Raw genomic sequence first — 224,647 nt, 5'->3', positions numbered from 1 at the left:
GGGTTGGGGGCGGTCGCCGCTCTTTGGGGGGTGATCGCAAGCCGGGGTCCGGGTTTCGGGGGACGAGCGTCGGGGCAGCAGCCCATGCTCCGCCGTTGATCTGACACCATTCCCCGGGGGCCCCGTTCGGCGGAGGACGGAGCTCGTATGGGCAGACCTGCGACCAGGGGACGGATGGGACCGCGCAGTGCGGGGCTACGAACGCCAGGAGCGAGAGCCGGCGGCTGACGTCGACCACCTCTCTCGGTTCGAGGCCGAGATGGATCGGCTGAAGACCGAGCGTGAGAAGGCGATTCAGCACGCCGAGGACCTCGGCTACCAGGTCGAGGTGCTGCGCGCCAAGCTGCACGAGGCGCGCCGCACCCTCATGTCCCGGCCCGATTTCGCCGGCGGCGACATCGGTTACCAGGCCGAGCAGTTGCTGCGGAACGCGCAGATCCAGGCCGACCAGTTGCGGCAGGACGCCGAGCGCGAGCTGAGCCAGGTGCGGGCGCAGACCCAGCGCATCCTCCAGGAGCACGCGGAGAACGCGGCGCGGCTCCAGGCGGAGCTGCACCAGGAGGCGGTCACCCGTCGCCAGCAGCTGGACCAGGAGCTCGCGGAGCGCCGGCAGACCGTCGAGTCGCACGTCAACGAGAACGTGGCGTGGGCCGAACAGCTGCGCGCCCGCAGCGAGTCGCAGGCGCGCCGGCTCCTCGACGAGTCGCGGGCCGAGGCCGACCAGGCCATGGCCGCCGCCCGCGCGGAGGCCGAGCGGGTCGCGAGCGAGGCCCGGCAGCGGCTGGAGGCGGACGCCGAGACGGCCCGCGCGGAGGCCGAGCAGCTGCTGCTGCGGGCCCGCACGGACGCCGAGCGGCTGCTGAACGCCGCGTCCTCGCAGGCCCAGGAGGCCACCGACCACGCGGAGCAGCTGCGCAGTTCCACCGCGACGGAGTCGGACTCCGCGCGCCGTCAGGCGCAGGAGATGAGCCGCGGCGCCGAGCAGCGCATGGCGGATGCCGAGGAGGCGCTGCGCAAGGCGCAGGCCGAGGCCGACAAGCTGGTCACCGAGGCGACGGCGGCGGCCGAGAAGGCCCTCGCGAGCGCCGAGTCGACCAACGAGCAGCGCACCCGCACGGCGAAGGAGCAGGTCGCCCGGCTGGTCGAGGAGGCCACCAAGGAGGCCGAGTCCACCAAGTCGGACGCCGAGCAGGTCGTCGCGGACGCCCGCACGGAGGCCGAGCGGATCGTCGCGGAGGCCGCCGAGAAGGCCCGCACGATCACCGCCGAGGAGAGCGCGACCCAGCTGTCGAAGGCGGCCAAGACCGCCGAGGACGTCCTCAACAAGGCGCAGGAGGACGCGCAGAACACCACCAAGGCGGCCGGCGAGGAGGCCGAGCGGATCCGCCGCGAGGCGGAGGCCGAGGCCGACCGGCTGCGCGGCGAGGCGCACGACATCGCCGAACAGCTCAAGGGCTCGGCGAAGGACGACACCAAGGAGTACCGCGCCAAGACGGTCGAGCTCCAGGAGGAGGCACGCCGGCTGCGCGGCGAGGCCGAGCAGCTGCGGGCCGACGCGGTCGCCGAGGGCGAGAAGATCCGCGCGGAGGCCCGCAAGGAGGCCGTCCTCCAGATCGAGGAGGCGGCCAAGACCGCCGAGGAACTGCTCGCCAAGGCCCGGCAGGACGCCGACGAACTGCGCCAGAAGGCCACCTCGGACAGCGAGAAGGTCCGTACGGAGGCCATCGAGCGGGCGACCACACTGCGCCGGCAGGCCGAGGAGACCCTCCAGCGCACCCGCCAGGAGGCCGAGCGGCACCGCGAGGAGGTCGTCGAGCAGGCCGAGGGCATCAAGGCCGACGCCGAGCGGGCCGCCCGGGAGCTGCACGAGGAGACCGAGCGGGCCATAGAGGCCCGGCGCGTGGAGGCCTCCGACGAGCTGACCCGGCTGCACACCGAGGCCGAGGAGCGGCTGGCCGGTGCCGAGCAGGCGCTGGCCGACGCCCGTGAGGAGGCCGCGCGGATCCGCCGCGAGGCCGCCGAGGAGACGGAACGGCTGCGCGCGGAGGCCGCCGAGCGGATCCGTACGCTCCAGCAGCAGGCCGAGGCGGAGGCCGACCGGCTGCGCAACGAGGCCGCGTCGGACGCGTCGGCCTCCCGCGCCGAGGGCGAGGCCGTCGCCGTACGCCTGAGGTCGGAGGCCGCGGCCGAGGCCGAGCGGCTGAAGTCGGAGGCGCAGGACACCGCGGACCGGGTACGGGCGGAGGCGCAGGCCGCCGCCGAGCGGCTCGGCACGGAGGCGTCCGAGACGCTGGCCGCCGCCCAGGAGGAGGCCACCCGGCGCCGCCGCGAGGCCGAGGAGACCCTCGGCAGCGCCCGGACCGAGGCCGACCAGGAGCGCGAGCGGGCCCGCGAGCAGAGCGAGGAACTGCTGGCCTCGGCGCGCAACCGCGTCGAGGAGGCCCAGGCCGAGGCGGTCCGGCTGGTCGAGGAGGCCGACCGGCACGCGAACGAGATGGTGTCGGGCGCCGAGCAGCACGCCCAGCAGGTACGGGACTCCGTGTCGGGGCTGCACGAGCAGGCCCAGGAGGAGATCACCGGGCTGCGCAACGCCGCCGAGCACGCGGCCGACCGCACCCGGCGCGAGGCGCAGGAGGAGTCGGACCGGGTCCGCGCCGACGCGTACTCGGAGCGGGAGCGGGCCAGCGAGGACGCGGGGCGCATCCGGCGCGAGGCGGCCGAGGAGACGGACGCCGCCAAGGCGCTTGCGGAGCGCACCGTTTCGGAGGCGATCGCGGAGGCGGAGCGGCTGCGGTCGGACGCGTCCGAGCACGCCCAGCGGGTGCGCACCGAGGCCTCGGACGCGATCGCGGAGGCCGACCAGGCCGCCGCGCGCACCCGGGCGGACGCCCGCGAGGACGCCAACCGCATCCGTTCGGACGCGGCGACACAGGCCGACACCCTCATCACCGAGGCACGCAGCGAAGCCGAGCGGCTCACCACGGAGACGGTCCGGGACACCGACCGGCTGCGCACCGAGACGGTGGCCGAGGCCGAGCGGGTGCGGGCCGAGGCGGTCGCCAAGGCCGAGAAGCTCATCGCCGACGCCTCCGGGGACGCGGAGCGGCTGCGCGCCGAGGCCGCGTCGACGGTCGGGGCGGCACAACTGCACGCCGAGCGGGTCCGGAGCGAGTCGGAGCGGGTCAAGGCCGAGGCGGCCGCGGAGTCCGAGCGGCTGGTCAACTCCGCGCGCGAGGAGTCCGAGCGCACGCTGGACGAGGCCCGCAAGGACGCGGCGAAGCGGCGCCAGGACGTGGCCGAGCAGGTCGACACGCTCATCAACGAGACCACGGCCGAGGCCGACAAGCTGCTCACCGAGGCGCAGCAGCAGGCCCACAAGACCACCGCCGAGGCGGAGGGGCGGGCCGACACCATGGTGGGCGCGGCCCGCAAGGAGGCCGACCGGCTGGTGTCGGAGGCGACGGTCGAGGGCAACTCCCGGGTGGAGAAGGCCCGTACGGACGCGGACGAGCTGCTGGTCGGCGCGCGCCGGGACGCCACCGCGATAAGGGAGCGCTCGGAGGAGCTGCGCGACCGGATCACGGGCGAGATCGAGGCGCTGCACGAGCGGGCCCGCCGTGAGTCGGCCGAGACGATGAAGTCGGCGGGCGACCGCTGCGACGCGCTCATCAAGGCCGCCGAGGAGCAGTTGGGCAAGGCTCAGGCGAAGGCCAAGGAGCTGGTCTCGGAGGCGAACTCCGAGGCGGGCAAGGTCCGGATCGCCGCGGTGAAGAAGGCCGAGGGTCTCCTGAAGGAGGCCGAGCAGAAGAAGGCGGCTCTCGTGCGGGAGGCCGAGGAGCTGAGGGCCGAGGCGATCCGCGAGGCCAAGGCGACGGTCGAGGAAGGAAAGCGCGAGCTGGAGATCCTGGTGCGCCGGCGCGAGGACATCAACGCCGAGATCTCCCGTGTCCAGGACGTCCTGGAAGCGTTGGAATCCTTTGAGGCCCCGTCGGCGGGCAAGGACGGTGGCGTCAAGGCGGGCGCCGCGGTCGGCGCCCCTCGTTCGGGTAAGCCGTCGGACAGTTAGTCGACAGGTCAAGTCCGGTGGCTTCTGGGGCCTTTGACCAAGTTTTTGGCAAGCCGTCCAAGGGTTAGCCACTCAAAAGGGGTGTCATTCTCCAGATCAAACACGTATCCGCTCGATGACACACCGCTTCGGCCCCTAGGATTCCCCCTATCACCTCACCGGTCTCATTTGACAGGAACCCCATGAGCGACACTTCCCCCTACGGCTTCGAGCTTGTGCGGCGTGGGTACGACCGCGCTCAGGTGGACGAACGCATTTCGAAGCTCGTCTCCGACCGTGACAGCGCTCTCGCCCGCATCACCGCTCTGGAAAAGCGCATCGAGGAGCTCCACCTCGAGACGCAGAACGCCCAGGCTCAGGTGAGCGACGCCGAGCCGTCGTACGCCGGCCTCGGCGCGCGTGTCGAGAAGATCCTCCGCCTCGCCGAGGAGGAGGCCAAGGATCTGCGCGAGGAGGCCCGCCGCGCGGCCGAGCAGCACCGCGAGCTCGCGGAGTCCGCGGCCCAGCAGGTCCGTAACGACGCAGAATCGTTCGCTGCGGAGCGCAAGGCCAAGGCCGAGGACGAGGGCGTCCGGATCGTCGAGAAGGCCAAGAGCGACGCCTCTCAGCTGCGTTCCGAGGCCCAGAAGGACGCGCAGTCGAAGCGCGAGGAGGCCGACGCCCTCTTCGAGGAGACCCGCGCCAAGGCCGCCCAGGCCGCCGCGGACTTCGAGACGAACCTCGCCAAGCGCCGCGAGCAGTCGGAGCGCGACCTGGCGTCCCGTCAGGCCAAGGCCGAGAAGCGCCTCGCCGAGATCGAGCACCGCGCGGAGCAGCTCCGCCTGGAGGCCGAGAAGCTGCGCACCGACGCCGAGCGCCGCGCCCGCCAGACGGTGGAGACCGCTCAGCGCCAGGCCGAGGACATCGTGGCCGACGCGAACGCCAAGGCCGACCGGATCCGTTCGGAATCCGAGCGCGAGCTGGCCGCCCTCACCAACCGCCGCGACAGCATCAACGCCCAGCTGACGAACGTCCGCGAGATGCTCGCGACGCTCACGGGCGCCGCGGTGGCCGCAGCGGGCACTCCGGCCGACGACGAGCCCATCTCCCGTGGGGTTCCGGCTCAGCAGTCCCGGTAACCAGTAGTACGACCGAGGCCCGTGCCGTCTCCCCCGAAGGTGCGGGCCTTCGTCATGCCCTGCTGCTGACGAGCGGCAGGAACACCTCGTCGACGATCTCCACGAGCGTTGCTTCCGTCAGCGGCTCGCTGCGCATCACGATCTCGTTGCGAACGAGGTCGGTCGGCAGGGTCATGATCCGCGGCGAGATGTCCGCCGTGGGGATCTCGCCCCGTGCGGCGGCCCGTTCGAGCAGGGTCGTCATCACGTCACGCATGATGTCGAAGACCTCGACGCGCTGCGGGCCGATCTCCGCCAGCACACCGTGGACGACGTCCTGACCGATCTCCCGCTGCCGCTCCGCCATCAGCCGCAGCAGGGCCAGTACGTCCTCGCGCAGCGCCCCGGTGTCCGGCACCCGGTCCGCGTTCGACCCCTGCCGCTGCCGCAGGGCCGCCACCACCAGCTCCGCGCGGTTGCGCCAGCGCCGGTAGAGGACCTGTTTGCCGGTCCGGGCCCGGGCGGCGACACCTTCCATGGTGAGCCGGGCATAGCCGACCTCGGCCAGCTCCTCCCACGCGGCCTCCAGGAGGTCGGACTCCAAAGCCGCGCCCCGTCGCCGCCTGCTCTCCGCCGGCACGCACACCTCCCAGTAAGAGACCTTGCGTCTCCTATCAACGAAACCCTACCCTGCCCTTAAGAGACGCACCGTCTCCAAGGGAGTGCCATGACCAAGACCCACCTCGACCCCGCCGTCCTCAAACTGGCCGGAATCCTCGTCCTCGGCGCGCTCGCGCCGCTGCTGGACAGCACGATCGTGTCGATCGCGATCCACACCCTCGGCCACGACCTGGACGCCTCCACCGCGACCGTGCAGTGGGTCAGCACCGCCTATCTGCTGGCCCTGGCGATGGTCGTGCCGGTCAGCGGCTGGGCCGCCGAGCGGTTCGGGGCCCGGCAGGTCTGGCTGGGCGCACTGACGCTCTTCCTGGCCGGTTCGCTGCTGTGCGGGCTCGCCCGGGACATCGAGTCGCTGATCGCCTTCCGGGTGGTGCAGGGCGTCGGCGGCGGGCTGATGCTGCCGGTGCTGCAGACGCTGGTCATCCGCGCGGCGGGCCGGGAGCAGCTGGGCCGGCTCATGGCCGTCGTGTCCCTTCCGGCCGTCCTGGGTCCGATCCTGGGGCCCGTCCTCGGCGGCCTGATCGTCGCCCACCTCAGCTGGCACTGGATCTTCTACGTCAACCTGCCGATCTGTCTGCTCGCCATCGCGCTCGCGCTGCGGGGCATACCCAGGGACGAGGGCAGGCCGGCCGCCCGTCTCGACCTGGCCGGCCTCGCGCTCCTCTCCCCCGGGCTCGCCGCGCTGATCTACGGTCTCGCCCAGGTCGGCGACGAGGGCGGCTTCGGGCACGCGCGCGTGCTGGTGCCGATGACGGCCGGGGCCCTGCTGACCGCCGCCTTCGTCGTGCGCGCCCTGCGCGTCCCGCAACCCCTGGTCGATCTACGGCTGTTCCGGGTGCGGTCGTTCGGCGTGGCCTCGGCACTGACCTTCACGGGCGGGCTGACCCTGTTCGGCGGGATGTTCCTGCTGCCGCTCTACTACCAGCAAACACGGCACGAGAGCGTGATCGACGCCGGGCTGCTGCTCGTACCGCAGGGCGTCGGCGCGCTGCTGGCCCGCACCACCGGCTCGCTCGCCGACCGCATCAGCCCCCGCCCGGTCACGGTGGCCGGCCTGCTGCTGACCGCCCTCGGTACGCTCCCCTTCGCCGCCGGCGCCGAGAACGCCTACCTCCTCGGCGCCGCCCTCCTGGTCCGCGGCTTCGGCATGAGCGCGGCCAACCTGGCCCTGCTGGTCGGCGCCTTCCGGGATCTCGACCCCGCGGACGTCCCGCACGCCAGTTCCGCCACCCGTATCCTCCAGCAGCTCGGCGGCTCCTTCGGCACCGCCGTGCTCGCCGTCCTCCTCCAGTACGGCGGCGGCACGGACACGGCCTTCGCGCACACCTTCGCCTGGACGACGGCGTTCACCGTTGTTGCCGCCGGCGTCGGCCTCTGTTTGCCCGTCCGGGTGGCAGCGGCCCAACCGGCGTCTTAGCGTGGCCGCATGATTGAGCTGGCGGGGCTGACCAAGCGGTACGGCGAGAAGGTGGCGGTCAACAACCTCACCTTCACCGTCAGACCCGGCATCGTCACCGGGTTCCTCGGACCCAACGGCGCCGGCAAGTCGACGACCATGCGGATGCTGCTCGGCCTCGACCGGCCGACGACGGGTGACGTCCGTATCGACGGCAAGCACTACGACCACCTCAAGGACCCGCTGAAGTACATCGGCGCCCTGCTGGACGCCAAGGCGATGCACGGCGGCCGCAGCGCCTACAACCACCTTCTCTGTCTCGCCCAGAGCAACGGCATCCCGAAGAGCCGGGTGGCCGAGGTGCTCGACACCGTGGGACTCACCGCGGTCGCGAAGAAGAAGGCCAAGGGGTTCTCGCTGGGGATGGGGCAGCGGCTCGGGATCGCCGGCGCGCTGCTCGGCGACCCACGGATCCTGATGTTCGACGAGCCCGTCAACGGCCTCGACCCCGAGGGCATCCACTGGATCCGCAACCTGATGAAGTCCCTCGCGGCCCAGGGCCGTACCGTCTTCGTCTCCTCCCACCTCATGAGCGAGATGGCGCTGACCGCCGACCACCTGGTCGTCATCGGACAGGGGCGGCTGCTCGCCGACACGTCCATGGCCGACTTCATCGAGCAGAACTCGCGGTCGTACGTCCGGATCCGCACCCCGCAGCGCGAGCGACTGCTCGACGTGCTGCACGAGGCCGGGGTCACCGTCGTCGAGTCCGGCAGCGGGGCCCTGGAGGTGGACGGCGGCAAGGCCGAGCGGATCGGCGAGCTGGCCGCCCAGCACCAGATCGTGCTGCACGAGCTGAGCCCCCAGCAGGCCTCCCTGGAGGAGGCGTTCATGCAGCTGACCGCCGAGTCGGTCGAGTACCACGCGCACACGGACGCGCCCCACGACACACCCCCCGCGCCCAGGCAGCAGTGGGGCGACGGCTGGAACAGGAGCTGAGCATGGCGGCGATCCAGGTCGTACGGTCCGAGTGGACCAAGATCCGGTCGGTGGCCTCGACCGTGTGGACGCTCACCCTCGCCGCGGTCGTCACGATCGCCCTCGGCATGCTGATCGCAGCGCTGACCAAGCACGGGTTCGACGACATGAGCGCGAAGGACAAGCTCTCCTTCGACCCGACCTTCATCAGCTTCGCCGGGATGAGCCTCGGGCAGCTCGCGATGATCGTGTTCGGGGTGCTGGTCGTCTCCAACGAGTACAGCACCGGCATGATCCGCACCTCGCTGGCCGCCGTACCGCAGCGCGGCACCTTCCTGTTCAGCAAGATCGCGGTGGCCACCGGGCTCGCGCTCGTGGTCGGCCTCGCCACCAGCTTCGTCGCCTTCTTCCTCGGGCAGGCCATGCTCGGCTCGCACAAGGCGGAGATCGGCGACCCGCACGTGCTGCGCGCGGTCATCGGCGGCGGCCTCTACATGACCCTCATCGCGGTGTTCTCGATGGGCGTCGCCGTGATGCTGCGCTCGCCGATGCTGTCGCTGGGCATCCTGATGCCGTTCTTCTTCCTGGTCTCCAACATCCTCGGCAACGTGTCGGCGACGAAGAAGATCGGCCAGTACCTGCCCGACCAGGCCGGCAGCAGGATCATGCAGGTGGTCACCCCGATCGACGACGACACCCCGTACGGGCCCTGGGGCGGGCTGGGGATCATGGTGCTGTGGGTGGTCGTGGCGCTGGCCGGCGGGTACGTGCTGCTGAAGCGACGGGACGCGTGAGGAAACGGCGAGCGGAGCGCCACCTTTTACTTGCTCTTGAGCGGAACCGTCAGCGCCTCGATATCCTCCTAACCCTTACGGGGGCGTGCGCCCCGCTGTCCTGAACCTTTCGATGGGTGCGGAGCATGATCGAGGCTGTCGGCCTGACCAAGCGGTACGGCGACAAGACCGCTGTGTACAACCTTTCGTTCCAGGTGCGTCCCGGTGCGGTCACCGGCTTCCTGGGGCCCAACGGTTCCGGCAAGTCGACGACGATGCGGATGATCCTGGGGCTGGACAACCCCACGTCGGGGCAGGTGACGATCGGCGGCTACCCGTACCGGAAGCTGCCGAACGCCCCCCGCCAGGTGGGCGCGCTGCTCGACGCCAAGGCCGTGCACGGCGGCCGCTCCGCCCGCAGCCACCTGCTCTGCCTGGCCCAGCTGTCCGGGATCCCGGCCCGCCGGGTCGACGAGGTGCTCGGCGTGGTCGGGCTGCAGGACGTGGCGAAGCGGCGGTCCAAGGGCTTCTCGCTCGGCATGGGACAGCGGCTCGGCATCGCGGCGGCGCTGCTCGGCGACCCCCAGGTGCTGCTCTTCGACGAGCCGGTCAACGGCCTCGACCCGGAGGGCATCCTCTGGGTCCGCAACCTGATGAAGGCGCTCGCCTCCGAGGGCCGTACCGTCTTCGTCTCCTCGCACCTGATGAGCGAGATGGCGCTGACCGCCGACCACCTCATCGTGATCGGGCGCGGGCAGCTGCTGTCCGACATGAGCGTGAAGGACTTCATCTCGGCGAACTCCGCGGACTTCGCGCGCGTGCGTACGCCGGACACCGAGCCGCAGCTGCGCGAGAAGCTGACGTCCGCGCTGACCGAGGCGGGCGGACATGTGCTGCCGGAGCAGGACGGCGGGCTGCGGGTCACGGGGCTGCCGCTCCCCCGCATCAGCGACATCGCGCACGACGCCGACGTACGCCTGTGGGAGCTGTCGCCGCATCAGGCCTCGCTGGAGGAGGCGTACATGCGGATGACGCAGGGCGCCGTCGACTTCCGCTCGACGGTCGACCAGAAGGCCGGCCTCATGCAGCCCCTGCCGCCCGGCGCCCAGCCCCCCATGCCGGTCCCCGGCCAGGGCCAGCCCGGCTGGTACGCCCCACCGGGCCCCCAACAGGGCGGCCAGCCCTTCGCGATGCCCCAGGGACAGCCGGGAGGCCCGGGCTTCTACGGCGCCCCCGGACAGCCCCCGGCGGGCCCGTACGGCGCCCCGGGCGCCCCGGGAGCCCCAGGGGCGGGCCAGCCCAACCCGTACGCCCAGACGGCACCTCAGCCGCCTCAGACCCCGCAGGGCCAGGCCCCGGCGACCCCGGCACCCATGGCCGCGCCGGCAACCGCCCAGCCGGCTCCCGCGTCCGCGCCGGCCGGTCCCGCGCCCGCGTCTCCGGCGGCGCCCGCCGCGCCGGCCCAGCCGCCCGCCGCCGCGCAGGCACCCGCGGATCGCGCGCCTGCCGCCGCCCCGCAGTCGGCGCCGCAGACCCCGGCCGCGCCGGCTGCTCCGGCGCCGGCCGATCCGCCGGCTGCCGTCACTGCGCCGCCCGCCGCCCCCGCCGACCTGAACAAGCCCGAGGACGTCCGATGAGTACCCCGCAGCCCCCGATGCCGCAGGCCGCCGTACCCGAGTGGCAGGGTTCGGCGTATTCCGGCGGTTACACCTCGCCGATTCCCGTCGTGCGCACGCATCTCGGGCATGCCATCTCCTCGGAGTGGACCAAGATCCGGTCGGTGCGCTCCACGATGTGGACGCTCGGGGTGTTCGTGCTGCTCGTCGTCGGCATCGGGCTGCTGGTCGCCGCGCTGATCGCCGCCAACGAGTCGGACGCCAGCCTTCAGGGCGAGAACCCGCTGTCCTTCGGTGTGTTCGGGCTGCTGCTCGGCAGCATCTGCATCATCACGCTCGGCGTGCTGACCACGGCCTCCGAGTACGGCACCGGCATGATCCGGACCACGATGACCGCCTGCCCGACCCGCGGCCGCGTGCTCGCGGCGAAGGCGATCGTGTTCTTCGCGGTGGCGTTCACCGTCACCTTCGCCTCCGTCCTGCTCGTCGCCCTCGCCGACGTCTCCCTGCTGAGCAGCGCCCGGCAGCCGTCCACCGGCGAGTGGCTGAAGGGCACCCTCGGCATCTCCTTCTACATCGCGCTGCTCGGCCTGCTCTCGCTGCTGATCGGCTCGGTCATCCGGCACTCCGCGGGCGCCATCACCATCATGATCGGCGTCGTGCTGGCCCCGCTGGTGATCGCGCTGTTCATGTTCTCGGAGGCGCTGGACGGCGTACGCCAGGCCCTGTTCGAGTACTCGATCCCGAACCAGATGAGCGTCTTCTACTCCAACTCCCTCAGCGACTCCGGCCCGACCGGCTGGGACCCGCTGTGGATCGCGCTGGGCGTGACGGCGGCGGCCTTCGCGGGGGCCGTGGCCCTGCTGGACCGGCGGGACGTATAAAGACAGCCGGTCAGAACTTCGGCGAGTTACGGGACCGCTGCACCCGCGTGGTGCGGCGGTCCTTCGCGTTCCAGCACGCCTTGTGCCAGTGCCGCCGGTCGTCCACGCCCGCGTGCTCCGGCCAGGCCACCACGTGCGGGACGCCGGAGGGGATCAGCTGGTCGCAGCCGGGGCAGCGGTACGTCTTGCCCTGCGCGCTCGCCCCCGCCACATGCCGTACGTTCCACTCCTCGCCCTGCCAGCTCTCGGTGGACTGCCAGCCACCGTAGCGGCCCGGGCGGTCGTCCTCGGCGCTCCGTCCGGACGAGTCCGAGGGATCGGCTCCCTTGGGTCGGTTGCGACGCGGGGACACGGGACACCTCACGGGGCTATACAGGAAGCACGGGCCGTCTCCAGCCTACGGGGCGCGGACGGGGGTATGCGTAGAGCACCGGCCGTCCCCCGGACCCCGCCGCGGCAGCCCATTCTGCAGACAATCCGCAAATCTCCTCGCCAAGCCGTGACCTCGGCACGTGTCACACGGTTATGCCCGATGGGGGAGCTCCGCGTCGGAGCCAAGGAAGCAGGAAAAGCAATGCACGTTGGAAGTTTCGTGTTGGCGGCCCAGTTCCCGGGACAGGGCCAGGGGGAGGCACTGCACCGCGCGGTCCGCTCCGCGGAGGTCGCCGAGGAAGCCGGTCTGGACTCGGTCTGGCTGGCCGAGCACCACTTCGTGCCGTACGGGACCTGCCCGTCGGCGATCACCCTGGCGGCGTTACTGCTGGGACGCACCAACCGCCTGCGGGTCGGTACGGCGGTCAGTGTGCTGCCCACCGCCCACCCGGTCTCGCTCGGCGAGCAGGCCGCGCTGCTGCACATCACCTCCGGCGGGCGCTTCTCGCTGGGCGTGGGGCGCGGCGGGCCGTGGGTGGACCTGGAGGTCTTCGGCGCGGGTCTGGAGGCGTACGAGAAGGGGTTCCCGGAATCACTCGATCTGCTGGTGCGCTGGCTGCGCGAGCCCTCGGTCTCGGCCGCGGGCGAGCGCTTCGGCTTCCGTGAAGTGCCCGTCGTACCAAGGCCGTCGGAGTCGCTGTCCGAGGCGGCGGGACCCGAGGTCGTCGTCGCGTGCACCTCCCCGGCGAGCGTGCGGCTGGCCGCCGAGCGCGGGCTGCCGATGCTGCTCGGGATGCATGTCGGGGACGAGGAGAAGGCCGAGATGGTCGCGTTGTGGCGGCAGTCGGCGCGGGCCGCCGGGCATCCGCCGGACCAGGTGCTCCACGCGGCGCACGTCTCGGCCGGCGTCTGCCAGATCGCCGACCGGCGCACGGACGCGGTGGAGGCGCTGACGAAGGCGATGCCGGGCTGGCTGAAGCAGGGACTGGACGCGCATGTCACGGTGGACGGCCGGGCCCGGCAGATGCGCGACCCGCTGGCGTACACCGAACTGCTCTGCGGGCTGCACCCGGTGGGCACCCCGCGGCTGTGCGCCGACCGGCTCGCGGCGACCAGTGAGCGGACCGGCATCTCCCGCTTCGCCCTCCTCGTCGAGGGCTCGGGAGACCTGGCGGCCACCGAGGAGAACGTACGGCGGCTGGGGGCCGAGGTACTCCCGCACCTCGGCTGATTTTCTCGAACGACCAACTGCGCTGCCCGGCATGGAGCTTGCCGCCCCAGTACTGAAACACCTCCCGCGTACGGAGCGGCAAGCAAAGCGGCTACCGCTCAGCAGTCCCGGAACTCCGGAGACTGGTTGAGCAGCTGACTGCGGACCGAGGTGAAGCGTGCCAACGTCTCGTCGACCGAGGCGTCCAGCGGGAACACCGCCACCCGGTGGCAGTTCTGGAAGGCCAGCCGCACACCGAAGTGCCGTTGCAGCGCGCCGCGTATCGCGTCACTCGCGAGCGCACGCAGCAGCTGACCGCGTGCCTGCTCGTCCGGCGGGGGCGTCTGGTTGTCGGCGAACGATCCGCCGTCCACCTTCAGCTGGGCCACCAGGGAGCTGATCATCTCCCATGCGTAGGGCAGGGAGGTCCGGACGCAGTCGACGAATTCCGCTTCGTCGACCTCGCCTCGCTCGGCCTTTTCGAGTAGGGCCGGTGAGACGTCGAGCGACATGGGTTCTCCTCTCGCACCCCCGTGGTCGACAGGGGTTGCCGGACAGATAAGGGAGTTCGCGATACCGAACACGCTCAGTACACGTCTCGCGACCTCCCGTTTACTACGGTAGGCAACCGACGGTGACGGCACCAGGAGAATGCGTACATGCGGAGCTCTCTTTGGGCACACAATCGGCCACAAATGAACAAGGGTTGACCCGGGTCTTCTGGGGCGAATCGCGTGGACCCCAGGCCGTCGAGTAGCGTTGCCGACCATGCGTCTCGTCATTGCCCGGTGTTCCGTCGACTACGCGGGCCGGCTCACCGCCCACCTCCCCGCCGCGCCCCGCCTGATCCTGGTGAAGGCGGACGGCAGTGTGTCGATCCACGCGGACGACCGCGCCTACAAGCCCCTGAACTGGATGTCCCCGCCCTGCACCCTGAAGGAGGGCTCGGGCGACGACGAAGGCGTCTGGACCGTCGTCAACAAGGCGGGCGAGAAGCTGATCATCACGATGGAGGAGATCCTCCACGACACCTCGCACGAACTGGGCGTCGACCCGGGCCTGATCAAGGACGGCGTGGAAGCACACCTCCAGGAGCTCCTCGCCGACCGCATCGAGACCCTGGGCGAGGGCTACACGCTCATCCGCCGCGAGTACATGACGGCCATCGGCCCGGTCGACATCCTGTGCCGGGACGCCGAGGGCCAGACCGTCGCGGTCGAGATCAAGCGGCGCGGCGAGATCGACGGCGTGGAGCAGCTCACCCGCTACCTGGAGCTGTTGAACCGCGACCCGCATCTCGCCCCGGTCCGCGGCATCTTCGCCGCCCAGGAGATCAAGCCCCAGGCCCGCGTCCTCGCCACGGACCGCGGCATCGGCTGCACGGTCCTGGACTACGACGCGATGCGCGGCATCGAGGACGACAAGCTGCGGCTGTTCTGACCGAGGGCCGCGAACAGGCGGTTCCGATACGGCGAAGAGGGCCGGGTCCGTGGGAACGGACCCGGCCCTCACGCGTGCGCGGCCTCAGATCACCGGGGCCGAACTGCTGCTCGCCGGCGCGCTTGCCGAACTGCTCGTCTCCGCGGGGGCGCTGGAGGATGCCGGGGCGCTGGAGGCGGGACCGCTGGCCGAGGTGGACGTGGACGGGGATTCCGACGTGGACACCGACGGCGAGGGGGAGTCGCTCGGCGAGGGCGACGCCGACTGCGACGGCGAGGCCGACCTGGTGGGTGTCGGGCTGGACGACGACGGCTTGGAAGTCGCCGTATGCGAAGGCGTGCTCGACGCACCCCCCGACCCCTTCGTCCCGCTCGGGTCGTCCGACGGCGACTTCGTGTCGGACGGCGGGGTCGGGTCGTCCGACGTGCCGTACGTGCCGTCGGGGCCCGGGTCGGTCGGCCGGCTGGTCGCCGTACCCGTGTCGCCCTTGCCGTCGTCCTTCTTCGGGGAGTCCGCGCCGAGGGAGCCGTCGTCGACGCCCTGGCTCGCGGACGGGTTGACGCCGACGTTGTCGGACGGGTTGTTGGCGTCGTTGTTGGACGTCGCGCCGAGCGTCACCACCGTGCCGAGCACGGCCGCGAGGAGGGCGCCCGCGCCGGCCGCGACGAGGTTGCGCCGGGCGAGGCCGCGGAAGCCGGCCCGGTGGGCCTTGGGCGGTCCGCCGGACGGCCCTGCGGCGGCCCGGTTGACGACGATCGTGGCGGAGTCGCCGGTGGACGGCGGCCGGGGCGGCAGCATGGCCGCGGGGACACCGCCCGGCGGCGACTGGGACTCCTCGTAGCGCGCGTCCGGCACCTCCTCGCCCGCGGTGGAGCCGAGGCCCGGCTGGGTGCCGGTGCGGTCGGCGACCAGGGCGAGGGCGCGGCGCCCGGCGACGGTGCCGCGCTTGTCGGCGCTCGCGCCGCGCAGCCCGACGGACGCCTCCAGCTCGGAGCGGGCCCGGTCGAACTGTCCGCCGCAGAGCGCGAGGATGCCCAACTCGTGGTGGAAGTAGGCCTGTTCGGACACCTCGCCGGCCAGCCGGGAGGCCTCGGCGCCGCCCCGCAGGGCGCGCTCCCAGGCGCTCCAGTGCAGCCCCGCGGCGAAGGCGGGCGCGGCCGTGCGGGCCAGCTGGACGGTGACGCTCTCCTCGTCCTCGCCGGGCGGGGTGGTGCCGGGCACGAGCGCGCCGAGGGCGGCGAGCAGGGCGTCGGCCTCCGCGCAGACGCGCTCCGGGGTGACCGAGGGGTGCCCGGCCCACCAGGCGTAGTGCTGTCCGGCGGTGAGGGCTCGCGCGTCGACGTCGTCGCCGTATCCGGCGGCCTCCAGCTGGGTCAGCACGCCGGCCGCGAGGCGGTAGCGGGCGCCGACCGGGGAGACCAGTCCGCAGGAGGCCAGCTCGCCGAGGGCGGCGTCGGCGTGGGTGTCGCCGACGAGCGCGGGGAGATGGGCCTGGTGGGGCACCTCGCCGCCGAGCGCGACGGCGAAGCGCAGGGTGGCCCGGGCCGAGGCGCTCAGCCGGGAGGCGAGCAGTGGGGCGGGCGCGGCGGCCTCGCCGAGCGAGGGCAGCGGTATCTCGTCGCCCTCCTCGGCACCGAAGGGGGCGTCGAAGGGCGCGTCCACCGGGAGCGCGTCGGCGAAGACGCCGAACTCGTCGACGGCGCCGGTCCCGGCCCGCTGCCGGTCGCGCTCCCGCAGCAGGGCGCCGGCCTGCACGAACCGGAGCGGCAGGCCCTCGGACTCGAACCAGAGGTCGCCGACCCAGTTGGCCTCCTCCTCGGTGAGCACCCGGCCGACGGCACGCTCGATGATCTCCACGCCGCCCGCGCGCTCCAGGCCGCCGAGGAAGACCTCCTCGATCGCGGAGTCGGCGGAGGGCGCGGCCACGTCGGGCGTGGCGCCGATGACGAAGGCGCACTCGGGTGTCGCGTCGAGCAGCTCGTCCAGGGCGGCGCCGCCGAACTCGACGTCGTCCAGGACGACGACCGCGCCGATGTCCCGGACGTATCCGAGCAGTTCGTCCCGTTCCGGGCGGTGCAGGGGCGCGTTGAAGACGGCGTAGAAGAGGTCGTAGAGGAGGTCGTCGGCGGTGCGGTGGAAGCCGCTGAGGCGGACGACGCCGTCGGGCGCGAGGTCCCCGCAGTCCTCGGCGACGAGGTCGAGGAGGGCGGTGCGGCCGGAGCCGGCGGGGCCGGTGAGCCGTACGGAGCGGCCGCGGGCCACCAGCCGTACCAGGCGCTCGCGTTCGTCCTGGCGCTCCAGGAGCGACAGGGTCGGCCGGGTCGGGCCCGGTGGGACGGGCGGCCTGGCCGCGCGGTCCACCTCGGCGCGCTCGGCCGGGGTGAACTTCTCCGGCCGGCCCGGGCGCTCGCCCGGCGGGCAGGCCTCTATCTCGCTGCCGTCGACGGGGTTGACGGTGAGCAGGTAGTCGCCGGAGACCAGCTGCACCGTGCGCGCGAGCGTCGGCGAGTGCTGGCCGAAGTCGGGTGTGAGGGGGTCCCTGGGCGGGCGCTGGCGCGGCGAGGTGCCGTCGCCGTCCTGGCCGTACTCCTCGGGTCCCCGGTTGTTCGGGTCCATAGGTTCAAGCCCCCCAAAAGCGTCGTGTGCCGAGCCCCTCCCGGCCTTGCTGCACACTGCGCTGTCGCTTCTGGTCCGGACCCGCCGACAGGGATGTCGGGCAGCGGGCGACCGAACCTTAAACCTTCGCACAGTATCTACGACAGTCCGGGGTACCGCGCCGCCCGAGACGTCACAGTCTCGTGAGGATTGCCCGCGACGTCACACGCGGGGCAGTGACTCCACCCCGATGCCCCCCTCGATCGCCAGGATCCGGTGCAGCCGGGTGGCCACCAGCAGGCGCTGCATCTGCGGCGGTACGTCGCGCAGCACCAGACGCCGGCCGCAGCGGCCGGCCCGCCGGTGGACGCCCATGATCACCCCGAGTCCGGTGGCGTCCCAGGAGTCCAGTTCGGACAGGTCGAGCACCAGGTCGCCGACTCCGTCGTCGACGGCCGTGTGCAGGACCGTACGGGCGTCCGCCGCGCTGCGGACGTCGAGGCGGCCCCCGACGACCAGCTCGGCGTGGTCGCCCCTGATGTGCATATGCGCTCCCCGTGAGTGCGGTTGCGTACTCGTACTCCGTGACGGTGGCTGTGCAACGTCTGACTGCTTCAGCGGCGACCAGGTTGCCGTCTGTAAGCGAACCGATACCGAATTCACCCGAGGGGGTGAGCCCCCTGGGGTTTGTGCGGTTTCAGTGGCTGTACGTACCGGTGGTTCAGTACGTGTAGAAGCCCTGCCCGCTCTTGCGTCCGATGTCACCGGCGTCAACCATCCGGCGCATCAGCTCCGGCGGCGCGAACTTCTCGTCCTGCGACTCGGTGTAGATGTTGCCGGTGGCGTGCAGCAGGATGTCGACGCCGGTCAGGTCCGCCGTGGCGAGCGGGCCCATCGCGTGGCCGAAGCCCAGCTTGCAGGCGAGGTCGATGTCCTCGGCGGTCGCGACGCCCGACTCGTAGAGCTTGGTCGCCTCGACGACGAGGGCGGAGATGAGACGGGTCGTCACGAAGCCGGCGACATCCCTGTTCACCACGATGCAGGTCTTGCCGACGGACTCGGCGAACTCCCGCGCGGTGGCGAGGGTTTCGTCGCTCGTCTTGTACCCGCGGACCAGTTCGACGAGCTGCATCATCGGCACCGGCGAGAAGAAGTGGACGCCGACGACCCGCTCGGGGTGTTCGGTGGCCGCCGCGATCTTGGTGATCGGGATCGCGGAGGTGTTGGAGGCGAGCACGGCGTCCGGGCGCACGATCTTGTCGAGCGCGCGGAAGATCTCGTGCTTCACCTCCAGCTTCTCGAAGACGGCCTCGACGACGATGTCCGCGTCGGCGGCGGCGTCCAGGTCGGTGGTGGCGGTGATGCGGCCGAGGGCGGCGTCGGCGTCGTGCGCCTCCAGCTTGCCCTTGCCGACGAACTTGTCGTACGAGGCCTTGATGCCGTCGGTGCCACGCTTGAGCGCCTCGTCGGTGACGTCACGCAGGACGACGTCCCAGCCCGCCTGCGCGGAGACCTGGGCGATCCCGGAACCCATCAGGCCGGCGCCGATGACGGCAAGCTTCCGTGCCACGTTTGCGACTCCCCTTTGAACGCCTTGCACGCTGTTTACTGGGGGTCCCCCGACTTGAGCGAAGTCGAAAGTCGGGGGAGCCTCTTTCGCGGACCTTAGCGCTCTGTGGGTGCCGTGTGACCGGTAAGTAATGCGCGTCACGTCTCATCTGACGGACATCACACCGGGGCGGGTCATCGATCGCCCCGGACGGCGTAGTTGAGCACTTTGTCGCCCAACAGCTCCTCGATGTCGTCGAGGAGGGCCAGCACCTCTCGTGACACTTCGCCCGGATTGCGCCCGCGGACCATCTCACGCCCGATCACCCCCATGACGGTGCTGTGCACCCAGCCGAGCTGACCGGCGATCAGGTGCGGCATCGGGTCGCCGCCCGCCGCACCGGTCTCCTCACGCAGGACCTCCTCCAGGTTGGCCTGAACCTCCTGCCCGATCGCCCACAGCCGGGAGCGCAGCGCGGGCGCGTCCTCGATGACGCGCATGAAGTCGGCGTACCCCGGCATCAGTCCGACCCGCGGCGAGACCGCCTCGACCTCCTCGCGCAGTTCGCGCAGGACGGCCACCGCGGCCGACTCCCCCTTGTTCCGGCCGCGCACCCAGCGACCCATCCGCTCGACGAGGCCGGCGGAGCGGTCGAAGAAGAGATCCTCCTTCGCCGGGAAGTAGTTGTAGACGGTGTTCACGGAGACGTTGGCGGCGTCGGCGATCTCCGCGACGGTCACCGCGTCGAAACCGCGCTCGACGAACAGGCCCGTGGCGACATCCGAGATGTACTGCCGGGTCTGCCGCTTCTTCCGCTCCCTGAGCCCCTCTGCCATGTCCGAATCGTAGCCGTTTCTGGGTTCCCTGAAATTTTGGGGCCGTTGCAAAATTTCATTGACTCTGTTTTTCTGGCGGCATGGCAGCAGTCATCAGCGCGGCCGGCCTGGCCCGCACCTTCCAGACCAAGCTCGGCCCCGTCGAGGCCGTGCGGGGTATCGACCTGACCGTCCGCGAGGGCGAGATCCTCGGCTTCCTCGGCCCGAACGGCGCCGGCAAGACCACCACCCTCCGGATGCTCACGACCCTGCTGAAACCCACCGGAGGCACGGCCGCAGTGGCCGGCCACGACCTCACCGCCGACCCCACGGGGGTACGCCGGGCGTGCGGGTACGTGGCTCAGTCCGGCGGCGTCGATCCGCAGATCTCCGTGCGCGAGGAGCTGGTCACGCAAGGGCGTCTCTATCGGCTGACCAAGGCTCAGGCTGCCGAGCGTGCGGAGGAGTTGGCGTGCGACCTCGGGCTGGCCGAGCTGCTCGACCGTAGGTCCGGCGCCCTCTCCGGCGGTCAGCGGCGCCGTCTCGACATCGCGATGGCGCTCACCCACCGCCCGAAGGTCCTGTTCCTCGACGAACCGACCACCGGCCTCGACCCCGGCAGCCGCGCCGACCTGTGGGAACTGGTCCGCGGCCTGCGCGCCGAGTACGGCACGACCGTCTTCCTGACCACCCATTACCTGGACGAGGCCGACGCCCTCGCCGACCGCCTGGTGATCGTCGACCGGGGCGCGGTCGCGGCTGAAGGCACCCCGAGCGCGCTCAGGCTCCGCTACGGCGGCTCGATCGACGCCACCCTCCAGGACACCTTCCTCGCCATCACCGGTCGCGGCCCCGCGCCGGCCGACGCCGCCCCCGTAGCCCTATAGGACCGTCACGATGCTTCTCCACGACACCGCGCTGATCTACGGCCGGTATCTGCGCCAGTCCCTGCGCTCCCGTTTCGCGCTGCTCTTCGGGCTGCTGATGCCGCTGCTGTACCTCCTCTTCTTCGGTCCCCTGCTGACCGGTCTGCCGCTGGGCGGGCGAGGCAGTTCCTGGCAGCTGCTGGTGCCGGGGCTGCTGCTTCAACTCGGGTTGTTCGGGGCCTCGTTCACCGGGTTCGCGATCATCATCGAGAAGGGCCAGGGGGTGCTGGAGCGGATGCGGGTGACACCGGTGAGCCGGCTCGCGCTGCTGCTCGGCCGTGTCCTGCGCGATGCCACGGTCTTCGTCTTCCAGGCGGTGCTGCTGGTCCTGGCGGCCGTCACGATGGGGCTGCGGGCGCCCCTGGCCGGAGTACTGATCGGGTTCGCGTTCGTCTGCCTGCTGACGGTCTCGCTCGGCTCGCTGTCCTGTGCCGTGGCGCTGCGCGTCGACACACCGCAGACCTCCGGTCCGCTGGTCAACGCCCTGACCATGCCGTCGATGCTGCTGTCCGGCCTGATGCTGCCGATGACCCTCGCGCCCGGCTGGCTGGACCTGCTCTCGCACTTCATGCCGCTGCGCTATCTGGTGGACGCGGTGCGGGACGCGTACGTCGGCTCGTACGGGACGGATCACATGCTGTACGGCGCTCTGGTCGCCGTCGGTTTCTCGGTGCTCGCCGTGACGGTCGGCACACGCGTGTTCCGGACGGCCGGAGCGTAATTACGCTGGGTCCATGGTCAATCTGACGCGCATCTACACCAGGACCGGCGACAAGGGCTCCACCGCTCTCGGCGACATGAGCCGGGTCGCCAAGACCGACCTGCGGATCTCCGCGTACGCCGACGCCAACGAGGCGAACGCGGTGATCGGCACGGCGATCGCACTGGGCGGGCTCGACGAGGAGATCGTCAAGGTGCTCACCCGCGTCCAGAACGACCTGTTCGACGTGGGCGCGGACCTGTCGACGCCGGTGGTCGAGAACCCCGAGTTCCCGCCCCTCCGTGTCGAGCAGTTCTACGTCGACAAGCTGGAGGCGGACTGCGACCGCTTCAACGAGCGCCTGGAGAAGCTGCGGTCCTTCATCCTCCCGGGCGGCACCCCGGGCGCGGCCCTGCTCCACCAGGCCTGCACGGTCGTACGCCGTGCCGAGCGGTCGACCTGGGCCGCGCTGGAGGTGCACGCCGAGGCGATGAACCCCCTCACCGCGACCTACCTCAACCGCCTCTCCGACCTCCTCTTCATCCTGGCCCGCACGGCCAACAAGGACGTCGGGGACGTGCTGTGGGTGCCGGGCGGGGAGCGTTAGCGGTCCGTGTCCTGGGCCGCGTCCTTGTCCGCCTGTGCGAGTGCGGACTCGGCCGCGGCCATCTTCTTCTGCATCTCCGCGTAGCCGGACGGCGTGGTCGTGGTCGTGGTCGCCGTCGAGCCGTGTTCGCGGGCGCAGCCCGCGAGGAGCCCGACGGCCAGGAGTGCCGCGGCCGCCGTCGCCCGGGCCCGCATCAGCTCGCGCCCCCGTCGTTGTCCTTGCACCAGGTCCGCACGTCGGTCAGGTCCTGCTGCCGCTGCCGCAAGGTCGTCACCAGCGACTTGCGGAAGGTCAGCCGGTCCTGGAGATACGTGGCGATCTCGCCGTGCCCCGCGGCCTTCGCGTTGTCGACGCGCTGTTGCAGCCGGGCGATCGAACCGCGCTTGTCCGCCCCTGAGTTGAGCCGCTTCAGCGCGCGGTCGATACGGTGGTCGATCTGCGGCACCCGCCTGCACAGGGCCTGCGCGCCGTCGCCGGTCGGGGTGGCGGCGGGGGCCGGTGTCGTGGTGCTGTCGGCACTGGCCGCGCCCGTGCCGGTCGCCAGCAGGGCCGCTGCCGCGAGCCCCACGAGCAGCGTGCGCCGACGCCGTCGTACATATGTCGTGGACATCCATGTCTCCGTTTCCCGGACGGCCCCGTCGTCCGTCCGACGTGACGGAGGCTAGGGAGCGTCTTTGGGGAAACTCTGTGACCGGTTTGTCCCGGCTGTGTCGATCAACCAGTCGCGGTGGGCGGGCAGTTCACCGCCGGCCCGTGGCAGCCGCGCCTCGAAGCGGGCGCCGGTCCCGTCCGGGCCGTCGGTGACCGTGACCCGCCCCTGGTGCAGCGCCGTCTGCTGGGCCACCAGGGTCAGACCGAGCCCCGAGCCCGAGCTGCCGGGCCCGCGCCGGAACCGCTCGAAGATCCGCTCCCGTTCCTCGGGAGGCACGCCCGGTCCGCGGTCGTCGACCGTGATCACGACCTCCGCGTCAGTGCCCCGCAGTCCGACCGCCACGCCCGCCTTCCCCGCCCCGTCCCGGCCGTGGGCCAGCGCGTTGGCCAGCAGGTTGTCGAGCAGCAGCCGCAGGCCGGGCTCCCAGCCGTGGACGGTGAGCCCGGGTGCCGCGTCCAGCGTGATCCGGGCGTCCGGCTCCCGGCGCCGGGCCTCGGCCACCGCCGCGTCGGCGACCTCCGCGAGGTCGACGGTCCGCAGCGCCTCCGCCTCGACCAGGTCGCCCCGCCCCAGCTCGCGCAGCATCACCAACAGGCCCAGCAGCCGGGCGTGTTCGTGGCGCAGGTCGGTGAGGACCTCGGTGCGGTCGGGTTCGGGGAGGTCGGGGTGGGCGGCGAGGATGTCGAGGTTGGTGCCCATGCTCATCAGCGGGGTGCGCAGTTCGTGGGCGGCGGCGGAGGAGAAGGAACGGGCCGTGTCCAGGGCCTCGGCGGTGCGGGCGGCCTGTTCGTCGTAGCGGGCGAGGGCCTTCTGGAGGGTGGCGGCCAGGTCGTCGACCTCGGTGACGCCGGTGGGTTCGTGGTGCAGCCGGGTGGCGCTGGTGCGCGGGTCGAGTCCGGCGGTACGGCGACGCAGGCGGCGCAGCGGCCCGGTCGCGCCGGTGGCGATGCCCCAGGCGAGCAGGCCGGACAGCGGTACGGCGAGCAGGGTCGTGACGGCCACCCGGCGCCTCACGAGCCGGAGCCCGGCCTGGTCGGCGGCGTTGGGCGCGAAGACCCAGAGGGTGCCGGAGCCGCGGACGGTGGTGACTGGCCGGGACAGGGCGCGCCAGCTGGTGGCGCCGTCCCGGACGGTGATCGGGTTCGTCGCCCGGGCCGGGAGCGGTACGGAGTCGTCCGGCTGGGGGCCGCCGCTGAAGGTGGCGTCCGGGCCGATCACGCGGACGCCGACGTCGAGGGCGGCGCTGTAGAGCAGCCGTTCCCTGTTGTCGGCAGCCCTGGAACGGCCGGTCGCGCTGGCCCGCAGGAGGGCACGGGCGTCCTGGGCTACGGCGGCGGCGCGGGCCCGCAGATGGTCGTCCTCGGCCTTGTGCAGATCCTGGCCGACCAGCTGGAGCAGCAGCCAGCCGGAGGCCAGCACCAGCAGCGGGACAGTGACGCCGACGGCGAGCCCGATCCGGGTGGAGAGCTTCACGGTTCTTCCCTGAGTACGAAGCCCACGCCGCGCACGGTGTGTACGAGCCGTGTGCCGCCGTCGGCCTCCAGCTTGCGCCGCAGATAGCTGACGAAGGTGTCGACGGCGTCGGTGCGCACGTCGAAGTCGTAACCCCAGACCCGTTCGAGGAGCTGGTCGCGGGTGAGGACCAACCCGGCGTTGCGGGCGAGGACTTCGAGGAGTTCGAACTCGCGCCGGGTCAGCTCCAGTTGCCGCCCGTCCCGCTCGGCGGTGCGGGCCGCCGGGTCGATGACGAGGCCCGCCACCCGCAGCACCTCCCGGCCGGTGGGCGGCCTGCGTCGGAGCAACGCCCGCAGCCGCAGCACCAGTTCCTGCAAGGCGAACGGCTTGACCAGGTAGTCGTCGCCGCCCGCCTGGAGCCCGGCGATCCGGTCGGCGGTCTCGTCGAGCGCGGAGAGCATGAGGACGGGGAGGTCCTCGCCGTCGCCGCGCAGCCGCTCGCACACCTCGATGCCGCTCATGCCGGGCATCGAGATGTCCAGGACGAGCACGTCCGGCGGGGTGTCCCGGATCGCGGCCAGCGCTTCGTGACCGCCGTCGGCCGTGCGGACCCGGAATCCGCTCAGCCTCAGCCCGCGCTCCAGCGAGCGCCTGATGGCCGCGTCGTCGTCCACGACCAGCACGGCCCCTTGGCGTTCGGCCTCGCTCATGCACCCCTCCCTGGCTCGTCGCCCGGCCAGCGTACGACCCTCCTCGGGCCAAGCCGCCGTACCCGCAGAGGAGTTGGGGAGCCGGCGTGCCACCCATCACTCTCTTCGATTGGTGGTCCAGACCTATTGACCGGTGGTCCAGACCTTTCTATTCTCGCGGCACCGTGGGCGTGAAGGCTCAGTCATGCCCCCAACCCCCAAGGAGGCGCGGCATGCGCTTCAGACACAGAGCCGCGGCAGGTTTCGCCACGCTGCTGCTCCCGCTGGCCGGTCTGGTCGGCCTCGCGAGCCCCGCCCAGGCCGCGACCACCGCGACCGCCACCTACGCCAAGACCCAGGACTGGGGCACCGGCTTCGAGGGCAAGTGGACGGTGAAGAACACCGGCACCACGGCCATCAGTTCCTGGACGGTCGAGTGGGACTTCCCCTCCGGCACGTCCGTCACCTCGGCCTGGGACGCGGACGTCACGTCCTCCGGCACCCACTGGACCGCCAAGAACAAGTCCTACAACGGCTCCATCGCCCCCGGCGCCTCCGTCTCCTTCGGCTTCAACGGCGCGGGCTCCGGCTCGCCGAGCAACTGCAAGCTGAACGGCGACAGTTGTGACGGCACGACGGTCCCGGGCGACGCGGCCCCCTCCGCGCCGGGCACCCCGACCGCCTCCTCCGTCACCGACACGTCGGTGAAGCTGAGCTGGTCGGCGGCCACCGACGACAACGGCGTCAAGAACTACGACGTCCTGCGCGACGGCAAGGTCGTCTCGACGGTCACCACCACCTCGTACACCGACACCGGTCTCACCGCCGGCACGGACTACTCGTACACCGTGCAGGCCCGCGACACCGCCGACCAGACAGGCCCGGTCAGCGGTTCTGTGGCCGTGCACACCACCGGCGGCACCACGGACCCGCCCCCGACCTCCGGCTCCGCGGTCAAGCTCGGCTACTTCACCGAGTGGGGCATCTACGGCCGTAACTACAACGTCAAGAACCTGGTGACGTCCGGTTCCGCGGCGAAGATCACGCACATCAACTACGCCTTCGGCAACGTGACCAACGGCCAGTGCGCGATCGGCGACTCCTACGCCGACTACGACAAGGCCTTCACCGCCGACCAGTCGGTGAGCGGCGTGGCCGACACCTGGGACCAGCCGCTGCGCGGCAACTTCAACCAGCTGCGCGAGCTGAAGGCCAAGTACCCGAACATCAAGGTGATCTGGTCCTTCGGCGGCTGGACCTGGTCCGGCGGCTTCGCCCAGGCCGCGGCCAACCCGACCGCGTTCGCGGACTCCTGCTACAACCTGGTCAAGGACTCCCGCTGGGCCGATGTCTTCGACGGCATCGACATCGACTGGGAGTACCCGAACGCCTGCGGTCTGTCCTGCGACACCAGCGGGGCCGCGGCCTTCAAGAACGTGATGTCCGCGCTGCGTTCGAAGTTCGGCTCCTCCGCGCTGGTCACCGCGGCCGTCACGGCCGACGGCTCCTCCGGCGGCAAGATCGAGGCCGCCGACTACGCGGGCGCCGCGCAGTACGTCAACTGGTACAACGTGATGACGTACGACTTCTTCGGCGCCTGGGACGCGCAGGGCCCGACCGCCCCGCACTCCCCGCTCACCTCGTACTCCGGCATCCCGAAGGCGGGCTTCACCACCGCCGACGCGATGGCCAAGTACAAGGCGATCGGCGTCCCCGCGAGCAAGCTGCTGATCGGCATCGGCTTCTACGGCCGGGGCTGGACGGGCGTGACACAGGACGCGCCGGGCGGCACGGCGACGGGCGCGGCCGCGGGAACGTACGAGCAGGGCATCGAGGACTACAAGGTCCTCAAGACGTCCTGCCCGGCCACCGGCACCATCGCCGGCACGGCGTACGCGCACTGCGGCAGCAACTGGTGGTCGTACGACACCCCGTCGACCATCGCCGGGAAGATGAGCTGGGCCAAGTCCCAGGGCCTCGGCGGCGCGTTCTTCTGGGAGTTCAGCGGTGACACCAGCAACGGAGAGCTGGTGAGTGCGATCAGCAGCGGGCTGAGCTGACGCATACGCATATATCCGAATCTGGGGCGCGCGGCGCATGTCGCGCGCCCCAGGCGTGCGCGGCATGGAGCCGTTCGGCCCCCGCGGCAGGAAGGTCGGCGGGTGCGGCGGGCCGCCGACCGGGCACATCCTGAATCTCAGAGAGCAAGCGGAATGAGTCATTCAGGGGGGAAGAATGAAGCGCAGGTCCCAGAAGTCCCGAAGGACGGAGCGGTCGGCCGGTGCCAGGGCGGTGTCCTACGGAAGCTTCGCGGGGGCGGTGGGCGCGGCCCTGCTGGCCGTGTCGCCGGTGAACATAACGGTGACGCTCAGCCCCGGGCCGCCCACGGTGGTCGCCGCCGACGTCCCGAACCCGGTCTGTCAGGCGACGTTGACCCGCTGACCGGGGGGAGCCGCTTCCAGCCAGGCCAGGAAACCCGTCAACGCGTCCTCGCTCATGGCCAGTTCGAGACGGGTGCCCCGGTGCAGGCAGGTGAGGATGACGGCGTCGGAGAGGAGGGCCAGCTCCTCCTCTCCCTCGGGGAGGCGGCGGCCGGCGACCTCGATGGCGGCCCGTTCCAGGGTGCGGCGGGGACGGTAGGCGTAGGAGAAGACGCGGTACCACTCGATGCGGTCGCCGTTGTAGCGGGCGACCCCGTAACTCCAGCCTTTTCCGCTGGTGTCGGGTTTCTCGGGGACGTCCCAGCGGAGCGAACAGTCGAAGGTGCCGCCGGAGCGCTGGATGAGTCTGCGGCGCAGCCCGAAGACGAACAGCCCCAGCACCACCAGGGCGACAACGACTCCGCACACAGTCAGAGCGAGGACCATCGACACCGACCTCCTCGTCTCCTAGGTACCGAAAATAGGTAACGGAACGGAAAAAACATCCATATCTGCCTCAGCCGCGGTCGGCTCCGGATCGCTCCGGTGCCGACCGCGGCTGAGTGACGTCATACAGCCTCGCGCGGGTTCAGCTCGTCGCCGCCGCACGCAGTCGTACGTCCGCGCGGCGCTCGGCGGCGGCGTCGCCCTCCGCCTTCGCGCGCTCCAGCTCCCGCTCCGCGCGCTGGACGTCGATCTCGTCCGACAGCTCGGCGATCTCGGCCAGCAGCGACAGCTTGTCGTCCGCGAACGAGATGAAACCGCCGTGCACCGCGGCGACGACCGTTCCGCCATCACTCGTACGGATGGTCACCGGGCCCGACTCCAGCACACCGAGCAGCGGCTGGTGACCGGGCATGACGCCGATGTCGCCGGACGTGGTGCGCGCGACGACCAGGGTGGCCTCGCCGGACCAGACCTCTCGGTCGGCCGCGACCAGCGCGACGTGCAGCTCAGCAGCCAAGGTGGCTCCTCGGGTCACCACCCGGCTGTCCGGCCGGGTGTTGGTTACAAGTCTAGTGGGCGTGAGAGAGGGGGCGGGACGTACCCCGCCCCCTCAGACGTGAACCGCAGGGTTCACTGCGAACTCGGGTGAGTTCAGGAGACGCCCAGCTCCTTGGCGTTGGCCTTCAGGTCCTCGATGCCACCGCACAGGAAGAACGCCTGCTCCGGGAAGTGGTCGTACTCGCCGTCGATGATCGCGTTGAACGCGGTGATCGACTCGTCCAGCGGGACGTCCGACCCGTCGACGCCGGTGAACTGCTTGGCGACGTGGGTGTTCTGGGACAGGAAGCGCTCCACACGACGGGCACGGTGGACGACGAGCTTGTCCTCCTCGCCGAGCTCGTCGATACCGAGGATCGCGATGATGTCCTGGAGGTCCTTGTACTTCTGAAGGACCGTCTTGACGCGCATCGCGGTCTCGTAGTGGTCCGCCGCGATGTAGCGCGGGTCCAGGATGCGGGACGTGGAGTCCAGCGGGTCCACGGCCGGGTAGATGCCCTTCTCGGAGATCGGACGGGAGAGCACCGTCGTCGCGTCGAGGTGGGCGAAGGTGGTGGCCGGGGCCGGGTCGGTCAGGTCGTCCGCGGGGACGTAGATCGCCTGCATCGAGGTGATCGAGTGACCACGGGTCGAGGTGATGCGCTCCTGGAGGAGACCCATCTCGTCGGCCAGGTTCGGCTGGTAGCCCACCGCGGAGGGCATGCGGCCGAGCAGGGTCGAGACCTCGGAACCGGCCTGCGTGAAGCGGAAGATGTTGTCGATGAAGAACAGCACGTCCTGCTTCTGGACGTCACGGAAGTACTCGGCCATGGTGAGGCCGGCCAGCGCGACGCGCAGACGGGTGCCCGGGGGCTCGTCCATCTGACCGAAGACCAGGGCGGTCTTGTCGATGACGCCCGAGTCGGCCATCTCCTCGATGAGGTCGTTGCCCTCACGGGTGCGCTCGCCGACACCGGCGAACACGGAGACACCGTCGTGGTTGTTGGCGACGCGGTAGATCATCTCCTGGATGAGCACCGTCTTGCCGACGCCGGCACCGCCGAACAGGCCGATCTTTCCACCCTTGACGTACGGGGTGAGAAGGTCGATGACCTTGACGCCGGTCTCGAACATCTCGGTCTTCGACTCGAGCTCGTCGAAGTTCGGGGCCTTGCGGTGGATGGACCAGCGCTCGCCCTCGTACTTCTCGTCGACGTTCAGCACCTCGCCGAGGGTGTTGAACACCTTGCCCTTGGTGAAGTCGCCGACCGGGACGGTGATGCCCGTGCCGGTGTCGGTGACCGGGGCCTGGCGGACCAGACCGTCGGTGGGCTGCATGGAGATGGTGCGGACCAGGCCGTCACCCAGGTGCTGGGCGACCTCCAGGGTCAGCGTCTTCTTCTGGCCCTCGTTCGCCGGGTCGGCGACCTCGACGTGCAGGGCGTTGTAGATGTCCGGCATCGCGTCGACGGGGAACTCCACGTCGACGACCGGGCCGATGACCCGGGCGACGCGGCCCGTGGCAACGGCCGTCTCAACTGTCGTCGTCATTACCTGTCACTCCCCGCGGTCGCGTCGGCCAGGGCTGCGGAGCCACCGACGATCTCGCTGATTTCCTGGGTGATTTCGGCCTGGCGGGCCGCGTTGGCAAGTCGGGAGAGCGTGGTGATGAGCTCTCCCGCGTTGTCGGTGGCCGACTTCATCGCGCGGCGCGTGGCGGCGTGCTTGGAGGCAGCCGACTGGAGCAGCGCGTTGTAGATACGGCTCTCGACGTAGCGCGGCAGCAGGGCGTCGAGGACGTCCTCGGCCGACGGCTCGAAGTCGTACAGCGGAAGGATCTCGCCCTTGGGGGCGGCCTCCTTCGCCACGTCTTCGAGGCTGAGCGGGAGCAGACGGTCATCGAGCGCCGTCTGCGTCATCATCGACACGAACTCGGTGAAGACGATGTGGAGTTCGTCCACGCCGCCCTCGGCCGTCTCCGTCTCGATGGCCTCGATCAGCGGACCCGCGACCTTCTTGGCGTCCGCGTACGTGGGCTCGTCGGTGAAGCCCGACCACGACTCCACGACCTTGCGCTCGCGGAAGTTGTAGTGGGCCAGACCGCGGCGGCCGACGATGTACGTGTCGACCTCCTTGCCCTCGGCCTCAAGGCGCGCCGTCAGCTGCTCGGCGACCTTGATGGCGTTGGAGTTGAAGGCGCCGGCCAGTCCGCGGTCGCTCGTGAGGAGCAGCACAGCGGACCGGGTGACCGTCTCGGCCTGGGTGGTCAGCGGGTGCTTCGTGTTCGAACCGGTACCGACCGCCGTGACCGCGCGGGTGAGCTCGGTCGCGTACGGCGTGGAGGCCGCCACCTTGCGCTGCGCCTTGACGACGCGCGAGGCGGCGATCATCTCCATCGCCTTGGTGATCTTCTTGGTCGCGGTGACGGATCGGATGCGACGCTTGTAGACCCGGAGCTGGGCTCCCATGAGTCAGGTCCCTTCCTTACGTCACTTGGCCGCGGCCGGGGCGTCCTCGCCGAGAAGCTTGCCGTCCGAGGTCTCGAACTGCTTCTTGAACTCGGCGATCGCGTCGGCAACAGCGGTGAGGGTGTCGTCCGACATCTTGCCGCCCTCCTTGATGGAGGTCATGAGGCCCTGCTCCTTGCGGTGCAGGTACTCCAGGAGCTCCTTCTCGAAGCGGCGGATGTCGGCGACCGGGACGTCGTCCATCTTGCCGGTGGTGCCGGCCCACACGGAGACGACCTGGTTCTCGGTCGGCATCGGCTGGTACTGAGCCTGCTTGAGCAGCTCGACCAGACGCTGACCGCGCTCCAGCTGCGACTTCGACGCGGCGTCCAGGTCGGAACCGAAGGCGGCGAAGGCCTCCAGCTCGCGGTACTGGGCGAGGTCGAGGCGCAGTCGGCCGGAGACCTGCTTCATCGCCTTGTGCTGCGCGGAACCACCGACTCGGGAGACGGAGATACCGACGTTCAGCGCGGGGCGCTGACCGGCGTTGAACAGGTCCGACTCCAGGAAGCACTGGCCGTCGGTGATGGAGATGACGTTGGTCGGGATGAACGCCGAGACGTCGTTGGCCTTGGTCTCGACGATCGGCAGACCCGTCATCGAGCCGGCGCCCATGTCGTCGGAGAGCTTCGCGCAGCGCTCCAGCAGACGGGAGTGCAGGTAGAAGACGTCACCCGGGTAGGCCTCACGCCCCGGCGGACGGCGCAGCAGCAGCGACACGGCGCGGTAGGCGTCGGCCTGCTTCGACAGGTCGTCGAAGATGATGAGGACGTGCTTGCCCTCGTACATCCACTGCTGACCGATGGCCGAACCGGTGTACGGCGCAAGGTACTTGAAGCCGGCCGGGTCGGACGCGGGGGCGGCGACGATGGTCGTGTACTCCAGCGCGCCGGCCTCGTCGAGGGCGCCACGCACGGAGGCGATGGTCGAGCCCTTCTGGCCGATGGCGACGTAGACGCAGCGGACCTGCTTCTTCGGGTCGCCCGAACGCCAGTTGTCGCGCTGGTTGATGATCGTGTCGACGGCCAGGGCGGTCTTGCCGGTCTGGCGGTCACCGATGATCAGCTGACGCTGGCCACGGCCGATCGGGGTCATCGCGTCGACGGCCTTGTAGCCGGTCTCCATCGGCTCGTGCACCGACTTACGAGCCATGACGCCCGGAGCCTGCAGCTCAAGGGCGCGGCGGCCGGTGGTCTCGATCTCGCCGAGGCCGTCGATCGGGTTGCCGAGCGGGTCGACGACACGGCCGAGGTAGCCCTCGCCGACCGCGACGGAGAGGACCTCACCGGTGCGCTGCACCGGCTGACCCTCCTCGATGCCGCTGAACTCACCGAGGACGATGGCGCCGATCTCGCGCTCTTCCAGGTTCAGCGCCAGGCCGAGGGTGCCGTCCTCGAACTTCAGCAGTTCGTTGGCCATGGCCGAGGGCAGACCCTCGACCTTCGCGATGCCGTCGCCGGCAAGGGTGACCGTACCGACCTCCTCGCGCGAGGCCGCGTCCGGCTTGTACGACTGGACGAAGTTCTCCAGCGCGTCCCGGATCTCCTCCGGCCGGATCGTGAGCTCCGCCATCTGGGTTCCCTGCTCTCCTTGTTGGGCCCGAAGTTTCACTTTGGGGGTCTGGGGGCGACCCCCAGGATTCTTCATGTACGGCCCAACCAGGGCCGTCGATAAGTACGTACTGCTACTGCTATGAAGTTGCTGCTCAGCCCGCCAGGCGGCGGCCGGCGTCCTCGATGCGGTCCGCGATCGAGCCGTTGATGACCTCGTCGCCGACCTGCACCCGGATCCCGCCGAGGACCTCGGGGTCCACGTCGATGTTGAGGTGCATCGTGTGGCCGTAGAGCTTCGCGAGAGCGGCGCCCAGGCGCTGCTTCTGCGCGTCGCTCAGCGGCACCGCCGAGGTGACGACCGCGACCAGCCGGTTCCGGCGCTCCGCGGCGAGCTTGGACAGGGACTCCAGTCCCGACTCCAGGCTACGTCCCCGCGGCGCGGTCACAAGGCGCGTGACCAGACGCTCGGTCGTCGCGTTCGCCCGCCCGCCGAGCAGCCGGTGCAGCAGCTCGACCTTGGCCGCGGTGGTGGCGGCGCGGTCGGTCAGCGCGGCGCGCAGCCCGGTGTTCGAGGTGACGATCCGGCCGAAGCGGAACAGCTCGTCCTCGACGTCGTCGAGCGAGCCGGCCTGCTGTGCGGCGGTGAGGTCGGCGGTGTTCGCCAGCTCCTCCAGGGCGTCCACCAGGTCGCGCGACTGCGACCAGCGGGTGCGCACCATGCCGGACACCAGGTCGACGGCCGGGCCGCCGACCTGCGAGCCGAGCAGGCGCCGGGCCAGCTCGGCCTTGGCCTCGCCGGCCTGCGCCGGGTCGGTCAGGACCCGACGCAGCGACACCTCGCGGTGGAGCAGCGCGGTGACGGCGGCCAGCTCGTCGGCGAGCGTGCCCGCGTCGGCGGACGTGGAGTCCGTCAGCGCGTCCAGACGCTCGCGGGCGGCGGCCAGTGCCTCGCGGCTAGCTCCGTTCATCGGGTGGCCTCGGCCTTCTCCTCGAGCTCGTCGAGGAAGCGGTCGATGACACGGCTCTGGCGGGCGTGGTCCTCGAGGGACTCGCCGACGAGCTTGCCGGCCAGCTCGGTCGCGAGGTGACCGACGTCCTGCCGCAGCGCGGACGCGGCGGCCTTGCGGTCGGCCTCGATCTGCGCGTGACCGGCGGTGACGATCTCCTCGCGCTGCCGCTGGCCCTCGGCGCGCATCTCGGCGATGAGCGCGGCACCCTGCTCCTGCGCCTCCTGGCGCAGACGCGCGGCTTCGTGCCGGGCCTCGGCGAGCTGGGCCTTGTACTGCTCGAGAACGCTCTGGGCCTCGACCTGAGCGGCCTCGGCCTTCTCGATGCCACCCTCGATCGCCTCGCGGCGCTCCTCCAGAACCTTGTTGATGCTCGGGAGCAGCTTCTTCCAGAAGAAGAAGAACACGATGGCGAAGGCGATGGTGCCGACGAGCAGTTCGGGGCCCGGCGGGACGAGGGGATTCTGCTTCTCCTCGGCCGCCAGCTGAACCAGGTTGGCGATCACATCAGTGCCTTTCGTCGATACGTGTCGGTAAGTGGGTCTTACTGACCGAACACGAACGGCATAACGATGCCGATGAGGGCGAGCGCCTCACAGAAGGCGAAGCCCAGGATCTGGTTGGCGCGGATCAGACCGGCCGCCTCGGGCTGACGGGCCAGGGCCTGGGTGCCGTTACCGAAGATGATGCCGATACCGATGCCGGGGCCGATGGCCGCGAGGCCGTAGCCGATGGAGCCGAGGGAACCGGAGACGCCGGCAGCGAGGTCGATGGCAGCGGACATGCCGTTTCTTCCTTCTCTTTTACGGACCGGTGGGGGTTGGCCACCGGACGAGTTGGGGGTTCGGGGGTCGGTCAGTGGTGCTCGGCGAGAGCGCCCTGAACGTAGGAGCAGGCCAGGAGGACGAAGACGTACGCCTGGACGGCCTGCACGAAGAGCTCGAAGAGGACCATGATCACGGTCATGACGAACGAGACGCCCGCCGCCGGGATCATGTAGCTGTTCAGCAGGTACCAGCTGGCGACGGTGAACATCGCGAGCAGCAGGTGGCCGGCGAACATGTTGGCGAAGAGCCGGACCGCGTGGGTGAAGGGCCGGACGAGGACGTTCGAGAAGAACTCGATGACCACGACGAGCGGGAGCACCGCACCGAGCGACTTGTCGTAGCCGGTCAGGTTCTTGAACCCGCCCACGAAGCCGTGCTTCTTGAAGGTCAGCGACAGCCACGTGACGTACACGATCGCGGCGAGCACGGCCGGGAAGGCGATGATCGACGAGACCGGGAACTGGGCCAGCGGGATCACGGACCAGATGTTCATGATCCAGATGAAGAAGAACAGCGAGACCATGAGCGGGACGTACTTCTCGCCCTCGCGCTTGCCCAGCGTCTCGTAGACGATGCCGCGGCGGACGAAGTCGTAGCCGGCCTCGCCGACCATCTGCAGCTTGCCCGGCACGACCTTGGCCTTGCCGAACGCCATCGTGAAGAACGTGATGACGAGCAGGGTGGTGATGAGGGCGAGCAGCATCACCTTGTTGAACTCGAACCCGCCGACCGTGACGATCGGCTTGAACAGGAACGAGTGCAGGCCCGGAGCCGGGAAGCCACAGCCGTTGTCGGACAGAATGCGGCAATCCCACTCAAAGGCGAGCTGGGTCGGGTCAGCACTCACCGCGGGCTCCTTCGGCGTGACGCATGGGTTCGGCAACCTCGTTGTGTCGGCGCGGCGCGCGGCCGCGGTTCGGCACCGGACTGGTGTTACGGATGTGGGGGCGGCTGGGGGGCATCGAGCCTCGCGATTGAGCAGGCGTCAGCTCGGATGCCCGCGCCCGCGATGCCGCAGTTGGCACCGGACGATAGCAGGAGATCCCGCAAGCCCTTATCCCGGGCCTACCTCTCACGACGAGTGCCCCGTCTTCTCGGGCTTCTCGCTCTTCTCGGAGTCCGGATCGATGTAGAAGATCTTGGACTTCATGTGCGCACGAGCCTGAGTGGCCATCCACACGACGGTCGCGACGACGAGCGAGAGCGCGAACGCCTTGGCGTTGAAGAGAGAGGTGTCCTTGAAGAGGGCCACGAAGATCATGAGCAGCAGGAGTTGGGCGACGTAGAGCATCAGGCCCATCGCCTGGAAAAGCTGCGGGAGCGTTTTTGCCGTCCACTGGAGGACGTAGAGACCGAGGCCCATGAAGAGCATCGACAGCACCACGCCCAGGGCCGCCCCGATCGCACCCTTGCCGCCCGCGACCGCACCACTGACCGCGACGGCGATCACGCCGGCAGCCGCTGTGGGTACAGCGATCGGCAGAAGGTTCCGGGCGTCATTGGACGGCATGGCGGCAACTCCGCTTTCACAGGGGGCGGGGGGGTGTCGTCATGGACGAGCGTAGTCCCGGGCTGAGAGGGGAACTCACGGCCAATGGGCCGTCGTACTACGGTCCTTCGGCTCTATCCCGGGTTCTCGTGAACCGTATCACAAACTATTTGATGCGGTCTTTACCAAGTACGTGTGCTTGCTGTCACACATGAGAGTGACAGTGCGCGTCTGTGCAAAAACAGGGCCAACTTGTCTGGTATTGGGGTGCTTCGCTCCCCCACGACTTGGCAATGCTCTAGTCAGATTCTTACCTTGCCGACGTCAGCGCGACGTTCCGGCCTTTCGCCTGTCCAGGAAGCGCGAACGGGCGCCGATCGCGGTCGCTCCGTTGACTCCCGCCACACCGGCCACCACCGGAGTGCGGTGCTCCGGCTCGTCGGCGGCATCGACAGCGGCCTCAACAGCCGTGTCCGGTACGGCGATGGCGGCGGCCTCGGCGAGCGCGGCGGCCCGGCGCCGGCGGTAGCGCGGCGGCACGAAGGCCTCGGCCCAGCGCGGGGCGCGCGGCGTGAACCGCGGCAGCAGAAGCAGGCCCAGGCCGATCGCGCTGAGGATCACGATGCCGAGGACGATCCACATCGAGGCCGAGTTGACCGAGAAGGCGAGCGCGCCGAAGGCGATCAGCGCCGACCAGAAGTACATGATCAGCACGGCCCTGCTGTGCGAGTGGCCGATCTCCAGGAGCCGGTGGTGCAGATGGCCCCGGTCGGCCGCGAACGGCGACTGGCCGCGCCAGGTGCGGCGCACGATGGCGAGGACCAGGTCGGCGGCGGGCACCGCGATGATGGTCAGCGGCAGCAGCAGCGGGATGTAGACCGGAACCATCTGGTGCACGGTGTTGCGCTCGGACCCGGCGTACAGGTTCATCGCGTCCGGGTCGACCTGGCCCGTGATCGAGATGGCGCCGGCGGCCAGCACCAGCCCGATCAGCATCGAGCCCGAGTCGCCCATGAAGATCCGCGCCGGGTGCATGTTGTGCGGCACGAAGCCGATGCACATGCCCATCAGGATCGCCGCGAACAGCGTGGCCGGGGCGGCGGCCTCGATGCCGTACGAGTACCAGATCCGGTAGGAGTACATGAAGAAGGCCGCGGCGGCGATGCACACCATGCCGGAGGCGAGGCCGTCGAGGCCGTCGACGAAGTTCACCGCGTTGATGGTGATGACGACCAGCGCCACCGTCAGCAGGGTGCCCTGCCACTGGGTCAGCGCGACCGTGCCGACGCTCGGGATGGGCAGCCACAGGATCGTCAGACCCTGCATGACCATCACGCCCGCGGCGATCATCTGGCCGCCCAGCTTGATCAGGGCGTCGATCTCGAACTTGTCGTCCAGGACGCCGATCAGCCAGATCAGCGCCGCCCCGGAGAGCAGCGCCCGCGGTTCGTTGGACTTGTCGAAGACCTCGCTGAGGTTGGTCAGATGGTCCGCGACCAGCAGTCCGGCGCACAGGCCGAAGAACATCGCGATCCCGCCGAGACGCGGAGTGGGTTCCCGGTGCACGTCACGGTCCCTGATCTCCGGCATGGCTCCGGCCACGATCGCGAACTTCCGTACCGGCCCTGTCAGCAGATACGTCACCGCGGCCGTGATGCAGAGCGTCAGCAGGTATTCACGCACAGGCTTCCCCACAGGTCTCGCTGGCCATCTCAGCCCCACACCCTAGCGACGTACGCATAACAGTGGGGACTGCCGGGTAGCGACGATGGTTGCACGCCTGTCTGTGTACCCAGGTTCCACACAGGATGTCCGCAGGTGCGCCTACCCCCGCTCAGCCGAGATACGGCGGAAATCTACCGGCCAGCTCACGTGCCTCGTCACGTGCCTTCTGGCTCTCGGTCTCCCCGCGCAGCACGCCGGCGAACAGGGCGGCGACGTACGCCATCTCCTCCTCGCCCATGCCCTGCGTGGTCACGGCGGCCGTGCCGAGCCTCAGGCCGCGGGCGTCGCCGTGCGGCAGGGCGCAGCAGTCCAGGACCAGTCCGGCCGCCGCGAGCCGGCCGCGGGCGGTGCGGCCGTCGACGCCGAGGGGCGCCGGGTCGGCGGTGATCAGGTGGGTGTCCGTGCCGCCGGTCGTGACGACCAGCCCCTCCGCGGCGAGCCCGGCCGCGAGAACCCTCGCATTGGCGACCACCTGATGGGCGTACGCGGTGAACGCCGCTGTTGCCGCCTCTCCGAACGCGACCGCCTTCGCGGCGATCGTGTGCATCTGCGCGCCGCCCTGTGTGAAGGGGAACACCGCCCGGTCGACCCGCTCGGCCAGCTCCGCGCCGCACAGGAGCATCCCGCCGCGCGGCCCGCGCAGCACCTTGTGCGTGGTCGCGCAGACGATGTCGGCGTACGGCACCGGGTTGGGTGCCGCTCCCCCGGCGACGAGCCCGATGGGGTGGGCCGCGTCGGCGATCAGGTAGGCGCCCACCTCGTCGGCGACCTCGCGGAAGAGGGCGTAGTCGATGTGCCGGGGGTAGGCGATGGAGCCGCACACGATCGCCTTGGGCCGGTGGGTGCGGGCGAGTGTACGGACCTGGTCGTAGTCGATGAGCCCGGTCTCGGCGTCGACGCCGTACCCGACGAAGTCGAACCAGCGGCCGGAGAAGTTCGCGGGCGAGCCGTGCGTGAGGTGACCGCCGTAGGGCAGGCCCAGGGCGAGGACGGTGTCGCCGGGGCGCAGCAATGCCGCATAAGCGGCCAGGACGGCGCTCGACCCGGAATGGGACTGCACATTGGCGTGCTCGGCGCCGAACAGCGCTTTCGCGCGGTCCACCGCCAGCCGCTCGGCGACGTCGACCATCTCGCAGCCGCCGTGGTGGCGGGCGCCCGGATAGCCCTCGGCGTACTTGTTGGCCAGCGGCGACCCGAGGGCGGCCAGCACGGCAGGCGAGGAGAAGTTCTCGGCGGCGATGAGCTGAAGCGTCGTCGACTGCCGGTCGAGCTCCCCGAGCAGGATCTCGGCCAGCTCGGGGTCCTGCCGCCGCAGGACGTCGGCGGTCTCTGGCGCATGGGTGACCGACATGGTGGGCTCCGGGGCGTCGACGGTGACGTACGACCAATGTAGGCCCGGTACCGATGGGGTGCTCGGTTGTCACGTCCTCGCGGGGACGCCCGTGAGCGCTGTGACGACCGGATCCAGTGCCTGGTGTATCTCGTCGCCGATCGAGCGGAAGAAGGTCAGCGGGGCGCCGTACGGGTCGTAGACCTCGTCGGCCTCCAGGGTGGGGGCCAGGAGCCAGCCGCGTAGCGCCGCCGCGGCGCGGACCAGGGCGCGGGCGCGGGCCACCACGCCGTCCTCCAGCGGGGGCAGGGTCGCCGGGTCGATCGCGCGGACCAGGCGGGTGAACTCCTTCAGGGTGAAGGTGCGCAGGCCCGCCGAGTGGCCCATCGAGATGACCTGCTGGCGGTGGTCGCGGGTCGCGGTCAGGACCAGGTCGGCCATGATCACGTGCTCGTCGAGGAGCTCACGGCCGGTGAAGCCGGAGGCGTCCGCGCCGAAGTCGGCCAGCACGGTCTCCGCGTTGGCCTCCATGGGCGCGCCCTCGTGACCCCAGGTGCCCGCGCTCTCCACCAGCACCGAGCCGCCCAGGACACCGAGCCGCTGGGTGACGTAATGCCGGGTCAGCCGCTCCGTTATGGGCGAGCGGCACACGTTGCCGGTGCTGACGTGGAGGATGCGGAAGCAGTCGCGCGGAAGCCCCACGAACGTCGTCGTGATCTCCGCCGCGCTTTCCCCGTTGCCTATGCCACGCCCCGCGTCAGGGGCTGTCAATTGGCCACCTCGAGGTCTGGTACGACCTTCCGCAGCTCGTCGGGCGAGAGGGCACCCTCGCGGAGCAGCACGGGCACGGGACCCGTGACGTCGACGATGGAGGACGGCACGTTGCCCGGGGTCGGGCCGCCGTCGAGGTAGACGGAGACGGAGTCGCCGAGCATCTCCTGGGCGGCGTCACAGTCCTCCGGCGACGGGTGCCCGGTGAGGTTGGCGGAGGAGACGGCCATCGGGCCGACCTCGGTCAGCAGCTCGATGGCGACAGGGTGCAGCGGCATCCGCACGGCCACCGTGCCCCGGGTGTCGCCCAGGTCCCACTGGAGGGACGGCTGGTGCTTGGCGACCAGCGTGAGGGCGCCCGGCCAGAAGGCGTCGACCAGCTCCCAGGCCAGCTCGGAGAAGTCGGTGACGAGACCGTGGAGGGTGTTCGGGGAGCCGATCAGCACAGGGGTGGGCATGTTGCGGCCCCGGCCCTTGGCGTCCAGCAGGTCCGCGACGGCCTCCGAGGAGAACGCGTCCGCGCCGATGCCGTACACCGTGTCGGTCGGGAGGACCACCAGCTCGCCACGGCGGACGGCGGACGCGGCTTCGCGCAGACCCGTCGTACGGTCCGTCGCGTCGTTGGTGTCGTATCGCCGTGCCATATCTAGCGGGCCTCCTCGTACACGTACTTCCGGGAAACAGTCTGGGGGGTGGTCACGGCGTCGCCCTGCGGGCCGTCGCGAACCGGGGGCGGTTGTTGAGGTCCGGGTGGTCGGCCGCGTCGGCCCAGCCCCGCTCCTCGGTGAAGATCCACGGCACCTGGCCGCCCTGGGTGTCGGCGTGCTCGATGACGACGACGCCGCCGGGGCGCAGCAGCCGGTGTGCGGTCCGTTCCAGACCGCGGATGAGATCGAGGCCGTCCTCCCCCGAGAACAGGGCGAGTTCGGGGTCGTAGTCCCGCGCCTCGGGAGCGACGTACTCCCATTCCGTGAGCGGGATGTAGGGCGGGTTGGAGATGACGAGATCGACCTGGCCGTCGAGGTCGCGGAAGGCGTCCAGGGCGTTGCCCTGACGGAGGTCGACCCTGGAGCCCTCGACGTTCTTGCGGGTCCACTGGAGGGCTTCCTCGGACAGCTCCACGGCGTGCACCTTGGAGCGCGGGACCTCCTGGGCGAGGGCGAGCGCGATGGCGCCGGAGCCGGTGCACAGGTCGACGATGGTCGGCTCGACGACGTCCATCGCGCGGACCGCGTCTATGGCCCAGCCGACCACCGACTCGGTCTCCGGGCGCGGCACGAACACGCCGGGCCCCACCTGGAGTTCGAGGTAGCGGAAGTACGCCCGCCCGGTGATGTGCTGCAACGGCTCGCGCTGCTCCCGCCGGGCGATGACCTCCCAGTAGCGGGCGTCGAAGTCCGAGTCCTGCACGGAGTGCAGCGCGCCCCGCTTCACGCCGTGTACGAACGCGGCGAGCTCCTCCGCGTCGTTGCGCGGCGAGGGCACGCCGGCGTCGGCCAGCCGCTGGGTGGCCTGTGCCACCTCTGCGAGCAGCAGGTTCACGCAAGTCCTCCGTGTCGTACTCGGTCGTGCGTAGGTGCGGCTTACGCGGCCGCCAGCTTGGCCGCCGAGTCCGCGTCGACGCAGGCCTGGATCACCGCGTCGAGGTCGCCGTCCAGGACCTGGTCCAGGTTGTACGCCTTGAAGCCGACGCGGTGGTCCGAGAGGCGATTCTCCGGGAAGTTGTACGTGCGGATCTTCTCGGAGCGGTCGACGGTGCGGACCTGGCTGCGGCGGGCGTCGGCGGCCTCCCGCTCCGCCTCCTCCTGCGCCGCTGCGAGCAGCCTGGAGCGCAGGATACGCATCGCCTGCTCCTTGTTCTGCAGCTGGCTCTTCTCGTTCTGGCAGGAGGCGACGACTCCGGTGGGAATGTGCGTGATGCGCACGGCGGAGTCGGTGGTGTTGACGGACTGGCCGCCGGGGCCGGAGGAGCGGTAGACGTCGATCCGGAGGTCGTTCGGGTTGATCTCGACGTCGACCTCCTCCGCCTCCGGCGTGACCAGCACACCGGCCGCGGAGGTGTGGATACGGCCCTGGGACTCGGTGGCCGGCACGCGCTGCACGCGGTGCACGCCGCCCTCGTACTTCAGGCGGGCCCAGACGCCCTGTCCGGGCTCGGTGGCGCCCTGGCCGCCCTTGGTCTTCACGGCGACCTGGACGTCCTTGTAGCCGCCCAGCTCGGACTCGGTGGCGTCGATGATCTCGGTCTTCCAGCCGACGCGCTCGGCGTACCGGAGGTACATGCGCAGGAGGTCACCGGCGAACAGGGCGGACTCGTCGCCGCCGGCGCCCGCCTTGACCTCCAGGATCACGTCCTTGTCGTCGTTGGGGTCGCGCGGGACGAGCAGCAGGCGCAGCTTCTCGGTGAGCTCCTCGCGCTGCTTCTCCAGCTCCTTGACCTCGGCCGCGAAGTCGGGGTCGCTGGCGGCGAACTCCTTCGCCGTCTCGATGTCGTCGCCGGTCTGCTTCCAGGAGCGGTACGTGGCGACGATCGGGGTGAGCTCGGCGTAGCGCTTGTTCAGCTTGCGCGCGTTGGCCTGGTCGGCGTGGACCGACGGGTCGGCGAGCTTCGTCTCCAGGTCGGCGTGCTCACCGACGAGTTCCTCGACGGCCTCGAACATCTTGGGCTCCTGAACTGCGAAAAGAGAGGGAAGGCGGACGACCAAAAACGCCGGTCCCGGCACGCCTGATACAGGGCGCGGCCGTGGACCGGCGAATTGGGGCCAGCTACTTCTTGGAGCCGGCGCCAGCCTTGCCGAAGCGGGCCTCGAAGCGGGCCACGCGGCCACCGGTGTCGAGGATCTTCTGCTTGCCCGTGTAGAACGGGTGGCACTCGGAGCAGACCTCGGCACGGATGGTGCCGCTGGTGATCGTGCTACGGGTGGTGAACGACGCGCCACAGGTGCAGCTGACCTGCGTCTCGACGTACTCGGGGTGGATCTCGCGCTTCAAGGTGTCTCCTAGTTTCGGGAGGGCGCCGGGTCGCAGCCGCGGATTGCGGAGGCGTGAACCGGAGCCGACGTACCAGTCTGCCAGGACTGGGGCCATCCCCCAAAACGGGGGTGGACCGCCGTTTGTTCCCGGGGTCGCTAGCCGGCCGTCACGACGCCCTTGGCCTCGCCCGTGGCCGTTCCCTTCGTGGCCGCCTTCGGTACCACCTGGTCGTTCTTCAGGGCCGTCCAGACCTGCTGGGCCTTGGCCTTCTCGACGATGACGCGGTTGGGGTTGGCCGGGTCGTACTGGACCGGCATCGTCACCATCTGCATCTTCGAGGAGCTGATGCTCTTCAGGCCGTTGGCGAAGGACATCAGGGAGTTGACCGAGCCGAGGTCGGAGTCGGTCGTCACGGCCTTGGTGGCGGTGTCGGCGAGGTCGAACAGCTTCTTCGGGTTGGTGAAGACGCCGATGTGCTTGACCTGGTTGACCAGGGCCTTGATGAAGGCCTGCTGGAGCTGGATGCGGCCGAGGTCGGAGCCGTCGCCGACGCCGTGCCGGGTGCGGACCAGGCCGAGGGCCTGCTCGCCGTCGAGCTTGTGCGTGCCGGCCTTGAGGTTCAGGTGGCTCTCGGAGTCGTTGATGTCCTTGGTCGTGGTGACCGAGACACCGCCGAGCTCGTCGATGAGCTTCTCGAAGCCGCTGAAGTCGACCTCGAGGTAGTGGTCCATGCGCAGGCCGGTGATCGACTCGACGGTCTTCACCGCACAGGACGCGCCGCCCGTCGAGTAGGCGCTGTTGAACATCACGCCGCTCGCCGCGTCGTGGGTGGCCCCCTTGGCGTCGGTGCACTCGGGGCGGTCGATGAGGGTGTCGCGCGGGATGGAGACCACGGTGGCCTTCTTGTGGCCCTTGTAGACGTGCACGATCATCGCGGTGTCGGAGCGGGCGCTGCCGTCGTCGGTGCCCCCGCCGAGCTTCTTGTTGGTGCCGGACCGCGAGTCCGAGCCGAGGACCAGGATGTTCTCGGAGCCGTTGTCGACCTTCGTGGGCCGGTCGGTGCCGAGCGCGGAGTCGATGTCCACGCTCTTGATGTTGCCGTTGAGCTTGAAGTACACGTATCCCGCACCGGTGCCGCCCAGCACGAGGATGCCCGCGGCGACCCAGGCCGTGATCAACAGGCCCCTGCGACGCCCGTCGCGGGTCTTGCGGGGGCCCTTGGCGCGGTGGCGCGGGCCCTTGGTGCCGGACTCACCCGGTATGCCGGGTTCCGGCGTGCTCTCGGCGGACATGTGCTCCTCGAATCTCGTCCGGTCGGTTACCCCCTGCTTTCAGGGACAGGCCTGAATCGATGCGACTGACACCGCACCATCGTCGCTCCGTCCGGTCAGACGGCGAAACTCGGGAAAGGGTTGCACAACGCTCTGTGCCCGACCGGTGGACGGTCGGGCACAGAGCGTGATGTCCTAAACGGGACGAACCCCGCTCACCTGCGTTTTCAGCCGAAGATGTCGTACTGCTTGAAACCGGTACCGACCGAGACCCTTGTGGCAAAGATCTCGCTGGTGGCCTTACCGGTGCCCTTGTACAGGTAGAGCGTGCCGCCGGGCGTACGGGCCAGGAAGTCGGCCTTGCCGTCGCCGTTGACGTCCCCGATCGCGTCGAAGGCGTTGTACGTCGTGTTGCTCCAGGTGCGGACCTTGACCCGGGCGGAGAACGGGGCGGCGGCCTTGCCGGTGCCGCGGTACAGGTAGATCGCGCCGGTGCTCTTGTTGCGGGCGATCAGGTCGGCCTTGCCGTCGCCGTTGAAGTCGCCCTTGCCGCGCACGGTGTTGTACTGGTTCCAGCCCGTGCCCGTACCGATCTGCTTGCGGGCCGCGAAGGTGCCGTTGCCGTTGCCCGGGTAGAGCCACGCCTTGCCCGCGGAGTCCACGGAGACCAGGTCGGGCTTGTAGTCGCCGGTGAGGTCGCCCGGGGTGACGATCCGGGTGCGGGTGGTCCAGCCGCTGAAGATCTTCGTCTTCGACCAGGCGCTGCTCGCCGGCACGTAGTGCAGCCAGTACACGTTGCCGGTGGAGCTCTGGCGCAGCACGAGGTCCTGGTAGCCGTCCCGGTTGAGGTCGGTCTGCAGGACGAGGTTCACTCCGGCGTACGACCCCACGGACTGACGCGCGCCGAAGGAGCTGCCCGTGGAGTTCTTCTGGTACGCCTCCTTGTCGGAGGACGCGCGCACGAACAGGTCGGCCTTGCCGTCCGTGTAGCTGAGGTTGGCGTCGTCGACGTTCGCGTAGGCCGCGCCGATGTAGGTGCTGACCTTGGAGAAGACGCTGTAGTAGCCCTTGGCGACACAGTCCGCGACGCCCCACGAGACGACGCCCACGATCCGGCCGCCCACCACCAGCGGCCCGCCGGAGTCGCCGTTGCAGGCGGCCTTGGTCGCCGTGTCGCTGCCGCTCTGCGTGCCGGCGCAGATCATGTGGCCCTTGACGTAATCGGAGCCGTACACACCGGAGCAGGTGGCGTCGGTGTGGATGGTCAGCGTGGCCGACTTCAGGGTGTCGGAGATGTCGTCGCTGGTGGAGCTGGTCCGGCCCCAGCCGTAGACCTTGGCGCTGGTGCCGCCGGTGTACGAGGCGGTGTCGCCGGACGTCGTCATGCGGATCGGCGTCGCCGTGACCGGCGAGGCCAGCGTGATGACGGCGATGTCGTTGTTGATGGTCGTCGCGCTGTACGACGGGTGGTTCCACTGCCGCAGGGGCAGCGAGACGGTGCCGCCGTGCAGGTCCGTGCTGCCCGAACTGTCGGTGGTGGGCAGTTGGTTGGTGCCGGTCAGGACGGCGCCGTACGCCTTCCAGTTGTAGCTCTTGCCGTTCTCGTCCTTGACGCAGTGCGCGGCGGTGAGGATCTTCGTCGGCGAGACGACGCTGCCGCCGCAGAAGAAGCCGACGTCGTCGCTGGTGTCGTCGGTCGTGCCGTTGTCGTCGTAGTACCAGAGCTGCGCCATCCAGGGCGCCGAGGTGATGGCGGTGTCGGTGCCGCCGACGACCTTCGGGCTGACGGTGGAGCCGGTCGTGCTCGAGCTCAGCGCCGACTTCTTGGTCGTCGTCTCCCCCGCCGTGCCGTCGGTGGCGAGCGCCCCGGCGATGCGCGCGGTCAGCTCGGCGGTCGAGACGGAGCTGGTCGCGGGCTTGGTGGTCGGCGTGGGCACGGAGGTCGCGGCGTTGGCCGAGGCGGCCGTCAGCGCGGCTCCCACAGCCACGGCGACACCGGCGGCGGCGACGGGCAGGGCGAAACGCATCCGGCGTCTGTGACGACCGCTGCCGGACAGGGATGTGGACAAGGAGGTTCCCCCCGAGGCACAGGTGACAGGTGGGGCGCGAGAGTGCACCCGTTCCTATCAGCGCCAAAAGGTCGGCCCCCGTCACTCCTGTGACGGGGGCCGACCTGCGGAAGGCTGCTGCTCAGTCGCCGTTGCCGGGCGTGGGCGTCGTCTTCTGGATCTGCATCAGGAACTCGGCGTTCGACTTCGTCTGCTTCATCTTGTCGAGAAGCAGCTCGACCGCCTGCTGCTGGTCGAGCGCGTGCAGCACCCGGCGCAGCTTCCAGACGATGGCGAGCTCGTCGGGGGCGAGCAGGATCTCTTCCTTACGGGTGCCGGACGCGTCGACGTCCACCGCCGGGAAGATCCGCTTGTCCGCGAGCTTCCGGTCGAGCTTGAGCTCGGCGTTGCCGGTGCCCTTGAACTCCTCGAAGATGACCTCGTCCATGCGGGACCCGGTGTCCACCAGGGCGGTGGCGAGGATGGTCAGCGAGCCGCCGTCCTCGATGTTGCGGGCCGCGCCGAAGAAGCGCTTCGGCGGGTACAGGGCGGTCGAGTCGACACCACCGGACAGGATGCGGCCGGAGGCGGGCGCGGCGAGGTTGTACGCCCGGCCCAGACGCGTGATCGAGTCGAGCAGTACGACCACGTCGTGGCCCAGCTCCACCAGGCGCTTGGCGCGCTCGATGGCGAGCTCGGCGACCGTGGTGTGGTCCTCGGCCGGGCGGTCGAAGGTCGAGGAGATGACCTCGCCCTTGACCGACCGCTGCATGTCGGTGACCTCTTCCGGACGCTCGTCGACCAGGACGACCATCAGGTGGCACTCGGGGTTGTTGTGCGTGATCGCGTTGGCGATCGCCTGCATGATCATGGTCTTGCCGGTCTTCGGCGGGGCCACGATCAGACCGCGCTGGCCCTTACCGATCGGCGACACCAGGTCGATGATGCGCGTGGTGAGGACGCCCGGGTCCGTCTCCAGGCGGAGGCGGTCCTGCGGGTAGAGCGGGGTGAGCTTGGTGAACTCCGGGCGGCCGCGGCCGTGTTCGGGCGCCATGCCGTTGACGGAGTCGAGACGGACCAGCGCGTTGAACTTCTCGCGCCGCTCGCCGTCCTTGGGCTGACGGACCGCGCCGGTGACGTGGTCGCCCTTGCGCAGACCGTTCTTGCGGACCTGGGCGAGGGAGACGTACACGTCGTTCGGGCCCGGCAGGTAGCCGGAGGTCCGGATGAACGCGTAGTTGTCGAGGATGTCGAGGATGCCCGCGACCGGGATCAGGACGTCGTCGTCCGCGATCTGCGGCTCGCCCGCACCGCCGCCGATCTCGTCACGGCCACGACGGCCCCGACGGTCCCGGTAGCGGCCGCGACGGCCACGGCGGCCGCCCTCGAAGTCGTCGTCGTCCTGCGGGCCCGCGTTGCGGTCCTGACGACCGCCGCCCTGCTGCTGGTTCTGCTGCTGACCGCGCTGGCCGCCCTGCTGGTCGTCGCTCTTGCGACGGTCGCCGCGGTCACCACGGTCGTTGCGGTCCCCGCGGTCACGCCCGCGGTCGCCGCGGTCCCGGCGGTCGCGGCGGCCCTGCCGGCCGTCACCGTCACCGGCGTCGCCCTGCGGCTGGCCCTGGGCGGGCGTCTCGGCCTTCGGCTCGCTCTTCGCCTCGGCGACGATCGTGTCGGCGCTCGACGCGGCCGGGGCACCCGCCTCGGCGGTGGCGCGGCGACGACGGCGCTCGGCCGGGGCGTCCTCGGAGGCGGGCTGGCCGGGGATCTCGATCTGCTGCTGGGCCACGGCCTTCTCGGCGGGGGCCTCGACCTTGGCGTCCGCCTTCTTCTCGGCGTCGTCGCCGGTACGGGCCTTGGAGGTGGCCCGGCGCTTCGGCTTGGTCTCGGTGGCGGCCTCGGTCTTCGCCGGGGCAGCACCACCTCCCCCAGAGGGGGCACCCCCAGCCTGCGCTTCCTTGATGACCTCGATCAGCTGGCTCTTGCGCATCCGCGCGGTGCCCCTGATACCGAGGCCCGAGGCGACCTGCTGCAGCTCGGCCAGCACCATGCCGTCGAGGCCGGTACCGCGGCGCCGCCGGGAGCCGGCACCGGTGGCAGGCGCGGAGGCGTCCGTGGCGGGCGCGGCAGCGGTCTCCTCGACACGTGCGCCCATCAGATCGGTGGTGTCGCTCACGAAGGGTCCTTCCCTGGAGCGGACGTCGGCCTGTCTGGCTCGGCGACCGGTTGTGCTGTCCGGCTTCGGTCCTTGCTGTGTGGACCGTGCCGGGGCGGTGGTCCGCCCATGGAGGCGGAGGGAGTTTCTGGGATGGCGCTTACCAAAGCCTGGGCCGTGGCACCGGGTGTCAGTGTCACGTGGCTCGGTAGCACCGATTCCGGAGCGTGCCCGGCAAGTCGCTCAGCGCCCGCGTACGAGGTACTGCCCGCGTACGTCGTACGGAACACAGTGCGGCTTGGGAGGCTCCCGGAAGAATGTCTGTCCCGGACGGGGACACGAAGCACCTCGCCATGGTGGGGTCGGGTGCAGACTTGAGGTTAACACTACCGGATCCAACAAACATTCCCCCTCTCGAAATCCGGCAAGCGCCGGTTTCAGATGTCACTGGCCGCCGCTAGGGGCAGCACGATCGCTCCCTGTGCGTCGAGGTCGAGGCGGTTGGCCGCCCAGCCCTCGCCCGCCAGGTGGGAGACCTTGTCGGCGCTGTCGACGTCGGCCAGCGCGAGCACGGTGGGACCCGCTCCTGAGATGACTGCCGGGACTCCGTCGGCCCGCAGCCGCTCCACCAGCGCGGCGCTCTCCGGCATGGCCGGTGCGCGGTACTCCTGGTGGAGACGGTCCTCGGTGGCGGGCAGCAGCAGCTCGGGGCGCCGGGTGAGGGCCTCGACGAGCAGCGCGGCACGGCCCGCGTTGGTGGCGGCGTCGACGTGCGGCACGGTGCGCGGCAGCAGGCCGCGCGCGGTCTCGGTGAGGACCGGCTTTCCGGGCACGAAAACCACCGGAACGATGGAATCGGCGGCGTCCATCCTGATCGCGCGCGCGGCGCCCGCCTCCATCCAGGAGAGCGTGAATCCGCCGAGCAGACAGGCCGCCACGTTGTCGGGGTGGCCCTCGATCTCGGTCGCGAGCTCGAGCAGGGCGGTGTCGTCGAGCTTCGACTCCCCGCCTATGGTCACGGCTCGCGCGGCGACGATGCCGGCGCAGATGGCGGCCGAGGAGGAGCCCAGGCCGCGGCCGTGCGGAATGCGGTTGGCGCACACGATCTCGAGTCCGCGCGGCTGTCCGCCGAGCAGGTCGAAGGCGGTGCGCAGGGAGCGTACGAGCAAGTGGTTCTCGTCACGCGGCAGCGTCTCGCTGCCCTCGCCCGCGATGTCGATGTGCAGCCCGGAGTCGGCCACCCGGACGACCACGTCGTCGTAGAGCCCCAGCGACAGGCCCAGGGCGTCGAAGCCCGGGCCGAGGTTGGCGCTGGTGGCGGGGACGCGCACCCTGACGGCGGCGGCGCGGAAGGCTGGACCGGCCATCTCTCGATGACTCTCCTTGAGCTGCGTGATTGTCGAAGACATTCGATGACGTACGAAGACCCGTCGGGCCGCAAGGACGGCGCGGCACCCGTCATACGCGGAGGCATATGCAGCGGGCGGGTTCGGTACAGCCTATCGAAGGAAGGTTCTGTGGCGACATAGGGCGCACAGGAGGCGCACGATGCGTGTCGTAAGCCCCCTGTGCACCCCTCCCGAGGGGTATCCCTCAGGCGAGACCGAGCCGCTCGGCCGCGGTGACCGCGTCGACCGGGACGGTGACCGGCTGCGGAGCGCCGGCGACGGCCCAGTCGGGGTCCTTCAGACCGTTTCCGGTCACGGTGCACACGATCTTCTGCCCCGGGTCGACCTTGCCCTGCTCGGCCGCCTTCAGCAGACCGGCGACGGACGCGGCGGACGCGGGCTCCACGAAAACGCCCTCCTGCGCGGCCAACAGCCGGTAGGCGCGCAGGATCTCACGGTCCGTCACCTCGTCGATGAACCCGCCGGACTCGTCCCGTGCGGCGAGCGCGTACTGCCAGGAGGCGGGGTTGCCGATGCGGATGGCGGTGGCGATGGTCGAGGGGTCCTTGACGACCTCGCCGCGCACGATGGGGGCGGAGCCGGAGGCCTGGAAGCCCCACATCCGGGGCGTCTGCTTCGCGACACCGTCGGCGGCGTACTCCTTGTAGCCCTTCCAATAGGCCGTGATGTTGCCCGCGTTGCCGACCGGGAGGACGTGGATGTCGGGGGCGTCGCCCAGCATGTCCACGATCTCGAAGGCGGCCGTCTTCTGGCCCTCGATACGCACCGGGTTGACCGAATTCACCAGCGCCACGGGGTAGTTCTCGCTGAGCGCGCGGGCGAGCGTGAGGCAGTCGTCGAAGTTGCCGTCGACCTGGAGGATCTTGGCGCCGTGGACCAGCGCCTGGCCCATCTTGCCGAGGGCGATCTTGCCCTGCGGGACGAGAACGGCCGAAACCATGCCGGCCCGCACGGCGTACGCGGCGGCACTCGCCGACGTATTACCGGTGGAGGCGCAGATGACGGCCTGCGCGCCCTCCTCCTTGGCCCGGGTGATGGCCATGGTCATGCCGCGGTCCTTGAAGGACCCGGTGGGGTTCGCGCCCTCCACCTTGAGGTGGACCTCGCAGCCCGTGCGCTCGGAGAGCACCTGCGCGGGCACGAGGGGCGTGCCGCCCTCGCGGAGCGTCACGACCGGCGTGCTGTCGGAGACGGGCAGCCGGTCCCGGTACTCCTCGATGATTCCGCGCCACTGGTGGGTCATTGCTGGTTACTCTCCTTCAACCCGCATGATGCTGGCGACACCCCGCACGGTGTCGAGCTTGCGCAGCGCCTCGACGGTCCCGCCCAGGGCGGCGTCGGACGCGCGATGGGTGACGACGACGAGAGAGGCCTCGCCGTCCTTGCCCTGCTGCCGAACGGTATCGATGGAAACCCCGTGCTCGGCGAACACGGTGGCGACCTGGGCGAGAACACCCGGTTTGTCCGCGACGTCGAGGCTGATGTGGTAGCGGGTGACGACGTCACCCATCCCCGACACCGGCAGCGCGGCATACGCCGACTCGCCGGGCCCCGTTGCCCCGCTGAGCCGGTTGCGGCAGACGGCGACGAGGTCGCCGAGCACGGCGGAGGCGGTGGGAGCGCCGCCCGCGCCGGGGCCGTAGAACATGAGCTGACCGCTCGCGTCGGACTCGACGAACACGGCGTTGTAGGCGCCGCGCACGGAGGCCAGCGGGTGGCTCAGCGGGATCATCGCGGGGTGCACGCGCGCCGTGACCGACTGCCCGTCCCCGGCCCGCTCACAGATGGCGAGCAGCTTGATGGTGCAGCCCATGTTCTTCGCGGAGGCGAAGTCGGCGGCGGTGACCTCGGTCATGCCCTCGCGGTAGACGTCGTCGAGGCGCACACGCGAGTGGAAGGCGATGCCGGCGAGGATGGCGGCCTTGGCGGCGGCGTCGAAGCCCTCGACATCGGCGGTCGGGTCGGCCTCGGCGTACCCCAGCGCGGTGGCCTCGTCGAGGGCCTCCTGGTAGCCGGCCCCCGTGGAGTCCATCTTGTCGAGGATGAAGTTAGTCGTCCCGTTGACGATCCCGAGCACCCGGTTGACCTTGTCGCCCGCCAGCGACTCCCGCAACGGCCGGATCAGCGGAATCGCACCCGCGACGGCGGCCTCGTAGTAGAGGTCCTTGTCGTGCTGCTCGGCCGCCGCGTGCAGGGCGGCCCCGTCCTGGGCGAGCAGCGCCTTGTTGGCGGAGACGACGGAGGCGCCGTGCTCGAAGGCGGTGGTGATAAGGGAACGAGCGGGCTCGATCCCCCCGATGACCTCCACCACGACATCAATGTCGCCGCGTTTGACGAGGGCGGTGGCGTCGGTGGTGACGAGGGAGGGGGCGATGCCCTCGCGGACCCGGTCGGGCCGCCGTACCGCCACGCCCGCGAGCTCGACGGGCGCCCCGATCCTGGCGGCGAGGTCGGCGGCGTGCGTCGTCATGATGCGCGCCACCTCTGAGCCGACAACCCCACAGCCCAGCAGCGCCACCTTCAGCGGACGCGTACGCATCATCCGACCTCGTTTCCTCATACCGTCTACGGTTGGACCAGTCTCACTCACCGGACGGGAGTTTCTGCCCTTCGTCCGGATCGTGAGACATCTATTTCATTTGTACGGGGGTGGAAGACCGGAGATCTTCCGTTCCCGGAGTTCGGGTCGTTCTGCTCAGCCGACGTCGGCCGACGTCAGCCGACGTCGAGCCGCAGGAGGTCCTCCTCCGTCTCGCGCCGGACGATCACCCGGGACTCACCGTCGGCGACGGCGACGACCGGCGGGCGCAGCACATGGTTGTAGTTGCTCGCCATGGAACGGCAGTAGGCACCCGTAGCCGGTACGGCGATGAGGTCACCCGGTGCCAGGTCGGCCGGCAGAAACGCGTCCTTGACCACGATGTCCCCGCTCTCGCAGTGCTTGCCGACGACCCGGGCGAGCACGGGCTCGGCGTCGGAGGTGCGGGACACGAGAGCGACGCTGTACTCGGCGTCGTACAACGCGGTCCGGATGTTGTCGGACATGCCGCCGTCGACGGAGACGTAGGTCCGCAGCCCGTCGAGCGGCTTGATGGTGCCGACCTCGTAGAGCGTGAAGGCGGTGGGCCCGACGATGGCGCGCCCCGGCTCGACGGAGATACGGGGGGTGCGCAGCTTGGCGGCGTCGCACTCCCTGCTCACGATCTCCGTCAGCGCCTTGGCGATCTCGTGCGGCTCACGGGGGTCGTCGTCACTCGTGTACGCGATCCCGAGCCCGCCCCCGAGGTCGATCTCGGGCAGCTCGACGCCGTGCTCGTCACGGATGTCCTTGAGTAGCCCGACCACGCGATGTGCGGCGACCTCGAACCCGGACATGTCGAAGATCTGCGAGCCGATGTGGCTGTGGATCCCGATGACTTCGAGGGAGTCGAGCTGAAGCGCCCGCCGTACGGCCTCGGCGGCCTGCCCCCCGGCGAGCGGGATGCCGAACTTCTGGTCTTCGTGGGCGGTGGCGATGAACTCGTGCGTGTGCGCCTCCACACCCACGGTGATACGGATCTGCACGCGCTGCCGCTTGCCGAGTTCCCGCGCGATGTGGGCGACGCGGACGATCTCCTGGAAGGAGTCGAGGACGATCCGTCCGACGCCGTTCTCGATCGCCCTGGTGATCTCTTCCGTCGACTTGTTGTTGCCGTGGAAGGCGATGCGGTCGGCGGGCATGCCGGCGGAGAGGGCGGTGGCGAGTTCGCCGCCGGAGCAGACGTCGAGGTTGAGCCCCTCTTCGTGCAGCCACCGCACGATCGCCCGGGACAGGAACGCCTTCCCGGCGTAGAAGACGTCGGCGTCGTGCCCGAAGGCGGTACGCCAGGCACGGGCGCGGGCCCGGAAGTCGGCCTCGTCGAGGACGTAGGCGGGCGTGCCGTACTGCTCGGCGAGGGTCTTGACGTCGATCCCGCCGACGGTCGCGACACCGTCCCCGTCACGGGTGACCGTCTGGGACCAGACCTTGGGGTCGAGGGTGTTGAGGTCGGCGGGCGGAGCGGAGTAGTGCCCCTCGGGAAGGACGTCGGCGTGCCGGGGCCCGGCGGGGTGTGCGGAACGGCTCATCTGCTTCGTGACTTTCTGGTGGCTGCTCTGTCGGCTGCTGGGGGCCGGGTCTGGTGACTCTGGGGGCCGGGTCTGGTGACTCTGGGGGCTCTGGGGGCTTGTCCATTGCCCCGGCCATGGGGCTCCGGCTGGGCTTGCCAGTGGTTGTCTGGCTGAGCTTGTCCAGTTAGTTGTTCCGGCCGGGCTTGCCAGTGGTTGTTCTGGCCGGGCTTGTCCAGTGACTCCAGTCGGTGGCCTCTCCAGTGGCTTCTAGAGGTGGTCGGGTGCGTCGATGCCGAGCAGGGACAGGCCGCCGGCCAGCACCGTCCCGGCGGCTTCGGCGAGCGCGAGCCGGGCGCGGTGGGCGGCCGAGGGTTTCTCGTCGCCGCGCGGAAGGACGGTCGGCAGGAAGGCGAGGGCGGCATCGGCGACGGTGACGAGCTGCCGGGTCAGGCGGTCGGGGGAACGGCGGGTGGCCGCTGCGGTGAGGACGCGGGGGTGGTCGGCGAGAGCCGCGACGAGCGCGGCGGCTTCGGGGTGGCGGGGGTTCGCGAGCTCGGGGGGCGAGGTGTCGCCGGGGTGGGAGTGGCGGGCTTCGCGGGGCTTGGGGTGGCGGGGTCGGGGTGGCGGGGGTCGGGGTGCCGGGAGTCGGGGTGCCGGGAGTCGGGGTGCCGGGGGTCGGGGTGCCGGGGGTCGCCGGGCTTGGAGAACTGGAGGTCACCGGGCTCGGGGAGTTGGAGGTCACCAGGCTCGGAGGGCTGGAGGTCACCAGGCTCGGAGGGCCGGAGGTCACCAGGCTCGGAGGGCCGGAGGTCACCAGGCTCGGAGGGCCGGGCTGCGCGGGACTCGGGGTGCTGGGGGTTTGGGGCTTCGAGGTGCCGGATGTCGGCGGCCTCCGGGTGCCGGATGTCGCCGGGCTCGGCGGTGAAGCCCAGGCGGGCGGCGTTACGGCTGAGGGCCCGGGTGCGGGCGTGGGCGTAACGGACGCGGAAGAGCGGGTTGCTCTCGCGCTGGACCAGGTGGTCGGCGGTGATGCGGGGCCGGTCGTGGGCGGCGGGGTGCAGCAGCGCCCAGCGGGCGGCGTCGGGGCCGAGCGGGGCGGGGTCCTCGGGGGCCGGGACGGGACGGAGGTTGACCGGTTCACGGTGCTCTACCTCTGCGCGGCCGCCCTGGGTGGCGATGATGCGGGTGAGCGCGTCGGCGACGACCTCGGCCCGGACGTCGTACGGGATCCGCAGCTCGACGATCTCGCCGGCGAGGATGTCGGAGTGGCCGTACGTCACGCCGGCGTTCAGGACCTCATGGACGAGGGCGGTCTCGGCGGAGACCACGTCCTCCCCCAGGCTGATGTTGAGGAAGCCGGGGCCGGTGAGGGTGACGTCGGCGATGCCGTGCGTCCCGGCAAGGCGGTCCCGAAGAATCCGGGCGACGTCGAGAGGCGCCCGGCCGGCCGGCCGGGCGAGCTGAAGGGCGATGTTGGTGGCGTAGTCACCACACCCACCGGGCCCGGGCGGCGTAACCACGGCCCGTACCGGAACGGCGACACTCAGCTCCCCCTCGTCGACAGCACGACGCACCGCGCGCAGCACGGTGTGGGAGAGCTCGACGGGGGTCACGGGACAAGCGTATGGGAGGAGGGGGGTGGGTAGGCGAGCCGGTTTGGGGAGGGTCCGGGATGTGGGACGGGACCGGGGCCGGGGCGGGGGCTGGGGGCGGGGGCTGGGCGGAAGGTCGGGGTCGGGGCGGAGGTCAGGGCCGGACAGAGGCCTGGGCCGGGATGCGGGGGCCGAGCAAGAGCGGGACGGGGCAGGGATGCGGGACGGGTCCAGGAGCCGAGGCAGGGATGTGGAGCTGTCAGCCGGGACTGCCAGCCACGGTCCTTGGTCAGGCGCCGGCGCGCCCTGCCCGCTCGGCCTCACCGACACCGAGGACGGCCTCAAGAGCTGAAGCCTCAGCTACCTCCCTCTCCTTCTCCCCCTCTCCCTCCCGTCCCCCTTCTCCCCTTCCGCTCCTCCTCCGCTCGATCAACTGCTGTACGAGGCGCACGAGTTCGGCGGGTTCGAAGGGCTTGGCGAGGAAGGCGTCGACGCCGACGTCGAGGCCGGTCTCGACCTCGTAGGAGGTGCAGGCGCTGACGATGGCGAGCGGAAGGTCACGAGTGCGGGGGTCGGAACGCAGCCGCGCAGCCGTCCGCAACCCGTCGAGCCGCGGCATGACCACGTCCAGCGTCACGACATCGGGCCGCACCTGATGAACGACATCCAGACACTCGGCACCATCGGCCGCGGTCACGACCTCGAGCCCCTCCAGCTCGAGATTGACCCTGATCAACTGCCGGATGACCTTGTTGTCGTCCACAACAAGCACCCGACCCGACGCGCCTGGCACAACTCGAGAGTAGGTCGACCCCGGCCACCGCGTCCGGGTTTTCCCCACTTCCAACCTGTGCGGGGGACGCTGGGAGAAGGCGTACGGGATACGAGGGCAGGCCCGACTGAAGCCCCGACGGCAGGCCGTACGGCCACCCCCAGGACTCACCGCGCCGACAGGCATCACCCTGCACCGATGCCCGGGGCGACGCCGGGAAACCCGTTCATGAACACCCCGTTGGAGCTGGTAGGGTTCTACCCGTCGCCGCGCACACAGCGCAGCGGACACGCCCCCGTAGCTCAGGGGATAGAGCAACGGCCTCCGGAGCCGTGTGCGCAGGTTCGAATCCTGCCGGGGGCACAGAAGCCGGAACAGCGTGATCAGACCGCTGAAGTGCCAGACACAAAGAGTCGGCCCCAGTCTCACTGGGTCCGGCTCTTTGTCGTTGCTGCGCACTGATCGCGATAGACCTGCGCTAGAGGGTTCGCCTGCACGCCGAACGCGCTGCCTCGTCGCGACGTGATCCTCCCATCGAGCCCGCTGCTACACCAACTCCCGACGAGACGACCACCTAGGTCTGACTACGGGCTGGATTAACGTCCCATAGCTTCTACTATGCCGACTATGACCAGCGACGCAAGGTTGCAAAAGCTGCTGCACGCTTATGACTTGGAGCGGCAAGACGAGCGGGGCTACTGGACCACGACGTCGGCGCTCATGCTGACAGCCCTGAGCGCGCTTCTGACCGTGACGCTTGTCGCCAAGTCCCCTCCCTGGGGTATGTGGATCGCCGTACCGTTCATTGCCTTCGCGCTCGGCGCTTACCACGTGCAGCAGTCCGCGATCGGAGCTCGCCGACGCTGGTACATGGAAGCCCTTGAGGTTGAATTGAGTAAGGGCGAGTGGGCGCTCGTCGTGGACGAGAGGGTTGAAACGGATAGGAAGGTTTTTGAACCGGCTGAAATCCGACCCTTTGCGAACAACGGCTACACATGGTCACTGGCGACTAATGATCCAGAGCGTGCCGCAGGGGTCGCGGCGATCTGCATCTTCGTGGGCAGCGTCCTGGGGCCAGCCCTCCTGATCGCTGGCGCGGTTGCCGTGTCGCTGTTCAGGATCGTTGACAGCGGTCACCCCTGCGTCGCTTGGGGGGTGGGGATTCCCGTAGTCCTTCTCCTAGCCGCTCTCATCTGGACCATGTTCACGCTGACAACCCGGGAATCCCGGCAGAAGAGTTGGGAAAAGGTGAACTAGGTTTCGACTCCGCCGACATTCAGCTCCCGCCGAGCAAAGCGATTCATGCGAGCTACGGGCGGCCCTTTAGCTCAGCTCGGGGCGCACGGTAATCGGAACTCGACGATGTGCTCACTGCGCTACCCCTAGCGCGGGAGCGGATCCTCAAAGTCGGCAATCTCGTAGTTGAGACGCAAACCCATGCGCTTAGAGAACTCGGCAGCCAAAGATCGGGCTGACCGCCAGGCCCACTCAGCGCAGCCAGCACCAAAGGCATGGTCAGGAAACCAAGGGTTACCAGAGCCGCTCATCAATGCATTCTCGGGGAACTTGCCTTTGAGTGCACCCTCATGCCTGTGCGGGTCATCTGTAGTTCTTTCATGCGGCTTGTAATGAACAACGTAGTTACGCAGCTCAATCAATCGCTTAGCGTCCTGATAAGGGTTCTCACCCTTCTCAAGTTTCGGCCTATTGGCGAAAGATAGCGCAAGGTTATACTTGTCCAGAGCCTGCAACCGATCTCCGGTTGCTTCCCAGAGCGTCGCCATGTGTGAGCGACAGTCGGCCGACAGTTGACCAAAGTACGATCCGCGCTCTTCAGTAGCGTCCACGTAAACTTCGTTGATTGCGGCCTCAACAAATGCTACCGACTCGGTCACAGAAGCCAGCACCAGACCTCGATGACGTGCGTCAAACAGGGGTGCACGGCTTGCCAGAGCACGCTCTCTCTCATTTGCGTCCTGCGCCAAGTACCTGGCCGCGTAGAGATGATGAGTAGATAGGTACGAACGAAGGCTCGCCGTGGCGTCAAAAGCTACTGCGAACACCGCCGCTGCCTCGCCACCCTCATTCTGGCCAGATTCCATATCACAGACCCTTCATTTTCGAACTCTGGCCTGACCGCCAGTTTCAATAAACAGCCGTCTCACTCGTATGCTCCCAATAATCCCTGAAAGCTTCCTCGCGCACATCATCCGGCCGTTCAGGATAGTTCATGGGTCTGCCGCACGATCGGGTGACTGGGTTGACCTGCCCCACCTCTCAGGTTCCAGTTCTGCTGGCTAACTGACGGCCTTCACGAAAGGCTGCCGGACATGCCCCGCGCCTACCCCGCTGAGTTCCGCGCCCGCGCCATCGCGTTGGTGCGGGCAGGAAAGGAACAGAAGCAGACCGCCGTTGACCTCGGCATCCATCCGGTCACGTTGTCGAAGTGGTTGCGCCAGGACGACATCGACAACGGCCGGCGCCCTGGCAGGGTCTCGGAGGAGTCCGCAGAGCTGCGTGCAGCGCGGCGACGGATCCGCGAGCTGGAAACCGAGCTTGCGATCGTCCGCAAGGCCGCCACGTTCCTCGGCGAGGACAAGCCGGCCCCAAAAGGCTCTACCCGGTGATCGACCGTCTCGTCGATGCCGGGGCACCGGTCGACCGATGCTGCCGGATCCTCGGGGTCGCCCGGCAGAACTACTACAAGCACAAGCGCACCCCGACCACACTGCGGCAGTTGCGACGGCAGTGGCTGACCGGGCTGATCCAGGAGGTCCACGTCGCCTCACGCGGCACCTACGGCTACCGCCGCGTCCACGCCGAGCTCACCCTGGGCATGGGCATCCAGGTGTGCGCGGACCGTGTCGGTGCTGATGACACAGGCCAGGATCCACGGACTGCCCGGACCGGTGCGGATCAAGCGCCTGCGGGGTGTCGTCACCGCCGACGACCTGGTCAACCGCAAGTTCCATCGGCTGCGTCCCAACGAGCTGTGGGTCACCGACATCACGCAACACCGCACCAGAGAGGGGTGGGTGTACTGCGCGGCGGTCCTGGACGCGTTCAGCCGCAAGATCGTGGGCTGGTCGATCGACTCCAGACAGGACTCCACCCTCGTGGTCAACGCGCTGGACATGGCCCTGCGCAACCGGCGTCCCGAACCAGGCGGGATCGTGCACGCCGATCACGGCACCCAGTTCACCTCCTGGGCCTTCGGCGAGCGGATCCGCTCCGCCGGGCTCCTGCCATCGTTCGGCACAGTCGGAGACGGCCTGGACAACGCGATGATGGAGTCGTTCTGGTCCTCGATGCAGATCGAGCTGCTCAACCGCAGACGGTGGAAGACCCGGGTCGAGTTGGCGAACGTGATCTTCGAGTACATCGAGGTCTTCCACAACCGACAGCGGCGCCACTCAGCACTGGGCTACCGCACCCCGATCGAGTACGAACTACTCTCCGAACAAGACACCATCCCCGCCGCCAGTTAGCCACCGCGGCTGGAACCCAAACCGCGGGGCAGGTCAACCTGTCACCCAAACCTGCATCAGACCCGCTGGTGAGCCATCTTGTTTCGAGAGCTGAAGAGCAACCCGAGATCTGTCCAGAGGGCGGGATATCCTGCCGGGGGCACCCTGTGAGGTGCCCAAAGGCCCCGTCGTCAGCGGAAATGCTGTGGGCGGGGTCTTCGCGTTTGTGTGGACGCATGCCGCTCCGGGCTGGTGCCTTCCGATACGGTCCGGGCCATGGTGAACGGCGACGGCGTGCCGGAGAAGGTGGCGTGGGTTCTGGTGCGGGATGGCCGGGTGTTGGTGACTCGTAGTCATGGGAGGGACCGCTTCTATCTTCCGGGCGGTCATCGCGAGCCGGGTGAGTCCGACAGTGAGACTCTGGTGCGGGAGATCGACGAGGAGCTTCAGGCGGCGATCAGTCCTGGTTCCATGGTGCGCTTCGGGACTTTCGAGATCGGCGAGGGCCATCCCGGGCACGGCCCCTTTCGGATGATCTGCTACACCGCCGAGCACCGCGGTGAGCTGATCCCGTCGAGGGAGATCGCCGAGAAGGCGTGGTTCCGGCATGCCGATCGGGACCGGGTTTCGGTCGTCGACGCGATGGTCTTCGACGCGCTTCACGAGGCCGGCCGGCTTTCCTGATCCCGTGACCGCCGGACTGGCCCGGCGCAGCCGTGTGCCCTTCCTGGCGGCCCCAGTTCGGGGCCTTCCGGAAGGTGATCAACGGGCGTAATCTCCTGCCTCGCGCAAGATCTTCGCGTTTGGAGTCGGGGGAGGCCGGATGCAGCACCGTTCTACGCCGCTCGCCAGGGGGCTGGGGGCGGCGGCGTTGTCGGCGGCGGGGGTCGCCTGGGGCGCCGGCTCTTTGTGGTACGTCGGTGACGGGCCGCGGGTGGATGTTCTTGTGCCGCTTGCTCTGGCCGCGGTGTTCGTCGTGGGGTGGGTGGTGGTCTCCCGGTCGGCTCCCCTCGTCGAGCCGTTGCCGGCCGCCGCCGATCCGCTGGGGAGGGTGCCCGGGAAGCTGGGGGCGGTGCGTCGTGACTGGGGGCTGATCGTCACCGCCTACCTCACCATCTGGGCGCCGTATGTGGCGGCCGGCAGCGCCTACGGCGGTGGGGGCTCGACGGCCGGGGCCCTGTACTGCCTGGTCACCTTTCTCCTCGGTGCGGTGTTGTCCCTGCTCTGCCTCACCCTGCTCCAGAGCTATCTCGATCGCGGGCAGCGCATGCTCAAGGAGGATGCTGCCGCGGGGAGCGTGCATGCGGTTCGCGTGCGGTTCGGTACTCCGGTGCGCGAGGCGTATCGGTATCCGACGGGGAAGGGTGTCGGCCGGATCGGCGTCAACAGTTCGTATTCCATCGAGTTCGTTCCCGAGGGGACGGCGGCGAGCAGCCGGTCGTCCGGCTCCAGGCCGTGCACGTCGGCCACAGTGACATCGTCAGCCACAAGCACCTCACCCACGCCGCCTCCCAACTCGGCCGCCACGGTGGCTGGTTGTGCTGGCCGGCTCGGTGGCGGGACATCGCGGGCACGAACAGGGAGCGCAAGGTTTCCGCAGCCTTCGTCGCCGACTCCGGGCACGTGGTCTGGGGTACGACCCCGGAGGAGGACCACGCCCACTACCTGCGTGACGGTGCCGCGCCCGTCTGCGAGACCGACGTCGCGCTCACCGTCGTACCGGTTCCTCGGCCCTCCCGGTACTTTCCGAAAGTGCACGCCTCGCACCTGCGCATCGCGGCGGTCGGAGCCCTCCTCGCCGTTCCGTTCCTGCTCGATGTCGTCCCGTACTGGGCCCGGTTGGTGTTGGGTGTGGTCTCCGGCGGCCTGGGGCTTTTCGCGGGGATGACGATCGACGGAGTGGGCGTGGACCAGGAACCGTGGGTCGTGCGTGAGAAGTTGCATCCGTCGCTGCAGTAGGCGGTGCCTGACGCCCGATCACGCCGTGCGTTTGCGGGACGTCGTCTTCTTCGCCGGGGCTGTTTTCTTCGCCGGGGCTGTTTTCTTCGCCGTCGTCTTCTTCGCCGACGCCGTAGCCTGTGTCGATTCGGCCGTCGACTTCTTCGCCGATGCCGTGGTCTTCTTCGCGGCCGTCTTTTTCGGAGTCGTCGACGTCGTCTTCCTGCCGGTCTTCTGTTTCGGTGTCGTGCTTGCCGACTTGCGGGCCGGGAGGCGTCTGACCTCGGCCTTCGGTGCGGGCTCCGTGTCGGCCGGCTCCTCGCCCCTCGACTTCTTCGCCGCGCTCACGCTCTTCTCCAGTGCCGCCATCAGGTCCAGGACCTTGCCGCCCCGGGACGGTTCCGGGGATTCCGGAGGGGATTCGCCGGCCGCCTTTGCCGCTACGACCTCCTCGAGGGCCTCCCGGTACTCGTCGTGGAGTTCGTCGAGGTCGATCTCGCCCAGGGTGTCCATGAGGGCGTCCGCGAGGTCGAGTTCCTTGGCGTTGACGGTGACGTTCGTGTCGGGGGCGACGCCCTCGGGGGCGCGGACCTCGTCCGGCCAGAGGAGGCCGTGCATGGCGATCGCCTCGTCCACCACGCGGAGCATGCCCAGGCGTTCGCGGCCTCGTAGGGCGTACTTCGCTATCGCCACCTTGTTGCTGCGTTTCAGGGCCTCGCGCAGCAGGGTGTACGGCTTTGCCGCCGGGACGCCGCCCGCGGCCAGGTAGTACGCCGAGTCCATCTGGAGGGGGTCTATGCGGTCCGCGGGGACGAAGGCCACGATCTCGATCGTCTTCGCGGTGGGGAGGGGCAGGTGCGCGAGGTCCTCGTCCGTGATCTGGATGATCGTGCCGTCGGCGTCCTCGTAACCCTTGCCGATCTCGGCCGAGCTGATCTCCTTGTCCTCCAGTTCGCAGAACTTGCGGTAGCGGACGCGGCCGCCGTCCTCCAGGTGGATCTGGCGGAAGGAGATCGAGCGGCTCTCGGTGGCGTTCACCAGCTTGATCGGGATGCTGACCAGGCCGAACGAGATGGCGCCGTTCCATATGGATCTCACGGGCGGGATCCTTTCCGGAATGTCTGGAATTCTTATGGTATGACGCCCATCACGGAGGTGGAGGGGAGACGGCTCGCGCTCAGCAACCTGGAGAAGGTGCTCTATCCGGAGACCGGGTTCACCAAGGGCGAGGTGCTGCACTACTACGCCGTCAACGCCGAGGCGATCCTTCCCCATCTGCGGGATCGGCCCGTTTCGTTCCTGCGGTATCCGGACGGGCCGGACGGGCAGCTGTTCTTCACCAAGAACGTGCCTCCGGGTACGCCCGACTGGGTCACCACCGCCGAGGTGTCGCGGTCGGAGGGGCCGGCGCGGATGGTGCTCGTGCAGGATCTGCCGAGTCTGATGTGGGCCGCCAATCTCGTGACCGAGTTCCATACGCATCAGTGGGTGGTACGGGACCCAGGCGTCGCCGACCGGATCGTCTTCGATCTCGATCCGGGGGCGCCCGCGAGCATCGTCGACTGTTGTCGGGTGGCGGTGTGGTTGCGGGAACGGCTCGCGGGCGACGGCTTCGACGCCCTCGCCAAGACCTCCGGGTCGAAGGGGCTGCATGTGCTCGCCGCCGTGCGGCCGGTAGCGTCCGAGCAGGTCAGTGAGTACGCCAAACAGCTCGCCGTCGAGGCCGAGCGGGCCATGCCGCGGCTCGTGCTGCACCGGATGACCCGGAGCCTGCGGCCCGGCAAGGTCTTCGTCGACTGGAGCCAGAACGCGGCCCGGAAGACCACCGCCACGCCCTATACGTTGCGCGCCCGGCCAGAGCCCAGCGTCTCGGCGCCCATCACCTGGGGCGAGGTCGAGGCGTGTACGGCGCCTGCCCGGCTGGCCTTCCGGGCGGACGACATCGCCCCCCGCCTCCAGGACTACGGCGACCTGCTCGCCCCGCTCCTCGACCCGGGCGACGCGGCCCCGCTGCCCTGAGCCCTCGGCTCGACGGACAGCCGTAAACCGCTCCAACGGGTGCACCGCACCCGCCGTTCCGAGGGCACCTCTGACCACGGGGGGACATCGGCACGCCCGCACCCACCAAGGAGCAGCATGGAAGCGCGACCACCCACCTGCACCCATATCACCGGCCGCCCACCCGGCACCTTCCCTCTCCGCCGCACCTTCGCCGTAGGCCTCACCGCCCTCGCCCTCGCCGCCCTCCCCTGGGCGCCCGAGGCAGCCACCGCCGCCCCGAGACCCGTGCCGGGCTCCGGTGTCGTCAACGACTGGAACAAGACCGCCGTCGACGTCGTCTTCGGGGACGCCAAGCGGCCGACCGCCGAGCCGTTCCTCTGGTACGGCTTCGTCCAGGCCGCCGTCTACAACGCCGTGGTCGGCATCGAGGGCCGGTACGCCGAGTACAAGTGGGACGTGCGAGGGCCGCGCAACGCCTCCTCCGAGGCCGCCGCCGCTGCCGCCGCCCGGCGGGTGCTGCTCACCTACTTCCCGGCCTCCCGGAAGCGCATCGACGCCGCCTACACCGCCTCGCTCGGCAAGATCCCGGACGGGAAGGCCGAGCGGGCCGGGGTCGCCTTCGGGGAGAAGGCCGCCCGGCGGATCATCCAGCTGCGCGAGCACGACGGGCGCGATGCCGAGGTCGCCTTCGATCCCAAGCCGGCCCCCGGTGTCTGGCGGCCCGCCCCGCCCAACTACAGCCCGGCCGTCAACCCGTGGCTCGGGAAGGTGCGGCCGATGACCTTCGGCTCGCCGGACAAGTTCCTGCCGGGGCCGCCGCCGGCGCTGACCTCCGAGCGGTACGCCCGGGATCTGGCCGAGACCAAGGCCGTGGGAGGGAAGAACAGCAGCGAGCGGTCGCCGTACGGGACCGAGACCGCGCTGTTCTTCTCCGATCCGCTGCCCCAGCAGCTCCAGGCCGGCTACCGGGACCACGTGGCCAGGCACCGGCTGGACATCGTCGAGGCGGCCCGGCTGTTCGCCGCGCTCAACACCGCGGCCGCCGACGCCACGATCACCACCTGGAACGCCAAGTTCGGCTACGCCTTCTGGCGGCCGATCCACGCCATCCGGCTCGCCGACACCGACGGCAACCCCGCCACCGAGGCCGACCCGTCCTGGGAGCCGCTGCTCAACACCCCGCCCTACCCGGAGTACATCGGCGGGCACTGCGCCAACGACGGCGCCGTCATGGCCGTACTCGACCGCCTGACCGGTGGTGACATCGACCTGCGCCTGCACTCGGCGGTCACCGGCACCACGCGCACGTACACCAGCGCCCGCGACTACAACCACGACGTGATCAACGCCCGTATCTGGAGCGGGATCCACTTCCGTACCGCCGACGTCGTCGGGAACCGGATCGGGCGCCGGATCGGCCACTGGACGCTCGACCACTACTTCCAACCCCTGCGCTAGAGAGGGGCGTTCAGCGGGCTGACCAATCAGCGGAATGCGCCGGTCCGCGCCGGACCCGGGTGCACCCTTGGCTCCAACCGAAACCAGCCAAGGGGGGCACCCATGGCACAGAAACAGTTGAACGACCGGCATGGATCGTCGGCAGCGCCCGGACCCCGCACTGCTCCCCACCTCTCCCGCACCGTCCGCCGCACCCTCGTCGTCGGCCTGACGGTCCTCGCCCTCGGCGCCGTGCCGTGGGCCTCGCAGGCGGCCGGCGCGCCCCGGGCGCCGAAGTCCGTCCCAGGTGCCGGCGTGATCGACGACTGGAGCCGGACCGCCGTCGACGTCGTCCAGACGGACGCCAAGCGGCCGGGGGCCGAGCAGTTCCTCTGGTACGGCTTCGTCGACGCCGCCGTCTACAACGCCGTGGTCGGCATCGAGGGCCGGTACGCCGAGTACAAGTGGGACGTACGAGGGCCGCGGCACGCCTCCTCCGAGGCCGCCGCCGCTGCCGCCGCGCACCGGATCCTGCTCACCTACTTCCCGGCCTCACAGGCCCGGGTCGACGCCGCTTACACCGCCTCGCTCGGCAAGATCCCGGACGGGAAGGCCGAGGACGACGGGGTCGCCTTCGGGGAGAAGGCCGCCGCGCACATCGTGCGGTTGCGCGAGGGCGACGGGCGGGGTGCGCCGGTCACCTTCGACAAGCCGCCCGCGCCCGGCGTCTGGCGGCCCACCCTGCCCGCGAACGCGCCCATGATCGACCCGTGGCTCGCCAAGGTACGGCCCATGGTGCTGCGCTCCTCGGACCAGCTCCGGCCCGGTCCCCCGCCGGCGCTGACCTCGAAGGCGTACACGAGGGACTTCGCCGAGATCAAGGTGATGGGCGTGCGGACCGGGTCCGGGCGTACCGACGCGCAGACCGAGACCGGACGGTTCTTCGGTGATGTGCTGCCGGTGCAGTTCCAGGCGGCCTACCGCGGGTACGTCGAGCGGCACGGCCTGGACATCGTGGACGCGGCGCGGCTGTTCGCGGCCACCGGTACGGCGACCGCCGACGCGTCGATCACCGCGTGGAACACCAAGCTGACCTATGGCCAGTGGCGTCCCATCACGGCGGTCCGGCTGGCCGACACCGACGGCAACCCGGCCACCACGGCCGACCCGGACTGGCTGCCGCTGCTCGACACGCCCGCCTACCCGGACTACATGAGCGGCCACTGCACCAACGACGCGGCCACGATGAAGGTCCTGTCCCGGCTGACCGGCGGTGACATCGACTTCCGTGTCTCGTCGGCCGTCACGGGCACCACCCGGACGTACACGAGCGCCGCGGACTACAACCGCGACGTGATCAACGCCCGGGTCTGGGCCGGCATCCACTTCCGGACCAGCGACATCGTGGCCAACCGCGTCGGCACCCGGATCGGAGCCTGGACGCTCGACCACTACTTCAAGCCGCTCCGATAACAGGTCAGACCCGCGTCCACGTCCCCCGGTCCCGCGCCATCGCGTGCAGTGCCTCCACGTCGGCCGGCTTCAGTACGCCGCCGGTGCGGGCCAGGCCCTCGACCTCCGTGTCCTGGAGGATGCGGACCTCGCGCAGGGGCGCTGTGACGGACAGGTCCGCCGGGCCGGCCAGGGCCAGGACCGGGTGGACCTCGGCCGTCAGGGCGTAGGACGCCCGGTCGGCGTCGGCGCGGACGCGGCGCAGCAGCGGGTGGGGGTCGCGGCGGCCCAGGGTGACCATGGGGTCCGCGACCGTCACCCGCTGTTTGCGGGCGTAGAGGGTGTGTACGGCGAACAGGCCGCCGGGGCCGATCGCCAGGTGGTGGACCCGGTCGCCGCCCGGGAGCGGGATCGAGTGCAGGGCGTGCCAGCCCGCGCCGTCCAGGCGGTCCAGGGCGTCGCCGACCGCCTGTTCCGCCGCGAGGGCCCGGCGGCGCGGGTCCGGGCGGAGCCGGTGGTTGGGGCCGGGCTCGCGGTCCAGGGCGACCAGCAGCGCCTCGCCGGGGCGGTTGGGCGCCAGGTCGTCGTCCGGGTGGAGGGAGAGGCGCGCCAGCTCGGCCGGCGTGGGCACCGGCGGCGGGCCCACGGCCACCGGGCCGGTGAGGAAGGGGCCCAGGACCTCCAGCACCTCGTCCTTCTCGTCCTCGCTGAGCAGGTTGATCCTGGCCGCCTCACGGTCGTACCAGGCGATGTTCCGTCCGTCCGTCTGGCACACGTAGAGCCGCTCCTGACCGTGTCGCCAGGTCGGTATGACGCGCAGTCCGTTCATGCACCATCACCCCTTGACCATGGGAACAGGCGGGGTGCTCTGCGGGCAAGAACCCGGTTACCTTTGACAGCAGTTGGGAGGGGGACTTGGGGAGGCGTGATTGCGTACCCGCAGGAAGCAGCCCGACGTACCGGCCCCGGACGACCCGTGGAGCGAGATCGTGCCCGGCCTGTGGATGGGCGGGCACGAGTTCCGTGGGCGCACCGGACAACGTGAATTCGCCGTCGTACGCGATGAGTTCGATCTCGTACAGACCCTGTTGAGACTGCCCGGGCACGGTCCCGACCCGGGCGTCGAACACCACGTGTGGCCCATTCCGGACGGGCCGCTGGACGGGACCCAGCTCGCGGGGGTGATACGGCTGGCACTGGCCGCGAGCGAGGCACTGGACGAGGGCCGCGAGGTCCTCGTCCGCTGTTACCACGGCTACAACCGCTCGGGGCTGGTGGTGGCGCACGCCCTGGTGCGGCGCGGCCACTCCGCGGAGGAGGCGATCCGGCTGATCCGGGCCCGCCGCTCGCCGTGGGCGCTGCACAACGACCTGTTCGTCGACTATCTGCGGGCGGGTCTGCCGACGGCCCGGCTGCTGGAGGAGCTTGCCGAGTAACGTTTCCTCGCACGCATGAGCGTGCCATGAGTGCACCATGAGTGCGCAAAAAGGACTTCCGTACGAATAGGGTGTACGGGGCCGTAGAGGGCCGTAGACATCCCGTACCCCAGGAGCACAGTGCCCCCCAGACGTCCCGTACACCTCCTGCGCACCGTCACCGCCGTCGCCGTGCTCGCGGCGTCCGCGGTGGCCTGCGGTGACGCGGGCGGGCTCGAGGGCGCCGGGTCGACGCCGACCGCGACCAGCCCGGCCAAGCTGTGGCCGGACCTCACGCCCGCCTCCAGCCCCGCCTGGAACTACGACAACGGCGATTCCGAGGCCATGCAGGGCATCACCGCGCCCGGCGACGACATCCGCAAGGTGGATCCGGTGGCCGTCGTGAAGGCGGAGATCGCCCAGCACCCGGACGAGTACGGCGGCTCGAAGGCGCAGTACCGCGGGACCGTGCGCCGGATGGCGTACTGCGGCAGGAAGCCCGCGGACGCCAGGTGCCCGCTGCTCAAGGCCTACTACCGCGACATCACCGGCGACGGACACGCCGACCTGACGCTCGGCTTCCGGCTGCTGCCGGGCAACCAGACGGCCGTCCGCGTCTACACCGTCGAGGCCGGCCGGGTGGTCCAGGTGATGTCCAACGACGACGCCGTCAGCGGGGTCGAGCTGACCGGGCGCTCGGTGATCATCCACGCGCCGTCCGACCTCGCGGACTACGAGTACCGCTTCCAGTGGACCTGGGACCCCGAGCAGCACGTCATGCTGCTCACCCACGACGAGATGCTGCACATCGGCAGGCGCGAGCGCCTGTCCACCCCGTCCGCCTCCCCCTCGGCGACCTCATGAGCAGGCTCGCGCTCCCGCACTGGGCCGGCACGCTCGCCGTGAAGGCCGCCGTGTTCATCACGGTGATGTGCTGCGCGCTGGCCGCGATGCTCGGCGTACTCGTGCATGTCTCGGTGACCAACCAGACCGTCGGCCAGGCCCGCGACCTGGCACTGTCCCGGCTGACCGACGCGACCCGGGCGTACGAGGCCGGGGACACGCTGCTCGGGGGCGCGGGGGTGGATCCGCCGGGGCTGCCGGACGCGCTGCGGTCGCTGGCCGCGGAGGGGGACCGCGGCACGATGGTCTCCGAGCACCGCGGGCATCCGACGATGTGGGCGGCGGGTCCGGCCGACCGGAACCGGGCCCTCGCGGTCGAGGTCGACTACTCGCAGCAGTCCCGCACCATCGCCGCGCTCGACCGGTCGATCCTGTGGTCGTCCGGGCTGGCGATCGGGGCGACGCTGCTGGTGGGCGCGTTCGCGGTGACCCGGGTGACACGGCGGCTGCACGCGACCGCGCAGGTCGCCCGGCGGATCAGCGGGGGTGACCTGGACGCGCGGGTCGACGACGCGCGGGCCCAGGATCCGACCCGGCCGCAGGACGAGGTGGCCGCGGTGGCGGCCGCACTGGACTCCATGGCCGCCTCGTTGCAGGGGAAGCTGCTGAGTGAGCAGCGGTTCACGGCGGATGTCGCGCATGAGCTGCGGACGCCGCTCACGGGGTTGCACGCGGCGGCGGAGTTGCTGCCGCCGGGGCGGCCCACCGAGCTGGTACGGGATCGGGTGGCCGCGCTGCGGACGCTCACCGAGGACCTGCTGGAGATCTCCCGGCTGGACACCGGGCGGGAGCGGCTGGAGCTGGACGCGGAGGAGTTGGGGGCGCTGGCTTCTCGGGTGGTGCGGGCGTCGGGGACCGATACCGAGGTCGTGGTGGTGCGGGACGCCCGGGTGGAGACGGATCGGCGGCGGCTGGAGCGGGTGCTGGGGAACTTGGTGGCCAACGCTCACAAGCATGGGCGGGGGCGGGTGTCGCTGACAGTTGACGGGCCTGTGGTGACCGTGCGGGATGAGGGCGACGGGTTTCCTGACTATTTGGTCGAGCATGGGCCGCAGCGGTTTCGGACGGAGGGTGGGGCCAAGGGGCACGGTCTTGGGCTGACCATTGCGGTAGGACAGGCGGAGGTTCTTGGGGCTCGGCTTGAATTCGCCAACGCCGTTGGGGGCGGGGCCGTGGCGCGACTGACGCTGCGTGGGGGTTGATCGCGCCCACGCGGCGGAGCCGCAAATCGATACAGCCCCGCGCCCCTAAAAGCAAAAGACCACGGCTGGCCCAACCTGAAAAGCCACCCTCGGCCAACGCTCCTAATGTGGCGGTAAGTCAGGTTCGTCCCCCTCGTGGAGGTTCAGCCCCATGTCCCTGCGTTCCGCCATCAGCCGTATCGCCATAGCCACCGCCGCCGGCGCACTCATAACGTCCGTCGTCGCCACTCCCGCGCTCGCCGACGACGAGTGGGACGAGGGTGGTGGGGACCCGGGGTTCAGCCAGCAGGACGACCGTGGGGACTGGGACCACGGTGAGCACCACAACAACCCGCGGCTGTACCGCGGGGTCGTCACCGCCAGCGAGTTGTTTCTGCGCAGCGCGCCGAACCGGGGCAGCCAGGTGATCCGCGTGGCCTATCGGGGCGAGCACGTCTCGATCTTCTGCAAGACCACCGGACAGTACATCCAGGGCAACAACCGCTGGTACCTCCTCACGGACGGCACCTGGGCCTGGGGTTCGGCCCGGTACATCGACACCATCGGGCCCACGCCACGCTGGTGCTGAGGCCCTGAGGTCGCAAGACGCACTATTTGGGTAGGTTCCGGACATGACCAACGCCGGAACCACCGTGGCCAAGGCGGATCCCCCCGCTCCCGCGGTACGCCTCCCCCGGCGCCGTGGCATCGAGCTGGCCCTCATCGTCCTCGCCGTCCTGCTCTCGGTGTACGGCTACTGCGACGTCGGCCTGGCCAAGAACGGCACCGTCCCGCCCGGCGCCGCCGGTTACGGCGCCGGGCTCGGCGTGCTCGCGCTCCTCGCGCACATCGCCGTACGACTGCGGGCCCCGGACGCCGACCCGCTGCTCCTGCCGATCGGCGTCCTGCTCAACGGCCTCGGCCTGGTCCTGATCTACCGCCTCGACCTGGAGACCCCCGGCGACCGCGCGGCGCCCACCCAACTCGTCTGGTCCACACTGGGCGTGACCCTGTTCATCGTCGTGGTGCTGGTGCTGCGCGACCACCGGGTCCTTCAGCGTTATGCGTACGTCTGTGTCGTCGCCGCCCTCGTGCTGCTTCTGCTCCCGATCCTCTTCCCGGCCGTCAACGGCGCCCGGATCTGGATCCGGATCGCCGGATTCTCCATCCAGCCGGGCGAGTTCGCGAAGGTGCTGCTGGCCGTCTTCTTCGCCGCCTACCTCGCCGACAACCGCAACGCGCTCGCGTACGCGGGCCGCCGGGTGTGGTTCATGCAGCTGCCCACGGGCCGGGTGCTGGGCCCGATCGTCGCCATCTGGCTGCTGAGCGTGGGCGTGCTGGTGCTGGAGCGGGACCTGGGGACCTCACTGCTGTTCTTCGGGCTCTTCGTGGTGTTGTTGTACGTCGCCACCGGGCGGACCGGGTGGATCGCGGTCGGGCTGCTGCTCACCTCGCTGGGTGCGGTGGCCGTGGGCTGGCTGGAGCCGCATGTGCACGGCCGGGTCGAGGACTGGCTGCATCCGTTCGCATCCATCGACGCCGGCCAGGGCCCGAACCAACTGGCCCAGTCCCTCTTCGCCTTCGCCGCGGGCGGCATCCTCGGGACCGGCCTCGGCCTCGGCCACTCGATCCTCATCGGCTTCGCCGCCAAGTCGGACTTCATCCTGGCGACCGCGGGCGAGGAGCTGGGGCTGGCGGGACTGTCCGCGATCTTCCTGCTCTACGGGCTGCTGGTGGAGCGCGGCTACCGGGCCGGACTGTCGCTGCGGGAACCTTTCGGCCGGCTGCTCGCGGTCGGGCTGGCCTCGATCGTCGCGCTCCAGGTCTTCGTGATCGCCGGCGGGGTGTGCGGTCTGATCCCGCTCACCGGCATGGCGATGCCCTTCCTCGCCCAGGGCGGCTCCTCGGTCGTCACCAACTGGGCGATCGTCGCCCTGCTGATCCGGATCAGCGATTCGGCGCGCAGTCAGTACGACGGCGAGGTCGCCCCGTGACCAGGTACATCCGGCACGCGGCCGCCTTCTGCACCCTCCTCCTGGTCGCCCTCCTCGTCAACGCCACCCGCATCCAGGTCGTCCAGGCCGGCCGCTACGACGACAACCCGGCCAACCGCCGCTCCACGATCGCCCGTTACGACCAGAAGCGCGGGAACATCCTGGTCGGCGGCAAGTCCGTCACCGGCTCCCGGGACACCGGCGAACAGCTCCGCTACGAACGGACGTACACGAACGGCCCGTTGTACGCCCCCGTCACCGGCTTCGCCTCACAGGTGTACGGCACCACGCTCCTTGAGCACAGCGGGGACGCGGTGCTGTCCGGGACCGACCCGATGCTCACGCCGTTCCCGCTGTGGAACGACCTGACGCGGGCGCAGAACCCGGGCGGGAACGTCGTAACCACGCTCAACAGGGCGGCGCAGCAGGCGGCTTACGAGGGGCTGGGGGGCCGGAAAGGGGCGGTGGCGGCCGTGGAGCCCTCGACGGGGCGGGTGTTGGCCCTGGTGTCCTCGCCGTCCTACGATCCCGCCGTGCTGTCGGGGAACTCGGCGGCCACGGAGCGGTCGTGGGCGCGGCTGAACGCGGATCCCGACAAGCCGACGCTGAACCGGGCGGTGCGGCAGACGTATCCGCCGGGGTCGACCTTCAAGGTGGTGACCGCGGCGGCGGCGCTGGACGCGGGGGTCGTGACGGATGTCGACAAGCCGACCGACTCGCCGGATCCGTACACGCTGCCGGGTACGTCGACCTCGCTGACGAACGAGGGGGACGGATGCGCGGACGCCTCGCTGCGGGCCGCGTTCGAGTGGTCGTGCAACACGGTGTTCGCGAAGCTGGGGGTGGACGTGGGGGTGGCGGACATGGCGGCGACGGCGGAGGACTTCGGGTTCAACGACGCGGGGCTGCGGATCCCCTTCTCGGTCGCGCCGAGCACCTTCGACACCTCGGTCGACAAGGCGCAGCTGGCGCTGTCGTCGATCGGGCAGTACAACACGCGGGCCACGCCGTTGCAGATGGCGATGGTCGCGGCGGCCGTGGCCAACGGCGGGCAGGTGCGGGCGCCTTACCTCGTCGAGCGGACGACGACGGACGACGGCGACACGTTGTCCACGTCCGGCTCGCGGCCGGTGCGGCAGGCGATGCATCCGGCGACGGCGGTGCGGATGAAGGAACTGATGGAGGACGTGGTGACGGAGGGGACCGGCACGAACGCGGCGATCCCGGGCGCGACGGTCGGCGGCAAGACCGGGACCGCCCAGCACGGTCTCGGCAACTCCGGTACGCCGTATGCCTGGTTCGTGTCCTGGGCGCAGGGGGAGCGGGATCTGGAGCCGAAGGTCGCGGTCGCCGTGGTGGTGGAGGACGCGTCGGCGGACCGGGGGGACATCACGGGGGGCGGGGTGGCGGCGCCGATCGCGCGGGCGGTGATGGAGGCGGTGCTCGGTTCGTGAGACGGGGGTACCGCGGGCGCCCCACCCCGACCTACCGTTCGGTACATGACGTCAACCGCCGCGTACGAACTCGCCCAGGTCAACATCGGACGCCTCAAAGCCCCGCTGGACTCACCGCAGTTGAAGGACTTCGTCGACAGTCTCGACCCCGTGAACGCCGACGCGGACGCGGCCGACGGTTTCGTGTGGCGGCTGCAGAGCGAGGGCGGCGACGCGACGGACATCGCCGTCTTCGGCGACGAGTGGCTCATCATCAACATGTCGGTGTGGCGGGACACGAACGCCCTGACCGCGTACATGTACCAGGGCGCCCACCGGGAGATGCTGGCCCGCCGCAGGGAGTTCTTCGAGCGGGTGCAGGAGGCGATGGTCGCCCTGTGGTGGGTCCCGGCGGGACACCGTCCGACGGTGGCGGAGGCGGAGGAACGCCTGCTGCACCTACGCACGAACGGGCCCACCCCGCACGCCTTCACCCTCCGGACCTCCTTCCCACCGGGGGCGGCGGGGACGGAGGTACCGGTCCTCGGGGAGGTGCCGGAGGATCTGGGGTGCCCGGTCTAGCGCCCGTCAGCCCTCCGCCGCCCCCGCCTCGATCGCGTCCCGTACTTCCGCCACCCGTTCCTGTTCCTCCGCCGCGAAGCGTTCCGCGTCGAGTCTTTCGGCGATTTCCTCGTCCTGGGCCATCAGCAGGTCCAGGTTGGAGTTGCCCATCTCGAAGACGCCCATGTCGACGTACGCCTGTTGCAGGCGTTTGCCCCACAGGCCGACGTCCTTGACGCAGGGGACTATGCGGGAGAAGAGCAACTGACGGAACAGGGCGAGGAATTCGGAGGCCTCGCTGTATTCCTCCGCCTCGGCCGTGGGGATGCCGAAGTTCTCCAGGACCTCGACTCCGCGGAGGCGGTCGCGCATCAAGTAGCAGCCCTCGATGACGAATTCCTCGCGTTCGCGGAGTTCGGCGTCGGTGAGCTGTTTGTAGTAGTCGCGCAGCGCCATACGGCCGAAGGCCACGTGCCGGGCCTCGTCCTGCATGACGTAAGCCAGGATCTGTTTGGGGAGCGGCTTGTCCGTGGTGTCGCGGATCATGCCGAAGGCGGCGAGGGCCAGGCCCTCGATCAGCACCTGCATGCCCAGGTACGGCATGTCCCAGCGGCTGTCGCGCAGGGTGTCGCCGAGGAGTGACTGGAGGTTGTCGTTGATCGGGTACAGCATGCCGATCTTCTCGTGCAGGAAGCGGCCGTAGATCTCCGCGTGCCGCGCCTCGTCCATCACCTGCGTCGCCGAGTAGAGCTTGGCGTCGAGGTCGGGGACGGACTCGACGATCCGCGCCGCGCACACCATCGCGCCCTGCTCACCGTGCAGGAACTGGCTGAACTGCCAGGAGGCGAGATGCCTCCGCAGCTCGCCCTTGTCCTTCTCGGTGAACTTCGCCCAGTACTTGGTGCCGTAGAGGGAGATCGACTCGTCGGGGGTGCCGAGGGGGTCGTGGGGATCCACCTCCAGGCTCCAGTCGATGCGCTTCTGACCGTCCCACTGCTTGTCCTTGCCCTTCTGGTACAGGGCGAGCAGACGGTCGCGGCCGTCGTCGTACTCCCAGGCGAAGCGGGCCGCGCCGGTCGCCGGTACCTGCCAGTGGGGGTCCCCGGGGTCCGTGGTGTACAGGTCGAATGTCGGCATGCTCCGCAGGCTCCCCCTTCGTAGACGCCGGGTCAACAAGTCGCGCGCGAGGGATTGACGCCCTTGCTGACAAGCAGTCTCATAAGAGCCATGACGACCCTGACGGAAGCCGACGCGTTGGAAGGCCTGCGTGACGCGCTCGGGCTGCTCAAGGACCGCGAGCAGGTGGCCGAACGGCTGCTCGCCTCCTCCGCGAAGCACTCCTTCGACCCGGACAAGGAGCTGGACTGGGACGCACCCTTCGAGGAGGGGAAGTGGTTCTGGCCGCCGGAGCTGGTCTCGCTGTACGACACGCCGCTGTGGAAGCGGATGGGCGAGGAGCAGCGGATCCTGCTGTCGCAGCACGAGGCCGCGGCGCTGGCCTCGCTCGGGATCTGGTTCGAGCTCATCCTGATGCAGCTGCTGGTGCGGCACATCTACGACAAGGCGGCGACGACCGCGCATGTGCGGTACGCGCTCACCGAGATCGAGGACGAGTGCCGGCACTCCAAGATGTTCGCCCGGCTCATCGAACGCGGGGACGCACCCTGGTACCCGGTGGCCCGGATCCATCAGAACCTCGGCCGGCTCTTCAAGACGATCTCGACGACCCCGGGGTCCTTCACGGCGACCCTGCTGGGCGAGGAGGTTCTGGACTGGATGCAGCGGCTGACGTTCCCGGACGAGCGGGTGCAGCCGTTGATCCGGGGCGTCACCCGGATTCATGTCGTCGAGGAGGCACGGCATGTGCGGTACGCCCGTGAGGAGCTGCGGCGGCAGATGGTGACCGCGCCTCGGTGGTCCCAGGAGTTCACCCGGGTCACGTCCGGGGAGTTCGCCCGGGTGTTCTCGGTCGCCTTCGTGAATCCCGAGGTGTACACGAATGTCGGGCTGGACAAGCGGGAGGCCCTCGCGCAGGTGCAGGCGAGCGGGCATCGGCGGGAGGTCATGCAGACCGGCGCCAGGCGGTTGACCGACTTCCTGGACGACATCGGGGTGCTTCGGGGGGTCGGGCGGCGGTTGTGGAAGAGCTCGGGGCTGCTGGCCTGATGAAAACAGGTGGTCATGCGCTGCCTGCGATTACGCTGCAACCCATGACGCCCGCCGCCCCCGCCTACCGTCGGCTCAGCGTTGAGGAGCGTCGCAGTCAGCTTCTCGACGCCGCCCTCGGACTCTTCGCCCACCGTGCCCCCGAGGACGTGTCGCTCGACGACGTCGCGGAGGCGGCCGGGGTGTCCCGGCCCCTGGTGTACCGGTACTTCCCGGGAGGCAAGCAGCAGCTGTACGAAGCCGCGCTGCGGTCCGCCGCCGACGAGCTTCGGCAGTGTTTCGACGAACCCCGGGAAGGGCCGCTCCTCCCCCGGCTCTCCCGCGCCCTCGACCGGTATCTCACCTTCGTCGACGTGCACGACGCCGGGTTCAGCGCGCTGCTCCAGGGCGGCAGCGTCGTCGAGACCTCCCGGACGACCGCCATCGTGGACGGGGTGCGGCGGGCGGCCGCCGTGCACATTCTCAGCCACCTGGGGGTCAGTGAGCCCGGGCTGCGGCTGCGGACGACCGTCCGGATGTGGATCACCGCCGTCGAGGCGGCCTCCCTCATCTGGCTCGACGAGGGGAAGCAGCCGCCGGTCGAGGAGTTGCGGGACTGGCTGGTGGAGCAGTTCGCGGCCGTGCTGTCGGTGACGGCGAACCGGGACCCGCAGACCGCCGCGCTGGTGCGGGCGCTCGCGGACGATGTCTGAGACTGGTGTCGTGAAGAGCGAACCGATTCCCTTCGAGGGCGGACCCATGGACGGGCGTGTGCTGCCCGTCCTCGGCGGCCCGACCGGGCATCCGCCGAAGATCTACCGCATCCCGGTCCCCGACCCGGCCGGCGGCCCGGACACCGTACTCGTCTACCGGCGGGTGGCACGCGGGTACAGCAAGCGGCTCGGCATCCAGCAGGGCTGGAAGTACGAGTACGACCCCGCGGCCGGGCCCGACGCCGGCCGGCCGAAGTGGCCCTGGTCGAAACCGGACAGCAGGCCAGACGCCACGCCGGGCGGCAAGCCGGACGACACCGACGGGTGACCGGGTTGGGCCGAACCGCGCACACCCGGCGCGCGGAGCCGGCACGCACGACTGAAGCTCGCGGTGCGGAGCAGAGGGGCTGCCCGCACCGGAGGTGATGACGTGTCAGGAAGGCTTCTGCGTCTGGTGTGTACGGCGGCGGTGGCGGCCGGCACGGTCCTCGCGCCGCTGCCCGCAGTGGCCGTACCGGAGCCGCCCGCGGCCGGAGAGCGGTCCGTCTCCCAGTTGCTGACGGATCTACAGGGGTTGTACCGGGAGGCCGAGCAGGCCACCGAGACGTACAACGGGACCGCGGAGAGGCTGAAGAAGCAGCGCGCCGACGTCGACCGGCTGGACCGTGAACTGGCCCGCGCCCGGCTCTCCCTGCACGACAGCCGGGGGGCGGCGGGGCGGCTGGCCCGGCAGCAGTACCAGAACAGCACGGACCTCTCGCCGTACGTCCGGCTGCTGCTCGCCCGCGATCCGCAGCAGGCGCTCGACGAGGGCCATGTCATCGGGCAGTTGGCGCGCGAGCGGGCCGAGATGGTCGGGCGGCTCACGGGAAGCGAGAAGAAGGCCGGTGAGCTGGCGCGGGAGGCCCGCAAGGCGCTCGACGGTCAACTCTCCCTCGCCGAGCGGCAGAAGAAGGAGCGGGACGGTGTGGAGAAGCGACTCAAGGACGTCGAGGAGCTGCTCGTCTCGCTCACGCCTGAACAGGTGGCTGCGGTAGGGAAGTTGGAACAGGACCAAGTCGACCGGGCGCAGGAGCAGTTCATGGCTTCGGGAGCGCCGGGGACCGAGAGCGAGCCGTCACGAGAGGGGGACCGGGCCGTGCGGTACGCCGTGCAACAGCTCGGGAAGCCGTACGAGTGGGGGGCGGAGGGGCCGGCGTCGTACGACTGCTCGGGGCTCACGTCCCAGGCCTGGGGGCATGCGGGGACACCGATCCCGCGGACCAGTCAGGAGCAGTGGGCGCGACTGCCGCGGGTACCGGTCAAGGAACTGCGGCCGGGTGACCTGGTGATCTACTTTCCCGAGGCCACGCACGTGGCGATGTACCTGGGAGCGGGGATGGTGGTGCAGGCTCCGAGGACCGGCGAGCAGGTGAAGGTCTCGCCCGTCGCGTCCTATCCGATTCTCGGAGCCGTGCGGCCGGACGGCGATCAGGCGGCTCCGGCGACAGAGGCGAGGTAGGCCTCGGCCTTGTCGGGCTCGTAGAAGAAGTTCTCGAAGTCGGACGGGTCGTCGAAGCCGTTGGCGAAGCGGTCGGCGACCGGCTGCAACTGGCCTGCCGCGCCGATCAGGTTGAGGATGTGCTCCGGCGGCGGGGACAGCATCGCGTTGGTCCACTTGGTGACGTGCTGGGCGGTGTCCCAGTAGCGTTCGAAGGTGGCCCGCATCCAGGTCTCGTCGAACTCCTTCTCACCGTGCTCCAGGATCGAGGCGAGGTAGGAAGCGGCGCACTTGGCGGCCGAGTTGGAGCCCTGGCCGGTGATCGGGTCGTTGGCCACGACGACGTCCGCGACACCGAGGACCAGGCCGCCGCCGGGCAGGCGGCCGATCGGGTTGCGGACGGTGGGGGCGTAACGGCCGGCCAACACGCCGCCCGCGTCGGTCAGTTCGACCTTGGTGGCCCGCGCGTGCTCCCAGGGCGTGTACCGCTCCATGAGTTCCAGGGTCAGGGAGAGGTGCTCGGCCGGGTCCTTGACGCCGTTGAAGACGTCGAGCGGGCCGCCGGGTATGCCCTCCCAGAACAGGATGTCGGCGCGGCCGGAGGTGGTGAGCGTCGGCATGACGAACAACTCGCCCACGCCCGGCACCAGGTTGCAGCGGACCGCGTCGTGGTCCGGGTGCTCGGGGCGGGGCCCGAGACCGTGGACGTACGACACCGCGAGGGCCCGCTGCGGCTCGCCGTACGGCGAACGGGACGCGTCCCGGCCGAACATGGACACCAGCTCGCCCTTGCCCGCCGACACCAGCACCAGGTCGTAGGTACGGGAGAAGTAGTCGAGGTCGGAGACCGCCGCGCCGTGGATGACCAGCTGGCCGCCGCGCTGAGCGAACGTCTCCATCCAGCCGGCCATCTTCACCCGCTGGTCGACCGACTGCGCGTACCCGTCGAGGCTGCCCAGCCAGTCGATGGCACGGGCCGCGGGGCCCTCGGCCCACGAGCCCGGGGCCGCGACCGAGACGCCGAGTCCTTCGATCTTCGGGGCCTGGGACTCCCAGAAGTTCAGCTGGAGATCGCGCTCGTGCTGCAGTGCCGTGTGGAACATGCACTGCGTCGACATGACCCGGCCGGAGCGGATCTCGTCCGCCGTCCGGTTCGACATCAGGGTGACCTCGTACCCGTTCGACTGGAGGCCTAGGGCGAGCTGGAGTCCGGACTGGCCGGCTCCTACGACGAGTATCTTCCGCATACGGGGGCTGTTCTCCTACTCGGGGACTACTCGGGGGTTTCGTCCAGCGCGTGGGCGACGAGGGACAGGAGGGTCTCGACCACCGATATCCTGCGCCGCGCATCCATGATCATTACAGGGATGTGCGGCGGGACCGTCAACGCCTCCCGCACGTCCTCCGGTTCGAAGCGCTCGCTGCCGTCGAAGTGGTTGACCGCGACGACGTACGGCAGCCCGCAGCTCTCGAAGTAGTCGAGGGCCGGGAAGCAGTCCTTCAGGCGGCGGGTGTCGGCCATGACGACCGCGCCGATCGCGCCGCGCACCAGGTCGTCCCACATGAACCAGAACCGCTGCTGGCCCGGCGTGCCGAACAGGTAGAGCACCAGGTCGTCGTCGAGCGTGAGGCGGCCGAAGTCCATGGCCACGGTGGTGGTCAGCTTGCCGGGCGTGGCGGTGAGGTCGTCGGTCTCCTCGCTCGCCTCGGTCATCAGCGCCTCGGTCTGCAGCGGCGTGATCTCCGAGACGGCGGAGACGAGCGTGGTCTTGCCGACCCCGAAACCGCCCGCCACGACTATCTTCGTCGCGATCGGGGCGCGGGTGCGGTCCGTCTGCCAGGACTTCAGGTCCTCGTCGGTGTCCGCGAAGGAGGTGTCTCTCAAGGTTTCCCTAAAGGCGACGGAGTCCACTCAGCACCCTTTCCAGCAGAGCGCGGTCGGGACGGCCCGTACCGTGACCGGTCCCGGTGCCGTACACACGGATCTTTCCCTGGTCCGCGAGGTCGCTGAGCAGCACCCGGACCACACCGAGCGGCATCTTCAGCAGCGCGGCGATCTCGGCCACCGTGCGCATACGGCGGCAGAGTTCGACGATGGCCTGCATCTCGGGCATGACCCGGGTGCTGAGGGAACCATTCGTCAGTTCCTTGCGCTCCTCCGGCGCTTCGAGGGCCGCCACGAAGGTCTCGACCAGGAGGACATGCCCGAAGCGGGTCCGGCCGCCGGTGAGGGAGTACGGCCGTACACGAGCCGGCTTGCGGTCGCCGCCGCGGACGGGGAGCGTCTGTTTGGCCGGCTTCTGCTTCGGCTTCGGCGGGTTGGTCATCGGACGCTCCCGGTGGACTCCTGCTCCAGTGATTTCCGTAGCTCGCTGCGGAGTTCGGGGGTCAGCACATGGCCGGCCCGGCCGACGAACAGGGCCATGTGGTACGCCACCACGCTCATGTCGCAGTCCGCGGAGCCGTGCACACCGAGCAGCGAGCCGTCGCTGATCGACATCACGAACAGGCTGCCCTCGTCCATCGCGATCATCGTGTGCTTCACCGCGCCGGAGTCCATCAGCTTGGCTGCGCCGATGGTGAGGCTGCCGATGCCGGAGACGATGGTGGCGAGGTCGGCGGAGGATCCCTTCGGGCCCTTCGTCGTACGAGTGGTCTGGCGGGCCTCGTCGTTTCGGCCGGGGTCGGAGGAGAGCAGGAGCAGGCCGTCGGAGGAGACCACCGCTACTGACTGGATGCCCGGCACCTCCTCGACCAGGTTCGTCAGCAGCCAGTGCAGGTTGCGGGCTTCACTGCTCAGTCCGAAGGTACTGGGCGCGGTCAACTGCTTGCCTCCTCGACAGTGCCCCCCGTGGCTTCTTCGGATACGGCTGGTTCGGTGGCCGGCACCTTGTTCTGAGCGGTCTGTTCGGCGATCTCCGCCTGTACGTCGCGGTAGCCGGCGGTGGCGCCCTGGCGGAAGCCGCCCAGCCTTTGGCGGAGGGCCTCGGCGTCTACCGTGCTCGTGCGCTGGCGCGGGGCCTGGGTGGGGGCGGTGATCTTTGGTGTGCGCTTGGGGAGGCCCTTGGCGGTCAGGGGTTCCTCGTCCGGGGTGCGGGAGTGTTCACCGCCTTCGGCGGTGTCGTTCCCACCCGCACCACCCGTGACGGTTTCGTAGTCGGGTGCGGGTGGCCCCTGTGGGGCGGAATCGCCGTCGGCGGCCGCGGGGCGGTCGTGGGCCGCGGGGCGGTCGTGGGTCGACGGCTCGGCGTGGGCAGCGGGCTCGGCGTGGGCCACGGGCTCGGCGTGGGCGGAACCGGCGTGGGCCACAGGCTCGGCGTGGGCGGGGCCGGCGTGAGCAGCGGGATCGGCGTGGGCGGGGTCGGCGTGTGGCGGTGGCTCTTCCTGTGCTGGTACCGGGGCCAGGAGTTCCATCGTGGTTTCGGCGGGGAGTTCCGGGGCCGGAGTGGGCGTCGGTGCTTCCGGTTGCGTCGGCCTCTCGGCCACCGCCTTCTCCGCCAACGCCACCAGCGGGTCCGTCTTCGGGCGGGCGGGGAGGACGTTGGAGTTGGCTTCCGCGTCGGCGCCCGGGAGGGAGAAGGTGTGGGAAGCGCCGGGCAGGTGTGCGGCCGAGGTCGGGGTCGCCGTCGAAGGGGCCGCCGCCAGCAACGGCTGGGGCAGGACCACCACCGCCGCCACCCCGCCCTGCTTCTGTTCGCGCAGCTGGACTCGGACGCCGTGGCGGTGGGCCAGGCGGGCCACGACGTACAGGCCGAGGCCCAGGCCCTGTTCGCCCTCCTGGTCGTAGGGCGACTCGGGGTCGAACTCGGTCAGGCGGGCGTTCAGGCGGACCATGCGGTCCGGGGTCATGCCGATGCCCTCGTCCTGGACGGAGAGCATGACCTCGCCGTTCTCCAGCAGCCAGCCGGAGACCTCGACCGGCATGTCCGGCGGGGAGAAGGAGGTGGCGTTCTCCATCAGCTCGGCGAGGAGGTGGGAGAGGTCGTCCGCGGCGAAGCCGGCCACGTGGGCGTGCGGGGGCAGGGCCGCGATGCGGACACGCTCGTAACGCTCGATCTCGCTGACCGCCGCGCGGATCACGTCGACCAGCGGGACCGGGCCCGCGTGCTGCTGGACGTGTTCCGTGCCGGCCAGGACCAGGAGGTTCTCGCTGTGGCGGCGCATGACCGTGGCGAAGTGGTCGAGCTTGAAGAGGGTGGCCAGGCGCTCGGGGTCCTGCTCGCGCTCCTCCAGGCCCTCGATGACGGCGAGTTGGCGTTCGACCAGGCCGAGCGTGCGCAGCGAGAGGTTCACGAAGGTGCCGCCGATGCTCTCCCGCAGCCGCTCCAACCGGTCTGCGGAGTCGGCGAGTTCGGCGCGCAGTTCCTCTCGGGCGTCGGCCATCTTCTGGCGCTGGCCGACCAGGTGCTTGCGGTCGGACTCCAGGGTGGCGATGCGCTCGTACAGGGCGGCCGCGTGTGCGTGCAGGGCGTTGACGGACCGTACGACCTGGGCGAACTCGTCGTTGCGGCCGGTGAAGGTGATCGCTTCCTCGGCGGCCGGGTTCTCGGCCTCGGCCAGGCGGGCCGAGCCGCGGCGCAGGACGGAGAGGGGGCGGGTGAGGGTGCGGGCCATGGCCGTGGCGATGCCGACCGCGACCAGCAGCAGACCGCCCAGGACCGCGACGCGGATCTCCAGCGCGGTGACGTCGTCGTCGCGCAGCTGGGCGAGGTCCTTGGTGCGGCGGTCGTAGAGGGCGGACTCGGCGCCGCGCATCATGTCGACGCGCGCGGAGAGGGCCTCGCCGGCCTTGGTGGTGCTGGTGTCGAGCTGGGAGGAGGAGAGGGTCGGCTGGTCGGTGAGGGACGCCAGGTACTTCTCGGCGGAGTTCACCTCGGAGCCGGTGACCGTGTTGTCGTACGAGTTCCGGGCCGCCTTGGGGGCGGTCTCGCGGAAGTCGGCGAGGGCCGCGTCGGAGCGCACCCGGGCCTGCTGGGCGGCGGCCGTCAGCGCGTTACGGGTCTTGGTGTCGGCGGCCGAGGAGGTGGTCGTCGTGGTCGGCAGTCCGGTGACGGGGCTGATGACGGTCTGGGTCGTGCGCGGCACGCTGAGCGCGGCGAGGAGGAGCCCGCGGGCGGCCGCCGACTGCTGTACGGCGGAGTCGAGTTCGGCGAGCGCGTACGCCCCGGAGCCGGCCCTGGTCGGCATCTGCTCGGCCAGCTGCTCCGCGAGCCCGTGCAGGCCGGTGATGGCGGCCGAGTAGGCGTCGTGCGCCTCCAGGACGCTGCTCTTGCCGGTGAGCGCGGCCCGGCGCAGGGCGTCGATGCCGTCGAGGTCGCCGCGCAGGTCGGCGGGGATGTCGGGGTCGGCGCGCAACTCCTCGACCTGCCGGTCGACGCGGGCGCTGCGCTGCTCGGAGGGGGCCTTGGACTTGGACCGCCCGGCGGCGATGTACGAGGTGACCTCGTCCCGCTCGTCGGCGAGCGAGTGGGCCAGCGTGAGGGCGTCCTGGGTCTGCTCGGCCAGGGTGACCAGGTCCTGGGAGTCCTTCAGCTGCCCGGAGGCGGCGAGTACGGACGGGGCTCCGGCGCCGGCGATGGCGGCGGCCACCACGGCCACGGCGACGATCAGCCGGTTGCGTACGTGGGTGGGCCGGCCTTTGCCGGTGACAGTGGCGGGAGCGGGTTCCGGACCTCCTGCGGAGGCCGTCTGCCTGCCTTTGCTGCCTGTGCGACGAGGCCGCGTCTTCTGCACCGGTGCTCGCATTCCTGACTCGTGATCCCCTGGGCCCTGGTGACGTTCCGTCAACTCCCGTCGACAGTACGTGCACCCAGTACGGCTCCCGACCCTCCCAACTCCCGTGGGCAGCAGTCGCGCATCACCTGACCCGCCACCCGAAGGAGTGAACATCGGAGGGGAGTTGGCGGGCAAGTTCCTCCGACGTATTCACAGGCCTTTCCGGGCGGGCCGGTTGGACGTCTCCGGCGACCGGTGGCACTATGTGCCGCCGCGCATTCCCGGAACGCCGGATTCCCTCCCAAATCCGGCGCCTGACCTGCGCGGGTGCACCAATTCGACGACCGTTGCCAGCCTTTGGTGAAGCGTGTGGAGACGTCGTGCAGACTGGCCGAATGCGTACGGAACTTGTTTCGGAGCCCGGCGACCCGGACCGCCCCAACGAGGACTTCGCCGCCGTCCTCCTGCCCGCGTCCGGCCAGGGCGGAGCCCTCGTGATCCTGGACGGGGTGACGCCGCCGCGCGACGGGACGGGGTGTCTGCATTCGGTCCCTTGGCACGTCGCCCACCTGGGCGGAGCGCTGACCGAACTGACCGTTTCCCGCCCGGATGTTCCGCTGCCCGAGGCCCTCGCGCGGGCGATCGCTCGTACAGCTGAAGCACATGTAACGACCTGTGACCTTTCTCACCCACGCACCCCACAGGCCACGGTGGTTGTGGCGCGGTGGTCGCCGGAGTCGGTCGAGTACCTGGTGTTGTCGGACTCGGCGCTCCTGGTCGAATCGTCGGAGGGCTCGGTGACGGCCGTACTGGACGACCGCCTCTCCCGACTCCCCCGCTCGGCCCTGGCGACGGACGCTCTGGTGGACGCCAACGTCCGCAACAAGGAGGGCGGCTTCTACACGGCCGCCGCGGATCCGTCGGTCGCGGAGCGCGCGGTGACGGGCGTGCTGCCGAGGGCGGGGGTGCGGGCCCTGCTGGGCATGACGGACGGCGCCACGCGCTGGGTGGAGAAGTTCCGCGAGGGCGACTGGGAGGACTGCTTCCGGTTCGTGCGGAAGGAGGGGGCGGGGGCGCTGGTGGAGCGGGTGCGGGCGCTGGAGACCGCCGACACGGAACGGGTGTTCCTGCGGCGCAGCAAGGCGCATGACGACGCGTCGGCGGTCTACGTGGAGCTGTGACGGGCCCTACCGCTCCATGACCCCGTTCAACTGCCCCAGCAACCGCGCCAGTTCGGACACCTCGCGGCGGTCCCAGTGGGCCAGCTGGCTGACGTAGCGGCCGCGGCGCGCGTCCCGTACCTTGCTCACGCGTTCGCGGCCCTCCTCCGTGAGGTGGACCAGCCAGGCGCGGCCGTCGGCCGGGTCCGGTTCGCGGGCGACCAGGCCGAGGTCCTCCAGGGCGCGGAGCTGGCGGGACATCGTCGCCTTGCCGACGCCGATGTAGGCCGCGAGCTCGGTCGCGCGCTGACGGCCGCACTCGTCCAGCCGGATGAGCAGGCCGTAGGCCGCCGACTCCAGGTCCGGGTGGACCTCGCGGGCCATCTCGCCCTGGTTGGCGCGGGCGCGCCGGAACAGGATCGTCAGTTCGCGCTCCAGGGACAGGTACTCCTGGTCCGCACCGCTCGGCGACGCCTGCGCCTGTCCGCGGCGTCCGTCGCCGTTCCCGCCTTCGTGCACGTCAGCCCCTGCCTCGGTTTTCCCGTACCTGAAAGTTTCCGCCGAACCCCGTCATCGCCGCAGCTCCACAAGTATTTCGCAGGGCTAGACCAACGGCAGCCTCCACCCCCTCTTCACACGCCTTCTTCTACGTGCGTAGCTTCGTCAGGGTTTCCCCCCACCGAGCATCACCGAGCCTTCGGAGGCACGCCATGCCCGTGCACAGACCGAACCCGCTCCGCCCCCGGCGCCTCTTCCTCGCCGGGCTCCTGCTCGCCGCCCTCACCCTCGCCCTCACCGCCCCCGCCGACGCGGCGACGACGCCGTCCCGCGGCTCCGCCTACATGGGCATGGGGGTTCTCGCCCACGACGGCAGTGCCGGTACGCCGTCCACCGGCGACGCCACCCAGACCGAGGGCGTCGACGTCGCCAGCTACCAGGGCAACGTCGCCTGGTCGACCCTGTGGAGCAGCGGGGTCAAGTGGGCGTACGCCAAGGCGACGGAAGGCACGTACTACACGAACCCCTACTTCGCCCAGCAGTACAACGGCTCCTACAACGTCGGCATGATCCGCGGCGCCTACCACTTCGCCACCCCCGACACCACGAGCGGCGCCACCCAGGCCAACTACTTCGCCGACCACGGCGGCGGCTGGTCCAAGGACGGCAGGACCCTGCCCGGCGCCCTGGACATCGAGTGGAACCCTTACGGCGCCGAGTGCTACGGCAAGTCGCAGAGCGCGATGGTCGGCTGGATCGCCGACTTCCTGAACACGTACAAGGCGCGGACTGGGCGGGATGCCGTCATCTACACCGCCACCAGCTGGTGGACCGACTGCACCGGCGACTACGCCGGCTTCGCCTCCGCCAACCCGCTGTGGATCGCCCGGTACGCCTCGGACGTGGGGACGCTGCCGGCCGGATGGGCGTACTACACGATGTGGCAGTACACCTCGTCCGGCCCGACCGTCGGCGACCACGACAAGTTCAACGGGGCGCTGGACCGGGTCGTCGCCCTCGCCAACGGCTGACCTGCCGGCGTACGGAGAAGGCCCGGGCCTCCCTCACGGGACCCGGGCCTTCCCCTGTCCGGCAGCGTCCGTCACGCCGCTGCCGGAACCTCCGGCCTCGCGTCGCTCGTGGCAGGCGCGAGGGCCAGTTCCAGGACCTGGCGGACGTCCGTGACGGTGTGGACGTCCAGCTTGTCCAGCACCTCGGACGGGACGTCGTCCAGGTCGGCCTCGTTGCGCTTCGGGATGATCACGGTCGTCACGCCCGCACGGTGGGCAGCGAGGAGCTTCTGCTTCACTCCGCCGATCGGGAGGACGCGTCCGGTCAGGGAGACCTCGCCCGTCATCGCCACGTCCGTGCGGACCAGGCGGCCGGACAGGAGGGACGCGAGGGCCGTCGTCATCGTGACGCCCGCGCTCGGGCCGTCCTTCGGCACCGCGCCCGCCGGGAAGTGGATGTGCGCGCCGCGGTCCTTCAGGTCCGCGACCGGCAGCTCCAGTTCCGCACCGTGCGAGCGGAGGAAGGACAGTGCGATCTGCGCCGACTCCTTCATCACGTCGCCCAGTTGACCGGTCAGGGTCAGGCCGGCCGCGCCCGTCTCCGGGTCGGCCAGGGACGCCTCGACGAACAACACGTCTCCGCCCGCGCCGGTCACGGCCAGGCCCGTCGCCACACCCGGGACCGCCGTACGGCGCTCCGCCGGGTCCTGCGCGGACTCCGGGACGTGGTGCGGGCGGCCGATCAGGGCGCGCAGGTCGGCGTCCGTGATCGTGAACGGCAGCTCGCGGTCGCCCAGTTCGTGCTGCGCCGCGACCTTGCGGAGCAGCCGGGCGATCGAGCGCTCCAGGGTGCGGACGCCCGCCTCGCGCGTGTACTCGCCGGCGAGCTTGCGCAGGGCGCTCTCGTCGAGGGTCACCTCGTCCTTGTCCAGGCCCGCCCGTTCCAGCTGGCGCGGGAGCAGGTGGTCGCGGGCGATGACGACCTTCTCGTCCTCGGTGTAGCCGTCCAGGCGGACCAGTTCCATACGGTCCAGCAGCGCCTCCGGGATGGCTTCGAGCACGTTCGCCGTCGCCAGGAAGACCACGTCGCTCAGGTCGAGTTCGACCTCCAGGTAGTGGTCGCGGAAGGTGTGGTTCTGGGCCGGGTCGAGGACTTCGAGCAGGGCGGCGGCCGGGTCGCCGCGGAAGTCGGAGCCCACCTTGTCGATCTCGTCGAGCAGGACCACCGGGTTCATCGACCCGGCCTCCTTGATCGCACGGACGACACGGCCGGGCAGTGCACCGACGTAGGTACGGCGGTGGCCGCGGATCTCGGCCTCGTCGCGCACGCCGCCGAGGGCGACGCGGACGAACTTGCGGCCCATGGCGTGGGCGACGGACTCGCCGAGCGAGGTCTTGCCGACGCCGGGCGGGCCGACGAGGGCCAGGACGGCACCGCCGCGGCGGCCGCCGATGACGCCGAGGCCGCGGTCGGTACGGCGCTTGCGCACCGCCAGGTACTCGGTGATCCGCTCCTTCACGTCCTCCAGGCCCGCGTGCTCGGCGTCCAGGATCGCCTTGGCGCCCTGGATGTCGTACGCGTCCTCGGTGCGGTCGTTCCACGGCAGTTCAAGGACGGTGTCCAGCCAGGTGCGGATCCAGGAGCCCTCGGGAGACTGGTCGGAGGACCGCTCCAGCTTGTCGACCTCCTTGAGGGCGGCCTCGCGGACGTTCTCCGGCAGGTCGGCGGCCTCGACGCGGGCGCGGTAGTCGTCGGACTCCTCGCCGTCCTTCTCGCCGTTCAGGTCGCGCAGTTCCTTGCGGACCGCCTCCAGCTGGCGGCGGAGCAGGAACTCGCGCTGCTGCTTGTCGACGCCCTCCTGGACGTCCTTGGCGATGGTCTCGGCGACGTCCTGCTCGGCGAGGTGGTCGCGGAGCTGTGCGGTGGCGAGCTTGAGGCGGGCGACCGGGTCGGCGGTCTCCAGCAGTTCGATCTTCTGGTCGGTGGTCAGGAAGGGCGAGTAGCCGGAGTTGTCGGCGAGCTGCGAGACGTCGTCGATGGCCTGGACGCGGTCCACGACCTGCCAGGCGCCGCGCTTGCGCAGCCAGGCGGTGGCGAGCGCCTTGTACTCCTTGACCAGTTCGGTGACGTGGCCCGGCAGGGGCTCGGGGGTCTTCTCGTCGATACGGGTGCCCTCGACCCACAGCGCGGCGCCGGGGCCGGTGGTGCCGGCGCCGATACGGACGCGGCCGCGGCCGCGGATCAGGGCACCCGGGTCGCCGTCGGCGAGGCGGCCGACCTGCTCGACGGTGCCGAGCACGCCGGTGCCCGGGTAGGTGCCGTCGACGCGTGGGACCAGCAGGACCCTGGGCTTTCCAGGTTCGGATCGGGCGGCGGCCTGGGCGGCCTCCACGGCGGCGCGTACGTCGGCGTCGTTCAGGTCCAGGGGGACCACCATGCCGGGCAGCACGACCTCGTCGTCGAGCGGCAGCACGGGCAGGGTGAGCGTTGTGGACGTCGAAGCCATGATTTTCCCTCCGGCAGCCAAGTTGAGTTATGCCGACTCAATGCACGAGGCTTCGCGAATGTTCCCGGGGTGGCGTTCGCTGTCAGCGATCGGGCGTTGAGCTGGGCGTTCGGCCGACTCGCAGGGCCCTCATCGAAGGAACACCGCAAGGTCACCGTCGTAATCCCGCAACGGCATTCACAGGAACGGCCTGCACACTGCAAGCTCGTTCACAGGTTGCGTGTGCGTCGAAGCACCGCAAAACGGGGACTTGGGGACACCTATGAGCCAGGAGCAGCGGCGTGGGCCTGCCCGGCGGGCCGTGATCGCGGGGACCGCCGTCGTCGCCGCCGGAGCCGCCGTGCCACTGGTGGCGCGGGCCGTCGGAGGGGACGACGGGGACGCGGGCAGTCCGAACGCCCCCGCCGTCAACAACGTCCGTACCGCCGCCCCGGCCGCCAGCCGGGCCGCCTCCCCCACCCCCTACCGCCGCCCCCGTTCCGACCACCGGCCCAACATCCTCTTCGTGCTCACCGACGACCAGCCGAAGGAGACCGACTGGGCGATCCCCCAGACCCTCGACTGGCTCGGCGGGCACGGGACCACCTTCGGGCGGGCGCACGCCAACACGCCGCTCTGCGCGCCCTCCCGCGCCTCGATCATGTCGGGGCGGTACGCGCACAACCACGGGGTGCTCGACACCCGGCACCCGTACCACCTCGACCAGCGCACCACCGTCCAGCGGCGGCTGCACGAGGCCGGCTACCGCACCGGCCTGTTCGGCAAGTACCTCAACTTCTGGCACACCGGCGACAACCCGCCGCACTTCGACGAGTGGCTGCTCCAGGAGCCGGTGGCGTACTACAACGGCCACTACAACGACAACGGCACCGTCCGGAACATCCCCGGCTACAACACCACCGTCATCAAGGACCGCGCCCTCGCCTTCATGGAGCAGTCCCGCGTCGACGACCGGCCCTGGTTCGCGTACGTCGCCACCCGCAGCGCGCACGAGCTGAACATCCCGGAGCGGCGGTACGCGCACGCGCGCGTGCCCGACTGGGACGGGCGGCCCTCGGTGTTCGAGGACGACAAGAGCGACAAGCCGGCGTTCCTGCGGAAGGCGCACCACTCCTTCGAGCAGGGGAAGGCGCTGCGCGAGCGGCAGTTGAAGACCCTGCTGTCCGTAGACGACGCGATGCGCGACTTCCGGGACAAGCTGCGTGAGCTGGGGCAGCTGGAGAACACGCTGGTCGTGTACACGAGCGATCACGGGCTGTGCTGGGGTGACCACGGCTGGCTGCGCAAGTCGGTGCCGTACCGGCCGAGTCTGGAGGTGCCCTTCCTCGCCTCCTGGCCGGCCCGCGGTCTTGGCGAGGCCCGGACCGACGACCGGCTCACCGGGCACGTCGACATCGCGCCCACCTTCCTGGACGCGGCCGGCCTCACCCCGGACACCCCGCTCGACGGCCACTCCCTGCTCGACCCGCGCAACGACCGCGACCATCTCCTCGCCGAGTGGTGGTGGAACCGGCAGGACAAGGAACCGATCCACACCTGGGCGACGTACATCGGGAAGCGGGAGCAGTACACCGAGTACTACCGGACGCGGCTCGACAAGTCGGGTCGCCCGAAGGGCGGCGGCGAGGTGCTGTTCCGGGAGTACTACGACCTCGCCGCCGATCCCTACCAGCTCAGCAATCGGCTGCACGGGGCCAACCAGGAGCAGGAACTGCGACTGGGGATCCCCGGGCTGGCCCGGCAGTTGGCCACCGCCCGGAAGGCCTAGCCGGGTTACCTTGCACCCGTCCTGATCGACATCAGTGAGGGGTCAGCAGCATGACGGGGCACATCGTCAAAGGGCTGTACGAGGTGCTGGACGAACGCTTCAGCGGCGGGCGTTGCACGAACGGCGACGGCAGGCTGGAGGTGCTGTACGACGGGTGCCGGTGGGCGGAGGGGCCGTTGTACGTGCCGGCCTGGCGGCAGGTGGTGTGGAGCGACATTCCCGACGACCGGCTGCTGCGGTGGGACGAGAGCAGTGGCGCGGTGAGCGTCTTCCGTTCTCCCGCCGGGCACGTCAACGGCAACACCCTGGACCGGCAGGGGCGGTTGGTCAGCTGTGAGCAGGGGAATCGCCGGGTGACGCGGACCGAGCCGGACGGGACGGTCACCGTCCTCGCCGACCGCTTCGCCGGCAAGCGGCTCAACAGCCCGAACGACTCCGTCGTGCGCTCCGACGGCACGGTGTGGTTCTCCGACCCGGACTTCGGGATCCTCAGCGATTACGAGGGGCATCGCGCCGAGTCCGAGATCGGGGCGTGCAACGTCTACCGGATCGACCCGGTGAGCGGCGAGGTGCACCTCGCGGCCGACGGCTTCGACGGGCCCAACGGCGTCATCCTCTCCCCGGACGAGCGGCGGCTGTACGTCTCCGACTCCCGTGCCGCCCGCATCCGCGTCTTCGACGTGGCCGAGGACGGCACGCTCTCGGACGGGAAGGTCTTCGCGGAGGCCTCGGCGGGCGTCCACTACGACAACATCCGCCTCGACGACCAGGGCCGGCTGTGGGCGGCGGCCCTGGCGGACGGCATCCACTGCTACGACCCCGACGGCACCCTCATCGGCCGCGTCCTGGTCCCCGAGACCGTCTCCAACATCACCTTCGGCGGCCCGAAGAACAACCGCCTCTTCATCACGGCCACGACCTCCCTGTACTCCCTGGTGATGTCGGTGACCGGGGCACCGCGGGTCTAGGGCCCGTCCGGCGGATCACGCCGGGGGCGCGGGGCCTGGCAGGCGCATCTGCCGCCTTGCAGGTGCATGCACCAGACGCCGCTCACCTGCGCCGATGCGGCGCCGCTTCTGACAGTCGGCGTGATCCGCCGGACGGGCCCGAGGCTCCCGAGGCCCGTGCCCACCGGCGGAGCATCGGCCAGGTCGACACGCCTATGGAGAGGGAGATCAGGTGGCCCCAGTTGGTCATCGGGTCCGTGAACTCGTAGAGGTCCTGGAGGAGCATGCCGCCGAAGAGGATCAGCATGGGCCAGCGGAGCCAGGGGCGGACGAGGCCCGCCAGGGCGCCGACGGAGGTCGCCACGCCGAAGCTGATGCCGTAGTCCATGCGGTGCAGGGAGGTGTGGGGGAGGTGGCCGGCGAGGACCGCGAGGCCCACCGTGCCCTCGGTGGCGAGGGTGGCCAGGACGTGCCCGAGCAGGAAGACGACGGCGGTGCGCGCGCCGCCGATCCGCCGCTCCAGGGCGGTCAGGACGAGCAGGAAGCAGAGGACGTACGGCGACACCAGGCCGCCCGCGACCCAGAGGGCGCTGGCCAGCAGGACCAGGACGGGTGTGCGGACCAGGTGGGCCACGTCCGTGCTGGAGCCCTGGTGGAGGGCGTGGATCAGGGACGGGGAGGCGTACGTGGTGATCAGTGACGTGAGCGCCAGGACGGCCGCGTAGGCGAAGGTGAACGGCGTTCCGGTCGGGGTCGGCAGGAGGTGCCAGGGGCGCGGGACGCGGATCGCGGGGGCCGGCAGCGGGGCGGTGGCCGCGGGGGCCGGGACGCGCTGGCGGGGCAGGGCGTCCAGCAGGTCGGAGACCTCGGGGAGCGGCGCGGCCAAGGGCTTGGCGTCGGCCGTCGCGGCGTGTTCCACGGTGCGGGGCTCCTTCCGTTCACACCCCACCTTTCGGGGCATCACGGGCCCCTGTCTATGACCGACGCCACGCGAGAGCCGATTCACAGCAACCTTTAAGGGTCTTCTGGCGTCCCGCTCATCCACGCGTCGGCGGGCAGCCCTGTTCCGGCCGTGGTGATCGCGCGCAGCAGCCGGTCGGCGTACTGGCGGAAGCGGCCGACCATGTCGAAGCCCTTGGGGTCGAGCACCCACTGGAGCTGGAGTCCGTCCATGACGGCGGCCGTCTCCTGGGCGATGGCGACGACGTCGGTGTCGCGCCTCAACTCGCCGCTTTCGACAGCCTGCTGGAAGGAGGCCGCCATGACATCCGTCAACTCCCGGTAGCGGCGCGCGAAGTAGGCGTGGGCGGGGTGTCCGGGATCGCCGGCCTCGGCGGCCAGGACGTTGAACATCCGGGTGCGGCCCAGGCGTTCGGCGTTGTACTCCTTGAGCCGGAGCAGGCCGACGTAGCACTCGGCGGCGGTGCCGTACTCGCCGGCGAAGAACCGCTCCTTGTCGTGCTGCTCGGTGCGCTCCAGGACCTGGACGAGGAGGTCCTCCTTGCTGCGGAAGTGGTGCAGCAGACCGCCCTGGGTGATGCCGACGTCCTTGGCGATCCGGGCCAGCGAGGAGGCGTGGAAGCCCCACTGCGCGAAGTGCTCGACGGCGGCGTCGAGGATGCGCAGCCGGCGCTCGTCGCCCACGGCGTACGTACCGCGGCCTGGGCCTTTGCCGGCCTTCCCGCTCTCCTTGCGCTCCCTGCTGGGCTCCATGGGCCTCACCCTAACCGAGTCGCAAACCGGCGGTTACACGAGTCAAGTGCCTCGTTCTTTCAAGCCATGTGCGGCGTGATTCTGGCCACTTGAGCAAAACCTAGTACCCACTCGGTTTTGCTGGTTCCCTGAGCGGGCCGGTGCGGCGAAGAAGCCGCCCCCGTCCCCATGGAGTCGCCATGGCCCTGAGCCACGACGCACCGCTCGACCGGACGACCTCCCCATCGTCCGCCGCGCAGCCCGAGCCGTCCGCCCCCGCCAAACTCGTCATCGGCCTCGTCGCCGGCCAGTTCGGCGCCTATCTCGCCGTGCTCACCCCGGTGATGGTGACCCTCGCCCTGCGGGTCGCCCAGATCGTCCCGGAGGCCGACCGCGGCACCGCCCTCGGCCAGGTGCTGTCCGTCGGCGCCCTGCTCGCGATGCTCGGCAACCCGGTCTTCGGCGCCCTGTCCGACCGCACCACCAGCCGTTACGGCCGCCGCCGCCCCTGGCTGATCGGCGGCATGGTGGCCGGTTCCGCGGGCCTGCTGGTGGTCGCCCTCGGCTCCGACGTCCCGACCCTGATGGCCGGTTGGGCCCTCGCCCAGCTCGGCATCAACGCCTCCCTGGCCGCGCTCACCGCCACCATCCCCGACCTGATCCCGGCCCATCAGCAGGCCCGCGTCTCCGGCCTGGTCGGCAGCACGGTCTCCCTGTCGATGATCGGCGGCTCGGCGCTGGCCCAGCTGTTCAGCGGCTCGATGGCCCTCGCCTTCCTGGTCCCGGGCGCCATCGGCATCGCCCTGGTCGGCTACCTGGCCGCCGTGATGAAGGACCGCCCGGCCCGCGCGGGCGCCTTCGAGCCGTACTCCGTACGGGAGTTCCTGCGCAGCTTCTGGGTCAGCCCGCGCAAGCACCCCGACTTCGCGTGGAACTTCGCCGGCCGCTTCCTGGTCTTCACCGGCGCCTCCTGCGTCACCAGCTACCAGGTCTACTTCCTGATGGACCGCCTCGGCTACAGCGACTCCGAGGTCACCGGCAAGGTCCTGGTGGGCACCCTGGCGATGGTCGCCTCGACCGTCGTCGGCTCACTGCTCGGCGGCCTGCTCTCGGACAGGTCCGGCCGCCGCAAGCCGTACGTCCTCGGCTCCTCGATGGTCATGGCCGTCAGCCTGGCCCTGATCGCCTCCGCCCAGACCTTCGGGATGTACGTCGTCGCTCTGGTCGTCTTCGGTCTCGGCGAGGGTCTGTATCTGTCGGTCGACATGGCGCTGGCCGCGGCCGTGCTCCCCAACCCCGAGGAATCCGCCAAGGACATGGGCGTCCTGAACATCGGCAACGCCCTCCCCCAGTCCCTGGTCCCCGTCCTCGCCCCGTCGCTGCTCGCGATCGGTGGCGGCGGGAACTACGGCGCGCTGTTCCTGTTCGGCGCGATCGCCGCCGTGCTGGGCGCGCTGGCGGTCCAGTTCGTCCGCTCGGTCAAGTAAGCCCACGTACAAGGGAATCGCCGATGTCCACGCCCATCTACCGTGACCCGAACCGCTCCGTCGACGAGCGTGTCGAGGACCTCCTCTCCCGCATGACCCTGGCGGAGAAGGCCGGCCAGCTGTTCCACACCATGCTCGCCATGGGCCCCGGCGGCACCCTCGCCGAGAAGGGCGGCTTCCTCCGGTACGACACCACGGAGCTGGTCGCCGGCCGCCATCTCACCCACTTCAACCTGATCGGCCAGGGCGGCGCCCGCGAGATGGCCCAATGGGCGAACCGCGTCCAGGAGTTGGCGGCCGGGACCCGTCTGGGCATCCCGGTCACCCTCTCCACCGACCCGCGCCATGCCTTCACCGACAACCCGGGCGCCTCCTTCCTGGCCGGCGACTTCTCGGCCTGGCCCGAGCCGCTGGGACTGGCGGCGATCGGTGACCCGGCGCTGGTCGAGCGGTTCGCGGACACGGTCCGTCGCGAGTACCTGTCGGTCGGCTTCCGGGTCGCCCTGCACCCGCAGATCGACCTGGCGACCGAGCCGCGGTGGTCACGGCAGTCGGGCACGTTCGGGTCGGACGCGGAGACGGCCGGGGAGCTCGTACGGGCGTATGTACGGGGGTTGCAGGGGCCGGAGTTGGGGCGCGAGTCGGTCGCCGCGATGGTGAAGCACTTCCCGGGCGGCGGTGCGCAGAAGGACGGCGAGGACCCGCACTTCCCGTACGGCAAGGAGCAGGTGTACCCGGGCGGGATGCGCGAGCACCACCTCGCGCCCTTCGTCGCGGCGATCGAGGCGGGCTGCTCGCAGATGATGCCGTACTACGGGCAGCCGGTCGGCACGGACTGGGAGGAGGTCGGCTTCGGCTTCAACAAGGACGTGCTGACCGGCCTGTTGCGGGAGCGGCTCGGCTTCGACGGCATCATCTGCACCGACTGGGGCCTGCTCACCGACGCCGACATCCTGGGCGAGCCGGCCGAGGCGCGGGCCTGGGGCGTGGAGCACCTGACCGTCGCCCAGCGCGCGGCGAAGGCGCTGGACGCGGGGACCGACCAGTTCGGGGGCGAGCAGTGTCCCGACGTGATCGTGGAGTTGGTGCGCTCGGGACGGGTGTCGGAGGAACGGATCGACCGGTCCGTGCGGCGGGTGCTGCGCGAGAAGTTCGTCCTGGGGCTCTTCGAGAATCGGTACGTCGATGTCGACCGGGCCGAAGAGGTGGTGGGCGCGGGCGAGTTCACCGCTCTCGGTGAGGCCGCCCAGCGTCGCTCGCTGACGGTGCTGACCAATCAGGGGGTGCTGCCGGTGGCCGGGCGGCCGAGGCTGTACGTCCAGGGGGTGAGCGAGGTTGTGGCGGCCGGGTACGGCGAGGTGGTGGCCGATCCGAGGGATGCCGATCTGGCGGTCCTGCGCCTGCGCACCCCGTACGAGCAACGGCCGGGCGCCTTCGAGTCGTTCTTCCACGCCGGGTCGCTGGAGTTCCCGGCGGACGAGCTGAAGGAGATCCTCCAACTGCTGGACTCCGTACCGACGTTGGTGTGCGTGAACCTCGAACGGCCTGCGGTGATGCCGGAGATCGCGGAACGGGCGGCAGCCCTCCTGGCCGACTTCGGGGCCTCGGACGCCGCCGTGCTGGACGTGGCGTTCGGGCGGGCGAAGGCGGAGGGAAGGCTGCCGTTCGAGCTGCCGCGGTCGATGGAGGCGGTGGCCGCGGGGCGTCCCGACGTGCCCAATGACACGGAGGACCCGGTGTTTCCGTACGGGTTCGGGTTGGACGGCCGAGGCTGATTTCGCTCACGGGCGCAGCAGGGTCACCGCCCTCGCGTGCGCCGCCTGTGTGGCCGGGTCCCAGTCGCCCGTGCAGTAGACGGAGGCCTCGCTGATGGCGCCGTCCCTGACCTCGGCGCGCATCAACTCCCGGCAGTACCAGGCGCCTTGCTCGTCCTCCCAGCGCTCCTCGAACTCCAGGACGAAGCCGGTCGGGGTCGGGTCCACGCGGTGGCGGGGGACGGTGCCCAGGGCCGGGTGGCTGCGCCGGCGGGCGGCGACGAGTTCGTCGCGGCCGGAGGTCTGCAGCCGCCACTGCGGGACGGTCAGGTCGAGGAAGACGTCGTCGGTGAACAGGCCCTCGGGTGCGGTGTTGGTCTCCAGGAACCGTACGAAGAGGTCCGCGAGCTCCTTGACGTTCATGACGACACCTCCGCGAGGTTGCGGCCGACGACCTCCATCGTGCTGTTCAGCTCGGCGGTCGGGCTGAACTCGACGATCTCGGTACCGGCGAAGATGAGCGGGAGGTGGCCGGGGGCGCCGTAGTAGGCGTCACCGGCGTGGAAGACCTCGTCGTGGTCGGCGTACCGGAACACGATCTTCCCGCTGAGGACCTGGCCCCAGTGCGGGCACTGGCAGCGGTCGTCGGGCAGGCCCCGGAAGAGCGGGGCGGGGTCCATGTCCTCCTTCATGGTCTCGTACGAGACGGTGTACGGACCGACCTGGGCGTAGCGGCCCTCGATGACCGGCTCGTCGACCTGGAGCTCGGCCTCGGCCTTGGATGTACGGGGCATGGTGTCCTGCCTTCCTCCGTCGTTTCGTGGTTTCACGGAGGAGGCGTGAGGTCGGGCGGCACGGTGTGAGGCGGGGCCTCACAGGCGCCAGGCGAGCGGCTTTTCGGGCCGGTATTCGCAGAGGGTGCCGGTGCGCAGGGCGGTCTCCAGGTGCCGGCCGAGTTCGGGGTGGACCGCGCCGATCCGCTTCACGGCCGCCCGGACGCGCGCGGTGACGGCCGTCCGGGCGCGTTCGACGGGGGATCCGGTACGGCGGACCCGGCCACCGATGCCGTACGCGGCCGTGAGCTGCGCGACCAGGGCGTCCCGCTCGACGGCGACCCGGGCGGAGCGGGCGGTGTCCCCGGCGGCGTCGGCGTCCTCGGCCTCCGCCTCCAGCTCCCGCAGCCTGCGCCGGTAGGCGGCCCGCGCGGTGGCGTCGATCAGCTCGCCGGTGTCGCCCTGGAGGTGCAGGCCGTCGGCGCCGTTCGCCTCGGCGGGCGGTGCGGCCAGCTCGACGGCCGGGACGGGGGTGCCGGGGCGGGCGAGCAGCACGGCGATGTCGTGCAGCCCCTTGCTGTCGGGGAGCCTGACCTCGCGACCGGCGTAACGGAAGTGCCAGAGGGGGCCTTCGCGTTGGAAGACGGGGGTGTCGGCGAGCGGAGGTGGACCCTGTCCGGGATCCGGGGCGTCCACGCGGGACGGGGCCTCCGGATCCGCTGCCGTGCCTGTCACCCCGCCCACGCTCGGCTCCGCCCGCGCCACCGCTCCCCCGAACCGGCCGACCCCCGCTCACGCCGGGCTCCGCCCGCGCCACCGCTCCCCCCGAACCGGCCGACCCCCCGCTCACGCCGGGCTCCGCCCGCGCCACCGCTCCCCCCGAACCGGCCGGCGTCTCCCCCGCGATCTGCTCCACCAGTGCCACCGCGCCCGCCGCCCCGCCCGGCGTCTCCCCCGCGATCTGCTCCACCAGTGCCACCGCGCCCGCCGCCTCGGCCGCCCCCAGGGCCCGCTCCCGGTGTTCGCGGGTCCGGTCGGCGTCCTCCATCGCCGTTGCCAGCAGGGCGAGATGACGGTCCACCGGTCCCCTGATCGCCGCGCCGATGCCCTCCACCACGAACAGGCCGGCGTACGGAGCGAGCAGGTCGTACAGGACGGGCGCGGCGGGGTGGGTGCCGACGGCGGCGACCGTCTCCGCGGCCTGGGCCAGCATCGGCAGCCACTCGCTGTCGCGGGGCGCCCCGCCGAGCCGCGGCGCCACGGCGGAGAGGCGGCGCGCGGCCTCGTCCGGGCGGCCGAACTGTGCGGCGACCAGGGCGAGCGAGACGCGGGGCCACAGCATCGGGGACTGTTCCAGCATGGTCGCCTCCGCCCGCACCCGCGCCAGTCCGTCGCGGTCGTCCGTCTCGGTGTACAGGCACCAGCGCTGGGTGACGGCGAGCATCTGGGCGTTGGCGCTGCCGGCCCTGCGGCCGAGCTCCTCGACCTCGTCGAGGGCGGCCGCGCAGTCGTCGTAACGCCCCTCCATCAGTGCGCGCGTGCCGCGCCACAGCGGCACGTACCAGGCGTAGAGCGGTCGCCGCAGCGGCCGTACGACCGCCTCGTAGGCCGCCGCCTCCGCCTCGGCCTCCGCGAACGCGCCCGTCTCCATCAGGGCGACCAACCGCAGCCGCCGGCCTAGGAGTTCGAGCACCGGGTCGCGCAGGTCGCGGGCGATGGTGACGATCTCGGTGGTCCAGGTGAGGCGGTCGCGGCAGTGGTCGGGGCCGGGGCGGGCGTCGCAGAGCGCGGCGAGGGCGGGGCCGAGGGTGGCCGGGTCCCCGGTCTCGCGGGCGGTGCGGACGGCCTCCTCGGCGAGGGCGATGCGCTGTCGTTCCGGTTCGACGAGGCCGGCGGCCAGGGAGAGACGGGCGGTTACGGCGGCACGCAGGGCGGCGTGTTCGGGGCGGCCGGCGAGCGCGCTCCGCGCCTCGGTGAGCAGGTCGAGCTGCTCCCGGTCCGCCAGATCGACCTCGAACCCGACGGCCCCGGTCCCGAGCCCGAGCGCGGCCCGGGCGAGCAGGTCGGGCCGCCCGAGCTCCCGGGCCGGCCCGGCGGCCCTGAGCAGCGCACTCCGGGCAGCGTCCGGCTCCCCGGCACCGAGCCGCGCGGACCCGAGACCGAGCAGGGCCTCGACCCGTTCGGAGCGTACGGTCGAGGCGGGCCCGTCCTGCCGAGGATCTCCGGCGATCGTGCCGTCCTCGGCCCCGCCCTCGCCGCCCTCCGCGGTGCCCTCGCCGCCCTCTCCGCCGCCCGCCCCGGTCCCGCCGCCCGCCGCGTCCCACGCGCCCAGCGCCCGTTCGTACCACCGGGCCGCGTCCTCGAAGGCGAACAGGGTCTCCGCTCGGGTCGCCGCCTCGTGGGCGTAGTGGGCGGCGCGGGGCGCGTGTTCGGGGCCGGCGAGGAGGAGGTGGTGGGCGACCTCCGCGGGGCCCGTGTCGCGGCCGCGGCGGGCGTAACCGGCCAGGACCTCGGCGGCCGCGTGGTGCAGGGCCGCGCGCTCGGCCGGGGCAAGGGAGTCGTACACCGCGTCCCGGAGCAGGTCGTGGCGGAAGGCGCCCCGGTCGGCCCCGGCCTCCGCGAGCAGCCCGGCCCCGGCGGCCTCCCCCAGCAACGCCCGCACCTCCCCCAGCGGCACCTCCGCCGCCTCGGCCAGCACGTCCAGCCGGAAACGCGTGCCCAGCACGGCGGCCACGTCCAGCACCCGCGCCGCCCGGGGCGTCAGATCGGCCGACCGCTCCTGGACGGCGGCCCGCACCGCGACCGAGGAGACGCCGGCCCCGTCGACGGCCGACGGCGCGCTCCAACTCCCCGCCCGCAGCAACTCGGTGACGAAGAAGGCGTCCCCACCGGTGCGCCGTACCAACTGCCGGACCTCGTCCCGCCCGGGCGTCTTCCCCGTCACCGCCGCGACCAGCGCCGCGACATCCCGCGCGGGCAACGGCCCGAGCGGCAGGGCCCGCCCCCGCCGCAGCAACTGCGCCCGTACCCGCGCCCGGTCGTACCCGGCCGCGTGGTCCCCCGGCGTCCGGTCACCGCCCCGGCCATGGCTCCGCCCGTCGCCGCCCCCGCCGCCGTCGCCCCGGCCCTGGTCACCTCCCGCTCCCGCGCCCGAGCTCCGGTCACCTCCCGCTGCCGCGCCCCGACCCCGGTCACCTCCCGCTGCCGCGCCCCGACCCCGGTCACCCCCCGTTCCCGCGCCCCGGCCCCGGTCACTCGCCGTTCGCTCGTCTCTGCGCCCGGCGTCCGTCCCGCCGTCGCCCCGATCCGCGCCGTCCCTCCCCCGAGCGGACTCCGCCGAGCCCCCCGCGCTCCCTGCCCGGCCGTCGGCCGCCCCCGTGTCCGCCGGCCCCTCACCCCGCAGCCCCCAGGCCGCGTCCTCGTCCCGAGCCGTGGCGAGGAGCAGCACGGGGGTCGCCCGTACCGCGTCCGCCGTCTCCAGGAGCAGCCGCAGGGACGAGGCGTCGGCCGCGTGGGCGTCGTCCAGGACCAGGAGGAGGGGGCGGCGGCGGGCCGCCGTGGTCAGGAGGTCCGTCACGTCGCCGGCCAGGCGCAGCCGGGCCGTCTCCGGGTCCGCGCCGCGCAGGGCGCCCGGGCCGGCGCCGGAGACCAGCGCCCGGAGCGGTGGCGAGCCGGCGACCAGGCGCCCGCAGGCCGCGTCGTCCGCGGCCAGTTCCCGCAGGAGACGGGACCAGGGGCGGAAGGCGCGCCCGGCGGTCTCCGGCGGGCACCAGGTCCACAGCGTGCGGAAGGCACCGGCGTGCGCGGCCGCCTCCTCGGCGGTACGGGTCTTGCCCGCACCCGCGGGTCCGGTCAGGGTGACGAGGCCGCCCCGGCCTGCCGCGGCCCGTTCCAGCGCGGCCCGCAGCTCGCCCAGCACGTCCTCGCGTCCCACGAACGGGTAATTCGCGGCCATCCAGCCACCACGCAGTTCTCGCCGGTCTGTCGCTGTTACGAGGGTATGTATCGGCACGGGCACGCGCGAGACACAGGACCCGCACAGAACCGGCACATGGGCGTGGAGCGCACCCCTCGGGCCTCCGGCCACCCGTAATTCCCCCGCCCTCCGCTCCCCGTTCATGCAGGATGGGGCGCATGACCGCCATCTACGACACCCCTGTCGTCCTGGACCGGCGTGAGGGCCCGTACGGCGAGGTCGTGCTGCGGCGGCACGGGGAGCTGTTGCAGATCATCGCCAACGGCTGCTTCCTCATGGACACCTCGGACGGGCGGTCCGAGCGGCTGCTCGTCGATGCCGCGCTCACCGCCCTCGGCCCCCGCGAACAGCCGAACGTGCTGATCGGAGGCCTGGGCGTCGGTTTCTCACTCGCACACGCGGCGGCGAATCCCCGCTGGGGTGCCGTCACCGTCGTAGAACGGGAACCCGCCGTCATCGACTGGCATCAGCACGGCCCGCTTTCCGAAATGTCGGAAGACGCCCTCGCGGATCCGCGCACGGAGATCGTGGAAGCGGATCTCGTGGAATACGTCCATGAGACATCCGCCACGTACGACGCGCTGTGCCTGGACATCGACAACGGGCCCGACTGGACGGTCACGGAGGGCAATGACGGGCTCTACTCGGCGACCGGACTCGCCGACTGCGCAAGGGTGTTGAGCCCGGGCGGGGTGCTGGCGGTGTGGTCTGCGCAGCCCTCTCCGGAATTTGAAGGAACACTGTGGAATGCCGGGTTCCAACAGGTGCGTACCGAAGAGATCCCGGTTGCCCGGGGCGTTCCGGACGTCGTACACCTCGCCGTACGACCTGGATAGCCCAGACGCGGTAACTCCCCGTACTCTGCTCACCTGACGCGGATCATTCAAGCGTCAATCGCAAGCATGCGCAGGCAGTCAGAAGGAATGACCCCACGCATTCCGGAAAGCAACTCAGGGGCGGGCGATGGAGCAGACCCACACATCCCACAACGGCACGACGGCGACCCCGGGCGCACAGCGCCGGGTGCTGGTGGTCGAGGACGACCCGACCATCGTCGACGCCATCGCGGCCCGCCTGCGCGCCGAGGGCTTCCTCGTGCAGACCGCGGGTGACGGCCCGGCCGCCGTCGACACCGCCGAGGCCTGGCAGCCCGATCTGCTGATCCTCGACATCATGCTGCCCGGCTTCGACGGTCTGGAGGTCTGCCGTCGGGTGCAGGCCGCCCGTCCGGTGCCGGTGATGATGCTCACCGCGCGCGACGACGAGACCGACATGCTGGTCGGGCTCGGGGTCGGCGCCGACGACTACATGACCAAGCCGTTCTCCATGCGGGAGCTGGCCGCGCGGGTGCACGTCCTGCTGCGGCGGGTGGAGCGGGCGGCGCTGGCCGCGGCCACGCCCCGCTCGGGCATCCTGCGGCTCGGCGAGCTGGAGATCGACCACGCGCAGCGGCGGGTGCGGGTGCGCTCCGAGGACGTCCATCTGACACCCACGGAGTTCGACCTGCTCGTGTGCCTCGCCAACACGCCCCGCGCGGTGCTCTCCCGGGAGCAGCTGCTGGCCGAGGTGTGGGACTGGGCGGACGCCTCCGGCACCCGGACCGTCGACAGCCACATCAAGGCGCTGCGCCGGAAGATCGGCGCCGAGCGGATCCGCACCGTGCACGGTGTGGGCTACGCGCTGGAGACCCCGACGCCATGAGCGGCGGTCCGGCCGCACGGAGAGGTCCCGGGGAACCCGAGCCCTGGGGCGGGCTGCGCCCGTTCTCGATCAAGACGAAGCTGGGCGCACTGGTCGTCATCGCCGTCCTCATCACCACCGGGCTGATGATGATCGCGATGCGCACCGCGACGGAGCTGCGCTTCATCACGGTCTTCTCGATGATCGCCACACTCCTGATCACGCAGTTCGTGGCCCATTCGCTCACCGCGCCACTGGACGACATGAACGCCGTCGCCGGCGCCATCTCGCACGGCGACTACACGCGCCGGGTGCGCGAGAACCGCCGGGACGAGCTGGGCGACCTGGCCCAGACGATCAACCGCATGGCCGACGACCTGGAGGCCCAGGACCGGCAGCGCAAGGAGCTGGTGGCGAACGTCTCGCACGAGCTGCGGACGCCCATCGCCGGGCTGCGTGCCGTCCTGGAGAACATCGTCGACGGCGTCACGACCGCCGACCCCGAGACCATGCGCACGGCCCTGAAGCAGACCGAGCGGCTAGGCCGGCTGGTCGAGACGCTGCTCGACCTGTCCCGCCTGGACAACGGCGTCGTACCGCTGCGGCAGCGGCGCTTCGAGGTGTGGCCGTACCTGTCGGGCGTCCTGAAGGAGGCCAACATGGCCGTGCCCGCGCGTGCGGGCATCGCCTCGGGCTCCGGCAGCAGCACCCGTACGGACGTCCATCTGCACCTCGACGTCTCCCCGCCGGAACTGACCGCGCACGCGGACCCGGAGCGCATCCACCAGGTAGTGGCGAATCTCATCGACAACGCGGTCAAGCACAGCCCGCCGCACGGCCGCGTGATCGTGAAGGCCCGGCGCGGGGTCCAGCCCGAGTCGCTGGAGCTGGAGGTGCTCGACGAGGGCCCCGGCATCCCGCGCTCCGAGTGGCACCGCGTCTTCGAGCGCTTCAACCGCGGTGGCGCGGGCTCGTCGAACGGGCAGGGCGGCGACGGCGGTACGGGCCTCGGGCTGGCGATCGCCCGCTGGGCGGTCGACCTGCACGGCGGCCGGATCGGAGTGGCCGAATCCGAGCGTGGTTGCCGGATTCTCGTCACCCTTCCGGGAGAGACATCCGTGCCAAGTTGACGTAAAGTCCGATCCGGAGCCTCAAGATCCACCTACGTCCGGGCTGACGGACACGTGTGATCAGGCACACGCCCGCACGCTGAGCGTGCAGGGCCTGCGTCGTCGTATCCCGGAACCCCCCATTCGTAGCGGAACCACGCTTGTTTCCCGCCATTTCCGGGCCCGAAACACACTTTCCGGTGTGACTTACGCGACGATGACCTTGCTCGGCCTGACCTTCCCGGCCATGGGGGCGTAGCCTTTATTCCCGCTGTCCATCACCTTGTGAGAAGCGGAAGAGGGCGGTTGCCGCCGTGTCGCCACAGTCCCCCAGTAACTCGAGCATCTCGACCGACGCCGACCAAGCGGGCAAGAATCCCGCTGCCGCGTTCGGACCGAACGAGTGGCTCGTCGACGAGATCTATCAGCAGTACCTCCAGGACCCGAATTCGGTAGACCGAGCCTGGTGGGACTTCTTCGCCGACTACAAGCCGGGCGCGGCTGTCGCCTCGGCTCCGGCGGGTACTGCGGCCGCGGGGGCCGCAGGGACCACCACAGCGGCCCCGGCAGCTCCTGCCGCCGCTCCGGCTCCGGCCGCCCCGGCCGCCGTTCCCGCGCCGGCCCCGGCCGCCCCCGTGGCGCCCAGGCCCGCGGCCGCCGCCCCGGCGCCTGCCGCCGCGGCTCCGGCCCCGGCTGCCGCGAAGCCCGCCGCCGTCAAGCCGGCCGCCCAGGCCGCGCCCGCCGCCGCGGCCCCCCAGGGCCCGGAGCTGGTGACGCTGCGCGGCCCGGCCGCCGCCGTCGCGAAGAACATGAACGCCTCGCTGGAGGTGCCCACGGCGACATCCGTGCGCGCGGTCCCGGTGAAGCTGCTGTTCGACAACCGCATCGTCATCAACAACCACCTGAAGCGCGCCCGGGGCGGGAAGATCTCCTTCACGCACCTGATCGGCTACGCGATGGTGCAGGCCATCAAGACGATGCCGTCGATGAACTACTCCTTCGCGGAGAAGGACGGCAAGCCGACCCTGGTCAAGCCGGAGCACATCAACTTCGGCCTCGCCATCGACCTGGTGAAGCCCAACGGCGACCGCCAGCTCGTGGTCGCGGGCATCAAGAAGGCCGAGACCCTGAACTTCTTCGAGTTCTGGCAGGCCTACGAGGACATCGTCCGCCGTGCCCGTGACGGCAAGCTGGGCATGGACGACTTCACCGGTGTGACGGTCTCCCTGACCAACCCCGGCGGCCTCGGCACCGTCCACTCGGTCCCGCGTCTGATGCCCGGCCAGTCGGTCATCATGGGCGTCGGCTCCATGGACTACCCGGCGGAGTTCCAGGGCACCTCCCAGGACACCCTGAACAAGCTCGGCATCTCGAAGGTCATGACGCTCACGTCGACCTACGACCACCGGGTCATCCAGGGCGCCGCCTCCGGCGAGTTCCTGCGGATCGTCGCGAACCTGCTGCTCGGCGAGAGCGGCTTCTACGACGAGATCTTCGAGTCGCTGCGCATCCCCTACGAGCCGGTCCGCTGGCTCAAGGACATCGACGCCAGCCACGACGACGACGTCACGAAGGCCGCCCGCGTCTTCGAGCTGATCCACTCCTACCGGGTCCGCGGCCACGTCATGGCCGACACCGACCCGCTGGAGTACCGCCAGCGCAAGCACCCCGACCTGGACATCACCGAGCACGGTCTGACGCTCTGGGACCTGGAGCGCGAGTTCGCGGTCGGCGGCTTCTCCGGCAAGTCCCTGATGAAGCTGCGCGACATCCTCGGCGTGCTGCGCGACTCGTACTGCCGCACCACCGGCATCGAGTTCATGCACATCCAGGACCCCAAGCAGCGCAAGTGGATCCAGGACCGCATCGAGCGCCCGCACTCCAAGCCGGAGCGCGAGGAGCAGCTGCGCATCCTGCGCCGCCTGAACGCGGCGGAGGCCTTCGAGACCTTCCTGCAGACGAAGTACGTCGGCCAGAAGCGCTTCTCGCTCGAAGGCGGCGAGTCGGTCATCCCGCTGCTGGACGCGGTCCTCGACTCGGCGGCGGAGTCCCGTCTCGACGAGGTCGTCATCGGCATGGCCCACCGCGGCCGCCTGAACGTCCTGGCGAACATCGTCGGCAAGTCGTACGCCCAGATCTTCCGCGAGTTCGAGGGCAACCTCGACCCGAAGTCGATGCACGGCTCCGGCGACGTGAAGTACCACCTGGGCGCCCAGGGCACCTTCACCGGCCTGGACGGCGAGCAGATCACCGTCTCGCTGGCCGCGAACCCCTCCCACCTGGAGACGGTCGACCCGGTCATCGAGGGCATCGCCCGCGCCAAGCAGGACATCATCAACAAGGGCGGCACGGACTTCACGGTCCTCCCGGTCGCCCTGCACGGCGACGCGGCCTTCGCGGGCCAGGGCGTGGTGGCCGAGACCCTGAACATGTCGCAGCTGCGCGGCTACCGCACCGGCGGCACGGTCCACATCGTCATCAACAACCAGGTCGGCTTCACCGCGGCCCCCGAGTCCTCGCGTTCCTCCATGTACGCGACGGACGTGGCCCGCATGATCGAGGCCCCGATCTTCCACGTGAACGGCGACGACCCGGAGGCCGTGGTCCGCGTCGCGCGCCTGGCCTTCGAGTTCCGCCAGGCGTTCAACAAGGACGTGGTGATCGACCTCATCTGCTACCGCCGCCGCGGTCACAACGAGTCGGACAACCCGGCCTTCACCCAGCCCCTGATGTACGACCTGATCGACAAGAAGCGCTCGGTGCGCAAGCTCTACACCGAGTCCCTGATCGGTCGCGGCGACATCACCCTGGAAGAGGCCGAGCAGGCCCTCCAGGACTACCAGGGCCAGCTGGAGAAGGTCTTCACGGAGGTCCGCGAGGCCGTCACGGCCCAGCCGGCCGCGGGCCCGGTCTCGGACCCGCAGGCGGAGTTCCCGGTCGCCGTGAACACCGCGATCTCCACGGAGGTCGTGAAGCGGATCGCCGAGTCCCAGGTCAACATCCCCGACACCTTCCACGTCCACCCGCGTCTGCTGCCGCAGCTGCAGCGCCGGGCGGCGATGGTCGAGGACGGCACGATCGACTGGGGCATGGGCGAGACTCTCGCCGTCGGCTCCCTGCTCCTGGAGGGCACCCCGGTCCGCCTCTCCGGCCAGGACTCCCAGCGCGGCACCTTCGGCCAGCGCCACGCGGTCCTCATCAACCGCGAGACGGGCGAGGAGTACACCCCGCTCCAGTACCTCGCCGAGGAGCAGGCCCGCTACAACGTCTACAACTCCCTGCTCTCCGAGTACGCGGTCATGGGCTTCGAGTACGGCTACTCGCTGGCCCGCCCCGACGCGCTCGTGATGTGGGAGGCGCAGTTCGGCGACTTCGTCAACGGCGCGCAGACGGTGGTCGACGAGTACATCTCGGCGGCGGAGCAGAAGTGGGGCCAGACGTCGGGTGTGACGCTGTTGCTGCCGCACGGCTACGAGGGCCAGGGCCCGGACCACTCGTCCGCCCGTGTGGAGCGCTTCCTGCAGCTCTGCGCCCAGAACAACATGACGGTCGCGATGCCGACCCTCCCGTCGAACTACTTCCACCTTCTCCGCTGGCAGGTGCACAACCCGCACCACAAGCCGCTGGTGGTCTTCACCCCGAAGTCGATGCTGCGCCTCAAGGCCGCCGCGTCGAAGACGGAGGAGTTCACCTCGGGTCAGTTCCGCCCGGTCATCGGCGACACGACGGTGGACGCGGCCGCGGTCAAGAAGGTCGTCTTCTGCACCGGCAAGGTCTACTACGACCTCGAGGCCGAGCGCCAGAAGCGCGGTGTCACGGACACGGCGATCATCCGCCTGGAGCGCCTGTACCCCCTCCCGGGTGCCGAGGTCCAGGCCGAGATCGCCAAGTACCCGAACGCCGAGAAGTACCTCTGGGCCCAGGAGGAGCCGGCGAACCAGGGCGCCTGGCCCTTCATCGCCCTCAACCTGATCGACCACCTCGACCTGGCGGTCGGCGCGGACGTCCCGCACGGAGAGCGACTGCGGCGCATCTCGCGCCCGCACGGGTCTTCGCCGGCGGTGGGGTCGGCGAAGCGGCATCAGGCTGAGCAGGAGCAGTTGGTTCGGGAGGTGTTCGAGGCGTAGTAGCGCCTCGGTCGCAACGCGGAGGGTCCGGTCCCGGATTGGGGGCCGGGCCCTTCTCATCTACGCGTGCGCCGGGCTTCCTCGTCGGCTTCCATGACCAGGGTGACGAGGCGGTCCGCCGCGCGTGTCTGGCGCCGGACGCACTCGGCGAACACCGGGAGCCGCAGAGGCTGCGGAACATCGGCCAACGTGGCCGCCGCGATGAGTCCGCGTTCGAACTCCGCCGCGTCGACAGTACTGTTGACGAGCTCCGTCATCGCCGCGGCGACGGCCTCCAGATGGGTGCCCAGACGGCCGGTGTGCTGCGACGCCACGTTCTGGACGTTCGGGATGAGCCTCGCCACGCCGGTCAACTCCCCTTCCGTCGCAGCACCTTTGAGGTTGGCGACGCGCCGGGCCTCGACACCCACGTCGACCAGCAGGGCGCGGGTTCGGTCGAGATCACCGTTGTCCCGATCGCCCTTGCGCCACCGCTTCTTGAGCAGGAGGCCGACAATCGTTGCCACCGCCCCCAGGCCCAGCACAATTCCCGTGACGTTCCTGACGGTCTCCCAGCCGTCCCCCTGCGACTGCTCGGTCCCGGTGTCCGTCTGCTGCGGCGTGGGCGTCCCGGCGGCCTGCTCGAAGCCGACGACCGTGTGCACGGCAGGAACCGCTCGGACCGGAGCGGCCTCGCCGCGGGGCGATATCACCAGCACCACACCGAGTACGGCGCCGGCGGCAAGTCGAGCCACGCGTACTGGCGTCGTGGCATGGCGGATTGTCATGGAAGAGCTCCTGAAACGAGCAAGCCAAGGGGGTACTCTGCGCTCCCGGAGCGCGGAACCGAACCGCGCTCCGGGTGGGCCGTTCGGTCCCGTCAGGACGTCTGGGGCTCGAAGTCCCAGTACGGGCGGTTGCGGGAGCGGGCCGAGATGGTGTGAACGTGCTGTTTGCCGAGCGTCGCCTCCAGGTCCGAGAGGGCCTCCTGCTCCGTCTTCTCCGCCTGCCGACGTTCCCGCAGACCACGCAGGTCGGCCGCGAGCGCGATGCGTGCGGAAAGCGTGAGGGGGTGAGTGCGGCCCAGCACCTCGGTGGCACGGACGACCGTGTCCTTGCTGAGCGCCGCCGCCGACTCCGTGTCACCCACCAGGTTGCGCAGCGCAGAGGCGTTGACGGCGCAGCCCAGCGTCCAGGGATGGTTCTCCCCCACCGCCGAGGTCATGCCGGCCAGGGCCTGCTCGATGAGGACGTGCGCGTGCTCCCGCTCGCCGACGTTACGCAGGATCAGCGCCTGGTTGGCGCGGGCCCCCGCCACGAAGGGGTGGCTGTCGGCCAGCTTGAGTTCGTAGCGGGCGACGACGGCCTCGCTGAGCTCCCGCGCCTCGTCGATGTCACCGTTCTCCCGCGCGAAGCAGCTCTGGGCACTGGCGAACATGAGGGTCCACGGGTGCGTCTCGCCCATCACCCGCTCGCCGCGCTCCAGGACCCGGGCGAGCAGTTCTCCGGCCTTCGCGCGCTCCCCTCTGCGGTAGTGGCACAGCGCGAGGTTGTACTCGGCCTTCAGGGTCTGCGGGTTGCTCTCCCCCATCACGAGGCGGTTCTCGCGCAGGCTCTGCACCTGGTTCGACTCGGCCTCGTCGTAACGGCCGGTCAGCCGCAGGTCGATGGAGAAGGAGATCTGCGAGTCCAGCGTCCAGGGATGGCGCCCCTTCAGCAGGGACCGCCGGGCCTCCAGCACCTGGCGGTCGATGTCGAGGGCCTCGGCGTAGGCACCCAGCAGCCGCAGGGTGACGGCCACGTTGTTCTGCGCGTTCAGCGTGCGCGAGTCCTGTTCGCCGAGGAGGCCCTGATAGGCCGCCAGGGTCCGGCGGGACAGGTCGAGGGCCTCGTCGTAGCGGCCGAGACCGCGCAGGTCCGCCGCGAGGCCGCTGGCGGCGCGCAGGTACTCCAGGTCGTCCGGGCCGCGCTCCGCACGCAGGTGTTCGAGGGCGGCGCGGTTGAGGACTTCCGTGCGCTCGTACTCACCCGCGGCGCGCAGCACGTTGACGTAGTGGAACGACAGCTCCCACAGCCGTGGATGACCCTCGCCGAGCAGCTTCCGCCAGGCCTTCATGGCGCGTTCGCCGAGCTTGATGCCGGCCGTGTACTCGCCGGAGAAGTACATGTAGCGAAGGCAGTTGAGCACCAGTGTCTGGACGCTCGGGTCCTTGCTCTGGAGCACGTCCGCGTACTTCAGGTGCGGCGCGATCTCGGCGTAGCCGGGCCACAGCCGGGTGTCGGTGGGCCTGCGCGGGTCCGCGGCGGCCAGGGCGCGGCGCACCACGTCGATGAACTCGCGCCGGTCCACGTCGGGCATGTCGCCGCCCACGATCTGGTGGACCATGCGGTGCAGATACAGCGACTCACCGGAGGAGGTCGTCTCGTCGGCCCCGGCCTCGTGGGACTCCAGCCGGACCACGGAGTACTGGCGCAGCTGGTTGATCGCCTTGTTCCACAACAGCGGGTCGTTCAGCAGTCCGGCCACCTGTTCGGGCAGGTCGTCGCTCGGCATCTCCTTCAGCAGGCGTACGGGGATGAAACCAGGGGCGAAGAACGTGCACAGCCGCAGCAGGTCGACCGACTCCGGAACGGTCTCGCGGAGCTTGTTCAGCAGTATCGACCAGGCGGTCTGGAAGGCGATCGGGAAGTCCGCCGACACCTTGACGACGTCTCCGTCGATGCCGCCCTCCAGAAGGCCGATGTAGTCCTCGACCGAGAGGTCGGAGTCGTTGAGCCAGCCAGCCGTCTGGTCCAGCAGCAGCGGCAGGTCCTCCAGCGCCTCCGCCAGCTGGTTCGCCTCCTCGTCGGTCAGCCGCGGTGCCCGGCGCCGGATGAACGCCACCGACTCGTCGCGGCCGTAGACCGGCACCTCAAGGAGCATGCTGTTGTGCTCGCTCCACTCCGGGTTGCGGGAGGTGATGATGACGTGGGACGGGCCCGTGGGCACCAGGTCCCAGATCTGGTCGGGTTCGTCCGCACCGTCGAGGATCAGCAGCCAGCGCGCGTACGGATCGCCCCGGCGCAGTGAGTCGCGGACGGCACGCAGCCGCTCGCCGTACTCCTGACCGGTCTGCAGGCCCAGCTTGGGGGCGAGTTCCGCGAGCCCGCGGCGGTAGGTGACGCGCTTCTCGGCGTTGACCCACCAGACGACGTCGTACTCGGACCCGAAGCGGTAGACGTATTCGGCGGCGAGTTGGGTCTTGCCGACCCCGGACATGCCGTGGAACGTGACCACACCCGCGCCGGGCTCCGCCGTCGTCAACTGGTGGTAGGCGTCGTTGAGCAGGGGCTCACGGCCGGTGAAGCGCGTGTTGCGACGCGGCACTCCGCCCCAGACCTCGGGCATGGTGGCCGGGAAGCGGGGGCCGCGCCGGGTGCCCTCGGCGGGCTCCGGCAGCGGGTCGGCCGGCAGGTCCAGCCGTTCCAGCAGGCGTCGTTCGGCCTCCTCGGCACCCAGGTTGATGAGGCCGACGGCGGCGAGCACCGCGGTGGCGGACGGCACCTGGGCGGTGGTCAGGGAGACGGCGGCGAAGCGGGAGGGATCCGGGACGACGACCTCGCGCAGTGCCGCGTTCCACTCCTCGTGGGTACGCGGGCCGAGTTGGAAGTACCACTCGCTGACGATGATGAGGATCCGGCCCTCGGCGGCCTTCAGGTCGCGCAGCAGCTCCACCAGCGGGGTCTCGGCGGGCGAGTCCCAGCGCTGGAACACCACCCGGACACCGCGCCGCTCCAGCCGGTGCCCGATCCAGGCCGCCCAGGCCCGGTTGAACCCGGCGAAGCTGATCGTGACGGTCTGTTTCGCGACCGTTTCCCCCACGGTCGACCCGACCGGCATACGAGCTCCAGACATGCAGCGGCCTCCTGCGCTCAGTCAAAAAATCCTAGAACCTCGGCACGGCGGTGGTAAGTCCCTACGCCACTAACTGCGCCTCGGTTCAAGGATCTTCGCGCAGTGGACAGGGTACGGCGGGCATCTTCACTCGTTCGGACGGGTGGCCGATGCCTGCCGCTGCCTCCACAGGGTGCGCGCGGCTTCGAGGTACGCCTCCGCCCGGACGGTGTGCCCGCGCGGCGCGGGATGCGCGGCCATGCGTTCGTGGGCGGCGACCATCTGGTCCACGAAGCGGCGTCCCGCCACGGTGAGCTGCGGCGATCCGACGAGCGCAGGCAGGACGGCACCCACCTGCGCCCGATAGCGGCTGTGCTGACTCCAGGCGGATTCCCGATGGGCGGCGACGGTGAGCGCTCGCCGCTGGAAGAAGTCCGCCAGCGCCAGATGCGCGTAGGCGCCTTGTAGGAGGCCGTCGTACGGCCGTGGATCGGGCCGCCAGGGGGCGAAGTACCGTGGCTGGCCGTCGTCCTGATGGAGCACCAGCGCATCGCTCAGGGCGGCGAGTTTGGCGTGCTGCAGTTCGTGGACCAGGGTCGCCGCGAAGGCGACCGGCGAGGGCGGGGTGCTGCTGAACAGGGCGCCGAACGCCTCCCGCCGGGTGGCGCTGCAGCCGCCGCGGCCTTCCGCCCCTGGTGGCATCTCCAGGGGCACGAGGCAGCGCAGCAGCGCCAGGGCCTCCGTCAGCCGGTGCTCGCCCCCGGTGCGCAGCGCCGCCGCGGTGCCCGACCAGGCCTGGAGCCAGCGCTTGCGTCCCGCGTCGTCCAGGGTGGTGGGTCCGCTCTGGGTGGGATGGAGGGGCTCGGGGCCCGCCCGGTAGGGGTCGAGGTCATCCAGGGGCATGGGCGCGGCTTCGGGCGTCAGTCCGGGCAGCGCGTGCGCCGGCGTCCAGGCGAGCGCACCGGACCAGGCGCCGAATCCGCTCTCCAGGAAGACGACGACGTCGGACTCTCCGTGCTGACGCAGCGTCAGGCGACCGTCCGTGGCCGCCACTTCGACTGGTACGTCGCCAGGCCGGGCCGTGTGCAGGCTGCCGAGGGACGGGAGGACGAGGATTCCGTCGTGGGCGGTCAGGCGTGCGTGGAAGGGAATCCCGGCACGGGTGGCAACCACCGTGGCGAGGGCGCTGAAGTGGGCCAGGGCGAGCCGCAGTTCACGTGCTCCGTCCGGACCGGGAGGCCCTCCCGTCCGGTCCAGGCAGCGCAGACAGCGCAGGGCCCACGGCCCGGCGAGCGGGTAGAGGATCCGGTCCCGTGCGGGTGCCGTGGCGGGCCGGTCGGCGGCTCCCGCGGGCCCGGGCCCGGCCCGCACCGCGGCTTCCGTCTCGGCCAGCAGCGCCCAGTCCTCCCTCAGCCGTGTCTTCTGTGCGGCCGAGCACACCGCCGGTTCCGCCGCGTCCGCCGCGTCGAGGAGGACCCGGAGCAGGAGCAGCCGCCGGGTGTCCTGGTCCCGTACGAGAAGTGCGAGCGTGTCGGGGCCGCCCTCGGCACGGCCGAGTTCGTCGAGGGACCGGTCCGGGATGACCGAGAGCATCACGGGGTGTTCCTTTCGAGGGGGACCGGGACGGCGGCGGCCGTGGGCCCGGCGACCCGTGCGGCCACATGGCGGATGAGCCGCTGCAGGTCGGCGCAGTACACGGATGGGTTCCGGAATCCGTTCCCGGCCCGGTAGCGGTGGGCGTAGTGCCCGCCTCCGCAGACCGTCAGCAGCGGACAGACCCGGCACTGCCCGGCGAGCGCGCTGGCAGCCGCCTGCCGGGCGGCCACCCCGGGATGCCGCAGGGCCTCGTCGAAGTCGTGCCGGAAGATGTCGAGGCCGGTGCGCGCGGCGCCCTCGTAGGCCGACTTCAGCGAGTCCACCTGCTCGATCGATCCGTCGGTCTCGACGACCACGGCGTCGAAGGGTGCGAGCCCCAGGGACTCGGTCGCCGCCGGCAGCCCCAGCAGCAGCGCGATGCACTCCTCGAAGAGCCGGACGCGCGTCGCCCTGCGCCCGGCCGCGTACCAGCGGTCGAAGACCGCGCACAGCCAGTCGCCGTAGACGGTCCCCGTGGCGTCCCAGTGGGGCGGCGGGCTGGACCAGTTCCCGTGCGGCAGCAGCAGGTCGATGGCCGGTGGTTCGAGGGCGAGCAGGGACTCGTACGTCGCCACGGGGTCCTGCGTCGGGTCGACGACCGCGAGGATTCCGGCGTACGACCGCGGGAAGCGTTCGGCGACCAGGCGTGCCCCTCGTGCGGCGGCGGCCCAGGAGGGGCGGCCCGCGTGGTCGACCCGCCGTGCGTTGCCGGCGGCGGTCCCCGCGTCGAGGCTGATGCCGATGCTGACGTCGTGCCGGGCCAGGGTCGCCACGCGGCCCTCCGTCAGCAGGGTGGCGTTGGTCTGGACGGTGGCGCGGACCGTGCGGCCGGCCGGTACCCGGTCGCGGACCAGCGCCGTGAACCGGCCGAGCGTGTCGGCACCGGCCAGCAACGGCTCTCCGCCGTGCAGCACCAGGGAGACGGCGGTCAGGTCATGGCCGCGGACGTGCTCGGCGATGCGGGACGCGGTGCGGTCCAGGACCTCGGCGGACGCGGCGGCGGGACGGGTGCGCCAGGTGTGGTCCGGGCCCTCGTAGAGGTAGCAGTACCGACAGGCGAGATTGCAGCGGCCGTGCACCTTGACGATGAACTGCCGGAACGGGAAAGGCCGTTCGGATATCGGACCGGGAGCGGCCTGTCCGGACACACCAACACCCCCATGTCGTACGCCCGTGTCACGGCCCCGCGCGCAGGGAACCGTTTCCCGTCCCGTCTCCTGCCGCAAACGCGCCGCGTCCGACACTGTCCGATTCGATGGACAACGCGACCGAAACCGCGCCGCCCGCGGCTGCGTTCGCGAACGGGTCGGGTCTCAGAAGGAGTTGTTCCATCCCCAGAGCGTCTCGCCCGGCCGGGCCGACCGCTCACGGAGTTCGGCCAGCACCTCGCGGAGCACCGGATGCTCAATGGTCCTCAGGTCCTCCAGGGCCAGCCGCGTCAGGTCCGGCAGTGGCTCCGCCGTCTCCGGACGCCCGGTGACCTGCGCCGCTTCATCGTGTCCGTTCACACCGTCCCCCTCGTCTCCGGTGAGCGTCCGTGGCCTTCCGCTCACTCCAGTGCCGCCAGCCGCTCCGCCGTGTCCAGGGCCGTCGGCCCGCCCGTGCCCAGGCTGCCCTCCGGCAGCTTCGACCACTCCGCGCGGGCCGCCCGGTAGGACTCACGGGCGGCCCGTGGACGGGCCGCCGCCTCATAGGACATACCCCGCCAGTGTTGCGCCTGCGCGGCCAGTTCCACCGCGTCCTGGCGGCGATGGCCGGTTCCCTCCGTCTCCTCGGCCTCCCGCGCGCAGTCCGCGGCCGCGCGGAACGCGTCCACCGCCACGTCCAGCCGCGCCGGGCGCCCCAGGCTCCGGTACGCCTCGTACTGCACCTGCCCCAGCTCCAGCCAGCACCGCGCGGCCAGCAGCGGGTCGTCGGCCTCCGCCGCCGCGAGGCCCAGGAGGTGCTCGGCCTCGCGCAGATCGACTCGGTCGCCGCGGGCGCGGTAGCGGAGCATCAGCGCACGGCCCAGCAGCAGCAGACGGCCGGCCAGCAGGGTGCTGCCCGCCGGTGTCTCCGTACGGCAGTCCCGGAGAACGCGGATGGCGGCGGAGAGTGCCTCCTCGGCATGGCCGGGGGATTCCAGGGCGGCCCGGCGCAGCAGCACCTCGCCCCATTCGGCGAGCAGGTCGGCATGGGCCGAGGCGTCCCTCGGCATACGCCTGGCCGCCTGTTCGAAGTGCCCGGCCGCCGCCTGGAGTTCACGGAGGTCGCCCGTCTCCTCGTAACGCGCCACGCCGAGGCGCCCGGCGCGCACCAGCAGGGCGGCGCGCGGGCTCTGTTCGCGGGTGAGCCGCAACGCCTCCTCGACGCGCGCCTGTGCGTCGTCCAGCCCGCTGCCCGCGGCCAGCAGCGCGTCCACCAGGTCGAGCAGAACGCGAACCCGCGGGAGGCCCGCCTCCTGCGGGTCGTTGTCGAGTGCGCCGCGCAGCGACCGCGCGCTCTGTTCCGCGTACCGGCCCGCCTGTTCCCGGTCGGCCGTCGCTCCGGACAGGCGCAGCAGGACGCGGCCGTGGGCGAGGAGGAGTTCGGGCGGTCGGTGCCGGCGGTCGGGCCAGGCGTCGGCGAACGCCTCCAGCATGCCCACCGCGCCCTGGAGCAGGGCGCTGTCGCCACCGAGACGCCACTGCGCCTCCAGCGCGCCCACGCGTTCCAGGGTGAGTCGCAGTGCCTCCGACTCGTCCAGGTCGGGCGCGCCGCAGGCGACGGCGTACTCGCGGTCGGCGCGGCGCAGCAGGTCGAGGGCGGCACGTTGGTCGCCGCGGCGCCTGCGGTCCGTCGCGGTGGCCCGCAACACCCGTGCCAGCACGGCGCGTTCGCGCACGGCGTGCGGATGGGCGACCGCGCGCTCGGCGGCCGCCTCGGCCTCGCGCAGCAGTTCCGCACCGCCCTGCATCTCCCACAGCCGCAGCACACTGTGGGCGTACTCGGCCCAGAGTTCGAAGTCCCGGCCCGCCGGCCGCTCGTGTTCGGTCGCGCCGCGCAGGAGCTGCACGGCGTCGATGATGTCCTGCACCATGCCTTCCCGGTCGAAGCGCTCGACCAGGGTGCGGGCCCGGACGACCGCGGGGTGCGGCCCGCGGCCCCCGGCCGGGTCGCCGGGCTCCCGGCTGCCGTACAGGGCGAACTGTTCGGGCAGCGGCATGAACCGTTCCAGGACCCGTGCCGCGACCTCGGCGAAGGGCTCCGGCACCAGGGGCGCGGCGCCGTTGTCGCCGTTCTCGCCCGGGTATCCGGCGCCGGGCGAGAACGTGCGCCCCGCACCGTCGTCGCCGAGTTGGGCGAGGGCGAGCGCCGGGAAGTTCGGGCCACCCCGGCCGAAGTGCTGTTCGATGTACTCCGAGCAGTGCTTGAGCACGAGGATGGCCTCGTCCCGGCCCAGCGGCGCCAGCAGCGCCTCCTGCACGCCCGGCGCGAACTCGTACCACTGGACGCCGTCCGCGACATGGTCCTCCCGAGCCCGCGCCACCAGACCGCTGAGCAGCACCTCGGCGAGTTCGGAGGGTCCGGAGTCGGGCAGCATGGTCCGCTGGACCAACTGCATCACCGGCAGGCAGAGCGGGGCCGCGGCCAGATAGACGGCGAGCCGCCCCGCGGCCGGGGAGGCGGCGGAGCGGAACCTGCTGACGAGTTCGAGGGAGGACGCCCGGCGGCCGGGGCGTCCGGTGGCGGCGGGCGGCTGATCCGCGCGCACCCAGCCGACGGCACCGGCCACGGGCCCCGCTCCGGCGCCGGACAGCAGCCGGGCCCAGGCACCCAGGGCCACCGGCTCGGGCGGCAGCACGGGCACGGGCAGTTCGCCCCGCCCGCCCCGGGCGGCCGCTCCGCCGTGCGCACGGACCCGCAGCACGGTCCCGCCCAGCGACTCGCCACGCGTCAACTCGCCGTAGGAGACGGGAAGTCGGGTCCGGTTCCACATACGCTGCGGCAGCGGCTGGAGCACGGCGGCCGGGGCCTGCCGGGAGAGCTGGTGGAGCAGCCGGTGGGCCTGACCACTGCGCCACAGGGGTCCCGCGCAGTCACTGACGAGGACGGTGATCTGGCGGCCCGAGGGGTCGCTCAGCCGGTCGGTGGAGTGCAGCGGCGCCGTGTACGGATCGGGACTGCGGCTGACGCCCGGTCCGCCGTCCGGGCCCTGGTGCAGATAGCTGACCTGCACGTCCCAGAAGGCGCCCAACTGACCGAAGACCTGCTCCAGTTCGGCGAACATCCGGTCCCACACCCGCATCGACGACGAAGCGTCCATCACCAGCTGGAGCCGCGCGTCGGCGCGGGTCACCGCGCGGAACACCGGCAGCACGAGCCCGCCCGCCCGCGCGCTCACCTCCGCGGTCTCCGTCTCCGCCAGCACCGACCGCAGCGGCGGGGCGGCACTGCGGTAGCCCTGCAACGGCCGTAAAGCGCGCTGGAGTTCGAGCAGGGCGGGGAACGCGGGCGCGGCAGGCACCCCGACGGGCAGCGGGGCCGCCCGCCCGCGGCCGGCGCCGACCGACGTGCCGTGCTGGGGCACCGGGTACAGGGCCACGCGCCGGTCGCCGGTCTCGTCGTACACCTGTGGTGCGGGCGGACCGGGCTCGCGCTGCGGCTCCCCGGACGCCGGCGCGGACGTGGTCGGGCCGTCGGGCACCGGCCGGAGGTGGCCGCCGGGCCGGGCGCCGGGCGTGGACGACGGCTCGGCCGGCTCCGCGGGTGGCGTGGGCCGCGCCCACCGGGCCAGCCAGAGGGCGTCGCACAGTCCCTCGGCGTCGGGGTCGAGCCCGATCTGCCGCAGCCGGGCGACGAGTTCGGCGACCGGGTCAACGCCGGGCGCAGCGGGCCCGCCGGTCCCGGGTCCGGCCTCGGGGAGGCCGGGGGAATCGGGACCGTGACGCGCCGCCTCGTCGGGCATCACCGGGTCACCTCGGGCGGTCGAGTCGCTGGATGAGCAGATCGGCGAGGCGGTCACGGCTGGGCGGGGCGGCCGCGTCGGTGAGGTAGATCGCGTTCAACAGTTGGTCCGCGGCGAGCAGTTCGCTGCGGGAGCGTTCCAGGAACCGGTTGATCAGGTCGTCGCCCGCGCGTGCCGCCTCGTCGCCGAGATGGGCGCGTACGAAGGTGGCGAGCCGGTTGTGGTCGGGGCGGCCGAGTTCGAGGTGGATGCAGCGGCGCATCAGCGGGGCGGGGAAGTCACGCTCCCCGTTGCTGGTGAGGACCACGAAGGGGAAGGCACGGCAGCGCACCCGGCCGTCGCGGACCCGCACCTTGATGCCGTCCGCGGTCAGGACCTCCGCCTCACCGTCAGGTAACCGGTCGGCCAGCCGCTCCAGTTCGGGTATCGCGAACTCGCCCTCCTCCAACACGTTGAGCAGGTCGTTGGGCAGGTCGATGTCGCTCTTGTCGAGCTCGTCGATGAGCAGGACGCGCGGTGTGTCCGAGGCGATCAGGGCGGTGCCGAGGGGCCGAGGCGGATGTAGCTGCCGATGCTCTCGACCGCGCCCGGGGAACCGGCCGCCGACCCGTATCCGCCCTGCGCGGCGATCTGCACGTCCTGGAGCCGGGCGATGGCGTCGTAGTGGTAGAGCCCGTCCTGGAGGGTGGAACGGCTGACGATGGACCAGCGCAGCACATTGCCGAGTCCGAGCTCGTACGCCACCGAGTGGGCGAGTGTGCTCTTGCCGGCGCCGGGGCTTCCGGTGACGAGCAGGGGGCGGCGCAGATAGAGCGCCGCGTTGATCATCTCCAGCTCCTCGGCGCCGGGCCGGTGCAGTTCCGCCATGTGGCGGTTGGCGCCGAGCCGGCGGTCCTGGGAGCCGTCGCCCGTGCCCGACGCCGCGTCGCGGCTGGAGAAGTCGCGCCAGGGGGGCGGGGCGGGCAGGCGGTCGATCCCGTCGTGGGGTTCGCCGGCGCCACGGTAGATGAGCCACTCACTGGATTCGGTCATGTCCCGTTCCTCGTCGTCACTCGTCCAGCACGGCAGCCGCCTCGACGTGCATCACGGTATCGATCCTCAGCAGGCCTGGTAAGGGGCCGGTATACCCATGGGCCGGGTTGCGTCAAGGTGCCTCCAGCAGGTCGCCGGTGCCGGGCAGGGGTTGCCGCGGGTCGTCGTAGAACAGGGCTATACCGCTGGCCCAGAAGGCCTCCGTACGGCTCGCGAGGAGCTTCACCCGCAACTCGTGGACACGGTTGGGGAGATGCTCCGCGCCGCGTTCGTCGGCGACCGTGATGGCCGCTCCGCGATGGAACTCCCCGCAGACGGCGTCCCGTCGGCCCTTTCCCCGGCGCCACAGGGCGACCCCGAAGCCGCCGAGGACGATTCGGGCGAGGGCCGCCGCGTCGTCCTCGTAGCGGTGCTCGCCGTAACGGCACAGCACCGGCACCGATCCGGGCGACAGGTCGCGCAACTCGCCGGTGTCCGGCACGGGTTGGGGCACTCCTTCGCCACAGTCGAGGACATGGGCCCGGGCCCCGTGGCTGCGCAGCCAGCGCCAGCGGTCGAGCCGGTCCTCGTCGGGGTCGCTCCCCTCCGCGCCGAACCCGCCCTCACCGGGCAGCCGGTCCCGGTTGACGCAGCGCAACACCAGGGGGCCGCGCGCGCCCAACGGCGGATCCCCCGGCCGCAGCCGCCAGGTGTCCACCGGAAGGTCCAGCCGTACGTGGGGCAGCGCGACCTGGAGGACCGCGGGCCAGCCAGGTTCGTCGCACTGCCGGAAGGCCTCGGTGAGCGGGGCGGCGAGCCGCGCCGGGAGCTCGTCCGTCGCGGTGCGCTCGTCCTGGCCGACGCATTCCACGACCTCCCCGGGACGCACCACGCAGACCCGCCAGTCCCAGCGGTCCCGCTCCCAGCCCCGCTCGACCAGTTCGAGCAGCGCGGACGGACGGGGCCGCCGCTCCGGGGCCCGCTCCGCCGCCACGACCACGGACCGCCGCCTCAGCCGCAGCAGATCCGTACGCAGTCGCACCAGGCGGCGGAGCTGGACCTGTCCTCCCCTGGCCTGCCGTACCCAGTCCCACAGGGCCTTCTCCGCGTCCGCCGTGCCGGGAAGTTCGAACGGCCGCTCGGCGTACGCGGCGCGCACGGCGTATTCGAGTACGAGCCCCCACGCGCCGTCGTCGCGCGCGCTCTCGTACAGCGCTCCGAGCCCGTCCCGCCAGCCGCGCGGGGCGGGTGAGGTGGTCGCCTGGAAGTCCGGCAGGGCCTCAAGGATGTCGAGCAGGGCACGGGTGCTGACCGGCGGCGGTAGGTCCGCGAGCCGGCCCAGCAGCTGGGCCCGCTCGCCGGGGGTGAGGGTGCGGCCTGGCCGGGCGCCCAGTCTGCTCTGCACCTGCGCCCAGGTCGGCCGGCCGGAATCCGACTGGTGCCAGTCCCGGTGGTGGCGGTCGTGGGCGTGGCACACCGCCTGGTAGCGGTCCTCGTGCTCGGCCCGTACGCCGTCCGGGGGCACCGGCAGCCTCCGCAGCTGCTCGATACCGGTGGAGGTGCCGCCGGCCCCGTGGTCCGCCCGCGACTTGAGTACGCCGATGACCTCGCCGCGCACCGGATCGACGACGGGACCGCCCGAGACGCCGTACGGCAGGTCGTTGTGGCCGAGCCGCATCTGGACCCCCTCGGACGAACCGCCGATGGTGCCCTGCACCGTGACGGTCCCGTCCAGGAACTGCAGTTGCCCGGCCACCACGGTCCAGCCCGCGTAGAAGGCCTTGCCCTCGCCGAAGTAGGCGGCCGGCCGCTCGGAGAGGTACACGCACTCATGGTCGACGGGCTCGCGGAGCTGAACCAGGGCGAGGTCCGGGGCGGGCCAGTTGCCGGACGCCCGACGCCCGAGGCCGTCGGGAAGGGTGGCGACGACCTCGCAGGCGACCTGGGACGTGCCGGCACCCGGCCCGTTCTCGTAGACCACGGCCATCTCGCCCCCTCCCCCGCCGCTGACCACGTGTGCGCAGGTCAGAACCCAGTTCGGGGCGACGAAGAAGCCGCTGCCGAGGAAGCTTCCGGGTTCGTCGAGGGCATACCCGACACCTGTGCGATGAATGCGCACGGTCGCGGCCATGACGAGTTCACGCAGCGCACGGTGGGCGGCATCCCGGTCGCTGGATGCGCCCCCGTCGTGCCCGTTCGTCATGCGCCGGTCCCGGTGGCACCGGCGTCGGCGCCCCCGTGCGCCGGAGCGCCGGTGGATGCGCCCGCACGCGCCTCGCCGCCGGGGTCCGGTGGGCCGCCGCCCTGCCAGGTGAGGGTGACCTTGATACCTGCCTTGGCCTCGCCGTCGGCGAGCAGCCCCACGACCTTGCCGGCCTTGGCGGTCAGTTCGATGCCGAACTCGACGCTCACCTCGTCGGGCCGGACCGCGCGCAGCGGTGCGGCCAGGGACCGGGCGACGCTGGTGACGAGCGACTGCAGGCTCTCGACGCTCGCCTCCACCCGGTCCGTGAAACCGGTGTCCGAGTAGGACAACTCCCCAGGTGGCGCGGCGAGTTCATCGGTTCCCGATATCCGAGCCCATACGGGCGTCCCGTCCGGCATCACGATCCGGGCCACCCGTGTCGCTTCCTGCCCCATGGTGCTCCCCCGTGTCACGGGCGCGCGGGCTCCGCCCGACCTCCCCGGCCGGTGCGCCCCCTGCACCCTCACTGCTCCCTGCCCTCCGCCGGGAAGCCTCCCCCGCTTCTGCCCGGAGGAAAAGGGTCCTTCCCCAGAAGCGCGGCCGCCACGCCTATCCTGGTCCTGAGCGCCATTCACACGAACCGACGGAGCACCATTCATGTACTTCACCGACCGCGGCATCGAGGAGTTGGCGAAGCGGCGCGGCGAGGAGGAGGTCAGCTTTGAGTGGCTGGCCGAGCAGCTGCGTACGTTCGTCGATCTCAATCCGGACTTCGAGGTGCCGGTGGAGCGGCTGGCGACGTGGCTGGCTCGGCTCGATGACGAGGACGACGACGAGTAGGTCGGTGTGGTGTGGGGGCGCCCCTTCGGGGGCGCTTTTTGGGTTTCAGTCGCGTGGGCGGATCAGTTCGTACGTCAGTCCCAGGGCTCCGTGCGCCAGCAGCAGCGCCCCCGCCGTGAGCCAGCCGCCGCTGCGGTGTCGTAGGCCCCAGAGGGTGAGGGGGATGCCCGCCGTCACCTGGGCGAGGGCCAGGGCTCGGGAGCGTGGGGTGCCTGACCAGGGCAGCCAGGGGCCCAGGGGGCTCGCGTCGACCGCGTCGAGCTCCGCTCGGACCGTTTCGCGCCAGCCCTGCCATTCGACGGGGCGCGTGTCGGGGTGGGCGCGGGCGACTTCGCGGAGGCGGTCGGCGGGTTCGCCGGGGGTCAGGCCCGCGGGGAGGGTTACGCCCGCGCGGGTGAGGACGGCCAGGAGGGCTCGTAGGCGCGATCGGGCGTCGGCCGAGGGGTCCGGTTTCGTGAGTTCGTTCAGGGACTGGACGTCCAGGACCGGGTCCAGGCCCAGGCGGGCCGCGAAGGTGCGCATCGCCTCGTCCTCGCCCGCCGGGGTGCCGTTGGTGAGCCAGACGTAGCCGACGGGGCGGCGGAAACCGGCTGCGAGGGTGTAGCCGGCGCGGTCGGCGTCCCACCACAGGGCGAGCACGGGCCAGGGGGCGCCGACGGCGAGGGCGGTGGCCCAGCCGGTGACGACACGGTCGACTGGCTCGCCGCCGTGCAGCCACGGCTTGCCCTCGGGGACCAGGACGCTCCAGGCCTCGCCGGCGCCGGTGAGCAGCATGGGTTCGCGCAGCAGGTGGGCGGCCGGGGCGACGGACTCGGGCTGTGCGCGGCAAAGCAGCAGGGCGCCGGGGGCGGGGCCGGAGGGGGCGGGGCGGGGGGCTTCCGTCGACATGGTCACAAAGTATGGCGATTCATGGCTTTTTGCTGCATTTCGCGTCGCCGGTCGGCTTCGGGCGACAGCATCCCCGAAAGAGTGTCTTGACTTTCGACGGCCGCGATATATCGTGAATTGCAGGAGACGCGATATGGCGCGTTGTGACGGGGAGGTCTGCACCATGTCCGAGTGGTCCCTCGCAGAGCCGAGGAAGCTCACGTTCGAAGAGCCCGTGAGGGAGCTCCACGTACGCATCGTCAACGGAACGGTGAACGTGGTGGGCACGGAAGAAGGTTCCGCCCGTCTTGAGGTCTCGCAGATCGAGGGGCCGCCCCTGATGGTGACCCAGCAGCGCGGCACGCTCACCGTGGCCTACGACGACCTGCCCTGGAAGGGCTTCCTCAAGTGGCTGGACCGGAAGGGGTGGCGGCGCAGTGCCGTCGTCTCCCTCGCCGTGCCGGCCGACACGCGCGTGGAGGTGGGTGTCGTGGGCGCCGCCGCCGTGGTCTCGGGGATCGACGGGCTCGCGGAGGTCAAGGGCGTCACCGGGGACACCACCCTCGTGGGGCTCACCGGGCGGGTGCGCGCGGACACCGTCTCGGGGAACGTGGAGGCTCAGGCGCTGCGCGGGGACCTCCGCTTCAACTCCGTGTCAGGGGATCTGACCGTGGTCGAGGCGGGCTCCTCCGTCAAGGCGGACTCGGTGAGCGGCTCGATGATCGTCGACCTCGATCCGGCCGGCCGTCCGACCGACATCACTCTGACCAGCGTCTCCGGCGAGATCGCCATCCGGCTGCCCCATCCGGCCGACGCGGAGGTGGAGGCGAACACCGCGAGCGGCACGGTGTCGAACGCCTTCGAGGACCTCCGGGTCAGCGGCCAGTGGGGCGCCAAGCGAATCACCGGCCGGCTCGGCTCGGGCAACGGCACCCTCAAGGCGACGACGGTCTCCGGCTCGATCGCCCTGCTGAGGAGGCCTGCGGCGGAGGACGAGCCGTGGGACGTCGACCCCGAGGACATCGGCCCGGTGGTCGAGGACGCGGTTCCGGCGGGTTCGGGGGACGCGGCCGACTCGGACACAGGTACGGACGCCGGCCCGGCGGACACCCCGGCGGGCGGGGCGCACAGCGATTCGGGGGACAATTCCGCTTCCGGCCGGGGCGACGGCGCCAGCGACGACCCGGCCGACGGTACGACCGACAAGAAGGTGCTCTGACATGCCTCCCGTCTTCGCCCATGGCCGCCTCCGCCTCTACCTGCTGAAGCTGCTGGACGAGGCCCCGCGCCACGGTTACGAGGTGATCCGCCTCCTGGAGGAGCGGTTCCAGGGGCTGTACGCACCCTCAGCGGGCACCGTCTACCCCCGACTCGCCAAGCTGGAGGCCGAGGGCCTGGTCACCCACACCACCGAGGGCGGCCGCAAGGTGTACGCCATCACGGACGCGGGCCGCGCCGAACTGGCCGACCGCAGCGGCGAGTTGGCCGACCTGGAGCTGGAGATCCGGGAGTCGGTCGCGGAGCTCGCCGCCGAGATCCGGGCCGATGTGCGCGGCGCGGCGGGCGATCTGCGGCGCGAGATGCGGGCCGCGGCCTCGGAGGCCCGGCGCGGCCCCGGCACCAAGGGGCACGGCGAGAAGGACGGCCCCCTGGGGGACTTCGCGGACTACGCCGACAAGGAGGCCTGGCGCGCCGCCAAGGAGGAGATGCGGCGGGTCAAGCAGGAGTGGAAGGAGCAGGCCCGGCGCGCCAAGGACGAGAGCCGCCGGTCCCGCGAGGAGGCCCAGCGGGCGCGGCGCCAGGCCAAGGAGGCGCAGGAGCGGGCCCGGGAGCAGGCGCAGGAGGAGTTGCAGCGCATCGCCAAGCGGGTCCAGGAGCAGGTGCAGGACCACTTCGCACGGGGCGACTGGCCGACGGGAGTCCGGGAGGGCCTGACCGAACTGGCCAAGGACTTCGGCAAGGAGTTCGGGAAGGACTTCGGGTTCGGACGGGGCGGTACGACGGGCAAGGGCGCCGGCAGCAGTAGCGGCAGCAGCGGCACGCCGGGGACCGAGTACTCGTACACCCCGGAGGACTTCCCCGCCGAGTACGAGCCGGCGTGGGCGCACGAGGACTCCAGCGGGGAGCCCGCGCGCGACCTGGACCGGCTGCTCGACCGCTTCCGGGACGACATCCGTGACGCGGCCCGCGACCACGGGGTCACGGAAGACCAACTCCGCGACGCCCGCCGCCACTTGTCGACGGCGGCGGCGCACCTCGGGGCGATACTGCGGGCGCCGAAGGCCTGACGGATGGGAGGGGCGGCTCGGCTGGCCCCCCTCGGCACCGGCACCGACCCAGTCGCCCTCGCCTTCGCCCTCGCCCCCCCTCAGCCCGCCTTCGCCCTCGCCCCCCCCTCAGCCCGCCTTCGCCTCCCCACCCCCGTACAGCACCCGGATCAGCGCCTCGTACGTCACCCCGTGTTCGGCCAGGACCTCGGAAGGCACGCCGGGGCGGTTGGTGAGGGACAGGAGGATGTGTTCGTCGCCGATGTGGCGGTCAGCTCGGGCGACGGCCGTACGGAGGGAGTTTTCGAGGACGTTCCTGGCGTCGCGGCTGAAGGTGCGTCGGCCCGACCACCAGCCCCTGTCCTCACGGTCGCCGGACATCGCCCCGGCGCCGTGCACCGCCTCGACGCGGGCGACGATCTCCGAAACGTCGATGCCCAGCCCGGCGAGGGCATCCGCGTCGGCCCGGGAGAGGCCCGCCCGGCGGCGCGCCTCGGCCACGGCCTCCCGTACCGCATCCACGCGTTCGCCGGCCACCCCGAGCGAGGTGAGCGCGAACGAGGCGCGGCTCGCCTGTCGGTCGAGCAGCGCGAGCAGCATGTGCTCGGCGTCGACGGACCGCGATCCCGACCGTTCCGCGTGCTCGACCGCGCCCTGCACCACCGCGCGGGCGTCCTTCGTGAACCGTTCGAACATCAATGCCTCCCGTACTTCTTGTGGACGGCCTGCCTGCTCACACCGAGTTCCGCGGCGATTTCCTGCCACGACCAGCCGTGGTTGCGCGCACTGCGCACCTGCACCGCCTCCAACTGCTCCAGCAGCCTGCGCAGCGCGGCGACGGCGCGCAGTCCGACGCGTGGATCGCGGTCGCCCGCGCGCTCGGCGAGATCCGTTGCTTCGGTCATGCCGTCAACTTACGTTGACAAGGCAGACTCGTCAACCATGGTTGACAAACGCCGACGGCCGACCCGGAGCCGGGTCGGCCGCCACAACAGCGATATGGGGTGTCAGTCGTTGGTGAGCACGATCTTGCCGAACTGTTCGCCGGACTCCATCCGTTCGAAGCCCTCGCGGGCCCGGTCCATCGGGAGGATCTCGTCGATGACGGGGCGTACGCCCGTGGCGGCGCAGAAGGACAGCAGGTCCTCCAGCTCGTCCTTGGTGCCCATCGTAGAGCCGACGACCTTGAGTTCGAGGAAGAAGATGCGGGTCAGTTCGGCGTGCGAGGGACGGTCGCCGCTCGTCGCGCCGGAGATGACCACCGTGCCGCCGGGCCGCAGCGACTTGATGGAGTGCGACCAGGTGGCCGCGCCGACGGTCTCGATGACGGCGTCGACCCGCTGCGGCAGCCGCGCGCCGGACTCCACCGCCTCCACGGCGCCCAGTTCCAGGGCGCGCTTCCGCTTGGCCTCGTCCCGGCTGGTGGCGAAGACCCGCAGACCGGCCGCCTTGCCGAGCACGATCGCGGCCGTGGCGACACCGCCGCCGGCGCCCTGGACGAGGACGGAGTCGCCGGGGCGTACACCCGCGTTGGTGAAGAGCATCCGGTACGCCGTCAGCCAGGCCGTCGGCAGACAGGCCGCCTCCGCGAAGGAGAGCTCCTTGGGCTTGGGCAGCACGTTCCAGGTCGGTACGGCGACCTGCTCGGCGAAGGTGCCCTGGTAGCGCTCGGTGAGGATGGAGCGGGGTTCGTTCGGGCCGACGCCGTGGCCGGACTGGCCGATGACGGAGTGCAGGACGACCTCGTTGCCGTCCTCGTCGACGCCGGCGGCGTCGCAGCCGAGGATCATCGGCAGTCGGTCCTCGGGCAGGCCCACGCCCCGCAGCGACCAGAGGTCGTGGTGGTTGAGGGAGGCGGCCTTGACGTTGACGGTGCTCCAGCCGGAACGGGCCTCGGGAGCCGGACGGTCTCCCAGTTCAAGGCCGTTGAGCGGCTGGTCGCGGTCGATTCGGGCGGCGTAGACGGCGAACATGACGTCGACGATAGGTGGCGGTTGCCTCCGGCGGTACGGCAGGGGGTTGTGACACATGCCCTCTTGCCAAGGGTTGCCCGGCGTCTGGGTGACCCTCCCTGGCGGCTGCCGCCCCCAGCCCCCCGCTTCGGCCCTGAAGGGGCCTCGTCCTCAAACTCCCCCAGAGGGGGCACCCCCAGACGGGCCGGACAAAGAGGCCGGCGTCAAAAGGTGCCGAACAAACCCGCACCCGCCAACGACGAACCCCACCCACCACAAACGCCCACCCCTCAATCATCCGAACGGGCGGGCGGGTGGGTAAAAAAATGGCCCCGCCCAAACGGACGGGACCATTTCACGCAACCTCAGCGACGAGCAACGCCCTCGGTCCGAGCAGCCGCGGCAACCGCCGCCGTCACCGCAGGAGCAACCCGCTCGTCGAAGGGCGACGGGATGACATAGTCCGCGGCGAGGTCATCCCCCACCACCCCCGCCAACGCCTCCGCCGCCGCGATCTTCATGCCCTCGGTGATCCGAGAGGCCCGCACCTGGAGCGCGCCCGCGAAGATGCCCGGGAACGCCAGCACGTTGTTGATCTGGTTCGGGAAGTCGGACCGCCCGGTCGCCACGACCGCCGCGTACTTGTGCGCGACGTCGGGGTGCACCTCGGGGTTCGGGTTGGCCATGGCGAAGACGAACGCGCCCTCGGCCATCGAAGCCACCGCCGACTCCGCGACCGTACCGCCGGAGACGCCGATGAAGACGTCCGCGCCGGAGAGCGCGTCCTCGAGGGAGCCGCTGAGGCCCGCCTTGTTGGTGAAGCCGGCGACTTCCCGCTTGACGTCCGTCAGGTCGTCCCGGTCGGCCGACACGACGCCCTTGCGGTCGGCGACGGCCACGTCCCCGATGCCGGCCTCGACCAGCATCTTGGCGATGGCGACACCGGCCGCGCCGGCGCCCGAGATGACGGCGCGGAGGTCCGCGATGGACCGGCCGCTCAGCCGTGCCGCGTTCCGCAGGGCCGCCAGCGTCACGACCGCCGTACCGTGCTGGTCGTCGTGGAAGACCGGGATGTCCAGCCGCTCCTGGAGCCTGCGCTCGATCTCGAAGCACCGGGGTGCCGAGATGTCCTCCAGGTTGACGCCGCCGAAGGACGGGGCCAGCCGGACCACGGTCTCGATGATCTCGTCCACGCCGGTGCAGTCGAGCGCGATCGGCACCGCGTCGACGCCACCGAACTGCTTGAACAGGATCGCCTTGCCCTCCATCACGGGGAGGGAGGCCTCCGGGCCGATGTCGCCGAGTCCGAGCACCGCCGTACCGTCGGTGACGACGGCCACCACGGACGACTTCCACGTGTAGTCGTGGACCAGCTCCGGCTGCTCGGCGATGGCGGTGCACACCCGCGCGACGCCGGGCGTGTACGCCAGGGACAGGTCGTCCTTGTCGCGGACCGGCACGGTGGCCTGCACGGCCATCTTGCCGCCGCGGTGCAGCGCGAACGCGGGATCGAAGGAATCGAGGGGCTCCGCCCCGTCCTGATCCGTATTGCTGTCGCTGCGAGGATTGACGATCTCCGCTGCCACTTTGTTTTACCCCTTAAGTCTTCAATGGTTGAGGGTGGCCACTCCTGGTGAGAAGTGGGCGGGACCGCGCATGCCCGATCGATTGATGCGTACGGGTCATACGCGACGGGCGCGCCGCACACGCGCCCCGAGCCCCGGATGAGGGGTGTAAAGAACCTTCTTACCGGACGGACCGCGCCGAAGACGAGTCCATTGCGAGAACAGTGATCAACACCTCGGAACGATGAGTCCGCATCCCGAGATGCGCCGAAGATCCTGCGGCCGGAACGCCGGATTCCCGCAGAAGGTCCGCAGATGACAGGGCCATCATGTCCGAACATGGTGCGGTTCGGGGGTCACCCGTTATCCGATTTTGACATCGTGGGCACCCTGAACGCCTCCGTCCGAATGGCAAGATGCGGTAAACCCACGAGGTCGCGACACCCGAAGGTGTGTGTTCTCGTCGACCCATCGGCAACTCCACCCATCCGCCGGAGGAACCCAAAATGACCGCAAGCTCCACCCGTCGTACCACCGCCGCGCATCACCGTCTTGCCGCGGTCGGTGCGATCGCGGTCGCAGGCGCCCTGGTCCTCACCGGCTGCGGTGACCAGACCAAGGACAAGGACAAGGCCAGCAGCAGCGCCTCGACGAGCTCGGCGCCGCTGGCCGGCAAGCTCCCCCAGGCCATCAAGGACAAGGGCGTCATCAAGGTCGGCTCCGACATCGCCTACGCCCCGGTCGAGTTCAAGGACAACTCCGGCAAGGTCGTCGGCATCGACCCCGACCTCGCCGCCGCGATGGGCAAGCAGCTCGGTGTGACCTTCCAGTTCGAGAACGGCACCTTCGACGCGCTGCTCACCGGTCTGCGCTCCAACCGCTACGACATCGCCATGTCCGCGATGACCGACAACAAGAACCGCCAGGAGGGCGTCGACCCCGACACGGGCAAGAAGGTCGGCGAGGGCGTCGACTTCGTCGACTACCTGACCGCCGGTGTCTCGATCTACACCCGCAAGGGTGACACCGAGAACATCAAGAGCTGGTCCGACCTGTGCGGCAAGAAGCTCGCCGTGGAGCGCGGCACCGTCTCCGAGGACCTGGCCAAGGCCGAGACCAAGAAGTGCACCGGTGGCAAGAAGATCACCATCGAGGCCTTCGACGACGACCAGCAGTCCCAGACCCGGCTGCGCTCCGGCGGCGCCGACGCGGCCTCCTCCGACTTCCCGGTGGCGGCGTACGCGGTGAAGACCTCGGGCGGCGGCAAGGACTTCGAGATCGTCGGCGACCAGGTCGAGGCGGCCCCGTACGGCATCGCGGTCTCCAAGGAGGACACCCAGCTGCGCGACGCGCTGCAGGCCGCGATGAACGCGGTCATCAAGAGCGGCGAGTACCAGAAGATCCTCGACAAGTGGGGCGCGGAGGACGGCGCCGTCACGGAGTCCGCGATCAACGGCGGCAAGTGACGCCTGCCCACGGACATCGAGACGGGCACTGAGAGGCATCACCCGTGACTTCTGACATCGACAAGACGGCGGGGCCGAAGGACACGCCCCCGGCCGGACCGGAGGCCATCAAGGCCATCCCGGTCCGGCACTACGGGCGGTACGTCACCGCCGTGATCGCGATCGGCATCCTGGTCGCGATCATCTACGCGTTCGGCCAGGGCAAGATCAACTGGCACGCGGTCCCCGACTACTTCTTCGACGACCGGATCATGACCGGCGTCGGCAAGACCCTGCTGCTGACGGTCCTGTCGATGGTGATCGGCATCATCGGCGGCATCGGCCTCGCGGTGATGCGCCTGTCGAAGAACCCGGTGACCTCGTCGATCGCCTGGTTCTACATCTGGTTCTTCCGCGGCACGCCGGTCCTGGTCCAGCTGTTCCTCTGGTTCAACCTGGGCCTGGTCTTCGAGTACATCAACCTCGGGCCGATCTACAAGAACTACTGGTCCGACTTCATGACGCCGCTGCTGACGGCGCTGCTCGGCCTGGGCCTGAACGAGGCCGCGTACATGGCCGAGATCTGCCGCGCCGGCCTGCTCGCCGTCGACGAGGGCCAGACCGAGGCCTCGCACGCGCTCGGCATGAGCCACGGCAAGACCCTGCGCCGGATCGTCATCCCGCAGGCGATGCGCGTGATCGTGCCGCCCACGGGCAACGAGGTCATCAACATGCTGAAGACGACCTCGCTCGTGGCGGCCGTCCAGTATCCGGAACTCTTCCGCTACGCCCAGGACATCGGCCAGAACTCCGGTGCTCCGGTGGAGATGTACTTCCTCGCCGCGGCCTGGTACCTGATCATGACCTCGGTCCTGAGCGTGGGCCAGTACTACATCGAGCGGTACTACGCCCGCGGCTCCAGCCGCGCGCTGCCGCCGACGCCCCTCCAGAAGATCAGGGCGAACCTGCTCTCCATCGGCCGCCCGAAGGGAGGCGCGGCATGACCGACACCACGGTTCCCATGGTCAAGTCCGAGGGCGTGCACAAGTCCTTCGGCCCGGTCGAGGTCCTCAAGGGCATCGACCTGGAGGTGAAGTCCGGCGAGGTCTTCTGCCTGATCGGCCCCTCCGGCTCGGGCAAGTCGACCTTCCTGCGCTGCATCAACCACCTCGAGAAGGTCAACGCCGGGCGGCTCTACGTCGACGGCGAGCTGGTCGGCTACCGCCAGAAGGGCGACAAGCTGTACGAGCTCAAGGACAGCGAGGTCGCGCTGAAGCGCCGGGACATCGGCATGGTCTTCCAGCGCTTCAACCTGTTCCCGCACATGACCGCGCTGGAGAACGTCATCGAGGCGCCGGTCCAGGTCAAGGGCCAGAACAAGGCGGAGGCCAGGGAGCGCGCGCAGCAGCTCCTGGAGCGCGTGGGCCTGGCCGACAAGGCCGGCAACTACCCCTCGCAGCTCTCCGGCGGCCAGCAGCAGCGCGTGGCGATCGCCCGGGCGCTGGCGATGGACCCGAAGCTGATGCTCTTCGACGAGCCGACCTCGGCCCTCGACCCGGAGCTGGTCGGCGACGTCCTCGACGTCATGCGCGACCTGGCCGAGTCCGGCATGACGATGGTCGTCGTCACCCACGAGATGGGCTTCGCCCGCGAGGTCGGCGACAGCCTGGTCTTCATGGACGGCGGCGTGGTCGTCGAGTCCGGCGACCCGCGCGAGGTCCTGACCAACCCGCAGCACGAGCGCACGCAGGCGTTCCTGTCGAAGGTGCTCTAGCGGTACCGAAAGGGGCGGCACGGTTTTCCCGTGCCGCCCCTTTTCGCTTGTGCGGTGGACTACTTGAGGGCGAGCAACAAGGTGTCCGACGGCGAGCACCACACCGCCCGCGCCTCGCCGAACCCCGCGTCCCGCAGTGTCCGCGCATGCCACGCCGCCGACGGCATGTCACCGTCCGCGTGTTCGCCGTAGATCTCATAACGCCTGGCCGTCGGTTCCGCCAACACCGGGTCCTGGGCGGCGAGTTGCCACCACTCGGCCCAGTCCAGCGCGCCCTCCCCCTTGGCCCGGTCCATCCCCGCGTGCCGCCGCGCCCGCTCGGCCGCGTTGATCCGGGGCGTCGTCTCGTCGATCATGTGGTCCGCGTTCATGAAGACACCGCCGTCGCGGACGAGTCCCGCGACCTGACCGTAGAGGGCCGCGAGGGGTTCGCTGTGCAGCCAGTGGAGGGCGGTCGCGGTCAGGACGCAGTCGTACGAGTCGTACGGCAGCCTCGTCGTCCAGTCCGGGTCCTTGAGGTCGGCGGTGACGAAGGAGACCCGCTCGTCGCCCTCGAAGGTGCCGCGGGCGATGGCCAGGAGCGCCGGGTCGAGGTCGACGCCGGTGCTGGTGGCGTCGGGGAGGCGGGCGAGCAGGCGGGCCGTGATGCTGCCGGTGCCGCAGGCGAGGTCGAGGACGCGCGGGGCGGAACCGGTGAAGGCCTCGACCATGTCCAGCATGATGCGGAACCGCTCCTCGCGGTCCGGCATGTACCACTCCTGCTGCCGGTCCCAGCTCTCCTGCCAGGCCTGCCAGTCGGTTCCGGTCGTTCCGGTGCTCGTGGCCATGGAAGCCCCCTCCGCAGAGACAGTCGTAATACCCTGGAAGCGCAATCAGCCATTACCTGACCGCATCCACGACCATAGAGCTCCTCCGTAAGGACTACAAGTGGAACTGGCCTATTACTCGGACTATGCCGTTCGTCTCGTCAACACCGAGGAACCGCTGAGGGCCAAGGACTCGCTCACCTCGGTGGAGGCCGTCCGCGACCTGTTCGGCAACAACCAGGAGGCGGCCCGCCGCACCACCGACGCCGATGTCACGCGCTTCCGTTCGGTCCGGGGACGGCTGCGGGCGGTCTTCGAGGCGGCCGACGGCGGCGACGAGACCCTCTCCGTGAACCTGCTGAACTCGCTCCTCCTGGAGTTCCCGGTCAGCCCGCAGATCTCCGGGCACAACCACCGGGACGAGGACGGCCGCCCGCTGTGGCACATGCACCTCGCGGACCACCCGTCGAACGCGACGGCGGGCTACGCGGCCATCGCGGCGATGGGCCTGGCCTTCCACCTCACCGAGTACGGCGTGGACCGGCTGGGCCTGTGCGAGGCGGCCCCGTGCCGCAACGCCTACCTGGACACGTCCACCAACCGCTCCCGCCGCTACTGCTCCGACCGCTGCGCCACCCGCGCCAACGTGGCCGCCTACCGCGCCCGCAAGCGCCTGGAGGCCGACCGGTCGGAGAGCACGGGCCGGGCCGCCGACAGCGCCCAGCGCACGGCCGCGAAGGGCGAGCGCTGACCCGCCCTGAGCGGCCGGTAGCGGAAGCGGACCTTGCCCAGCACCAGGTCCTCCGGGACGGTGCCGTAGTCCGTGCTGTCACCGCCCGCGTAGGCGTTGTCGCCGAGCACCCACCAGCCGCCCTCGCGCCGCTCGGCGGCCCGCTTCACGACCAGCAGGTCCTGCTGGAAGGGATGCCGTAGGACGACCACGTCCCCGGGCCGGATCCGGGCGCCGTACTGCACCACGAGCCGGTCCCCGTGGTGAAGCGTGGGCACCATGGACGGCCCGGTCACCTCGGCCACCCCGAAGGGCAGCAGCGCCCTTCCGCGCTCGACGTCCTGCGACAGCTCCGGCATCCCCGGCACCTCCCCGGTCCGATCCTCCACCAGTCTCAGTCTCACCCTGGACTTTTGTCCTAAGCCCATGGGGGCACTCGCGAAATCCCCTCCCCCAGGGAGTAATGTCCCACCTGAGAAGACGATCACGAGGAAGGAACGCTCCATGCTTTCCCGCCTGTTTGCCCCCAAGGTCAAGGTCAGCGCACACTGCGACCTGCCCTGCGGTGTGTACGACCCGGCCCAGGCCCGCATCGAGGCGGAGTCCGTGAAGGCCGTCCAGGAAAAGATGGCCGGCAACGACGACCCGCACTTCCAGGCGCGTGCCACCGTCATCAAGGAGCAGCGCGCCGAGCTCGCGAAGCACCACGTCTCCGTGCTCTGGAGCGACTACTTCAAGCCCCCGCACTTCGAGAAGTACCCGGAGCTGCACCAGCTGGTCAACGACGCCCTGAAGGCCCTCTCGGCCGCCAAGGGTTCGACCGACCCGGCCACCGGCCAGAAGGCTCTGGACTACATCGCCCAGATCGACAAGATCTTCTGGGAGACCAAGAAGGCCTGACGAACGCCCCGTTCGCGGGAGAGTTCGCCAGGACCGGCGATCGGTGCACCATCGCGGGTCCGAGGGCATACCGAAGGGGCCCGGTCGTCCGATCGACCGGGCCCCTTCGGCGTTCTCAGCGGTCGCCGTGGTCGTCCTCGCCGGCTTCCAGCAGCCCCGCCGCCGCGCCCACGACCCGTGGATCGGGGCTGCCGACGACCTCCTCGTCCTTGTCGTCGTAGTCGAAGCGGGCCAGCACGCTGCGCATGGCCTCGACGCGGGCGCGCTTCTTGTCGTTGCTCTTCACCACGGTCCACGGGGCGTGCTCCGTGTCCGTCTCGCGGAACATGGCGACCTTGGCGGCCGTGTAGTCGTCCCAGCGGTCGAGGGAGGCGAGGTCCATCGGGCTGAGCTTCCACTGCCGTACCGGGTCGACCTGACGGATCGTGAAGCGGGTGCGCTGTTCGCCCTGTGAGACCGAGAACCAGAACTTGATCAGGTCCACGCCGTCGTCCGCGAGCATCCGCTCGAACGCCGGCGCCTGGCGCATGAAGCGCTGGTACTGGTCGTCCGAGCAGAAGCCCATCACGCGCTCGACGCCGGCCCGGTTGTACCAGGAGCGGTCGAAGAGGACGATCTCCCCGGCGGTCGGGAGGTGTTCGACGTAACGCTGGAAGTACCACTGGCCGCTCTCGCGCTCCGTGGGCTTCTCGAGGGCCACCACCCGGGCGCCCCGCGGGTTGAGGTGCTCGGTGAACCGTTTGATGGTGCCGCCCTTGCCGGCCGCGTCCCGTCCCTCGAAGACGATGACGAGCCGGCGTCCGGTCTCCTTGATCCAGCTCTGCAGCTTCAGCAGTTCGATCTGCTGGAGCCGCTTGTGCCAGTCGTACTCCTTGCGCTCCATGCGCTGCCCGTACGGGTAGTTCTCCCGCCAGGTGTCGATCGGCGAACCGTCGGGGCGGATGAGTACGGGATCGTCGGGGTCGCTGTAGTCGACCTTCAGGTCGGGCACCTCTGTCAGCAGGGGCGGTGTCGTCATTCTTGCTCCTGGCTCCCGGCTCAGTGGAACTGCGGCACGATCAGATAGATGCCGTACGCCACCACGGCCGCGCAGGCCAGGAAGCACAGGCCGGCCTGCGCCATGCCCAGGGACGACGTGCCGCCGCCCTCCTCCTGGGCACCCTCGTGGCGGGCGAGGCCGAGGACTCCGAGGGCGAAGACGACGACCACGGCGACCGTGACTCCGATGCTCACCGCGGTCACCTGACCGAGTGCGCTCCAGTCCAGATCCATCGAAACTCTCCTTGCCTCAGGCGGCCGTGCCGACGCTCGCCGGCACGGCGGTGCGGACGGGGACCTCGTGGTGGTCGTTGACGTTGCCGGCGTGCACCGGGTTGCGGCGCGACAGGACGACGATGCCCGCGGCCAGCGCGGCGCCGATCAGCGCGACGACGACCGTGCCGAAGTTGCCGCCGTGCTTGACCGCGTACGCGGCGATGCCGCCGACCAGCGCCGCCGAGGGCAGCGTGATCAGCCAGGCGGCCGCCATCTTGCCGGCGACGCCCCAGCGGACCTCCGCGAGGCGCCGGCCGAGGCCCGCGCCGAGGATCGAGCCCGAGGCGACCTGTGTGGTCGACAGGGCGAAGCCCAGGTGGGCGGAGGTGAGGATGACGGCCGTGGAGGCGGTCTCGGCGGCGAAGCCCTGCGGGGACTCGATCTCGGTGAGGCCCTTGCCCATGGTGCGGATGATCCGCCAGCCGCCCAGGTAGGTGCCGAGGCCGATGGCGAGACCGGCGGAGGCGATGACCCAGACCGGCGGGCCGGCGTCGTGGCGGAGGGCGCCGGCGGAGATCAGGGTCAGGGTGATGATGCCCATGGTCTTCTGGGCGTCGTTCGTGCCGTGCGCGAGGGAGACCAGCGAGGCCGAGGCGATCTGGCCGATCCGGAAGCCCTTGGTGACGGATCCCTTGCGGGCCCGGGCGGCGATCTTGTAGGCGAGGTAGGTGGCGATCAGGGCCGCGACACCGGCCACGACCGGGGAGGCCACCGCGGGGATCAGGATCTTCTCGACAACCTTGTCGAAGTGCACGCCGTCGGTCCCGGCGCCCACCCACACGGCGCCGATCAGCCCGCCGAACAGGGCGTGCGAGGAGCTGGACGGCAGCCCGACCAGCCAGGTCATCAGATTCCACAGGATCGCACCGATCAGTCCCGCGAAGATCATCCCCGGGGTGACGAGGGTGTCGTCCACGATCCCGCCGGAGACCGTCTTGGCCACCTCCGTGGACAGGAAGGCCCCGACTATGTTGAGGGCCCCGCTGATCAGCACGGCGACTTTCGGCTTGAGCGCGCCGGTCGCGATGGACGTCGCCATCGCGTTCGCGGTGTCGTGGAATCCGTTGGTGAAGTCGAAAGCGAGAGCCGTGACGATGACGACCGCCACGAGGAACGTGATGTGGTCCATTCCCCTATGGGAGCAAGGGCTTTCGTACGGGAGGCGAACTCAGGGCAAAGGACACTCCAGGACCACGCGCCCGGCGGGTGAGGATCGTGCGATCCTGACGTGGTGAACCGTGAGGATCTGGTACGTCTGCGCAAGGCCCGTGACCGGATGGACCGCGAGTACGCCGAACCCCTCGACGTGTCCGCCCTCGCCCGCACCGCGCTGATGTCGCCGGGGCACTTCCAGCGCGCGTTCCGCGAGGCGTACGGCGAGACACCGTACGCCTATCTCATGACCCGCCGCGTCGAGCGCGCCAAGACCCTGCTGCGCCGCGGCGACCTGACGGTGACCGAGGTCTGCATGGCCGTCGGCTGTACGTCGCTGGGCTCCTTCAGCGCCCGCTTCACCGAGCTGGTGGGTGAGACGCCGAGCTCCTACCGGGCCCGCTCGCACGAGGAGAGCGCGGAGATCCCGCCCTGCGTGGCCCGCGTGTACACGCGCCCGAGGCGGACCTATCTCCGGAAATGACCTTAGGTTGACCCCATGGACCTGAAACTGCAGACCTGTTTCATCGCCGTCGACGACCACGACAAGGCGATCGCCTTCTACTGCGACGTCCTGGGCCTGGAGATCCGCAACGACGTCAAGTACGAGGGAATGCGGTGGGTGACCGTCGGGTCGCCGCTTCAGCCGGACGTGTCGATCGTCCTGGAGCCGCCCGCGGCCAACCCCGACCTCTCCCCCGCCGACCGGGAGGCGATGGAGCAGCTGCTGGCCAAGGGTGTGCTGCGGGGCGTCAACTTCACCACCGAGGACTGCGACGCCCTCTTCGCCCGCGTCCGGGACGCCGGCGCCGACGTGCTCCAGGAGCCGATGGACATGCCGTACGGGGTGCGCGACTGCGCGTTCCGGGATCCGGCCGGGAACATGCTGCGGTTCATGGAGCGGAAGGGATGAGCCGACCGGTTCGGTGGTCGTACGCCTTCATAGACCGGCCGGCCGCCGACTTCGGCCGTGCCTGCGACTTCTGGACGGCCGTCACTGGCACCCGCCTCTCCGAACTCCGCGGCGAACAGGGCCAGTTCACGACCCTCCTGCACGACGGCGCCGACGCCTGCGTCAAGGTGCAGGGGGTCGCCGACGGCCCGGGCGGCGCCCATCTCGACTTCTCGGTGGACGACGTGCGGGACTTCGCCGGTACGGCGGTGCGGCTCGGGGCGACGGTGGTCTTCGACGAGGGGACGCTGATCGTCCTGCGCTCCCCCGCCGGCCAGCTGTTCTGCGCCGTCGACGGGCACGGCGAATCGGTCCGGCCGCCCGTCGTCAACGGCACCCGCCTCGACCAGGTCTGCATCGACCTCGCGCCTTCGCGGTACGACGCCGAAGTCGCCTTCTGGACCGCCCTGTTGGACGGCTGGGAGTCCCTCCCCGGCTCGCTCGCCGAGTTCCACGTCCTCAAGCCCCCGCCCGGTCTGCCGGTCCGCATCCTCCTCCAACGCCTGGGCGAGGAACGGGAGACGACCGCCCATCTGGACCTCGCCTGCGCCGACATCGCGGCGACCCGCGCCCGACACGAGGCGCTGGGCGCGGAGTTCGTCTCGGCGGGCCCGCACTGGACGGTGCTGCGCGACCCGACGGGCGGCACGTACTGCCTGACGGGCCGCGACCCGGAGACGGGCGGCCTGCCTAACCGGTACTGACCACACAGAGGATCTGGGCCGGGGCGTTCGGAGCCGTGGGGGTCGGGCATGCGGTGGCGCGGTATGGCCCGCGCGGCGGCGACAGGCTCGGGTGCGCCCTCTCCCAGCCGGCCGGTGGCGGTGGCGCGGCCGAGTCCTGCAGCCACAGCGTGAGCAGCCCCCCGGCCACCACGCCGACGGCCCACACCGTCACGGCCCAGCGCCACACCCGGCGGCGCGGTAAACCGCTCATCCCCATGCCTCCACAGCCACCACCGCGGCCACCGGAATCGGCCCGTACACGTGCGGGAACTCCTCGCCGCCGGGCTTGTTGGACTCGTACTTGAGCGGCGCGTTCAGCCGGTCCGGGTCGATCACCAGGACCACCAGGTCGTCCAGTCCGGCGAAGAAACGGCCGGCGGTCCCCGGGAGCTGGGCGCGGGTGGAGCAGTGGATGAAGCCCTCCTCCTGGAAGGTGCGGCCGCGGGTCGAGATCTCGTACGTGCCCTTGGCGCGGGCGGCGTCCCAGAGGGAGCGTTCGGTGAGGTGCAGGATGGGGTCGCTCATGGGAGCACGCTACGGCCTCAGGCGCGCCGCGCGCTCCCGCAGATAGCGCTGCTCGGGGAGGCTCAGGGTCTTCACGGCCGCCGTCTCGTATGCGGACCGGGCCTCCTCGTACGCGCCCGCCCGCTCCAGCAGATGGGCGCGGACCGCGTCCAGACGGTGGCCCGACTCCGGCTCCAGGACGGACAGTTCGGCGAGGCCCGCCACCGGGCCGTCGACCATCGCGAGGGCCACCGCCCGGTTGAGGCGTTCGACGGGGCCGGGGACCTGGCGGACCAGTACCTCGTACAGGCCGAGGATCTCGTGCCAGTCGGTGTCCGCCGCGGACGGCGCCTCGTCGTGGACGGCGGCGATGGCGGCCCGCAGCTGGTACGGGCCCACGGGCCCCCGGGACAGCGCCCGGGTGACCAGTCCGACGCCCTCCTCGATCGCCGCCTTGTCCCAGCGGGCCCGGTCCTGCTCGTCGAGCGGCACGAGTTCGCCGTGCGGACCGGTGCGCGCGTCGCGGCGGGCGTCGGTGAGCAGCATCAGGGCCAGCAGGCCGGCCACCTCGCCGTCGTCCGGCAGGAGGCGGTGGACCGTGCGGGTCAGCCGGATCGCCTCGCCGGCCAGGTCACGGCGTTGCAGACTGGCGCCGGAGGTCGCCGTGTAGCCCTCGTTGAAGATCAGGTAGAGCGTGTGCAGGACCGCGGGCAGCCGCTGTGCCCACTGGTCCGGCCGCCCGAACCGCACACCCCGCACCTTCTGCTTGGCCCGGCTGATCCGCTGCGCCATGGTCGCCTCGGGGACCAGACAGGCGCGGGCGATCTCGGCCGTCGTCAGCCCACCGACCGCGCGCAGGGTGAGCGCGATCCGGGCGGGCCTGGTCAGGTCCGGGTGGCAGCACAGGAAGAGGAGCGTGAGGGTGTCGTCCTCGCGCGGCGCCCGGTCGTCGAGGGTGTAGGGCACTCGGGGTTCGAGGGCTGCCACCCGCTCCTCCCGCGCCCGGCGCGCCTCCTCCGCCCGCAGCGCGTCCGTCAGCCGCCGCGCCGCCACCCTGATCAGCCAGCCGCGCGGGTTGTCCGGAACCCCGGCCGAGGGCCACTGCCCGGCCGCGGCCAGGAGCGCCTCCTGTACGGCGTCCTCGGCGGCGTCGAAGTGTCCGTACCGTCTGACCAGGGCGCCGAGGACCTGCGGCGCGTGCAGGCGCAGCAGGTCCTCGACCTCGGGGGTCGTACCCATGGACGGTCAGACGTCCGCGGAGCCGGAGTCGATCGGCCGGATCACCACGGGGTAGCTGGTGGCCCCGGCGGGCAGGGGGCACTGGAGGACGCGCTCGGCGATCTCGGTGACCCGCTCCAGGCTCGCGCAGTCCAGCACCCAGTAGCCGGCCAGCAGCTCCTTGGTCTCGCCGTACGGGCCGTCGGTGATCACCGGCTTGCCGTCGTCGCCCAGGCCGACCAGCCGGGTCCGCGCGGGCTCGACCAGGCCCTGTGCGTCGATCATCTCGCCGGTCTCGGCGAGGTCGTCGCTGAGGGCGCCCATGAAGGCGTACATGGCCTGGACTTCCTCCTGGCTCCAGGCCGGGGCGGTCGCGTTGGCCCTGCCCTGCATGCCCTCGTAGTCCGCCTGTGTGCACTGAATCATGACCAGGTACTTCATGACGTGGCTCCTTCGGCTCGGGCCGCCCTCGGTGGGCGGCTTCCACAGGGGACGTCGGAGCCGGGCGGGGATTCTCGACACGGTTCAGGAATTTTTCGCGGGAGTCCCGCCGGGCTCCTGGTCGGGCTCGGCACCCGCCGGGACGTAGGCCTCGCAGTCGGGGTTGCGGCAGGGCCCCGCCACCCACCGCGGGACCCACGCGCCCAGCGTCTTGTGGCGTTTCACGACGGTAGCCACGGGCTGTCCACAGGCCGGACAGACGTGTTCTGAGCTGTCCATGCCCTCAGGGTAGGCCGGTCAGCGCCTGCGCGCGTACGTACGGACGAGTACTCCGCTGCCGAACGTCGGCATCCCGGCGTACAGGGCGAGCCGGTGGCTGGCGCGGCCCCGGACCACGGTGTCGAAGCGGAGGTTCGCGGTCCCCTCGACGCCGGATCGCCGATGAAGCCGTCGATGGAGCGGGCGACGAAGTAGCTGGACGAAGTGGCTGAGCTTGCGCAAGCCGGTCTCTTTCCGTGGGCGGGCGGGTCCGTGTCGTAGGCAAGCCCCGGCTAGCTGGTGCGGGGTTCCCGCCACATCGGCCACATGGTCGGGCCGTCCGGGAGGTCGAGGGGGCTGCCGGTGAACTCGAAGCCGAGGCGCTCGTACAGGGCGCGGCTGCGGGTGCTGCTCGCCTCCAGGTAGGCGGGCAGGCCCTCGCGGTCGCAGCGGTCGAGGACGTGGGTGATCAGCGCGCCGCCGAGCCCCTCGCCCTGGCGCCCCGGGGCCACGCCGATCATCCACAGGTACTCGTGGGCACGGTCCGCGGGGTGGATGTCCTCGGTGAGCCGGCCGATCAGTTCGACGCGCTCGTTGTCCGGGTCCACGGCCGCGCGGAGTCGGGCGGGACCGTCCTCGTCGTGCCGGGCACCGGCCGGCACGGAGAGCCAGAGCGCGCAGGCGCTGCCGTCCTCGGTGACGTCGACATGGCCCTCGGCGAGCACGATGTCGGTGAAGGCGCCCACCAGTCCGGGATGGTTCGTACGGCGATGCTCCTCGCTCGGGAACACCCAGTTGCTGACCGGATCGTCCTGGAAGGCCTCGTCCAGCAGCCGCACGACCAGCTCTCTGTCGCCCTCTTCCGCCACCCGTATCACCACGCCCATGTGCCGTCCCCTCACCTCAACCGACCTTGACCGTACGGTAGTTGAGCCTATCCGGAACGTGTACAGCGGCGGGCCCCGCACACCGTGGGGATGTGCGGGACCCGCCTGTCCGGAGCCTCGGCGGCCGCACGGGGTCAGGAGCCGTACGGCCGCCCCGGTGGGCTCCGGGGTACTGGGTGACTCGGCCGGTGCCTGGTTCAGCTGCTGCGCCGGGTCACGAACTCCGCCAGCGCGAGCAGGCCGCCCGCCGCCTCCGGGTCCGGCACCGCCCGGGCCAGCTCCTGCATCGCGCGGGCCATCCGGTCGGCGGCCTGGACCTGCGCCCAGTCGCGCCCGCCGGCCCGCTCGACCGCGAGGGCGGTCCGCTCCAGGTCCTCCTTGGCGTAGGGGGCTTCGTAGAGCACGGCCAGCTCGGCCGCGGCCGGAGTGCCCGAGGTGAGCGCGGCGACCACCGGCAGGGATTTCTTGCGGGCCGCGAGGTCCGCCCCGGCCGGCTTGCCGGTGCGGCGCGGGTCGCCCCATATGCCGATCACGTCGTCGATGAGCTGGAAGGCGAGCCCGGCCTCCCGGCCGAACGCGTCCATCGCCCCGACGTCCTCGGCGCCCGCTCCCGCATACAGTGCGCCCAGCGCACAGGCGCATCCGAGCAGTGCGCCCGTCTTGGCCTCGGCCATGGTCAGCACCTCGTCGAGGGTGACCTCGGCGGGGCCGCGCCGCTCCATCGCCGTGTCCGAGTGCTGTCCGGCGCACAGCTCGACCACGCAGGCCGCGAGCCGGGCGGCGGCCGTCGCGGAGGCCGGATGCGGGTCCTCCGCGAGCAGCCGCAGGGCCAGCGCCTGCATCGCGTCCCCGGCGAGGATCGCGTCGGCGTCGCCGAACACGGTCCAGGCGGTGGGCCGGTGGCGCCGGGTGGTGTCGCGGTCCATCACGTCGTCGTGCAGCAACGTGAAGTTGTGCACCAGCTCCACCGCCGCCGCGGCCCGTACGGCCGCCTCGCGCGCCCCCGGTCCGCCGAGCGCGGCGGCCGCGGTGAGGACGAGCGCGGGCCGTATCGCCTTGCCCGCGTTGCCCGCCGCCGGTGTCCCGTCGGCGTGCTCCCAGCCGAAGTGGTAGAGCGCGATCCGGCGCATGGAGCCCGGCAACGAGTCGATCGCGGCGCGCAGTTCGGGGTCGACGGCGGCCCGGGTGCGCTCCAGGATCGCCGTCGCCTCCTGCCCGTCGAGGGCCGGCGCCTCCGGGGAGACGTCCTGCGCATCGGGTTTCGCCTCCGCCGTGAACTCGGCCATGGGATCCCCCTCGGTCAGTCCGCGGACGGTGGCGCTTCCGCTGCGGCCGGTCGCATACGACCGAGGTCTACCCGTCCCCGCGGGCGGGGACACGGCTCCGAGGTGCAGAAACGTCACCTCCAACGACCGATCTCGACGTTCTCCAGAACGCCGAGCGCGTCCGGGACCAGGACCGCGGCCGAGTAGTACGCCGTCACCAGGTACTTGATGATCGCCTGTTCGTTGATGCCCATGAAGCGCACGGACAGGCTCGGCTCGATCTCGTCCGGGATGCCGGCCTGCTGGAGCCCGATGACTCCCTGCTCGGCCTCGCCGGTGCGCATGGCGATGATCGAGGACGTACGGGCCTCGGTGACCGGGATCTTGTTGCACGGGTAGATCGGCACACCGCGCCAGGTCGGGATGCGGTTGCCGGCCACCTCGATGGTCTCGGGGACCAGGCCGCGCTTGTTCAGCTCGCGGCCGATCGCGGAGATCGCGCGCGGATGGGCGAGCAGCAGCTTGGTGCCGCGCCGCCGGCTGAGCAGTTCGTCCAGGTCGTCGGGGCTGGGCACGCCGTCGTGCGGCTGGAGGCGCTGGTCGTACTCGCAGTTGTTCAGCAGCCCGAACTCGCGGTTGTTGACCAGCTCGTGCTCCTGGCGCTCCTTCAACGCCTCGACCGTGAGCCTGAGTTGCTGCTCGGTCTGGTTCATCGGCTGGTTGTAGAGGTCGGCCACGCGCGAGTGGATGCGCAGCACGGTCTGGGCGATGCTCAGTTCGTACTCGCGGGGCCGGGCGTCGTAGTCGACGAAGGTGTGCGGGATGTCCGGCTCACCGCTGTGGCCGGCCGCGAGGTCGACCTCCTTCTCGCCGTACTTGTTGGTGTGCTGGTCGGGAATCGCGCGCAGCTGCCGGAGATGCTCGCGCAGGGACTCCGAGCGCTCCGCGACCTGTTCGACGTCCTGGCGGGACAGGACCAGCACCGTGCAGGTGGTGGCCGCGCGGACCGTGCACTCCCAGATGGCGTCCGGGCTCAGCAGTGCCGCATCACCGAAGTAGGCGCCGTCGGCGAGCACCCCGAGGACCGCGTCGTCGCCGTACGGGCCCGTGCCGACCTTCTCCACCCTGCCGTGCGCCAGCAAGTGGACCTCGTCGGTCGGGCCGCCGAACGAGGCGATCACGCTGCCCGGCGCGAACTCCTGCTGCCGGCAGCGCCGGGCGAGCTCGGAGAGCACCTCCTCGTCCTCGTAGTCACGCAGTGCGGGCAGTTCACCGAGCTCCGCGGGGATGACCTCGACCCGGTCGCCGGTCTTCACGAACGTGATACGACCGTCCCCCACGGCGTACGTCAGCCGCCGGTTCACCCGGTACGTGCCGCCCTGGACGTTCACCCAGGGCAGCGTGCGCAGCAGCCAGCGGGAGCTGATCTCCTGCATCTGGGGTGCGGACTTGGTCGTGGTGGCCAGGTTCCGCGCGGCGGCCGTGCCGAGACTCTGCTGCGGCTTGCCCTGCTCCGAACGGACCTCTTCGCCTACCGACATATGTGAATTGCCCTCCCGGTCATGCTCCGGCGCGCTGGGTGCGCCGGGCATCGCGATCTGCACGGGCAAGCCTTCCATTACGGAGCGTGCCGGTGCTATTACCCGAAAGAGCGGGAATGGATCACGGTGGGGCTGGGCAGATGCGCGATTTCCGTCGAACGCCGACGGGCCGGAGCCGAGCGGGAGTCGGGCCACGGGTGGCCGGATCCACTCGCTCCGGTCGGCGACGATGTGTGACTACCCGCTTACGTTCGGTACAAATCCCGGCATGGACGGTCGCACCGGGTGACCGTCGGCACGGTGCGAAGGAGCCGGTCATGGCCTCACCCATGCCCGCGGGCAGTTTTCTGGACAGTCTCAGGGCGGAGGGACTCACCGTCGTCGAGGTCGGCGACTGGGCGCGTCACAACCGCAATCACAAGGGCCCCTGGGGGCCGGTGCACGGCGTGATGATCCACCACACGGTGACCAGCGGCGGCGAACGCACCGTCGAGATCTGCCGCGACGGCTACTCCGGCCTGCCCGGCCCGCTCTGCCATGGCGTCATCACCAAGGACGGCACGGTCCATCTGGTCGGATACGGCCGCGCCAACCACGCGGGCCTGGGCGACGACGACGTACTGCGCGCGGTGATCGCCGAGAAGGCGCTCCCGCCGGACAACGAGGCCGACACGGACGGCAACCGGCACTTCTACGGCTTCGAGTGCGAGAACCTCGGCGACGGCGCGGACCCGTGGCCCGAGGCCCAGCTGGAGGCCATCGAGAAGGCGGCGGCCGCCGTGTGCCAGCATCACGGGTGGACGGAACGCTCGGTGATCGGCCACCTGGAGTGGCAGCCGGGCAAGGTGGACCCACGCGGCTTCACGATGGCGTGGCTGCGCGAACGGATCCGGGACCGCCTGAAGTGACGTACGAGGCCACAATGGTTCCGTGACCGGCCGCCTCGACACCCTGCACCCCCGCCTCCCCTCGCCCCTGCGGGAACTGTCGGACGACCGCTTCACCCGCCACGGCCTCCGTCTCCTCCTCAAGCGCGACGACCTGATCCACCCGGACCTGGTCGGCAACAAGTGGCGCAAGCTCGCGCCGAACCTGGCCGCCGCGGACGGCCGTACGGTCCTCACCTTCGGCGGCGCCTACTCCAACCACTTGCGCGCCACCGCCGCCGCGGGCCGCCTCCTCGGCCTCCCCACGATCGGCGTGGTCCGCGGCCAGGAACTCGCCGACCGCCCGCGCAACCCCTCCCTCGCCCGCTGCATCGCGGACGGCATGCGACTGCACTTCGTCGACAGGTCGACGTACCGCCACAAGACCGAACCGGACACCCTCGCGCGCGTGCTGCGGGAGGCGGGCGCCGAGGACGCGTATGTCGTCCCGGAAGGTGGTAGCAACGCGCAGGCGGTACGCGGCTGTCAGGCCCTCGGCGAGGAGCTGCGCGGCTGCGCGGATGTCGTCGCGATCGCCTGCGGCACCGGCGGAACACTCGCCGGGCTCGCCGCGGGGCTCTCCCCCGACCAGCGCGCCCTCGGCATACCGGTCCTCAAGGGCGGCTTCCTCACCGCCGGCATAAGAGCCCTCCAGGACCAGGCCTTCGGCGGCCCGCGCGGCGACTGGAACCTGAACGACCGCTTCCATTTCGGCGGCTACGCGCGCGTGCCCGCCGAACTCGACGCCTTCGCCGAGGACTTCGAGGACCGTCATTCAGTGCCTGTCGAGCGTCTCTATGTCGCCAAGTTGCTGTACGGCCTTGTCGCCCTGGCGGAGGAAGGGGCGTTCCCGCGCGGGACGACGATCGCGGCCGTCGTCACCGGGCGGCCTTTTGCTCAGGAGCCTTCGGCCGTCTCCCGGTAGGCCGCCGCCTCCTCCAGGTCCAGTCGGCGCAGCAGTGTGCGCAGCATCTCGTCGTCGATGTAGCGGCCGTCCCGCAGCCGCACGAACATCGCGCGCTCCGCGCCGATCATCTCGCGGGACAGGCGGCGGTAGGTGTCGTCGACGGATTCGCCGGTGATCGGGTTGGTCTGGCCGAGGCGTTCCCAGACGGCGTTGCGGCGGCGTTCCAGGACGTCGCGGAGGCGGTCGGCGAGGGGCGGCGGGAGGGTGTTGCGCTCGTCGGTGAGGAGTTCGTCCAGGCGTTGTTCGGCGACCCTGGAGGCCTGCGCCTGGGCGTTGGCCTCCGCGAGGGTCTCGGCCTGCGCGTCCCGGGCCGGGAACTTCACCAGGCGGATCAGCGGGGCCAGGGTGAGGCCCTGCACCACCAGGGTGCCGATGACCGTCGTGAAGGTCAGGAAGAGGATGAGGTTGCGCTGCGGGAACTCGTCGCCGCCGTCGATCGTGAGCGGGATCGAGAAGGCGATCGCCAGGGAGACCACGCCCCGCATCGCGGCCCAGGAGGTGACGACCGGGCCTCTCCAGGTGGGGTTGTCCTCGCGCTCCCTGATGCGCGGCGAGAGCAGGCGGGGAACGAACGTCCCCGGATAGACCCACATGAACCGGGCCGCGACGACCACCAGGAAGATCGCGAACGCGTACCAGGCGGCGTCGACACCCTCGTACTCCCCAAGGCCTCTGAGCACGATCGGCAGTTGCAGGCCGATCAGCGCGAAGACCGCCGACTCCAGGACGAAGGCGACCACCTTCCAGACCGCCTCCTCCTGGAGGCGGGTCGCGAAGTCGACCTCCCACGCGCGGTGTCCGAGGTAGAGGGCGACCACCACGACCGCGAGGACACCGGAGGCGTGCACCTGCTCGGCGACCGCGTAGGCGACGAACGGGATCAGCAGCGACATGGTGTTCTGGAGCAGCGCCTCCTTCACGTGCGTGCGCAGCCAGTGGATCGGCAGCATCAGCACCAGGCCGACGACCACGCCGCCGACCGCCGCCAGCAGGAACTCGCCGATCCCGCCGATCCAGGAGGCGCCCTCGCCGACGGCGGCCGCCACGGCGACCCGGTAGGCGGTGATCGCGGTCGCGTCGTTCAGGAGGGACTCGCCCTGGAGGATCGTGGTGATCCGGGACGGCAGGCCGACCCGGCGGGCGACGGCCGCGGCGGCGACCGCGTCCGTCGGCGCCACCACCGCGCCCAGCACCAGAGCGGCGGGCAACGGCAGCCCCGGGACGATCAGATAGGCCGCCCAGCCGACGGCGAAGGTCGCGAAGAGCACGTATCCGACGGACAGGAGTGCCACCGGGCGCATGGTGGCCCGCAGGTCGAGGTACGAGCTCTCGACGGCCTCCTTGTGCAGCAGCGGCGGCAGCACCAGGGGCAGCACGATGTCCGGGTCGAGCGTGTAGTCGGGCACCCCCGGGATGTACGACACCACCAGGCCGACCGCGACCAGCCACAGCGGGGCCGGCACCGGGGTGCGCCGGGCCGCCGCGGCGATCGCCGTGCTGCCCGCCACCAGCAACAGGAGTGGCATCACGTCCATGGACCTCGCCCGCCCTCGCTCATCGTCGTCCGCCCGCCCTCGTTTTTCCGCGCGGCCGTCCGCGCGGCCGTCGTAACCTGGCAATCATGAAACAGTGCACGCACGCCGACGCGCTGCCGCTCCCGGATCCCGAGCCGCGGAGCGAGACCTGCCCCGAGTGTCTGCGCGACGGCACGCATCCGGTACAGCTGCGGCTGTGCCTCACCTGCGGCCACGTCGGCTGCTGCGACTCCTCGCCGGGGCGGCACGCGACGGAGCACCACAAGGACTCGGGCCATCCGATCATGCGCACGTACGAGCCCGGCGAGAACTGGCGTTGGTGCTTCGTCGACCACGTACTTGTGTGACCCTGGACGCCCGGGTTCCAGGACGGTTCGACCGTCTGACGTCTGGGTACGTCAACCCGGCGCGCGTTCTTCCCAATTGGAGCCGCAGACCCCTAGACACGGAGCGTGTCCACAGGTTTACTGTGAGTGACGGCAGGGGGTCGGGGTCCTGGGGACAGGAAAGTTGAGAGCGCGATAGCGTCACCGCTGAACCACACTTCGCGTTACCCCGGGGGGCGACCCTCGGCCCTGAAAAGCTTGTACCACCTTGGAGGTGAGGGTGTCCCAGATCGCAGGCGAGCCCGCGACCCAGGACTTCGTGGAAGTCCGCTTGCCGGCTGCGGGTGCCTACCTGTCGGTGCTGCGTACGGCCACGGCCGGCCTCGCGGCCCGTTTGGACTTCACCCTCGACGAGATCGAGGACCTGCGCATCGCGGTGGACGAGGCCTGCGCGATCCTGCTCCAGCAGGCCGTGCCCGGCTCGGTGCTCAGCTGTGTCTTCCGGCTTGTCGACGACTCTCTCGAGGTCACCGTCTCGGCCCCGACCACGGACGGTCACGCCCCCGCGCGGGACACCTTCGCCTGGACCGTGCTCTCGGCCCTGGCGGGCAAGGTCTCCTCCGCCGTGGACGAGGACAAAACCGTTTCGATCAGCCTCTACAAACAGCGCGGCGCGGGACCCGGGCCGGCGTGAGGACAGGGGACGGGCCGGTGCGTGACGAAGAGCGCGGCACACGGGAGCTGCCGGCCGAGGGCACAGGCGGGTCCCGACGCACAGGGGACGGCATCGACGGCATCCCCGAGCAGGCCCGGCCGCATCCGGAGGACGACGCGGGCAGCGCCGCGGCGGCCGGCTTCCCGGACGACGGACGGCGGGATCGGGAAGGTGCCGCGCCGAGCACGCCCCTGGACGGGCGGAACGGGATCACCCCGCTCCGATCGGAGGCGAGGGCTCGGCGAAGGACAACGGGCGGGACGATGAGCGAGCACGAGCGAGACGATCAGCAGGGCGCGCAGGCTGTACAAGAGGCCACGCAGCACGACGCACCGGCCGAGCAACCGGCCACGCGGCACGACGCACAGGACCGCAGCGGAGCGCGCGCGATGTTCGTCGAACTGCGCGGCCTGAAGGACGGCAGCGCGGAGTACGCGGAACTGCGCAACAAGCTGGTCCGTATGCACCTGCCGCTGGTCGAGCACCTCGCGCGCCGCTTCCGCAACCGCGGCGAGCCGCTGGACGACCTCACCCAGGTCGCCACCATCGGCCTGATCAAGTCGGTCGACCGCTTCGACCCGGACCGCGGCGTCGAGTTCTCGACGTACGCGACCCCGACGGTGGTCGGCGAGATCAAGCGCCACTTCCGCGACAAGGGCTGGGCGGTGCGCGTCCCGCGCCGACTCCAGGAGCTGCGCCTCGCGCTCACCACGGCCACCGCGGAGCTCTCGCAGCAGCACGGCCGCTCCCCCACGGTCCACGAACTGGCCGAGAAGCTCGCCATCTCGGAGGAGGAGGTCCTGGAGGGCCTGGAGTCGGCCAACGCCTACTCCACGCTGTCCCTGGACGTCCCCGACACGGACGACGAGTCGCCGGCCGTCGCGGACACCCTGGGCGCCGAGGACGAGGCGCTGGAGGGCGTCGAGTACCGCGAGTCACTCAAGCCGCTCCTCGAGGATCTCCCCCCGCGGGAGAAGCGGATCCTTCTCCTCCGCTTCTTCGGCAACATGACCCAGTCGCAGATCGCGCAGGAGGTCGGCATCTCCCAGATGCACGTCTCCCGCCTGCTGGCCCGCACCCTGGCCCAGCTGCGCGAGAAGCTGCTGGTCGAGGAGTAGAGCCGCAGAGCCTTCGAGGGCTACGTCCGCTGCGGCGCCGTATGCCTACTGCTTGCCGTCCTGCGCGCGGCCCGGGCCCCTGATGCCGAGGGCCTGGGTCGTGGCCGGGTTGACCAGCAGGACGAGCGAGACCACGGCGACGACGGCGAGGGCGATGCCCGCCGGGATCGCCACGCTGTCGGCCTGGAGCAGGTTGTAGGCCACCGGCAGCGCCATGATCTGCGTGATGACGGCCGGACCCCGGCTCCAGCTCCTGCGGCCGAGCAGCCCGCGGGCGGCCAGCAGGGGCAGCAGGGCGAGGACGATCAGCGTGATCCCGCCGGTCACGGCGGACCCGCGGTCGTCCGGGTCACCCGCGAGGGCCTCCACGAGCATCCAGACACCGCCGGCGACCAGCGCGAGCCCCTCCAGCGCGGCGAGCGCGGCCGCGTACGTCAGACGGCGCGGGCGGGGGCCGGTGGTTTCCTCGGCGGCGTGGGTCTTCTCACTGGTCACCCCTGAAGGGTAGTCCCGGGGGCACCGGCTTCCCCCCGGGTGCCCCAGGGGGACGCGCGCCCCGGCGGCGAGGTTGAGCGGGACGCCCGTGGCGAGACTCACGCGCCCACCTCTTACCCGATCCCTACCTCGGCCTGTGCCCGGTACCCCCCAGTAGGTACGCTGCAACTCATGCGTGCACTTCTCGTGGTCAACCCGGCGGCAACCACCACAAGCGCACGTAGGCGCGATGTGCTGATCCACGCGCTCGCGAGCGAGATGAAACTCGAAGCGGTCACCACCGAGTACCGCGGCCACGCGCGCGACCTGGCCCGGCAGGCGGCCGACAGCGACGACATCGACCTGGTGGTCGCCCTCGGCGGCGACGGCACGGTCAACGAGGTGGTCAACGGCCTGCTGCACGCCGGCCCCAACCCGGACGGCCTGCCCCGGCTCGCCGTGGTCCCCGGCGGCTCCACCAACGTCTTCGCCCGCGCCCTGGGTCTGCCCAACGACTCCGTCGAGGCGACCGGCGCCCTGCTGGACGCCCTGCGCGAGGGCAGCGAGCGCACGGTCGGCATGGGCATCGCCGCGGGCACGCCGGGCACCGAGGACGAGGCGGTGCCGGCCCGCTGGTTCACCTTCTGCGCGGGGCTCGGCTTCGACGCGGGCGTGGTCGGCCGCGTGGAGCAGCAGCGTGAACAGGGGAAGAAATCCACACACGCCCTTTACCTGCGCCAGGTCGCACGGCAGTTCCTCCAGGAACCCAACCGCCGGCACGGCTCCATCACTCTGGAGCGGCCCGGCGAGGAACCGCTCACCGATCTGGTGCTGTCCATAATCTGCAACACCTCGCCGTGGACGTATCTGGGCAATCGTCCGGTGTACGCGGCACCTAAGGCTTCGTTCGATACCGGGCTCGACGTAGTCGGACTCACCCGTATGTCGACGGTCACGGCTGCCCGGTATTCCACGCAATTGCTCACTTCGTCCCCCGAACGCGGGGTCCACGGCAAGCACGCGGTGACGCTGCACGACCTGGACCAGTTCACCTTGCATTCGAAGGTCCCCTGCCCCTCCAGATGGACGGCGACCACCTAGGGCTGCGTACGAGCGTGACGTTCACAGGCGTACGCCGTGCACTGCGTGTGATTGTGTGAGCAGAAAGGGCTGAAGTCCTTTCACTCGAACGTTTAGGCCAGGATCCACCCCATGGAAGTACGGCTGTGACCTAGTCGACACCGAGGAATCAAAAAAAACTTTCCGGAAGGGGTTGTATCCGCCGCTGAGGTTTGCGAGTCTCTACGTGGCGGTCGGGACAGCCCGCAACACCAGCGTCCACAGGCCACCGGAACCCCTCTTCAAACCACAGGACCTCGCCAGGGAACCTGGCGCTCGGCCCTTCACTTGTTGAGGGATTCGTGAAAGCGTTCACATTCACAAGCAACTTGCACGTAATACCAAGGAGAGGTAGCAGCCATGGACTGGCGTCACAACGCCGTTTGCCGCGAGGAAGACCCCGAGCTCTTCTTCCCCATCGGCAACACCGGTCCTGCGCTGCTGCAGATCGAGGAAGCCAAGGCCGTCTGCCGTCGCTGCCCCGTTATGGATCAGTGTCTGCAGTGGGCGCTCGAGTCCGGCCAGGACTCCGGCGTCTGGGGTGGTCTCAGCGAGGACGAGCGTCGCGCGATGAAGCGCCGCGCCGCCCGCAACCGGGCCCGTCAGGCGACCGCCTGACGCACCCACCCCGCCTGAGCTTGGCGGCGCGTACAGCGAGTACGCATCTCCCGCCCCCGAGCCGCAGCGCGCAGTACCCCCGATGCGCAGCACAAGCTGGCAACGAGCATTCGAGCCCCGGGCCTTCGAAGGTCCGGGGCTTCTTGCTGTCCATCCTGCTGTCCAGCGGCCTTGTGTACGGCGCTACTTGTGCGCCCGCACCGGTACGTCCAGGATCACCCGGGTGCCCCGCTCCGGTGCCGGGACCATGTCGAACGTACCGCCCAACTCGCCCTCCACCAGGGTCCGTACGATCTGTAGCCCCAGGTTGCCGGCGGTGTGCGGGTCGAAACCCTCGGGCAGGCCGACGCCGTCGTCCTGGACGGTGACCAGGAGGCGGGCCTCCTTGCTGGTGCCGCCGCGGACCGCGGAGACCTCGACCGTGCCCGTGTCGCCTTCGCGGAAGCCGTGTTCGAGGGCGTTCTGGAGGATTTCCGTCAGGACCATGGAGAGCGGGGTGGCGACCTCGGCGTCCAGGATGCCGAAGCGGCCGGTGCGGCGGCCGGTGACCTTGCCGGGCGAGATCTCCGCGACCATGGCGAGCACCCTGTCCGCGATCTCGTCGAACTCCACGCGCTCGTCCAGGTTCTGGGAGAGCGTCTCGTGCACGATCGCGATCGATCCGACCCGGCGGACCGCCTCTTCGAGGGCTTCACGGCCACGGTCGGACTCGATGCGCCGGGCCTGGAGGCGCAACAGGGCGGCGACCGTCTGGAGGTTGTTCTTCACCCGGTGGTGGATCTCCCGGATGGTCGCGTCCTTGGTGATCAACTCGCGCTCGCGGCGGCGCAGTTCGGTGACGTCCCGCAGCAGCACCAGCGAACCGATGCGGGTGCCCTTCGGCTTGAGCGGGATCGCGCGGAACTGGATGACCCCGTCCCTGGCCTCGATCTCGAACTCGCGCGGCGCCCATCCGCTGGCCACCTTGGCGAGCGCCTCGTCCACCGGCCCACGGGTGGGGGCGAGTTCGGCGGTGACCTTGCCGAGGTGCTGGCCGACGAGGTCCGAGGCGAGGCCCATGCGGTGATAGGCGGAGAGCCCGTTCGGCGAGGCGTACTGGACGATGCCGTCCGCGTCGAGGCGGATCAGGCCGTCGCCGACGCGCGGGGCGGCGTCCATGTCCATCTGCTGGTTCGCGAACGGGAAGGCGCCGGCGGCGATCATCTGCGCGAGATCGGAGGCGCTCTGGAGATACGTCAGTTCCAGGCGGCTCGGCGTACGCACGGTGAGCAGGTTGGTGTTGCGGGCGATGACGCCGAGGACGCGTCCCTCCCGTCGTACCGGAATCGACTCGACCCGGACCGGGACCTCCTCGCGCCACTCCGGGTCGCCCTCGCGCACGATCCGGCCCTCGTCGAGCGCCGCGTCCAGCAGGGGGCGGCGGCCGCGCGGGACGAGGTGGCCGACCATGTCGTCCTGGTAGGAGGTGGGGCCGGTGTTGGGCCGCATCTGGGCCACCGACACATAGCGCGTGCCGTCCCGGGTGGGCACCCAGAGCACCAGGTCGGCGAAGGAGAGGTCGGAGAGCAGCTGCCACTCCGAGACCAGCAGATGGAGCCACTCGAGGTCGGAGTCGTCGAGGGCGGTGTGCTGGCGGACCAGTTCGTTCATGGAGGGCACGTGTGCGAGCGTACCTGGCGGTATGTGGGTGGCCGAAAAGCGGCTTGAAACACCCGCGGGCCGCGGCGCCTGAGAGGGACCCTCAACCCTCCCGGCACCGCAGCCCGGAGCAATATCGGCCGCGGGGTGTGCGGTCCCGGTACCGGCCGAAGGTTGAGGAGCCGGGGCAGTCAGGGCAGAGAGCTCCGGATCCTCCGTCCGTCCTCCTGTGCGGGGAGGGCGGAAGTTCAGTTCAAGTGTGGACTAGACCACTACACGTGTCCATGCGTTGGAGGCTGTTCGTTGTTGTTATTTCTCGGACGCTCTCCAACTACTCGGACGCCCTAACACCACCACGCAGCCTAACCCGTGTGGGTTCATGTGCGGGGCCAGATCGCCATGGCAATTTCCGCGACCGCTTCCAGTTCCTCCCGGCTCGCCCCGTCCCGCGCCTGTTGGGACATGCCCTGGACGACCGCACCGGCATGCCGGGCGAGTGCGCCGGCGTCGGTACCGGTCGGAAGCTCCCCCGCCGCGACATCGGCCCGGATACGGCTCTCGACGGCGGCGATGTTGCCGTTGCGCCGCTCGCGCAGGGATCCTTCGACCTCGGGGCTGGTGCAGTTCGTGGCCGCGTGGATGACGAGACAGCCGTGCGGGCGGCCGGGTGCCGTGTACTCGGCGGCGGCCTCCCGCAGCATCCGCGACACGGCCGCCCGAGCGGTGGGCTCCTCGGCGAGGGCCTGGTCGGTGAAGGAGCCGTACCGCGTGCCGTAGACGGTCACGACCTCCTCGAACAGTGCGCGCTTGTCGCCGAAGGCCGCGTACAGGCTCGGGGCGCCGATGCCCATCACCCGGGTGAGGTCGGCGACGGAGGTCGCCTCGTACCCGTGCTCCCAGAACGCCATGACCGCCTTCTCCAGCGCGGTCTCGCGGTCGAAGGAACGGGGGCGGCCACGGGGCTTGACCTTGGTCTTCGTGTTGTCGGCGTCCACCATGGAGTGAATTATATAGCGGGCGCTAGAGAAATGTCGGCGGGCTGTTGTACGGTCTTTCTGTAGCGACCGCTAGACAATTCTGGAGGGGTGTCGGAATGAGGGGTGTCGGCATGGGTGTGCTCGCGGGCAGGACGGCTCTGGTGACCGGGGCGAGCAGGGGCATCGGGCGGGGGATCGCCGAGCGGCTGGGGCGCGACGGGGCACGGGTCGCGGTGCACTACGGGCGGAACGAGTCGGCGGCGAAGGAGACGGTCGCCGCGATCGAGGCGGCGGGCGGCTCGGCCTTCGCGATCGGGGTCGAGCTGGGGCGGCCCGGGGACGCGGCGGCTCTGTGGGAGGAGTTCGACCGGCACGCGGACGGGCTTGACGTCCTGGTGAGCAACGCGGCGATCGGGAACTCACGGCCGATCGAGGAGATAGCGGAGGACGAGTACGACCGGCTGTTCGCGGTGAACGTGAAGGCGCCGTTCTTCATCGTCAAGCAGGGCGCGGCGCGGCTGCGGGACGGCGGGCGGATCATCAACATCTCGTCGGGGCTCGCGCGCACCGCCGCGATGCCGCACAACATGGCGTACGCGATGACCAAGAGCGCGCTGGACGTCTTCTCGCGGGACCTGTCCAAGGTGCTGGGCCCGCGGGGCATCACGGTGAACTCGGTGGCGCCCGGGATCATCGACACGGACAACACCGCGGAGCTCCTGTACGGCAACCCGGACGGCTGGGCCCAGGCGGCGTCCTACTCCGCGCTGGGCAGGGTGGGCGAGACGGCCGACGTCGCGGACGTGGTGGCGTTCCTGGCGTCGGACGCCGGCCGGTGGGTGACGGGGAGCTGGGTGGATGCGACGGGGGGTTCGCTGACGTAGGGGTGGCCTGGCCGTCGGGGTCAGCGGGTCTCGGTCACCTTGGCCAGTGCGCGGGGTGCGTCCGGGTCCTGGCCGCGGGCGATGGTGACCTCGTAGGCCAGCAGTTGGAGGGGGATGATCTCCAGGATCGGCTGGACCTCCTCGGCCACGCCCTCGGTGGGCAGGACGAAGCCGGCGGAGGCCTGCTCGACCTGGTGCCGGGGACCGACGACGAACAGGTCGGCGCCGCGGCCACGCAGCCGGTCGAGCACGGGCTGGAGCGCCTCGCCGCCCTTGCCGTCGGTGACGACCGCGATCACCGGGGAGACGTTGTCGACCATGGCGAGGGGGCCGTGCAGGAGGTCGGCGCCGGAGTACGAGAGGGCGGGGATGTAGCTGGTCTCCATCAGCTTGAGGGCGGCCTCCTTGGCCGTGGGGTAGCCATAGCCGCGGGAGGTGATGACCATGCGTTCGGCGAAGCGGTAGCGGGCGGCGAGGGCACGGATCTCGTCCTGCCGGGCGAGCAGTTGCTCGGCGAGGTCCGGGAGCGCCTTGGCGGCGCCGCCGTCGCCGTCGCGCAGGCCCTCGACGAAGAGGTACAGGGCGAGCAGGGAGGCCGTGTAGGTCTTGGTCGCCGGGAGGGCCTTCTCCGGTCCGGCCATGATGTCGACGTGGTACTCGGAGACGCCGGCCAGCGGTGAGTCGGGGTTGTTGGTGACGGCGAGGGTGATCGCGCCGGCCTCGCGGGCGGCACGGGTCGAGGCGACCAGGTCCGGGGAGCCGCCGGACTGGCTGACGGTGATCACCAGGACGTCGGTGAGGTCGGGGTGGGCGCCGTACGCCGTGGTGGTGGACATCGAGGTGAGGCCGCAGGGGAGGCCGAGGCGGATCTCCAGGAGGTACTTGGCGTAGAGGGCGGCGTTGTCGGAGGTGCCGCGGGCGGTGAGCAGGACGAAGCGGGGGTTGCGGGCGGCGATCTCCTGGGCGACCTGCCGGATGCCGGGGGCGCCCTGCTCCAGGAGCCGGCGCAGCACGAGGGGCTGCTCGCCCATCTCGCGGGCCATGATCCGGCCGGGGACGTCGTTCTGGGGGCCGGGGTCGTGGCGGTCATGGTGGTCCTCCGGGTGAGTGCTGGGGCAGCGCCTATTTCACTCCCCCAGGGCGAATGATGTCTGTACTCCGTATTGAATGCCGGTGCCGCTCGCTCGCCCCCCGTTCCCCTCGACCTCTTTGTTCACCTCGCTCACCTGGGCTCCAGAGGGCACCTCTGTTAGATTGGTCTAAACCACATAGCCCTTCAGATCGGCAGGCCCAGCGTGGAAGTTGTCATCGTTCCGGACGCCAAGTCGGGCGGCGAACTCATCGCCGAGGCCATGGCACGGCTGCTGCGGCGCAAGCCGGACGCGTTGCTCGGGGTGGCCACCGGCTCGACTCCGCTGCCGATCTACGAGGCGCTGGCGGCGAAGGTGCGGTCCGGGGCGGTGGACGCTTCGCGGGCGCGGATCGCTCAGCTCGACGAGTACGTGGGGTTGCCGGCCGAGCATCCGGAGTCGTACCGGTCGGTGCTGCGGCGGGAGGTGCTGGAGCCGCTGGGGATCAGGATGGACGCGTTCATGGGGCCGGACGGGACGGCGGCCGACGTGCAGGGGGCGTGCGAGGCGTACGACTCGGCGCTGGCCGGGGCCGGGGGTGTCGATCTGCAGTTGCTCGGGATCGGGACGGACGGGCACATCGGGTTCAACGAGCCGTGTTCGTCGCTGGCCTCGCGGACTCGGATCAAGACGTTGACCGAGCAGACGCGGGTGGACAACGCACGGTTCTTCGAGGGCGACATCGATCAGGTGCCGCATCACGTGATCACTCAGGGGATCGGGACGATTCTCGAGGCTCGGCATCTTGTGTTGCTGGCGACGGGTGAAGGGAAGGCCGATGCCGTCGCCGCGACGGTTGAGGGGCCGGTTGCCTCGGTGTGCCCGGCGTCTGCGCTGCAGCTGCATCCGCATGCGACGGTGGTCGTCGATGAGGGGGCTGCGTCGAAGTTGAAGCTTGCGGACTACTTTCGGCACACCTTTGTCAACAAGCCGGAGTGGCAGGGGATTTAGCGGGTTCGTCTGCCTGGATCGGTTGTCTCCGGGGCGCGGGTTGTGCGTGGTTGATCGCGCTCACGCGGCGGAGCCGCAAATCGACACAGCCCCGCGCCCCTTCGGGGCGCGTTCTACGCCCCGGCGATGACCTCTGCCGCCGCCCTGCCGCACACCCTGGCCGCGCCATGAGTGGCAACGTAAAGAGCGCCTCGGGCAGGTGACTGCGGCAGGCCCATCTCGATGATGATCGTGTCGGGGCGGGTGCGGAGGAGGGTGTCCAGGGACTTGGTCATCCATCCGTGGCGGTGCTCGTCGCGTACCACGGCGACGATGCGGCGGGGGCCCGCCGCGGCCAGGGCTGCCAGGCCCGCGTCCTCGCCGGTGAAGGTGCCGGTCTCCGTGCCGGGGAGCAGGCGGGTGAGTTCCGCTGCCACACCCCAGGGGGTGTCGGCGCCGACGGCGAAGTTGGCGACGGGGCTGAAGGCGGCGACGTAGGGCGGGTCGGTGAGCGGGGTGAAGGCCTCTCCGCCGGTGATCCGCAGGGCCCGGCGCGCCGCGCGCAGGCCGACCTCGTCGTCGGCGGTCGTTGCCGTTCCTGCCTTGCCGGTCCCCTTCTCCTTGGCTGCCGCCGCCGCTGCCGTCCACCGGGCCAGCGACCGGACCCGTTCCGCCGCCTCCGCCAGGCGTTCCTCGGGGAGATCGCCGCTGCGGACCGCTGAGACCAGGGCGTCGCACAGGCGACGTACCGTCTCCTCGTCGGAGTGGCCGCCGCCCACGCAGATCGCGTCGGCGCCGGCGGCGACCGCGAGCACGCTGCCGCGTTCGATGCCGTGGGCCGCGGCGATGGCCTGCATCTCGATGCCGTCGGTGACGATCAGGCCTTCGTAGCCGAGTTCGCCGCGCAGCAGGTCGGTCAGGATCGTGCGGGACAGGGTCGCCGGGTGTTCCCGGTCCAGGGCCGGGACCAGGATGTGCGCGGTCATGATCGCCCGGGAGCCGGCGGCGATGGCCGCGCGGAACGGGGGCAGTTCACGGTCCGCGAGGATGTCGGCCGGGGCGTCGATGCGTGGCATCGCGTCGTGGGAGTCGACCGCCGTGTCGCCGTGTCCGGGGAAGTGCTTGGTGCAGGCCGCCACTCCGGCGGACTGGAGGCCGGTGACGTAGGCCGCGGTGTGGCGGGCGACCAGGTCGGTGTCGGCGCCGAAGGAGCGGACGCCGATGACCGGGTTGGCGGGGTTGGAGTTCACGTCGGCGGACGGGGCCCAGTTGAGGTTCACCCCGCAGGCGGCGAGGCGGCGGCCCAGCTCGGCGGCCACGTCGCGGGTCAGCTCGACGTCGTCCACCGCGCCCAGCGCGTTGTTGCCGGGGAAGGAGGAGCCGGTGCGCACCTCCAGGCGGGTGACGTCGCCGCCCTCCTCGTCGATGGCGACCAGGACGTCCTCGCGCTCGGCGCGCAACCGGGCGGTCAGCGTGGCCAGTTGCTCGGCCGAGGCGATGTTGCGGCCGAAGATGCCGACGGAGGCGAGGCCCTCGCCCAGGCGGCGCAGCACCCAGTCGGGGGCGGTGGTGCCGGTGAAGCCGGGCTGGAGGACCGTGAGGGCGTCGCGGGTGAGCCCGCTCTCCCAGTTGGACGCGGTGGTGCCGCTGGCGAATGTCGTCATCGGGTCGCGTTATCCCTTCACGGCGCCGGCGGTGAGACCCGCGGCCATCTTGCGCTGGACGAGCAGGAACAGGACGACGATCGGCACGGCCATCATGGTGGCGCCGGCCATCATCGGGGCGTATTCGGTCCCGTGCTTGGTGGTGAAGTTGCCGAGCCAGACGGTCGCCGTCTGGTTCTCCTGGCTCAGCAGCATCAGGGCGTAGAGGTACTCGTTCCACGCCTGGATGAAGGCGTAGACCGAGGTGGCGACCATGCCCGGGGCGAGCAGCGGGAAGACCACGCGGATGAAGGCGCCGGTGCGGGAGCAGCCGTCGACCATCGCCGCCTCCTCCAGCTCCTTCGGGATGTTGACGATGAAGCCGCGCAGGGTCCACACCGTGAAGGGGAGGATGAAGGTCAGGTAGGTGATAATCAGGCCGGAGAGCTTGTCGTACTGGCCCAGGTCGTTCAGGAGCAGGAAGACCGGGATGATCATGGCGACCAGCGGGACCATCTGGACCGCGAGGATGCCGACGATCACGACCTTGCGGCCGCGGAAGGCGAACCGGGAGATGGCGAGCGCGGCCAGCATGCCGACGACGATGCCGATCACGACGACCGTGAGCGACACGATGAGGCTGCGGCCGACCGGGCCCCAGAAGTCGGCGATGTCCAGCGCACGGCTGAAGTTGGAGAGCGTGAAGCCCGTGGGCAGCACGCTCGGGTCCGGGTCGATGGCGTCCTTGGCCGGCTTGAAGGCCGTGTTGAGCATCCAGTAGACGGGGAAGCCCGCAGCCAGGAAGACGAGGAGACCGAGGAGGTTCCAGCCGGCCTTCGACTTCCGGGGCCGGCCGGCCGCGGACGGGGTCCGCCCGGTGGTGATCGCGCTCATTCGACCTCTCCGATCTTCAGCATCTGGCGCATGTACACCGCGACCACGCCCAGCAGCAGCACGACGGTGATGAGGGCGATCGCCGAGCCCTGCGCGTAGTCGTTGACGACGAAGGCGCGGTCGTAGGAGTAGGTGGTCAGGATCTGGAACTCGGGCTCGGGATGGCCGTTGCGCATCACGAAGACCTGCGGGAAGACGCCCATGTCCCAGATGACCGACAGGGTCGTGAGCATCACGACGATCGGCTTGAGGATCGGCAGGGTGACGTACCGGAAGACGCCCCAGGCGCCCGCGCCGTCCAGCCGGGCCGCCTCCTCCAGCTCGGCGGGGACCTGGGTGAGTCCGGCGCTGAGCGTGATGACGACGAAGGGCACGGCTCCCCAGACCACCAGGAGCATGATCACGGCCAGGCCCTGCGGCCCGCTGGCGAACCAGTTGTGGCCGATCAGGTCCACGCCCGGCAGCTTGCTGAGCAGCGCGTTGAGGATGCCGTAGTCCGCGTCGAACAGCCACTTGAAGACCGTCGTCGCGACGATGATCGGCATGCCCCAGCTGGCCACCAGGGCGATGTTGACGAGCGTCTTCACCCAGCCGGAGACCCGCTGGAGGAGCAGGGCGATCAGCATGCCGGCGACCATCGTGAAGATCACGCAGCCCGCCGCGAAGACGATCGTGCGGACGACGACCTGCCAGAACTCGCTGTCGTCCAGCACATTGGTGAAGTTGGCGAAGCCCACCCAGTCGGCCGGCTGGAAGCCCCACAGCTGGGACTGCCCGAACTTCTGGAACGACAGCGTGACCAGCCGGACCAGCGGATAGCCCATGACCAGGGCGAGGATCGCCAGACAGGGCGCGAGCAGCAGCCATGGCGTGGCCGCGCCGCCCGAAGTCCGGCCTCTGCGTGGCGGGGTCGGGGCGGCCGGTGGTGGCGCCGCCTGACGCGGGGGCGGCACCTTGGCGGGTGTGGTCGTGTCTGCGGCACTCATCGCGCGCTCCTCAGCGGTCCCTCAGGTCGTACGAGGAGCAGGGCCCCGTCCTCCGCGGGGAGGCGGTACGGGGCCCTGCTCACAGGTCACTTGGTGTTGATGACCTTGTCGATCGCGGCGTCCGCTTCCTTCGCGGCGGCCTCGACCGTCTCCTTGCCGGTGCCGATGTTCTGCAGCATCGTCTGCAGGACCTGGGCCTTCTCGACCTGGCCCCAGCCGGGCGCCATCGGGACGAACCAGTTGGACTCGGCCGCGGTGGCCGGGACCGCCGTCGCGGGGTCGTTCTTCAGGGTCGCGAGGTCGGTCTTGTTGTTGGGCAGGTTGCCCTTGGCCATCAGGCCCTTCTGGCCGGAGGGGCCGGTGAAGGCGTTGATCCACTCGGCGGCGACGCCCTGCGCCTTGGACTTGACCGGGATCGCGAGGTCCGAACCGCCCAGGAAGACGGGCATGTTCTTGCCGGACGGACCCGGCATCACGAAGTTCTCGAGGTTGTCCTTGAGCTTGCCGGTCTTGTCGTTCTTCGGGTCGGCCGCGGTCGCGCCCTCCCACGCGGCGCCGAAGATCATGCCGGACTTGCCCTGGCCGTAGACGATGTAACGGTCGGACTCGTCCTTGGTCTTGTCGCCGTGCATGTACTTGTCGACGACGTTCTTGAACTCGGTCAGGCCCTTGATGGACTCCGGCGAGGACAGGCTGCCCTTCCACTGGCCGCCCGACTGCGTGGCGATGGCGCCGCCGGCGTCGTAGACGAAGGACATGGCCGCGTACCAGTCACGGGTGGGCTGGTACCAGGCGGAGAACTTGTCGCCCTCCTTCTTCTGCACCTTGTCCAGGGCCGCGGTGAGCTCGGCGTAGGTCGTCGGCGGGGTCTTCACGCCGACCGAGGCGAAGACGTCCTTGCGCCAGTTGGCGACGCGGCCACCGGCGTAGTAGGGGACGCCGTAGGTCTTGCCGTCGTAGGTGACCGAGGCCTTGAGGCCGTCCAGCCAGGCGGCGGAGTTGGTGAACTTCGAGGCGTCCACGGGGGCGAAGGCGCCCTTCACCATGTAGCTCAGCATCTCGGTGTTGCCCATCTCGACCACGTCGGGGGCCTTGTCCGTGGCGAGGACCGCGTCCAGCTTGGTGTTCTTGTCCGGCCAGCCGTAGTACTCGTGCTTGATCTTGATGCCGGGGTGCGCCTTCTGGACCGCGGCGTCGGCCGCCTTCACCAGGTTCGGCCAGTTGTTCTGGGCGTCCACGGTGAGCCAGACGGTCAGTTCCTTGGCGTCCGCGCCGCTGTTGGAAGAGCCGTTGTCGTCATTGCCCCCACATGCCGCGATGGAGACCATCATGCCCGCGATACCGATCGCGGCTATCAGCTTGCGCTTCACGCCGAACCCTCCTCAGGGATGCCCACACCTCCCGTCCCCCAGGCCGGGACCTGAACCAATGGTGTAGACCAGTAGGGGGAGCTTGGACCAGACCAGAAGACCTGTCAAGAGTCCTCGAAACGGCCCTGACCAGCCGTTATGGGACCTACATATGCAGGAACCTTTAAGTAAGAAGGCAGCGAAAACACCGGCGCCGGAGTACTCTCGTCCGCTAGACCACTTGGCTCTGTGGACTAGACCAAAAGAGACGGCGACGGTATACAGAAGGGATCACGAAGTGACCCGCATCCGGAGCCGGGAAGGCAGCGCATGAGCACCGACGTCAGCAGTGCGGAGAACGAGGGTGGAGCGAGTGTCCGTACCGCGCGCGTGCCCAAGTACTACCGCCTGAAGAAGCACCTGCTGGACATGACGGAGACGCAGTCGCCCGGCACCCCGGTACCGCCCGAGCGCACCCTCGCCGCCGAGTTCGACACCTCCCGCACGACCGTGCGCCAGGCCCTCCAGGAGCTGGTCGTCGAGGGCCGCCTGGAGCGGATCCAGGGCAAGGGCACCTTCGTCGCCAAGCCGAAGGTCTCCCAGGCGCTGCAACTCACCTCTTACACCGAGGACATGCGGGCCCAGGGCCTCGAACCGACCTCGCAGCTGCTGGACATCGGCTACATCACCGCCGACGACCGCCTCGCCGAGCTCCTCGACATCACGGCCGGCGGCCGCGTCCTGCGCATCGAGCGCCTGCGCATGGCGAACGCCGAGCCGATGGCCATCGAGACGACCCACCTGAGCGCCAAGCGCTTCCCGGCCCTGCGCCGCTCACTCGTCAAGTACACGTCCCTCTACACCGCCCTCGCCGAGGTGTACGACGTCCATCTCGCCGAGGCCGAGGAGACGATCGAGACGTCCCTGGCGACCCCGCGCGAGGCGGGCCTGCTCGGCACGGACGTGGGCCTGCCGATGCTGATGCTCTCCCGGCACTCCCTGGACCGCGAGGGCCAGCCGGTGGAGTGGGTGCGCTCGGTGTACCGCGGCGACCGCTACAAGTTCGTCGCACGTCTGAAGAGGCCTGTCGAGTAGTGCAGGTGGTGTAGCGCAACTGCCGTTCCTGCTCTACGTTCCTCCCGTCGCCGCATGGACGGGAGGACATCCCAGTGCGTACCGCGAACGTCCGATCCATCGTCATCTGGACCCTTGTAGCGCTGATCGGTGCGGCGGGCTGGTCCGTGCTCGCGCTCGCCCGGGGCGAGGACGTCTCGGCCGCCTGGATGGTGGCGGCCGCCCTCGGCTCGTATGCGATCGGCTACCGCTTCTACTCGAAGTTCATCGCCAACCGGGTGCTCAAGGTCGACGGCACCCGCGCCACACCGGCCGAACGCCTCGACAACGGCATCGACTTCCACCCAACCGACCGCCGCGTGCTGCTCGGCCACCACTTCGCCGCGATCGCCGGCGCCGGCCCGCTGGTCGGGCCCGTGCTCGCCGCGCAGATGGGATACCTGCCCGGCACCATCTGGATCATCGCGGGGGTGATCTTCGCCGGGGCCGTGCAGGACATGGTGGTGCTGTTCTTCTCGACCCGGCGGGACGGCAGGTCGCTGGGCCAGATGGCCCGCGAGGAGATCGGCCCCTTCGGCGGCGCCGCCGCGCTGATCGCCGCCTTCGCCATCATGATCATCCTGCTCGGCGTGCTGGCCCTGGTCATCGTGAACGCCCTCGCCGCCTCCCCCTGGGGCACCTTCTCCATCGCGATGACCGTCCCGATCGCCCTGCTGATGGGCTTCTATCTACGAGTACTCCGCCCCGGCCGGGTCTCCGAGGTCTCGCTGATCGGCGTGGCCCTTCTGCTGCTCGCCCTCGTCGCCGGCCGCTGGGTCGCCGAGTCGTCCTGGGCGGACGCCTTCACGCTGGCGCCCTCGACGCTGGTCGTCTGGCTGGTGGCGTACGGCTTCATCGCCTCGATCCTGCCGGTCTGGATGCTCCTCGCACCCCGCGACTACCTCTCCACCTTCATGAAGATCGGCACGATCGGCCTGCTGGCGCTGGGTGTTGTGATCGCGCTGCCGACGCTGAAGATGGACGCGGTGACCGACTTCGCCTCCCGCGGCGACGGCCCGGTCTTCGCCGGCTCGCTCTTCCCCTTCGTGTTCATCACCATCGCCTGCGGGGCGCTGTCCGGCTTCCACTCGCTCATCTCGAGCGGTACGACGCCGAAGATGATCCAGAAGGAGACGCAGGTCCGCATGATCGGCTACGGCTCCATGCTGATGGAGTCGTCAGTGGCGATCATGGCGCTGGTCGCGGCCGGCATCATCGACCCCGGCCTGTACTTCGCGATGAACGCACCGGCCGGCGTGATCGGCACCACCGTGGACAACGCCTCGCAGGTGGTGACCGGTTGGGGCTACCACATCTCCCCCGCCGACCTCGCGCAGGCCGCGAAGAACGTCGAGGAGTCCACGCTCCTGTCCCGCACCGGCGGCGCGCCCACCCTCGCCATCGGCGTCTCGGAGATCTTCTCCAAGGTCACCGGCGGGAGCCTGCGCGCCTTCTGGTACCACTTCGCGATCATGTTCGAGGCGCTGTTCATCCTGACCGCGCTGGACGCGGGCACCCGGGTGGGCCGGTTCATGCTCCAGGACACGCTCGGCAACGTCATCCGGCCCTTCAAGAACGTGAGTTGGAAGCCCGGCCTGGTCATCACCAGCGGGATCGTCTGCGCCCTGTGGGGTTACTTCCTCTGGGTCGGCGTCCACGAACCCCTCGGCGGGATCAACCAGCTCTTCCCGATCTTCGGCATCTCCAACCAGCTGCTGGCCGCCGTCGCCCTGGCCGTCTGCACGACCCTGCTGGTGAAGTCCGGACGCCTCAAGTGGGCCTGGATCACCGGCATTCCGCTCGCCTGGGACGCCACGGTCACCCTCACCGCCAGCTACCAGAAGGTGTTCTCCGGCGACCCCAAGGTCGGCTTCTTCAAGCAGCGTTCGGTCTTCCAGGACGCGATCGACGCGGGGAAGGTGCTGCCGCCGGCCAAGAACATGGACGACATGCACACCGTGGTCACCAACTCCACGGTGGACGGCGTACTTTCGGCCGTTCTCGCGGTCCTGATCGTCGTCGTCATCGCGGACTCCCTGCGCGTCTGCGTCCGACATGTCCGCCGCCCCGCCCTGTCCACGCTCAGCGAGGCGCCGTACGTCGAGTCCCGGATCACCGCGCCGGCGGGGCTGATCCCGACACGGGAGGAGAAGGAGGAGGCGCGCGATGCGGTCGGCGCTGGTACGGGCGGCTAGGAGTGTGCGCTGGTACGTGCGCGAGCTGACCGACGAGTCGGCGTACGACCGGTACGTGGCGCACGTACGAAAAGACCATCCACAGGCCGAAGTTCCGTCCCGCCGCGAGTTCGAGCGGATGCGGACCGACCGTCAGGAGGAGGACCCGCGGCAGGGCTTCCGGTGCTGTTGACACCGATGTCCGGCTTTCACTGAATCGACATACCGATATACGGACGAGGTCTTCCGCTCCCTTTACACGGTGACCTAGATTGCCTGCGCATTACACAAGTGATCACAGGCGATCACAGGTATCGGCGAGGGGACGGAACCGCGGTATGTCAGATGTGCCTGAAGTGAGAGCTCCGGTGGTGACGCCGGTCCGCGTGGTGATCGCCCTCTGCCTCGTGGCACCGTTCGTGGCGTTGCTGTGGGTCGGCTCCTACGCCAAGACGGACCCGGCGTTCATCGGCATCCCGTTCTTCTACTGGTACCAGATGCTGTGGGTGCTGATCTCCACGGCGCTGACCATGACCGCGTACACGCTGTGGCAGCGTGACCAGCGCGCCCGTCGTGGGGGTGCCCGGTGAAGGACGGCGTGAACGGCGTCGCGCTCGGCGTCTTCATCTTCTTCTTCCTGGCCGTCACGGTCATGGGCTTCCTGGCGGCACGCTGGCGCAAGGCCGAGAACGAGCACTCGCTGGACGAATGGGGCCTGGGCGGACGGTCGTTCGGCACCTGGATCACCTGGTTCCTGCTGGGCGGCGACCTGTACACGGCGTACACCTTCGTCGCCGTACCGGCGGCGATCTACGCGGCGGGCGCGGCCGGCTTCTTCGCGGTGCCGTACACGATCCTGGTGTACCCGCTGATCTTCACCTTCCTGCCCCGGCTCTGGTCGGTCTCGCACCGCCACGGGTACGTCACCACCTCCGACTTCGTGCGCGGCCGCTTCGGCTCGAAGGGGCTTTCGCTGGCGGTCGCGGTCACCGGCATCCTGGCGACGATGCCGTACATCGCGCTCCAACTGGTCGGCATCCAGGCCGTGCTGGACGTGCTGGGCCTCGGCGGCGGTACGGACTCCAACTGGTTCGTGAAGGACCTGCCGCTGCTGATCGCCTTCGGCGTGCTGGCCGCGTACACCTACTCCTCCGGTCTGCGGGCCCCCGCCCTGATCGCCTTCGTCAAGGACGCGCTGATCTACATCGTCATCGCGGTGGCGATCATCTACATCCCGATCAAGCTGGGCGGCTTCGACGACATCTTCGCCTCGGCGAACGACAAGTTCACGAAGGCGGGCGCCGGCGCCCTGGTGTCGCCCCCGGCGGCCCACTGGACGTACGCCACACTGGCGTTGGGCTCCGCGCTCGCGCTCTTCATGTACCCGCACTCGATCACCGCGACGCTCTCCTCCAAGAGCCGTGACGTGATCCGCCGCAACACCACGATCCTGCCGCTGTACTCGCTGATGCTGGGCCTGCTCGCGCTGCTGGGCTTCATGGCGATCAAGAGCGGGGTCGACGTCACCAACCCCCAACTGGCCATCCCCCAGCTCTTCGAGGACATGTTCCCGAGCTGGTTCGCGGGCGTGGCCTTCGCGGCGATCGGCATCGGCGCGCTGGTGCCGGCGGCCATCATGTCGATCGCGGCAGCGAACCTCTTCACCCGCAACATCTACAAGGACTTCATCAAGCCGGACGCTACGCCGGAGCAGGAGACCAAGGTCTCCAAGCTGGTGTCCCTGCTGGTGAAGGTGGGCGCGCTGGTCTTCGTCCTGACGATGGACAAGACGGTGGCGATCAACTTCCAGCTCCTGGGCGGCATCTGGATCCTCCAGACCTTCCCGGCGCTGGTCGGCGGCCTGTTCACCCGCTGGTTCCACCGCTGGGCGCTGCTCGCGGGCTGGGCCGTCGGCATGATCTACGGCACGGTCGCCGCGTACAACGTGGCCTCCCCCACCAACCCCGACCAGAAGCACTTCGGCGGCTCCAACGCGGAGATCCCCGGCATCGGCGAGATCGGCTACATCGGCCTGACGTCCTTCGCCCTGAACGCCCTGGTGACGGTGGTCCTGACCTTCGTCCTGAAGGCCGCGAAGGCCCCGGAGGGCATCGACGAGACCAACCCGTCCGACTACACGGCGGACGCGGGCGATCCGGGAGTGGAAGTGGAGCTTCCGCCCGCTACGGCAGGTGCATCTCACCAGTAGTCACGGTGATCAATGGGTCGTCGGAAAACCGGCGGCCCATTGTCGTACCTGCCAGGCAGACTCTGGCCATGGACATCCAGATCCGCCCGGCGGACCCCACCGAATACGACGCCCTCGGCGAGATCACCGCCCAGGCCTACCTCCAGGACGGCCTCCTGGCCTTCGGAGACGAGGACGACTGGTACCTGGGCGAGCTGAGAGACGTGGCGAAGCGCGCCGCCCACGCAGAGGTCCTGGTCGCCGTCTCCCGCACGGAACTGCTCGGCGGCGTGACCTTCGCCCCCGCATCCGGCCCCATGGCGGAGCTGGCCCGCCCCGGCGAGGCCGAGATCCGCATGCTCGCGGTGGCCCACGCGGCCCGCGGCCGTGGCGCCGGCGAGGCCCTGGTCCGTGCCTGCGTCGACCGCGCGCGAGCAGCCCAGTGCACCGGCGTCGTCCTGTCGACCCAGCACACGATGCACGCCGCCCACCGCATCTACGAACGCCTCGGTTTCCGCCGTGCGCCGGGCCGCGACTGGAACCCGATCCCCGGTGACGAGTTCACTCTCCTCACCTACGAGTTGACGCTCTGAGACGACACGCGACACAACATCTGGGGGCGTCACCGCAACCCGGCACAAGATGTATGCTCATGCTCGCTGTCGCCGCAGGGGAATCCGGTGCGAATCCGGAACTGTCCCGCAACGGTGTACTTGTGCACGCCTTGTGCGTGTACGGGAGTCAGTCCGAGGACCTGCCGACAGTGCGCCCGGCCGCCGTGGCCCGGGTGCCATGACGTCCGGGCCTCGTGGAATGGGCCGGTGGACGCGACGCCGTGCGCGCTCGTGAGCTGCCCCCTGCCCTCCGCAAGGCCCCGTGCCCAGCGAGGGAGAGCCCCACGTGACCATCGCGCCAGCCGACCCGGCCTCAGCGTTCGCCCCTGTGGAACAGGACGGTCCCGCGGCCGCGTTGCTGCGGACCCTGACCGAGCTGACCGCCGACCTCCCCGACGCCGACCCCGGCCGGGTCGCCGCCGCCGCACTCCGCGGCCGGTCAGCGCGGGGGGCCGTGCCGGATGTCCTCGTGGAGTTGCGCGAGCTGGCCACGGAGGCGGCGGCCGGGCTCATCTCCGAGGACCCGGCGTACAGCAGGCTGGCGGCCAGGCTCCTCACCGTCAGCATCGCCGCCGAGGCCGCCTCCCAGGGCGTCACCACGTTCACCGGGTCCGTCGCCGTCGGCCATCGGGAGGGCCTCATCGCCGACCGTACGGCGGAGTTCGTGCGCGTCCACGCCGTGCGGCTCGACGCGCTCGTCGACCCGGCCGGCGACGACCGCTTCGGCTACTTCGGCCTGCGCACCCTGCACAGCCGCTACCTGCTCCGGCACCCGATCACCCGCAAGGTCATCGAGACGCCCCAGCACTTCATGCTCCGGGTGGCGAGCGGTCTGGCCGAGGACACCGTGCTCGATTCAGAAGCGGGGACCCGCGCCCTGGACGAAGTCGCCGCGCTCTACCGCCTGATGAGCCGGCTCGACTACCTCCCCTCCTCCCCCACCCTGTTCAACTCCGGTACCCGGCACCCCCAGATGTCGTCCTGCTACCTCCTCGACTCCCCCGTCGACGAGCTGGACTCCATCTACGACCGCTACCACCAGGTCGCCCGCCTCTCCAAGCACGCCGGCGGCATCGGCATCGCCTACTCCCGCGTCCGCAGCCGCGGTTCGCTGATCCGCGGCACCAACGGGCACTCCAACGGCATCGTCCCGTTCCTCAAGACGCTGGACGCGAGCGTCGCCGCCGTGAACCAGGGCGGCCGGCGCAAGGGTGCCGCCGCCGTCTATCTGGAGACCTGGCACTCCGACATCGAGGAGTTCCTGGAGCTGCGCGACAACACCGGTGAGGACGCCCGCCGTACGCACAACCTGAACCTCGCGCACTGGATCCCGGACGAGTTCATGCGCCGGGTCAACGCCGACGAGCAGTGGAGCCTCTTCTCCCCCGCCGACGTACCGGAGTTGGTGGACCTGTGGGGCGAGGAGTTCGACACGGCCTACCGCAGGGCGGAGGCGGCCGGGCTGGCCCGCAGGACCATCCCGGCCCGCGACCTCTACGGCCGCATGATGCGCACCCTCGCGCAGACCGGCAACGGCTGGATGACCTTCAAGGACGCCGCGAACCGTACGGCGAACCAGACGGCCGAGCCGGGCCACGTCGTCCACTCCTCCAACCTCTGCACGGAGATCCTGGAGGTCACGGACGACGGGGAGACGGCGGTCTGCAACCTGGGTTCGGTCAACCTCGGCGCGTTCGTGGTCGACGGGGACATCGACTGGGAGCGCCTGGACGAGACGGTCCGTACGGCCGTCACCTTCCTCGACCGCGTGGTCGACATCAACTTCTATCCCACCGAGCAGGCGGGACGTTCGAACGCCCGCTGGCGCCCGGTCGGCCTCGGCGCGATGGGCCTCCAGGACGTCTTCTTCAAGCTGCGTCTGCCCTTCGACTCCCCCGAGGCCAAGGCCCTTTCGACCCGGATCGCCGAGCGCATCATGCTCGCCGCGTACGAGGCCTCCGCCGACCTGGCCGAGCACAGCGGCCCGCTGCCGGCCTGGGACAGGACCCGTACCGCCCGCGGAGTCCTGCACCCCGACCACTACGGCGTCGAGCCGACCTGGCCGGACCGCTGGGCCGCCCTGCGCGAGCGCGTCGCCGCGGTCGGCCTGCGCAACAGCCTGCTGCTGGCCATCGCCCCCACGGCCACCATCGCGTCGATCGCCGGCGTCTACGAGTGCATCGAGCCGCAGGTCTCCAACCTCTTCAAGCGCGAGACCCTCTCCGGCGAGTTCCTCCAGGTCAACTCGTACCTGGTGAACGAGCTCAAGCAGCTCGGCGTCTGGGACGCCCGCACCCGCGAGGCGCTGCGCGACGCCAACGGCTCGGTGCAGGACTTCGCCTGGATCCCGGCCGACGTGAAGGCGCTCTACCGCACGGCGTGGGAGATCCCGCAGCGCGGCCTGATCGACATGGCCGCGGCCCGCACCCCGTACCTCGACCAGTCCCAGTCCCTGAACCTGTTCCTGGAGACCCCGACCATCGGCAAGCTCTCCTCGATGTACGCGTACGCCTGGAAATCGGGCCTGAAGACGACGTACTACCTCCGCTCCCGCCCGGCGACCCGCATCGCCCGCGCGGCACAGGCGACCCTCCCCGTACAGACGACGGACGCCGTCGCCTGCTCCCTGGAAAACCCCGAGTCCTGCGAGGCCTGCCAGTAATGCCCAGCAACCAGAACCTGCTCGACCCCGGCTTCGAGCTCACCCTCCGCCCCATGCGCTACCCGGACTTCTACGAGCGCTACCGGGACGCCATCAAGAACACCTGGACCGTCGAGGAGGTCGACCTCCACTCGGACGTCGCCGACCTCGCGAAGCTGTCGCCGATGGAGCAGCACCTGATCGGCCGGCTGGTCGCCTTCTTCGCGACGGGCGACTCGATCGTCGCGAACAACCTGGTGCTGACGCTCTACAAGCACATCAACTCCCCCGAGGCGCGGCTGTACCTGTCGCGCCAGCTCTTCGAGGAGGCCGTGCACGTCCAGTTCTATCTGACCCTCCTGGACACCTACCTGCCCGACCCGGAGGACCGTGCCGCCGCCTTCGCGGCCGTGGAGAACATCCCGTCCATCCGCGAGAAGGCCGGCTTCTGCTTCAAGTGGATCAACGAGGTCGAGAAGCTGGACCGCCTGGAGACCAGGGCCGACCGCCGCCGCTTCCTCCTCAACCTGATCTGCTTCGCGGCCTGCATCGAGGGGCTCTTCTTCTACGGCGCCTTCGCGTACGTCTACTGGTTCCGCAGCCGCGGCCTGCTGCACGGTCTCGCCACCGGCACCAACTGGGTGTTCCGCGACGAGACCATGCACATGAGCTTCGCGTTCGACGTGGTCGACACCGTCCGCAAGGAGGAGCCGGACCTCTTCGACGACGAGCTCGGGGAGCAGGTGACGGACATGCTGCGGGAGGCCGTCGAGGCCGAGCTCCAGTTCGCCCGTGACCTGTGCGGCGACGGGCTGCCGGGCATGAACACCGAGTCCATGCGCCAGTACCTGGAGTGCGTGGCCGACCAGCGGCTGACCCGGCTCGGCTTCGCCCCGGTGTACGGCTCCGAGAACCCCTTCTCCTTCATGGAGTTGCAGGGCGTCCAGGAGCTGACCAACTTCTTCGAGCGGCGCCCGTCCGCGTACCAGGTGGCCGTGGAGGGCACGGTCGACCTCGACGAGGACTTCTAGCCCCCGTCCAGCCCCGCCAGGCCCTGGACGGCCCATGGAGCTTCCATGGGCCGTCCATGCATCGGCTATGGAGCGGCAAAGTTCTTCCGGCGCATCTGGCTCCGCATCCTCGGCCCCGGCTACGTTCTGCCCGTCCCGCCATGTCCACAACACAGGCACAGGACGCCCAAATGTGTCATGCCCATGACGGCATCGCGCACCGCCGCCGCTACGCGCGTCACAGGCCTGCCACCTGCGTCGAGAACCCCACTCCAACGACGGAGGCAGTACCCCCATGCGTGAGAAGACCGGACGGAGTCTGCGAAGACTCCTGACCACCGCCATACCCGCCCTCGCCCTCGGCCTCGCCGGGTTGGTCGCCGCACCGGCACACGCGGCACCCGCGGTGTCCGCGACGGCCCACACCACCCGGGTCACCCAGAACGCCAAGGCCCTCACCTCCCCCGACCGGCAGACCTTCCACTCCACCGGCAAGGCGGGGCAGAAGGTGCCCACGAAGCACCTGTGCGCCACCGCCGCCCCCGGCCAGGCGGCCTGCTTCGCGCAGCGCCGTACCGACATCAAGCAGCGGCTGGCCTCCGCGGTCGCCGCCGCCGCGCCCTCCGGCCTCAGCCCGGCCAACCTGCACAGCGCCTACAACCTGCCGTCAACGGGCGGGTCGGGCCTGACGGTTGCCGTGGTCGACGCCTACAACGACCCCAACGCGGCCTCGGACCTGGCCACTTACCGTTCGACCTACGGCCTGTCGGCGTGCACGGTCGCCAACGGCTGCTTCAAGCAGGTCAGTCAGACCGGTTCGACGACCTCGCTGCCCTCCAACGACTCCGGCTGGGCCGGCGAGGAGGCGCTCGACATCGACATGGTCAGCGCCGTCTGCCCCAACTGCAACATCATCCTGGTGGAAGCGAACTCGGCCACCGACTCCGACCTCGGCACCGCCGAGAACGAGGCCGTCGCGCTGGGCGCCAAGTTCGTGTCCAACAGCTGGGGCGGGGACGAGTCCTCCTCCCAGACCAGCGAGGACACCTCGTACTTCAAGCACCCGGGTGTCGCGATCACCGTCTCCGCGGGTGACTCCGGCTACGGCGCCGAGTACCCGGCGACCTCCCAGTACGTGACGGCGGTCGGCGGCACCGCCCTCTCCACGTCCTCCAACTCCCGCGGCTGGACCGAGTCCGTGTGGAAGACCAGCTCCTCCGAGGGCACCGGCTCCGGCTGCTCGGCGTACGACTCGAAGCCGAGCTGGCAGACCGACACCGGCTGCACCAAGCGCATGGAGTCCGACGTCTCGGCGGTCGCCGACCCGGCCACCGGTGTGGCCGTGTACGACACCTACGGCGGCTCCGGCTGGGCGGTCTACGGCGGTACGAGTGCCTCGTCGCCGATCATCGCGGGCGTGTACGCCCTCGCGGGCACCCCGGGCTCCAGCGACTACCCGGCGAAGTACCCCTACTCGCACACCGGCAACCTGTACGACGTGACCAGCGGCAACAACGGCTCCTGCTCGACCTCGTACTTCTGCACCGCCGCCACCGGCTACGACGGCCCGACCGGCTGGGGCACCCCCAACGGCACCACGGCCTTCGCCTCCGGCAGCACCTCCGGCAACACGGTGACCGTCACCAACCCGGGCAGCCAGTCGACCACCACCGGCAGCTCGGTCAGCCTCCAGATCAGCGCGACCGACAGTGCGAGCGCGACCCTGACCTACAGCGCGAGCGGACTGCCGACCGGCCTGTCCATCAGCAGCTCGACCGGCCTGATCTCGGGCACGGCGTCCACCGCGGGCACGTACCAGGTCACCGTCACGGCGAGCGACAGCACGGGCGCCTCCGGCTCGGCCTCCTTCAGCTGGACCGTCGGCTCCTCCAGCGGCACCTGCACCTCGTCGCAGCTGCTGGGCAACGCCGGCTTCGAGTCGGGCAACACCACCTGGACCGCCACCAGCGGTGTGATCACCAACTCCAGCAGTGAGTCGGCGCACGCCGGGTCCTACTACGCCTGGCTCGACGGGTACGGCTCCACCCACACCGACACGCTCTCCCAGTCGGTGACCGTGCCCACCGGCTGCAAGGCCACCTTCACCTTCTACCTGCACATCGACACCGCGGAGACCTCCAGCAGCACCGCGTACGACAAGCTGACGGTCACCGCCGGTTCGACCACCCTGGCGACGTACTCGAACCTCAACGCCGCCTCCGGCTACGCGCAGAAGTCCTTCGACCTGAGCTCGTACGCGGGCTCCACCGTCACCCTGAAGTTCAGCGGTGTCGAGGACTCCTCGCTCCAGACCAGCTTCGTCGTCGACGACACCGCCGTCACGACCAGCTGACCCCGTAGGAACGGGCAGAACCCGGAGCCCCGGTCGCCGCCTTCGCGGCCGGGGCTCCGGTGTGCTCCGGTGTGGATCCGTCGGAGCCGGTCACACGTCAGAAGGGAGAGGAGGCCCCCAATGCGCCGAACGATCCCCCACACGACCGTCGCACTCGCCGCGCTCACCCTGGTGCTGGCCGGCTGCGGCAGCCAGACCGACAGCGGCAAGGGCGGCGACGGCGGCAGCGTGTCGTCTTCCCCCAACCGTCGTCTTCCCCCACGGGCACGGGCACGCCGTCCACGAGCCCCACGGGCTGTACGTCCGCCTCGACGCTCGACGCGGCCGACAGCGGCCGTACCGTGTGCCTGGCGGTGGGCGAGACCCTGCGGATCAACCTTGACGGCACCGCCAAACGGCCCTGGAAGCCGGTCTCCGGAAACGGTTCCGTGCTGGAGGCGACCAACGCCGGAATCGTCCTCCAGACGGGCGACGCGAACGCCGCGTTCAAGGCGGTCAAGGACGGCAGGACCCGGCTGGAGTCCACGCGGCCGCTGTGCGCCGCCCAGCCGGGCCGGGTCTCGTGCCTGGGGATTCAGGAGTGGTGGGTCACCGTGGTGGTGAAGTAGCGCCGGCGGGCCTGCTGGGCCTTGCGGATCTGACGGTCCATGCGACGGTCGTGCGCGATGCCCAGCAGGGACGGGAGGACCACGAGTACGAGGATTCCGAGAACGGTCAGCATTCCGATCAGCCCTTCGAGGTGTGCCGTATCCATGTACACCACTGTCGCGCCGATAGCTCCTTACAAACAGTGGCAGGACTGCCGTAGACCCTCGAAATACTGCCAATGCCGAGGCATACTGGGAGCATGCTGAAAAACGTCGCCGCCGTCGTGCTGGACGGCGTGAACCCCTTCGAACTCGCCGTCGTCTGTGAGGTGTTCGGCACCGACCGCAGTGACGACGGACTTCCCGTGTACGACTTCGCGGTCGCCTCGGCCGAGGGGCCCGTGCTGAGTACGCGCGCGGGCTTCTCCATGCAGGTCGAGCACGGTCTGGAGCGGCTGGAGGAGGCCGACCTGATCGCCGTGCCGGCGGGCGCCCGCTTCGAGAGCCGGGAGTTCCCGCCGGAGCTGCTCGACTCGCTGCGGCGCGCGGTCGACCGGGGCGCCCAGGTGCTCAGCGTCTGCTCCGGCGTCTTCGTGCTCGCCGCGGCCGGACTCCTTGACGGCCGCCGCTGCGCCGTGCACTGGCACCACGCGGACGAGCTGGCCCGGGCGTACCCGGCGCTGACCGTCGAGCCCGACGTCCTGTACGTCGACGAGGAACCGGTGATCACCTCCGCCGGCACCGCCGCCGGCATCGACGCGTGTCTGCACATCGTGCGCAAGGAGCAGGGCCCGGAGGTCGCCAACAAGATCGCCCGGCGGATGGTGGTGCCGCCGCACCGGGACGGCGGACAGGCGCAGTACATCGAGCGGCCGCTGCCGAAGAACTCCTGCGACACCGTCGGCGAGGTCCTGGTCTGGATGGACCGGCACCTCGACGAGGACGTCACCGTCGAGCAGCTCGCCGAGCGCGCGCACATGTCGCCGCGCACCTTCGCCCGCCGCTTCCAGCAGGAGACGGGGACGACTCCCTACCGCTGGATCCTGCGCCAACGAGTGCTACAGGCCCAGCGGTTGCTGGAGGCGACGGACGAGACGGTGGACGCGATCGCCGGCCGGACCGGGTTCGGCAACGCGGCCGCGCTGCGTCACCAGTTCGCGCAGGCGATCGGGACCACCCCGCATGCCTACCGGCGCACGTTCAGGGGGCCGGAGGCGGCCGCCTGACCCCTCTCTCCCCCGTCTCTCCCACTCATCGCGGGACCGCCCGCAGCTTGAGCGCGCGGGGACGCAGCGTGATGCCGATCCGCGGCCGGGAGTCGGACCCGGGCGCGTGCTCGAACGCGAAGGCGCGGGCCGCCGCCGCGGTGAGCAGCGTCAGCTCGGCCATCGAGAAGTGGTCGGCCGGGCACTTGCGGTTGCCGACGCTGAACGGCTTCATCGCGTGCTTGGGCACCTCCGCGTCCCGCCCCGGCAGCCAGCGGTCGGGGTCGAACTCCTCGTGCCGTTCGAACGAGCGCGGATCGCGCTGGATCGCATACGGGCTGTACACGATGTCGGCGCCCGCGGGAATGCGGTATCCGCCGAGCTCGGTGTCGGTGACCGCGCGCCGGGTCAATATCCACACGGACGGATACAGGCGCATTGTCTCGGTGACCACATTCGCGGTGTACGTCAGCTTCCGCACGTCCTCGAATGCGATCGGCCGGTCCCCCGCGACCGTATTCACCTCGGCCCGGATCTTGTCGGCCAGGTCGGGGTGCTCGGTGAGCACCAGGAGCAGTGAGATGAGCACCGCGCCGACGGTTTCGCTGCCGGCCGTGAGCATGGCGACGACCTGGTCGTGGATCTCCTGATCCCCGATGGGGTCGCCATTCTCGTCCGTCGCCGCCAGCAAAGCCGTCAGCAAATCGTCCGGATTTTGACCGGATGCCCGTCGGTCGGCGACGATCTCGTCGACCAGGAGATGCAAATCGGCCAGCGCCCGGTTGAATTCGCGGTTGGCCGGGAGGGGGAGCCGATAAAGCGGTCCCAGGGGGATCACCATGCGTTGGTACATACCCCTGAACAGGGTGGTGAGCGCGGCGCTGACGCGTTCCGCCCGCTCGTCGGTGCAGCTGCCGCGCATCAGGCTGCTCACCGAGATCCGGACGACCGCCCGGAAGGCCTCGGTGGTCGCGTCGATGGTGCCGGCGGACCGCCAGCGGGCCATCAGCGCGGCGATCTCCTCCTCCATGACGGGCCCGTAGGCGTGGAGGGCGCCGGGCCGGAACGCGGGCTGGATGGTGCGCCGTTGGCGCCGGTGCAGCGGGCCGTTGGCGGTGGCCACGCCCTCCTTGCCGAGCAGGCTCTCCAGGGACTCCCACAGCGGCCCGGCGATGATGTAGTCGGGGCTGAGGGCGATGGCGCCGGTGAGTTCGGGCGTGGTGACGGCGTACACCGCCTTGGGGCCGAGCCGGAGCCGGACCACCTCGCCGTGGTCGCGCAGGCCGGCCAGGAAGGCCAGCGGGTCGCGGACCAGCTTCCAGCCGTGGCCGAGCAGCGGGATACCGCCGTCGGCGAACGGCGGTTCGGTCGGCGCGCCTTCCGGTTCCGCATATATCTGCGGTTCGGACTTCACTGACTCGACGGTCATTTCTCACCTGCCGCTTCGTTGTTGACGTACGGGGGCGTGGACCGGTCGTCCCAGCTGTCGACCATGTAACGGCCGGATTCGTGGTGGAACCAGTAGACGGCGGAGAACCAGCTCCGCATGGTTCCGACGCAGTCCCTCACTGCGGTGCTCAGTTCTTTTCCGCGCACGGTGCCGTCGGCGAGATCGTCCGCGAATCGCAGCGTGCTGCGTTCCACCACGACGAAGTCGGATATGCATTTCAGAATGCGTCGCCGTACTTCGGCGATCGCTTCCTCCACCGTCATACCCTCGTGTTTGATGAGACTTATTCCGAGGTTGTGGAGCTCGTCGCCCGCTATTTCCTTCGGGAGCGAGCAGAGGTCGTTGTACCAGGCGGAGAATTCCTGGGTGAGCAGCGCCGCCCGCCGGAATGCCGGATGTTTCCGTACGGCGTCCGGGAGTTCACGTCCGGCGCTCGCCTCCAGCAGGTCGATCCAGATCCAGTGCGCAAAGGTGAGCCGGCGCAGGGCGAGATAGTCCTCGACCGTGGGGATGATCCCCTCGGTGCGGTTGTGGAACTCCCGGTCGTACGCCTCGATCACCGCGTGGAAGTGCCGGGCGAAGCGCGCGTTCCACGTCTCCGACACGAACGAGTACATGCGCACCACGCAGTCCGCGAGCGCCGCGACCAGCGGATCGCGGTGGTGCAGGTGCTCGTGCGGGGAGTCCAGGGCCGTGTGCAGGCGGAGCCGGAGCCGCCGCCAGGCCTCGGGTCGCCGGTGGACGATGTCCCGGTCGTGCCGGTCGTCCCAGGCGAAGAACCACGCGCTGTAGTCGGCTATCGCCTGCAGCACGTCGTCCGGGGCGTCCGGGTAGCACCCCGCCATGAGGTCGGTGTAGCAAAGCCCGTCGGCATATTCCGCCACCTTCTCCGCCGGCATGAGCCGTTTTTCCAGCAGCCAGGCGCGTGTCTTCTCCTGTAGTCGAGGCCAATACGGGTGCAGTTGCCGGGGAAACGCAGCCTCGATCACGGGGAGGGAGAGTGACGGTGGGACCGCGGTCGCGGTCACTGTCGTTGTGGTGCTGTGTGGGAAAGCAGGCACGAACAAACCCCTCTCAGCCGCCAGTTGACGCGCGCCCTCTCGCATACCGGGCGTGCGCCGTTGCGTATCCCCGCACTTCCCATTCAGCACCACAACTGACCGATCTGGGAACGGATTTGCTCCATTCACCACCCCGCAGTGCCGAGAATCTCCCCTTGTATGACTGATTATGGATCACTTCAGGCACACATACGATCGAACGTGCGACGGACAGACGAACGGCGCCTGGTCAGGGAGGTAAACCTGAACAGACGCCGTACGTATGGGTGTTGTGCTCGCTCCTGGGGCCCCGGGGGCTCAGTCGTTGGCGACCACGGGGTAGCGGGGCTCGTTCTCGGCCATCTGCCGCAGCGCGTCCTTGCGCTCGCGCTTGGAGAGGCGGTCGATGTAGAGGTAGCCGTACAGGTGGTCGGTCTCGTGCTGCAAACAGCGCGCGAAGTAGCCGGTGCCGCGGACCTTGACCGGGTTGCCCTTCTCGTCCTGCCCGGTCACCTCGGCGTAGTCGGGGCGGGCGAGCGGCGCGTACGCGGTCGGCACCGAGAGGCAGCCCTCGTTGCTGTCGTCCAGCCGGCGCTTCTCGGCGGGCAGGTCGACCACCTTGGGGTTGCAGACGACACCCACGTGCCGGACGCCCTCGTCGTCGCCGCAGTCGTAGATGAAGACCTTGAGGTCGACGCCGATCTGGTTGGCGGCCAGGCCCACGCCCTCGGCGGTGCGCTGCGAGGCGAACATGTCCGCGACCAGCTGCTGGAGCTCGTCGCCGAAGTCGGTGACGTCCTTGCACTCCTTGTGCAGCACGGGGTTCCCGACGACCGTGATGGGCCGCGAGGTCCCGGCCTCCCGCCAGGCGCTCTCCCGCTCCTCGGCGTCCTGGGTGTCGATGACGAAGCCCTCGTCGTCCACGGGGAGCACGCCCGCGTGCTGCTGATCGGTGTCCTGCTGCGCCATGACCTACGGATCGCCTTCCTGGAAAACTGGGATTCAGTGCTAAAGGGTACGGCGATGTCTCAGCAGACCTCTTCGAGGTCTCGCCAGTCCCGGGAGTCGGGGCTGTCCGCGACCCACCCGTCCAGCAGCCCCCGTACCAGCGAAGCCGGCGCCGCCACCCCGCACTCACGCTCCGGTACCCACATCTGCCCGTCGGTGCGGTGGCCGAGCGGCCCGGGGTGTCCCGGCTCGCTGTGGTCGTGCGGGTCGAGATGCTCGCCGTCGCCCTCGTCGGACGGCATCCGCGACTCGGAGCACATCCGGCACAGCAGCCGTACGGATGACGACCAGTCCTCGGCCGCGAACCCGGCGTCCGCGGCGAGCTGCTCCAGCGCGTCCCGGTCGGCCTCGGTCGCGGCCTCCAGCAGGACCACCCAGGTCGGCACCGGCGACGGCGCCCACAGCTCGATCTCGTCGAAGACGGGGTAGGCGTGCCCGGCGGTGGTCGTGCGCTCACCGTGCGGTACGCCGTCGTGCAGCACGACCTCGCCCCAGCGCCGCCCGGACGAGGGCAGCGGGATCGACAGCACCTCGATGCGGGCGGGGTCGAGGCGCCGTCCCCACACCACCTCGGCCTCCCCTTCCGGGGAGAGCCGGACGGCCGCGCTGCCGAGGTCCATGCCCACCGGTTCGCCGGACGCCGTGGCGACGCCCGGCACCCGCAGCCCGTACGCCTGCCAGGCCCGCCGGGCCAGCGGCCAGTCCTGGAGGGCGGTGGCCGCGATGCCGACGTTCCACCAGTCGGGGGCCCCGGTCTCCCGGTCGAGCAGGGCGACGGCACGCAGTCCGGCCGCCCGTGCCTGCTCCCAGTCGTGCCGGAACTTGTGCAGCAGGGCGAGGTTGAACCAGGACTCGGAGAGCCACGGCTCCAGGTCGGCGGCACGTGTCAGCAGCGCGCCCGCGTCCTCGTACCGGCCGTCGCCGATCAGCGTGAAGGCGCGATCTGTGGCCTGCCGCCAGGAGGCGGAGGGCCGGTGCCGTCCCTTGCCGAAGATCCTCACGATTCCCGCCTGCCAGTTCCGTGGAGTGGGCTGGCTAACACCGCCCCCGGACACCCTCTCATTCGCATCCAACCACGTGCGGCTGGAAGGGCGCTCATTACCCATGGGTTACCCAGCCGAGGGGAGGGTCAGACGGTCTCTCGCCAGGACGCGGGCCAGCGACTCCACGACCTCGGGCGCGTAGTCCCCGGCGGTCGCCAGGCGCAGCTCCTCCAGTGCGGTGAACGGCCCGCCCGGACCGGCGTCCCGCACCTTCTCCTCGTACGCGTTCACGGCCCGTACGATCCGGGCGGCGACCGGCTGCTCCCGGTAGGGGTCGGCCTGCCGCTCCACGACCACGGCGACCGCGGAGTCCACCCCGGTCTGGCGTACGACGGCCCCGCCGAGCAGCGCGATCCGGCGCTGCTCCGCCGCGGGCAGTACGGCGGTGGCGCCGGCCGGCACCGGGTCGACCAGGCTGAGCTGACCGATGTCGTGCATGAGGGCGGCGTACTCCAGGACGCTCAGCTCGGGTCGGGTCAGGCCCAGCTCGCGGCCGACGGCACGGCTGAGCTCGGCGACCCGGCGGGCGTGACCGGTGGGGTGTATCCCGCTATCTCGGTGGCCCGGGCGAGGGAGGCGATGGTCTGGCGGTAGGTGGTGCGGACGGCCGCGTACCGCTTGAAGGACAGCTGGGTCAGCAGCAGCGGCAGCGAGAAGACGGGCAGCGCCCACAGGCCGACGACGGCGACCGCGAGCGCCATCACCGCGCCGGTCGCGCAGACCGCCGACCCGATGCCGAGCAGCGCGCGCAGCTCGTCCCGCAGCAGCGGGCCGAAGGGCCAGCCGGTGCGGGAGTGCGCGAGGGCGGCGGCGAGCACGCAGTCGCACAGGGCGGTGAGGGTGAGCAGCGCGAGCAGCAGCAGGGCGTAGGCCGGGCCGCCCCACTCCGCGAACACGCCCCGGTTGTACAGGGGTTGGAAGCAGACGGCGGCGAATCCGACGGTCAGCACGCGCCGGGCGAGATGGTCGAGGACCGGTCCCTGTCCGCGCGCGATGTGCGGCACGACGCCGAGCAGCGAGGCGGCCAGGACGACGGCGACGACCTGTGCGACCCCGTGCCGGGTGGGCTGTCCGGCGTCGGCCCCGAGCAGCGCATACGACAGCGCGGCCGCGGCCCCGAGCGGGGCGGCCTCCCGCACCCGGGCCCCGGTCCAGCGGGTCAGCTCCCCGACGGTCACCAGCAGACCGAAGGCGAGCGCGGTGGGCCGCTCCTGGACACCGCTCCAGAGGGTGACGGCGAGGGAGACGGCGGCGAGGAGGGCGGCGGAGGTGTGGATGAGGGCGGTGAGGGTCGGACGGCGCGGGCTTCGACGTACCGTCATCGGCGCGCCCCGGGCCGCCCCGCCACCGAAGGCGCGGGCAACTCGCACTCCCGCGTCTCGTCCGCCGTCACCGCCGGGTGCCAGCCCTGCCGGCCGAGCGCCCGGACCAGCGCGGTGACCATTCGCGGGTCGAACTGCGCCCCGGCGCACCGCTCCAGCTCCTCCAGTGCGACCGGGACGGGCCGGGCCCGCCGGTAGGAGCGGGTGGAGGTCATCGCGTCGAAGGCGTCGGCAACCGCCACCACCCTTGCCGACTCGGGGATCTGACTTCCCATCAGTCCGTACGGGTACCCGCTCCCGTCCAGCCGCTCGTGATGGTGGAGCACGGCGGCCCGCGCCTCACCGAGAAAACCGATTCCGCGCACCATTTCGTGGCCGTACTCGGGATGCAGCTCGATCACCCGCCGCTCCTCGGGAGTCAGCGGTCCGTCCTTCCGCAACAGCCTTGTGGGGACGCCGAGTTTGCCGACGTCGTGCAGGATCCCGGCGAACCGCAGCACCTCGACCCGCCGGTCGTCCATGCCCAGTTCGCGCGCGATCATCATCGAGGCCTGTCCGACCCGCTCACTGTGCCCGCGGGTGTACCCGTCCTTGATGTCGACGGCCTGGACCAGCGCCCGGATGGTCGCCTGGTGCGCGGCCCGCTCGCGGTGGTACTGGGCGAACACCCACCAGGACACGCACATCGGCAGCAGCACGAGCAGCGCGGCGACCGGCCCGTACGGGCTGCGCCACAGCACGGCCATCATCAGCCCGGCGAGCCCGTGCACGGCGACGGGAGCGAGGGACCGTACGAACAGACCGCGCCAGGCCCGCCGCACCGGAAGCCTCTCGGCCAGCGCGAGGATGCCGCCGTCCAGCACGGTCAGCACCAGGCAGAAGACGAGGACCGCGGCCCCCGCCGGCACGAGCGCGTACGGGAAGTGGGAGCCGACCACGGCGTCCCGACCGCCCAGCGCCCAGTGCACCCGCCCGGCGGCCCAGACGGCGAGCACCAGTTGGGCCGCGCGCCAGATCCGCCGTAGCGCGTACGGCCGTTGCTCGACCCGGGAGAGCAGCGCCCCCGGCAGCGGGACCAGCGCGGCCGCGGGCGGCGGCAGCAGGAAGGCGCCGGCGAGCAGCACGGGGTAGAACGTTCCGGCGAACCGCCAGCGGGCCGCGGCCTGTTCGCAGCCCGCGTACACCACGGCGAGGAGGACCACCGCCCACCAGGAGGTCCTGATCGTGGGCACCGGCAGCAGGCAGCACAGGGCGCCGAGCACCGCACAGGCGACGTACACGCGCGCCCGCGCCGGAACCGCCTCCATCACGCCCCTCCCCGGCCGAGCCTGCTCAGGCCGACGAGCCTAGGGGCGGTACGGGGGAGTCCGCGGGCTTATGAACCGCGGATTAGCACATTCGAGTGAACGAACACTCAGTGGCCCACGTCCGCGGCGAGCACCTTGTTCAGCTGTTCCACCGCCACCGGCGACTCGCGCTGGAAGGCGGCCAGATCGAGGCCGTCGTCGCCCTTCACGGTGAGCAGGGCGCGCTCGCCGACCGCCAGCACGATGACGTGTCCCGCACCGCAGCGGACGATCACCTCGCGCAGCGCCCCGGCCTCGGCGGTGTCGGCCATGCGGCGGGCGACTCCGAGGGTGGCGGCGGCGAGGGCGGAGACGGACTCCGGGTGGACGGTGTCGGCGTCCGCGACCACCAGGAGGCCGTCCACGGTGGACAGGACGCTCTCGGAAACCCCCATCACCCGTTCACGCAGCGAGGTCAGAATGTCGGTCAGGGACTCGGGCGACGGGATTTCGGCCATGTGACGTGCTCCTTGTTCCCGGCATATGCCGGTACTGGTATGGTCCAAGCGGCTATCGTCCAAGCGGGCCTCGACGGCCGGGCCGTGCGGGATCACTCCGGCTCCGGGAGGGACCGCAGCGCCTTCCGGACGCGCCGCAGTGTCTCGATCGAGGGTTGTTCGGCGGCCAGTTCCTCGGCCGTGAGCATCGACAGGAGCCCTGGTGGGGCTGCGGAGGCCGGCGCGGGTTCGCGGCGCGGCAGCGGTCGTCGTACGGGCAGCGGTGTGCGCGTCGGTTGCGACAAGGAGCCGGGGCCGGTGTCCGGGTCGGAGCGGGCGAGCGGCGTCGGTTGGTTCTTTTCCCGTGCGGTCTTCGCCGCTTCCCTGTCCGGTCGACTCACGCTAGCCGCCTCTCCCCGTCCGGTCGCCGGGATCGCGCCCGGGAGGTCCGCCACCGGGTCTGCGTCTGGGCAGGGCCGTGCTCGCCGGCGACGCGGCGGGGGCGTTCGCCGGCAGGACGCGCGGGGCGGTGCTCGGCCGGGTGCCGGGGGTGGCCCGGGCTTCACAGCGGACGAGTCCCAGCGCTTCCAGGCGTACGAGGTCGAGCATGACCGCGTACAGCCCGCGCCCCAGCGCGAACGCGATGTCCCGTGCCGTCCTGCGGCCGTTGGCGCTGTCGAGCACGTCCTGCTGTCTGGGCAGAAGCCGGGGTCCCGCGGCCGCGACGGGCACGGGCCGGACACGTGTCAGCTCTCCCGGCGGGCCCCACGAGCGCGAGAGCACGGCCATCCGTCGTGCGGTCTCCTGCGACAGCAGCCGCGGCTCCACTCCCCGGCCGGCGACCAGCGCGGGCTCGCGCTCGCCCAACTCCCTTTCGCCGGGCGGACTCAGCGCCATGGCGAAGGCGCCGTCGAAGGCGGCCGCCGCGCAGACGACGTCCAGTTCGGCGGCGCCGATCAGCCCGGTGGCCACGAGCCGCCCGCCGAGCCGGTCCGCGTCGGGCTCGGCGGCACAGGCGGCGAGCCAGTCGTCGTCGCCGATCCGGCCCGAGGCGAGCAGGGTCGAGGTGACGGTCGGCGCGCCCGGTGTCTCGACCGCGCCCACCAGCCCGTCGCGCAGGTGGATCGTGCCTCCGGGGTGTCCGGAGACCCGTACCGTCCCGCTGAATTCCTGCTCGCGCAGCCGTTGCAGCAGCGCCGGTACGTTCCGGGCCGCGGGGGCCGTCACGCCAGCACCTCTCCGGCACGCTCCCCGAAGCCGCGCAGCACCAGCGCCACATTGACCCGCCCCCGGTCGAGACCGGCCGCCAGCAGCAGCGGGTCTCCCGCGGGACGTACCACCGAGAACAGCACCTGATGGCGCTTCGTACTGGTCGTGACCACGCTCTCCAACTCCCCCTCGGCCCCTGCCGCGCCCAGCCGTTCGACGATCAGAGCGGCGAGTTCGGAGGCCTCCGCCCCGTCACCCGCCTCCGCGGCCTCGCCGGCGACACCGTAGGCCAGGCCGGTGACCGCGTCGACGAGGGCGACTCCGGTGACCCCGGGGAATCGAGAAGCCCGTCCAGGGCCGCCTGGAGTGCCATCGCCATTTCCCCCATTCCCCCCACAACGTTCTGCGACGCACAGTACTTTGAGCGTCAACTTTCACAACCCGCAACAAAGTTGACGTTCTCCGACTCGCGAATCACGCACGTTCGATCGTAGGTGGCCGGACCTGGACCGGTCAGCAGCACCGAGGAATTGGGGCCCCAGCATGAACATCGAGACCGCGCTGAAGGAAGCAATGACCATCGAGGGCGCGCTCGGCGTCGCCCTCGTCGACTACGAGAGCGGTATGTCGCTCGGCACGCTCGGCGGCGGGCACGGGCTCGACCTGGAGCTCGCGGCGGCCGGGAACACCGAGGTCGTGCGCTCCAAGATGCGCACGCTGGCCTCGCTCGACATGAACGACACGATCGAGGACATCCTGATCACGCTGGGCCGGCAGTACCACCTGATCCGGCCGCTGACCAGCAGCCAGGGAAGTCTCTTCCTCTACCTGGCGCTCGACCGCTCCCGCAGCAACCTGGCCCTGGCCCGGCACGGCCTGAAGCGGATCGAGTCCGGTCTGGAGATCTGAGCCTGCGCCGTCGCCCCGCACGGGGTCCTGCGGAGTCAGGACTCCTGCGGGGCCGCGGTGATGTCGTGGTCCGGCACCGCCTGCCCGGAGCGGATCAGGTCGAGCCGCCCCAGGACCTTGGACCGCAGGTCGCTCGGTACGTCGTCATGCCCGCAGCACCGCTTGACCAGCTTCTTCACGGCCTCTTCCAGGCCGTACTTCTCCAGGCACGGCGAGCACTCCTGGAAGTGCTGCTTGAACTTGGCGCGGTCGACGTCCGGCATCTCGCTGTCGAGGAACTCGTAGAGATGATCGAGGACCTCGCTGCAGTCCGTCTCGTGCGGCTCTCCGCAGCTCATGAGCCCGAGCCTTTCGCTTCGTTCGACTCTCCGGCGCCGGCCGGGACCAGTCCGCGCTCACGGGCGTAGTCCTCGAGCATGCCGCGCAGTTGACGGCGGCCCCGGTGCAGCCGGGACATCACCGTACCGATGGGTGTCCCCATGATGTCCGCGATCTCCTTGTACGCAAAGCCCTCGACGTCCGCGAGATACACGGCGATGCGGAACTCCTCGGGGATCGCCTGGAGCGCTTCCTTCACGTCCGAGTCCGGCAGGTGGTCGAGCGCCTGCGACTCCGCGGAGCGCAGACCGGTCGACATGTGCGACTCGGCACGGGCCAGCTGCCAGTCCTCGATCTCCTCCGCCGCCGAACGCTGCGGCTCACGCTGCTTCTTGCGGTAGGAGTTGATGAAGGTGTTGGTGAGGATCCGGTACAGCCACGCCTTGAGGTTGGTGCCTTCGCGGAACTGGTGGAAGGACGCGTACGCCTTCGCGTACGTCTCCTGCACCAGGTCCTCCGCGTCCGCCGGGTTACGCGTCATGCGCAGGGCGGCCGAGTACATCTGGTCGAGGAATTCGAGCGCGTCCCGCTCGAAGCGCGCGCTGCGCTCCGTCGTCGACTCCGCGCTGACGCCCTGGCCCTCGGGCAGCTCCGCCTGGCCGTTGTCGGTCCCTGCGTCGGTACCGGTGACCGGACCCACCTCCTCAAGATTCCGGGCAGGGCCGAAACCGGACCCACCGGAATTGGAGGATAGACGACGACCCGTCCCCGCCGCCCCTCGAATAGGGGTGGTCTTGGCCGCACTCAGCACCGTCCAGTCCAGGTCAGCGCTGCGCTCACGGCTCGGGCATACGGTCGAACCCATGCGGCGGACTTCCTCTCCACGACGTCGGTGCTGGTGGTTCAGCACTTCTGTCCGGCTCAACAGAGGTAAGCCCCGCAACATTCCCGGGCCTTTACCCCAGTGACCCGGTCCACTCCACGACCGCGTCCGTGATGATCCCCACGGCCGCGTCCTGTGTGATCTCCGCCCGCTTGGGCACGGCGAACCCATGATCGCCGCCAGGCACCTCGACCAGCGCGTACTCCCCGTCCGGGAACTCGGCCGGCCTCCCGAAGGGGTCGTTCCCTCCTTGTACGACGAGGGTGGGCACCCCCGATCCGAGCAGTTCCCCGGCGCGGGACCGCTCCGGCTTCCCGGGCGGGTGCAGCGGGAAGCCGAGGGCGAGGACGGCGTGCGCGCCGAGTTCGACGGCCGTACGGCAGGCGACCCGGGCGCCCGCACTGCGCCCGCCCGAGATCACCGGCGGCCCTGCCTTGGCGAGCGCCGGCCAGATCCCCCGCCAGCCGACGTCGAGCGTCTTCGGCGCGGGCGCCAGCTTCTTCCCGGCCACCCGCCAGGGCTGCTCGACCAGGGCGACGGTCACGCCGTGGGCCGGCAGCACGGCGGCCAGCGCCTGCAGATCCCGGGCCTCGATGCCACCGCCCGCCCCATGGCTCACGGCCAGCACGAGCCGGGGCTTCCTCGCGGGGTGCCAGGTGATGCGGGCGTCCCCCGCATCCGTACCAACGATCTCGGTCCTCACGTCAGAAGAGTGTGCCCTCTTCGGGGCCCTCCAGCTCCTTCAGCAGCTCCGGGCCGTTGTTGCGGACGTTGCTGACGGCGGTGGAGACCGGGTAGGCGCGCATCAGGCCGGGCGGCGGGGGCTCCAGGAGGGTGCGCAGGTCGTCGAGGTCGGTGCGGGACGGGTCGAGCCAGGTGTCCCAGCGGTCCGGGGTGAGCATCAGGGGCATCCGGGGGTGGATGTCGGAGAGGGCGTACGGGCCGTCGGCCGGGGCGACGGCCAGCGGGGTCGTCTCGGCCTCCGTGGTGATCACCGAGCAGGTCACCCACCAGGCCAGCGGATGGTCGTCCGGGAGGGTCTTGTCCCGCCAGAACTCGTACAGCCCGGCCATCGCGAAGACCGAGCCGTCGGCGGGCAGCACGAAGTACGGCTGTTTACGCGGGCGCTTCTTCTTCCCCTCCACCTCCAGGTCCCGCTCCTGCGTGCCGGTGACCCACTCGTAGTAGCCGTCGGCGGGGATGATGCAGCGGCGGGAGGAGAAGGCCCGCTTGAACGAGGGCTTCTCGTGGATGGTCTCGGAGCGGGCGTTGATCATCCGGGCGGCACCCTCGGGGGACTTCGACCAGGACGGGACCAGGCCCCACTTCAGCTTGCGCAGCTGGCGAACCGGGCGCCGGTCGTCGACGTCCTTGAGAGGGCGGTCGAGGACGGCATAGACCTCTTTGGTCGGGGCCACGTTGTAATCGGGGGCCAGCGTCTCCTCCGGCTCCCACTTCTCGATCTCAAAGATTCCTGCGAGATCCTCGGGTCCACGACTAGCTGCATACCGTCCGCACATACGTGCCACACTGCCAGATCCGCCGACACCCACGGGAGCCACCGCCCACAATGGACAGCACCGCCTCCTCACTCGCCTCCCTGTGGGACCGGGTCTTCGGCACCCAGCCCGACCCCGATCTGTGGGTGGTGATCGCGACCCTCGTCGCCGCGCTCGCCGTGACCGTCCCGCAGGGCGTCTGGCGGGTCTCGCGCAACGCGATCACCATCGCCCACGAGGGCGGCCACGGCCTGGTCGCGCTGCTGACCGGCCGGCAGCTCAACGGCATACGCCTGCACTCCGACACCAGCGGCCTCACCGTCAGCCGCGGCAAGCCGCACGGCATCGGCATGATCCTCACCGCGGCCGCCGGCTACACCGCTCCCCCGCTGCTCGGCCTCGGCGGCGCGGCCCTGCTGGCCGCCGGTCACATCACCCTGCTGCTGTGGCTCGCGACCGCCCTGCTGGTGGCGATGCTGGTGATGATCCGCAACGCGTACGGGGCGCTCACGGTGGTCCTCACCGGCGGCACGTTCCTGGTGGTGTCGTGGCTGGCGGGGTCGCAGGTGCAGGCGGCGTTCGCGTACGCGGTGGTGTGGTTCTTGCTGGTCGGCGGGGTGCGCCCGGCGTTCGAGCTCCAGGCCAAGCGGCACCGCGGCGGCGCCGGGGACTCGGACGCGGACCAGCTGTCCCGGCTGACGCACGTACCGGCGGGGCTGTGGCTCTTCCTGTTCCACGCGGTGTCGCTGTGCTCGCTGATGGGCGGGGGGCGCTGGCTCCTCGAGGTCTGAGGAGTGACCGGGCGTCCGTGCATATATGCGCGGCAATTCCCATGCCGCTGTTTCACCATGGTTTCGCCGCTTTTGATCAAGATCTCCGGTCACCCCCAGCCACTAAAGTGGGGCGCATGACCGTTAACCCCGCACACACCGCCCTCTGGCCCGCCCCGCACGCGAGCGGAGCCGTCGACGCGACGGTCCACGTGCCGGGGTCCAAGTCGGTCACCAACCGGGCCCTGGTGCTCGCCGCCCTCGCCTCCGAGCCCGGCTGGCTGCGCCGCCCGCTGCGCTCCCGGGACACGCTCCTGATGGCGGGCGCCCTGCGCGCGATGGGCGTCGGCATCGAGGAGGGGGTCGGCCCGGACGGCACGGGCGAGACCTGGCGGGTGCTCCCCACGGGCCTGCACGGCCCGGCCACGGTCGACGTCGGCAACGCCGGCACGGTGATGCGCTTCCTGCCGCCGGTCGCCGCGCTGGCCGACGGCCCCATCCGCTTCGACGGCGACCCGCGGTCGTACGAGCGTCCCCTGGGCGGTGTGATCGACGCCCTGCGCGTCCTCGGCGCCCGGATCGACGACGACGGCCGGGGCACGCTGCCGCTGACGGTGCACGGGGGCGGGGCGCTGGACGGCGGCACGGTGGAGATCGACGCGTCCTCGTCCTCGCAGTTCGTCTCGGCGCTGCTGCTCTCCGGCCCGCGCTTCAACCAGGGCGTCGAGGTCCGGCACACCGGCTCCTCGCTGCCCTCACTGCCGCACATCCGGATGACCGTGGACATGCTGCGCGCGGTCGGCGCCCAGGTGGACACCCCGGAGTCGGGCGGCGAGCCGAACGTGTGGCGGGTGACGCCGGGCGCGCTGCTCGGCCGCGACCTGACCATCGAGCCGGACCTGTCCAACGCCCAGCCCTTCCTCGCCGCGGCCCTGGTGGCCGGCGGCAAGGTCGTGATCCCCGACTGGCCGGCCCGCACCACGCAGCCCGGCGACCGGCTGCGCGAGATCTTCACCGAGATGGGCGGCACCTGCGAACTCACCGAGTACGGGCTCGAGTTCACCGGTTCGGGTGCGATCCACGGTATCGACGTGGACCTGGGCGAGGTCGGCGAGCTGACCCCCGGCATCGCGGCGGTCGCCGCCCTGGCCGACTCCCCCTCGACCCTCCGCGGCGTCGCCCACCTGCGCCTGCACGAGACGGACCGGCTGGCCGCGCTCACCAAGGAGATCAACGAGCTCGGCGGTGACGTCACCGAGACCGCCGACGGCCTGCACATCCGCCCGCGCCGGCTGCACGGCGGGATCTTCCACACCTACGAGGACCACCGCATGGCCACGGCCGGCGCGATCATCGGCCTCGCGGTGGAGGGCGTGCAGATCGAGAACGTGGCGACGACGGCGAAGACCCTGCCGGACTTCCCCGAGCTGTGGACCGGGATGCTCGGGGCGTAGGGGCACAAGGAGATGCGCCGCTACGGCAAGCACACCGACGAGGACGACATCCGCACCCGCCCGAACCGCAAGGGCAACCGACCCCGCACCCACATCCGCCCCAAGCACGAGGACGCGGCCGAGGGCATGGTCCTCACCGTCGACCGGGGCCGGCTGACCGTCCTCGTCGACGACCGGATCGTCATGGCGATGAAGGCCCGCGAACTGGGCCGCAAGGCGGCCATCGTGGGCGACCGGGTGGCCCTCGTCGGCGACCTGTCCGGCACCAAGGACACCCTCGCGCGCATCGTCCGCATCGAGGAGCGCACCTCGGTGCTGCGCCGCACGGCGGACGACGACGACCCGTACGAGCGCGTGGTCGTCGCCAACGCCGACCAACTCGCCATCGTCACCGCCCTGGCCGACCCCGAGCCGCGCCCGCGCCTCATCGACCGCTGCCTGGTGGCGGCGTACGACGGCGGCCTGGAGCCCCTGCTGGTCATGACGAAGTCGGACCTCGCCCCGCCCGACAAACTCCTCGAGCTCTACGGCGACCTGGACATCCCGTACGTGGTCACCAGCCGTGAGGAGCTGGAGAACGGCGACGCGGCCGACCGGGTGCGCGAGGAACTCGACGGCCGGATCACGGCGTTCGTCGGCCACTCCGGCGTGGGCAAGACGACGCTGGTCAACGCGCTCGTGCCGGAGGAGCGGCGGCGGCTCACCGGTCATGTGAACGCGGTGACCGGGCGCGGCCGCCACACCACGACCTCGGCCCTGGCACTACCTCTCCTCGGGGAAGGCGGCTGGGTGATCGACACCCCGGGCGTCCGTTCCTTCGGTCTCGCGCACATCGACCCGTCCCGCGTCATCCACGCGTTCCCGGACCTGGAACCGGGAACCGAGGGCTGCCCGCGCGCGTGCAGTCATGATGAACCGGATTGCGCGCTGGACCAGTGGGTCGCGGAGGGGCACGCGGATCCGGCCCGGCTGTACTCGCTGCGCCGGCTGCTCTCCACCCGGGAGCGCACGGAAGGCGACTGACCTCCGCGTTGTTTGGCTGTACGCGAGTTCGGTAAGTGCATAATCGCACCGAGCCGGACATACGGGAGGACAGCACATGGCGTGGCTGCTGGTGGTGGTGGCCGGGTTGCTGGAGACCGGTTTCGCGGTGTGTCTGAAGCTCTCGCACGGTTTCACCAGGCTCTGGCCGACCATCGCCTTCTGCGTCTTCGCCCTCGGCAGCTTCGGCCTGCTCACGCTCTCCCTGAAGAAGCTCGACGTCGGCCCCGCCTACGCCGTCTGGACCGGCATCGGCGCGGCGGGCACCGCCATCTACGGCATGATCTTCCTCGGCGACCTGGTGTCGACCCTGAAGCTCATCTCGATCAGCTTCGTGATCGTGGGCGTCATCGGCCTCCAACTGTCCGGCTCCGCGCACTAGTCGACTTCCCGGCGGACGGTCACACCACCTGCCGGGGCAGGGCCGTGCGGACCAGGTCCGTGACGCCGCCCTCGCCCGGCGGGGCGGCCACGCAGGACAGGGCGATCCGCACCACCAGCTCGCAGGAGCGGGCCAGTTCGGCCGTGTCCGACTTGACGGCCCCGGGCCCCGACAGCACCGCCACCGCCCGGTCGCGGACCATCGCCACGAAGTCGCCGGGCGAGGGCAGCGGACCGTCGGCCCGGCGCTGGGCCGGCACCGCGGAGGAGGACGGGACCGGGGAGAGCGTCGGCGAGGGCAACCGCTCGCTCCAGCAGCCGGTCAGCATGGCCCGTACCAAAGCGTTCTCGCGGGCCGCCGACGCCGTCCACTCGGCGGTGGCGGTCAGCCGCTCGCGGGCGTCGCTGTGGGTGGCGAGGGCGCGTTCGACACCGGCCAGATAGCCGTCCGCCTCCCTTCTGACCAGCGCCCGGGCGAGCCCCTCTTTGCTGCCGAACTCGTTGTAGAGGGTCTGCCGGGACACTCCGGCCGCGGCGGCCACGTCCACCATCCGCACGGCGGACCATGGCCGGCGCGCCAGCGCCGTGTACGCGGCGTCCAGTAGGGATTCCCGCGCTGCAGGCATCATCGCCTCCCTGGGGCGGAGCGACTCTGCGCCCCAGATTTGACGCGCACGGGAGCACTGTCAAGGGTTCGCGGGGGCATGCGGGGGCGCCCGTCCGTCACCATGTGCCGCCAGACCGTGACCAAGGCCCGGTAGCCCCGCGCCGACCACGGCGGATAGCGTTCGTTCCATGCCGGACTACCTCGACGACCTCCGTTTCGCCCACGTCCTCGCGGACGCCGCCGACGCCGCCACCATGGACCGCTTCAAGGCCCTCGACCTCAAGGTCGAGACGAAGCCGGACATGACCCCGGTGAGCGAGGCGGACAAGGCCGCGGAGGAGATCGTCCGCGGCCACCTCAAGCGCTCCCGCCCGCGGGACGCGATCCTCGGCGAGGAGTTCGGCGTCGAGGGCACCGGCCCTCGCCGCTGGGTGATCGACCCGATCGACGGCACCAAGAACTACGTCCGCGGCGTCCCGGTGTGGGCCACGCTGATCGCCCTGATGGAAGCGGGCGAGGGCGGCTTCCAGCCCGTGGTCGGCGTGGTCTCCGCGCCCGCCCTCGGCCGCCGCTGGTGGGCCGCGAAGAGCCACGGCGCCTTCACCGGGCGCAGCCTCTCCTCCGCCTCCCGGCTGCACGTCTCCCGCGTCTCGAAGCTGACGGACGCCTCGTTCGCGTACTCCTCGCTCTCCGGCTGGGAGGAGCAAGGCCGGCTGAACGGCTTCCTGGACCTGACCCGCGAGGTGTGGCGCACGCGCGCGTACGGCGACTTCTGGCCGTACATGCTGGTCGCCGAGGGCGCGGTCGACATCTGCGCGGAGCCCGAGCTGTCCCTGTGGGACATGGCGGCCACCTCGATCGTCGTCACCGAGGCGGGCGGCGCCTTCACGGGCCTCGACGGCCGCCCGGGCCCGCACAGCGGCAACGCGGCCGCGTCGAACGGGCTGCTCCACGACGAGCTGTTGGGGTATCTGAATCAGCGCTACTGACCTGGTCTGCGGCCTGACCTGCGCGTTTCCCCCCTCCTCAGTCCCCCTGGGCCGTCGTGGGGCCGTCATCGTCCGTCGCGCCGTCCTCGAACGCGCCGTTCACCGCTTCCCGCGTCCGCTTCTCGCTGCTCGGCATCAGATGTGTGTACGTCCGCAGCGTGAAGCCCGGGTCGTGGTGCCCGAGGTACTCGGAGAGGGCCTTGATGTTCTCGCCGGCGTCCAGCAGAACGGACGCGTAGAAGTGCCTCAGCGCGTGCATGCCGTTCTCCCTGCCGCGCGGCACGCCCACCTTGTCGAGAGCGGGCCGCCATGCCTTGTTGTTGAAGACGACACGGTTCACCGCGCGCCCCGCCACATTGCTGAAGATCACGGATGCCGTGACCGGCGCGCCGTCAACCGATCGCCACGGCAGCGTCACGGCCGTCGGCGGGAGGCGCTCGATGTGCGCTTCGAGAGCCCGAGCGACGCTCTCCGGCAGCGGGACCGTGCGCGTCTTGCCGCCCTTGGGAAGCGCGAACACCTGCTTTCCTGCGATGAGTTTGACCTGGCGGACGATGTGAACGACCTCTTCGGCGAAGTCGACATCGTCAATGGCGATGCCGAGCACCTCCCCCTGCCGCATCCCGCATCCGCCGGCCAGGTCGACCATCCCCCGGTACCGTTCCGGCAGTGCCGCACGCATGGCCAGCACTCGCTCAGGCCGCCAGGGCACGATCCGGCGGGGCTCCAGCTTGGGCGCCTTCACCGACGACGAGCGGCAGGGGTTGTGCGGGATCAGGCGGTCGTCCACGGCCGCCGCCAACATCGCGTTGAGGTTGGCGAAGATGACCCGCTGATAGGCCGGGGCCACTCCCCCGTCTTGGAGCTTCCGCAGCCACTCACGGACGTGGATCGGGCGCAGCGAGTCGAGCGAGCGACTGCCCAGATGCGGCACTACGTGCAGCCGGATGCGCTGCTCCGTGCTCACGAAAGTGCCGGGATCCATGGTGAGCGAGGCCAACCACCGTTCGGCGTACTGCCGCACAGTGAGGCGGCCGGCGCGCGGGTCGATGTACTGCCCGCGCGCCATGTCGGCCTCGATCTGCGTGAGCCACTGCTCAGCGAGCCGCTTCTGACGATCGGGGAAGCTCTTGGACTTCTCGGTGCCATCAGGGCCGACGTACCGGGCGCGGTAGCGCAGGCCGCTTCCGTGACGGTCGGTCTTGGTACGGACGGTCTTTCCGTCAGCGGTCGTCTCGGTCTTGAACCAGCGGTCTTGGATGTGGCCAGCCATGTAAGGCGTAGTCCCTTCCGGGCGTGGAAAGGGGAGGGCCGTGGTGTGGCCCTCCCCTGGGGAGTTGGGCGATGCGGTGTGCTGCGCGTCAGACCGCGTCGCTGTCGGCGCTCTTGCGACTGGTGACGTAGGCGCGGACGTCAGCGGGGTCGTAGCGGATGTACTTGCCGATGCGGAAGCCGGGCGGCCCGATGCGCTTCTTGCGCCACTGGTAGACGGTTTCCTTGGGCACCTCGAACATCTCGGCGATGTCGTCCGGAGTGAGGTATCGGTCCGGGAGACCTCCTCGGAGGATGGCGCGGGGGTCGTCTCTGACGGGAGCAGGCGCGCTCACTGGGTCCTCCATGGGGCGGAGATGCGGGGGGAGTTGATTTCGGGGTCTTTCGTGAGCCCGTGTGTGTCCGAGGCTCGGATTTCTGCGTCATCGCGTCATCAGCGACATTCACGCTTCTGACCTGCGCCTTTGATCGACGCAGTGGTGAGGCGCTGCGTCATCGGCGCGTCATGGGCTGCGTCATCGGGTGACGCAGATGACGCAGGATGACGCAGAGGCCGCCGTCTGCGTCATGGCTTTCGCCGCAGGTCAAGGGCCGTTTAGCGTCCCGTGTGACGCAGGTGACGCAGCGTCTTCCCTCTTAGGACAAGAGGAGGGGGTGTCTGTTGTGGTGCCAGGCGGCGCGGCGCGCCGAACAGCAAGAGGAGCACGCCGGGCCGGTGGTGCTCTTCTTGCTTGTGCCGGTGGTCGTGGGGTGGGTTAGAACATCCGCTTCGGCTGGTGCGGGGGCGGGGCGGCCAGGCGGGTCATTTCGAGGTAGCGGCCGGTGCTGGTGCGCCCCGTGTCGATGAGGACGCCTCGCGCGGCCAGGGTCGGCTGGAGGCGCTTGAGACGGTCGGAGAGCACCTTGCCGGTGGTCGGCCAGCCCTTCGGCAGGGGACGCGGCTCGTCGCTGCTGTAGAGGCCGCTGAGGAGGTGCAGCCACTCCGTGGAGGTCATCCGCTGCGCGGTGCCCGGCTCGATGGTGTCGGCGTGCCTGAGGACGGTCTGGGCGAGGAGGTCACCCTCGATCACGTCGTCGTTCAGGTCGTCCAGGCTGGCTCGGTAGGCGGGAAGGGCCCCGAGCCCGGTTGCCGCGTCGAACTGGGCGCACAGGTGCGCGAAGTCCGCCATCCGCAGATCAGTTGGCGTCTCCGTCTGCACCGCGCGGACCTTGACCGTGAGGTCGAGGAGCGAGCCGAGCACGACCGGGAGAACCTCCTCGTAGTCCAGCCACAGTTCCGCCTCGGTGCGCCGGATCTTGGGGCGCTCCAGCCGGAGCGGCAGGAGCCGTTCAGCGAGGTCGGGCCGGATGACACCCACGTCGATCCCGGTCAGGAGAAGTGGCCGGCGGTAGCCGACGCGGAAGACGTCCCCGTCGGTGAACAGCGCGCGCTTGACGCTCTCGGCGCCGGTCACGATGCAGCACATCGCGTCGGACAGGTCCGGCGTCATGTGGGACAGGTTGTCCAGGGCGGTGACCCATCCCGCCGCTACGGCCGCGATCAGGTTCTCCTCGTCCTTCGGGGCCCGCCGCAGGTCCCCGGTCATGCCCTCCACGATCCGGATCAGCATCCGTCCGCCGGTGGACTTCCCCGCCCCTTGCGGCCCGGTCAGGAACGGGGCGGGTACCGGCACCGACGGACCGAGGCAGCCGATCAACCACGCGATGGCGAGGCATTCGGTCTCGGCGTTGGCGAAGTTGCACAGCCGCATCAGCAGATCGATGCCCTTGCCGTCGGTGTCCTTGACGGGCATGGGCAGTTCGCCGGTGAGCTGGGTGCGTCGCCAGCACACCTCACGCGGATCGGGAACGGTGATCTCCCACCCGGTGGGATGGATGCGGACGGACTGTCCGTCGTCGCGGCCCAGGTCGAGCCACGTCGCCCCGTCGAAGCCCGGGGCGACGCGGATGTGCACCGGCTGTACGTCCTCGCTCAGCGCGAGGGCTTCGATGAGGTCCAGTGCCTCTTTGATGGCGCTGCCGTTGAAGACGCCGCGTCCGTCGCGGAAGAGACCGACCATGAGTTCCTGGCGGTGGCTGCCCGTGGTGCCCTGGGAGCGGATCGGGCGGGCCACGGGGTGGCCCTTCCTCTGGGCGTACACCGTGCCGTCGGGAGTACGGAAGTAGCGGAAGTGATCTTGGGCGTAGTCGGTGATGACCTCGCGAGCGGGGGTCTTGTCGTCGTCAGCCACGGTCACACTCCCAACGTGGTGCGGGCGTTGGCCCATGCTTCGGTGCAGTGGCGGGCGGTCTCGCCCTTGGCTTGCGCGGCGTTGAAGAGTCGTGCGACGTGAGCGTCGGTGAGGCAGCCGCACCGGCCGTGGGTGGAGAGCACGGCCAGGAACGTGCGATACACGGCGTTGTGCACGCCGCTCGTGGCCTCGGCGATGCGCTGCTCCGCCATCGCGATGCCGCGCTCCAGGAACGCGGGCGTGCGATGACGGCACGCCCCGCCCCGGCACCGACAGGCACGGCGATGGCAGGAGGCGCCGACCGGACCAGGGCGGGTTGCCGCACGGCCAGTGCGCGGACAGCGTTCGGCAGGGCGGTCATGGTGCCGGCGCCGAACCCGAGCCAACGGGCGTAAGCCATGGTCGACTTGATGTCCACGCCGGGCCGCACGCCGTTGGCGGACTGCATGGCACCGAGGTAGAGCCAGTGCTCGCCCCTGGTGGTGCGTACGGTCCGTGTACGCGGCAGGGTCTCGCGGGCCCACGCGATGGCGTCGGCGTCGTCCAGGTCCACGACTGACAGCCCCGCCCCGCCCGGGTGGTAGGCGACCGCTTCGGCTTGCAGCCAGGTGCGGCGCCAGGGACCGGAGGTGAGGACACGCGGGTCGGTGGTCGCGGCGGCCCACGCGTGGCACGGCCCGGGGCAGACGCACGGCCCCGGGGTCTTCATGTTGGGCCGGCCGCCACAGGCGTTGTCGGCGCAGCGGCGGCAGTTGCCGAACGGCACCTTCCCGGCCCGCAAGGGCAGCGGGGGCAGTCCGGAGGCGGCCAGGTCGAGCGCGGTCCGAAGGTGCTCCCCCCGTACGGGGGTCGGTTGGGTCATGCTGGAGGTCTCCAGTTCGTGAGCGTGCTGGACTGGCGGCGGCCCCGGTTCTTGGTCGGATGGGGGCCGCCGTCGTCGTTGCTTGGTGCGGTGTGGTCAGGCCGCCTGGCTGCCGGGCAGGAGACGGCCGTCGGCGGTCCGGTGCAGGGCGCCATTGGCGGTGAGGGCCTTGATCTCGCGGGAGACGGTGCCCTTGTTGAGGCCGGTCGCGTCGGCCACGCCCTTAGCGGTGCGGGCCCCGGACTGCACGGCGTCGAGCACCTTGTCCCGGTTGGTAGCCGCCCCGGCGGGTGCGGGCGTGTTCTTGACCAGGTGCAGCGGCGTGCGCGGCGGCTGCCCGCCCGTGGACGGTGCGGGGGACCAGATCGACGTGGGCAGGGCGCGCACGCCCGCGTCGTCGAGGGTCCAGGTGCGCAGCATGCGCGGCCCATAGCTCTTGAGGTAGCCGTGGCCCCGGTATTCGCGGCCGTCGGGGATCTGGTGCGGTGCGTAGTGCGCGCAGTCGTCCAACGCGACCTGGGCCTGTGTCGTGCCGGCCACCCGCAGCGAGAACCGGGTGAGGAGGTTCGGTGCGATCAGCTTGTGCACGCCCGGCGCCCCGCCGTCGGTCAGCGGGTACTGCGTCGCCCACCACAGGACGACGCCGCGCGAGCGGCCCAGCGAGGACAGCTCGATCAGCCGCTGCAAGCGGTCCTTGTCCTTGGTGATCAGGGCGAGGATGACCTGTCCCTCGTCCACGACGATGGTGAGCTGAGGGCCGTCCCACATGCTGATACCGCGCTGCTTCATGTCGGTCTTGCGGCGGGTCATCTCCGCGTGCGCCTGGTCCACGGCGTCGGTGATGTCGTCCTGTTCCACGGCGACACGGCACACCGGCTCCCAGATGTTCGCCTCCTCGCCCTTGCCGTCGATGAGCACCAGGTCGCCGCGCAGGTGGGCGGTGGCCATGAGCGGGCGGAACGACCAGGACTTGCCGGTGCCGGACGCACCGGACACCAACAGCCGCTCGTCGAACGGGACCAGGACCTCATCCCCGGTCTCCGTGTCAAGACCGAGGCTCATCGTCAGCGGGTCGGACGGGATGCGGTCCGGGGTCCACAGGGAGGGAACGCCCGCGGCTGCCGAACGGGTGGCCAGCGTGAGGACGGCCCAGCCGCCGCGCGAGGCGGACGTGATCCGTATGCGCAGCGCGGTCCGAGCCCCGAGCAGCGCACGGACCGAGTCGGCCTTGTCCGCGAGCGTCTTGACCGTCCACGTCCCGTCCAGGCGGATCTCACAGCGGATGCCGCCCGGCTCCATGGCCGGGGGCGTGGTGACCGTGCCCGACAGACCACGATCACCGGCGTACTCGACCCAGTACGACGGGTCGAGGCGCTCCATGAGCTGACGCTCTTCCAGCGACAGCGACTCATCCACCGGCACCCGCAGCTTGCGCCGACCGAGCGCGAGCGCGGCCATGTTCGCCCCGATCAGCACGGCGGACGTGGCGGCCGGCCAGAGGGCCAGGTGCGCGGTGGACATGAGCGCGGACGCGAGCGCGCTGGGCACGGCGTGCACCGAATGCGCCTGCACCGCACGGGCCTTGAGCGTGGACGGGTAGTTCACCCGCGCGGCCTTGAGCTTGGCGCGGGTGTCGCGCTCGTGGCTCACAGCCGCCTTGACCGCGACGCGGGCGGCACGGCGACCGGCCGCGAACGGATTGTTCGACGCGGCCTTCGCGGACAACTGCTGCGACTTGGCGGTGGCGTGCGTGGAGCGCGCGGCGTTGTGCTCCTTTTGCGCGGCCATGAGCGCCTTCAAGTGCTCCGGTGTACGCAGCTTGTCGCGCCGCTCGGCCTCAAGGTCCCAGCGGGCCGCGAACGGAGCGCACACCGGGGCGAGCAAATCGAGAGCCGCAGTGGTGGTGTTGATAGTGGTCGACCATGCTTGCTTCCAGTCCACGAGGGTCCTCCAAGACCGTGGATGAGGGCCGGTGCGCCGTTGCGTGGCGTCACCGGCCCGCCCGGGTTGCAGGGGGCGGTCCTGTCGGTTGCGTCGACAGCACCGGTTGAACCCCTGCAACCACATCTGACCTGCGATGTTGCAGAGTTGAGCGCTAGGGAGGGGTGGGCGCCCTACGCGCACGCGCGCGTAGGGCGAGCGGAAAACCAGCCGTGCAACTCCCTCGCGGGGGCGTGAAGGGCCGTTCACAGCCCGGGGGATCTCGACCCACACGCGAAGGGGTTCGGAGGGCCTGCGGGCCGCCTGCGGCCTCTCGCCTCTTGCCGCCTGGTCGGAAGGGTCAACTTCCCTTGCGGCCAGGCCGCTTGGCGGCGGCCTTACCGTCGGTGCCGCCCACCGAGCGGACGACAGTGACCACACCCCACGCCATGGCCACGGCCAGCAGGGTGAGGATCGCGAGGTTGGCCGCGATGGCGGTGAGCACGCCGACCAACAGTGGGCCGAAGTAGACCCCGGCGGCCACTGCACCGGCCCCGACGCCGGACCCGAGTGCGAGGCGCTGCATGGTGCGGTCCGGCGGCGCGTGATGGATGTGCTGGATCACCGTCTGCGCCCCCTGGTGGGGAGGCGCCATCGGCGTGAGGTGGGCGGGGTGGTCGTTGTAGACGTAACGGCCGTCCGGAAGACGGACGACGGCGGGCACGGGCAGGTTGTGGGAGTCCACCAGGGGCCTTCCAAATCAGTTGCAGGGGGCGCAGGGCACACACGCACCGGGCAGGGCGGGGACGGTGCGTCCGGCAGCACGCCGGCGGATACGCGTGGGTCTCAACGGCCCGCGCCGGTGAGGTCGACCGCAACGCCGCTGACGGGTCCACGGAGTTCGGCGTACCGGGCGGAGACCCAGCCGACCGACCAGCCGCACAGTTCGGCAGCGGACCGCACCGACAGCCCCTCGGCCTGAGCGGCAGCCACGATGGCGCGCGCGTCGTCCTCGGCAAGCTTGTCCGTGACCGGACCGCCGGACAGCAGCGCGGCGCGTTCACGCGCGGCCCGCTCCTCCCGCTCCGCCTGTTCACGGCGCGCCTGCTCGGCACGCGCCCGCTGCTCGTGTTCGGCGCGCTCAGCGGCCTCCCGCTCACGGCGTTCACGCTCCGCCCGGAGCTGTTCACGCTCGCGCTCGACGCGTTCACGCTCCTCGCGCTCAGCCCGTTCCCGGGCCTGCTCGCGCTCGCGTTCCTCGCGCCGTACGGCGGCCTCCCGCTCGGCCTGTTCACGGGCCATGCGGGCTTCATGCTCACGCTGTTCACGCGCCAGGACCGCCGCGTGCTCGCGCTCCTCGCGAGCCCGCCGGGCGACCTCCTCGCGCCGCTCGACGGCGGCGCGTTCACGGGTCTCCCGCTCGGCCTGCTGCTTGGCTTCCGGCGCCACCACGGCGGCGGTGATAGCGCGCCGGTAGGCGAGACCGGTCTCCGCCGTGACGATCAGCAGTAGCGGAGCGACCGCATGCACGGCCACGCCCACCAGGTCGTTCTTCAACGCGGAGTCGGCCACGTTGAGGGCCAGCGTCATGCAGCCGGTCATCCAGCGCAGCACGATGGGCCACCGACCGCCGTTGCCCCCGAGCCGCGCGAGCACCGCATCCAGCCGGACCACGATGACCACGGCCGCATCCACCACCAGCGGCAGAATCGGCGCCGTCCAAGCCCACCGAGCGGGGGTGTGCGCGGCGGCGAGCGGCGTGACGGTGAGGATCGAATACAGCATCGCGCCCGCCACGATCAGCCACGTACCGGCCGACAGCGCGCGCTCGGCTGAACGGATCTGAACAGCGTTCATGCGGCGCCACCCCGGTGCGCCTCGGCGGCCTGGTTCGCCAGTGCGACCAGCAGCCGGCGGCGGGCCCGGCGGATACGCCGGACGTCCAGCTCGGTGGGAGTGCGATCCATGGTGATGATCTGCGCGTCCAACAGGTCGACGTCCGCGAGGATCACGGACATCTCCCGCTCGATGGCGTCGAGCTCGGCGTTGGTCGGCTCCATGAAGTCGGCGAACGCGGTAACAGCGTCCTGAACAGTGACGATGTGTTCCATTGGGTCGTGTGTCCTTCCACAGGTGAACGGCCCGAACAGCGGCCCCGGAGTTGCACCTCCGGGGCCGCGCGCCGTTGAAGTCGGTCAATCCGGCTCCCCTCAGCGCTGCTCGTACGAGACGAGCAGCGGAGGCAACCGGCCGCAGAGAACTGCGGTGGATGAGTGGTCTCTTTCGGGGACGCGGCTGCCGGATCAAGGAACAGCCCGCTAGGGCCCCGTTGCAGGCAGAGACCTGACCTTTCGGTCTGCCATCCGGACTGCCAAGGGATCGCCTGCCGCGAGGCAGACGACTGTCCGGTGCCCTCCCCCCGTCCACTGCGGGGCTCCTGGGTGGTGCGTTCTTGCAGGTAAAGCAGGTGCGACGCATTCCCCCTACGTTGCTTAGGGGGGCTTGCGCCCTCGTTCGATAGGTACCGTAAGCAAACGCAAGGGGTGTGCGCAACCCCCTCTAGCGATAGAGTTCGCTAGTCCCCCTAGACAAGGAAGTGGAGAGCCGTGCACGACGACATGAAGCGGGTCTCGGAGATCGCGGCCCCGGTCGACCGGGCCAAAGCGGCGATCGACCTGATGGCGACCTATCAGGGATGGGTGCTTGAGCTGTCCCGCATCCGCCGCGAGGCCATCGAAGAAGCGCAGGCGTCCGGCATGACTCAGACCGAAATCGCCGCGAAGCTCGGGGTGAGCCGAGGCCGCGTAGGGCAGCTGGCGTCCGCCGGCCCACCTCCGGAGCGCGCGTTCTTCGGCACGGACCTGGTGACTGTGTCTCTCGGCGGCAAGCCCGAGGCAGGCAAGGGCCCTGATCAGAACCCGAGTGAGGTCGTGACCAGGGAAGACCTCAACAACTTCGACCACCTGCGCAAGCTGCTGGGCGGGATGAAGCTTGAGGCCGAGTACGAGGTGATCCCGACGACGGGAATCGTCAACCTCAACCGCGACAACCACGTGGTCGTCTGCGGACCGCGGCTGTCGCCCATCGTCGCCCAGGTGCTCGAAGGGGACGACAACTTGCGGTTCGAGAAGGACCGAGCCTGGCATCTGGTGGACCAGAAAACCGGCAAGGAGTACCGATCCCCGATGGACGAGGACGGCTCGGCCGGCGACTTCGGTTACCTAGGCCGACTCCCCCGACTGGACGGCCGTGGCACGTTCTTGTACATCGCCGGAATCCACGCCATAGGCGCCAACGGAGTCGTGCACTACCTGGAGAACAACCTCGCTGAGCTGTATCGAGAGGTTCGCACCCGCCGGTTCTCCACGCTCATTTCCTGCCGCTACGACCCCAAGACGCTCGACGTGCTGGAGAGCCGCCGCGTCACCCCGCTGTACCGACACGAGGGATGATCATGCGCGTCTGCATGGACACACGACCTGGGGGAGCCAACCCCAATGAGGACTGGGTGGCTGGAACACCCACGCTCGCTGTCGTGCTGGACGGACTGAGTACGGCCGGCCTCACCACGGGATGCCGACACGGCGTCCCGTGGTACGTCGCACACCTCGGCGGCCAGCTTGTTGCGGCTCTCGCAGACCCGGACCGCCAACTCTCGGATGGTCTGTCGGATGCCCTCGATCGTGTCGCAGGCCTGCACCCGGAGTGCGACCTCAAGAATCCGGGGACCCCGTCCACCACGGTTGCGGTCTTGCGGCATCGAGGCGAAGTCCTTGACCATCTCGTCCTCGCAGACTCCCCCATCGTGTTCGAGGGACCACAGGGGCACTCGGTGATCACTGACCTTCGAGTGGACGACATCCTCCCCGAGATGAGAGCCGAGGTTGAGCAGTACGAGACTCACACCTCAGAGCACAGGGAGGCCCTGCAACGCTTCGTGCTCGCGCAGCGGCAAGTACGCAACACACCGGAGGGTTATTGGGTGGCTGCGGCGGATCCAGAAGCGGCCAAACACGCCCTGACCGGCACGACAACGCTCGAAGAAGTGGATGCTGCCGCCGTAATGTCCGATGGCGTATCAAGGCTCGTGAGCGAGTACGCGATGGCAACCTGGTCGGAAGCGTTCGCCACTCTCCGGGCCGGAGGCCCCGGTGAACTGATCGACACCGTACGCAGTGTTGAGGCTACGGACCCCACTGGACGGCGGTGGCCGCGGTACAAGTCCGGGGATGATGCCTCGGTGGCCTTCTGCCAATGGTGACTTGAGCGGCGAAAAGTTCGCGACGTTCCGACATCAATGCCTGACGCGGACGATCACGACCGACGTGGCTCCTGGCAAAGTCACGTCACCGGGTTGTTGTGCATCAGGCCCTTCCCCACCCCGCGATCAGCACACGCGCCAGGATGCGTACCAACGCGGGGTCCGGCTCAACAAGGCCGGCGTGCTCGCGGTGCGCCCACACGTCCCACCCCGGTCCGCTCATGCTCTCCTCGTACCAGAGGTGAACCGCGTCGCCAGGATCGGTGATCGGCTCGTCGCAGTAGCGGCAGAAGCGTTGGATCATGACGCACCCTCGATGCGCGCGTGGCAGGGGCAATTGCAGCGCCGTACGACGACCAGCCCGGCCCCATGAGGCAGTGGGATGTCCTTGGTCTGCCGGCATTCGTGGTGCAGATCCTGGTAGCCGTCCCGCGAAGCCAACGCGCACTCGGCGGAGCGGATCGAAATATCCCGGATGGCCGTGGTCACTGGCGCTCGACCAAGTTCTCGTAGTGGTCGCACAGTGCGTTCAAGGCGCGGGCAAGACGTCGGGCGTAGCCGACTTCTGCACCGAATCTACGGGTTGGCTCAGCTCGAAGCTTTCCCCGAGCCTCGCCCACGCAGGCGAGCGCGCAGTACCGAGGGATGCTGTCCTTCTTCAACAACGTGGCGGACTGCTCGACCTCAGGGATGAGCAGCTCTAGGTGGCCCCGAAGCATCTGCGTCAGCGTCTCCACTTCGTCAGCCGCTGGGGGCAGCGCCACGGCGTCCGGATCCAGCAGAATCCGCACCGTCTCGCGCATGACGGTGATGTCCGGGCGATCGACTTGCCGACGCTCAGTACCTTCGGATGCCGTTGCGGCGCTGTTCGCCATATCGATCCCTGCCCAGTCGGCCACGCCCGGGGCCTTTCGCATGGTCGCCGGGTCTCGTCGTGCCACTTGAAGCTAGGGGTGCGACAGGCGCCAATGCCAGCAATGTGCAGATCTTTGCACTCACGCCAACTCGCCCCGGTCCTTGTCGAATTCGGCCTCTTGACCAGCTACGCCATCTGTCGGAACGTGTCGCAAAGAACTGCACATCTCGTGGATGGAGTCAGTCATGACGCTACGGTTCATCGGGATCGACCCCGACACCAAGACCGGGGACTCACCGACCGTGTGGGTCGACCAGGAGAACGGCGAACTCGTCTTCCAGGGATGGAAGCCCGATCCTCAACTCGAAGCAGAGTGCGCCGCGTTCGAAGTGCCGGGCCATGCCGTAGGCATTCCGGCGGACGAGGCCGTCATCCGTATCCCTGCCACGATGGTGCACATGATCAGGGAGGCGTGCAATGTCCTCGATTGTTCCGACGATCGCTGAACTCATCGACGGGTGCACACACTCCGCCGTGCACCTTGAGATGCGGGATCACTACGGGGTGGCCGCAGAGGCTGACGACTTCCGGACGTGGCTGGAGACCGGCCGTCTCGACACCGACCCCGGATCACCGGACTGGGCACCCTGGGTAGACCTGGTCTCCCGCGCCCTGGCGCGCGGCGTCGTGGTGCGGCGCGCCCGGATCGTGTCCGAACCAGTCTCGGACTACATCCGCTACGAACACGCCTCCACCGGCGTCAACGTGCACGCCGGCGAACAGGTGCGCTGGTTGCCCCGCCGCCGCGCTTCAGACATCGCCTTGCCCGGCAACGACTTCTGGCTCTTCGACGACCAGGTGATCCGGTGGGGCTATTTCTCCGGCGACGGAGCCTTGATCGGCCACGAGGTCTCTGAGGATCCTGCCGCCGCAAAGCTGTGCGCCGAGTCCTTCGAGGTCGTATGGGCGCGCGCGATCCCTCACGACCAGTACGAAATCCACTGACCAGAAAGCACCGGCAGCCAACCCATGCCCGCCTCGCCCTCCTCGTCTGCCCAGGCCGCACGTGAAGCCGTCGCCCACCGGCTGCGCGACCTCCGCAAGGAAGCCGGCCTGACGGTCGTCCAGTTGGCTGCCGCGTGCGGCTGGCACTACTCCAAAACCTCACGCATCGAGAACGCCCTCACCGGACCGTCCGCGAACGACATCCGAAGGTGGTGCACCGCAACCGGTTCGGACGGACAGGCTCAGGATCTCATCGTGCAGTCCATCAGCGCCGAGTCCATGTACCGGCAGTGGCGCGACCAGGTCCGCGCCGGCCTGCGCCACATCCAGGACAGCAGGATGCAGGCATCCCGCGAGACCGAGACCTTCAGGATCTACTCCTCCAGCATCGTCCCCGGGCTGTTGCAGACAGAGGGCTACGCCCTCGCCGTACTCGGCATCGCCGCCAGCATCCACGCACTGGACATCGACGACAGCGCGGAGGCCGCGCGCGCTCGGCTCGAACGCTCCCGCATCATCCACGAGCAAGGACACCGTTTCATCGTGGTAATCGAGGAGGCAGTCCTGTACTCCCAGGTAGCCGACGCCGACCCGATGGCAGCGCAACTCGGCTACCTCCTCACCGCCGGCGCCCTACCGGCCGTCTCCCTGGGCGTCATCCCCATGAACATCCGCCGGACACACTGGCCCGAGGAGACCTTTCACATCTACGACGACAAGCACGTCTCGGTCGAGCTGGTGTCGGCGGAAGTAAATGTCACCCAGCCCTCCGAGATCACCCTGTACATGAAGGCATTCGAGCGGTTGCGCAGCATGGCCGCCTACGGCGCGGACGCCCGCGCCCTGATCGTGAAGGCCATCGAAGCCTTGCGTTGAGCCCGGTCATCAAACGGGCGCCTTTATCACCAGCGCGGATTCTTTCTCCTGAATTCAACCAGTGCCTGGAATGCCTTCTCGGCGCGCTCCGGATTGGCACCGAAAGCACCACCCCGCAAGAGTGGCCACGACTCCTTAATTTCTTGATGCACATCCGCTGCTAGACCGTTTTCATCGTACCCCCAGTTCAAATCTAGCAAGAACTCACCAGACCACGGATTCACATATGTGCCGATTTCGCTATCCATAGCAACCATGGACGCAAGAAACTCGAATCGATAGCAGGCTTCCGCGTATGCCGAGTCATCAGGCTCGATCAATTGGAACGGCTCCCGCATCTCCTGTCGAATAAAATGACTCTGAGGGTAATAGTATTTGGCCCCATTTTCGGCGTGGCAAACTTCATCGATGGAATTCCCATAGATGACAAGTAGGGGATTTAGATACACCGCAGGTGTTTGGCGCACTCGATTACCAAATGGGGGCCTGAAAGAAGGCTGCATCAGAATGCGAGCGATCAATTCTTCTCGTCGGCCTAGTACGGCCGCAACCCCAATTCCCCATGCAGCCAGGAGTGCAGGGAAGAGGCGGAGTCGATCAAGCTCATCATTGAAAGACTGAAGATTGCTATCCCGCAACCGACTCAGCCGCTCAATGACACGAACCCACAATGCATCATGGGACCCATCATCATGGAATACGCCAGTTGCCAACAGATGTAGGAGTTTGTCACTGTCGCCTCGATAGCCGTGTAGATTCTCCACAAATACCGGGCCAATAACAGGACGTCTATCCCGAGTCGAATTTCCGATCACTTCGGTCACGGCAAGGTCTACAAGGTCAAAGACCTCAATACGCCGGACAGGATCAGGCAACGCTCGCTTGAGTTGAGCCACAGCAGCATCACGATGGGCAGGATCAAGAGCCGGGTTATCCACCTCTTTCTCCTCATTTGCATCAGAGGCGATCGTCGCCAGAGTTGCAGCACTTTCCATCCCGGGGAGCACCGGCTTTGGAGCCGACGCGGCGGAGTGCTGCGATCTAGCCACAACTACCTGGTATTCGAGAGCGTTCCACATTTGAGGGCTCTGCATTTTGTTCTTCGCCCGAACGTTCTCGTAGACATATTCATAAAGCTCTTGTGCACTTACTTTACCGTCGCGATTGAGGTCGGCATCGCCGGACCGCAGACCCTCAATCACTGCTCCTGTGAAATGGGACGGTTCTGGATCAAGCTCGCTTAGATTATCCCCTTCCCAAGCGTATTCAGTGCGACTAGTCGCAGTAAGCACAACTCGACCATGCCCAGACAGTTCGTCATTCACGTGAACAGAAGAGTCGCCTTTGACTCCAAGAAAGAAGGCGCCACTGTAGCAGCAGTCAAGTAGCAGAACAATCGACTTTACCCGACAGCGATTCATCTGCTTTTGTAAGAAAGCCGCCGGTACCCCTGTCGAGTCCAGCAGCTCACGATCAGTATCACACGCAGCAAAGTAGAGATCACCGTGATCCGCCTTAAGACCGTGCGATGATATGTGAAGAAGTAGCAAGTCGTCCCGACTGCGCCCCCGAAAGAAGGTCTCAATGGATCGCATCACTTGGTGATGCTCTTGATCCATTTTGGTGGTGACCTCGAACTCACCAATATCCGGGTCTGCAAGGACTTCAGCGAGTTCCCCGACATCACGCGCAGGTGACCTCAGCTGTTGCAGTCCTGGATTGTCAAACCGACTAGATCCGATCAGTAGAGCAAATCGGCGCCCAAGCATGCCAGACCTCAGCCTTCAGCAGGGTCGGTGCTGGGCGTCTGAGCCTGCGGAGTGGGAGCCAAACCCCCCAGTAGGCGGAAGAGTAGATTCTTGCGCCGAAATGAACGCCTCGATCACACGGCGTTGATTCGCAGAGGATGCGGCCTGAACCTCAATTGTATTGTTGCCGATTGTCACACTGGCAGTGCGGACCGGACGATTTTCGATCCAGACCTTCAAGACGTCCAAAACCTTGCGGAGAACGGGGATGCCGACACTGACAACCAAGGCTCCGGTAGTGAGGGCCCCAGCAATTTTTGTTCCCGTCGGAGCAGTTTCTTGCCGAACGGGGTCTACGTCTTCGACATCGAGTTCAAGGAGGCGTTCACGCAATTCGAATGTCAACGACTCCAGCTCATCAAGATCACTATCCTGGCCGCCATGCAACTCGATCAACACTGTTTGGCTTGCGCCGCCGCTCATGTGCAACCCGCCCCTCTAGCATGTGGAGGCGCACAGCCTACTGGCGTCACGGTGTCCAATGCAGACTTACTCTCTTTCCTCAACTGCCGGCCTCGAAGACGCCGACCCCAGGTTGACCGTACGGCACCCGTCCGTAGGGCCTTCCCGGGTCGACGTCACCGGCAGCGTGGCTGAGGCCGCTGGGGCGCAGCGAGACACACGCGCGCCTGCTCGGTCAACTGAGCCACCGCGGTGGCTGGCTGTCGTCGTCTGAGGTGCGCGCGCCTCTGCCGTCCGCAACCCAACGCATACGCCATGAAGCGTTCGAGATTCCACCCACCACTTGGGGCGCCCACCTCCGACCCTCGCCATAGCCAGGAGCGCTTCAATCTGTCTAACAACGGCTAACACAATGAGGTGGATCGGCGCTGATGGCCGTGTCCAGGGCGGGAGTTGAGCGTTCGGCCTGGCGTGGGGACGTTGCCGTGGATCGTGTCGGATGAGCTGTGGGACCGCCTGGAGCCGCTGCTGCCGCAGCGCGAACGGCGCTTCCGGTACCCGGGCCGCAAGGCGTTGCCGGACCGGGAGGTGCTGTCCGGGATCCTGTACGTGCTGCACACCGGGATCCAGTGGGAGTACTTGCCGCAGGAGTTGGGGTTCGGGTCGGGCATGACGTGCTGGCGCCGGTTGCGGGACTGGAACGATGCCGGCGTCTGGCAGCGGCTGCACGAGGTCCTGCTCGCTGAGCTGAATGCGGCCTCGCGCCTGGACTGGTCCCGCTGCGTGGTCGACTCCTCCCACGTCAGGGCGCTAAAAGGGGGCTCCACACGGGCCCCTCGCCGGTCGACCGGGGCCGGGCCGGCTCGAAGCACCATCTGATCACCGACGGACACGGCACCCCGCTCGCCGTCCTGCTGACCGGCGGCAACCGCAACGACGTCACCCAACTGCTTCCCTTGCTCGACGCGATCCCACCGGTCCGCGGTCGGGTCGGACGACCGCGCCGCAAGCCCGACTCGCTTTTCGCCGACCGCGGCTACGAGCACGACATCTACCGCGACCAGGTCCGCGCCCGCGACATCGTGCCCGCGATCGCCAGACGCGGCACCCTGCACGGCACCGGACTGGGCACCTACCGCTGGGTCGTGGAGAGGTGTTTCGCGTGGCTGCACGGCTTCCGACGCTTGCGGATCCGATGGGAACGACGAGCCGACATCCACGAAGCGTTCCTCAAACTCGCCTGCTGCCTCATCGCTTTTCGGCAGTACGAGTCGCTGTGCTAGCCGTCGACTGGCGCCAGAGTTGTCGGTATCACCTTCACACCGGCCTCGCGTAGGGCGGTGCACGTCGCGTCGTCCGCCGGTGCGTTGGTGACGAGCACATCCAGGTCTTCTGGATCGCAGATCTTCACCATCCCGGTCCCGGGGAACTTGCTCCTGTCGGCCAGGAGGACCACCTTGTCGCTGGCGGCAATCATGGCGCGCCTGGCCGGCACCTCGACCACGGTGGTGTCCATGACCTGCCCCCCAGGGCGAAGACCGCACGCACCCATGAACAGCCAGTCGGCATGCACCTGGCGGAGGTTGTCCTCGGCCATGAAGCCATCCAACATGCGCGACTCACGAATGACCATGCCACCGAGCAGCATCAGATCGATGTGCTCGGCATCCTTGAGTTCCTCATAAACCGCAAGGTTGTTGGTGATCACGGTGAGGCGGCGGCCCTTCAGTTGCAACGCCAGCCGGTGGACCGTCGTGCCGCTGTCCAGCACGACCGACTGGCCGTCCTCGATCATTTCGGCCGCTCGGGCGGCGATCGCGTCCTTCACACCCACCTCAACCGCGGCGGCCTCGGTGAAGGACGGCTGATCCTCCTCGACGACAGCCCCGCCGTGCACCCGGGTAAGCAGCCCGTCCGCCTCCAGCTTCAGGAGATCACGACGGACGGTCGCCGCACTGGCATCAAGCTGCTCGGCAAGGTTGGCTACCGAGGCCGTCCCACCGGAGCGCAGGGCCTGCAAGATGAGTTGGTGTCGTCGTTCGGCCAGCACGCAACCGGACACTACACGCCGCTGGGCGGAACAACCCACCTTCTTTTGGCCGCAGTTGACGGCTACCTGAGCTTCAGCGACAGCGTTACCCCTGTGCTGTTCGCCCTGGCCAATGAGCCGCTCAGCGCGAACCCTGTGAAGGTGGCCTGGTCGTCGGGCGTCGCAGAACAAGCACTCACAACGGCAGACAGGCAAGGAGCTATCGCAGTCGCCCGTCTCATTGTGTTAGCCGTTGTAAGACTATGCATGCGACACATGCTCAGCTTTGATTTCTAGCCCCCGCTCCGAGGTTGCTGTCAGCGCCGTCCTGGGTAGGACCATGGTCTCCAAGGGGGGCGCTACATGACCGAGGAAACCGCGTCGTCGGACGAAGAAAGCACACCACAGAATCCAGAAGCGAACCGAGTAACAGAAAATAGCAGTTCCAAAGCAGAGCGCCGCCATTCGGGACTATCCGCATGGGGCACTTTATTTACGGGCCTGGCGGCCTTAATGACCGTGTTCACCGCCGCAGCAACGTCCTACACGGCTTTCATCACCTACCAAGACCAACAAGAGCAGGAGATCAAAAACGAAGAGGTTGCCGCAGCCAACTTCGCGCAGAGGGTGGAATTTATTCCTGGCGCTTCTGGCAGCATGACACTAGACAACCCGAACGTTTTCCCGATCAGCAATGTTGTCCTCTCGGTTGCTCTGTATGATTCCGGGCGCAAGGCTTCTCAGCAATACTTCCTCCTGAGCACCCATAGCGTACTGCTCCCAGCATGCTCCAGGATCACAATCCCAGAGTCTGACAAGTGGGGCACCGACTTCTTCGCTACCCGGAAAGGCCAAGTGGCGTACTTCGAAGACCGATCAGGTCAGGCTTGGTATTCACAGGGGTCCGAAACATTCAAGAAAAGTATCCCAGTCCGCTGGGATGTTTCCCGTAGCGGCAAAGCACCCGTATACGCATTCGGAATTCAATTCAATACGGTATTGACCAACGATATGCGATCGTCAATAAGTAAGTCACCGAGATGCAAGTAGCAGAAATTCAGAGGTGGCAAGGCGCCCTCTGACCGTCTCCGCACCATACAGCCCCCGTCCACACCCGGGTCTGCTGCAGGATCGGGTGACACCAGATCCTGCAGCAGACCCCGCCCGCAGTTCAGGGGTGGGGGTGGTGGTTGAGCCACTGCTGGAGTTCACGGTGGCGGAATTGATAGGCGGGGCCGCTATATCGGAGCAGGCCGGCGTTGACGGCCCAGTCGAGGAAGCGGGCAAGCCGGAATGGCAGCCAGCTGCGCGAGCACAGCAGGAAGACCGTGTATCTCCGGGCCGACGCAAGTCCGACCCCGAGAGCAGCGGCAAGGCCCGCCGAGAGACCGAGGACGACCCCCGCGATGACGCCGTCCCCACGCCCGGCTGTGTAGCCGACGGCGATCCCGATCATCAACCCGTACCCTGACCCTGCTGCGAGCCCTATCACGAGGCCGTGGAGGATGTCGTTGCGGATGATGGCTCTCGGGCTGGCCACTGGCGCTGGCTCCTTGCTGAACTGCTCGAATGAGACGGCGAAGCCAGCAGTGATGCCAGCCGCGAGTCCCGCCGCGAGCCCGGCCGTCACCCCCGCTGTGCGTCCAACTACCAGCCCGCACACGAGCCCGATCACTAGCCCGGCCAGGGATCCTTCCAGCAGTGCTGCCAAAGTGCTTCCCCGAGCGTTCTTGCGGGTTGGGAAACGGCGTGGCTCGGCGGAACGAAGGGCAAATACACCGGCTACCGCCGCAAATGCTGCTCCGACAAGTGCAGGATGGCGGGGGTCGTTGGCGATCCAAGCCAGGGGCAGGGGAAGCAAGACGGCGACGGAGCTTAGGCGGACGTCGGTAGAGCGAACGCGGTTGGGACCGGCAAGAGGCCACAGACGGTGAAGTGTCAGGTCGGTGGCCGGAGCAGCGATCGCGCTGCTGAGGTGGCGGGCGAGGTGGTGAAGCCAATGGTGGATCTGGTCGGGTGGGTAGCGGTGGGGATTAGGCGTGATGGCGGCGGCGGAGGGGATGTAGCGGGCGAGGAGATGCTGGTCGAGGTCGTGTGCGGTGGCGTGGCTGAGTAGTTCCACGGGGCTGCCGGTGCGGTGGTAGACGGTGGCGGTCAGGCAGAGCCGCCATGGGGTTGACAACGTGGCGGCGAACGTGCCGGTGGGGTGGGCCTGGAGGTGGTCGAGGAGCGGCTGCCAGCGGGAGGTGTCGAGAGCCCTGTTGCCCAGGTAGGTGACGGCACGGGCGGCGTTGACAGGAGCAATGGCGATGCGGGCTGCATCGATCAACTGCAGGGAGGGTGCGAGAGCGTTGTAGTGATCGGTGCGGCATGTCAGGACCAGAGGGCCTGCGTCCCGGCCGTCCTGGTATGCGTTTAGTGCGTCCAAAACCGCAAGAGCCCGAGGCGCATCTGGGTCGGGCCTGCCGTCGTCGAGGACGGAGTCCATCTCGTCCAGCCCATCCAGCACGGGCAGTATCAGACCTTGGTCCACCAAACCTGTGGCCAGGTCTGGAGGCCAGTCGTAGACCTGAACCAAGTGCTGCGCCAGCAACTCCGGCAGGGGCAGACTTGTGTCCCATTGAGCGAGGGGGATCCGGATCGGCACCGGTTCGTCGACTGCTCGGTCGTCGATGAGGGCAAGCATGAGTTCCAGAGCCAGGACTGTCTTGCCCGCTCCGGCAGCCCCGGTGATGACCAGACGCTGCGGCCGTGTGGAGCGGTAGTAGTGCAGGACATTGGGCAGCGCCGAGGCGTCGTCGGTGAAGGTGCGCCCAGCCGGCGGAGCGCTAGCACCACGGCCGATCGCGGGATGAAGGACGTAGGCGAGGTTGATGCGCTGAGTGTCGGCACCGAGCAGTTGACGCCGCACCTGGCTTTCACTCGCTTCGACATGCCGAGCCAGGGTCTTGGCCCAGCCGCACGCGAGGTCGGCGTCGTTACCCTCGAGCGGCTTGCGCAGGGTCACAACAGCGAGCACGAGGCTTATGACAGATACGAGGAACCCGAGCAGGCTCGCAGCATCGACCGCGGACGGCCGTCCTTGAGCGATGGGCTGCACGACGAAGCCTGCACTCGCCGCTATCCCAGCCACAGACACGAAACTGATGAACTGCCACTTACGCCGATGGCGGCGTCCCCCGAGACCACCCATACCTCGATCCTGCCCCCCGACCTACACGGTGGCCGCTAGTTTGCCTCGCTTGTTACCCTTCACGGCCCGTCAAATTGTCCACGCCCAGCACGCGCGGTGTGCTGGGCCGCAGATCAGGCAGCGCCATGACCCTGCGCAGCAAGGTCATCCGCGTCCCACACGGGAGCCAATTGGACAGGCAGCCAAGCGCCGGCCCGTTCAGCCAGCGCGAGCCCGACGCGCTCCAAGACGTGGCCGAGCCGCGTGGTGAAGCGCGCGTACGGGGCGGCGGTCAGCTGCACTAACGTTTCGGCCGGACATGCGGCGCGCGGGCACTCAGCCGTGCTATGGATGAAACGACGGACCATCAAGAGCATCACGACGCTCTGCCGAGCGGAGCGGCACATCCTCCCTTCACTGGTCTCGATGTCGTGGTGAGCCCGGGGAAGCAGGGGCGGGCGGGGCGCCAGGATCTTCCTGGAACTCCAACGCGCCCTGCAGCAGCTGGCGCATGCTGCTGATCGCGCGTTCCAGGCGGACGGCCGTGGTCCTTACCGTCGCGTGCGATGCCTGTGCCTGGAGCTTTCCGGGCCGAGGGGACACCGCCGTTGCCGTCGGTCTCATCTGGAGCGACGTGACCTCCGACGGCGGACGAACCTGGACACGGTTCGACAGCACCACTCTGATCGGCGTCAACTGCCTGCCGCACGTCGGGTGCTGGGCCGTCGGGGCGGGAGGCTTGGCGGCCCGACTCGAATTCCGGCACGGTTGACGCGCCCCTTGGTGGCGGTCTGCGCTTCACGGCCGCGCGTAGCGCGAAGGGCACAAAAGCAGGTGCTGCCACGCGACCCGTCGTCGAGGTTGCCTTGGTCAGTGACGCCAAGCCGCCGTTCCTCACCATGTGCCTGATCCCGATCCCGGTGCAGAAGCGAAGTACAGCAACCCCAGTAACCGTCAGTGCCGAGCTCCGGTCCTTACGCTCTTTCCTGTAGCCCGTATGACCTGCGATGACCGATCTCTACAGAGCTACGGATCAGAAGACCGTCCGGCTCGACTCCGACAAGTCCAGCCGCACGGCTACCTGCAGCCCGTGAACGACAAAGGCAAATGGATCGGCGCGGCAGCCTGGTTCGCCGTCTGGTGGGGCCTGGTAGCGGTCGTGTTCCGCCTCTTCGGCCTGGTCATCGGCGACCTCAAGAGTTGGACCACGTGCGCCGTGATGGCCGCCGCTTCCGTTGTCACCGGAGAACCGTCGGAGCGCTGGCACCGGCGCCGGCGAAGAACGACGACAGGGACCTCCCCCAGCACCGCGCCGGATACGGACCGCACCACAAGGGCACCAGATCGAGCGGGGAACAACGGGGAACCACGGTGAAAGCAGCCGGGCCGGCGGGGACCGCTCCCCGGTCGTTCGCCCAGGTCAGGCTTCAAGTCCGCCCCAAATACCCGCACCTTCCCAAGCTGATGGTGAGAAGCGAACCGGGCACTGACACGACAGCCCCGCCGGGCCGTCCCTGGGCCGTCCGAGGGCGGCCCGCGACACCCGGCAACGACCACTGACGACCATCACCGCGCAGCTCGTCAGCGGGGTACAGGGTGCCCCCGCACCCCACCCACGCCCCCGATCAATACCAGCGCTACTGAGCGCCACCACCAAAACACAGATGAGCGCGCACGCCCTCAATTGACTGCCCGCGCCCCCTTGTTGACCCCTGCTTTACCTGCCACTCTGAGAGTCCCCCCACTTGTGAACTTGTGAATCCATGAACTAACGGACCGGGATCCGTCAGTCACCGTGGATTCCCTAGGAGGTGGCCCAGTCCATGCTCGTCCGAGACGCCATGAGCACGGTGGTCCTGACCATCGGCCCCGCCCACACCCTCCGCCAGGCAGCCGCCCTGATGTCCGCCCGCCGGGTCGGCGCGGCCGTCGTCCTCGATCCGGACGGCACCGGCATCGGCATCCTCACCGAACGCGACATCCTCAACTCCGTCGGCTTGGGCCAAGACCCGGACACGGAGTACGCCCACGCCCACACCACCACCGACGTCGTCTTCGCTGCTCCGTCCTGGACGCTGGAGGAGGCGGCCCAGGCCATGGCGCACGGCGGCTTCCGCCACCTGGTCGTCATGGACCGCGGGGAGACGGCCGGTATCGTCTCGGTCCGCGACATCATCCGCTGCTGGGCGCCCGCACGGCAGAAGGTGGCCCTCCTGCACTAGACCGCAGATCGAGGCCCGCATTAGACGGAGTCCAAAACCATATCCATTCGCGACCTGGTCTCCTTCTGTTAGGCTGGGGAGCATGAGCGACCTTCTTGAACGGCTGCGCGGACGCGGATGGCGGATGACCGCGCAGCGGCGCGTAGTGGCCGAGGTTCTCGAAGGCGAGCACGTCCATCTGACGGCCGACGAGGTGCATGCCCGGGCCGTCGCCAAGCTGCCCGAGATCTCCCGGGCGACCGTCTACAACACGCTGGGCGAACTGGTCTCCCTCGGCGAGGTCCTAGAGGTCGCCACCGACAAGCGCGCCAAGCGGTACGACCCGAACGCACACCGTCCGCACCACCACCTGGTCTGCGCCGGGTGCGGAGAGATCAAGGACGTCCACCCCAGCGGCAATCCGATGGCCGACCTGCCCGACTCGGAGCGCTTCGGCTTCAAGGTCTCCGACGTCGAGGTCACCTACCGCGGCATCTGCCCGAACTGCGCGGCGACGGCGTAACACCGCATCGCCAGGAGCCCCGGCCCCCGCCCATGGGAGCCGGGGCTTCGTGCTGCCTACAGGCTTCCCGAATCTGACGGTCCGTCATATCGTCGTTGCACTATGGGAGAGCCGCAGCCCGATACGGGAGACCCGCACCCCACACTCCACGCCACCGACCTGACCCGCACCTTCGGCCGCCCGCCGCACGCCGTCGACGCGCTCGGCCCGCTAGAACTGACCGTCGCCCCGGGCGAGTTCGTGTGCCTCGTGGGCCCGTCGGGCTGCGGCAAGTCCACGCTGCTGCGCATCGCGGCGGGCCTGCTCCGCCCCAGCACCGGCCAGCTGCAGATCCGCACGTCGAGCCCGCGCCCCGCCGCCATGATCTTCCAGGACTACGGCATCTACGACTGGAAGTCCGTCCGCGCCAACGTCCGCTTCGGACTGGACGTCCAGCGCGTCCCGCGCCGCGAGGCGAACGCGCGTGCCGACGCCTGGCTGGCCCGTCTGGGCCTGGCCGACTTCGCCGACGCCTATCCGGCGACCCTCTCGGGCGGCATGCGCCAGCGTGTCGCGATCGCCCGCGCCCTGGCCGTAGAACCCGAACTGCTGCTCATGGACGAGCCGTTCGCGGCCCTGGACGCGCAACTCCGCACGATCCTCCAGGACGAACTCCTCGCGCTCACCCAGACCCTGCGGACCACCACCCTCTTCATCACCCACAGCCTGGAGGAGGCGATCGTCCTCGGCGACCGCGTCCTGGTGATGTCCGCCCGCCCCGGCCGGATCATCGCCGAGCACCACCCGCCGTTCCCCCGCCCGCGCACCGGCGACGTGCGCACCGACCCCGAGTTCACCGCGTTGAAGAGCGAACTGTGGGACCTGCTGCGGAAGGAGACGGCACCGGCATGACGACGATCGCCCCCGAGAGGGAACCCGGGAAGGAATCGGTCCTGGTCCGCCGCCCGGGCCCGGCGGAACTCCACCCGGCCCGCACCCACCGCCGCAGACGCGCCCTCCAGCTGTCGCTGGCGGTGGCCGTCCCCCTGGTCCTCGTCCTGTGGTGGCAACTGGCCGCCACCCAGGGCTGGATCGACGACCGCGTCTACCCGGCCCCTTCCACGATCCTGTCCGACGGCTGGGACCGAGCGGCCGCCGGCGACCTGTGGCCGGACGTGTGGGCGACCCTCGAACGCGTCCTCGCCGGCTACGCCCTCGGCACGGCCGCGGGCTACCTCCTGGGCCTCCTGATGGGCTCGCTTCCCCTGGTCCGAGCCGCCCTCGAACCCCTTCTCGACGCCCTCTACGTGGTCCCGAAGCTCGCCCTCCTCCCGATCTTCCTCAACATGTTCGGCCTGGGCGAGGGCCCGCAGATCGCGCTCGTGGCCACCACGGTCTTCTTCTTCGTCTGGATCTCCACGATGTCGGCGGTGATCGCGATCCCGTCCGGCCACCGGGACGCCGGCCAGGTCTTCGGCGCCTCCCCCTGGCAGATGTTCCGCCACGTCCTGCTCCCCGCCTCCCTCCCGTCGGTCCTGGTGGGCGCGCGGATCGCGGCGGGCGTGGCCGTCCTGGTGATCGTCGCCTCGGAACAGATCGCCGCGACGAACGGCCTGGGCCACCTCATCTTCGACTCGCGCGCGCTGTTCCAGAACGACGTGATGTTCGTCGGCATCGTCTGCGTGGCGATCCTCGGCGTGCTCTTCTCCGAACTGATCAGACTCCTGGGCCGGTTGCTCACCCCGTGGGCGCCGAGGGACCGCGGAAGGGGCCAGTCATGAAGAGGCGTGCATACGGCGCCCTCGTCGCCGTGGCCGCGCTGCTGACGTCGGCGGCCTGCTCGGCGTCGCACACGGACGACTCGGCGACCCAGGCGGGCGCCGGGCAGCGCACGGTCCGCCCGGTCGACGGCTGCGGCAAGAAGTCCTGGACGGACCCGGCGGACCTGTCCCCGACCCGCGCACCGGCCCGCTGCGACTCCGGAACACCCGCCCCGCAGCCCCTGCCCAAGACCCGCAGACTGACCATCGCGACGGGCACGCTGAGCGCCGAATACGTGGCACCCCTCGAAGTCGCCCTGGACAAGGGTGAGTTCAAGAAGGAGGGCCTGGACGTCACGCTGAAGGTGCTGCCGACACCGGACGCTCTGCCGCTGCTGGCGAAGGGTGACATCGACGCGCTGTGGGCAGCTCCGGAGGCGGCCGTCATGAACGGCGTCCGGGGCGGCTTCGACATCAAGTGGGTCGCCGGCAACTTCTCGCCCGCGACCGGCTCCAAGAGCGGTCTGTGGGTGCGGCTGAAGAAGGGCGAGAGCGCGGCGTCCGTCCCGATGGCGGGCCGCACGCTGGGCACGATGATCGGCAAGGGCTCGGTGATCGCGTACCCCATGCAGAAGGCGCTCGCCTCGCACGGCGGCGGCCTCGACGAGATCCAGTACCGGCAGCTGGGCTCGGCCGACGTCCTCACGGCCCTCCAGAACGGCGGCGTGGACTCGGCCTGGCTCCTGGACCCGGTCTGGCGCACGGTCGACGGCAAGCCCGGCTACGCCTTCCTCGGCGGCCAGCCGCAGGGCGAGCCGTTGGGCGGCATGCTGTACGGCCGCACGCTCCTGAGCGCCGACGTGGTTGCGGGGGTGGCCCTGCTCAGGGCATACATCCGCACCGTGAACACGTACTTCGCGTCGGACTACAAGGCGGACGCGAGCTTCGTCACCTACCTGGCGAAACTCCTGAAGACCGACGAGGGGATCCTGAAGTCCACCCCGTCCCTCCGCATGGACTGGGAGATCCGGGCCGGCACGACGACCCGCCTCCAGTCGGCGTACGCGGCGCAGGGAGCGGTCCAGGGCGGCGACCCGCTCCCCGAGTCGAAGACGGTGGACCGCACCCTGTACGAGGAGGCGGTGGGCCACACCCCGTGAACACGACTTGGGGCCGGAACCCATTTCTGGATTCCGGCCCCAGGCCTTCAGTAGCGGGGACAGGATTTGAACCTGCGACCTCTGGGTTATGAGCCCAGCGAGCTACCGAGCTGCTCCACCCCGCGTCGGTGAACGCAACGTTACGTCAGGGACGCCGACAGAAGCAAATCGGTTTCGACCGGCCCCGCTGCCCCTACGCCGACAGCTCCTCCCGCAGCGCGTCCCGCAGCCGAGCCGCCCGCTCCGAGACCTCCGCCGGCCCCAGGGACACCGCCCGGTCCGCCCACCGCTGTCCTTCCGCCAGTTCGCCCCGACGCGCGTAGACCAGGGCCAGCCGCAGCGCCGCCCGCCCGTGCCCGGCGTCGGCGGCCCGGGTCCACCACACGGCGGCCTCCGGCTCACTCCCCTCGCGGGCCAGCAGCAGCCCCAGATTGAACGCGCCGTTCCGGGACCCGGCCTCCGCGGCCGCCCGGTACCACCGAGCCGCCTCGACCACGTCCCCCCGAGCCGCCGCCATCATCCCGACCCGCACCTGCGCCCGCCGATGCCCCTGGGAAGCCGCCCGCTCGTACCACTCCTCGCACTCGGTCTTCTCGTGCACCGTCTCGCCCAGCTCATGCGCGGGCTCGGGCGGCCGCCGCGCGTCGAGCACGGTCGCCAGCCGATACGCCCCCTCCGCACTGCCACCGCCCGCCGCACACCGCAGATGCCGCTCCGCGGCACCCTCGTCCCCGTCCCGCAGCCGGGCGATCCCGACCTGCAACGCGGCCTCGGTGTGCCCGGCGGCGGCCGCACGCTCGTACCACCGCAGCGCGACCCCGTCCTCGCCCCGCCCGGCGAAGAGGATCCCCAGGTTGAACGCGGCGTCCACGCTCCCGGCCTCTGCGGCCTTGGAGAACCACGGCTCGGCCCCGGTCGCGTCCCCGCCCTGCAGCAGCAGGATGGCGAGCGCGTTGGCAGCCTCCCGGTGCCCCGCGTAGGCCGCCCGCCGGTACCACTGCTCGGCCGGCCCGGTCCGCCCCTGCTCGGCGCAGAGCAGCCCGAGGTTGTACGCGCCGTTGTCGTCCCCGGCGTCCATCGCCGCCCGGTACCACCGCTCGGCGGTCTGCGTCTCCCCGCGCTCGGCGTGCAGGGCGCCCAGCGCGTTGGCCGCGTTGCCGTCCCCGTCCTGCGCGGCCCGCAGCCACCACACGGCGGCGCTCTCGGTGTCGCCGGCGTCGCGCAGCAGGAAGCCCAGCGCGCACGCGGCTCGTGCCTCCCCGTCCTTGGCGGAGGTCAGATACCAGCGCCCGGCCTCCTTGAGCTCCCCGCGCTTCTCGAGGATCGCGCCGAGGTGCAGCGCGGCCCGCCGGTGTCCGCGCGCGGCGGCCTGCCGGTAGAACTGCTCCGCCTCGGCCAGCAGTTCGACACCGTTGTCAGCTCCGCCCTCGCCCTCGCCGACCGCCTTGCGATCAAGCGCGCGCGCCAGCCGGTACGCCGCCTCCCGGTGCCCGTGCTCGGCCGCGGCCCGCATCCACGCCTCGGCCCCGGCGTCCCCGCGGTGCTCCAGCAGGTCGGCGAGGGCGTACGCCCCCAGGGCGTGCCCCTGCTCGGCGGACTGGCGCAGCCAGTACTCGGCGGCCGGCTCGTCGCCGCGCTCGCGGTGGTGCCGGCCGAGCGCGTGCGCGGCCGCGGCGGACCCGGCGACGGCGGCGATCCGCCACCATCCGGCGGCCTCCTCGGCGTACCCGCGCTGGTGGAGAAGGACTCCGAGGTTGTTGGCGGCGGCACGGTCACCGGCCGCCGTGGCGGCACGCAGATGGGGCTCGGCTCCGTCGAGATCACCACGGCGCAGCAGCATGGCCCCGAGGACACTCATCGCCTCGACGTCGCCGGCCTCCACGGCGAGCCGCTGACGCAGTTCCTCGGCAGCCTGCTCGGCAACCTCCCCGGCCTCGGCTTCTTCCGGGCCGGAGGGCTGCACAAATCGCCCTGTCTCGAACAGAGTTGCCTTGTCCCCCATAACGTCCATCGTCGCACCACCTGCAACCTGGGTACACCTGGTATACCGCAGCCAGTGAGGTCACTTCAGCGTTTTGTCGACATGCCCACAGAGAGACAAGTCAAACACACATCTCCCAACTCCCCATGGCGGCACGGCGAATCCCGGGTCCCCTACATGCGTTCGCACATCACGAAGGCCCGGATCCAAAAGGATCCGGGCCTTCGACTTCAGTAGCGGGGACAGGATTTGAACCTGCGACCTCTGGGTTATGAGCCCAGCGAGCTACCGAGCTGCTCCACCCCGCGTCGTTGTGAGGCAACCGTATCACGACGCGGGACGGGCATGATCAGCCGCTGCCGGAGCTCTCGCTCGGACTCGGACTGCTTCTCGGACTGGCACTGCTTCTCGGACTGGCGCTGCTGCTCGGACTCGGGCTGCTGCTGCTCTTGCTGCCGCTGCCGCCACTCGTCTTGTCGGCCTTGGACTGCGCCTCCTCGGCCCGCTTCAGCGCGTCCTCCAGATCCTTCTGCGCCTCGCCGTACGCCTTCCAGTCACCCTTCTTCAGGGCCGCCTGGCCGGCGTCGAAGGCCTTCTGGGCGTCGTCCAGCGCCGCCTGGACCGTCGGATTGCTGGACGTCGGTGGCGTGGTCGTCCCCTCGTCCGGTGGTGGCGTGGTCGAACTCTCCGCTCCGAAGACCTTGTTGAGCGCCTCGTCAAGGGTGTCCTCGAAGGCGGTCTTGTCGCCGTAGCTGACCAACACCTTCCGCAGCAGCGGGTACTTGAGTCCACCACCGCGTACGTAGACCGGCTCCACGTACAGCAGTCCGCCGTCCAGTGGCACGGTCAGCAGGTTGCCGTACTCGATGTCGGAGTCGCCGCCCTTGAGCAGCTTGATCGACTCGGCGATGTCCTGTTCGGAGTTGAACTGGCTCTGCACCTGTTTGGGTCCGTCGACGGTCGTACTGGTCGGCAGTTTCAGTATTCTGATCTTGCCGTAGTCGCTGGAGTCCGCCTGGGCGTCGACCGACATGAACGCACTGAGGTTGTCCCGCCCGTTGGGCGTCAACGTCGTCGTCAGCGAGAACGTCTGGGACGTCTGGTCGGGCATCTTCATGCTCAGGTAGTACGGCGGCACCGCGTTGCCCGACTTGTTGGTCGGGTCGTCCGGCACCTGCCACACCTCGCTGCCGCTCAGGAAGGTCTGCGCGTTGGTGACGTGGTAGCGGGTCAGCAGCTCGCGCTGGACCTTGAACAGGTCCTGCGGATACCGCAGATGGGCCAGCAGCGACTTGGAGATCGCCGTCTTGGGCTGCACCGTGCCCGGGAAGGCCTTCATCCAGGTCTTCAGCACCGGGTCCTCGGTGTCCCACTGGTAGAGCTTGACCTCACCGGTGTACGCGTCGACGGTCGCCTTCACCGAGTTGCGGATGTAGTTGACCTGGTTCTGCTGGGCCACCACCGCCCGCGAGTTGTTCGTCGCGGTCAGCGAGTCGGCCGTGGTGTCACCGAGGGTGGTACGGGAGGCGTACGGGTATCCGTTCGTCGTCGTGTAGGCGTCGACGATCCACTGGATACGGCCGTCCACCACCGCCGGATACGCGTCGCCGTCGATGGTCAGCCAGGGCGCCACCGCCTCGACCCGCTCCTTGGGCGTGCGGTTGTACAGGATCCGCGAACCCTCGCCGATCGCCCCTGAGTAGAGGATCTGCGGCTCGCTGAACGCCACCGCGTACGCCGCCCGGTTGATCGGGTTGGCGAGGTTGACGCCG

At 70.1% G+C, this 224,647-nt stretch carries 209 protein-coding genes, 3 tRNA genes, 7 pseudogenes and 1 riboswitch (1 of these 220 running past the window's edge); of the genes and pseudogenes, 93 read left to right on the top strand and 126 right to left on the bottom strand.

Translation table 11 applies throughout. From position 1 onward, the window contains the following. Positions 1-187 precede the first annotated feature (187 nt). Positions 188-4,066 (top strand): polarized growth protein Scy, encoded by a 3,879-nt coding sequence (gene scy, locus ACQEWB_RS33710; protein ID WP_432837717.1) that lies wholly within the window; start codon positions 188-190, stop codon positions 4,064-4,066. Between the two features lie 182 nt (positions 4,067-4,248). Then, on the top strand, positions 4,249-5,184 hold the full coding sequence (locus ACQEWB_RS33705; protein ID WP_142142541.1) for a cellulose-binding protein: 936 nt from the start codon (positions 4,249-4,251) through the stop codon (positions 5,182-5,184). A 52-nt stretch (positions 5,185-5,236) separates the two neighbouring features. On the opposite strand, the gene ACQEWB_RS33700 is transcribed toward ACQEWB_RS33705, so the two are convergent. Beyond that, complete coding sequence (locus tag ACQEWB_RS33700) at positions 5,237-5,767, bottom strand: TetR/AcrR family transcriptional regulator (protein WP_432837714.1); 531 nt, start codon at positions 5,765-5,767, stop codon at positions 5,237-5,239. Positions 5,768-5,890: 123 nt separating this feature from the next. On the opposite strand from ACQEWB_RS33700, the gene ACQEWB_RS33695 reads away from it, so the two are divergent. The 5 genes from ACQEWB_RS33695 to ACQEWB_RS33675 all read left to right on the top strand — a co-directional run bounded on the left by ACQEWB_RS33695 (position 5,891) and on the right by ACQEWB_RS33675 (position 11,491). Continuing rightward, on the top strand, positions 5,891-7,261 hold the full coding sequence (locus ACQEWB_RS33695; protein ID WP_432837712.1) for a DHA2 family efflux MFS transporter permease subunit: 1,371 nt from the start codon (positions 5,891-5,893) through the stop codon (positions 7,259-7,261). Positions 7,262-7,270: 9 nt separating this feature from the next. Continuing rightward, positions 7,271-8,239 carry an ABC transporter ATP-binding protein gene (locus tag ACQEWB_RS33690; RefSeq protein WP_432837710.1) on the top strand — a complete coding sequence of 323 codons (969 nt, stop codon included), beginning with the start codon at positions 7,271-7,273 and terminating at the stop codon, positions 8,237-8,239. A gap of 2 nt (positions 8,240-8,241) precedes the next feature. Then, a complete protein-coding gene (locus ACQEWB_RS33685) occupies positions 8,242-9,012 on the top strand; it encodes an ABC transporter permease (protein ID WP_432837708.1) in 771 nt (256 codons plus the stop codon). Between the two features lie 125 nt (positions 9,013-9,137). Continuing rightward, positions 9,138-10,628 (top strand): ABC transporter ATP-binding protein, encoded by a 1,491-nt coding sequence (locus ACQEWB_RS33680; RefSeq protein ID WP_432837706.1) that lies wholly within the window; start codon positions 9,138-9,140, stop codon positions 10,626-10,628. Then, positions 10,625-11,491, top strand: coding sequence for an ABC transporter permease (locus ACQEWB_RS33675; RefSeq protein WP_432837704.1), 867 nt, complete (start codon positions 10,625-10,627; stop codon positions 11,489-11,491). Before ACQEWB_RS33680 ends, ACQEWB_RS33675 begins: the two co-directional genes overlap by 4 nt. Before the next feature lie 10 nt (positions 11,492-11,501). Here the strand turns inward: ACQEWB_RS33675 and ACQEWB_RS33670 are convergent, their stop codons facing one another. Further along, complete coding sequence (locus ACQEWB_RS33670) at positions 11,502-11,843, bottom strand: ATP/GTP-binding protein (RefSeq protein ID WP_432837702.1); 342 nt, start codon at positions 11,841-11,843, stop codon at positions 11,502-11,504. A 222-nt stretch (positions 11,844-12,065) separates the two neighbouring features. Between ACQEWB_RS33670 and ACQEWB_RS33665 the strand changes: the two genes are divergently transcribed. Continuing rightward, positions 12,066-13,094 carry an LLM class flavin-dependent oxidoreductase gene (locus ACQEWB_RS33665; RefSeq protein ID WP_432837700.1) on the top strand — a complete coding sequence of 343 codons (1,029 nt, stop codon included), beginning with the start codon at positions 12,066-12,068 and terminating at the stop codon, positions 13,092-13,094. A gap of 98 nt (positions 13,095-13,192) precedes the next feature. On the opposite strand, the gene ACQEWB_RS33660 is transcribed toward ACQEWB_RS33665, so the two are convergent. Beyond that, the gene (locus tag ACQEWB_RS33660; protein ID WP_097269047.1) at positions 13,193-13,585 is read right to left on the bottom strand and encodes an SCO5389 family protein; all 393 of its coding nucleotides are present in this window, start codon (positions 13,583-13,585) and stop codon (positions 13,193-13,195) included. A 256-nt stretch (positions 13,586-13,841) separates the two neighbouring features. On the opposite strand from ACQEWB_RS33660, the gene nucS reads away from it, so the two are divergent. After that, on the top strand, positions 13,842-14,513 hold the full coding sequence (nucS, locus tag ACQEWB_RS33655; protein ID WP_432837697.1) for an endonuclease NucS: 672 nt from the start codon (positions 13,842-13,844) through the stop codon (positions 14,511-14,513). Between the two features lie 84 nt (positions 14,514-14,597). On the opposite strand, the gene ACQEWB_RS33650 is transcribed toward nucS, so the two are convergent. From ACQEWB_RS33650 to ACQEWB_RS33635, 4 genes are all read right to left on the bottom strand, one after another. Continuing rightward, positions 14,598-17,129, bottom strand: coding sequence for an ATP-binding protein (locus ACQEWB_RS33650; protein ID WP_432837695.1), 2,532 nt, complete (start codon positions 17,127-17,129; stop codon positions 14,598-14,600). 201 nt (positions 17,130-17,330) lie between these two features. Then, positions 17,331-17,654, bottom strand: a complete 324-nt coding sequence (locus ACQEWB_RS33645; RefSeq protein ID WP_242766327.1) for an STAS domain-containing protein — start codon at positions 17,652-17,654, stop codon at positions 17,331-17,333. A 175-nt stretch (positions 17,655-17,829) separates the two neighbouring features. After that, the gene (locus ACQEWB_RS33640) at positions 17,830-18,678 is read right to left on the bottom strand and encodes a 3-hydroxyacyl-CoA dehydrogenase family protein (RefSeq protein ID WP_432837692.1); all 849 of its coding nucleotides are present in this window, start codon (positions 18,676-18,678) and stop codon (positions 17,830-17,832) included. 173 nt (positions 18,679-18,851) lie between these two features. Next, complete coding sequence (locus ACQEWB_RS33635; RefSeq protein WP_432837690.1) at positions 18,852-19,493, bottom strand: TetR/AcrR family transcriptional regulator; 642 nt, start codon at positions 19,491-19,493, stop codon at positions 18,852-18,854. An 80-nt stretch (positions 19,494-19,573) separates the two neighbouring features. On the opposite strand from ACQEWB_RS33635, the gene ACQEWB_RS33630 reads away from it, so the two are divergent. From ACQEWB_RS33630 to ACQEWB_RS33620, 3 genes are read left to right on the top strand one after another with little or no spacing between them, the layout of a single operon-like run. Then, a complete protein-coding gene (locus ACQEWB_RS33630; protein WP_432837688.1) occupies positions 19,574-20,359 on the top strand; it encodes an ABC transporter ATP-binding protein in 786 nt (261 codons plus the stop codon). Positions 20,360-20,369: 10 nt separating this feature from the next. Further along, a complete protein-coding gene (locus tag ACQEWB_RS33625; protein WP_432837686.1) occupies positions 20,370-21,119 on the top strand; it encodes an ABC transporter permease in 750 nt (249 codons plus the stop codon). Positions 21,120-21,132: 13 nt separating this feature from the next. Continuing rightward, the gene (locus ACQEWB_RS33620; RefSeq protein WP_432837684.1) at positions 21,133-21,705 is read left to right on the top strand and encodes a cob(I)yrinic acid a,c-diamide adenosyltransferase; all 573 of its coding nucleotides are present in this window, start codon (positions 21,133-21,135) and stop codon (positions 21,703-21,705) included. On the opposite strand, the gene ACQEWB_RS33615 is transcribed toward ACQEWB_RS33620, so the two are convergent. The 4 genes from ACQEWB_RS33615 to ACQEWB_RS33600 are packed head-to-tail and all read right to left on the bottom strand — an operon-like array spanning position 21,702 to position 24,522. Beyond that, positions 21,702-21,899 (bottom strand): hypothetical protein, encoded by a 198-nt coding sequence (locus ACQEWB_RS33615; protein ID WP_432837682.1) that lies wholly within the window; start codon positions 21,897-21,899, stop codon positions 21,702-21,704. The genes ACQEWB_RS33620 and ACQEWB_RS33615 overlap by 4 nt on opposite strands. Then, positions 21,899-22,315, bottom strand: coding sequence for a hypothetical protein (locus tag ACQEWB_RS33610; protein ID WP_432837680.1), 417 nt, complete (start codon positions 22,313-22,315; stop codon positions 21,899-21,901). The genes ACQEWB_RS33615 and ACQEWB_RS33610 overlap by 1 nt, the downstream gene beginning before the upstream one ends. A gap of 51 nt (positions 22,316-22,366) precedes the next feature. After that, positions 22,367-23,830 carry an ATP-binding protein gene (locus tag ACQEWB_RS33605; RefSeq protein WP_432837678.1) on the bottom strand — a complete coding sequence of 488 codons (1,464 nt, stop codon included), beginning with the start codon at positions 23,828-23,830 and terminating at the stop codon, positions 22,367-22,369. Then, complete coding sequence (locus ACQEWB_RS33600) at positions 23,827-24,522, bottom strand: response regulator transcription factor (protein ID WP_432837676.1); 696 nt, start codon at positions 24,520-24,522, stop codon at positions 23,827-23,829. Before ACQEWB_RS33600 ends, ACQEWB_RS33605 begins: the two co-directional genes overlap by 4 nt. Before the next feature lie 212 nt (positions 24,523-24,734). Between ACQEWB_RS33600 and ACQEWB_RS33595 the strand changes: the two genes are divergently transcribed. Then, on the top strand, positions 24,735-26,561 hold the full coding sequence (locus ACQEWB_RS33595; protein WP_432837674.1) for a glycosyl hydrolase family 18 protein: 1,827 nt from the start codon (positions 24,735-24,737) through the stop codon (positions 26,559-26,561). A 175-nt stretch (positions 26,562-26,736) separates the two neighbouring features. After that, complete coding sequence (locus tag ACQEWB_RS33590) at positions 26,737-26,943, top strand: hypothetical protein (protein WP_432837672.1); 207 nt, start codon at positions 26,737-26,739, stop codon at positions 26,941-26,943. Here ACQEWB_RS33590 and ACQEWB_RS33585 read toward each other — a convergent pair. From ACQEWB_RS33585 to ACQEWB_RS33455, 27 genes and pseudogenes are all read right to left on the bottom strand, one after another. After that, positions 26,922-27,368, bottom strand: coding sequence for a DUF2550 domain-containing protein (locus ACQEWB_RS33585; protein ID WP_432837670.1), 447 nt, complete (start codon positions 27,366-27,368; stop codon positions 26,922-26,924). The genes ACQEWB_RS33590 and ACQEWB_RS33585 overlap by 22 nt on opposite strands. A gap of 142 nt (positions 27,369-27,510) precedes the next feature. Beyond that, positions 27,511-27,885, bottom strand: coding sequence for a F0F1 ATP synthase subunit epsilon (locus ACQEWB_RS33580; RefSeq protein WP_432837668.1), 375 nt, complete (start codon positions 27,883-27,885; stop codon positions 27,511-27,513). Between the two features lie 134 nt (positions 27,886-28,019). After that, the gene (gene atpD, locus ACQEWB_RS33575; RefSeq protein WP_432837666.1) at positions 28,020-29,456 is read right to left on the bottom strand and encodes a F0F1 ATP synthase subunit beta; all 1,437 of its coding nucleotides are present in this window, start codon (positions 29,454-29,456) and stop codon (positions 28,020-28,022) included. Then, on the bottom strand, positions 29,456-30,373 hold the full coding sequence (locus ACQEWB_RS33570) for a F0F1 ATP synthase subunit gamma (RefSeq protein ID WP_432837664.1): 918 nt from the start codon (positions 30,371-30,373) through the stop codon (positions 29,456-29,458). The genes atpD and ACQEWB_RS33570 overlap by 1 nt, the downstream gene beginning before the upstream one ends. A 21-nt stretch (positions 30,374-30,394) precedes the next feature. Further along, the gene (gene atpA, locus ACQEWB_RS33565) at positions 30,395-31,984 is read right to left on the bottom strand and encodes a F0F1 ATP synthase subunit alpha (protein WP_432837662.1); all 1,590 of its coding nucleotides are present in this window, start codon (positions 31,982-31,984) and stop codon (positions 30,395-30,397) included. A 133-nt stretch (positions 31,985-32,117) separates the two neighbouring features. Continuing rightward, a complete protein-coding gene (locus tag ACQEWB_RS33560; RefSeq protein WP_432837659.1) occupies positions 32,118-32,933 on the bottom strand; it encodes a F0F1 ATP synthase subunit delta in 816 nt (271 codons plus the stop codon). Beyond that, entirely contained in the window at positions 32,930-33,478 is a 549-nt protein-coding gene (locus ACQEWB_RS33555; protein ID WP_432837657.1) for a F0F1 ATP synthase subunit B, read from the bottom strand. Before ACQEWB_RS33555 ends, ACQEWB_RS33560 begins: the two co-directional genes overlap by 4 nt. Positions 33,479-33,516: 38 nt before the next feature. Further along, positions 33,517-33,756: an ATP synthase F0 subunit C gene (atpE, locus tag ACQEWB_RS33550; protein ID WP_046591560.1), complete on the bottom strand. Its 240-nt coding sequence runs from the start codon at positions 33,754-33,756 to the stop codon at positions 33,517-33,519. 71 nt (positions 33,757-33,827) lie between these two features. Further along, positions 33,828-34,598, bottom strand: coding sequence for a F0F1 ATP synthase subunit A (gene atpB / locus ACQEWB_RS33545; RefSeq protein ID WP_432844155.1), 771 nt, complete (start codon positions 34,596-34,598; stop codon positions 33,828-33,830). Between the two features lie 273 nt (positions 34,599-34,871). After that, on the bottom strand, positions 34,872-35,309 hold the full coding sequence (locus ACQEWB_RS33540; RefSeq protein ID WP_432837654.1) for a hypothetical protein: 438 nt from the start codon (positions 35,307-35,309) through the stop codon (positions 34,872-34,874). 303 nt (positions 35,310-35,612) lie between these two features. Next, positions 35,613-36,971, bottom strand: a complete 1,359-nt coding sequence (locus ACQEWB_RS33535) for an MraY family glycosyltransferase (RefSeq protein WP_432837652.1) — start codon at positions 36,969-36,971, stop codon at positions 35,613-35,615. Positions 36,972-37,122: 151 nt separating this feature from the next. After that, positions 37,123-38,364 carry a serine hydroxymethyltransferase gene (glyA, locus tag ACQEWB_RS33530; protein WP_432837650.1) on the bottom strand — a complete coding sequence of 414 codons (1,242 nt, stop codon included), beginning with the start codon at positions 38,362-38,364 and terminating at the stop codon, positions 37,123-37,125. Positions 38,365-38,433: 69 nt separating this feature from the next. Beyond that, a complete protein-coding gene (locus ACQEWB_RS33525) occupies positions 38,434-39,114 on the bottom strand; it encodes a protein-tyrosine-phosphatase (protein WP_432837648.1) in 681 nt (226 codons plus the stop codon). Further along, positions 39,111-39,758, bottom strand: coding sequence for an L-threonylcarbamoyladenylate synthase (locus ACQEWB_RS33520; protein WP_432837646.1), 648 nt, complete (start codon positions 39,756-39,758; stop codon positions 39,111-39,113). Before ACQEWB_RS33520 ends, ACQEWB_RS33525 begins: the two co-directional genes overlap by 4 nt. A gap of 52 nt (positions 39,759-39,810) precedes the next feature. Further along, a complete protein-coding gene (gene prmC, locus ACQEWB_RS33515) occupies positions 39,811-40,656 on the bottom strand; it encodes a peptide chain release factor N(5)-glutamine methyltransferase (protein ID WP_432837644.1) in 846 nt (281 codons plus the stop codon). 41 nt (positions 40,657-40,697) lie between these two features. Further along, positions 40,698-41,774, bottom strand: a complete 1,077-nt coding sequence (prfA, locus tag ACQEWB_RS33510) for a peptide chain release factor 1 (RefSeq protein ID WP_432837642.1) — start codon at positions 41,772-41,774, stop codon at positions 40,698-40,700. A gap of 106 nt (positions 41,775-41,880) precedes the next feature. Further along, on the bottom strand, positions 41,881-42,105 hold the full coding sequence (gene rpmE / locus ACQEWB_RS33505; RefSeq protein WP_432837640.1) for a 50S ribosomal protein L31: 225 nt from the start codon (positions 42,103-42,105) through the stop codon (positions 41,881-41,883). Between the two features lie 137 nt (positions 42,106-42,242). Further along, positions 42,243-43,379 (bottom strand): LCP family protein, encoded by a 1,137-nt coding sequence (locus ACQEWB_RS33500; RefSeq protein ID WP_432837638.1) that lies wholly within the window; start codon positions 43,377-43,379, stop codon positions 42,243-42,245. 206 nt (positions 43,380-43,585) lie between these two features. Continuing rightward, entirely contained in the window at positions 43,586-45,385 is a 1,800-nt protein-coding gene (locus tag ACQEWB_RS33495; protein ID WP_432837636.1) for a trypsin-like serine protease, read from the bottom strand. Between the two features lie 163 nt (positions 45,386-45,548). Next, complete coding sequence (gene rho, locus ACQEWB_RS33490; RefSeq protein WP_432837634.1) at positions 45,549-47,579, bottom strand: transcription termination factor Rho; 2,031 nt, start codon at positions 47,577-47,579, stop codon at positions 45,549-45,551. A gap of 416 nt (positions 47,580-47,995) precedes the next feature. Beyond that, positions 47,996-48,925 carry a homoserine kinase gene (gene thrB, locus ACQEWB_RS33485; RefSeq protein ID WP_432837632.1) on the bottom strand — a complete coding sequence of 310 codons (930 nt, stop codon included), beginning with the start codon at positions 48,923-48,925 and terminating at the stop codon, positions 47,996-47,998. A gap of 226 nt (positions 48,926-49,151) precedes the next feature. Continuing rightward, positions 49,152-50,210, bottom strand: a complete 1,059-nt coding sequence (gene thrC, locus ACQEWB_RS33480) for a threonine synthase (RefSeq protein WP_432837630.1) — start codon at positions 50,208-50,210, stop codon at positions 49,152-49,154. 6 nt (positions 50,211-50,216) lie between these two features. Beyond that, the gene (locus ACQEWB_RS33475) at positions 50,217-51,509 is read right to left on the bottom strand and encodes a homoserine dehydrogenase (RefSeq protein WP_432837628.1); all 1,293 of its coding nucleotides are present in this window, start codon (positions 51,507-51,509) and stop codon (positions 50,217-50,219) included. A gap of 173 nt (positions 51,510-51,682) precedes the next feature. Beyond that, entirely contained in the window at positions 51,683-53,074 is a 1,392-nt protein-coding gene (lysA, locus tag ACQEWB_RS33470) for a diaminopimelate decarboxylase (RefSeq protein ID WP_432837626.1), read from the bottom strand. 249 nt (positions 53,075-53,323) lie between these two features. Then, positions 53,324-53,575: pseudogene (locus ACQEWB_RS33465) on the bottom strand (DALR anticodon-binding domain-containing protein); the annotation flags it as partial. Beyond that, a complete protein-coding gene (nrtL, locus tag ACQEWB_RS33460) occupies positions 53,503-54,669 on the bottom strand; it encodes an ArgS-related anticodon-binding protein NrtL (protein WP_432837624.1) in 1,167 nt (388 codons plus the stop codon). The gene nrtL and the pseudogene ACQEWB_RS33465, both read right to left, overlap by 73 nt. 268 nt (positions 54,670-54,937) lie before the next feature. After that, positions 54,938-55,441, bottom strand: coding sequence for a response regulator (locus ACQEWB_RS33455; RefSeq protein WP_432837622.1), 504 nt, complete (start codon positions 55,439-55,441; stop codon positions 54,938-54,940). Between the two features lie 270 nt (positions 55,442-55,711). Between ACQEWB_RS33455 and ACQEWB_RS33450 the strand changes: the two genes are divergently transcribed. Together ACQEWB_RS33450 and ACQEWB_RS33445 are read left to right on the top strand one after the other, a co-directional pair. Then, positions 55,712-55,783, top strand: a tRNA-Arg gene (locus tag ACQEWB_RS33450). A 264-nt stretch (positions 55,784-56,047) separates the two neighbouring features. Then, the gene (locus ACQEWB_RS33445; RefSeq protein WP_432837620.1) at positions 56,048-56,677 is read left to right on the top strand and encodes a hypothetical protein; all 630 of its coding nucleotides are present in this window, start codon (positions 56,048-56,050) and stop codon (positions 56,675-56,677) included. 125 nt (positions 56,678-56,802) lie between these two features. On the opposite strand, the gene ACQEWB_RS33440 is transcribed toward ACQEWB_RS33445, so the two are convergent. After that, complete coding sequence (locus tag ACQEWB_RS33440) at positions 56,803-57,522, bottom strand: hypothetical protein (RefSeq protein ID WP_432837618.1); 720 nt, start codon at positions 57,520-57,522, stop codon at positions 56,803-56,805. 228 nt (positions 57,523-57,750) lie between these two features. Between ACQEWB_RS33440 and ACQEWB_RS33435 the strand changes: the two are divergent. The 3 genes and pseudogenes from ACQEWB_RS33435 (at position 57,751) to ACQEWB_RS33425 (ending at position 60,846) form a co-directional block, all read left to right on the top strand. After that, a pseudogene (locus tag ACQEWB_RS33435) lies at positions 57,751-58,908 on the top strand (IS3 family transposase). 255 nt (positions 58,909-59,163) lie between these two features. Continuing rightward, a complete protein-coding gene (locus tag ACQEWB_RS33430; RefSeq protein WP_432837616.1) occupies positions 59,164-59,571 on the top strand; it encodes an NUDIX hydrolase in 408 nt (135 codons plus the stop codon). A gap of 771 nt (positions 59,572-60,342) precedes the next feature. Further along, on the top strand, positions 60,343-60,846 hold the full coding sequence (locus ACQEWB_RS33425; RefSeq protein WP_432837614.1) for a hypothetical protein: 504 nt from the start codon (positions 60,343-60,345) through the stop codon (positions 60,844-60,846). A gap of 18 nt (positions 60,847-60,864) precedes the next feature. Here the strand turns inward: ACQEWB_RS33425 and ACQEWB_RS33420 are convergent, their stop codons facing one another. After that, the gene (locus tag ACQEWB_RS33420; RefSeq protein ID WP_432837612.1) at positions 60,865-61,923 is read right to left on the bottom strand and encodes a Ku protein; all 1,059 of its coding nucleotides are present in this window, start codon (positions 61,921-61,923) and stop codon (positions 60,865-60,867) included. Between the two features lie 39 nt (positions 61,924-61,962). On the opposite strand from ACQEWB_RS33420, the gene ligD reads away from it, so the two are divergent. The 3 genes from ligD to ACQEWB_RS33405 all read left to right on the top strand — a co-directional run bounded on the left by ligD (position 61,963) and on the right by ACQEWB_RS33405 (position 65,736). Then, positions 61,963-62,844, top strand: a complete 882-nt coding sequence (ligD, locus tag ACQEWB_RS33415; RefSeq protein ID WP_432837610.1) for a non-homologous end-joining DNA ligase — start codon at positions 61,963-61,965, stop codon at positions 62,842-62,844. 117 nt (positions 62,845-62,961) lie between these two features. Then, complete coding sequence (locus tag ACQEWB_RS33410) at positions 62,962-64,284, top strand: vanadium-dependent haloperoxidase (RefSeq protein WP_432837608.1); 1,323 nt, start codon at positions 62,962-62,964, stop codon at positions 64,282-64,284. A gap of 102 nt (positions 64,285-64,386) precedes the next feature. Then, positions 64,387-65,736 carry a vanadium-dependent haloperoxidase gene (locus tag ACQEWB_RS33405; RefSeq protein WP_432837606.1) on the top strand — a complete coding sequence of 450 codons (1,350 nt, stop codon included), beginning with the start codon at positions 64,387-64,389 and terminating at the stop codon, positions 65,734-65,736. Between the two features lie 4 nt (positions 65,737-65,740). Here the strand turns inward: ACQEWB_RS33405 and ACQEWB_RS33400 are convergent, their stop codons facing one another. Beyond that, positions 65,741-66,544 (bottom strand): nuclease-related domain-containing protein, encoded by an 804-nt coding sequence (locus ACQEWB_RS33400; protein WP_432837604.1) that lies wholly within the window; start codon positions 66,542-66,544, stop codon positions 65,741-65,743. 100 nt (positions 66,545-66,644) lie between these two features. Here ACQEWB_RS33400 and ACQEWB_RS33395 point away from each other — a divergent pair, with 100 nt between their 5' ends. The 7 genes from ACQEWB_RS33395 to ACQEWB_RS33365 all read left to right on the top strand — a co-directional run bounded on the left by ACQEWB_RS33395 (position 66,645) and on the right by ACQEWB_RS33365 (position 73,223). Then, positions 66,645-67,151, top strand: coding sequence for a protein-tyrosine phosphatase family protein (locus tag ACQEWB_RS33395; RefSeq protein ID WP_432837601.1), 507 nt, complete (start codon positions 66,645-66,647; stop codon positions 67,149-67,151). Between the two features lie 120 nt (positions 67,152-67,271). Then, positions 67,272-67,994 (top strand): hypothetical protein, encoded by a 723-nt coding sequence (locus ACQEWB_RS33390; protein ID WP_432837599.1) that lies wholly within the window; start codon positions 67,272-67,274, stop codon positions 67,992-67,994. Further along, complete coding sequence (locus tag ACQEWB_RS33385; protein WP_432837597.1) at positions 67,991-69,235, top strand: ATP-binding protein; 1,245 nt, start codon at positions 67,991-67,993, stop codon at positions 69,233-69,235. The genes ACQEWB_RS33390 and ACQEWB_RS33385 overlap by 4 nt, the downstream gene beginning before the upstream one ends. Positions 69,236-69,386: 151 nt before the next feature. Further along, positions 69,387-69,803, top strand: coding sequence for an SH3 domain-containing protein (locus tag ACQEWB_RS33380; RefSeq protein ID WP_432837594.1), 417 nt, complete (start codon positions 69,387-69,389; stop codon positions 69,801-69,803). A gap of 43 nt (positions 69,804-69,846) precedes the next feature. Beyond that, entirely contained in the window at positions 69,847-71,208 is a 1,362-nt protein-coding gene (locus ACQEWB_RS33375; protein WP_432837592.1) for an FtsW/RodA/SpoVE family cell cycle protein, read from the top strand. Continuing rightward, positions 71,205-72,662 (top strand): penicillin-binding transpeptidase domain-containing protein, encoded by a 1,458-nt coding sequence (locus tag ACQEWB_RS33370; protein ID WP_432837590.1) that lies wholly within the window; start codon positions 71,205-71,207, stop codon positions 72,660-72,662. The genes ACQEWB_RS33375 and ACQEWB_RS33370 overlap by 4 nt, the downstream gene beginning before the upstream one ends. Positions 72,663-72,707: 45 nt before the next feature. Then, a complete protein-coding gene (locus tag ACQEWB_RS33365; protein WP_432837588.1) occupies positions 72,708-73,223 on the top strand; it encodes a DUF3291 domain-containing protein in 516 nt (171 codons plus the stop codon). A gap of 6 nt (positions 73,224-73,229) precedes the next feature. Here the strand turns inward: ACQEWB_RS33365 and ACQEWB_RS33360 are convergent, their stop codons facing one another. Continuing rightward, on the bottom strand, positions 73,230-74,339 hold the full coding sequence (locus ACQEWB_RS33360) for a ferritin-like domain-containing protein (RefSeq protein ID WP_432837586.1): 1,110 nt from the start codon (positions 74,337-74,339) through the stop codon (positions 73,230-73,232). 90 nt (positions 74,340-74,429) lie between these two features. Here ACQEWB_RS33360 and ACQEWB_RS33355 point away from each other — a divergent pair, with 90 nt between their 5' ends. The 4 genes from ACQEWB_RS33355 to ACQEWB_RS33340 all read left to right on the top strand — a co-directional run bounded on the left by ACQEWB_RS33355 (position 74,430) and on the right by ACQEWB_RS33340 (position 77,561). Continuing rightward, positions 74,430-75,368, top strand: coding sequence for an AurF N-oxygenase family protein (locus ACQEWB_RS33355; protein WP_432837584.1), 939 nt, complete (start codon positions 74,430-74,432; stop codon positions 75,366-75,368). A gap of 44 nt (positions 75,369-75,412) precedes the next feature. Next, on the top strand, positions 75,413-76,060 hold the full coding sequence (locus ACQEWB_RS33350; protein ID WP_432837582.1) for a TetR/AcrR family transcriptional regulator: 648 nt from the start codon (positions 75,413-75,415) through the stop codon (positions 76,058-76,060). A gap of 10 nt (positions 76,061-76,070) precedes the next feature. Beyond that, complete coding sequence (locus ACQEWB_RS33345) at positions 76,071-76,388, top strand: hypothetical protein (RefSeq protein ID WP_432837580.1); 318 nt, start codon at positions 76,071-76,073, stop codon at positions 76,386-76,388. 102 nt (positions 76,389-76,490) lie between these two features. Then, positions 76,491-77,561 carry an NlpC/P60 family protein gene (locus tag ACQEWB_RS33340; RefSeq protein WP_432837578.1) on the top strand — a complete coding sequence of 357 codons (1,071 nt, stop codon included), beginning with the start codon at positions 76,491-76,493 and terminating at the stop codon, positions 77,559-77,561. Here the strand turns inward: ACQEWB_RS33340 and ACQEWB_RS33335 are convergent. The 5 genes from ACQEWB_RS33335 to ACQEWB_RS33315 are packed head-to-tail and all read right to left on the bottom strand — an operon-like array spanning position 77,531 to position 83,273. Further along, on the bottom strand, positions 77,531-78,787 hold the full coding sequence (locus ACQEWB_RS33335; RefSeq protein WP_432837576.1) for a styrene monooxygenase/indole monooxygenase family protein: 1,257 nt from the start codon (positions 78,785-78,787) through the stop codon (positions 77,531-77,533). The two genes, ACQEWB_RS33340 and ACQEWB_RS33335, sit on opposite strands and share 31 nt — an antisense overlap. Positions 78,788-78,813: 26 nt before the next feature. Further along, positions 78,814-79,425: a GTP-binding protein gene (locus ACQEWB_RS33330; RefSeq protein WP_432837574.1), complete on the bottom strand. Its 612-nt coding sequence runs from the start codon at positions 79,423-79,425 to the stop codon at positions 78,814-78,816. A 7-nt stretch (positions 79,426-79,432) separates the two neighbouring features. Then, complete coding sequence (locus tag ACQEWB_RS33325; protein ID WP_432837572.1) at positions 79,433-79,867, bottom strand: DUF742 domain-containing protein; 435 nt, start codon at positions 79,865-79,867, stop codon at positions 79,433-79,435. After that, on the bottom strand, positions 79,864-80,364 hold the full coding sequence (locus ACQEWB_RS33320; RefSeq protein ID WP_432837570.1) for a roadblock/LC7 domain-containing protein: 501 nt from the start codon (positions 80,362-80,364) through the stop codon (positions 79,864-79,866). The genes ACQEWB_RS33325 and ACQEWB_RS33320 overlap by 4 nt, the downstream gene beginning before the upstream one ends. Beyond that, a complete protein-coding gene (locus ACQEWB_RS33315; RefSeq protein WP_432837568.1) occupies positions 80,361-83,273 on the bottom strand; it encodes a sensor histidine kinase in 2,913 nt (970 codons plus the stop codon). The genes ACQEWB_RS33320 and ACQEWB_RS33315 overlap by 4 nt, the downstream gene beginning before the upstream one ends. A 377-nt stretch (positions 83,274-83,650) precedes the next feature. Here ACQEWB_RS33315 and ACQEWB_RS33310 point away from each other — a divergent pair, with 377 nt between their 5' ends. Beyond that, positions 83,651-84,436 (top strand): hypothetical protein, encoded by a 786-nt coding sequence (locus tag ACQEWB_RS33310; protein ID WP_432837566.1) that lies wholly within the window; start codon positions 83,651-83,653, stop codon positions 84,434-84,436. 6 nt (positions 84,437-84,442) lie between these two features. Here ACQEWB_RS33310 and ACQEWB_RS33305 read toward each other — a convergent pair whose 3' ends face one another. Further along, positions 84,443-84,934 (bottom strand): MarR family winged helix-turn-helix transcriptional regulator, encoded by a 492-nt coding sequence (locus ACQEWB_RS33305; RefSeq protein ID WP_432837564.1) that lies wholly within the window; start codon positions 84,932-84,934, stop codon positions 84,443-84,445. A gap of 191 nt (positions 84,935-85,125) precedes the next feature. On the opposite strand from ACQEWB_RS33305, the gene ACQEWB_RS33300 reads away from it, so the two are divergent. Continuing rightward, positions 85,126-85,944 (top strand): lysozyme, encoded by an 819-nt coding sequence (locus ACQEWB_RS33300; protein ID WP_432837562.1) that lies wholly within the window; start codon positions 85,126-85,128, stop codon positions 85,942-85,944. A gap of 71 nt (positions 85,945-86,015) precedes the next feature. Here the strand turns inward: ACQEWB_RS33300 and lon are convergent, their stop codons facing one another. Further along, positions 86,016-88,430 (bottom strand): endopeptidase La, encoded by a 2,415-nt coding sequence (lon, locus tag ACQEWB_RS33295; protein WP_432837560.1) that lies wholly within the window; start codon positions 88,428-88,430, stop codon positions 86,016-86,018. Between the two features lie 262 nt (positions 88,431-88,692). Between lon and ACQEWB_RS33290 the strand changes: the two genes are divergently transcribed. Beyond that, a complete protein-coding gene (locus ACQEWB_RS33290; RefSeq protein ID WP_432837558.1) occupies positions 88,693-90,198 on the top strand; it encodes a sulfatase family protein in 1,506 nt (501 codons plus the stop codon). A 50-nt stretch (positions 90,199-90,248) separates the two neighbouring features. Further along, positions 90,249-91,166 carry an SMP-30/gluconolactonase/LRE family protein gene (locus tag ACQEWB_RS33285; protein ID WP_432837556.1) on the top strand — a complete coding sequence of 306 codons (918 nt, stop codon included), beginning with the start codon at positions 90,249-90,251 and terminating at the stop codon, positions 91,164-91,166. 82 nt (positions 91,167-91,248) lie between these two features. Here ACQEWB_RS33285 and ACQEWB_RS33280 read toward each other — a convergent pair whose 3' ends face one another. Continuing rightward, positions 91,249-92,064 carry a rhomboid-like protein gene (locus ACQEWB_RS33280; protein ID WP_432837554.1) on the bottom strand — a complete coding sequence of 272 codons (816 nt, stop codon included), beginning with the start codon at positions 92,062-92,064 and terminating at the stop codon, positions 91,249-91,251. A gap of 95 nt (positions 92,065-92,159) precedes the next feature. Further along, positions 92,160-92,858, bottom strand: coding sequence for a TetR/AcrR family transcriptional regulator (locus ACQEWB_RS33275; RefSeq protein WP_432837552.1), 699 nt, complete (start codon positions 92,856-92,858; stop codon positions 92,160-92,162). Between the two features lie 179 nt (positions 92,859-93,037). Here ACQEWB_RS33275 and ACQEWB_RS33270 point away from each other — a divergent pair, with 179 nt between their 5' ends. After that, complete coding sequence (locus tag ACQEWB_RS33270; protein ID WP_432837550.1) at positions 93,038-94,324, top strand: MFS transporter; 1,287 nt, start codon at positions 93,038-93,040, stop codon at positions 94,322-94,324. Positions 94,325-94,347: 23 nt separating this feature from the next. Further along, positions 94,348-96,099, top strand: coding sequence for a glycoside hydrolase family 3 protein (locus ACQEWB_RS33265; protein WP_432837547.1), 1,752 nt, complete (start codon positions 94,348-94,350; stop codon positions 96,097-96,099). 6 nt (positions 96,100-96,105) lie between these two features. Here ACQEWB_RS33265 and ACQEWB_RS33260 read toward each other — a convergent pair whose 3' ends face one another. From ACQEWB_RS33260 to ACQEWB_RS33250, 3 genes are all read right to left on the bottom strand, one after another. After that, positions 96,106-96,501, bottom strand: a complete 396-nt coding sequence (locus ACQEWB_RS33260) for a hypothetical protein (protein ID WP_432837545.1) — start codon at positions 96,499-96,501, stop codon at positions 96,106-96,108. After that, entirely contained in the window at positions 96,498-96,872 is a 375-nt protein-coding gene (locus tag ACQEWB_RS33255; RefSeq protein WP_432844416.1) for a hypothetical protein, read from the bottom strand. The genes ACQEWB_RS33260 and ACQEWB_RS33255 overlap by 4 nt, the downstream gene beginning before the upstream one ends. A gap of 78 nt (positions 96,873-96,950) precedes the next feature. After that, entirely contained in the window at positions 96,951-97,586 is a 636-nt protein-coding gene (locus ACQEWB_RS33250; protein WP_432844415.1) for a hypothetical protein, read from the bottom strand. Positions 97,587-97,954: 368 nt separating this feature from the next. Here ACQEWB_RS33250 and ACQEWB_RS33245 point away from each other — a divergent pair, with 368 nt between their 5' ends. Further along, positions 97,955-98,368, top strand: a complete 414-nt coding sequence (locus tag ACQEWB_RS33245; protein ID WP_432844414.1) for a hypothetical protein — start codon at positions 97,955-97,957, stop codon at positions 98,366-98,368. A 1,973-nt stretch (positions 98,369-100,341) separates the two neighbouring features. Here ACQEWB_RS33245 and ACQEWB_RS33240 read toward each other — a convergent pair. After that, a pseudogene (locus ACQEWB_RS33240) lies at positions 100,342-100,806 on the bottom strand (ATP-binding protein); the annotation flags it as partial. A 179-nt stretch (positions 100,807-100,985) separates the two neighbouring features. On the opposite strand from ACQEWB_RS33240, the gene ACQEWB_RS33235 reads away from it, so the two are divergent. The 4 genes from ACQEWB_RS33235 to ACQEWB_RS33220 all read left to right on the top strand — a co-directional run bounded on the left by ACQEWB_RS33235 (position 100,986) and on the right by ACQEWB_RS33220 (position 107,743). Next, positions 100,986-101,663, top strand: coding sequence for a spermidine synthase (locus ACQEWB_RS33235; RefSeq protein WP_432837543.1), 678 nt, complete (start codon positions 100,986-100,988; stop codon positions 101,661-101,663). Between the two features lie 127 nt (positions 101,664-101,790). After that, complete coding sequence (locus tag ACQEWB_RS33230) at positions 101,791-102,528, top strand: response regulator transcription factor (RefSeq protein WP_432837541.1); 738 nt, start codon at positions 101,791-101,793, stop codon at positions 102,526-102,528. Further along, positions 102,525-103,637 (top strand): HAMP domain-containing sensor histidine kinase, encoded by a 1,113-nt coding sequence (locus ACQEWB_RS33225; protein WP_432837539.1) that lies wholly within the window; start codon positions 102,525-102,527, stop codon positions 103,635-103,637. The genes ACQEWB_RS33230 and ACQEWB_RS33225 overlap by 4 nt, the downstream gene beginning before the upstream one ends. 293 nt (positions 103,638-103,930) lie before the next feature. Continuing rightward, positions 103,931-107,743, top strand: a complete 3,813-nt coding sequence (locus tag ACQEWB_RS33220) for a multifunctional oxoglutarate decarboxylase/oxoglutarate dehydrogenase thiamine pyrophosphate-binding subunit/dihydrolipoyllysine-residue succinyltransferase subunit (RefSeq protein ID WP_432837537.1) — start codon at positions 103,931-103,933, stop codon at positions 107,741-107,743. Between the two features lie 56 nt (positions 107,744-107,799). Here ACQEWB_RS33220 and ACQEWB_RS33215 read toward each other — a convergent pair whose 3' ends face one another. The 9 genes and pseudogenes from ACQEWB_RS33215 to ACQEWB_RS33175 form a co-directional block, all read right to left on the bottom strand. Then, on the bottom strand, positions 107,800-108,510 hold the full coding sequence (locus ACQEWB_RS33215; RefSeq protein ID WP_432837535.1) for a hypothetical protein: 711 nt from the start codon (positions 108,508-108,510) through the stop codon (positions 107,800-107,802). Positions 108,511-108,602: 92 nt separating this feature from the next. Further along, positions 108,603-111,617 carry an FxSxx-COOH system tetratricopeptide repeat protein gene (gene fxsT, locus ACQEWB_RS33210; protein ID WP_432837533.1) on the bottom strand — a complete coding sequence of 1,005 codons (3,015 nt, stop codon included), beginning with the start codon at positions 111,615-111,617 and terminating at the stop codon, positions 108,603-108,605. 126 nt (positions 111,618-111,743) lie between these two features. After that, positions 111,744-113,189, bottom strand: a complete 1,446-nt coding sequence (locus ACQEWB_RS33205; RefSeq protein WP_432844153.1) for an aKG-HExxH-type peptide beta-hydroxylase — start codon at positions 113,187-113,189, stop codon at positions 111,744-111,746. Beyond that, on the bottom strand, positions 113,189-114,379 hold the full coding sequence (locus ACQEWB_RS33200) for an FxsB family cyclophane-forming radical SAM/SPASM peptide maturase (RefSeq protein WP_432837531.1): 1,191 nt from the start codon (positions 114,377-114,379) through the stop codon (positions 113,189-113,191). Before ACQEWB_RS33200 ends, ACQEWB_RS33205 begins: the two co-directional genes overlap by 1 nt. A 165-nt stretch (positions 114,380-114,544) precedes the next feature. Then, positions 114,545-114,739, bottom strand: coding sequence for an FxSxx-COOH cyclophane-containing RiPP peptide (fxsA, locus tag ACQEWB_RS33195; RefSeq protein ID WP_432837529.1), 195 nt, complete (start codon positions 114,737-114,739; stop codon positions 114,545-114,547). A 41-nt stretch (positions 114,740-114,780) separates the two neighbouring features. Beyond that, a complete protein-coding gene (locus tag ACQEWB_RS33190) occupies positions 114,781-118,158 on the bottom strand; it encodes an SAV_2336 N-terminal domain-related protein (RefSeq protein WP_432837527.1) in 3,378 nt (1,125 codons plus the stop codon). A gap of 7 nt (positions 118,159-118,165) precedes the next feature. Continuing rightward, positions 118,166-119,190, bottom strand: a pseudogene (locus tag ACQEWB_RS33185) (AAA family ATPase). Positions 119,191-119,302: 112 nt separating this feature from the next. Continuing rightward, positions 119,303-121,372 carry a trypsin-like peptidase domain-containing protein gene (locus tag ACQEWB_RS33180; RefSeq protein WP_432837525.1) on the bottom strand — a complete coding sequence of 690 codons (2,070 nt, stop codon included), beginning with the start codon at positions 121,370-121,372 and terminating at the stop codon, positions 119,303-119,305. Further along, complete coding sequence (locus ACQEWB_RS33175; RefSeq protein WP_432837523.1) at positions 121,369-121,809, bottom strand: CU044_2847 family protein; 441 nt, start codon at positions 121,807-121,809, stop codon at positions 121,369-121,371. Before ACQEWB_RS33175 ends, ACQEWB_RS33180 begins: the two co-directional genes overlap by 4 nt. Before the next feature lie 202 nt (positions 121,810-122,011). Between ACQEWB_RS33175 and ACQEWB_RS33170 the strand changes: the two genes are divergently transcribed. Further along, positions 122,012-122,194 (top strand): DUF6104 family protein, encoded by a 183-nt coding sequence (locus ACQEWB_RS33170; protein ID WP_432837521.1) that lies wholly within the window; start codon positions 122,012-122,014, stop codon positions 122,192-122,194. Between the two features lie 45 nt (positions 122,195-122,239). Here ACQEWB_RS33170 and ACQEWB_RS33165 read toward each other — a convergent pair whose 3' ends face one another. Further along, positions 122,240-123,082, bottom strand: a complete 843-nt coding sequence (locus ACQEWB_RS33165; RefSeq protein WP_432837519.1) for a hypothetical protein — start codon at positions 123,080-123,082, stop codon at positions 122,240-122,242. A 163-nt stretch (positions 123,083-123,245) separates the two neighbouring features. Here ACQEWB_RS33165 and ACQEWB_RS33160 point away from each other — a divergent pair, with 163 nt between their 5' ends. Together ACQEWB_RS33160 and ACQEWB_RS33155 are read left to right on the top strand one after the other, a co-directional pair. Continuing rightward, complete coding sequence (locus tag ACQEWB_RS33160) at positions 123,246-124,280, top strand: DUF4097 family beta strand repeat-containing protein (RefSeq protein ID WP_432837517.1); 1,035 nt, start codon at positions 123,246-123,248, stop codon at positions 124,278-124,280. A gap of 1 nt (position 124,281) precedes the next feature. After that, the gene (locus ACQEWB_RS33155) at positions 124,282-125,349 is read left to right on the top strand and encodes a helix-turn-helix transcriptional regulator (protein ID WP_432837515.1); all 1,068 of its coding nucleotides are present in this window, start codon (positions 124,282-124,284) and stop codon (positions 125,347-125,349) included. 108 nt (positions 125,350-125,457) lie between these two features. Here the strand turns inward: ACQEWB_RS33155 and ACQEWB_RS33150 are convergent, their stop codons facing one another. The 4 genes from ACQEWB_RS33150 to ACQEWB_RS33135 all read right to left on the bottom strand — a co-directional run bounded on the left by ACQEWB_RS33150 (position 125,458) and on the right by ACQEWB_RS33135 (position 128,866). Continuing rightward, complete coding sequence (locus tag ACQEWB_RS33150; protein WP_432837513.1) at positions 125,458-126,024, bottom strand: Clp protease N-terminal domain-containing protein; 567 nt, start codon at positions 126,022-126,024, stop codon at positions 125,458-125,460. Beyond that, positions 126,024-126,233: a helix-turn-helix domain-containing protein gene (locus ACQEWB_RS33145; protein ID WP_432837511.1), complete on the bottom strand. Its 210-nt coding sequence runs from the start codon at positions 126,231-126,233 to the stop codon at positions 126,024-126,026. Before ACQEWB_RS33145 ends, ACQEWB_RS33150 begins: the two co-directional genes overlap by 1 nt. Positions 126,234-126,335: 102 nt before the next feature. Further along, a complete protein-coding gene (locus ACQEWB_RS33140; protein ID WP_432837509.1) occupies positions 126,336-127,301 on the bottom strand; it encodes a zinc-binding dehydrogenase in 966 nt (321 codons plus the stop codon). Between the two features lie 344 nt (positions 127,302-127,645). Next, positions 127,646-128,866 (bottom strand): NAD(P)-dependent malic enzyme, encoded by a 1,221-nt coding sequence (locus ACQEWB_RS33135; protein ID WP_432837507.1) that lies wholly within the window; start codon positions 128,864-128,866, stop codon positions 127,646-127,648. A 485-nt stretch (positions 128,867-129,351) separates the two neighbouring features. Here ACQEWB_RS33135 and ACQEWB_RS33130 point away from each other — a divergent pair, with 485 nt between their 5' ends. Genes ACQEWB_RS33130 through ACQEWB_RS33120 form a run of 3 tightly spaced genes read left to right on the top strand, consistent with a single transcriptional unit; the run spans position 129,352 to position 132,064 of the window. After that, the gene (locus tag ACQEWB_RS33130) at positions 129,352-130,311 is read left to right on the top strand and encodes an ABC transporter substrate-binding protein (protein ID WP_432837505.1); all 960 of its coding nucleotides are present in this window, start codon (positions 129,352-129,354) and stop codon (positions 130,309-130,311) included. Between the two features lie 44 nt (positions 130,312-130,355). Further along, positions 130,356-131,294: an amino acid ABC transporter permease gene (locus tag ACQEWB_RS33125; protein WP_432837503.1), complete on the top strand. Its 939-nt coding sequence runs from the start codon at positions 130,356-130,358 to the stop codon at positions 131,292-131,294. Further along, positions 131,291-132,064: an amino acid ABC transporter ATP-binding protein gene (locus ACQEWB_RS33120; protein WP_432837501.1), complete on the top strand. Its 774-nt coding sequence runs from the start codon at positions 131,291-131,293 to the stop codon at positions 132,062-132,064. Before ACQEWB_RS33125 ends, ACQEWB_RS33120 begins: the two co-directional genes overlap by 4 nt. A gap of 59 nt (positions 132,065-132,123) precedes the next feature. Here ACQEWB_RS33120 and ACQEWB_RS33115 read toward each other — a convergent pair whose 3' ends face one another. Continuing rightward, positions 132,124-132,891: a class I SAM-dependent methyltransferase gene (locus ACQEWB_RS33115; RefSeq protein WP_432837499.1), complete on the bottom strand. Its 768-nt coding sequence runs from the start codon at positions 132,889-132,891 to the stop codon at positions 132,124-132,126. Positions 132,892-132,991: 100 nt separating this feature from the next. Between ACQEWB_RS33115 and ACQEWB_RS33110 the strand changes: the two genes are divergently transcribed. After that, positions 132,992-133,621 (top strand): CGNR zinc finger domain-containing protein, encoded by a 630-nt coding sequence (locus ACQEWB_RS33110; protein ID WP_432837497.1) that lies wholly within the window; start codon positions 132,992-132,994, stop codon positions 133,619-133,621. Here ACQEWB_RS33110 and sodX read toward each other — a convergent pair. Next, positions 133,525-133,959, bottom strand: coding sequence for a nickel-type superoxide dismutase maturation protease (gene sodX, locus ACQEWB_RS33105; protein ID WP_432844151.1), 435 nt, complete (start codon positions 133,957-133,959; stop codon positions 133,525-133,527). The genes ACQEWB_RS33110 and sodX overlap by 97 nt on opposite strands. Positions 133,960-134,104: 145 nt before the next feature. Here sodX and sodN point away from each other — a divergent pair, with 145 nt between their 5' ends. After that, entirely contained in the window at positions 134,105-134,500 is a 396-nt protein-coding gene (sodN, locus tag ACQEWB_RS33100; protein ID WP_030928916.1) for a superoxide dismutase, Ni, read from the top strand. A 115-nt stretch (positions 134,501-134,615) separates the two neighbouring features. On the opposite strand, the gene ppk2 is transcribed toward sodN, so the two are convergent. From ppk2 to ACQEWB_RS33085, 3 genes are read right to left on the bottom strand one after another with little or no spacing between them, the layout of a single operon-like run. Next, positions 134,616-135,518: a polyphosphate kinase 2 gene (ppk2, locus tag ACQEWB_RS33095; protein WP_432837494.1), complete on the bottom strand. Its 903-nt coding sequence runs from the start codon at positions 135,516-135,518 to the stop codon at positions 134,616-134,618. Positions 135,519-135,538: 20 nt separating this feature from the next. Next, positions 135,539-135,772, bottom strand: coding sequence for a hypothetical protein (locus tag ACQEWB_RS33090; protein ID WP_432837492.1), 234 nt, complete (start codon positions 135,770-135,772; stop codon positions 135,539-135,541). A 16-nt stretch (positions 135,773-135,788) separates the two neighbouring features. Beyond that, entirely contained in the window at positions 135,789-136,943 is a 1,155-nt protein-coding gene (locus ACQEWB_RS33085) for an anion permease (RefSeq protein ID WP_432837490.1), read from the bottom strand. 102 nt (positions 136,944-137,045) lie between these two features. Between ACQEWB_RS33085 and ACQEWB_RS33080 the strand changes: the two genes are divergently transcribed. The 3 genes from ACQEWB_RS33080 to ACQEWB_RS33070 are packed head-to-tail and all read left to right on the top strand — an operon-like array spanning position 137,046 to position 138,622. Beyond that, positions 137,046-137,450: a helix-turn-helix domain-containing protein gene (locus ACQEWB_RS33080; RefSeq protein ID WP_432837488.1), complete on the top strand. Its 405-nt coding sequence runs from the start codon at positions 137,046-137,048 to the stop codon at positions 137,448-137,450. Positions 137,451-137,465: 15 nt separating this feature from the next. Next, on the top strand, positions 137,466-137,879 hold the full coding sequence (locus ACQEWB_RS33075) for a VOC family protein (protein ID WP_432837486.1): 414 nt from the start codon (positions 137,466-137,468) through the stop codon (positions 137,877-137,879). Further along, positions 137,876-138,622 carry a VOC family protein gene (locus ACQEWB_RS33070; RefSeq protein ID WP_432837484.1) on the top strand — a complete coding sequence of 249 codons (747 nt, stop codon included), beginning with the start codon at positions 137,876-137,878 and terminating at the stop codon, positions 138,620-138,622. The genes ACQEWB_RS33075 and ACQEWB_RS33070 overlap by 4 nt, the downstream gene beginning before the upstream one ends. Here ACQEWB_RS33070 and ACQEWB_RS33065 read toward each other — a convergent pair. The 9 genes from ACQEWB_RS33065 to ACQEWB_RS33025 form a co-directional block, all read right to left on the bottom strand. Then, positions 138,609-138,854 carry a hypothetical protein gene (locus ACQEWB_RS33065; RefSeq protein ID WP_432837482.1) on the bottom strand — a complete coding sequence of 82 codons (246 nt, stop codon included), beginning with the start codon at positions 138,852-138,854 and terminating at the stop codon, positions 138,609-138,611. The two genes, ACQEWB_RS33070 and ACQEWB_RS33065, sit on opposite strands and share 14 nt — an antisense overlap. After that, the gene (locus ACQEWB_RS33060) at positions 138,851-139,168 is read right to left on the bottom strand and encodes a DUF952 domain-containing protein (RefSeq protein ID WP_432837480.1); all 318 of its coding nucleotides are present in this window, start codon (positions 139,166-139,168) and stop codon (positions 138,851-138,853) included. Before ACQEWB_RS33060 ends, ACQEWB_RS33065 begins: the two co-directional genes overlap by 4 nt. A 9-nt stretch (positions 139,169-139,177) precedes the next feature. After that, positions 139,178-140,386, bottom strand: coding sequence for an RNA polymerase sigma factor (locus ACQEWB_RS33055; protein ID WP_432837478.1), 1,209 nt, complete (start codon positions 140,384-140,386; stop codon positions 139,178-139,180). 6 nt (positions 140,387-140,392) lie between these two features. Then, positions 140,393-140,806: a YciI family protein gene (locus tag ACQEWB_RS33050; RefSeq protein WP_432837476.1), complete on the bottom strand. Its 414-nt coding sequence runs from the start codon at positions 140,804-140,806 to the stop codon at positions 140,393-140,395. 84 nt (positions 140,807-140,890) lie between these two features. Continuing rightward, positions 140,891-141,085: a hypothetical protein gene (locus ACQEWB_RS33045; RefSeq protein WP_432837474.1), complete on the bottom strand. Its 195-nt coding sequence runs from the start codon at positions 141,083-141,085 to the stop codon at positions 140,891-140,893. An 18-nt stretch (positions 141,086-141,103) separates the two neighbouring features. Further along, positions 141,104-141,307 (bottom strand): hypothetical protein, encoded by a 204-nt coding sequence (locus ACQEWB_RS33040; RefSeq protein ID WP_432837472.1) that lies wholly within the window; start codon positions 141,305-141,307, stop codon positions 141,104-141,106. 50 nt (positions 141,308-141,357) lie between these two features. After that, positions 141,358-141,951: a GNAT family N-acetyltransferase gene (locus tag ACQEWB_RS33035; RefSeq protein ID WP_432837469.1), complete on the bottom strand. Its 594-nt coding sequence runs from the start codon at positions 141,949-141,951 to the stop codon at positions 141,358-141,360. A gap of 197 nt (positions 141,952-142,148) precedes the next feature. Further along, positions 142,149-143,237 (bottom strand): family 2 encapsulin nanocompartment cargo protein polyprenyl transferase, encoded by a 1,089-nt coding sequence (locus tag ACQEWB_RS33030; protein ID WP_432837467.1) that lies wholly within the window; start codon positions 143,235-143,237, stop codon positions 142,149-142,151. A gap of 113 nt (positions 143,238-143,350) precedes the next feature. Next, complete coding sequence (locus ACQEWB_RS33025; RefSeq protein ID WP_432837465.1) at positions 143,351-144,757, bottom strand: family 2B encapsulin nanocompartment shell protein; 1,407 nt, start codon at positions 144,755-144,757, stop codon at positions 143,351-143,353. A 317-nt stretch (positions 144,758-145,074) separates the two neighbouring features. Here ACQEWB_RS33025 and ACQEWB_RS33020 point away from each other — a divergent pair, with 317 nt between their 5' ends. After that, the gene (locus tag ACQEWB_RS33020) at positions 145,075-145,665 is read left to right on the top strand and encodes an N-acetylmuramoyl-L-alanine amidase (protein WP_432837463.1); all 591 of its coding nucleotides are present in this window, start codon (positions 145,075-145,077) and stop codon (positions 145,663-145,665) included. A gap of 22 nt (positions 145,666-145,687) precedes the next feature. Next, positions 145,688-146,608, top strand: coding sequence for a 1-aminocyclopropane-1-carboxylate deaminase/D-cysteine desulfhydrase (locus tag ACQEWB_RS33015; RefSeq protein WP_432837461.1), 921 nt, complete (start codon positions 145,688-145,690; stop codon positions 146,606-146,608). Here ACQEWB_RS33015 and ACQEWB_RS33010 read toward each other — a convergent pair. After that, entirely contained in the window at positions 146,581-148,185 is a 1,605-nt protein-coding gene (locus ACQEWB_RS33010; protein ID WP_432837459.1) for a Na+/H+ antiporter, read from the bottom strand. The genes ACQEWB_RS33015 and ACQEWB_RS33010 overlap by 28 nt on opposite strands. A gap of 86 nt (positions 148,186-148,271) precedes the next feature. Between ACQEWB_RS33010 and ACQEWB_RS33005 the strand changes: the two genes are divergently transcribed. The 3 genes from ACQEWB_RS33005 to ACQEWB_RS32995 all read left to right on the top strand — a co-directional run bounded on the left by ACQEWB_RS33005 (position 148,272) and on the right by ACQEWB_RS32995 (position 150,344). Continuing rightward, positions 148,272-148,532: a UBP-type zinc finger domain-containing protein gene (locus ACQEWB_RS33005; RefSeq protein ID WP_360839723.1), complete on the top strand. Its 261-nt coding sequence runs from the start codon at positions 148,272-148,274 to the stop codon at positions 148,530-148,532. A 259-nt stretch (positions 148,533-148,791) separates the two neighbouring features. Next, on the top strand, positions 148,792-149,205 hold the full coding sequence (locus ACQEWB_RS33000) for an anti-sigma regulatory factor (protein WP_019058277.1): 414 nt from the start codon (positions 148,792-148,794) through the stop codon (positions 149,203-149,205). Further along, the gene (locus tag ACQEWB_RS32995) at positions 149,202-150,344 is read left to right on the top strand and encodes an RNA polymerase sigma factor SigF (RefSeq protein ID WP_432837456.1); all 1,143 of its coding nucleotides are present in this window, start codon (positions 149,202-149,204) and stop codon (positions 150,342-150,344) included. Before ACQEWB_RS33000 ends, ACQEWB_RS32995 begins: the two co-directional genes overlap by 4 nt. A gap of 45 nt (positions 150,345-150,389) precedes the next feature. Here ACQEWB_RS32995 and ACQEWB_RS32990 read toward each other — a convergent pair whose 3' ends face one another. Continuing rightward, positions 150,390-150,839 carry a hypothetical protein gene (locus ACQEWB_RS32990; RefSeq protein WP_432837454.1) on the bottom strand — a complete coding sequence of 150 codons (450 nt, stop codon included), beginning with the start codon at positions 150,837-150,839 and terminating at the stop codon, positions 150,390-150,392. A gap of 171 nt (positions 150,840-151,010) precedes the next feature. Between ACQEWB_RS32990 and ACQEWB_RS32985 the strand changes: the two are divergent. Beyond that, a pseudogene (locus ACQEWB_RS32985) lies at positions 151,011-151,978 on the top strand (diacylglycerol/lipid kinase family protein). Positions 151,979-152,297: 319 nt separating this feature from the next. Beyond that, entirely contained in the window at positions 152,298-152,555 is a 258-nt protein-coding gene (locus tag ACQEWB_RS32980; protein WP_010353616.1) for a WhiB family transcriptional regulator, read from the top strand. A gap of 183 nt (positions 152,556-152,738) precedes the next feature. Here ACQEWB_RS32980 and ACQEWB_RS32975 read toward each other — a convergent pair whose 3' ends face one another. Continuing rightward, complete coding sequence (locus ACQEWB_RS32975) at positions 152,739-154,205, bottom strand: sensor histidine kinase (RefSeq protein WP_432844149.1); 1,467 nt, start codon at positions 154,203-154,205, stop codon at positions 152,739-152,741. Between the two features lie 365 nt (positions 154,206-154,570). Further along, a complete protein-coding gene (locus ACQEWB_RS32970) occupies positions 154,571-155,191 on the bottom strand; it encodes a TetR/AcrR family transcriptional regulator (RefSeq protein WP_432837451.1) in 621 nt (206 codons plus the stop codon). Positions 155,192-155,301: 110 nt separating this feature from the next. Here ACQEWB_RS32970 and ACQEWB_RS32965 point away from each other — a divergent pair, with 110 nt between their 5' ends. Continuing rightward, positions 155,302-156,054 (top strand): SDR family oxidoreductase, encoded by a 753-nt coding sequence (locus tag ACQEWB_RS32965; RefSeq protein WP_432837449.1) that lies wholly within the window; start codon positions 155,302-155,304, stop codon positions 156,052-156,054. A gap of 20 nt (positions 156,055-156,074) precedes the next feature. Here ACQEWB_RS32965 and ACQEWB_RS32960 read toward each other — a convergent pair whose 3' ends face one another. Continuing rightward, the gene (locus ACQEWB_RS32960) at positions 156,075-157,085 is read right to left on the bottom strand and encodes an SIS domain-containing protein (protein ID WP_432837447.1); all 1,011 of its coding nucleotides are present in this window, start codon (positions 157,083-157,085) and stop codon (positions 156,075-156,077) included. A gap of 264 nt (positions 157,086-157,349) precedes the next feature. Here ACQEWB_RS32960 and nagB point away from each other — a divergent pair, with 264 nt between their 5' ends. Further along, a complete protein-coding gene (gene nagB / locus ACQEWB_RS32955) occupies positions 157,350-158,135 on the top strand; it encodes a glucosamine-6-phosphate deaminase (RefSeq protein ID WP_432837445.1) in 786 nt (261 codons plus the stop codon). 113 nt (positions 158,136-158,248) lie between these two features. Here nagB and ACQEWB_RS32950 read toward each other — a convergent pair whose 3' ends face one another. The 4 genes from ACQEWB_RS32950 to ACQEWB_RS32935 form a co-directional block, all read right to left on the bottom strand. Further along, positions 158,249-159,778: a glycoside hydrolase family 3 protein gene (locus ACQEWB_RS32950; protein ID WP_432837443.1), complete on the bottom strand. Its 1,530-nt coding sequence runs from the start codon at positions 159,776-159,778 to the stop codon at positions 158,249-158,251. 9 nt (positions 159,779-159,787) lie between these two features. After that, the gene (locus ACQEWB_RS32945) at positions 159,788-160,651 is read right to left on the bottom strand and encodes a carbohydrate ABC transporter permease (protein WP_432837441.1); all 864 of its coding nucleotides are present in this window, start codon (positions 160,649-160,651) and stop codon (positions 159,788-159,790) included. Next, a complete protein-coding gene (locus ACQEWB_RS32940) occupies positions 160,648-161,637 on the bottom strand; it encodes a carbohydrate ABC transporter permease (RefSeq protein ID WP_432837439.1) in 990 nt (329 codons plus the stop codon). The genes ACQEWB_RS32945 and ACQEWB_RS32940 overlap by 4 nt, the downstream gene beginning before the upstream one ends. Before the next feature lie 86 nt (positions 161,638-161,723). Further along, a complete protein-coding gene (locus ACQEWB_RS32935; protein ID WP_432837437.1) occupies positions 161,724-163,007 on the bottom strand; it encodes an extracellular solute-binding protein in 1,284 nt (427 codons plus the stop codon). Positions 163,008-163,316: 309 nt separating this feature from the next. On the opposite strand from ACQEWB_RS32935, the gene ACQEWB_RS32930 reads away from it, so the two are divergent. From ACQEWB_RS32930 to ACQEWB_RS32885, 10 genes are all read left to right on the top strand, one after another. Next, positions 163,317-164,081, top strand: coding sequence for a GntR family transcriptional regulator (locus ACQEWB_RS32930; RefSeq protein WP_432837435.1), 765 nt, complete (start codon positions 163,317-163,319; stop codon positions 164,079-164,081). Positions 164,082-164,155: 74 nt separating this feature from the next. Then, positions 164,156-166,294, top strand: a complete 2,139-nt coding sequence (locus ACQEWB_RS32925; RefSeq protein ID WP_432837433.1) for a carbon starvation CstA family protein — start codon at positions 164,156-164,158, stop codon at positions 166,292-166,294. After that, entirely contained in the window at positions 166,266-166,466 is a 201-nt protein-coding gene (locus ACQEWB_RS32920) for a YbdD/YjiX family protein (protein ID WP_360839747.1), read from the top strand. The genes ACQEWB_RS32925 and ACQEWB_RS32920 overlap by 29 nt, the downstream gene beginning before the upstream one ends. Before the next feature lie 145 nt (positions 166,467-166,611). Beyond that, positions 166,612-166,863: a DUF3311 domain-containing protein gene (locus ACQEWB_RS32915; protein WP_432837430.1), complete on the top strand. Its 252-nt coding sequence runs from the start codon at positions 166,612-166,614 to the stop codon at positions 166,861-166,863. Further along, entirely contained in the window at positions 166,860-168,482 is a 1,623-nt protein-coding gene (gene mctP / locus ACQEWB_RS32910) for a monocarboxylate uptake permease MctP (RefSeq protein ID WP_432837428.1), read from the top strand. The genes ACQEWB_RS32915 and mctP overlap by 4 nt, the downstream gene beginning before the upstream one ends. Positions 168,483-168,550: 68 nt before the next feature. Continuing rightward, complete coding sequence (locus ACQEWB_RS32905; protein WP_432837426.1) at positions 168,551-169,054, top strand: GNAT family N-acetyltransferase; 504 nt, start codon at positions 168,551-168,553, stop codon at positions 169,052-169,054. A 53-nt stretch (positions 169,055-169,107) separates the two neighbouring features. Then, positions 169,108-169,237, top strand: a riboswitch (cobalamin riboswitch). A gap of 124 nt (positions 169,238-169,361) precedes the next feature. Further along, positions 169,362-171,737, top strand: coding sequence for a ribonucleoside-diphosphate reductase subunit alpha (locus ACQEWB_RS32900; RefSeq protein ID WP_432837424.1), 2,376 nt, complete (start codon positions 169,362-169,364; stop codon positions 171,735-171,737). Next, on the top strand, positions 171,737-172,747 hold the full coding sequence (locus ACQEWB_RS32895; protein ID WP_432837422.1) for a ribonucleotide-diphosphate reductase subunit beta: 1,011 nt from the start codon (positions 171,737-171,739) through the stop codon (positions 172,745-172,747). The genes ACQEWB_RS32900 and ACQEWB_RS32895 overlap by 1 nt, the downstream gene beginning before the upstream one ends. 274 nt (positions 172,748-173,021) lie before the next feature. After that, positions 173,022-175,079, top strand: coding sequence for a putative Ig domain-containing protein (locus ACQEWB_RS32890; RefSeq protein ID WP_432837420.1), 2,058 nt, complete (start codon positions 173,022-173,024; stop codon positions 175,077-175,079). Between the two features lie 353 nt (positions 175,080-175,432). Next, positions 175,433-175,687 (top strand): hypothetical protein, encoded by a 255-nt coding sequence (locus ACQEWB_RS32885; protein WP_432837418.1) that lies wholly within the window; start codon positions 175,433-175,435, stop codon positions 175,685-175,687. Here the strand turns inward: ACQEWB_RS32885 and ACQEWB_RS32880 are convergent. After that, on the bottom strand, positions 175,654-175,833 hold the full coding sequence (locus ACQEWB_RS32880) for a hypothetical protein (protein WP_432837416.1): 180 nt from the start codon (positions 175,831-175,833) through the stop codon (positions 175,654-175,656). The two genes, ACQEWB_RS32885 and ACQEWB_RS32880, sit on opposite strands and share 34 nt — an antisense overlap. 93 nt (positions 175,834-175,926) lie before the next feature. Between ACQEWB_RS32880 and ACQEWB_RS32875 the strand changes: the two genes are divergently transcribed. After that, a complete protein-coding gene (locus tag ACQEWB_RS32875; RefSeq protein ID WP_432837414.1) occupies positions 175,927-176,892 on the top strand; it encodes a GlxA family transcriptional regulator in 966 nt (321 codons plus the stop codon). A 25-nt stretch (positions 176,893-176,917) separates the two neighbouring features. On the opposite strand, the gene ACQEWB_RS32870 is transcribed toward ACQEWB_RS32875, so the two are convergent. The 10 genes and pseudogenes from ACQEWB_RS32870 to ACQEWB_RS32825 form a co-directional block, all read right to left on the bottom strand. Beyond that, the gene (locus tag ACQEWB_RS32870) at positions 176,918-178,300 is read right to left on the bottom strand and encodes a cytochrome P450 (protein WP_432837412.1); all 1,383 of its coding nucleotides are present in this window, start codon (positions 178,298-178,300) and stop codon (positions 176,918-176,920) included. Then, positions 178,297-179,427, bottom strand: coding sequence for an epi-isozizaene synthase (cyc1, locus tag ACQEWB_RS32865; protein WP_432844147.1), 1,131 nt, complete (start codon positions 179,425-179,427; stop codon positions 178,297-178,299). Before cyc1 ends, ACQEWB_RS32870 begins: the two co-directional genes overlap by 4 nt. 252 nt (positions 179,428-179,679) lie before the next feature. Next, positions 179,680-180,330 carry a peptide deformylase gene (gene def / locus ACQEWB_RS32860; protein WP_432837410.1) on the bottom strand — a complete coding sequence of 217 codons (651 nt, stop codon included), beginning with the start codon at positions 180,328-180,330 and terminating at the stop codon, positions 179,680-179,682. A 59-nt stretch (positions 180,331-180,389) separates the two neighbouring features. Next, complete coding sequence (locus ACQEWB_RS32855) at positions 180,390-181,370, bottom strand: tetratricopeptide repeat protein (protein ID WP_432837408.1); 981 nt, start codon at positions 181,368-181,370, stop codon at positions 180,390-180,392. 108 nt (positions 181,371-181,478) lie between these two features. After that, positions 181,479-182,734, bottom strand: a pseudogene (locus ACQEWB_RS32850) (HD-GYP domain-containing protein). Next, entirely contained in the window at positions 182,731-184,041 is a 1,311-nt protein-coding gene (locus ACQEWB_RS32845; protein WP_432837406.1) for an HD-GYP domain-containing protein, read from the bottom strand. Before ACQEWB_RS32845 ends, ACQEWB_RS32850 begins: the two are co-directional and overlap by 4 nt. A 107-nt stretch (positions 184,042-184,148) precedes the next feature. Beyond that, positions 184,149-184,538, bottom strand: a complete 390-nt coding sequence (locus ACQEWB_RS32840; RefSeq protein ID WP_432837404.1) for a roadblock/LC7 domain-containing protein — start codon at positions 184,536-184,538, stop codon at positions 184,149-184,151. A 92-nt stretch (positions 184,539-184,630) separates the two neighbouring features. Next, positions 184,631-184,918, bottom strand: coding sequence for a hypothetical protein (locus ACQEWB_RS32835; RefSeq protein ID WP_432837402.1), 288 nt, complete (start codon positions 184,916-184,918; stop codon positions 184,631-184,633). A 1-nt stretch (position 184,919) separates the two neighbouring features. Continuing rightward, positions 184,920-185,744, bottom strand: coding sequence for a hypothetical protein (locus ACQEWB_RS32830; protein WP_432837400.1), 825 nt, complete (start codon positions 185,742-185,744; stop codon positions 184,920-184,922). Next, positions 185,741-186,157 carry a hypothetical protein gene (locus ACQEWB_RS32825; protein WP_432837398.1) on the bottom strand — a complete coding sequence of 139 codons (417 nt, stop codon included), beginning with the start codon at positions 186,155-186,157 and terminating at the stop codon, positions 185,741-185,743. Before ACQEWB_RS32825 ends, ACQEWB_RS32830 begins: the two co-directional genes overlap by 4 nt. A gap of 112 nt (positions 186,158-186,269) precedes the next feature. On the opposite strand from ACQEWB_RS32825, the gene ACQEWB_RS32820 reads away from it, so the two are divergent. After that, complete coding sequence (locus ACQEWB_RS32820) at positions 186,270-186,635, top strand: hypothetical protein (protein WP_432837396.1); 366 nt, start codon at positions 186,270-186,272, stop codon at positions 186,633-186,635. 35 nt (positions 186,636-186,670) lie between these two features. Here the strand turns inward: ACQEWB_RS32820 and rsrA are convergent, their stop codons facing one another. The 4 genes from rsrA to ACQEWB_RS32800 all read right to left on the bottom strand — a co-directional run bounded on the left by rsrA (position 186,671) and on the right by ACQEWB_RS32800 (position 189,356). Beyond that, positions 186,671-186,973, bottom strand: a complete 303-nt coding sequence (rsrA, locus tag ACQEWB_RS32815) for a mycothiol system anti-sigma-R factor (RefSeq protein WP_432837394.1) — start codon at positions 186,971-186,973, stop codon at positions 186,671-186,673. Beyond that, positions 186,970-187,653, bottom strand: a complete 684-nt coding sequence (sigR, locus tag ACQEWB_RS32810; RefSeq protein ID WP_381165761.1) for an RNA polymerase sigma factor SigR — start codon at positions 187,651-187,653, stop codon at positions 186,970-186,972. The genes rsrA and sigR overlap by 4 nt, the downstream gene beginning before the upstream one ends. A 256-nt stretch (positions 187,654-187,909) precedes the next feature. Beyond that, a complete protein-coding gene (locus ACQEWB_RS32805; RefSeq protein ID WP_432837391.1) occupies positions 187,910-188,539 on the bottom strand; it encodes an alpha/beta hydrolase family protein in 630 nt (209 codons plus the stop codon). Between the two features lies 1 nt (position 188,540). Next, complete coding sequence (locus ACQEWB_RS32800; RefSeq protein WP_432837389.1) at positions 188,541-189,356, bottom strand: SOS response-associated peptidase; 816 nt, start codon at positions 189,354-189,356, stop codon at positions 188,541-188,543. 50 nt (positions 189,357-189,406) lie between these two features. On the opposite strand from ACQEWB_RS32800, the gene ACQEWB_RS32795 reads away from it, so the two are divergent. The 4 genes from ACQEWB_RS32795 to ACQEWB_RS32780 all read left to right on the top strand — a co-directional run bounded on the left by ACQEWB_RS32795 (position 189,407) and on the right by ACQEWB_RS32780 (position 192,982). Continuing rightward, complete coding sequence (locus tag ACQEWB_RS32795) at positions 189,407-190,126, top strand: M50 family metallopeptidase (RefSeq protein ID WP_432837387.1); 720 nt, start codon at positions 189,407-189,409, stop codon at positions 190,124-190,126. A gap of 116 nt (positions 190,127-190,242) precedes the next feature. Then, the gene (gene aroA / locus ACQEWB_RS32790; protein WP_432837385.1) at positions 190,243-191,559 is read left to right on the top strand and encodes a 3-phosphoshikimate 1-carboxyvinyltransferase; all 1,317 of its coding nucleotides are present in this window, start codon (positions 190,243-190,245) and stop codon (positions 191,557-191,559) included. A 12-nt stretch (positions 191,560-191,571) separates the two neighbouring features. Further along, positions 191,572-192,582 (top strand): ribosome small subunit-dependent GTPase A, encoded by a 1,011-nt coding sequence (rsgA, locus tag ACQEWB_RS32785; RefSeq protein ID WP_432837383.1) that lies wholly within the window; start codon positions 191,572-191,574, stop codon positions 192,580-192,582. Between the two features lie 76 nt (positions 192,583-192,658). Beyond that, positions 192,659-192,982 carry a DMT family transporter gene (locus ACQEWB_RS32780; RefSeq protein WP_401713021.1) on the top strand — a complete coding sequence of 108 codons (324 nt, stop codon included), beginning with the start codon at positions 192,659-192,661 and terminating at the stop codon, positions 192,980-192,982. A 19-nt stretch (positions 192,983-193,001) separates the two neighbouring features. Here the strand turns inward: ACQEWB_RS32780 and ACQEWB_RS32775 are convergent, their stop codons facing one another. After that, positions 193,002-193,607 (bottom strand): TetR/AcrR family transcriptional regulator, encoded by a 606-nt coding sequence (locus ACQEWB_RS32775; protein WP_432837380.1) that lies wholly within the window; start codon positions 193,605-193,607, stop codon positions 193,002-193,004. Between the two features lie 169 nt (positions 193,608-193,776). Between ACQEWB_RS32775 and hisN the strand changes: the two genes are divergently transcribed. Next, complete coding sequence (gene hisN, locus ACQEWB_RS32770; protein ID WP_432837378.1) at positions 193,777-194,577, top strand: histidinol-phosphatase; 801 nt, start codon at positions 193,777-193,779, stop codon at positions 194,575-194,577. 37 nt (positions 194,578-194,614) lie between these two features. Here hisN and ACQEWB_RS32765 read toward each other — a convergent pair whose 3' ends face one another. The 8 genes and pseudogenes from ACQEWB_RS32765 to ACQEWB_RS32730 form a co-directional block, all read right to left on the bottom strand. After that, positions 194,615-195,850: a tyrosine-type recombinase/integrase gene (locus ACQEWB_RS32765; RefSeq protein WP_432837376.1), complete on the bottom strand. Its 1,236-nt coding sequence runs from the start codon at positions 195,848-195,850 to the stop codon at positions 194,615-194,617. Positions 195,851-195,938: 88 nt separating this feature from the next. Continuing rightward, on the bottom strand, positions 195,939-196,196 hold the full coding sequence (locus tag ACQEWB_RS32760) for a helix-turn-helix domain-containing protein (RefSeq protein WP_432837374.1): 258 nt from the start codon (positions 196,194-196,196) through the stop codon (positions 195,939-195,941). A 408-nt stretch (positions 196,197-196,604) separates the two neighbouring features. Beyond that, positions 196,605-198,080, bottom strand: coding sequence for an ATP-binding protein (locus ACQEWB_RS32755; protein WP_432837372.1), 1,476 nt, complete (start codon positions 198,078-198,080; stop codon positions 196,605-196,607). Positions 198,081-198,082: 2 nt separating this feature from the next. Continuing rightward, positions 198,083-198,942: pseudogene (locus ACQEWB_RS32750) on the bottom strand (DNA primase). Positions 198,943-199,038: 96 nt separating this feature from the next. Further along, entirely contained in the window at positions 199,039-200,883 is a 1,845-nt protein-coding gene (locus ACQEWB_RS32745) for a type IV secretory system conjugative DNA transfer family protein (RefSeq protein ID WP_432837370.1), read from the bottom strand. Positions 200,884-201,223: 340 nt separating this feature from the next. After that, positions 201,224-201,607 carry a DUF6251 family protein gene (locus ACQEWB_RS32740; RefSeq protein ID WP_432837368.1) on the bottom strand — a complete coding sequence of 128 codons (384 nt, stop codon included), beginning with the start codon at positions 201,605-201,607 and terminating at the stop codon, positions 201,224-201,226. A gap of 101 nt (positions 201,608-201,708) precedes the next feature. After that, positions 201,709-202,719, bottom strand: coding sequence for a DUF2637 domain-containing protein (locus ACQEWB_RS32735; protein ID WP_432837366.1), 1,011 nt, complete (start codon positions 202,717-202,719; stop codon positions 201,709-201,711). Further along, positions 202,716-202,973 carry a DUF6284 family protein gene (locus ACQEWB_RS32730; protein WP_432837364.1) on the bottom strand — a complete coding sequence of 86 codons (258 nt, stop codon included), beginning with the start codon at positions 202,971-202,973 and terminating at the stop codon, positions 202,716-202,718. Before ACQEWB_RS32730 ends, ACQEWB_RS32735 begins: the two co-directional genes overlap by 4 nt. A 495-nt stretch (positions 202,974-203,468) precedes the next feature. Between ACQEWB_RS32730 and ACQEWB_RS32725 the strand changes: the two genes are divergently transcribed. Continuing rightward, positions 203,469-204,314, top strand: a complete 846-nt coding sequence (locus ACQEWB_RS32725; RefSeq protein ID WP_432837362.1) for a sigma factor-like helix-turn-helix DNA-binding protein — start codon at positions 203,469-203,471, stop codon at positions 204,312-204,314. Then, positions 204,311-205,123 (top strand): protein phosphatase 2C domain-containing protein, encoded by an 813-nt coding sequence (locus tag ACQEWB_RS32720; protein WP_432837360.1) that lies wholly within the window; start codon positions 204,311-204,313, stop codon positions 205,121-205,123. The genes ACQEWB_RS32725 and ACQEWB_RS32720 overlap by 4 nt, the downstream gene beginning before the upstream one ends. 103 nt (positions 205,124-205,226) lie before the next feature. Here the strand turns inward: ACQEWB_RS32720 and ACQEWB_RS32715 are convergent, their stop codons facing one another. After that, the gene (locus ACQEWB_RS32715) at positions 205,227-205,427 is read right to left on the bottom strand and encodes a hypothetical protein (protein WP_432837358.1); all 201 of its coding nucleotides are present in this window, start codon (positions 205,425-205,427) and stop codon (positions 205,227-205,229) included. Positions 205,428-205,608: 181 nt separating this feature from the next. Beyond that, positions 205,609-206,022 (bottom strand): DUF6415 family natural product biosynthesis protein, encoded by a 414-nt coding sequence (locus ACQEWB_RS32710; RefSeq protein ID WP_432837356.1) that lies wholly within the window; start codon positions 206,020-206,022, stop codon positions 205,609-205,611. Between the two features lie 202 nt (positions 206,023-206,224). On the opposite strand from ACQEWB_RS32710, the gene ACQEWB_RS32705 reads away from it, so the two are divergent. From ACQEWB_RS32705 to ACQEWB_RS32695, 3 genes are read left to right on the top strand one after another with little or no spacing between them, the layout of a single operon-like run. After that, a complete protein-coding gene (locus tag ACQEWB_RS32705) occupies positions 206,225-206,485 on the top strand; it encodes a hypothetical protein (RefSeq protein ID WP_432837354.1) in 261 nt (86 codons plus the stop codon). Then, positions 206,457-206,984, top strand: a complete 528-nt coding sequence (locus tag ACQEWB_RS32700) for a DUF6879 family protein (protein ID WP_432837352.1) — start codon at positions 206,457-206,459, stop codon at positions 206,982-206,984. Before ACQEWB_RS32705 ends, ACQEWB_RS32700 begins: the two co-directional genes overlap by 29 nt. A 24-nt stretch (positions 206,985-207,008) precedes the next feature. Then, positions 207,009-207,860 (top strand): helix-turn-helix domain-containing protein, encoded by an 852-nt coding sequence (locus ACQEWB_RS32695; RefSeq protein ID WP_432837350.1) that lies wholly within the window; start codon positions 207,009-207,011, stop codon positions 207,858-207,860. A gap of 26 nt (positions 207,861-207,886) precedes the next feature. Here ACQEWB_RS32695 and ACQEWB_RS32690 read toward each other — a convergent pair whose 3' ends face one another. Both ACQEWB_RS32690 and ACQEWB_RS32685 read right to left on the bottom strand, forming a co-directional pair. Further along, positions 207,887-209,629, bottom strand: coding sequence for a caspase family protein (locus tag ACQEWB_RS32690; protein ID WP_432837348.1), 1,743 nt, complete (start codon positions 209,627-209,629; stop codon positions 207,887-207,889). A 15-nt stretch (positions 209,630-209,644) separates the two neighbouring features. Beyond that, positions 209,645-210,091 (bottom strand): hypothetical protein, encoded by a 447-nt coding sequence (locus ACQEWB_RS32685; RefSeq protein ID WP_432837346.1) that lies wholly within the window; start codon positions 210,089-210,091, stop codon positions 209,645-209,647. A 459-nt stretch (positions 210,092-210,550) separates the two neighbouring features. Between ACQEWB_RS32685 and ACQEWB_RS32680 the strand changes: the two genes are divergently transcribed. Next, positions 210,551-211,353, top strand: a protein-coding gene (locus ACQEWB_RS32680) for an IS5 family transposase (RefSeq protein WP_432844145.1) whose coding sequence is annotated in 2 segments (ribosomal slippage) — positions 210,551-210,893 and positions 210,893-211,353 — 804 coding nt in all. Because the reading frame shifts where the segments join, the coding sequence is not laid out codon by codon here. Here ACQEWB_RS32680 and ACQEWB_RS32675 read toward each other — a convergent pair. After that, positions 211,350-212,120 (bottom strand): DeoR/GlpR family DNA-binding transcription regulator, encoded by a 771-nt coding sequence (locus tag ACQEWB_RS32675; RefSeq protein WP_432837344.1) that lies wholly within the window; start codon positions 212,118-212,120, stop codon positions 211,350-211,352. The genes ACQEWB_RS32680 and ACQEWB_RS32675 overlap by 4 nt on opposite strands. A 342-nt stretch (positions 212,121-212,462) precedes the next feature. On the opposite strand from ACQEWB_RS32675, the gene ACQEWB_RS32670 reads away from it, so the two are divergent. Further along, positions 212,463-213,149: a hypothetical protein gene (locus ACQEWB_RS32670; RefSeq protein ID WP_432837342.1), complete on the top strand. Its 687-nt coding sequence runs from the start codon at positions 212,463-212,465 to the stop codon at positions 213,147-213,149. Between the two features lie 121 nt (positions 213,150-213,270). Here the strand turns inward: ACQEWB_RS32670 and ACQEWB_RS32665 are convergent, their stop codons facing one another. Next, positions 213,271-215,292, bottom strand: coding sequence for an NACHT domain-containing protein (locus ACQEWB_RS32665; protein WP_432837340.1), 2,022 nt, complete (start codon positions 215,290-215,292; stop codon positions 213,271-213,273). A 1,802-nt stretch (positions 215,293-217,094) separates the two neighbouring features. On the opposite strand from ACQEWB_RS32665, the gene ACQEWB_RS32660 reads away from it, so the two are divergent. From ACQEWB_RS32660 to ACQEWB_RS32640, 5 genes are all read left to right on the top strand, one after another. Beyond that, a complete protein-coding gene (locus ACQEWB_RS32660) occupies positions 217,095-217,493 on the top strand; it encodes a CBS domain-containing protein (RefSeq protein WP_432837338.1) in 399 nt (132 codons plus the stop codon). An 82-nt stretch (positions 217,494-217,575) separates the two neighbouring features. Continuing rightward, positions 217,576-217,995 (top strand): Fur family transcriptional regulator, encoded by a 420-nt coding sequence (locus ACQEWB_RS32655; RefSeq protein WP_432837336.1) that lies wholly within the window; start codon positions 217,576-217,578, stop codon positions 217,993-217,995. 102 nt (positions 217,996-218,097) lie between these two features. Beyond that, entirely contained in the window at positions 218,098-218,886 is a 789-nt protein-coding gene (locus ACQEWB_RS32650; protein ID WP_432837334.1) for an ABC transporter ATP-binding protein, read from the top strand. Continuing rightward, positions 218,883-219,755, top strand: a complete 873-nt coding sequence (locus tag ACQEWB_RS32645; RefSeq protein WP_432837332.1) for an ABC transporter permease — start codon at positions 218,883-218,885, stop codon at positions 219,753-219,755. Before ACQEWB_RS32650 ends, ACQEWB_RS32645 begins: the two co-directional genes overlap by 4 nt. Further along, positions 219,752-220,894 (top strand): ABC transporter substrate-binding protein, encoded by a 1,143-nt coding sequence (locus tag ACQEWB_RS32640; protein ID WP_432837330.1) that lies wholly within the window; start codon positions 219,752-219,754, stop codon positions 220,892-220,894. The genes ACQEWB_RS32645 and ACQEWB_RS32640 overlap by 4 nt, the downstream gene beginning before the upstream one ends. Before the next feature lie 51 nt (positions 220,895-220,945). Here the strand turns inward: ACQEWB_RS32640 and ACQEWB_RS32635 are convergent. From ACQEWB_RS32635 to ACQEWB_RS32620, 4 genes are all read right to left on the bottom strand, one after another. Further along, a tRNA-Met gene (locus ACQEWB_RS32635) sits at positions 220,946-221,019 on the bottom strand. 68 nt (positions 221,020-221,087) lie between these two features. Then, positions 221,088-222,905 carry a tetratricopeptide repeat protein gene (locus ACQEWB_RS32630; RefSeq protein WP_432837328.1) on the bottom strand — a complete coding sequence of 606 codons (1,818 nt, stop codon included), beginning with the start codon at positions 222,903-222,905 and terminating at the stop codon, positions 221,088-221,090. A 204-nt stretch (positions 222,906-223,109) separates the two neighbouring features. After that, a tRNA-Met gene (locus tag ACQEWB_RS32625) sits at positions 223,110-223,183 on the bottom strand. Positions 223,184-223,224: 41 nt separating this feature from the next. Next, a protein-coding gene (locus ACQEWB_RS32620; RefSeq protein WP_432844143.1) for a UPF0182 family membrane protein crosses the window boundary here: on the bottom strand, positions 223,225-224,647 show its end. The gene runs 1,556 nt beyond the window's last position; only the last 1,423 of its 2,979 coding nucleotides appear in the window; the start codon falls outside the window, past its right edge; its stop codon occupies positions 223,225-223,227.

This window comes from Streptomyces sp. CA-249302 (genome assembly GCF_050936785.1).
Classification (GTDB): domain Bacteria; phylum Actinomycetota; class Actinomycetes; order Streptomycetales; family Streptomycetaceae; genus Streptomyces.
This window is presented reverse-complemented; position numbering and strand designations above follow the sequence as displayed.

Bases quoted from the DNA above. Each gene is read 5' to 3' on its own strand.
- atpD (WP_432837666.1), bottom strand. From the start codon at position 29,456: ATGACGACGACAGTTGAGACGGCCGTTGCCACGGGCCGCGTCGCCCGG.
- ACQEWB_RS32780 (WP_401713021.1), top strand. From the start codon at position 192,659: ATGGCGTGGCTGCTGGTGGTGGTGGCCGGGTTGCTGGAGACCGGTTTC.
- ACQEWB_RS32685 (WP_432837346.1), bottom strand. From the start codon at position 210,091: ATGAGCGGCGGCGCAAGCCAAACAGTGTTGATCGAGTTGCATGGCGGC.
- rsgA (WP_432837383.1), top strand. From the start codon at position 191,572: ATGCGCCGCTACGGCAAGCACACCGACGAGGACGACATCCGCACCCGC.
- ACQEWB_RS32940 (WP_432837439.1), bottom strand. From the start codon at position 161,637: ATGAGTGCCGCAGACACGACCACACCCGCCAAGGTGCCGCCCCCGCGT.
- ACQEWB_RS32660 (WP_432837338.1), top strand. From the start codon at position 217,095: ATGCTCGTCCGAGACGCCATGAGCACGGTGGTCCTGACCATCGGCCCC.
- ACQEWB_RS33300 (WP_432837562.1), top strand. From the start codon at position 85,126: ATGCCCGTGCACAGACCGAACCCGCTCCGCCCCCGGCGCCTCTTCCTC.
- lysA (WP_432837626.1), bottom strand. From the start codon at position 53,074: ATGAGCCGTTCCGCACACCCCGCCGGGCCCCGGCACGCCGACGTCCTT.
- ACQEWB_RS32730 (WP_432837364.1), bottom strand. From the start codon at position 202,973: ATGGAACACATCGTCACTGTTCAGGACGCTGTTACCGCGTTCGCCGAC.
- ACQEWB_RS33150 (WP_432837513.1), bottom strand. From the start codon at position 126,024: ATGTTCGAACGGTTCACGAAGGACGCCCGCGCGGTGGTGCAGGGCGCG.
- ACQEWB_RS32800 (WP_432837389.1), bottom strand. From the start codon at position 189,356: ATGTGCGGACGGTATGCAGCTAGTCGTGGACCCGAGGATCTCGCAGGA.
- ACQEWB_RS33270 (WP_432837550.1), top strand. From the start codon at position 93,038: ATGGCCCTGAGCCACGACGCACCGCTCGACCGGACGACCTCCCCATCG.
- ACQEWB_RS32775 (WP_432837380.1), bottom strand. From the start codon at position 193,607: ATGCCTGCAGCGCGGGAATCCCTACTGGACGCCGCGTACACGGCGCTG.
- ACQEWB_RS33475 (WP_432837628.1), bottom strand. From the start codon at position 51,509: ATGATGCGTACGCGTCCGCTGAAGGTGGCGCTGCTGGGCTGTGGGGTT.
- ACQEWB_RS32650 (WP_432837334.1), top strand. From the start codon at position 218,098: ATGGGAGAGCCGCAGCCCGATACGGGAGACCCGCACCCCACACTCCAC.
- ACQEWB_RS33290 (WP_432837558.1), top strand. From the start codon at position 88,693: ATGAGCCAGGAGCAGCGGCGTGGGCCTGCCCGGCGGGCCGTGATCGCG.
- ACQEWB_RS33075 (WP_432837486.1), top strand. From the start codon at position 137,466: ATGGACCTGAAACTGCAGACCTGTTTCATCGCCGTCGACGACCACGAC.
- ACQEWB_RS33660 (WP_097269047.1), bottom strand. From the start codon at position 13,585: ATGTCGCTCGACGTCTCACCGGCCCTACTCGAAAAGGCCGAGCGAGGC.
- ACQEWB_RS32870 (WP_432837412.1), bottom strand. From the start codon at position 178,300: ATGACCGTCGAGTCAGTGAAGTCCGAACCGCAGATATATGCGGAACCG.
- ACQEWB_RS32795 (WP_432837387.1), top strand. From the start codon at position 189,407: ATGGACAGCACCGCCTCCTCACTCGCCTCCCTGTGGGACCGGGTCTTC.
- ACQEWB_RS33680 (WP_432837706.1), top strand. From the start codon at position 9,138: ATGATCGAGGCTGTCGGCCTGACCAAGCGGTACGGCGACAAGACCGCT.
- ACQEWB_RS33355 (WP_432837584.1), top strand. From the start codon at position 74,430: ATGACGACCCTGACGGAAGCCGACGCGTTGGAAGGCCTGCGTGACGCG.
- aroA (WP_432837385.1), top strand. From the start codon at position 190,243: ATGACCGTTAACCCCGCACACACCGCCCTCTGGCCCGCCCCGCACGCG.
- ACQEWB_RS32975 (WP_432844149.1), bottom strand. From the start codon at position 154,205: ATGAACGAACTGGTCCGCCAGCACACCGCCCTCGACGACTCCGACCTC.
- ACQEWB_RS33620 (WP_432837684.1), top strand. From the start codon at position 21,133: ATGGTCAATCTGACGCGCATCTACACCAGGACCGGCGACAAGGGCTCC.
- ACQEWB_RS33045 (WP_432837474.1), bottom strand. From the start codon at position 141,085: ATGGACAGCTCAGAACACGTCTGTCCGGCCTGTGGACAGCCCGTGGCT.
- ACQEWB_RS33225 (WP_432837539.1), top strand. From the start codon at position 102,525: ATGAGCGGCGGTCCGGCCGCACGGAGAGGTCCCGGGGAACCCGAGCCC.
- ACQEWB_RS33615 (WP_432837682.1), bottom strand. From the start codon at position 21,899: ATGCGGGCCCGGGCGACGGCGGCCGCGGCACTCCTGGCCGTCGGGCTC.
- ACQEWB_RS32845 (WP_432837406.1), bottom strand. From the start codon at position 184,041: ATGGAGGCGGTTCCGGCGCGGGCGCGCGTGTACGTCGCCTGTGCGGTG.
- ACQEWB_RS33145 (WP_432837511.1), bottom strand. From the start codon at position 126,233: ATGACCGAAGCAACGGATCTCGCCGAGCGCGCGGGCGACCGCGATCCA.
- ACQEWB_RS33245 (WP_432844414.1), top strand. From the start codon at position 97,955: ATGCCCTCCACCACGAACAGGCCGGCGTACGGAGCGAGCAGGTCGTAC.
- ACQEWB_RS33520 (WP_432837646.1), bottom strand. From the start codon at position 39,758: ATGGCACGGCGATACGACACCAACGACGCGACGGACCGTACGACGGGT.
- ACQEWB_RS33325 (WP_432837572.1), bottom strand. From the start codon at position 79,867: ATGACCAACCCGCCGAAGCCGAAGCAGAAGCCGGCCAAACAGACGCTC.
- ACQEWB_RS33350 (WP_432837582.1), top strand. From the start codon at position 75,413: ATGACGCCCGCCGCCCCCGCCTACCGTCGGCTCAGCGTTGAGGAGCGT.
- ACQEWB_RS33180 (WP_432837525.1), bottom strand. From the start codon at position 121,372: ATGACGAACGGGCACGACGGGGGCGCATCCAGCGACCGGGATGCCGCC.
- ACQEWB_RS32705 (WP_432837354.1), top strand. From the start codon at position 206,225: ATGACGCTACGGTTCATCGGGATCGACCCCGACACCAAGACCGGGGAC.
- ACQEWB_RS33020 (WP_432837463.1), top strand. From the start codon at position 145,075: ATGGCCTCACCCATGCCCGCGGGCAGTTTTCTGGACAGTCTCAGGGCG.
- ACQEWB_RS33170 (WP_432837521.1), top strand. From the start codon at position 122,012: ATGTACTTCACCGACCGCGGCATCGAGGAGTTGGCGAAGCGGCGCGGC.
- ACQEWB_RS33120 (WP_432837501.1), top strand. From the start codon at position 131,291: ATGACCGACACCACGGTTCCCATGGTCAAGTCCGAGGGCGTGCACAAG.
- ACQEWB_RS33055 (WP_432837478.1), bottom strand. From the start codon at position 140,386: ATGGGTACGACCCCCGAGGTCGAGGACCTGCTGCGCCTGCACGCGCCG.
- ACQEWB_RS33335 (WP_432837576.1), bottom strand. From the start codon at position 78,787: ATGCGGAAGATACTCGTCGTAGGAGCCGGCCAGTCCGGACTCCAGCTC.
- ACQEWB_RS32700 (WP_432837352.1), top strand. From the start codon at position 206,457: ATGTCCTCGATTGTTCCGACGATCGCTGAACTCATCGACGGGTGCACA.
- hisN (WP_432837378.1), top strand. From the start codon at position 193,777: ATGCCGGACTACCTCGACGACCTCCGTTTCGCCCACGTCCTCGCGGAC.
- ACQEWB_RS33190 (WP_432837527.1), bottom strand. From the start codon at position 118,158: ATGCCCGACGAGGCGGCGCGTCACGGTCCCGATTCCCCCGGCCTCCCC.
- atpE (WP_046591560.1), bottom strand. From the start codon at position 33,756: ATGTCCGCTGCCATCGACCTCGCTGCCGGCGTCTCCGGTTCCCTCGGC.
- ACQEWB_RS32630 (WP_432837328.1), bottom strand. From the start codon at position 222,905: ATGGACGTTATGGGGGACAAGGCAACTCTGTTCGAGACAGGGCGATTT.
- ACQEWB_RS32980 (WP_010353616.1), top strand. From the start codon at position 152,298: ATGGACTGGCGTCACAACGCCGTTTGCCGCGAGGAAGACCCCGAGCTC.
- ACQEWB_RS33140 (WP_432837509.1), bottom strand. From the start codon at position 127,301: ATGTTCGCCGTCTACGCCGCCCGAATCGACCGCGACCAGCCGCTCAAC.
- ACQEWB_RS32655 (WP_432837336.1), top strand. From the start codon at position 217,576: ATGAGCGACCTTCTTGAACGGCTGCGCGGACGCGGATGGCGGATGACC.
- ACQEWB_RS33050 (WP_432837476.1), bottom strand. From the start codon at position 140,806: ATGAAGTACCTGGTCATGATTCAGTGCACACAGGCGGACTACGAGGGC.
- ACQEWB_RS33500 (WP_432837638.1), bottom strand. From the start codon at position 43,379: ATGTCCGCCGAGAGCACGCCGGAACCCGGCATACCGGGTGAGTCCGGC.
- ACQEWB_RS32720 (WP_432837360.1), top strand. From the start codon at position 204,311: ATGATCATGCGCGTCTGCATGGACACACGACCTGGGGGAGCCAACCCC.
- ACQEWB_RS32945 (WP_432837441.1), bottom strand. From the start codon at position 160,651: ATGAGCGCGATCACCACCGGGCGGACCCCGTCCGCGGCCGGCCGGCCC.
- ACQEWB_RS33595 (WP_432837674.1), top strand. From the start codon at position 24,735: ATGCGCTTCAGACACAGAGCCGCGGCAGGTTTCGCCACGCTGCTGCTC.
- ACQEWB_RS33285 (WP_432837556.1), top strand. From the start codon at position 90,249: ATGACGGGGCACATCGTCAAAGGGCTGTACGAGGTGCTGGACGAACGC.
- ACQEWB_RS32645 (WP_432837332.1), top strand. From the start codon at position 218,883: ATGACGACGATCGCCCCCGAGAGGGAACCCGGGAAGGAATCGGTCCTG.
- ACQEWB_RS32875 (WP_432837414.1), top strand. From the start codon at position 175,927: ATGCTGAAAAACGTCGCCGCCGTCGTGCTGGACGGCGTGAACCCCTTC.
- ACQEWB_RS33235 (WP_432837543.1), top strand. From the start codon at position 100,986: ATGACCGCCATCTACGACACCCCTGTCGTCCTGGACCGGCGTGAGGGC.
- ACQEWB_RS32670 (WP_432837342.1), top strand. From the start codon at position 212,463: ATGACCGAGGAAACCGCGTCGTCGGACGAAGAAAGCACACCACAGAAT.
- ACQEWB_RS33405 (WP_432837606.1), top strand. From the start codon at position 64,387: ATGGCACAGAAACAGTTGAACGACCGGCATGGATCGTCGGCAGCGCCC.
- ACQEWB_RS33065 (WP_432837482.1), bottom strand. From the start codon at position 138,854: ATGAGCGGTTTACCGCGCCGCCGGGTGTGGCGCTGGGCCGTGACGGTG.
- ACQEWB_RS33495 (WP_432837636.1), bottom strand. From the start codon at position 45,385: ATGCGTTTCGCCCTGCCCGTCGCCGCCGCCGGTGTCGCCGTGGCTGTG.
- atpA (WP_432837662.1), bottom strand. From the start codon at position 31,984: ATGGCGGAGCTCACGATCCGGCCGGAGGAGATCCGGGACGCGCTGGAG.
- ACQEWB_RS33610 (WP_432837680.1), bottom strand. From the start codon at position 22,315: ATGTCCACGACATATGTACGACGGCGTCGGCGCACGCTGCTCGTGGGG.
- ACQEWB_RS33540 (WP_432837654.1), bottom strand. From the start codon at position 35,309: ATGCCGTCCAATGACGCCCGGAACCTTCTGCCGATCGCTGTACCCACA.
- ACQEWB_RS32915 (WP_432837430.1), top strand. From the start codon at position 166,612: ATGTCAGATGTGCCTGAAGTGAGAGCTCCGGTGGTGACGCCGGTCCGC.
- ACQEWB_RS32735 (WP_432837366.1), bottom strand. From the start codon at position 202,719: ATGAACGCTGTTCAGATCCGTTCAGCCGAGCGCGCGCTGTCGGCCGGT.
- ACQEWB_RS33165 (WP_432837519.1), bottom strand. From the start codon at position 123,082: ATGTCGACGGAAGCCCCCCGCCCCGCCCCCTCCGGCCCCGCCCCCGGC.
- ACQEWB_RS32960 (WP_432837447.1), bottom strand. From the start codon at position 157,085: ATGGGCGAGCAGCCCCTCGTGCTGCGCCGGCTCCTGGAGCAGGGCGCC.
- ACQEWB_RS32970 (WP_432837451.1), bottom strand. From the start codon at position 155,191: ATGGTGGACGCCGACAACACGAAGACCAAGGTCAAGCCCCGTGGCCGC.
- thrC (WP_432837630.1), bottom strand. From the start codon at position 50,210: ATGACCCACCAGTGGCGCGGAATCATCGAGGAGTACCGGGACCGGCTG.
- ACQEWB_RS33115 (WP_432837499.1), bottom strand. From the start codon at position 132,891: ATGGCCACGAGCACCGGAACGACCGGAACCGACTGGCAGGCCTGGCAG.
- ACQEWB_RS33085 (WP_432837490.1), bottom strand. From the start codon at position 136,943: ATGGACCACATCACGTTCCTCGTGGCGGTCGTCATCGTCACGGCTCTC.
- ACQEWB_RS33215 (WP_432837535.1), bottom strand. From the start codon at position 108,510: ATGACAATCCGCCATGCCACGACGCCAGTACGCGTGGCTCGACTTGCC.
- ACQEWB_RS32890 (WP_432837420.1), top strand. From the start codon at position 173,022: ATGCGTGAGAAGACCGGACGGAGTCTGCGAAGACTCCTGACCACCGCC.
- ACQEWB_RS33590 (WP_432837672.1), top strand. From the start codon at position 26,737: ATGAAGCGCAGGTCCCAGAAGTCCCGAAGGACGGAGCGGTCGGCCGGT.
- ACQEWB_RS33665 (WP_432837700.1), top strand. From the start codon at position 12,066: ATGCACGTTGGAAGTTTCGTGTTGGCGGCCCAGTTCCCGGGACAGGGC.
- ACQEWB_RS33650 (WP_432837695.1), bottom strand. From the start codon at position 17,129: ATGGACCCGAACAACCGGGGACCCGAGGAGTACGGCCAGGACGGCGAC.
- ACQEWB_RS33400 (WP_432837604.1), bottom strand. From the start codon at position 66,544: ATGAACGGACTGCGCGTCATACCGACCTGGCGACACGGTCAGGAGCGG.
- ACQEWB_RS32895 (WP_432837422.1), top strand. From the start codon at position 171,737: ATGCCCAGCAACCAGAACCTGCTCGACCCCGGCTTCGAGCTCACCCTC.
- def (WP_432837410.1), bottom strand. From the start codon at position 180,330: ATGGCGCAGCAGGACACCGATCAGCAGCACGCGGGCGTGCTCCCCGTG.
- ACQEWB_RS33645 (WP_242766327.1), bottom strand. From the start codon at position 17,654: ATGCACATCAGGGGCGACCACGCCGAGCTGGTCGTCGGGGGCCGCCTC.
- ACQEWB_RS32695 (WP_432837350.1), top strand. From the start codon at position 207,009: ATGCCCGCCTCGCCCTCCTCGTCTGCCCAGGCCGCACGTGAAGCCGTC.
- ACQEWB_RS33430 (WP_432837616.1), top strand. From the start codon at position 59,164: ATGGTGAACGGCGACGGCGTGCCGGAGAAGGTGGCGTGGGTTCTGGTG.
- rsrA (WP_432837394.1), bottom strand. From the start codon at position 186,973: ATGAGCTGCGGAGAGCCGCACGAGACGGACTGCAGCGAGGTCCTCGAT.
- ACQEWB_RS32640 (WP_432837330.1), top strand. From the start codon at position 219,752: ATGAAGAGGCGTGCATACGGCGCCCTCGTCGCCGTGGCCGCGCTGCTG.
- ACQEWB_RS33005 (WP_360839723.1), top strand. From the start codon at position 148,272: ATGAAACAGTGCACGCACGCCGACGCGCTGCCGCTCCCGGATCCCGAG.
- ACQEWB_RS33025 (WP_432837465.1), bottom strand. From the start codon at position 144,757: ATGTCGGTAGGCGAAGAGGTCCGTTCGGAGCAGGGCAAGCCGCAGCAG.
- ACQEWB_RS33160 (WP_432837517.1), top strand. From the start codon at position 123,246: ATGTCCGAGTGGTCCCTCGCAGAGCCGAGGAAGCTCACGTTCGAAGAG.
- ACQEWB_RS33230 (WP_432837541.1), top strand. From the start codon at position 101,791: ATGGAGCAGACCCACACATCCCACAACGGCACGACGGCGACCCCGGGC.
- ACQEWB_RS33010 (WP_432837459.1), bottom strand. From the start codon at position 148,185: ATGGACGTGATGCCACTCCTGTTGCTGGTGGCGGGCAGCACGGCGATC.
- ACQEWB_RS33630 (WP_432837688.1), top strand. From the start codon at position 19,574: ATGGCAGCAGTCATCAGCGCGGCCGGCCTGGCCCGCACCTTCCAGACC.
- ACQEWB_RS32665 (WP_432837340.1), bottom strand. From the start codon at position 215,292: ATGGGTGGTCTCGGGGGACGCCGCCATCGGCGTAAGTGGCAGTTCATC.
- ACQEWB_RS33375 (WP_432837592.1), top strand. From the start codon at position 69,847: ATGACCAACGCCGGAACCACCGTGGCCAAGGCGGATCCCCCCGCTCCC.
- ACQEWB_RS33705 (WP_142142541.1), top strand. From the start codon at position 4,249: ATGAGCGACACTTCCCCCTACGGCTTCGAGCTTGTGCGGCGTGGGTAC.
- ACQEWB_RS33635 (WP_432837690.1), bottom strand. From the start codon at position 19,493: ATGGCAGAGGGGCTCAGGGAGCGGAAGAAGCGGCAGACCCGGCAGTAC.
- ACQEWB_RS33560 (WP_432837659.1), bottom strand. From the start codon at position 32,933: ATGAACGGAGCTAGCCGCGAGGCACTGGCCGCCGCCCGCGAGCGTCTG.
- cyc1 (WP_432844147.1), bottom strand. From the start codon at position 179,427: ATGCGAGAGGGCGCGCGTCAACTGGCGGCTGAGAGGGGTTTGTTCGTG.
- ACQEWB_RS33445 (WP_432837620.1), top strand. From the start codon at position 56,048: ATGACCAGCGACGCAAGGTTGCAAAAGCTGCTGCACGCTTATGACTTG.
- ACQEWB_RS33360 (WP_432837586.1), bottom strand. From the start codon at position 74,339: ATGCCGACATTCGACCTGTACACCACGGACCCCGGGGACCCCCACTGG.
- ACQEWB_RS32950 (WP_432837443.1), bottom strand. From the start codon at position 159,778: ATGACGACATTCGCCAGCGGCACCACCGCGTCCAACTGGGAGAGCGGG.
- ACQEWB_RS33275 (WP_432837552.1), bottom strand. From the start codon at position 92,858: ATGGAGCCCAGCAGGGAGCGCAAGGAGAGCGGGAAGGCCGGCAAAGGC.
- sodN (WP_030928916.1), top strand. From the start codon at position 134,105: ATGCTTTCCCGCCTGTTTGCCCCCAAGGTCAAGGTCAGCGCACACTGC.
- ACQEWB_RS32920 (WP_360839747.1), top strand. From the start codon at position 166,266: ATGCGGTCGGCGCTGGTACGGGCGGCTAGGAGTGTGCGCTGGTACGTG.
- sodX (WP_432844151.1), bottom strand. From the start codon at position 133,959: ATGCCGGAGCTGTCGCAGGACGTCGAGCGCGGAAGGGCGCTGCTGCCC.
- ACQEWB_RS32760 (WP_432837374.1), bottom strand. From the start codon at position 196,196: ATGGAGGACCCAGTGAGCGCGCCTGCTCCCGTCAGAGACGACCCCCGC.
- ACQEWB_RS33695 (WP_432837712.1), top strand. From the start codon at position 5,891: ATGACCAAGACCCACCTCGACCCCGCCGTCCTCAAACTGGCCGGAATC.
- ACQEWB_RS33385 (WP_432837597.1), top strand. From the start codon at position 67,991: ATGAGCAGGCTCGCGCTCCCGCACTGGGCCGGCACGCTCGCCGTGAAG.
- ACQEWB_RS33030 (WP_432837467.1), bottom strand. From the start codon at position 143,237: ATGGCCGAGTTCACGGCGGAGGCGAAACCCGATGCGCAGGACGTCTCC.
- ACQEWB_RS33380 (WP_432837594.1), top strand. From the start codon at position 69,387: ATGTCCCTGCGTTCCGCCATCAGCCGTATCGCCATAGCCACCGCCGCC.
- ACQEWB_RS33035 (WP_432837469.1), bottom strand. From the start codon at position 141,951: ATGGGCGTGGTGATACGGGTGGCGGAAGAGGGCGACAGAGAGCTGGTC.
- nucS (WP_432837697.1), top strand. From the start codon at position 13,842: ATGCGTCTCGTCATTGCCCGGTGTTCCGTCGACTACGCGGGCCGGCTC.
- ACQEWB_RS33090 (WP_432837492.1), bottom strand. From the start codon at position 135,772: ATGGATCTGGACTGGAGCGCACTCGGTCAGGTGACCGCGGTGAGCATC.
- ACQEWB_RS32820 (WP_432837396.1), top strand. From the start codon at position 186,270: ATGAACATCGAGACCGCGCTGAAGGAAGCAATGACCATCGAGGGCGCG.
- thrB (WP_432837632.1), bottom strand. From the start codon at position 48,925: ATGGCCGGTCCAGCCTTCCGCGCCGCCGCCGTCAGGGTGCGCGTCCCC.
- glyA (WP_432837650.1), bottom strand. From the start codon at position 38,364: ATGTCGGTCACCCATGCGCCAGAGACCGCCGACGTCCTGCGGCGGCAG.
- ACQEWB_RS32965 (WP_432837449.1), top strand. From the start codon at position 155,302: ATGGGTGTGCTCGCGGGCAGGACGGCTCTGGTGACCGGGGCGAGCAGG.
- ACQEWB_RS32840 (WP_432837404.1), bottom strand. From the start codon at position 184,538: ATGGCCGAAATCCCGTCGCCCGAGTCCCTGACCGACATTCTGACCTCG.
- ligD (WP_432837610.1), top strand. From the start codon at position 61,963: ATGACGCCCATCACGGAGGTGGAGGGGAGACGGCTCGCGCTCAGCAAC.
- ppk2 (WP_432837494.1), bottom strand. From the start codon at position 135,518: ATGACGACACCGCCCCTGCTGACAGAGGTGCCCGACCTGAAGGTCGAC.
- ACQEWB_RS32765 (WP_432837376.1), bottom strand. From the start codon at position 195,850: ATGGCTGGCCACATCCAAGACCGCTGGTTCAAGACCGAGACGACCGCT.
- ACQEWB_RS32880 (WP_432837416.1), bottom strand. From the start codon at position 175,833: ATGGATACGGCACACCTCGAAGGGCTGATCGGAATGCTGACCGTTCTC.
- ACQEWB_RS33625 (WP_432837686.1), top strand. From the start codon at position 20,370: ATGCTTCTCCACGACACCGCGCTGATCTACGGCCGGTATCTGCGCCAG.
- ACQEWB_RS33260 (WP_432837545.1), bottom strand. From the start codon at position 96,501: ATGAACGTCAAGGAGCTCGCGGACCTCTTCGTACGGTTCCTGGAGACC.
- ACQEWB_RS33585 (WP_432837670.1), bottom strand. From the start codon at position 27,368: ATGGTCCTCGCTCTGACTGTGTGCGGAGTCGTTGTCGCCCTGGTGGTG.
- ACQEWB_RS33130 (WP_432837505.1), top strand. From the start codon at position 129,352: ATGACCGCAAGCTCCACCCGTCGTACCACCGCCGCGCATCACCGTCTT.
- fxsT (WP_432837533.1), bottom strand. From the start codon at position 111,617: ATGTCTGGAGCTCGTATGCCGGTCGGGTCGACCGTGGGGGAAACGGTC.
- ACQEWB_RS33310 (WP_432837566.1), top strand. From the start codon at position 83,651: ATGCGTACGGAACTTGTTTCGGAGCCCGGCGACCCGGACCGCCCCAAC.
- ACQEWB_RS32715 (WP_432837358.1), bottom strand. From the start codon at position 205,427: ATGATCCAACGCTTCTGCCGCTACTGCGACGAGCCGATCACCGATCCT.
- ACQEWB_RS33440 (WP_432837618.1), bottom strand. From the start codon at position 57,522: ATGGAATCTGGCCAGAATGAGGGTGGCGAGGCAGCGGCGGTGTTCGCA.
- ACQEWB_RS33205 (WP_432844153.1), bottom strand. From the start codon at position 113,189: ATGCTCTCGGTCATCCCGGACCGGTCCCTCGACGAACTCGGCCGTGCC.
- ACQEWB_RS33265 (WP_432837547.1), top strand. From the start codon at position 94,348: ATGTCCACGCCCATCTACCGTGACCCGAACCGCTCCGTCGACGAGCGT.
- ACQEWB_RS33255 (WP_432844416.1), bottom strand. From the start codon at position 96,872: ATGCCCCGTACATCCAAGGCCGAGGCCGAGCTCCAGGTCGACGAGCCG.
- prfA (WP_432837642.1), bottom strand. From the start codon at position 41,774: ATGTTCGAGGCCGTCGAGGAACTCGTCGGTGAGCACGCCGACCTGGAG.
- ACQEWB_RS33685 (WP_432837708.1), top strand. From the start codon at position 8,242: ATGGCGGCGATCCAGGTCGTACGGTCCGAGTGGACCAAGATCCGGTCG.
- ACQEWB_RS33070 (WP_432837484.1), top strand. From the start codon at position 137,876: ATGAGCCGACCGGTTCGGTGGTCGTACGCCTTCATAGACCGGCCGGCC.
- ACQEWB_RS33570 (WP_432837664.1), bottom strand. From the start codon at position 30,373: ATGGGAGCCCAGCTCCGGGTCTACAAGCGTCGCATCCGATCCGTCACC.
- ACQEWB_RS33675 (WP_432837704.1), top strand. From the start codon at position 10,625: ATGAGTACCCCGCAGCCCCCGATGCCGCAGGCCGCCGTACCCGAGTGG.
- ACQEWB_RS33365 (WP_432837588.1), top strand. From the start codon at position 72,708: ATGACGTCAACCGCCGCGTACGAACTCGCCCAGGTCAACATCGGACGC.
- ACQEWB_RS33155 (WP_432837515.1), top strand. From the start codon at position 124,282: ATGCCTCCCGTCTTCGCCCATGGCCGCCTCCGCCTCTACCTGCTGAAG.
- ACQEWB_RS33410 (WP_432837608.1), top strand. From the start codon at position 62,962: ATGGAAGCGCGACCACCCACCTGCACCCATATCACCGGCCGCCCACCC.
- ACQEWB_RS33600 (WP_432837676.1), bottom strand. From the start codon at position 24,522: ATGAGCGAGGCCGAACGCCAAGGGGCCGTGCTGGTCGTGGACGACGAC.
- ACQEWB_RS33175 (WP_432837523.1), bottom strand. From the start codon at position 121,809: ATGGGGCAGGAAGCGACACGGGTGGCCCGGATCGTGATGCCGGACGGG.
- lon (WP_432837560.1), bottom strand. From the start codon at position 88,430: ATGGCTTCGACGTCCACAACGCTCACCCTGCCCGTGCTGCCGCTCGAC.
- ACQEWB_RS32905 (WP_432837426.1), top strand. From the start codon at position 168,551: ATGGACATCCAGATCCGCCCGGCGGACCCCACCGAATACGACGCCCTC.
- ACQEWB_RS33060 (WP_432837480.1), bottom strand. From the start codon at position 139,168: ATGAGCGACCCCATCCTGCACCTCACCGAACGCTCCCTCTGGGACGCC.
- ACQEWB_RS33690 (WP_432837710.1), top strand. From the start codon at position 7,271: ATGATTGAGCTGGCGGGGCTGACCAAGCGGTACGGCGAGAAGGTGGCG.
- ACQEWB_RS32930 (WP_432837435.1), top strand. From the start codon at position 163,317: ATGAGCACCGACGTCAGCAGTGCGGAGAACGAGGGTGGAGCGAGTGTC.
- ACQEWB_RS32690 (WP_432837348.1), bottom strand. From the start codon at position 209,629: ATGCTTGGGCGCCGATTTGCTCTACTGATCGGATCTAGTCGGTTTGAC.